Raw genomic sequence first — 230,686 nt, forward strand, 5'->3', positions numbered from 1 at the left:
AGGGAATCGTCTTTTTTTTGTTCTATGGATCTATGCTTTTTTTATACTTTCCTATCCTGGTGCGGTTTTAGGGTTCTTGTCTGTTATTGGATTAACTGAAAAACTGTATAAAACCTTGTATACCCTTAGTGTGGTTTTTTCCGAAATACTGGCGGTACCCCGTCGCTATCAATCAAAGCTCATACAACGTCAATTATATTAGGGGGTGTTTCAGTTCTCGTTTTATCTTTTTACAATGATGAATATGAAATAATGACTTCCACTTATAAGAATGTGAAGAAGTGTTGATGCCAGTTGGAACTGTGGTAAAGGTTGAGGGTGGAATCTAAGGGAATATTAGAGATGTGCATGAAAGGTTATTAATCCATCTTCTATAAAATCGTGGGATTATATATGCACTTATTATCCTGGAGATTTTAAAATAAAACCTATCTAATTATAGAAGTGATTTGAACGTAAGGAAATTGTAAGAAATGGATAAGAAAAAAGAAATTTTTATTGTGTAGGATACAAATATAGAGAAGCGTAAAAGAGGGAGGGTAAATAGGATACATTTATACGAAAAACAAACTAGTAATAAGAGCATTCTATTGGTGGCAATTACTGAAAGAACAGAATACTCACTACAGTTCCTACAGGAAAGGGAAGAATCAATGGATATGGTCTAGGAATCTATGAAATTATATTTCCTAACGGTGTCCCGATATGGGAACATACAGATGTTATTCTAGGATTTGATACTTTTGCTGGAGGGGCATATGTTGACGGCAATTTGAACAGTATGGGTAGAGCCGAGAATACTGGTCTTTTTAAAAGTATTTTAATTGTTGAATATAGACAGTAGGGATAAAGCCAGAATAGTAGTTTATGTGATGTTTGTAATTGAACAAATAAAAGATGAAATCGATCATTTATCTAAGGAGGAATTTTTCTTATGGAAAATAAATTATCTGGAGTGTTAGCCGCTACCTTAGCTCTAACGATGAGTCTACCAACAGGAGCGATAGCGTCTTCTAGCAGTAAGACTCCGGTTGTATCTAGCCAAGAAGTTGCTAGCAAAGATTTAGAGAAGATTGCTGCAGAGAACGCTGCACTGCTCACGAAGTCCTATGAGACGACTAGTGTACAGTATGCGCTGATTGATAATGGTAAACTTATTTTGTCGGGGCAGACAGGTAAGAACGACATAGAAGGGAAAGAGCCACTAACCAAAGATACTCTATACGGAATTGGTTCAACCAGTAAAGTATATACAGCTGCGGCTGTTATGAAACTGGTAGACGAAGGAAAAGTTGATTTGGATGCTCCTGTTGCCCGCTATATTCCTGATTTTAAAATGAAAGATAAACGATATAAGCGTATTACACCGCGTATGCTGTTGAATCACTCCTCGGGTTTGCAAGGTTCGACGTTCAATAATGTATTTTTATTTAAAGATAATGATGCTTATGCCCATGATATATTATTGCAACAATTGTCCAACCAAAACTTGAAGGCAGACCCTGGTGCGTTCTCAGTATACTGTAATGACGGTTTTACACTGGCTGAGATCTTGGTAGAAAGAGTCAGCGGTATGAGTTTTACTGAATTTCTACATCAAAAGTTTACAGAGCCATTAAAACTGAATCATACGATAACATCGCAAGACAAATGGGAAGACGAAAAGCGGGCTGGACTGTATTCTCCGACATACCAGGGACAGCTACCAAGTGAAATGGTGAATCTAATTGGTACGGGAGGAATCTCTTCTACTGCAGAAGATGTGGTGCGATTCTCACAAATATTTATGGGACAGGGAAAAGAAATTCTCTCTAATAAAGCAGTCAAGGCGATGGAACAAGAAGAATATAAAAAAGGAATGTGGCCGGGAGATAGCGGAAATGTGTTCAACTATGGACTTGGCTGGGATAGTGTAAAACTATACCCATTCAGTGAATATGGGATAAAAGCGTTGACTAAGGGTGGGGATACGATACTGCAACATGCTACATTGGTCGTGCTTCCAGAACAGAAGATGGCAGCAGCTGTATTGTCCTCCGGCGGCAGCAGCATGACAAATCAACTGTTGGCAAATAAATTACTGCTAGCTAGGCTTAAAGAGAAAGGGACAATTAAGGATATAAAGCCAGATAAATCCTTCGGAAAGCCCGTCAAGGCTAAAGTACCTCAAGACGTGGTAAAAAAAGCAGGATTTTATGGAAATAGCTATAGCCATTTCAAAATAGAAATTACGAAGAAGGGAGAACTGGTTTTACCAACTAAACCGGAAGAAAAATATGTATATACGGCGGATGGAAGCTTTATAAATGAGAAGGGTACTTCCAAGCTTAACTTCGTCACAGAGAAGAATGGAAAAGTTTATTTGAGAGAGAGCACATATGAATTATCACCGGGATTGGGGCAAAATGTGCTGACTCACTATTTAGCCCAGAAATTAGAAAACAATGTGTTACCGAAGAAAACAGCTGCTGCATGGGCGAAGCGCGAGGGTGGCAAGTTCTATCTCGTTAACGAAAAATTTAATTCTATGAACTATCTAGGACAACTAATGCCTCTTAACACACAAATTACGATCAAGGATGGATATTGGGACGGCAAAAAAATTACAGGTCCGAATACGGCGACGCATCAAATTCAAATTCCTGTGATGAATGGGCGGGATACAAAGGAAGCCCATTTCTATACAGAGGATGGTACTGAATATATGGAGATGTCCAGCTTTTTATACGTCAGTGAATCTAACGTAAAACCCCTTGATACAGGTCAATTATCGAAAGTTACATTGCAAAAAAATGGGCATGCGAAATGGTTTACGGTCCCGCAAGAGGCAGCAGGGAAAACGATGAATGTGGAGTTGCCATCAGGAAGTTCATTCGCGGTGTATGATGAGAATGGAGTATGCGTCAATTTTACCGTCGTTAGTGATAATAACAAAGTGAAACTACCAGAGAACGGAACGGTTGTATTTGCTGGCGCACCGAACTCCGAATTTACAGTCGCATTGAACTAGCTACAACTCGGGATAGACTTCAATAAAACAGTGCGACATGGAAAAGATATTTTATTTGTATCTTAAGTATTACCTTAAATGATATTACAATTAAATTCTTAGCTTAATAGCAATGGGATAGCACCACATGCCTATCAGCCTAAGAAAATAAATCACCCCCATGTCCATCAAGCTAGTAAAAATAAATACCCAAAATATAGTAAAATTGACATCTCCAGAGTAAAAATGTAAAAAATTATTGTTTAGGGGCAACATAAAACCTTAGTTTGATAACGATATGGCGCTACTCATAAAAAAGAAATAGGAGAGAATATCCTATTTCTTTTTATTGATATAATAAAATGTAATGAATAGATCCAAAGTAATGATAATAATTAGAAGTAACAAGTGTATAAGTGCATCAGTTTTTCCGTTTAGTAAAGACTTTACAAAGAAATCCCATTCTGTTTCATAGGGAGGTTCTACCCAATTTCGTTGCAGACCTAATACCATTCCATTTATAAAATAGACAATACTTAATAGAATCCTTCCAACAAATAAGGCAGCTGTTTTTATATTCCAATCCTTTATCTTGATTACATAAAGGATTGGAAATAGTATCAGTATCCAAAAAACAATAATAAAGACTGTATTTCCCATTCTCTCCTCCTAACAAAATGATTGTATTTTTAATCTTGGTAAATTCTTAGGTTGGAGGTATGTTTCATTGTTACTGGTTAAAAACAAGGACCGTAATTCCGGCTCCTTTTCTATCCCGCAAAATAAAGGTTTGCTTTATCTCTCCGTCTCAAAAAACTCAATCCACTCTCCATCAGGACCAGCGAAGAATATGTAACGTGTTCCATCTGGTAATGTTTCGACTTCTTCTCCTAGTAAAAAGGTTACTGTGTGTTTCTTTAGTCTTGTGATTTCTTCTTCTAATGAATCTACCTTAAAGCAAATGTGATGTACTTTTCCTTCTGCCGGAAGAGAAGAATTGTAGCCTTCAATTAATTCAAGTATCGTTTCCTTCGATTCTTCTACACCTAAAAAAGCGAGTTTTAAGTCTGGGTTTGGGTGTCCCATTCGCTTAATGAGCTGTAAGCCAACTACTTTTTCATAAAAAGTAATAGATGTTTCTAAGTTTGCAACCATAAGTCCTACGTGTTCAATTCTTCTAACTGGCATGTAGATTCCTTCTTTCTGAAAATTATATACAATATATTATTGAAAATTAAGAAAATAAGCAAGATAAAAACCTTACAAATTTAAGCGTGTTGTATGGTATAGTGAGAAAGTATGTTTGGGGAGAAGGAAGGAGATTATACGATGAATATACCTACTCAAACTCCTTCATTATCGGAAACGATGAAAGAGTGGCATTATGCATTAGCATATGAAATTAAACATTGGAAAACGATAGGTGGTAGTAAAATTTCTATCATGAACGGTCGTTTTTTATATACAGATTATGAGAATACAGTGTATGTATTTCAGCTTATTTCGGAAGTAAGTTTACCTGAAGGTTCACCAATTCGAATTGAGTTCGATGGTGAGGAAGCGACAGGAGAAGTATTATCTGTACATGGATTAGAAATAGAATTGAAATTAAATGATTATATACAAGGTGAAATAAGAGAAGCGGTTTTATACAGTGAACCGTGGCAACTTTTAGAGCAACTGCAAGAGCGATTGAAAGAAGCACGTAAAGATAAGCTAAAACGTAATCGTATAAAGCGTCTCGTTGATGGGACGAGCAGTCCGAAGCATATTGAGAAGATGAAAAATCCGAAAAATGAACTAGCATATCGTTCGTTTTACAATCCGACAACGTACGTATGGGGACCGCCTGGAACAGGGAAGTCGTACAATTTATCACGTATTATTTCGGCTCATTACCAAAAAGGAAAATCGGTACTTGTGTTAGCTCATAGTAATGCGGCAGTGGACGTATTAATGAGCGAAGTAACGAAACAAATTGAGAAGAAAAAGAAATGGACACCTGGCGAAATTGTTCGTTACGGTTATAGTCAACATGAACATATACGAAATCATGAAACATTACTTACGTCGAAGCTAGTTGAAACGACGAACGGATCTTGGGGAGAAGAAAGACTCTATTTAGAAGAAACACGACAAGATCTTCGTGAAAAGATTTTATCATATAAAGCGACTTCTGCTGATAAGAAGCGTATACAAGAGATTGAAAGTGATCTTCGAAAGCAAAAAGCGAAAATTAAAGAAGTAGAAAAAGAATATATTGAAAATGCGAAAGTAATTGGTGCAACTCTATCAAAATGTGCAATTGATGCGCTAATTTATGAGCGTACATTTGATTTAGTTGTCGTAGATGAAGTGAGTATGGCGTTCGTTCCGCAAATCGCATTAGCTGCTTCACTTGGAAAACGTATCGTTGTTTGTGGCGACTTTTTACAATTACCTCCAATTGCGATGGCGAACCATGAACTTGTTCGCAAATGGCTTGGGGAAGATATGTTTTACCATGCTGGGATTGTTGAGTCTGTTAATAAATCAGAAGCACATCCGAACCTATTTATGTTGCAGGAACAAAGACGTATGCATGCGAATATATCGAAGTTTACGAATTCGTTTATTTATAAAAATAGAGTATACGATCATCCTTCTGTTTCAGAGCGTAAAGAACTTGCGCAATTGCAGCCGTTCGCAAATGAAGCGAGTGTTTTATTTGATACGAGCCAAATGGGAGCTTTTTCGTTAAAAGATGCGGCTTCTGGTTCACGTTTTAACATTATGTCTGGTTTAGTAGCGATGCAAATGATGTTAATCGGATTGTTAGACGGTGTTCAGTCGATTGGTGTTGTGACACCTTACAGGGCGCAGTCACGCTTTTTATCAACGTGTATTAGAGAAATGTTGCAGAGAACGAAATATCAAAACATACCAGTTTTAGCGGCGACAGTTCATAAGTTCCAAGGTTCTGAAAGAGATATGATGATCTTTGATACGGTTGACAGTTATCCGCAAGAACGACCTGGCGTATTATTCTTTGATCACAAAAACCATCGCCTCGTCAATGTAGCAGTGACAAGAGCGAGAGGGAAGTTCATTCAATTATCAGATTGCCATTATATGCGTAAAAACCTTTCGAGAAAACAAGCGTTATCACAATTAACAGCTCATATAGAACGTCATGGAGATGTGTATGATCGCACGACATCAAGACAATTGTGGGAACGGAAAATTTCGAAACGTTTACGCTGGTTTATGGAAATGAATCTTGAAGAGCCGAAAGGGTTATTAAAAGATATTTTAGCCGCAAAACGAAAAATTATTATTTCACTTCCAAGTACAAAACAAGTGGATAAGCGAGTATGGCAAGCGTTAATGCTTACAAATGCACAGATAACAGTTTATAGTGATGGACCAGTTCCACTGAAAAATGTAAAGTTACAAAGACAAAATAAAGCATTCCCGTTTATCGTAATTGATGATGAAATCTTCTGGGCAGGCGCACCGCTTACATCTCAAATGATGTTTGAAGGTAGTACAGAATTTCCGTACGTATGTGCCAGACTGCAAGCGCCAGAAACAATTGGTGTATTAAAAGGATTTTTAGATATTCGGTAAATTCGGATAGGAATTCCTTGACTTTTATTTGGAATGAACTTAGAATGAATGTAATTTAATATAATTTTATGAAAATTCTTATCACGAGAGGTGGAGGGACTGGCCCTATGATACCTCGGCAGCGGATTCGTTATGAATACTGTGCCAATTCCAGCAAGGTAACTTGAAAGATAAGAAAGAAGCTCATTTTGATTGTATATACAGAAGCCTCTTTCTATCTTTTAGAAAGAGGCTTTTTTACGTGAAAATAAAAGGAGGAAGAACAATGGGAGCGACAGGAGTAACGTCACAAAGAAAAACAATTGAAGAGAGTATCGAAAGAAATAAGGAAAAGTACATAGAAACAAGTCATGATATTCATGCGAATCCGGAGATTGGAAACCAAGAGTTTTACGCATCCAGAACGTTAAGCTTATTACTAGGTAGTGCAGGATTTCAGCTGCAACACAATATAGCTGGACATGAAACAGGTTTTATCGCGCGAAAAAGTTCAGGAAAACAAGGACCAGTCATTGCATTTTTAGCGGAGTATGACGCTTTACCAGGACTAGGTCATGCGTGTGGTCACAATTTAATTGGCACAATTAGCGTTGCAGCAGCAATCGCATTATCAGAAACGCTTGAAGAAATTGGCGGGGAAGTTGTCGTGTTTGGTACACCAGCAGAAGAAGGCGGGCCAAATGGTAGCGCGAAATCAAGTTATGTAAAGGCAGGTTTATTTAAAGACATTGATGCGGCGCTTATGATTCATCCGAGCGCAAAGACAGCGACAACGAGTCCTTCATTAGCAGTCGATCCACTTGATTTTCATTTTTACGGAAAAACAGCTCACGCTGCAGCCTCACCAGAAGAAGGGATTAATGCATTAGATGCGGTTATTCAGCTTTATAACAGTATTAACGCACTTCGCCAACAACTTCCGTCAGACGTGAAAATTCATGGCGTTATTACAGAAGGCGGAAAAGCACCTAACATTATTCCTGACTACGCCGCGGCAAGGTTCTTCATCCGCGCAGCAACGCGAAAAAGATGTGCAGAAGTAACAGAAAAAGTAAGAAACATTGCTGAGGGAGCAGCGTTAGCAACAGGTGCAAAAGTAAAAATTCATCAATTCCAAAATGAAATCGATGAATTACTCGTAACAAAAACATATAACGATATCGTAGCGGAAGAATTAGAACTATTAGGTGAAGAGGTAAATCGTAAAGAAAGAGTAGGGATCGGTTCAACCGACGCAGGAAACGTAAGTCAAGTCGTACCGACAATTCATCCGTACATTAAAATCGGACCAGATGACTTAATTGCACATACGAATGAATTTAGAGAAGCAGCACGTTCAGAACTTGGAGATAAAGCATTAATTACATCGGCAAAAGCATTAGCAAATACGGCGTATCGATTAATTACGGAAGAAGGGTTGTTAGAGAAGGTGAAGGAGGAGTTTAGAGAGGCACAGAGGAATCAGGGGTAAGGCACTTTTTCGAATATAAATCTAATTCATATGCAGAAATAATAGAAAAGAACATTGAAAAAAATCAATGTTCTTTTCTATTTATGAATCATTTGTTTCTTCATTAATTTTGAGGATGAATTTCTTTAGTGATATCTTGGATCTAGTCTAGTCTAGTTTAATAGTAACGGTGATCTGTGAGTTCGAATTGCATTAAAGGATAATAACTAGAGAATGTGTTGTAATTAAAATTTATATTTCTATATTAATTTGTAAAATAAATTCACTTTATGTTATTATATTTCCCTTGGACTGACAGTTTATAAAATGTATAGTGAATATTTGAAAAGTTAAAATAGGAGATGTATTACGTTGAAATGGTTATCTTGGGACAGAAATTTAAAAACTAGATTGATTGGCGAAACTATGTTCAATACATTGTTTTGGATGTATTTTCCGTTTATGGCAATATACTATAGCGATGCTTTTGGTAAAGCAATTGGCGGAATTTTAATGGCAATTATACCTCTTGTAGGCATAATAGGTAATTTGTTAGGTGGATATTTAGCTGATCGATTAGGGCGTCGACCTGTCATGCTATTAGGCACAATCATACAAGTAGCAATGTTTGCAGTTTTTGCTTTATCTCATTCACATTGGATTAATTATTTAGCCTATATCGGTATTGGAATTAGCGGGGCAATATACAGTCCAGCAAGTTCTGCAATGATAGCTGATATAGTGCCAGAAAAGGATAGAAGGGTGGTCTTTGCCACTTTTGTTACAGCAAATAATATTGGTGCTGTATTTGGACCAGTGTTAGGTTCATTTTTCTTCTTTCATTATCGAAGTGAATTGTTATGGACTTGTACAATTGTTACATTTATTTATTTTATAGCAATCTATTTCATAATTAGAGAAACGCTGCCCGAAGCTTCTAAAAATGATGGAGATAACAATCCAATATCAAAAATCTTTAAAGAACAATGGAATAATTATATGAAAATTTTTAGTGATAAAATTTTCTCTCTTTACATATTTGCGGGAGTTTTGATTATGATAGCTTTCATGCAGCTAGATCTTTATCTTGCATTATATGTAAAGGAATTTGTACCAACTCAATCTCTTTTCTCATGGAATATTGGTTCATTCTCTTTGAGTAATACTGAAATTTTCGGATGGATGATGGGGTTAAATGGCATTTTGTTTGTTTTATGTTCTTTACCTGTTGCAAAATATTTTGAGAATTGGAGCGACCGAAACGTTTTAATTGTCTCTAATATATTATTTGGAATGGGTATGTTTCTAATAGGGTTAACAACGAATATATGGCTACTATTTGGCTTTATGGCAATATTAACTATTGGGGAATTGATTCGTTCGCCAGTTGTACATAGTTTTGTCAGTAAATATGCACCTGAAAATTCTAGAGGACAGTATATGGCAGCATCTAATTTACAATTTACCATTGGGCGTTTTATTGCACCAATAATGATTGTATTTTCTACATGGCTATCTCCAATTGTTGTGTTCGGAATTATATTGCTTTGTACCCTTGTTAGTGCAGTTTTCTATGTGAAAGTATTTCGTATGATTTCAAATACAAACATGCATAATTCTACAAAATAGCCCTGTTATGCAGGGCATTTTGTAATTTAATAACTTAAAAGTTCTGTTAAGGGAAAGAAGAGAAGAATATATTAATCAAAAAAAATTGATTAATTAGTTGCATAAAGAGCTAAACTACATATATACTATAAATATCAAAAAAAATTGATGAAGGGAGAGTGAACTAAAATGGCACAAGATTTTCAGCTCTATGAGAAAAAATTTAAAGCGTTGGCGGATCAGAAACGTTTAGAAATTATGTATGAGCTTTGTCAGCGAGGTCAGACGTGTGTATGTGATTTAACTGAAGTTTTTGAAATGACGCAATCCAAGTTGTCCTATCATTTAAAAATCTTATTAGATGCAGGTTTAATTGTAAAAGAAACAAAAGGTACGTGGAGTTATTATGATTTAAATGATGCGGAAGTAAATAATTTATTATCAGAAGAATTATGCTGTATCTTTAGAAAAACAGGCAAAGGTAGCTGCTGTTAAAATTTTATTCTATTAATCAAAAAAAATTGATTAATTACATATAAAAGAGAGAAATTATCTATGAAATATATTTTGGTTTTTCATAGAAGAAGGGGGATAAAATGAAACGTTTATCTTTTCTAGATCGATATTTAACACTATGGATTTTTCTAGCTATGGCAGTTGGAATTGGTTTAGGGTTTGTGTTTCCTAGTGTAGTAGATGGACTGAATACATTACAAGTTGGAACGACGTCTATTCCGCTTGCTGCTGGTTTAATTGTCATGATGTATCCACCATTAGCAAAGGTTCGTTACGAGGAAATGGGCCGCGTATTTAAAGATGTAAAAGTATTGGTTTTATCTTTAGTACAAAACTGGATTATTGGACCTGTACTTATGTTTGTTTTAGCAATTATTTTTCTTCCTGATAAGCCAGAATACATGGTCGGGCTCATTATGATTGGTTTAGCACGTTGTATTGCAATGGTAATTGTTTGGAACGACCTTGCTGATGGGGATAAAGAGTATGCGGCAGGTTTAGTGGCTTTTAACTCAGTATTCCAAATGTTATTCTTCTCCGTTTATGCATACGTGTTTGTAACAGTCATTCCAGAATGGTTAGGAATTGAAGGTGCTATTGTCGATATTACAATGATAGAAGTAGCGAAATCCGTATTTATCTATTTGGGAATTCCTTTTATAGCAGGTATGTTGACACGCTTTGTACTCGTTAAGTTAAAAGGAAGACAGTGGTATGAAAAGGTGTTTATACCGAAAATTAGTCCACTTACATTACTTGCATTACTATTTACAATCATCATCATGTTCTCCTTAAAAGGGGAGATGATTGTTAGCGTGCCACTAGATGTGGTAAGAATAGCGATTCCGTTACTCATTTATTTTATTGTAATGTTTTTTGTATCTTTCTTTATGGGAAGGAAAATTGGTGCCAACTATCCGGTAACTACAACGTTAGCATTTACAGCAGGTAGTAATAACTTTGAGTTAGCAATTGCTGTAGCAGTTGGGGTGTTTGGTATTCATTCAGGCGCAGCATTTGCAGCTGTTATCGGACCGTTAGTGGAAGTACCTGTAATGATTGCACTTGTAAACGTCGCTTTTTGGTTTAAGCGTAAATATTTTAATAATCAACCAGTATAATTAAAAACAAAGGCGGAAAACAACATGGAAAATAAAAAGACAATTTATTTCTTATGCACAGGAAATTCATGCCGAAGCCAAATGGCAGAAGCATGGGGCAAACAATATGTAGGGGATAAGTGGAATGTATATTCTGCAGGTATTGAAGCACATGGAGTAAATCCAAATGCTATTAAAGCGATGAAAGAAGTTAATATTGACATAACGAATCAAACATCAGATATAATTGATGTAAATATTTTAAATAACGCTGATTTAGTTGTTACCCTTTGTAGTCATGCGGATTCGGTTTGTCCTTCGACACCTCCGCACGTAAATCGTGTTCACTGGGGATTTGATGACCCGGCAGGAAAAGGGTGGTCTGAATTTCAACGTGTTCGCGATGAAATTGGAAAACGTATAAAGAGATTTTCTGAAACAGGGGAGTAAATAAAGGAAAGAGTCAATCTTCTATTGTATGATTGGCTCTTTTTTTATTGTACATAGTTATGACTGCATTGGTTCGCATAAATTACCGAAAAGCAGAGGATATTCTGTTGGGTTTATAAAGTTAGAAATGTATTTAATCATGTAGGTGTTCATAAATAATAAAGTCATATAAAAGATAATAAAGTTGCTTAGAATTAGAGGTGGTATGATGAATAATCACACTATCTTTCCCTTTTTATGTATAATTAAATAAAGGGATTTTTGGATATTGAAATAAAGGGTAGTATATTAGCGCAAGGGGGATAATGATGGATAAGTTGTTACAAGAAATCATAAATTGGTTAAAGATGAGAGATGAACAAATTGTTATCGGTATTTCAGGACATGGTGCAGCTGGAAAAACAACGTTTACTAATAGACTCGTAAACCTACTAAATCAAAATGAAGTAAATTATATTAATACAGATCCTTACATTGTTAGTTCGGATATCCGTAAGCATGCAGTGATTCACTATACATATCAAAATGAAAATCATCGTTATAAAATGACAGCTTGTCATCCAGCTGCGCACCATTTGGCAGCTTTAGAAAGAGATATTCATATGGTTAGAGCTGGGATAGATTTTTATACGATAGATACGCATTATATGAAAAGTAAGTTGATTTCTTCGGAAAATAAAGTAACGATTGTGGAAGGAATGAGCGCCGCATTTATTAATCCTGATTTATTTGATTTGAAAATTTATTTTTATACAGATGGCGAAACGGAACTAATAAGAAGATCAAGCCGGGATATAGCTGAAAGGGGAGCCGATATAAATTATTTAAGGCAGTCTCATGAAGAACGCCGGATTCAATATGAAGTATTTATGCATTCGTATAGTCAGCGTTTTGATATCATTATCAAAACCTCTGATGAAACAATATGTATAGAAAAAAATACATTTGAGTTTTATAAAGTTTAAATGAAAATCCTCAATTTGTTAATTGCATTATAACGGTTATTTTTTCTTATTTAGTACTTGTATTAAACAAATGTATTATTTAATCAATAATACATTCACTATGAAATAACTAGATTTTTAAAAAGATTTAGTAGCCTTCTTTCATCTACATAGATAGAAGGCTATTGTAATTTTGGCGACAAAATTACATAACTTTATTATTACTCCACAGTAGGATAGAATTCTTTATTTGAATACATTAGGTGTATCTTAAAAATCCTCACTTTAAAAGGTTTTTATTCGGAAGTACAAGAATGAATTTTTGCATGAAAGGGGAATAGGGTGAAACGTATAATAAGAAATGTAGTAATAAATTATTTTAAAGAAATTCATTCACTAATAGTGGAAGAAGAATTACATAAGAACAGTTGGCATACCGATCTACACTATAAAATTATCGTAAATGGAGATCGGTATTCCGCACGGTTTATCAATAGCGATCGAACAATCAATCCAGCTTTTGGGCCGTTATCAAATGAACAATTGAAAGAGCAAGTACGATTTACGTATTATTTACGAGAGCATGGAATCCCATTTATGCAGATTAAGGAGAATCAGGCGGGAGGGTCATTTACATTTGTTACTTGGAATGATGAACAGTACCGGTTTGTATTGTCTACTTGGATTGAAGGGGAGCATGTTACTCATTGTACAGAAACAATGGCAGAGATTTTTGGAAAGGAAGCAAGAAATATACATGATATTTCTAGTACATTTCAAAGCTCGACTTTTCAAAAGAAATCGCATTTAGATGGATATGGTGAGTTTATAAAGCTATTAGAAAATAAAGGTGGTACATGTAAGGAATTGCGGGGGTATATAGAGCTCGCTAAGTGTCATATAGAATGTGTATATACGAATGATTTGGAGTTTATTGTACAAACCGATTTAAATCCTTTGAATGTTTTATGGGGATTAAGTCAAAAGGTAAAAGGAATTGTGGATTTTGAATCTATTAGTTATGTTGACCGCGTTGAAGGGTTAGCCTTTTTAATAAAGTGGTATTCTCGAACAGAAGGAATACATTCGCATGAAGTATGTTCAAGTGTTGCTAGTTCATTTTTAGAAGGATATAAGGCTAATAATATTTTAACCTCAAACAATTATAAAAGACTGTCTTCATTATTATGGTTATCTGGTAGTTTGAATTGGAATTTTGTGAAGAAAACGCTAAATGTATTAGAAGATGCGGGGCAGCTAGAGGAACATTTTGAAGTTTATAGAGTGAGAGGAGAAAGACTATCTTCATTGTTAATTTGTAGATAACATTTATTGTCCTAATTTACGATTCAAAAAAGAAACTATATGGGGTGTCCGAAAATGAAAATACAAATTGTATTGTTTGATGGCTTCGGAGAACTTGTCTCTTTCGCGCCGTTTGAAGTACTGAAAAGAGCAATAGAAGAAGGGGCTCCGTTTACAGTTGAACTCGTATCAAGTGAACGAAAACAAGAAGTTACTACCTCGTTTGGAGTTACGGTTACACTACATGATTTTTTACGAATGGATAATCGCCCAGATTTGTTAATTGTACCTGGTGGTGGCTGGAATCATAAAGCAAAGCATGGGGCACGAAAACAAGCAGAGCTTGGTACTTTGACCGAAATGATTAAAGAGATGCACAAAGCAGGAACGATCGTTGCTGGAGTTTGTACAGGAGGTATGCTACTAGCAGCCTCAGGTATATTGAATGGTAAAAAGGCGACGATGCACCATTTGGCACAGGGTGAAATGAGTAAATATGGGGCAGAACTTCTTTATTACCGAATTGTAGATCAAGGCGATATTATCACTGCAAGAGGAGTTACTTCAGGAACTGATTTAGCTCTTTGGATTACGGAAAAGTTCGCAAGTTCTAAAATTGCAGCTGCTGTTGAATATAGAATGGAATATGAGAGGCGAGGTGTTGTTTGGAAGTAATTTAATTATATTTTTTGCTGCAGAGCGTATCAAATATTGTAAAAGAGAAAGAGCCAACTCATACGAGTAGGTTCTTTCATTTATATACTATATTGCTTATTTTTTCACAGTAATATCTTTTTCAAAAAATCATAAAATAGATAATATATTTTGTTCCACATTGATAATTATTTTCATTATATATTTATAAATTAGTAAAATTTAGTTTACAAATTTTCATATAGCGTATATAATTTGACTCATATAAAAAAGTTTCCTTAAGGAAACTTAAGCGCGGGTTTACATTCGCTTTATATTTTTTTGCTTAAAAGTTGCCTTTGTGCAAAATAATTATATACACGAAAAAAAGAAAGGGGAATGCATAAAAAAATGGGTGAGGCTATAATTGTTAAAGATTTGTTTGTATCGTATCAAGGGAATCAAGTAGTTCAAAATGTCTCCTTCGATATTGAAAAAGGGAAGCTCGTTGGAATTATTGGTCCAAATGGAGCGGGGAAATCTACTTTAATGAAAGCTGTATTAGATTTAATCCCAAATGATAAGGGATATGTCCAAATTCTTGGAGAGGATATTCGAAGCGTTAGAAAGAGTGTTGCATATGTACCGCAAAGAAGTGATATAGATTGGGACTTTCCGATTACAGTTTTAGATGTCGTGCTAATTGGAACGTATCCATCTTTAGGTATGATGAAAAGACCGAAGAAAGAGCATCGGGATTGGGCGTTTGATTGCTTAAAAAAAGTCGGAATGGAAGAGTTTAAAAATCGCCAAATCGGTGAGTTGTCAGGTGGACAACAACAACGTGTCTTTTTGGCGAGAGCTTTAGCGCAAAAGGCGGAAATATTCTTCTTAGATGAGCCGTTTGTCGGAATTGATGTAACAAGTGAAGAGACAATCATTAAAATTCTTAGGGAACTACGTAAAGAAGGAAAAACGATTGTCGTTGTCCATCATGATTTAAGTAAAGCAGAATCGTATTTTGATAAATTACTATTAATGAATAAAAGCTTAATTCATTACGGAGAAGTACGCCAAGTATTAGAACCAACTGTTATGTCAAAAGCGTATGTGAATCAAGGAATATTGTTTAATAATGCAGCGGAGGTACATTCATCATGAAGATTGTAGAATTTATAGATGCATTAACGCAGTATAGTTTTCTGCAGAAGGCGTTATTAACTTCCGTTATGGTAGGAATTATCTGTGGTGTCATTGGATGTTTTATTATTTTACGAGGTATGGCATTAATGGGTGATGCCATTTCACATGCTGTTCTTCCAGGAGTAGCGCTTTCTTATATGATTGGAATGAACTATTTTATAGGAGCGGTTTTAACAGGTGTTATTACTGCAGTAGGAATCGGATTTGTAAGTCAAAATAGTCGTATTAAACATGATATGGCGATAGGAATTATGTTTACATCTGTTTTCGCTGTAGGGATTATTTTAATTACCTTTATGAAGAGTAGTTCTGATTTGTATCATATTTTATTCGGGAATGTCTTATCGGTTCGTTCTTCTGATATGTGGATGACACTGATTATTGGAGTGGTCATTATTGGTCTTGTAATGTTGTTTTACAAAGAATTACTCGTATCCACGTTTGATCCAACGATGGCGCAAAGCTATGGATTACCGAATAAATGGATTCATTATGGCTTAATGATTCTCCTTACAATGGTTACAGTAGCTTCACTTCAAACTGTTGGAATTATTCTAGTCGTTGCGATGCTTATTACACCAGCGGCTACAGCGTATTTATTAACAAACCGTTTATGGGTCATGATTTATTTAGCAGCAGGCATTGGTGCGCTTTCATCTGTAGTAGGGTTATATTTTAGTTTCTCTTATAATCTTGCTTCAGGTGCAACAATTGTTCTTGTCGCAACATTCTTGTTCGGATTGGCATTCTTTTTCTCACCGTCACAAGGTTTGTTTTGGAGAGCTATCAAAATTAGAAAAAATAGAGCAGAGTTGTCATAATTGATTGGAGGATAATGATGAAATTTAAAAATGTTGTATTATCGGTAATTTGTATTTTTGTATTTGCATTAACAGCGTGTTCGAGTAACACAAATGGAAAAGAAGAGGGTAATGGAAAATTAAAAGTTGTAACTACATACTCCATTATATATGATATGGTGAAGCAAATTGGTGGAGATAAAGTTGAGATTCATAGTCTTGTTCCAATCGGAGCTAACCCGCATGAATATGATCCACTACCAAAAGATGTTATGAAAATGACAGATGCAGATATGGTATTTTACAATGGGCTAAACCTAGAAGAAGGTGGAGCGTGGTTTAAAAAGCTATTAAAAACGGCAAATAAATCAGCGAAAGATGCACCGGTTTATAAAGTAAGTGAAGGTGTAGAAGCTATTTACTTAGAAACAAAAGGATTAGAAAAAGAACCAGACCCACATGCTTGGATGAATATTAAAAATGGTATTTTATACGCTGAAAATGTGAAGCAGGCATTAATTAAAGAAGATCCTAAAAATAAAGAGTTCTATACTAAAAATGCTGATGAGTATGTAGCAGAACTTCAAAAGTTACACGATGAGACAGTAAACAGAATTCATCAAATTCCTGAAGAAAAACGTTTCTTAATCTCTAGCGAAGGTGCTTTTAAATACTTTGGAAAAGCATATGACATTAAGACGGGATACATTTGGGAAATTAACTCAGAGAATCAAGGTACGCCAGATCAAATTAGAGATGTTGTAAGTTTAATTCAAACAAACAAAGTGCCAGCTTTATTTGTTGAAACAAGTGTAGATCGACGTAGTATGGAAACTGTTTCAAAAGAAACAAACGTGCCAATTGCAGGGACAATTTTTACAGACTCACTAGGTAAATCAGGTGAGGATGGAGATACTTACTTAAAAATGATGAAATGGAATATAGATACCATTATTAATGGGCTACAAAAGTAGGATTTATCTGTTTTTCAATGTAGCGTAACTATTGAATTTTTATAAAATAAGAGATGAAAGAGCTAGCTCATATGAGTTGGCTCTTTTATTTATCCCAATATTTGCGGGCGGATAAGATTTCCTCCTTAAAAATTCAGCGAATGGGAGGGAGGGCTGCCCGTAAAATCCCACTGAATATGTACTAATAATCAGTGGGGGTGACAAAACTTCTACTAATTAAAGTTTCATTTTATAATTTTTACTTTATTAAAAGTAGATTTGTTAGAAAGGATAATCATTTATTGATATAATGAATGGATGCGTGGCAGGAAATAGATAGAAAGATACTGCTAGTAATTTATACTTAAAATGTAGGGAGATTGAACAGAGTTATGGGGAATGAAAAAGAAATTAGTTCCGCTAAATTAATATGGAAGATGACGCGCCCACATACATTAACGGCGACGTTTTCTCCTGTAATTTTAGGAACAGTGGCATCACTTTATGTTGCCAAAATTGATTGGCTTTTATTTATTGCGATGATGCTTGCATGTTTAGCATTGCAAATCGCAACGAATTTATTTAATGAGTACTATGATTTCAAACGTGGATTAGACACTGCTGAATCCGTTGGCATCGGTGGCGGAATTGTCCGTCATGGATTGAAGCCAAAAAATGTGTTAACAGTTGCGCTTTTATTATATGTCGTAGCAGCTTTTATTGGCATTTATATTTGTATGAATAGTAGTTGGTGGTTAGTGGTTATTGGTTTAATTGGAATGGCGGTTGGCTATTTATATACAGGTGGTCCATTACCAATTGCGTACACTCCGTTTGGAGAATTAGTTTCTGGATTGTTAATGGGGACATGTTTTGTACTTATTGCTTTCTTTATTCAAACAAATACGATAACGATTGAAAGTGTATTGATTTCCATTCCAATTGGGATTTTAGTAGGTGCAATCAACATGTCGAATAACATCCGAGATATCGAAGAAGATATTAAAGGTGGAAGAAAGACGTTGGTAATCCTCCTTGGGAGAGAAAAAGCAATAGTAACACTAGCTGTAGCCTTTTTCATTGCTTATTTATGGATTGCGGTGATTGTATTGATGGGTTATATAAGCCCTTGGGCATTAGTTATGTTCCTAGGTTTGAGAAAGCCAATCTCTGCTATTCAAAGTTTCCAAAAAGGAGCAAAGGACCCTGGGTATATGCGCATCGCAATGAAATCAACAGCAATGACAAATACGATTTTTGGCTTCTTATTATCGGCAGGATTATTAATTAGTTATCTGTTTTAGATAAAAAATCTTGTTAAATAACTTAACCCCAATTTCTCAATTTTAATATGGAGAAATTGGGGTTTTTATTTTGACTTTGTTTAATGCTAAAAACAGTTTCATTTGAAATATAAATACCAATAAATTGCAACTTCATCATTTTCAATATCTAAACCTTTATAAACAAGAAAATCAAACCCACCAATTACAAATCCACATTTTTCATAAAATTTACATGCTGCGACATTATTATTTTGCGTTTCAAGCATGATCCCGGGCATGTTGCCTTCTTTTGCCCATCGCTTTGCCTGATCAACCAATCTTTTACCAACTCCGAGTGTACGATATTTTTTATCCACCGTTATATCTTCTATGTAAGCATAGTGATTCCAATTCTTTTTCAATACCATTAATCCAATGATTTGGTTATGTAACAGTGCTATGTAAATGACTTGATTAGGTTTATTTATATATTCATTGTAAGCCAGTTCTTCATTATCATCTTGATTTTGTAAATAACTTTTTTCATAACTTGGAACGTCTTCTACTGTATATTCTATGCGTCTATTTACTTTGGAAAGAGAAAGAATTAACCGAGCATTCACTATAAAACTGTCATCGATCTTCGGGAAATTGTCTAAATCATTTTTTTCTAACTCTCTAATTAAAAGGTTCATCGGAGCACCTCCACATAATAATATTTCTTCTAGTTCTTTATTTGATTCAAATTAATTCCAATTACAAAATTATAATAGAATTTCAATAGTATGGCTAACTCAGTATTTTATCTTTATAACAGTATACTATTATCTTGATATAAAAATTTTGTTTAGAAAGAGTAGTATTTTTTATTTTGGATGTATATCCAGTTTTCAAATTTAACTGTATTAGAGAAAACAATATTTTTCTAAAGAGTGGATGCAGTACGCTATTCTTTAACTAATTTCGACATTATCTGCATTTTATCTTCACCTTCCTCTATTAATCTATTTATTGTAAATATCAACTGGAGTTAATGCTTAGCTGTATAAATAATGAATATGAAAATTAGTAGGGAAAGGATCGAAACATAATGAAAGAATCACAAAATAAGAAAAAAACAAATGTAGGAACTAAGGCAATACTATCTCTAGGGGTTGTTTTAGCAACGACCTTTTTCACATTCTTTTTAATTGGGAAATGGAACTCTATCCCAGCGAAGGGAGTAGCTAATGAAAGTAGTAATCAAGTTAATACGCAACAACAAGAAAAGAAAAAGGAAACACCACCAGCAAAACAGAAAAGACCTGATGGAAAACCGGTAGGAAAGGTTGTTTATTTAACATTCGATGACGGTCCTAGCGAATTAACTGGGAAATTTTTAGATGTACTAAAAGAGCAACATGTTGCTTCGACATTTTTTATGCAAGGTAGCAATTTACAGAATACCGCTTTTCAGGAAAACGTAAAGCGAGCAGTAAAAGAAGGACATTATATTGGTGCTCATAGTATGACACATAATAGTGATAAGTTATACAAAAAAGGACAATTTGTACCGGAGATGAAAGAAACGTTAGCTCTTATCCATAATATTACGGGTACAACTCCTAAACTAGTTCGTCCGCCATATGGATCTGCACCAGGATTAAAGGGCGAGGAAATTCGTAACCAAATTGTAGAAGCAGGAATAAAAGTTTGGGATTGGACGATAGATTCAAATGATTGGAAATTAAAAGGTAATCCACAGCAAATTATAGAGAATGTAAAGCGTACAACAACAGAAGATGTGGAAGTAGTTCTAATGCATGAAAAACCACAAACATTACAAGCGCTTCCTGAAATTATTAAATTTTATAAGGAAAAAGGATATGAATTCGGGGTATACAATGAAGCGGATCATTTTCAACTAAACTTCCAGAAAGATCAACGTCTATAGTATCAAATAAATAAATTAAGAGCATGTTCTGATTCATCTTTCTTCAGGACATGCTTTTTTTGCTTGTTTCTATAAGCTCATTAGTACCAATTTAACAAAGCATCAGTTACAAGTTACTTTATGGATACCTCATTTTAGAATAACTAACTTATAGAAAAAATTGAATAATTTTCATGTGTAAGGAGATTTTAAGAAGGATATAGAGGGGATATTTTCCTTTTGTTTTCTAGATAAATGATTACTTACCCAAAACATTATAGTGGAACGGTTTCTAAAGCTTGTCTGTCAAGAAATCCTAACACTAAAGTTCAAGTATAAAAACATAAACCACTCGATAAATGGGGTAGTATGATGAAAAAACTTAGTAGAAAGCGTTTGAGAAAAGATATTCAGGAACTTGAGAGTGCAAGTATGCTGCTCCATAATAATCAAGAGTGTGAACTCAAGCAGAATGTATCTGCGAATGAAGAAGTTTTGAGACAAGTTTTTGAAAATTGTTCCGATATTGTTTTTCGTCCAATAATCATAGATAGTCAAAATGAAATTCTTTTTATTTATATAGATGGATTAATCGACACTAAAGTTGTGGAACAAGTTGTTTTGAAACCAATGATGTTCGAAGGTCTGCCTAGTGGAGTAAAGAGTGTGGATTCGGTAGGAGAAATTATACAAAATCAGCTAATTGCGGTTTCTCAAGTAAAGACAATCTCTAAAGTTCGTGAGGTTATAGAAGCAGTATTGAAAGCGAATATCGTCATTTTAACAGAAGGAGAGAGTCAAGCTCTAGTCGCTGATTTAAAAGGTTTTGAAAAACGAGGTATTGAAGAGCCGGCTGCCGAGATCTCTGTTCGTGGCCCTCGGGACGGGTTTACGGAAACAATAAGGGTCAATACGAGCCTGATTCGCCGAAGAATTCGAAGCCAAAAACTAAAAATGGAACCTTATTCGATTGGGGAATTGTCACAGACAGATGTGGTAATTGCCTATATTGAGGGAATTGCACCTGATTCGGTTTTGGATGAAGTTCGCCAAAGGGTAAAGCGAATTCAAATTGATGGAGTGTTGGAGTCAGCTTTCATTGAAGAGTTTATTGAGGACCAACCCTTTTCTCCCTTTCCACAAATTCAAAATACTGAGCGGCCAGATGCGGTTTGTGCAAGTTTATTAGAGGGGAAAGTCGCCATTTTAGTAGATAACACACCTTTCGTTTTGATCGTTCCTATGACATTTTGGACAGGTCTGCAAGCAGCGGAGGATTATTATGAACGCTCCATCTACACAACTTTTGTTCGATGGATTCGTTTAATATTAATTAATATTTCATTATTTCTTCCTTCTCTCTATGTTGCTATTACAACCTTTCATCCTAAATTAATTCCGACAAATTTGCTTATTAGTATTGCAGCTGCGCGAGAAGGCATTCCTTTCCCGGCTGTCATAGAAGCGCTAATGATGGAGTTTTTATTTGAAGGTTTGAGGGAAGCGGGGGTTCGGTTACCAAAACCTGTTGGATCCGCAGTTAGTATTGTCGGAGCACTTGTTATCGGGCAAGCTGCTGTGCAAGCAGGTATTATTTCGGCACCTTTGGTCATTGTTGTGGCGACGACCGGTATTGCGTCATTTGCATTCCCGCGCTACAACTTAGGAACAGCTTACCGGATGTTACGCTTTCCTATGCTGTTATTGGCAGGAATGCTCGGGCTATACGGTGTTGCAATAAGTACCCTTGCGATTTTGATTCATTTAACTAACATTCGTTCTTTTGGCATTCCGTATTTAAGTCCAGTTGCACCTCAGACTCCTCGTGATTTAAAGGATGTTTTTCTCCGAACACCTCGTTGGAATATGACCCACCGCCCAATAATGGTATCTGGTGAAGAGAAAGTCCGTTTTCCAGGTGGACAAAAGCCAGATGAGAAACGGGGAGGGGAAACAGAATGAGCCTGCACAAGGCACTCTGTATGATACTGGTCATTTCTTTATGCTTCTTGACGGGATGTTGGGATCGGACAGAATTAAATGATTTGGCAATAGAATTAGGATGGGGACTTGATCAAGCGAAGAATAATAAGATTGAAATTAGTGCTCAGTTTATTATTCCATCAAAAATGGGAATGGGACAGAGCGGAAGAAGTAATGCAGGAAAAGCGTTTTTTACAGAATCGGGAACGGGAAAGGATACACATGAAGCTATACAAATGATGCAAACAAAAATGTCGAGAGAAATTTTTCGAGGGCACCAGCGTGTAATATTGATTGGAGAAAAAATGGCTAAAAGTGGTCTTGCTCCAGTTTTAGATGCATATAGCCGCGATCCTGATATTCGATTACGAGTAGGTGTGTTCGTCATAAAAGGGAATACTGCAAAAGATTTTCTGAAAGCGTCCATCCCTTTAGAGTCTATCCCGGCACTTGGGGCACTTAAAGAGCATATGCAAATAGAGGCAGCGGGAGATATGTCTTTATTAAATTTTCTTATTGCTGGTACGAGTGATGGAATCACCCCGATTTTGCCCGTTATTAAACTAAATGTGTCTCATGAAAAAGGTAAAACCGTGGTCAAAGGATTTCAAATTGTAGGCGGTGCTATATTTAACAACGATTTCAAATTGGTAGGATACTTGAACATGCAGGAATGGTTAACTACTCTTTGGATAGTGAATCGTTTAAGTAAACAGACAGTTACAGCAACGGCCTCTAAAGGAAATGGTAGTGCAAGTTTATATATGACAAAGATCAATAGAAAAATCATACCTACTATACAAGGGGACACAATTAAGTGTGACATTGTTTTTTCTGGTGAAGGAACAATTCAGGAGAACAATACGAATTTAGATCTTTCGCAGCCAAAAAATCTTACTCTTTTAGAACATGTATTGGAAAAACAGTCCGAAAAGGAAGCTCTCCAAACTATTAAAAAGGTTCAAAAACAATACGGAACCGATATCTTTGGATTTGGAGAAGCCATTCATCAAAAATATCCATCCGAATGGAAAGGGTTAAAAAAGAATTGGAGTAAACAATTTCGAAAAGTGGAGGTTTCTGTTCATACAAAGCTTACTATTCGGCGAGTAGGACTGACTGGACCACCGTTGCAGTTGAAGAAAAATGAAATGAAAAAATAAGGAGGAATATAGAGTGTGAGAAATTCGATGAAAATCTCTGGCAGGCAAATCTTTTGGATGATGTTCACATTTGAAGTGGGACAATCACTCCTTCTAGTTATTCCAGCGACGATTCGTACTGTCAAACAAGATGCGTGGATCTCGATTTTGATTGCAGGAGTGATAGGGGTTGCTCTTACTTTTTTGGCAACTACACTTGGTTCGCTTTATCCGAAACAAACTCTCATTGAATTTAGTCAAACTATTCTTGGTAAATGGCTAGGAAAGCTACTGATGATTCCTTACTTCTTTGGGTGGTACATGATAATTTGGATAACCGTCCGTGAATTTGGTGAATTCATTATTATCGCTTTGTTTCATAATACACCTTTGTGGGTCATTGTCTTTACTGCGATGTTATTGCTCATTTTTATCATTTACCAAGGAGGGGTGGAAGGTATTGGACGTTTAAGTGAAATCATAGGGCCAATTGTACTTTTAATGATAACGTTTATAATCATTTTGAATGTTGGCAATATGAATTGGGATTATATGCGGCCTATTTATCACGATTCTGGCTGGCTTCCCATCCTTAAAGGTTCCTATACCCCTGTAGCCGCATTTTTTGGAGAGGCTGTTATGATGATGATGTTCGTTTTCTTTATGGATAAACCAGAGCAAGCGCCATCAAGGGCGATGTTGGGGGTAGGATTAGCCGTTTTCATGGTAACAATCGGAACATTAGCGGTCATTTTAACATTCGGTCCGAATTTATCTTCAAGTTTTTTGTATCCGGTTTACGATTTGAGCCGATACATATCTGTCATGGAGTTCATTCAAAATGTGGATATTTTGATAGTTATTATTTGGTTTTTTAGTATTTTTGTGAAATTGGCGTTATACATGTTTATCGCTTGTTATGGAACAGCACAAATATTTCATTTGAAGGATTGGCGAAAAGTAGCGTTAGTTCTTGCTCCTATTTCGTTCATCATAGCTGTGTCAGTTAAAAATATCCAAACATTTACCCATTATTACTACATATTTTTCGTAATTCCAATTGCATTTCCCGTTTATGAGCTAGGGATTCCTTTACTGTTATTGGTGGTTGGCAAAATTCGAAGGAAATATGCATAAGCCCAATCGGTAATATATTTGGAGGACAGGTATACTTTTAGTTTTTTGACTAATATAAAAAGAGAAAAATCCTACTTATAAGTGTAGGATTTTTCGTTTGTATATTACGTTACAAGAGTTTTCTTATTTTCTCCGGAATGTCCTTTTTAGAAATGTATGCAACAGAGTCTTTATAGTAAGAGTATTATGTTGGAGATAATCAAAAAAACGTATATTGCAATATAAAAATTCACTTTAATACTAAAGGATACATGACAACGATTCCTATAAATTCTTCTCAATAATTGAAAATAAAATCAATCCAGATTATTATATTGTTATTGTAATTACATTTTATTGAAGGAGGATACAAAGATGAAAAACTCAAAAGGCTCTATTGAATCAGAGATAAGCAAAGCAATTACTCACTGGGAAAAGGACTACCTAGGACGCGGGTCTATATCCGTTAAGACAGATATATTACGGGATATGATTATCGTAAATTTACAAGGTGTTTTAACGCCGGCTGAATATACGGTTTGTGAAACAAAAGACGGTATGCTAACGATAAAGAAAAATCGTTCGGAGCTAGTTGAATCTGGAATTGATGATCTGAAAGAGATTATACTAGAATTAACTGGAGAAAAAGTGAAAAGCTTTCATACGGATATAAGCTCCCGTACAGGCGAACGAGTAATGATTTTTAAATTGCTTCATAATCTTGAGGAGAAATTTTAAAAATACCTTAAGGTTAGTGGAAGGATTAAGAAACCTACAAGTTTTGCACTTTATTAACAGGCTAATAATTAAAAACTTGAAGTTATTTAGGTATAATAAATCTTAATTCTAATAACTCTTAAAAAACGGATAAAGAAATTGACAAACTGCTTAATATGGTTTATCTTATAATTGTTTTAAAAAATTGATAGATGCTCATTTTAACAGTTTGCTATAATTAAGGCTTTAGCATTTTTTTAATATGTAATATTGACTAAATGAAAAAGTTTCTTAATTAAAAGATAGCTTATAACATAAATTGATATATTGATTGCATAGTCTAGGAGATCAGAAATATACATTTCTTTTTAACAGGAGTAATACATACATTATTATCCTCTATAAAATGGGAGCTCTTCAAAAAACTTTATTGAAGTTAGTTGAAGGGAAACCGACAATCTCCATAATTCAATGATGATATAAAATCATTGAATTATGGAAGTTGTCGGTTTTTTTTATGGGAAAAAACGATGTACTAAAAAGAGTGAATGAAACTTGAAATTAAAGAACTATCTTACTTAAAAGGAATTTTTATAGGTTATTTTCGTTTGGAAGGGAGTATTGTACATGTTAATTTCGCTGAGTTCATCAACACTGTTAACATTATTTTTTATGGCGCTTAGCGCTTCTTGGCTAAGTGGATTATTGTTTTTACATGCAAGGATACCTTTACGTTTTGTTCATATCCATATTGGTATCGCTGCATTGCCTTCATTGGTTTCTTTACTCGCACTTGTTAATAACAATGGAGATAGAGTTGTGGGACCTTGGCATCTAGATACTTTAGCTTGGTTCATGGCTTTCTTTGTTCTTACAATTGGCTTAATTATTCAGCGCTTTTCTGTACGTTACTTAATGGGGGATCACTCATATCGAAAATACTTTGCACTTTTTACATTTACTACAGGTGTATCTTCGGTTGCATGGTTAAGTGACGATCTTCGCTTAATGCTCATTTGTTGGGGAGCAACGCTTATAGGATTGGTTCTACTCATAGGGCTAAATAAAGGTTGGAAAGTAGTTAGTGAAGCAACTAAAATCTCTGGCTATTTATTTACAATAAGCTGGATCGCCTTGCTATCAGCTATCATTTGGCTTTTTCAAGGCACTGGACAGTGGCAGTTAACATCAATTTTAACGAATGAAAATGTAGCGCTACATGGAACATTGGAGAGAACAGGAATTAACTTATTAATTATATTAGCGGTGATGATTCCAGCAGCACAATGGCCTTTTCAAAGATGGTTAATTGAGTCAGCTGTAGCTCCAACTCCTGTGTCTGCTATTATGCATGCTGGTTTAGTAAATGCTGGCGGTATCATGTTAACTAGATTTTCACCTCTTTTTCATGATGATATTGCACAAATCATTTTACTAATTTTCTCAAGTATTTCTATCTTAATCGGAACAGGAATTAGCCTAGTTCAAGTTGATTATAAACGTCAGCTAGTGGGATCAACTATTGCACAAATGGGGTTTATGCTTATTCAATGCGCATTAGGAGCCTATTTAGCGGCTGTTATTCATTTGATTTTACATGGTTTGTTTAAAGCTACACTGTTTTTACAAGCTGGTTCTTCCGTGCAACGTTTTGGGGCAGTGAAGCAGTCTAATGAAAAGATATCTGATTTATGGATTATGGTCGGACGTGTTTTCGGATTATTTATAGCGATTGCTTTTTGGTTTACGACTTCTGGAGAAGGGTATGAATTAGTTAGTGCGTTCATCTTAGGGTGGTCATTATACTTTTCATGGAAACAGCTTGTTGTTTTTGGAGAGGGAAGAATGGGACGAATTGTTGGCGTATTTATTTTAGCTGGTTTTTCTCTCATTTATTTTACCGTTCATAATTCTCTTTACAAATGGTTGCATACTGACATGTATCAAAGTGTTCAACCTTCAGCTCCAGCTGTTATCTTTGTTATATGTATTTTACTATTTAGTAGTGCTATTAGTACTTTCGTTACTCGTAATCAATCTTCTACTTTATTCGCTGTACTTTATCTTTGGTTAGTTCGAGTAGGTGAGGCGAGAAGAAAGTCAGTAGAAAGTCACCCAGGCTATCTGAAACATTATGTATCAAAGGGAGGTAATTCGTGATGAGCATATTGTCAATATTAAAGAAAGATACAAATATTGATATGCAAGAAAATAATATAAATGATTTAGTTGCATCTGCTAGCCGAGTGATTGCACCACTTTGGCCTATCTCTACGTTTGCAGCTCACCACCCTTGGATGGGACTTGAAAAACAATCATTTGAACAAGTTGCAGATTGGTTAAAAGAAATTCGTAATGTGGATATATATCCGAGTGCTGCTATGATTCATTCGGCAAAGGCAAAAGGGGAGATTGAGGAATCATTTTTACAAAGTGGCTTGTCTCGTTGGCTTGATTCACAATCTTTTCATATCCCGCGAAAGAAAGTGGAGCAGTTTTGCCAAGTAGCTTTAAAATTAGAGGAATTACCTTCTAGTCTATTATCATTGCCAGAAGTAAATAAACTGGCAGAAGAAATGAGTTATATAAATACAGAGAGTATGAAAGACTCTTCTTTGCAACCTGTAAGTTCACTTATAGAGAACCAAAAGGGTGAAAACCTATCTGATATTCTTAATTATCATATCATTAAATGGTGTAAATTATATCTTGATGACTCCGGATCAAGTTGGACGATGCCAAATCGAGAGAAAGGTTTTTATCGTGCATGGCAACACCTTATTAAATTTGATCCAGCGCTCAGTAAAAATGAGCGTAAAGTTTTAAAAGATTGGCCACAAGATGCCCAAGTAGCTTTAGCGAGAGCATTATCTGAACTAGGAATTTCTGAATCTAACATACAAGCTTACCTTGAAGGGCACTTACTTTCTTTGCCTGGGTGGGCAGGAATGATACGATGGCGCTCACAACAATCAATTCAGGAACAGGAACTCCTAATAGAATATTTAGCAGTTCGAATTTCTATGGAGCTGGCTATTACAAAGCCTTATTTACCTTTAAAAAATCAAAAGGTTGAGAAAAAAGTTGCAATTGTCCCGCTTATAGCTTCTTGGATCTATTGGGGGAATATTTCAACACGGGAATGGTTACAAATGCCTGCTGCTGAACAAAGTGAATTATTAGTATTCGCTTATCGTTTTGATGAAAATATTCGTAGGAAACTTTGGCTGGAAGCTTGGGAACAGACGCATGCAGAGCAATTAAGGAAGAAGATTGCTTCTAAACAACGTGCAACTAATGATAAAAAGCATGTATTAGCTCAATTAGCATTCTGTATTGATGTACGTTCAGAACCGTTTCGTCGCCACCTTGAAAAATTAGGTCCGTTTGAAACATTTGGAATAGCTGGTTTCTTTGGATTACCAATTGCAACTAGTGAACTAGGTAGTAATAACAACCATCCTTCTTTGCCAGTTATACTCAAACCGAAACATCAAATAAAAGAGCTCACAAATGAAAATGAACTTAAATCTTATGAGCAACGTAAGAGGGTAGGCAGTTCGGTACGTTATACATTTAAAACGATGAAACAGAACGTACTGACGAGTATGGCGCTACCTGAGTTAAGTGGTCCTTTATTTGGTCTACAAATGGTGACAAGAAGCTTTGTCCCAAGAGGAGTTGGTGGTTTCATTCGTAACCTTCGTAAAACTATGTTACAAAAACCTGATACAACATTCTCCCTTAATCATGTTCATGACACAAAAGGTGAGATACCTATTGGTTTTACGAAAGAAGAAAAAGTGAATTATGTGCGTCAAGCTTTAAAAATGGTGGGACTGACAGAAAAATTTGCTCCTTTAGTTGTAATGTGCGGACATAGTAGTCAAAGTACGAACAATCCTTATGCGGCAGCACTTGAGTGTGGTGCTTGTGGCGGAGCAGCAGGAGGATTCAATGCAAGAGTTTTTGCGACTTTATGTAATCTTCCAGAAGTGAGAGAGGCGTTGTTTGCTGAAGGTATTAAAATTCCTGAGGATACCATTTTTGCAGCAGCTGAACATAAAACAACAGTGGACGAATTGGAATGGATTTACGTCCCAAAACTTTCGAAAACTGCGCAAGAAGCGTTTGATTGTATTGAGACGATTATGCCAAATGTGAGCCAACATGCAAATAGAGAACGTTTAACGCAATTACCTAATTTTAAAACGAAAATAAAAAATCCGAGTAAAGAGGCACATCGATTTGCAGAAGATTGGAGTGAAATACGTCCAGAATGGGGATTAGCCCGTAATGCATCTTTTATTATCGGACAGCGTGAATTAACTCAAGATTGTGACTTAGAAGGTAGGGCTTTCCTTCATAATTATGATTGGAAACAGGATGAAAGTGGGGATATATTAGCTAACATTATTGCAGGACCAGGAACAGTTGCGCAGTGGATAAATCTACAATATTACGCATCAACTGTAGCTCCTCATTATTATGGTAGTGGAAATAAAACAACCCAAACCGTAACGGCGGGTCTCGGTGTTATGCAAGGGAATGCTAGTGATCTGTTGCCAGGCTTACCTTGGCAATCGGTTATGCAGTCAGATAGTGAGACGTATCATTCACCACTTCGTTTACTAATTGTCATTCAAGCACCTATTGAATATATAGAACGTTTGTTAAATAATGATTTCACATTTCAAGAAAAAGTTCAAAATGGATGGGTTAGACTTGCAAGTGTTGATCCAGAGGGACGCTGGAAAAACTGGTAACAATTATTATTGTTACTAGCTTAAAAGTTTCATAAATACAATAATGAAGAAGGAGTGCTCCATATGAATTCAAAGAATAAAAAAGTTTTATTATTAACAGACATTGAACACGGAATAGAGCCTAGCATCCAACAAGTAACTAACATTCAACAAGAAAACATGTTGACTATACACAGCTATGATTCTGTAATTGTACATCCTTATGGAGATATAATGAGATCTATTATTATTGCTATTTATCAAGAAAATGTTGAAGAAATTTTTGTTGTAGGAATAGAGGATAAAGAAACTTCTCCAGTTAATCTACAAATTCAACGTGATTTCATAAAAAATAACAGGGAACTAGACTATCTCTTTGAAAATTGCATGCCTGAATTTTCAAGTGGTAGCCTCGATGAATGGCTAAGTGGAAAAGAAAATGTTAGTGAAAATATTGAGAAGAGTATAGATATGATTTGTCATCATCCACTAGTACCGTCTGATGTTAAAGTTCATGGTTTCAAGATTGATAGAATAGGGGAAAAAGAAACGGTTGTTAAAATTCCTACTAATAAAATAGTTGAAAAAGTTAACTAATTTATTAAAGACAAATAAATTCTTATGTATAAATTGCTGTTGTATAATAAATTTTATTATGTTTTAAGAATCAGAAGAGGTAGCCATGCAAAATAAAATTATCGTTATGTTTCAAAAAGATTTTCGTTTATATGATAACCCAGCGCTATTTGAGGCTGTTCAGTCCGGTGAGGTTCTTCCGGTATATGTACAAGATGAAGATTTTTTAATGGGGGAGGCGTCAAAGTGGTGGTTGCACCATGCTGTAATAGATGTAAAGAAGCAACTTGAGGCATTGGGCTCTACTTTAATAATTCGTAAAGGACGTACGGAGGAAGAAATACTTTCTCTCATAGAACAATTAGATATAACGGCTGTATATTGGAATATTTGTTATGATCCGGACAGATTACAATCTAATCAAAAAATGAAAATGATGTTAGAGGATAAAGGTATTATTTGTAAGGAATTTAATTCGCATTTATTATTAGAACCGTGGATTATAAAAAAGAAGGATAACACTGAATATAAGGTGTTTACGCCTTTTTACAATGCATTTCAAAAGCAGGTAATACCTAAACCTATTAGCAAAGTGCAGAGTATAAAATGGGGAAGCTCTTTACCAGCAAGCTTATCTGTTTCAGAATTACACTTGCTGCCAACTATACCGTGGACATCTCATATTGAATCAATATGGGAGCCTACAGAGGAAGGGGCATACAAAACATTCAAGAAATTTTTCTCTAGCAAATTAGCCTCTTATAGTGAAGGAAGAGATTTTCCAAATCAAAATGCTCATTCGATGTTGGCGCCATATCTTTCATTTGGCCAAATATCAGTGAAGTTAATGTATCATTACTTAATAAATAAAAGTACCGAAAGACAATGTAGTCTTTTTGAAAAACAAGTGAATAGTTTTATACGCCAATTAATTTGGCGAGAGTTTTCTTATTATTTGCTATATCACTATCCGTTTACAGTATATAAACCTCTTAATAAAAACTTTGAACATTTTCCGTGGAATAAGGAAGAGGAGTTATTAAGAGTATGGCAAAAAGGTGAAACTGGTTATCCGTTTATTGACGCGGGAATGCGGGAGCTTTGGCAAACAGGTTTTATGCATAATCGGACAAGAATGGCTGTAGCCTCTTTTCTTGTAAAGCATTTGTTAATTCCGTGGCAAGAAGGAGCAAAATGGTTTATGGATACACTACTAGATGCTGATATTGCAAATAATACAATGGGATGGCAATGGGTTGCTGGAAGTGGAGCAGATGCATCACCGTACTTTCGTATTTTTAATCCTATCACACAAGGAGAAAAGTTTGATAAAAATGGAGAGTATATAAGAAAATGGGTACCAGAATTAAGAGATATACCGAATAAGTATATACATAAACCTTGGGAAGCACCTGAGCATATTTTACAAAAGGCCAATATAAAGCTTGGTAATACATATCCTTTGCCAGTCGTTGATCATAAGGCAGCAAGAGAGAGAGCACTGTGTGCATATAAAAGTATGAAAGAGTTCGTATAAAATAGATTAAACGATATGTATTTGAAATTTAAATATTAGAAATTTATCCATTACAAGGACATACTAATCATATAAAGTTTCTAAAACCTTCTATTGAAAAAGGAGAATATTTATGAAAAAATCTAGTATTATAGTATTTTTACTAACATATGGTTTGTTTTATGTTTCTAGTGTTTTATTCCCTATTAATCGTACTTGGTATGATGCGTTAGAAAAGCCGTCTTGGACACCTCCTGGTATGACAATCGGAATGATATGGGCTGTATTATTTGGACTTATTGCATTATCAGTTGCAATTATTTACAACAACTATGGATTTAAGCCAAAAACATTTTGGTTTGTATTCCTTTTAAATTATATATTCAATCAAGCATTCAGCTATTTTCAATTTAGCCAAAAGAATTTGTTTTTAGCAACAGTAGATTGTTTACTAGTCGCTATTACTACGTTACTTCTCATTATGTTTTCTTCCAATTTATCTAAAGTATCGGCATGGTTGCTAATCCCTTATTTTTTATGGTCTGCATTTGCTACATATTTATCTTGGACAATTTATAGTATAAATTAAAGACGGAACTAAAAATTTGAGCACAATAAAAATGCTCGAGTTTTTATGTTTATTAATGATAATCTAAAGTATAGAATATATACATCTTAGGGAGGTCATACATATGAAGAAATGGATGAAAATTGTTCTGTACTCTTTACTTGGTATTTTACTTATAGGGAGTATTACTTTTTTTACTTGGTCCCAGTTTACTTACAAACCAACGAAAGAGGCTTTGTCGTTAGTGGATGATAAAAAAGATGAAGATAATATAGTTTTTGGACAGAAAGATGCTAAAATAGGGGTTATTTTTTATCAAGGTGCTAAAGTAGAAGCTGAAGCTTATAGTTACTTAGGAGAAGCTCTTGCAAAAGATGGGCATTTTGTAGTAATGCCTAAGTTACCATTAAACTTAGCGATACTTGGAATCAATGCGGTAGATAGTGTAATTGAACAGTACCCTGAAGTTCAAAAATGGTACGTTGCTGGACATTCAATGGGCGGAGCTATGATTTCTAAGTATGCCTTTCAGAATGAAGACAAGGTAGATGGGATCATTTTCTTAGGCTCTTATCCTGCAGATGATTTCTCTACAAAATCGATTCCAATGTTATCTATTTATGGAGAAGTAGATGCTTTAGCAACTGTAGAAAAAATAGAGAACAATAAAAAGTTAATGTCAAAGAATACAACTATGCACATGATAAAAGGCGGAAACCATGCTCATTTTGGCATGTATGGTGAGCAAAAAGGTGATAATGCAAGCTTAATTACGTCAAAAGCACAACGGGATGAAACAGTTAAAGTAATTGAAGAATGGTTGTTAAAACAATGATAACGAACTTAATAAATCGATCGAAAGAATTCTCCAAACGGTAGATGGGAGCGATAATAAAGAGCCAACTCGTACGAATTGGCTCTTTTATTTCTTTGCTATCTCCAATTGTCCCCTTATTTTCTCTGGAATGTCCTTTTCAGAAATAATATCGTAGGAATAGACATACTTACCTTTCACATGAATTTTTAAGTAAATTTTTCTTGTAAAATCATTAGGCGTGTTCGTTCCAACTTTATATTCTTTTTCATTGCTTAATTCATCAACACCTTTTAGTGAGTACATAGCTCTTCCTTTATGATGATAATCTGGAACACCATATCCTTTCGCAACGGCATATACATTCTTTTCTTCAGCAATCGGATTAAATCTGTCTAAATCTCCGCGTAATATGAAAGGTAGTAAGTATATAGGGAGGCCTATTCCTAGTATGCAAATTACAAATTTCTTCATGATCGTTTCTCCTCTTGTTCATTTACATGATTCAGTATAGAAAAAAATTCTTATAAATATAGAGGGAAATTCCTTAAGGTTTTCTTAATAAAGTTTAACCGTGTGAAAAAAGACTAACTTGAGCAGTAAGCTTACGGAATGAATAGCCAAATAACCTGTTTTCTTTATTTTTTGAGGATAGGTTATTAGGTTTTATATTGGTATGAGTGAATTAAGAAATAAGTGAGATTTAGGAAATAGAATAAATTTATTTTACAGTAATAAGAGAATTAACTAAATAAATGAGAGTGAGAACAATTAAAGAAAGCATCTAGTGGGGTGCTTTTTTCTTTTGAAACAGAGAATCTCATGGGTCATTTACATGTAAATTAGTGCTGTGCTTCTAAGTCCTTGGAAAATCCAACAATAAAAAAAGAGGGGGAGGGCATTTTTTATTGAAGTTTGTTAATGATAGATTTTTAATTAGTTAGGGGGGATCGTAAAATAGATTATTAATCTCTTTGATAATTTTTATTTTCCTTATAGTTGGCATACTGTATTAGAAATTTTAAATTTTGAAAGGAGAATCAATAAGTATGGGTAAGAAAAGAAGAACAAGTAATAAGTTATTACTTGTTAGTGCGATTTTTTCAATAACAATTCCCTCAGTCTCATATGCGGAGGAAGTAATTTTACCTGAAAATTTTACGAGTTCTTCAAGTTTGTATGAGGGACGGAATACGGAAGTATTGAAAACAGGCTTATATCCTGATACATATAATTATCCGTTTAACCATCAATTTATTTCGAAATTAAAGGAAGCAAACACAACTATAAAAAAAGTAGAAAATAGTGATGATGAAAATCCTATTATATCTACTACTCTTTCATTTATTCGCCATATGAATAGTGAAGATTATAAATCTGCATTTGATTTAACCTCAAGGTCATTACAGAAAATAATATCCGAAGAATGGCTGAAGAGCTATTGGGAGGGACTCCCAGTTCAATTACAAGCAGGTTCTTTTATAGAAATTGGAGAGGTTACACAAAAAGAGACAAATCCTGTTCATACAAATGTGGAGATTCAATTAGTTTTTGAAAAAATGACTGTACCTTTACTAATTAAACTAGATCCATCTGGAAAAATAGACGATTTTCAACTCAGCATGTCGTTTAGTCCTGTTGCTGAGCGTCCGTCATATAGTAAGCCTGAATCATTTGTTGATAAAGAAGTAGTAGTTGGAAGTGGTGCATTTCCATTACCAGGAACATTGTCGGTTCCAAAAGGAAATGGTCCTTTTCCAGCGGTTATTCTTGTTCAAGGATCAGGAGCAACTGATCAGGATGAAACAGCGTTTGCTTTAAAACCGTTTCGCGATTTAGCTGAAGGTCTTGCATCGAAGGGAATTGCTGTCCTTCGCTATAATAAAAGAACTTATGAACATGGGTTGAAAACACAATTTAGTCCCTTTTATACAGTTGATAAAGAGACAACAGATGATGCTCTTCTTGTAACTCAATTTCTTAAAAATGAGCCTCTAATAAATAAAAATCAAATTTATATTTTGGGTCATAGTCAAGGTGGAATGATGCTTCCGAAAATGATTGAAAAAGACCAAAATAATAATATTGCTGGGGCAATTGTAATGGGTGGGCCAGCTCGTACGATCCAAGACGTTGTTTTAGATCAATTTGAGTACCTTTTTTCTATTGGAGCAATGAATCTAGATGAATATAAATTCTACAAAGCACAATTTGAATTATTAAATGATCCAAATTTCTCTAGTCAGAATCCCCCAAAAGATTTTTACTTAGGATCAGCAATATTTTGGGATTCTATCCGAAAAATTAAAGCAGCCGAAATGTCAAAAGAACAAAAGACACCGCTTCTTATTATTCAAGGGGAAAGAGACTATCAAGTTCAATCAAAAATCGAAATTCCTCTTTGGAAAGAACAATTAAAAGAACGAGATAACGTCGATTATCGACTATATCCGAAGTTAAATCATTTCTTTACAGAAGGTGATGGAGAAATAAGTAAACCGGATGAATATTATAGTCCTGCTAATATCCCTGAGTATGTTATAAATGACATTGCTGCTTGGGTGCAAGGAAGATCGCAATTAAATTAGCAACTATATGTTTTAATAAAGACTTTCTTTCTGTAATCAAAATAGAAATATTTTTATTAGGTTATATGTTTTTTTTTAGCACTCTTTGAAAAGGAGTGCTTTTTTATTTTTCTATGATTTCTATAAAACAATGTGCTTACCTTCCAAACAAATCGTTATTTGGAGCGCTTTTATCAAAGCAAAGTTCTTGTGACATTTCTTTGATATTAAAAACATGAATAACCTATTGTGTAAAATTTTTCGAAAATTTAGGTTTAACATCTTTAAAATAGGTGTATTACATATTACATAACAACTAAATAAAAAAATAAAAAATCTAAAGGAGGAAAAATACAATGCACAAGAATGAAAGAAAACCGGTGGTTCATGAATATGAAAATGAACAGGAAGTAGTTATGAAAGTAAAAGAGCTAGAATTGCAAGGGATTCACCAAGATGACATGTATGTCTTAACACATGAAAAACATCTAACAAAAAAGATTGCGGATGATACAAACACAAATACGATTGGAGTAAAAGAACAAGGATTGGGAACAAGTATTATCAACTTTTTCTCCAAAAAAGGGGACGAACTTCGAAATCAAATGGAAGAAATGGGATTGTCGAAGGAGGAAGCTAACTTATATGAAGAAAAACTAGATCAAGGGAGGATTTTACTCCTAGTAACAGCTGAAACACCAATGGCGAGTGATAGGAAGTCGCAAACCTATCATTCTCTCTAATAGATTGCAATAGGTAAGGTAATTATTTTAAGTTGTAGCATTGAAGAAAATAAAAGTAGAGAAGGGTGAGAAAAATGAAACATACAATATTTAAATATGCTGTGATTGGGATTACGACCGGAGTCATCGTCTCCCTATTAAAAAAAGAAAATCGGAAAGCTATACAAACAAAAGGAAAAAGCGTAAAAGAAAAACTACAAGAAGGAAACATAAAGGAAACATTGGAGAAGGTAACTGAGACAAGTAAACAATTCTCTGCAACTGCAGCTAATGTTGCAAAACAAACATTACCACAATTGCTTACAGCCACACCAGTTGTCATTTCTACCATTAAAGACTTAACAGAAAACGAAAGTAACAAAAAGAAAAAAGATGAAAAGGATTACGAAATAAATGAAAATAGTAGGAACCTAGACGGAGAAAAAACGAAAAATGAAAAGAAATATGTGAAAGAAGGGAAAGAAGAGAGTGCCTAGATTTAATTCTTAAAAGAGAAAGTGAGGAAAAAAGTATGAAATCTCTGTATGCAATTGATGTAGGAATTGGCTTTACCAAGCGGGCATATCGACAGGATGTAGATTCTGAGATGACGATTAAGAGTGAAGCTTCCACACTAGCCCCTGTACCTAATCATACTGACAGTGAAGATTTAACAAAGGTGAGTTTTATAGACTTAGACTTTGCATACTACATGGGAAATGAAGCACATCAATCTGACGCTTCATTGCTTCCTCCATTTAATGAAGAAATAGAAAATTATTATGAAAGCGAACGTTTTAAACAACAAATATTTGGTTGCATTGCAAAGGATTATAAAGAAAATGTCGTGTTACCTTTAGTTGTTACCGGGCTTCCAGTCACTTGTTTTGGTAGTCAGCACGAGCAATTACAACATGCACTAAAAAAAGAAACTTCCGTGCAAATTGATGGGAAATTTATTAATATTACGGTGGAAAATGCTTTGATTCTTCAGCAACCAGTCGCTTTACATGCCTATTTCTTAAAAGAGGGAATTATTCAGGAACAAGATCGCATCTTAATTATTGATGGTGGATTTCGTACATTAGAAATGGCAGATATGAAACAGAATCTCATTTTAAATCATTATGAGACGGAACTAGGATGTAGCAAGCCTTTGAAAAATATTAAGAATATCCTGCAGAATCATGCGGGTGAAAGTAATCAATTGCATATTAACGACATGCCAAAAATATTAGAAAAAGGATATGGAGATCGAGACGAAAATTATGAGACAAGTCAGGTTCATACTTTGATTCAAAAAGAGTTGGATGCACACTTCCAAGACGTCATACGTGTATTACAAGAACAATTTACGTTAGAACAGTATGATACTATCATTTGGACAGGAGGAATAGTAGATCTCCACAAAAAACGAATTGAAAAAATGCAAAGTGAAATTGCTTCTTTCCGTATGGTAGACGCTTCGAAAGAGGCTGCACTTCATGGATACTACATTATTGGGAGTCAAGTATTTGACGACATCACCAATCAATCTGCATATGAATCCAAATTATAATAACGACTGAAATGGAGTTCATTGAATAGACGTGCCAAATTATGTAGCTTCTTTTCCACATATAATAAATTCTTTATAAGAAAAGATAAAAAGTGCTTGTATAGAGGAAATGTTTAAAATTGAAAATAAAAATAACTAATATATAGGGGGTCTTCCTTTTAAAAGAATAAGACCTCCTATGTCATTTATTTTGTAATTTAGATGATCTAAAAACTTTTCCTTCAAGACATGAATACCTACATACAAATTTCGTATTACGGATATGATTCGATCAAACATAAAACTATTTAGAAAGGAAGAATAATATGGAATGCATAAAAATGACGAAATGGAGTTGGTATCATGTGAAAACTAGTAAGCTTGAAAAACTTTCTTCTATAATCCCCCGTGATGTAACATCTTATTTCTCTCAATTTGTAAAGAAAATAAATTCTCCCTGTGAAAATGGATTATATGTTTATACGTTATCACCAAGCCAAACTTGTGTATATGGTTCGTTTTTATATGATCAAGATAAAAAGGACGCCAAAATTCAAAAATTTCTTCATTATTTTGTAGCTCATGGAATACTGATAACGGTCCAAGAAAAAGAGGAAGAGGATTTTCAAGAATTAATACATAATTTCCCTATGGGTACAAAAAATTGTAATAGTTCTGCTGAAGGATTATGTGCTATCTTATCAATGTTTATATCTCATTATTTGCGAAAGGTTGACTACTTTGAAAACAATTTCAGAAATGTATTATGGGATTTTTATCATCATAATAACATAGCAGTTTTAGAAAGGATTTATCATATTCGTCATGAATTATTTATGAACACACATGTGTTTCGCTTAATACAGGAAGTGTTACAAGGCTTGGAGGAAGCTTGGTTAGAAAACTTAACAAACACCCTTTGTTATAAACAAACACACGTAAAATTAGAGCGTGGATTACAACTTGTTAAAGAGTACCAAGAAGAATTAGACACGATGATTCATTTACAAGAAGTTGTTTCTTCTCATCGTGGGAATGAAATTATGAAAGCTCTTACTGTATTAACTGCTGTGAGTACGCCTTTGACAGCTTTAGGAGCATTATGGGGAATGAATTTTAAATACATGCCTGAACTAGAATGGAAATATAGCTATTTAATCGCTCTCTTATTTATTATTTTCACAACGGTAGGTATGTATATGTATATGCGATTCAAAGGGTGGACAGGTGATTTATTACGAGTAAAGAAAAAGAAATCTTTTTTTAAATCTAATTAGTCCTGTTTATAAAAAATATGATAGATATATAGTTAATAATATTTATTAATTGGGGTAGTGCCACATGCCCATCAACCTAAGGAAAGCAAATACCCCAAAACGAGAAAATTGACATTTCCAGATGAAAATGTACAATTTTTTTGTTTTGGGGATGCTTCAAAATATTAGTTTGATAGCAATGTGTCTCTATCCATATAGGTTCGTGAATTACGGTACTATGACCATATCGTACAGCTAGTTGAGTGTTCAAATGTTTTTGGTCAAAGCTTTTCTCCTAATATCATATGAACTCACTTCATCACTCCATAATTTTTAGGTAGTGAACGATTTTAGATTACCTAAAATCACTATGATATCCTAAATAATATTTAAAAAGCTAAGTCCATACATCGCAGCAACTGTAAAAATGACTGTCCATACTGCTAGACTGACCGTCATCCAACTTATGACGTGTGTCCGGTTAGATCCAAATGTTAAAGCTAATACGGCTGCAATATCAGTTCCTACGAGAATTGGAGCTAGAAGAGCCAAACCTGGAATACCATATCGATCCCATATTTTTCTTGATCGGGTTTCTTTTTTAGAAGGTGTTGTTATACCTTTTTTTTGTTTTCTTGCTGCTTGCCATTTTGCATACTGTTTAAAGAAAAAACCGAGTAATAGAACCAAGATAAGATTTCCTGCAAATGCTGTTACTCCTACTGCGAATGGTTGTAATCCCCATGCGATACCAAGTGGTACAACAATTGATACATCCATCCATGGGGCAAATGCTAAAAGAAATAACACTACATATTGCCATAATGCCCCCGCATTTTGAGCCCACTCCACCATATTGTTTCATCCCCTTTGTTAAATACGATTTAAAATAAAAATAGTGGTTAACCAATAGACAATATATTGACCTGCACCTAGTAAACCAATGCACAATAATGGAACAAAATTATGTTGAGAAAAGAGAAAGCAAATCCCTGCCGTTACTGGAAGCGCAATACTATAGTAAATATACACATTTCGGCAAGCCTTATAGGTTACCCACTGCTGCCCTTCATCTATTTCACGAAATTCGGATGGTATAAAACCAAATAGCCTAATCTTATCATGAGGATTCTTTCGGTTATAAATCCTTGTGAGAATGAGCCATAAAAAAGTAACCGTCACTAAAATCCCGAAACATAACTTAGCTAAAATGACTTGTGTATTCATAAGAGAAAATAGTAAAAATGCAATAATCAACACAAATATACTGGCCCCTATAAGTGGAGATCTTAAAACCTGTTTTATCATAATCGTTCCTCTCCCTTTAAATAAAAAACCTCTTCTACGGTAACTTGAAATACAGCAGCTAATTTTAACGCCATAGTGACAGATGGAGAATAATCACCTTTTTCTATTAATCCAATTGTCTGCCTTGTGACCCCAATTGCATCGGCCAAGTCTTGCTGAGTCCATCTAAATCGTGCTCGTAATTCTCTAACTCTGTTTTCTAGTATCATAATTCCCCTTTCCTCATTTACAATTACTGTAATTGTAAATGATTACTAACAAAATGTAAATAATCATTTGCATTATGTAATGAATAATTGCTAAACACGACATAAATTACCCTTATGTTAAAAAGGGAGTCCACTCCATCGCTATCAAGATACCAAAACAAAATACCCCATAAAATGAAAAAATACGCTATTCTTTCTGTAGAATCATAGGAAAGGATGGCGTTTTTGTATGTCTATTTCTGTATCTGATGAATTACAACTATTAGCTCAAGAAATTCAAAAATTCTTATCTCCAAATATCTTACGAGATCTTGCTAGAGATGTTGGTTTTGTACAAAGAACTAGTAAATACCAAGCAAAAGATTTAGTCGCTTTATGTGTATGGATGAGTCAAAATGTCGCTACAACTTCTTTAACCCAGTTATCTAGCTGTTTAGAAGCATCGACAGAAGTGCTCATCAGTCCTGAGGGACTGAATCAACGATTTAATAAAGCGGCTGTCCAATTTTTACAACACATATTATCTAAACTACTAAACCAAAAATTGGCCTCATCTATACCTATTCCTTCTCCATATACTTCTGTTTTCAAACGTATTCGTATTTTAGATTCAACTGCATTTCAACTTCCAGATCCCTTTTCATTTGTTTATCCAGGTGCAGGAGGATGCAGCCATACAGCGGGGGTGAAGATTCAGCTAGAGTATGATCTATTAAGTGGCCAGTTCCTGCATATCCATACAGGTCCAGGTAAACAACATGATCGAACCTACGGTTCCCTGCGTGTTCCAACTGTGACAGCGAATGATTTATGTATCCGAGATTTAGGGTATTTTCATTTGAAAGATCTTAAACATATACAAGACCAAAAGGCTTACTATATCTCTCGTATCAAGTCGAATACACGTATTTATCAAAAAAATCCCAATCCTGATTATTTTCAAGATGGAAGAATTAAGAAAGGTACAGAGTATATTCAAATAGATATGGAGGGTTTAATGAGCTCTCTTCAACCAGGACAAACATGTGAAATAGCTGACGCTTATGTAGGAATGACTGATAAAGTGCCGACTCGTGTGATTGTTCATCGACTAACAAAAGAACAACAACAAAAACGATTACACGATCAAACTGTAAGAGAAAAAAAGAAAGGAATGAAGTATTCTGCTCGTAGTAAACGACTTAGCGGTATCAATGTATATATGACAAATACCTCTATAGATATTGTCCCGATGGGACAAGTACATGATTGGTATTCTTTACGTTGGCAAATCGAGCTTTTATTTAAAACGTGGAAATCATTCTTTCATATTCATCATTGTAAAAAGATAAAACGAGAACGATTAGAATGCCATTTGTATGGGCAACTGATTGCCATTTTACTTTGTTCTTCTACCATGTTTCAAATGCGACAATTGCTTCTTATGAAAAAGAAACGAGAACTGAGTGAATATAAGGCCATATATATGATTAAAGATTACTTTCTTCTTATTTTCCAAGCTATACAGAAAGACACCCAAGAGCTATCAAAGATTTTAATTCGCCTGTTCAACCTCCTACAGCAAAACGGGAGAAAATCTCATCGATATGAGAAGAAAACAGTCTTTAATATATTAGGTGTCATTTACAATTGTACCATGTTTGATAATCAAGCGGCTTAAATCAAAAAATTGAAACCCATTAGGGTTTATTTCGTATGCAAATCTTTAAATTCCCTACACGTAGCTTTTAAAAAAAAGAAACAACCTCTATTATAATTAACGTTTTATGGTCTTAGCTTGATAGCGATGGGGTAGTGCCATATCCCTATCAAGTTAAAGTTTTGATTTCCCCGCAATGATAAAAATTGTGAATATTTATATGAAAGATTAGAGCTCTCCTTCTTGTAGGAGGGCTCTAATCTTTGTTTAAAAACTATAGCATATACATGGGCAGACTCAATATGTGAACTTTGTCCGGATTCAATTTAGAATATAAAAAAGGAGAACTTGCGTTAGAATACAAGCTCTCTTTAAAAGAAATAACGTAATTGAGATACTTATATATTAACAATTTTTTCTTCTAATTCCATATTTCTTATGTTGAGAAATAAATGATAAGGGGCTTAATAAAACTAAAATGAATTATTGACATAATATTTCGACGATAATATAATAAATCTCGAATTCAAGATAACTTGTAAAGGATTGGTAATTATGAGTGTGATTAATGATGAGAGCTTATCTTTAAAGTTATTTGTTACATTATCAAGGGCAGCACAGGCAATTACTAAGCGTATTGAAGAGGATATAAAAAGTTATGGACTTAATCCAACTGAATTTGCAGTGCTTGAGCTACTATATAGTAAAGGCGATCAGCCTATACAAAAAATTGGAGGGAAAATATTACTTGCAAGTAGTAGTATCACGTATGTAGTGGATAAGTTGGAAAAGAAGAGGTTCTTAATACGAAAACCATGTCCAAAAGACCGCCGTGTCACGTATGCGTCAATTACTTCAGATGGTATTCAGTTAATGGATAGTATTTTTCCTCAGCATAAAGAGGCGATTCGGCATATATTTGGTGGTTTGGACTATATTGAGAAAAAAATGATAATCGAAAAGTTGAAAAAATTAGGGTATTATGCACTCGAACTATAAATTTTTAGAAATATATCTCGAATTAGTAATGTCCTAATTAAATCTAATTTAAATAAATAGGAGGAAAAATTAATAAATGGTAGTAAATTTATTATAATACAAAATGAATAAACCATGTAATTTCAATTGGTATAGCATGAAATAAAGTTGTTATGTTAACGTATACATATCGTCCTTTAAATTATAAATCTTTCATAAAGCGGAGAGTGGGTATCAAGAATGGAATTACGTCATTTAGAGTATTTTATTCAAGTTTGTAATAATAATAGTTTCACTAAAGCTGCGGAAGTTCTAGGTATTTCACAGCCGACTTTAAGTCAACAAATCCGTGTTTTAGAAGGGGAACTTGATACACCCTTGTTTCATCGAGTTGGAAGAGGTATCAAAATGACAGAAGCGGGTAAGCTGCTATTTGATAAAGGAAAATTTATCATGCAACAATTTGATGACGTGTATAATGAAATTTTTGAATTAAAGGGTGTAAAAAGAGGTGTGATTACTATAGGAGGTTTATTAGAGGATCTCACTTATTTAACACCTTATATTATGAAGTTTCAACAACATTATCCCAACATTGTAGTAAAGATTATAGAATCCGAAGTTGCTGTAAATCAAATCGTTGACAAAAATATTGATTTCGGGATTACACGTAGTGCTCAAATTCCAGACATATTAACAAGCACCCTTTTGTATAGTGAAGAGCTCGTCCTTGTAATTCCAAAAAATCATCCTTTGAATGAAAAATCATTTGTTTCTTTTCGAGAATTAGTAGGGCTGAGTAGAATAATGGTTTCATGTAGTTGTCGTGAATCTATTAAGATATATTGTGAGAGTTTAGGGTTATCTTTATCTGAAGCAAATATAGAAACAAAATCTTCTATTTCTCTATTGAGCCTTGTATACAATGGACATGGGGTTGCCATAATACCTCTTTCACTGGTTAACTTTGTTAATAATGATACTTTGAGCATAGTTCGTATTACTGATCCAACACCAAGCCAAGATATTAATCTTATTCACTTTGATGATAAATTTTTAAGTTTTGCAGCACGTATCTTTATGCAGAAGTTAAATGATTCGCAAAAAGTATCAGTGTAATAGAAATAATAATGATTCTAGTGTAACAATTGAAAAATTAAGATCTATATTAAAGTCAAAGGGCAGTGGATTTATATGTGTGGTGTAGTCGATCAAGAGGGGGATACCATTGACTTTTAATTAAGGAAAAAAGGACAGACTTTGCAAGGAGAGAAGGCTATCAAAAACAAGTTAAGTTAATCAATCAATTCTTCGGTCTTATCGCATAGTAACACATTCCATGTAGGGATATACAATGCTATTTCGAATCTACATACCCTTATTGCAGAAAGAAAACCACCGGCATTATACCGGTGGTTTTGACTTAGAAAGCAAAGCAAGTACAACCGATACCCCATGTAGTTCCATCTTTTCCTATTACGGTATGAGTGTGTTGATGGAGAGGGTTACTGCAACTATGTAACTTGTTATCATGGGAATCGTGGGAAAGTATAGTGTTGGCTAGGTTAGCACCACCATAACCATAAACGCCCGTCGGTGACCAATCAGGTGATGCTGGCGGCAATTCAGGTGATAAATTTTTAAATTCATCATTTCCATAAACAACCTGCCCACCCATAATGGTGAGTAATGATTCAAGGTTTTTGATTTCTTCTTCTGGCACAGTAAAGTAGTCAGCAGACAATACAGCAAGATCAGCAAACTGACCTACTGCCAGGGTTCCCTTTTTACCTTCATCATCAGAGAACCACGCACTTCCTTTTGAATATAATTCCAGGGCTACTTTTCTATCAAGTGTATTTTTTTCATCGTATATGGAAAGCCCACCAATGGTTTTTCCGGCAACCATCCAGTAAAGGGCAACCCAAGGGTTATAGCTGGAAACCCTAGTTGCATCACTACCGGCGCCAACAGGTATACCAAGGTCTAACATACGATAAATCGGAGGAGTACGCTTTGCAGCTTCCTTTCCGTATAAATCAACAAAGTATTCACCTTGAAAAGCCATGCGGTCTTGGATGGCAATACCGCCATTTAAAGCCTTAACACGTTCCATACTACGATCTGAGATTGTTTCTGCATGGTCAAACCACCATCGTAGACCATTAAAAGGAATTTCACTGTTAACTTCCTCAAATACATTTAAGAAACGTGTGATTGACTCATCATAAGTTGCATGTAAACGGAAGGGCCAACGGTTTTCCACCAATAGAGAAATTACTTTCTTTAAGTCAGCTTCCATCATCGTAGCTAGTTCAGGCCGTGGCATTTGAAATTTTTCAAAATCGGCTGCTGAGAATACTAACATCTCTCCGGCACCATTCATTTTATACTTATCACTTCCTTGACCTGGAGAAACAATTTTTGCCCATGAAGCAAAGTCTTCATATTCATGATTTGGATTTTGCGTAAATAGATTATAAGCAATACGCAAAGTTAATTGTTCCTTCTCGGCTAAATGTTCAACAACTTTGTAATCATCCGGATAATTTTGGAATCCACCACCTGCGTCAATAGCACTTGTAATACCTAATCTATTTAATTCGCGCATAAAATGGCGAGTTGAGTTAATCTGGTCGTCAAAATTAAGTACTGGTGCTTTACCCAAACTTGAATAAAGAATAGAAGCGTTAGGATTCGCAATTAAAAGGCCTGTTGGATTACCTCGTTTATCCCGCTCAATTAAGCAGCCTGGAGGGTCTGGTGTATCTTTCGTATATCCCAGTGCATGCAGCCCTGCACGATTTACAAGTGCTCTATCGTAAAGATGTAGCACAAAGACAGGAGTGTGTTCAGAAACGGCATTAATTTCTTCCAAAGTTGGCAACCGTCTCTCTTTAAATTGAAATTCAGACCAACCTCCAACTACTCTTACCCACTGAGGAGCAGGTGTACGCCTTGCCTGTTCTTTGAGCATTTCTAGAGCAATAAAAAGTGATGGCACGCCTTCCCAACGTAATTCCATATTATAATGTAGACCACCACGAATAACGTGTATATGAGAGTCATTCAGGCCTGGAATAGCTCTCTTTCTTTTAAGGTCTATTTTCTTTGTTTTTTCCGTGGCACTATTAAGAAGCTCATCTCCACCTACTGCAGTGACTAAACCATCAGTTATGGCGATAGCAGATACCTCAGGTTGAGAAGGGTCAAGGGTAGTAATTTTTCCGTTATATAAGATCATATCCGGTAAAGTCATGTTCACACCTCGTCTACTTTCTATTATTTTGTAACCATGGATGAAATAATTTACCGAAAATCGGCATGACTACCCATGATAGCAAGGACACTATACATACAGAAACAAAAAAAGCTGACATAATAGGATTCATATGTTTTATAATAGGTCCTATCAATTTAGGAACTAACATGCTAAGAGGCCATACACCCAAAAGGGTAACGATAGACATTTTCCATTTTGGCGGTGGAACTGGCGTTTTCGGAGTAACAAACCAATAAGCCAAACTGCTTTCAGTTTTGTAAGTTGGATTAGTGGCTTGAAATTGCTCGGCCGTTTTTAACAAATCCCGGCGAACATCTGATTCTTGCCAAGCACGTAGATGCTCATACGTATCAAAGCGAAAAATAACAGTATACTCTCTGGATTCGTTACTTGGGACTATTAGATTTACACCTAAATGTCCTGGGAATTTAGTAGCCGCAGCCTCAATTTCATGTCTCCATGTTTCAAACTGTTTTTCTTTACCCTGTTGAATTTCCCATGTAACAATCGTTGTTACTGGATTAGCAGCATCCATTGTGTTCTCTGTATGAGTCTCTTCGACAGCTACTCCTTCTAGTTTCATATTTTTCTGCTTGGAAGCGCGCCGTGAACCATAGTATATGCGTATTCTACACCTTGACCATAAGCGCCAGTGTGTTCTTTTACAATCTCCATTACAGCATCATAAGTGTCTTTGTGTGCCCAATCACGTTGGTATTCAAGTAAAACTTGAATTGCTGTCACTGGAATTGCACCAGCTTGTTCTACACGACGCATAGCAGCGTTATGTGCTGTCAAACTAGTACCACCTGAAGCATCATCAACTGCATACACCTCATAGCCAGCTTTAATTGCTTCAAGCACAGGGAATGCAAGGCAAACTTCAGTCCAAAGTGCTGCAAATATTAATTTCTTTCTACCTGTTGCTTTAACTGCTTCAACAAATTTTGGATCTTCCCAAGAATTCATTGAACTGCGTTCTATAATTTCATGGTTTGGGAATATGTCAAGAATTTGCGGCCAAAAATAACCAGAAAAGCTGCGTGTTTCAACTGTAGTAAGAATAGTAGGTACGTTAAAAGTTTTTGCTGATTTAGCAAGCAGCATAACGTTATTAATCAATGTTTGTCTATCAATACTTGCAACTCCAAAAGTCATTTGAGGCTGAAAATCAATCAAAATTAAGGCACTGTTCTCCGGATTTAACAATTCTAAATTACTCATAATAAAACGCTCCTTTTTTAATTGTTTAAAATCAATATTATTGAAAATAATGTTTTTTCTGTTAATTAAAAAGAGAGTGCTGATTTAATCAGCACTAAATGTATACTATCCATTTTTTAAAAAGTGATTTAAAGCTATTTCCTTGAAATACATTTATGCATTTTGTTTACTAAGATCTCGCTGTGCGCCCATATAGCTTCCAATTATATTTTGATAGCCTGGAAGATTGCTAGCAAGCAAATTGCCAAAACCTTCGACATCGTTGCGCCAATCGCGTTGTAATTCGCAAGCTACGCTAAACCAGTTCATAAGTTGCACACCACTATGTGCCATACGAGTATTTGCAGCATCTGCAACTTGTTTATTGAAAGTACCTGAAGCATCAGTAACAGCAAATACTTCATATCCAGCTTTTATAGCGGAAAGTGCAGGGAAAGCAACACAAACGTCCGTAACTACGCCGGCGATGATAATTTGCTTTTTTCCAGTTTCTTCGATTGCTTTTACAAAATCATCATTATCCCATGCGTTAATTTGTCCAGGTCGAGCTATTTTTGGTGCATGAGGAAAGAGATCAACCAATTCTTGCATTAAAGGTCCGTTAGGTCCGTTTTCAAAACTTGTTGTTAAAATAACTGGTAAATCAAAAAACTTAGCAGTATGAGCAAGAGCTAAAACATTGTTCTTGAATTCATCAACACCATAGTCACGTACTAGTCCGGACATAAGACCAGTTTGATGATCTACTAAAAGCACGACAGCATCATCTTTGTTAATACGAGAATAGAGATCAGTCATTATGTATTCCTCCTAAAAATTAAGTAATCGAAGAAAGTTTAAATAGTCGAATACTATCATAAGTTTCTTCGTTTATAACTAAGCTGACCAATAATATTGGTTATAGCAGCATTCACAGAACATGAAGTGCTATACAAATTTATAGTATTTGAAAACTGATTCATTAATCAATTCTAAATTATCTATAATTTGTATAGGTCGTAACTATAGTTGTTTTCACTATAAAATAGATTGGTTTTACCTATACATCCTATAGATAGAACAATATTGATAGTCACCTATTTTTGTTATTACAATTGAATATGAGTAATGTTCAGTAATTATTTTATGATGAAAAAGGTATTAGAGGGGGGATTGTTCCAAACGGAGAAAAAATGCATTGGAACAATAGAGTTTCATACTTAGAGTTCACAACATAAACGTGCATGAATAGCTTATGAGATTCATCCGAATTATTGAAGAAAAGGATACATATTAAAGGAGGTAGGAGAATGGCAAAAATTACTGTAGGAACCGAAAATCAAGCACCAATTGAGATATATTATGAGGATCATGGTATAGGAAAACCAGTTGTACTCATTCATGGTTGGCCGTTAAGTGGTCGATCTTGGGAATATCAAGTTCCCGCTCTTGTTGAGGCTGGATACAGAGTTATAACATATGATCGTCGAGGCTTTGGAAAATCATCTCAGCCGTGGGAAGGGTATGAATATGATACCTTTACTTCTGATTTACATCAACTATTAGAACATTTAGAGCTTCAAAATGTCACACTTGTTGGTTTTTCTATGGGGGGAGGCGAAGTAGCCCGGTATATTGGGAAATATGGAACCCATAGAATAGAGAAGGCTGTATTTGCCGGAGCTGTACCACCATTCCTTTACAAGTCAGCAGATCATCCTGAGGGTGTATTAGATGATGTAGCAATTCAAGGATTTGAAAATGGAGTGAAAAGTGATCGCATAGCATTCCTTGATGAGTTTACGAAAGGTTTTTTTGCTGCTGGAGATCGAACTGACTTAGTTAGTGAACCATTTCGACTTTACAATAGGGATATCGCTGCGGGTGCATCACCTAAAGGAACATTAGATTGTATCGCTGCTTTCAGCAAAACAGACTTCAGAAGCGATTTAGCCAAGATTAATATACCTACCCTTGTCATTCATGGTGATTCAGATGCAACTGTACCATATGAATATAGTGGGAAATTAACACATGAAGCAATTCCTAATTCTAAAGTAGCATTAATAAAGGGTGGTCCACATGGGCTCAATGCAACGCATGCTAAAGAATTTAATGAAGCACTCCTATCATTTTTAAAGGACTGATTACAACTATATAATTGTTAATTGAGACATTATAAATAAGTTAAAATAAAGCTTTATAAAAGATGCTCTTGGATAAATCCAGGAGCATCTTTTTAAATATTGATATTGAGATGTTAGGTTAATAAATCGCCATTAGTTTTGGATTGAATATTCTTCTTAACAGCTAAAATGTATTGATTAGAGTTTTTTAGATTTCTTAGAAGTATTGTTATATTACTATCAAGATAATATTTCTTCCTCAAAACAAAGAAATATACATTTTTTTGAGGAAAAAATATCTTGTCAGAAAACAATAAAATCTTATTAATTTTTATAATTGGTAGAATTTTTATGGAAATAATTCTCTTAATATATTAAAATAACATCGTATTATGTCAGATTTTAATTAGGGGAGAGAAATTTTATGTTGAAAAAAATCATTCCAGTTGCTTTAGCATTAAGTACAGTTACTTTTACTAGTGTATTTGCTGCGCCTTCAATCCAAGCGAGTACAGAACCAAACCGCTACATAGATGTGCAAATGCTCGGTATTAACGATTTTCATGGGCAACTAGACACTGTAAAAAAAATTAACAATAAAGATGCAGGGGGAATTGAGTACTTAGGGGCTTATTTACGTGATCGTGAAAAACAAAATCCGAATACATTAAAGGTACATGCTGGCGATGTTGTTGGAGCAAGTACTCCTGTTTCAGCATTATTACAAGACGAACCTACGATTGAATTTCTAAATGATTTGAAATTCGATGTTGGAACTATAGGAAATCATGAATTTGATGAAGGTGTTGCGGAAATGAACCGCCTTATTTATGGTGGATATCATGAGAAAACAGGGAATTTTAAAGGAGCAAAATTCCCATATGTTGCTGCAAATTTCTATAATAAATCCACCGGTCGTTTATTTTTACCACCATTCACTATAAAAAAGGTACAAGGAGTTCCTGTTGGATTTATCGGAGTTGTAACAACGGATGTTCCTAACCTTGTTATGCCTACTATGCTAAAGAATGTGGAAATTACAGATGAAGTTGAAGCTATTAACAAATCCGTAAAGCAATTAAAAAAACTAGGCGTTAAATCTATCGTTGTTCTTGCACATAACGGAGGTACAACAGATGGGAACGGCGTAACGAATGGTGATATCGTCCGATTAGCAAATGAGACTGATCCAGAAGTCGATGTTATTTTTGGTGGGCATAGCCACACGTATGTAAATGGAACTGTTAATAATAAACTTGTCGTACAAGCAAATTCTTATGGTATGGCTTTTGCTGATGTTGATGTAAAGATTGACCGTAAGACACAAGATATTGTTGAGAAAAAAGCAGAAATTGTTACAACTTACCATGAAGGCATGGAGCCTGATAAAAAAATAAAGAAGAAGATGGAGAAATATCAAGCAAAAATCGCACCTCTTGTTAATGAAGTTGTAGGTAAGTCTATTGCTCCACTAGATCGCAAACTCAATACGGCTGGTGAATCTACTCTTGGAAATTTAGTTGCTGATGCCCAGCGTACAACAATGCAATCCCAAATTGCACTTATGAATCCTGGTGGTATTCGTAATGACTTAGATGCTGGTGATATTACATGGGGCGAGATATATGGTATTCAACCATTCGGAAATCAATTAATAAAAGTAAATTTAACAGGCCAAGACATTCGTGATATTTTAAATCAACAATGGCAAAAAGACATAACAAGAATGCTTCAAATTTCAGGGATCCAATACACTTGGGATGCGAACAAGCCTAATGGAGAAAAAGTAACAAGTATTCGCTTAACAAATGGAGAAGAAATTATTCCTTCGAAAACTTACAGCGTCGTTGCGAACGCATTTTTAGCTTCAGGTGGAGATGGATTTGTATCTTTTAAAAACGGTAAAGATGCTGAAACAGGACCAACTGATTTTGAAGCATTAGTAGATTATATAAAAAAATCAAAAGAACCAATTCAGTCTATTATTGATGGAAGAATTCAAAAAATAAATTAGGTTTTTATTAATCTCAAAAAAAAATAGATTACCTATACTTTTTATTGTACAGGTAATCTATTTTTTGTGGGTTTGAAATAAAGTCTTACTGTGGCCAATTAATAGTGACGGTGAATTTGGCCCCTATGGAACATTAAAATTGGATGATCCAAACAGTTATAACTACATTTTTGGACAGGTCAAAAAAGATCAATTTTTTATTGATTTACGTAAGGCGAACGGCGTGACAAAAACTTGGTTACACGAACAACATCCAATTTTCGCTGGAATAACTACCGAAGGGCCTGATATACCAAAAACTGTTGATATATCATTAGGTAAAGCGTTTGATATACTTGTTCAAATTCAAAAAGTGAGTCCATCTCAAGTACATCAATAAATTTAGAATAATATGCCTTAATGACAAATTTCATAGTGTTTCATATAACACAATGAAATTTGTTTTATATAGCAAGAAGAATAATCGCATTAGAAAAAATTAGCAGTTTAACCTGTTAAGAGTAAAACGAATCTTCAATATGTAAAGCGCAAAAACACTGAAGCGAAAAGCATCGGTGTTTTTTGCGCTTTCGGGCACAGATGCTACTTCAACCCTAGTGTACAAGTGATTTTGTATGTAAGGAATTTGTAAGGAATAGGTAAGAAAAAAGAGATTTTCATTGTGTAGGATAAAAATATAAGGAGTCGTGAAGGGGGGATAAGTACGGCCTATATATAACAATCAGTAACAAGAGTGTTTTGTGAAAATAATGAGTACAATGATTGCAAATGCATTGTTGCCTTTTCATCATTGGGAGAATGGATAGCTGTGTGGTTCGTATATGACACTGCTATCAACTATCTATACAATTTTAATAGAAGAGAGGAATTCTTTATGAAAACACGCAGTAAAATTACATGTGCAAGTCTAGCACTTTTAATAGCTGGAAGTTCCCTGTTATACATAACACCAACATCAATTGTAAAAGCAGAACCTACGCAAAATGTATCTAGTTCGTTACAAACAAGTACGAAAAGCGATCGTACTTCCGTTAAGAAAGCAATGCGAGATGAACTGCAACTTGGATACCCGGGAATACTCGCTCAAATTTCTAAGGGGGGTAAAACTTGGAGTTATAGTGCTGGGATAGCGGATTTGAGAACTAAGAAACCAATGAAAGCAGATTTTCGCTTTCGCATTGGCAGTGTGACGAAAACGTTCATTGCAACAGTTCTACTTCAATTATCTGGAGAGAACCGTTTGAATCTAGACGACTCAATTGAAAAATGGTTACCTGGTGTGATTCAAGGAAACGGATATGATGGTAACCAGATTACTATCCGGCAAATATTGAATCATACAAGTGGTATTGCTGACTATATAAATTCAAAAGACTTTGATATTACGGATATAAAAAAATCGTATACGGCTGAAGAATTTGTAAAGATGGGGATTTCACTTCCCCCAGACTTTGCCCCAGGAAAGGGTTGGTCTTATTCAAACACAGGATACGTATTACTGGGGATCCTTATTGAAAAAGTAACTGGCAACAGTTATGCCGAAGAGGTTGAAAATCGGATTATTGAACCGCTTGATTTGTCAAATACATTCCTACCTGGCAATTCAAGCGTGATTCCAGGGACTAAGCATGCCCGTGGCTATTTGCAACTAGACGGAGCGAGTGAGCTAAAAGACGTTACTTATATTAACCCAGGTAGCTCGGATGGAGATATGATTTCTACTGCTGACGACTTAAGCAAATTCTTCTCTTACTTACTAGGTGGCAAATTACTGAAGGAACAGCAGTTAAAACAAATGCTTACTACAGTTCCTACAAATAGAGAGGGAACCGGATATGGTCTTGGAATCCTTGAAATTAAGCTTCCGAACGGTGTCTCGGTATGGGGACACAGGGGGGCCGTTCCAGGGTTTTCCACTTTTGTTGGTGGAACACTTGGAGGTAAACATATACTCGCTATCAATTCGAACAGTTTAAACATTAATAACCCGGAATTTTTTAAAAACATTTTACTTGCTGAATTTAGCAAGTAGGAAAAACGGATAAATTTTGTCATTTGTAATTTCCATCGGAATGGATTACCGCTTGAAATGAGTATAGAGGGATTAAGTATCTAGAAACAATCAAGCCAATCATGAAGGATGGCTAAGTAAAAGGATTTGTTTATACATTGGCCAATTAAAAGAGCAACACATATAATGAGTGATTATGTATATAGTATTGCATTTGTGTTGGTATCGTCACGGATTGTAAATTTGTATAAGGTGCGAAGTCTAATTTAAGACTTCGCACTTTTGCTGTTTAACAGCTTTTATTACGAAGCTATTAACAATAGAAAAAGGAGAATGTAACTAGTTATGTGGATACTACTGTATGATTGGTGCAACAAATTGTGACTCTAACGTATTTGAAAGGTTTGATAAATTCACCGTTTATCGTCCTGACATTGATATTAAAAAGGCATTTAGTGGTACTGCAAGACATCTTGCTTTTGGATCAAGTATCTATAATTGTGTAGGAGCAGCATTTGCAAAATTAGAAATTGAAATAGATTCAACGATCAAAGATAATATTAGCGGAAAAAAATTGAGGGACATTAAAGATTTTGTGAAGAGGACTTCAAAAATGAAATAACATTGTAATAAGTTATATTTCTATTATTAATTGAAAGTTATTACCCTATAAATTCAGTCATTTATTATATAACTGAGTGCATAAAAAATGAACCGAACTCTATTAAATAACGTAAAAGCTAAAAGGTTTTCGCTTTGGGAACATCTCAAAATATTAAATTGATGGTAACTTTGTTGTAGCTCTTTAAACATACCTATATTAAAACCCAAATTTCTCAATTTAATGCTGAGAAATTTGGGTTTTAATATAGGAATCAATTTTTTAAAAAATTTTTAGAAATTTAAAGATAAAGTATTGTATACATGTAAGTATGATTAAAAATGAAAAGTTGTAAATGCTAAATTTAATTAAATATGCCTTACTCTCTTTAACATTGGCCTGAATGAATAGTTTATAGGAGATTACACTGGCTAAAGATGCGATAATTGTTCCAAGCCCTCCAATATTTACTCCTAGTAATAAAGCTTTCCAATCAGAAGTAAAGTTTGATAGAAGAATTGAAGTAGGAAAATTGCTAATCAATTGACTCAAAAATATGGAACTAAAGAAGACTGAAGTATCTCCTCTTAAATTAGCGCGAGCAAATGTCCCCAGTGCATCGGAATGGGAAATGTTTCCGATAAAAATAAAAAAACAGACAAAGGTTATTAGAAGAAAGTAATCGATCTTAAATAGTAAGTTTCTATCTAACGTAAATGCTGCTATCAGTGTGACTATTAGCGCGATGTAATAATTAATAACACCAAAAATAGATGCAATGATAGTAATAAGTATCAAAATCCAGACGGTAGCTTTTTTTCGATTTTTCACGGTAATAACAGGTAGTTCTATTTTCAAATCTGTTTTTTGAAGTTTTTGAGTAAATATAAATAATAAACTAATTCCAAGTACAGCTAAAAGCAGAATTGAACCTAAAAATGGGATGAGCTTAATTCCATAGTAAGAATATAGGTATAAATTTTGTGGGTTTCCCATAGGCATCAAGCTACTACCGATGTTTGCTGCAATTGTCTGCAGGATGATTGTATCCATCATGTTCATTTGTGTTTTTTTACTAATGACAAGTGTTATTGGTACAAAAGTGAGGAGAGCAACATCATTTGTTACAAACATGGAGCAAATAAAGCATAACAAAATTAGAATAATAGATATTGACCTGCTGTTATTGCATTTATTTAAAATCGCAACGGCAAGTTTGTCTAATATCTTTAGCTGTTCCAAGGCCTTAATGGCTACCATCAGATTAAATAAGCTAATTAACACTTCAAAGTTAATATATTCGATCTTTGGCGAATGTATTAAGCAGCTTACAATTGCTAGTATCAGTGAAATGGTAAGCACTAAATCCTTTTTTAAAAATTCGAATTTCATAAGGAGTCTTTTTTTATTTTGAACGAATACTATTTCTTTCACAATACACCACCTGTAATCTATGTTAGTAAATATACGTTTTTTGGGATAACTCGATATTGCTAGAAAAGAGGATGTCATAAGGTCCTAAATAAGAGTTTTGTAATGTTTCATCCCTTCAACAAAATCTTTTTTTCTTAGTGTCTTTCATGTTGTAAATATGTGCAATATAGACGAATCCAACTAGGGGGATTAATTGAGAAAACAAATGTTTTTTGTATGATAACATAAATAAATTAAATGTTTTATTTTTTTAATATTCTTATAATATTCCATTGATTCTTGATTTCAAATACTTTATGTGAACTTCTAAAAGAGAAAAAATATGCATGTTTTTATGAAGAAAATAGAGGCTTGTCAGAGGTTAGGTAGAACAGCATCCGCGACGTTTGGATACTGTATAAAATTCACAAAATCTCACTGTTTTTTTAGATGAAAAATCTTAAAATATTTTTTTGTTTTTATAAAAATCTGTACTTTTTCGTAACATTCTGTACTTTTAATTATAAATTAAAGGCAAGCTTCTCTTAGTTGAAGATTGAAAGCGCTTCATAGTTTTTCTATAAATTTTTTATCTAGCCTATTTTTGAGATTAGTAGTGAGAAAGGAGATATTTCCATGTTCTTGAGAAAATTAACAAATAACCAGTTAATCACTATTGATTTTATGATTTAAATCACCGGTAAACGAAACAAACATAATAGTACAACAATGTTAGTGGATAAAAATATTAGTTTGCAGAAAGGGGTAGAGCATCCGTTTGTATAAGCGTTAAGTACTTCAAAATTTCAGTTTTACGGTTACATGTTGTGCTGTTTGCTTAAACAGGCCAATCCGATTAATATAGAAAATTTTTATCCTTGTTGTATTTGAATATGAAAGAGGTATTTATACCAGGAAATATAGGTGATTTTATATAAATTATAATATATAAATTTTGGCGTGGAGTGATGATATGGAAAGGTTTTTTGTAGAGTTAGTCGGATCAACAAATGATTTTTTATGGTCTAAATTGTTAATTATTATGCTTGTTATTTGCGGAATTTATTTTACATTTAAATTGAATTTTGTACAGTTTCGAATGTTAAAAGAGATGGTCCGTGTATTAATGGAGGGGAAAAGTGGTTCTAAAGATCAAATCTCTCCTTTTCAAGCGTTTTGTATTGGTATGGCAGCCCGCGTTGGGACAGGGAATATTACAGGAATTGCGATTGCAATTGCATTAGGTGGTCCTGGAGCTGTATTTTGGATGTGGATTATTTCTATTATTAGCTCGGCATCTAGTTTTGTCGAAAGCACATTAGCACAGATATATAAAGTAAAAGATAAAACTGGTTTCCGCGGTGGTCCATCCTATTATATGGAAAAAGGGTTGAATAAACGTTGGATGGGAGTATTATTCTCTATTTTAATCACAATTACTTTTGGACTTGTATTCAATTCAGTACAATCAAATACAGTTACAATTGCTTTTCAAAACTCATTTGGTACAGATCGTCTAACAGTTGGGATAATCATGGCCATTGCTTTCGCTGCGATTATTTTTGGTGGTGTACAACGTATTGCAAAAATGGCTGAATACAAGGTGGTATTTTTAGCGGTATTATACATTGGAGTTGCATTATTTGTTGTAGTTACCAACATATCAAAAATGCCGGAAGTTCTTTCTCTTATTGTTCAAAACGCATTTGGTTTTAAACAAATAGCAGGCGGTTCAATTGGTGCAGCACTTATGAATGGAGTTAAACGCGGTTTATTCTCAAATGAAGCTGGTATGGGAAGTGCACCAAACGTTGCTGCAACAGCAACAACAAGTCATCCGGTGAAACAAGGACTGATTCAAGCATTTGGTGTATTAACGGATACACTAATCATTTGTACTAGCACCGCCTTTATTATTTTGCTGTCTGATGCATATAAACAACCGGGGTTAAATGGTATTGCACTTACACAAGCAGCATTAAGTGAACACATAGGCCCTTGGGCATCGGGTTGTCTTGCTATCTTTGTTTTTTTATTTGGATTTGGTGCGTTAATTGGCAACTATTATTATGGTGAAACAAACATTCGCTTCTTACATACAAGTAAAGTGTGGTTAATGATATACAGAATAAGTGTGTTGGCTATGATTGTATTTGGTTCTGTTGCAAAGATTCAAATTGTATGGGATTTAGCGGACTTATTTATGGGCTTTATGGTTATTATTAATTTAATTGCTATTACCTTACTTTCAAAAGTAGCATTTGCGGCGTTACAAGATTATATAAACCAGAAAAAAGCTGGTAAAGATCCTATTTTTTATAAAGAAAACATTAAAGGACTTGAAAATATTGAATGTTGGGATAGTTATGAGAAAACTTCAAAAAAGAAAAGTGTGTAATAAGAAGGATATTCAGACTGCAATATGTCTGAATATTTTTCTTGGTTCTAGTGCAAATATTATTGATTATAGTAAAGAAAAAATCATTCTATATAAAGTTAATAGTACGGGGGAATATTATTAAATGATAAAGGATTCTAGCGTTCAAGTTGAGGGGCAAGAAAAAGTTTGCTTAGATCAATGGGTAGCTCATTATCGAGCGTATGCAGCTAAGGGACGAAGCGCCAGTTATATTCCCGCTCTGGGGGAAATAAATGTATCGCAGTTAGGTATTTGTATAGTAAAGCCAGATGGAACAATGATAAAATCAGGAGATTGGGAGATACCTTTCACATTACAAAGTATATCAAAAGTAATCGGTTTTATAGCCGCTTGTTTAAGTCGCGGTATTTCTTATGTATTAGAACGAGTTGACGTAGAGCCAACTGGAGATGCCTTTAATTCAATTATTCGTTTAGAGATACATAAACCAGGAAAACCTTTTAATCCTATGATCAATGCTGGAGCGATTACGATAGCTTCACTTTTGCCAGGGACATCGGTGCAAGAAAAATTAGAATCTCTATACGTATTAATTGAAAAAATGATAGAGAAGCGTCCCGCTATTAATGAAATAGTATTTCAATCAGAATGGGAAACGGCTCATCGTAATAGAGCATTAGCATACTATTTAAAGGAGAATGGTTTTCTAGAATCAGATGTGGAGGAGACACTAGAGGTTTACTTAAAACAATGTTCGATTGAAATAAATACAGAAGATATTGCCTTAATAGGGCTTATACTAGCACATGATGGATATCATCCTATTCGCAAAGAACAAGTGCTCCCTAAAGAAGTAGCTAGGTTAACAAAAGCTTTAATGCTTACTTGTGGAATGTACAACGCTTCTGGAAAATTTGCTGCTTTCATTGGATTACCAGCTAAGAGTGGGGTATCCGGCGGAATTATGACACTTGTTCCCTCAAAATCTAGGAAGGATTTATCGTTTCAAGATGGATGTGGTATTGGTATTTACGGACCAGCCATTGATGAGTATGGGAATAGTTTACCAGGAATTATGTTGTTAGAACATATTGCAAAAGAATGGGATTTAAGTATATTTTAAAAAGGAGCACAGATATTTTGGTGTTAGAGCGAGTCCAAAAGTGTTCAGACCTTATATTGTGTCTGAACATTTTTGAGTTATAAAGTATCTTTCTAAAGTAGAAGAGTGTAATGAATACTCACAATCTATAATGCTTTCGTTTATAACTTATTTATCAGTTTTTGAAAAAAATAGAGTAAGTATTGTATTAATGCAAATAGGTTTGTATACTGACTGTTAGGCGAAAGTGAGAAGTGATTATTTTGAATCTTAGTAATTTAGTAAAAAAAGACATCTATATTCTCGTTTTAATGATACTTACAGTACCCTTAGTAGGTGAAATAAAGTCATTTCCCTTAAATGAAACATTTAGAATGAGCTTTGGTGCACCAACATTTTTCTTTTTTTTGTTATTGTTTCGACGAGTTCCAGCATTTTTACCGGGTTTTTTAACAGCGATAGTCGTGGTAGTATTTCGTATCTCAATGGATGTCATTATAAAGGAAAATATGGATTGGCTAGCCGCTTTTCATACTCACTATCCTAGTTTTTTCTTTTATTTTACTTATTCGTATCTCTTTCATTTAGCAAAAATCAAACGTTTTTATCATCAACCACTAATGATTGGTTTTATTGGTTGCATGATTGAAATACTGTCAGACTGTGTGGAATTAATGATTCAATATTTCGTATTAAAAACATCGATCACATCCGAGGCAATAAATGAGATCATTGTTATCGCATGTTCCCATAGTTTTATAGTTCTAAGCTTTTTCAATATGATGAAATTGTATGAAGCACAATCAAGGGAGCGACATATAAAGAAACAAAATGAACATATGCTCATGCTCATCTCTAATTTATATGAAGATGCTGTTCATTTAAAAAAAACATTACAAGATGCTGAGAATATAACAAAAAAATCCTATGATTTATATAAAATTTTAGACTCTTTTGAGCATAAACAGATGGATTTTCAGTTTGAGGATTTAAGGCAACAGGCATTACAAATTGCTGGTGAGGTCCATGACGTTAAAAAGGATAACCAACGTATTTTTGCGGGACTTTCAAAACTAATTTCTGATGAAAGTTTTACAGATTATATGTCTGTACATGAACTAGTAAATATCATTATACGGGCAAATACGAAATATGCACAGTTGTTAGAGAAAGATATCCAATTTGTGTATAAAATTGATGGTGTGCATCCTCATTATCATATTTATACAATCTTATCTATTATAAATAATATCGTTACAAACGCTGTAGAAGCTATCCAAGGTATGGGAACCATCACAATTGACATTAATAAAGACCACCATTTTGTTGAATTTCAAATAGGCGATAATGGTCCTGGTATTTCTTCAAAATATAAAGATTCAATTTTTGAGCCTGGGTTTACTTCTAAATATGATGATTTAGGCAATCCATCGACAGGTATCGGATTATCGTATGTTAAAGAAATGGTCGCACAACTTGAAGGTGATGTTACGCTTGGGGACAGAACCGAAGGAAAAGGATCAATTTTTATAATTAGATTAGGGATTGATCATATAATTTCGAAAGGGTGATTCTATGTATTTTTATATAGTAGATGATGAAAAAGCGGTTCGCTCAATGTTGGCTCAAATTATCGAGGATGAAGATCTTGGGGAGGTTATAGGAGAAGCTGAGGATGGTTTATCTTTAGAGCAACAAATGGTAATCCTTAAAAATATAGACATTTTATTTATCGATTTGTTAATGCCGAATCAAGATGGAATAAAAACAATTCGTCAAATAAAGCCTTCGTTTAAAGGGAAAATCATCATGGTCTCTCAAGTAGAATCAAAAGAATTAATTGCTGAAGCTTATTCGCTTGGTGTTGAATACTATATTATTAAGCCAATTAACCGGATTGAAGTATTAACAGTTGTTCGGAAAGTCATTGAACGAATTCGTTTGGAAAAATCAATAAAAAACATTCAAGAATCGCTTAATATGGTACTAAAATTGGATAGTAATTCAAGTGTGCAAGAAAAATACCGTAATGAAAAACATTTAAATACTTTCAATCATTTTCAAAATTCCATTCATTTTCTTTTGTCTGAATTAGGAATAGCCAGTGAAAGTGGAAGTAAAGATTTAATGGATATGCTAGATTATTTATATAAATATGAACAAGATAACACGTTGGAACAAGGCTTTCCCTCACTAAAAGAGATTTTTATGAATTTGGCTCAAAAAAAACTTGGGGATTCAGCTGAAGATGCCGAATTAAAAAGGTTCATAGAAGCTTCCAAACAACGGATTCGGAGAGCTATTTATCAATCATTAAACCATTTAGCATCCCTTGGACTTACTGATTTTTTAAACCCGAAGTTCGAAAATTATGCTTCTAGATTTTTTGATTTTACTACCGTAAGGAGAAAGATGACAGAATTGAATAATGAACCAACATTACCTGCTCGTATTGATACGAAAAAATTTATTCAAGTTCTTTATTTTGAAGCAAAACGAATACACCTGGAGTTAAGATGATAAACTCTTGCTAATTATTATTTTCAATTGCTAGATTGATAATTGTTTTCATGTTATTTGTTTTATATAGTTTTTCTAAGAGAGTATTTTCCTTTATTTCATATTGATTTTAAAATCAGAAAATTCCGTATCGATTTGGTAGAAGTGTATGAACTTAGAACAAAAGAATATGTATTTTTTATTTTTTTAAACATTAATATTCATTAAAAAAAACGAGTATTTTCACAATAAAATATAAATACATAGTAAGTTGAATTTAAAAAAAGATGCTATCTTCTAGCATCTTTTTTTCTTTAAGAGGAAATATCATTGATCCTTATATTATTTGAAATTCAAATGCGGGCATATAAATAACGGAAAAGGAGATAATATTTAACAAATTATAATTGGAAATGGTATTTAGGTCAGAAATGTTTTTATACTAATTAGGTTATTGGTACTAAATAAGCATAATGTCTCGCTTTTCTGCTCTTTAATCTTATCGTTATTTTTTATTAAGTACATATCGTTTTTTAGAAATCTCAATCCTAGCAGAGTATATAAATTGGGTGATAAAAATGTGGAACATAATTACTTCTTATCTTCCAGATTGGAAAGTCTTTGTACAAGCTTTTATCTTGTTTTTAATTCCGTATACTATCTCAAGAGTTTTTCATTGGGTTCGTATGTCAGAGAAAGAGTGGGAAGAATGAGTTGGTGGAAGTCAAGAGACAAACAAGTGAAAAAAAATAATATTCAAAGTAAAACGAAACAAGAGCATAAACCTTCTCAAAATGCAATCGTTCATTTCACAAATGATTTTGCCTCTAACTTAGAACTCATAAAGCAACAAATCGGACATAATTCTGATGTTCGCTTTCGGAAGTTTAATATTGGACGCACAGATATTCAGGCTGGGATCGTTTTTGTTGATGGCCTATCAGATAAAGAGATAATTGACAAACATATTATGAAATTACTAATGGATGATTTTTCTGATGAATATAAAAATGAAACTTCTTATGTGGAGGGGACTGTTTCAAAAGAATATATTAAAAATAAAGTTCTTACAATTAGTGAAGTAGCAGAAGTCCATTACATAAAAGATTTAATACCCAAAGTATTGATAGGTTCAACAGCTCTTTTAATTGATGGTTTAGCAGATGTGTTTATTCTTGGTACAACAAAAGCAAATAAACGAAACATTGAAGAACCAGTATCGGAGGCATTAGTCAGAGGGCCACGGGTCGGTTTTACTGAAGTATTAAGTGATAATACCTCACTTTTGCGACGATATTGTGCGGATGAGAGCTTATCATTAGTAAAGCTACCAGTAGGAGAACGTGCAAAGAAAGAGTTAGTTGTCGCATTTATTAGAGATCTTGCTAGTACAGAATTGGTGGATGAAGTAAAAAACAGAATTCAGAAAATTGACATAGACAGTGTACTCGAATCTGGTTATATAGAGCAACTCATTGAAGATAATTATCTAAGTCCTTTTCCACAGATTCAAAATACAGAACGACCTGATCGTGTTATTAGTGCTTTAATGGAAGGTCGAGTAGCTATTTTGTTAGATGGAACACCATTTGTTTTAATTGCTCCAGTTACATTTAGTATGCTGCTGCAATCACCAGAAGATTATTATGAAAGGTGGCTTCCTGGTACGCTTCTCCGCTTATTACGCTTCATGACAGCTTTTGTTTCATTATTTGCTCCAGCACTGTATATTTCTTTTATTTCATTTCATCCAGGATTAATTCCCACTAAGCTCGCTATTTCTATTATCGGATCGCGAGAAGGAGTTCCTTTTCCCGCTTTAATAGAAGCGTTAATTATGGAAGTAGCTATCGAAGTTTTGCGAGAAGCAGGTTTACGTCTGCCTAAACCGATTGGACCTGCAATGGGAATTGTGGGCGGTTTAATAATTGGTCAAGCTGCTGTAGAAGCAGGAATTGTTAGTCCAATAATGGTTATCGTTGTTGCGGTAACAGCTATTTCTTCTTTTACTATTCCACAATATAGTGTAGGAATTACGTTACGCATTCTTCGTTTTGTAGCTATGTTTTGTGCTGCGATATTTGGTTTGTATGGAGTTATTCTCTTCTTTCTTTTACTTTGCAGTCATTTAGTGAAACTGAAAAGTTTTGGCGTTCCTTATACCAGTCCTGCTGTTCCATATCGATTCAGTGACTGGAAAGATTTTATGGTTCGCATGCCATTAAAAATAATGAGACGTCGACCAAAAATAATGCATACCAAAAAAAATATCCGCAAAAGGTAGCTGATGACGAAAGGAAGTGGCCTTCAGTGATTACTAAACTTAAAGACCGAATAACAACTTCACAGGCAGTTGTTATTATTGTAAATTACATACTTGGGACAGGAATTCTCACTCTGCCTAGAGCATCTGTGGAAAAAGTGAAAACACCAGATGTATGGATAAGTGTGATATTAGGTGGAATACTGGCAATGGTTTCAGGAGTAATTATGGTCAAATTAAGTCAGCAGTTTCCAGAAAAAACATTTTACCAATACAGTCAAGATATTGTAGGGAAATGGATAGGCAGGTTGCTTAGTTTTCTTATTATAGGGTATTTTCTTACAACTTCAGCATTTCAAATTCGTTCAATGGCAGAAGTAATAAGCTTTTTTTTGCTCGAAGGAACCCCCACATGGGCTATTGTTATGCCTTTTATGTGGATAGGTCTCTATTTGATTATGAGTGGTATTAATTCAATTGCACGGATGTTTGAAATAATATTTCCTATTACTGTTTTTATTTTTTTAATCATTTCCTTTATGAGCATCGGAATATTCGAGATAGATAATCTCCGTCCCGTATTAGGTTTGGGAATTAAACCAGTATTAGATGGGATAAAAACAACGTCTCTCGCATATACAGGTCCTGAAATTATGTTAATTCTTTTGGTATTTATGGAACAACGAAATAAAGCAGTAAAAGCTATTTTAGTTGGAATTTCTATTCCGTTAATCTTTTATGTAATAACTGTTGTAATGGTCATTGGTGCATTATCAATTGATGGGGTTGTAACAAGAACATGGCCGACAATTGACCTTATGCGCAGTTTTGAAATTTCTGGATTGATATTTGAACGTTTTGAATCTTTACTGCTTGTAATATGGATTATGCAAATATTTGCTACCTATACGATTAGTTATTATGCAGCTGCATTAGGATTAGCGCAACTCTTTAAAAAGAGTATTCATCCGTTTATTTTTGCTTTGATTCCAATCATTTACATCATTGCTATGACTTCGAAAAATATAAATGACTTGCTTAAATTGGGGGATATGCTCGGTAATGCTGCTTTATTTTTATTTGGTTTACTGCCACTGCTTCTTCTTATTATTACGCGATTAAAAGGAGGAGTAGTGTGAAAAATAAATTTAATTATATGCGGTTCTATTTTGCTTTGTTATGGACGCTTTTGCTTCTATTTTTAACAGGATGTTGGAGCAGTAAAGAAGTAGAAGAGTTGAGTTTAACTGCAGGTATAGCACTAGATAAAGGGAAGAATTCAACAATTGAGAAAGAAGATGAGGAAGGAGGTTATCCTAAAAGAAATCTTATAACAGCTACTTATCAAATTGTTAGTTCGCAAGCACAAAGTAAAGGAAATGGACAACAAAAACGTTATATTAATGTTTCTGAGACAGGTGATTCCATTCATCAAATTGTTCGTGAGTTTTCATTGAAAAGAGAGAGCACAATGTTCAGCCCACATTTAAAAAACATTGTTATTAGTGATAGTCTTGTACGTACATACAGTTTAGAACAATTACTTGAACAGTATCTCCGTGACAATGAAGTTCGGCTTAGCTGTATGCTCTTAATTAGCAAGGGGCTAGCGAAGGAGGTACTGGAATCAAACAAAAAAGGAGAAATTCCAGCATTTCGTTTGTCTGGAATTGCAGATAATAGAAATAGAACAACAAGGATTTTACCTCCTGTATCGCTCGCTAAATTGGAAGGAAAGATGCGGTCAGGGTCCAGTTTTCTTTTGCAAAATGTAATCTCGATAAAAGGGGAAACAAAATTTGCAGGAGCTGCTGTAATTAAAGGGAAGACAAAAAAGTTGATGGGCTTTTTAAATGAACAGGAATTGGAAGGAGTAGTATGGATAAACGGAAAAAGGAATGGTGGTGTGGTAAAAACTTTTGATAAAGAATCAAAGAAACTCATTATATACGAAATAAAGTCAATAAAAAGCAAAATCATACCACATGTTAACGGAAATAATATTTCCTTTGATGTAAACATTGAATCAGAAGGGCGTTTGTCTGAAAATTGGATGCAATCAGGAAAAGATTTTGAAAATGAATTTTTAAAAAAGGAAGAAAAAGCTATTGAAAAAGAAGTAAAGCACTTAGTACATCATGTTACAAAAAAAATACAAAAAGAATATCAAGTCGATATTGCGGGTTTTGGCAACCAATTAAGAATTAAACACCCGAGAACATGGGAGAAAGTCAAAAAAGATTGGGATCAAACATTTAGTAAAGTACCGATTAAATATCATATAAATGTAACTATACAAGATTATGGAGCGTCAAGTTTAAAACGATGAGATACCTTAATTGAAATTATATTTGAATCAAAACAAAAAGTTATAAAAGTTTTAATTTGAAAATTTTTGTAACTTTTTGTTTTTTTATGTCCTTCTTATTATAGATTAAAGAAATGATTTTATCCCGCTATTTGCCGGGCAGTAAGACTCACACCTCAAAATTCAGCGAAAGCAAAGAAGTTATTAGAGGTATATGTAAGCTCTATATAGGAAGGAGAATTTTGAAATTCTATTGATAAATCAAGTAATTGTAATAGCCCTTATTTAGAATAATAATTTCAAAATCAATAAAATTTAGAGTAGAAGGAGCAAGAGCAAATTATTATGAATAAACAAATAGGTTTTATCGGATGTGGAAACATGGGTATTGCTATGATAGGTGGGATGATTAAAAAAAATATAGTTTCTCCAGATCAAATAATTTGTTCAGATTTAAATGTCATTAATTTAAAAAATGCTAGTAATGAATATGGCATAACTATAACTACTAACAACAATGAAGTCGCTAACAGCGCTGACATTTTAATTTTATCAATCAAACCAGATTTATACTCATCGGTAATTAACCAAATAAAAGATCAAATAAAAAATGATGTAATCGTTGTAACTATTGCTGCAGGAAAAAGTATTAAGAGCACTGAGAATGAATTTGGTAGAAAGTTGAAAGTTGTTAGAGTAATGCCTAATACACCGGCACTTGTTGGAGAAGGAATGTCTGCGTTATGTTTTAATGAAATGGTTACAGAAAAAGATATAAAAGAGGTACTGAACATATTTAATATTTTCGGCCAGACGGAGGTCATAAATGAAAAACTAATGGATGTTGTTACATCTATTAGTGGTTCTTCTCCAGCATATGTGTATATGTTTATAGAAGCCATGGCAGATGCTGCTGTACTTGGCGGTATGCCGAGAAAACAAGCTTATAAATTTGCGGCTCAGGCTGTATTAGGTTCTGCAAAAATGGTATTGGAAACAGGAATACATCCAGGTGAATTGAAGGATATGGTTTGTTCTCCAGGTGGAACGACGATAGAAGCTGTAGTAACGCTAGAAGAAAAAGGTTTAAGAACAGCTATCATTTCAGCTATGAAACGTTGTACGCAAAAATCTATGGAAATGTCTAGTTTAACTAGTAAGTGAGAAGCGAATTTATATAATATTTCAAATCTATTTAATGTAAAAGAAATATTATGAGGCTAGTTAATAACTAAGTAAATTTATATACAACACTAACGAGAAGAATAAACCTTATTTTAAAGGGGATACAGAAAATATGAGTAATTTACTAAAAAAGAAATCCGTTACACAATTGTTAGAGCATAATCAAAGCAAGACTTTAACGAAAACATTAGGAGCATTTGATTTAATTATGTTAGGGGTAGGCTCGATAGTTGGAACAGGTGTTCTTGTGTTAACTGGATTAGTAGCAGCAAGAAATGCTGGTCCAGCAGTTGTTTTTTCATTTATACTTGCAGCAATTATATGTGGATTTATAGCATTATGTTACGCGGAAATTGCTTCTACACTCCCGGCGTCTGGTAGTGTATATACGTACTCATATGCAACAATTGGTGAGTTTGTTGCTCATCTAGTAGGTTGGTCATTGCTGTTAATATATATCGTGGCAACAGCGGCTGTCGCTGCTGGATGGACAGGCTATTTCCACAATTTAATAAAGGGATTTGGATTAGAGATACCTAAAGCTCTAGTAACGATTCCTTCGCATGGTGGTATTGTGAATCTACCAGCAGTAATCATTACATTGATATTAGCATGGATGTTATCCCGTGGTACAAGGGAAAGTAAACGAATCAATAATATAATGGTATTGATTAAAATTGGTATGATTTTGTTGTTTATTACAGTTGGTATATTCTATGTAAAACCAATGAACTGGATACCAATTGCACCATACGGTTTAAGTGGGGTTTTTACGGGGGGAGCAGCTATTTTATTCGCTTTCACAGGTTTTGATATATTAGCAACTTCAGCAGAAGAAGTAAAAGATCCGAAGCGTAATCTTCCCATCGGTATTATTGCATCATTAATCATATGTACAATTATTTATGTTATCGTATGCCTTGTTATAACAGGAATGGTTTCCTATAAAGAATTAAATGTCCCTGAGGCAATGGCTTATGTAATGGAAGTGGTAGGACAAGGAAAAGTCGCTGGTGCAATTGCTGCAGGTGCTGTAATTGGCCTTATGGCTGTTATTTTTTCCAATATGTATGCGGCAACACGAGTATTCTTTGCAATGAGTCGTGATGGATTGTTACCGAAATCATTTGCGAAAGTTAATAAGAAAACTGGAGCACCCACTTTTATAACTGGATTGGCAGGAATAGGGAGCTCTATAATAGCTGGGTTTATTGATTTAAAAGAATTGGTTAATTTAGTTAATATCGGTAGTTTGGTGACGTTTGCGTTAGTTTGTCTATCAGTTATTATTCTACGTAAATCACACCCAAATTTAAAACGTGGATTTATGGTACCTTTTGTACCTGTATTACCAAGCGTTTCAATTGTATGTTGTTTGTTTTTAATGCTAAATTTACCGTTAAGGACATGGATGTACTTTAGTATTTGGATTACTATTGGGGCAGTCATATATTTCTTTTATTCGATAAAACACAGTAATTTAAATGAGGAAACGATCTCGAAATTACATGATAAAATTGCGAGATAATAACGATAGAAAATTTTATTAATAATCATATTGATAGTTGAGTAACATAGAAACAGTTTTTTGACATTTAGCAAGAGATAAAATAAGAGATGCTAGGGCAGCTAAGTACTTTTTTAGAAACCTTGCTTGTTTTTTACGATTTAAAACTGCTAAGGAGAGAGAAGTATGAGTGAATTGCATTTTATGAGTATAGAAGAATTGGATAATAAATTGAAAAAATCTGACAGTGGTATTTATTTCATTAAAGATTATAATGACAATATTATTTATGTAGGCAAGGCTTTTAGTATAAAAAGTAGAGTATTAGCTCATTTTAATAGTTATTCCAATATTGAGGAATATGTACATTTATTTAATAAAGTAGCGTATCTCATTGAAGATAGTTTGTTAAAACGCTCATTGTTACAAGTTACTTATATGATTAAATATAAACCAGTATTAAACAAAGAAGTACAAAAAGAATTCCCAGAGTTGTATACTCAATACATTAAGCAGACAAATAAAAAATCTATGTTGTTAGAAATTGATGAAGCTAAAGAAAAAGGGGAGGAGTTAAAGAATAAATTAGTAAAATTAGTGGGTGGAAAAACTATGTTTTATGACATAATTTCTCTGTTAAACAATGGATATAACTATCATGTTCTCGCAAAAGTATTGAGCATAGAACTTCAAACTTTAATTATAATGAAAGAACACCGAAATAAATTCCCGATACCACATAATTATAAGAGGACAATAAAACATCAAGATATAATGTATGCTTTATCTGGAAAAAAGAATTTAAGTACTTCAAGGTTAAACACTTAACTTTAAAATAGTAAATTCGTTGCTTTTGTAGCTTTTATTGTTATATTGAAATGTAATGTACATTTGTGTTTCAAATTTAATTGGTGGAATAAGGGGAGGGAAAGGGTTCCTATAAAAACACTGGAAGAAATTAGGTCGCTTATGCATAAATAGCATAAGTAGGCACATGTTATTTATAAATATATTGGAAGTGCAATTATAAATATTCAAAGATACGAAAGTAATACAAAGGAAATTCTTATTTCTGCTACTACAAGTACTATTGAGCAAATGAAGTATGAAATTGCTTTTGAACTAAGAGTCACACTGGGACCTGATACATCACATCATCTGCAAATGGTTCGGATCGGTGGAGAGTTTACAAAACGCTTAGTTTGAATGGCTGAAAAACAGTTAACAGGTCAATACAGATTACACTAAGAAAATAATCCGTATATATACGGATTATTTTTCCTTTAATTTACAAAAAAATAAATTTCGAAATTGAAAAAACCTCTCAGATTCCTTTGTAATAATCTTTTTTAGTTGTGTTAATGACATAGGTATCGAAAGGTGGTAAATTCGATACGAACGATGTATGATCCCTTAAAAGGGTTTTTGTGTTATTTATAATTTTAATTCCATAATACTTAAGCCGATATAATAAAATGTTTTATGTCTAAATTGATATAAAGTAATAATCATTAAGTGATATTTCTTTTTTTATAGAATAAGTAAAAACTGATACTGTAGTAATTACTGTTTTGAGATCAATTTACTGTGTACCTTAATTATTGAAGTTTTTTGTTGATTAACAACTATTGTGTTTGGAAATTAATAATAAGTTTATCCCGCTATTTGCCGGGCAGTAAGACCCCCACCTCAAAATTCAGCGGAAGCAAAGAAGTTAGGTGGGGGATCAACTGTCTGTAAAAGCCCGATTTGTGTGGGCTAATAATCAGTGGGGGATGAACAAAACCCCCACTGATTAAAGTTTCACTTTATGTGATGCGGTAATAAAACTAGCTATTTTGCTATTCTTAGTATTTGTAAAGTCTATATATTTTTCCCTCTTTTGTGGAAAGTAAAACTAATGTTACGACCAGTAATATAGTGTCATTTTTTGAATATTCCATTCGTTTTTTATTTTTATTTTTAGTTGATGAAAAGACCTTTCTCTCAATTAAATGTTTAATTGAGCACTTGAATTTCCTCCACCTTGTACTTTTCAAAACATAGTGTTTCAAAAATAGCCGTATCGCTTTCCTCTTTTTCCGATTTCACGACTTCTTTATTATCTTTTTCTAAAATTTGGAGCAAAATAGTTTTTCAGTTTCATATTTAAATTAGCAGTATTTATTTTTTGAATTCAATTTGTATAAATGATTGAATTGGAACTTTGACTGTTATTTCTTGCGGTGGTACAGTATCTCCTGTTACTTCCGTTTTATTTGTAATATTTTTCTATCTTGGTCCTCGCATTGACTACCACTGTATTTTGTAGTGCTTCACTGTTTTCTCAAGTTCAATAATTATATCTTGTAGAATTAAGAAAAGAACTTAGCTTATTTCGTTTACTTATCTACTCTGATATTTAGATGCTAACTACAATTAAATAATATATGATTTTTATAAAAAAGATATAGTAATATTTTGTTGTGAATTGTACTAATTTGATATTTTATAGTATTATTTGTCGTGAATTATATCTAACAGAATATATTTTATGGATCTATAAAGGAGAATGTAATGAATACTTCTATCGATATACAACACTTGTGTGATCTTGCACATAAAGCATTTAATGCCCCTGTACATATTTTATCTGCAGACAGAAAAATTTTATATCATTCTACATCTGATAATGTTTGTAGTCCTTTTTATTCTTCAAAAGAAGAACATCTTAGTGATATTTATCAAGAAAACGATCCCTTTAACTTGCCACTTTTCCGAAGTAACAACTATCTTGAAAATTTTGTTCTAATTCATATAGAAAATCATGATGATATTAAAGGGACTATTATAATCGGTCCTACTATACATCCAAAAGATTCAGATGATATGATCATAAAATTTCAGAAAGAATTTAAATCAAATGATAACATTCAAGAAAGACTTGCCTATTATCAGTGTTTATCTGAGATTAAAAAAACTACATTAATTGATATGGGAATTCTATTACATTACATGATTTTCAATGAAAAGTTAGATGTAGATATTGTCTTGGAAAAAAATAAAGTACTAGAGGAAATTCCTAATAAAAATGTGAAACCTGATTTATATATTTTAAAACGTCGACAAAACAAACCTAAAACGCATAATATGTCATTAGTAAATGATTTCTTTTCGACTATTAAAGAAGGGAATAAAAAAAAGTTAATACAGTATATGTATGCGGTTTCGCAAGAAGATGTTGAACTTATGCTAATAGAGGATCCGCTCAGGAATCAAAAAAACCTTGGAATTATTGCGATTACCTTAGCCACTCGATATGCAATAGAAGGAAACCTGCCACCAGATATTGCTTTTGCTCATAGTATTTTATATATACAAACCCTGGAACAATTAGATAATGTAGAATCTGTAAAGCGATTGTCAGGGGATGCTTTACGTACTTTTGCAGATCGTGTGAAAGAATACAATGCAAAAAAGTATTCTTACGCGGTTACTACATGTATAAAACATATTAATAAAAATGTTTACGATGGAATATCTCTGAATGAACTTGCTAATCATTTAGAAATTACGCCTACTTATCTGTCTAAACTATTTAAAAAAGAAATGGGAATTACTTTAAGCGAATATATTCAAAGGGAACGAGTGGAAGAAGCAAAGAAATTATTAACACTCACTACTTATTCGTTATCAGATATCTGTGCTTGGCTTAACTTTAATGACCAAAGTTATTTTATAAGAGTTTTCAAAAAAATCACTAGCATGACCCCTAGGCAGTACCGTGAAAAATATACAATAATATAAGTTTGTTATCTACTGTCTCCAATGTAAAGACTTAAACATGGGTGTAAGTATCCCAAAAAATGAAAATTCACTAACCATTATTTTGCTAAAGGAAACAAAAAGATAGAAGGCTGCAAAGTGTTCCAAGGAAGCTTTGCAGCTTTTTTGTAATTTAAAACCTATGTTTATAACGATGATAAGTTTATAGACTAATATCTTTATATTAGATATTCATTAATAATGATATTAGGATATTTCGTGAAAAAATCAATAATATAACATATATTACTAAATATATCTACATTTTATGCAATTATACATAACTAAATAAAGGTAAAAAAGTATAAAAAAACCTATTATATTATTCTATAAGTATTTTTTCTAAAATAAAATTTCTTGGTTGAGCTAAAATAGTTATTTTTAACCGTATACACATTAATTTGTAATCATTACAATTACAGAAATGAAATTTACGAATAACTATATTTATATAATTTTTTTCGGTTCATATTTTTATTTAACAGTAAATTATCGAGCATAATCGACAAAATTTTTCTATTTACGCATTAAAAATTTAATGTTTTAATGAACAACATAACTGGTATGACCAGACAGAAAGGAGAAGGTTACGCTAATAGGAATTATAGTGAAGTTATAAGTAACATTATGTCTTTAATAATTTTCTAAATAGTCAATTTATTTACGGGAGGTCAAGAATCAAATTGGTAATAAACGTGTTCTAAGTTTCTGCATAACAAAAGTGAAGTTATTCCGCAATAAAAGTATAAGCAATGTACAGTATAATTTCACCTTTTGTTGTCTACTAAGGAGTTTGCTGACAAAACTAAGAGGGATATTATCAAATTGAAATTAAACAATGTTATGACAAGATTAACTGTAAGCATTGGTTTATTGATCCTCACGATTCTGTAAGTTAAACCGCAACTTTAGGAAAGAATTAATAATTTACTACTCATAAGGTGCCTGATTCAAATATAGTTAATAAATTTTTGTTATTTATATTTAAAAAAATAGAGTATCGAAATGAGAGATAAATAAAATCCTTACATCCTATTAGAAGTAAAAAACAACGATATTAACGTATCTGAAAGATTTCTCCTTCTTATCCAGTTTACAAAGAGAGCGGTCGTACAAGTTATATGAATTAAGTTATAAAAACAATGGTAAAGGAGTGTACGGAATGAAAACTAAAATAATGACAGGATTATTAGTCACATCCATTGTAACTGGAGCAACTATTCCTATCAATACTCTCGCAACACCAATCGTTCAAGCGGAAACTCAACAGGAAGGCATGGATATTTCCTCTTCATTACGAAAATTAGGTGCGCAATCTAAATTAATCCAAACGTATATTGATCAATCTTTAATGAGTCCTAATGTACAGCTAGAGGAAGTCCCAGCTTTAAATACCAATCAATTCCTAATCAAACAAGATATGAAGGAATGGTCATCGGAACTCTATCCACAGTTAATTCTATTAAATTCAAAAAGTAAAGGATTTGTAACAAAATTTAATAGTTATTACCCGACATTAAAATCGTTTGTAGACAATAAAGAAGATAGAGAAGGGTTTTCGGATAGACTTGAAGTACTTCAAGAAATGGCTATGACGAATCAAGAAAATGCGCAACGACAAATCAATGAATTAACAGATCTTAAATTACAGCTTGATAAAAAATTAAAAGATTTTGATACTAATGTGGCAACTGCGCAAGGCATACTAAGTACAGATGGAACAGGAAAAATAGATCAGTTAAAAAATGAAATATTAAATACCAAAAAAGCAATTCAAAATGATTTACAGCAAATTGCATTAATACCAGGAGCTTTAAATGAGCAGGGATTTGCTATATTCAAAGAAGTTTATAGTCTTTCAAAAGAAATTATTGAACCAGCTGCTCAAGCAGGGGTGGCAGCATATAACAAAGGAAAAGAAATTAACAACTCTATTCTAGAAGCGGAGAAAAAAGCGGCGCAAGAAGCGACAGAACAAGGTAAAACTGCTCTAGAGATTGAATCAGCAAAAAAAGCAGCTCGTGAAGCAATTGAGAAAAGCAAACAAGGTGAAATAGCAGCCGCAGCCGCAGCAAAAACACAAGAGTATGACCTGATGAAGGTCATTGATACCGAAAAGATTAAGAAAACATTTGGCGTTTTTGCTGAAGTAAATAAATTAACAGCAGAACAGCGAGCATATTTAGATGATTTAGAGAAACAAAATCAAAAAATATATGATTTAACAACGAAACTATCAATAGCTGATTTACAAAAATCAATGCTTCTTCTTACACAAAATGATTTGCATACGTTTGCAAATCAAGTAGATGTAGAACTGGATCTACTAAAGCGCTATAAAGAAGATTTAAATCTAATAAAAAATAGCATTACAAAATTATCTACTAATGTTGATACAACTAACGAGCAGTCTCAAAAAGATACATTAAGACAATTAAAAAATGTAATAAGTTACCTTGAAGAACAAGTATATAAATTTTAATATTGCGTTTTTAGGGAATTCATACAGATTATAAGCATTTAGCGAAAGAAGGAGAATAGTCATGAAAAAATTTCCATTCAAAGTACTAACTTTAGCTACATTAGCAACTGTTATAACTGCTACTACCGGTAACACTATTCATGCATTTGCACAAGAAACGACCGCTCAAGAACAAAAAGTAGGCAATTATGCATTAGGCCCCGAAGGACTGAAGAAAGCATTAGCTGAAACAGGGTCTCATATTCTAGTAATGGATTTATACGCAAAAACAATGATTAAGCAACCAAATGTAAATTTATCTAATATCGATTTAGGCTCAGAGGGGGGAGAGTTGCTCAAAAATATTCACCTTAATCAAGAGCTGTCACGAATCAATGCGAATTACTGGTTAGATACAGCGAAGCCACAGATTCAAAAAACTGCTCGTAATATTGTAAATTACGATGAACAATTTCAAAATTATTACGACACATTAGTAGAAACTGTACAAAAGAAAGATAAGGCAGGTCTAAAAGAGGGTATAAATGATTTAATTACTACAATCAATACAAATTCAAAAGAAGTTACAGATGTGATTAAGATGCTACAAGACTTCAAAGGGAAACTATATCAAAATTCTACAGATTTTAAAAATAATGTTGGTGGTCCAGATGGGAAAGGTGGATTAACTGCAATATTAGCAGGTCAACAGGCAACGATTCCACAACTTCAAGCTGAAATTGAGCAACTTCGTTCTACTCAGAAAAAACATTTTGATGATGTATTAGCATGGTCAATTGGTGGTGGATTGGGAGCAGCTATTTTAGTTATTGCAGCTATTGGAGGAGCGGTAGTTATTGTTGTAACTGGCGGTACAGCAACACCGGCTGTTGTTGGTGGACTCTCGGCTCTTGGTGCAGCTGGTATCGGTCTAGGAACTGCGGCTGGTGTCACAGCATCTAAGCATATGGACTCCTATAATGAAATTTCTAACAAAATCGGAGAATTAAGTATGAAAGCAGATCGTGCTAATCAAGCAGTTCTTTCGCTTACTAACGCGAAAGAAACATTGGCATATTTATATCAGACTGTAGATCAAGCGATATTGTCTCTAACAAATATTCAAAAGCAATGGAATACAATGGGCGCAAATTATACAGATTTACTGGATAATATCGATTCTATGCAAGACCACAAATTCTCTTTAATACCAGATGATTTAAAAGCCGCTAAAGAAAGTTGGAATGATATTCATAAAGATGCAGAATTCATTTCAAAAGATATTGCTTTTAAACAGGAGTAGAACTGAAATTTAAAACCTAAATTGGAGGAAAATGAAATGATAAAAAAAATCCCTTATAAATTACTCGCTGTATCGACGCTATTAACTATTACAACTGCTAATGTAGTTTCACCAGTAACAACTTTTGCAAGTGAAATTGAACAAACGAACAATGGAGATACGGCTCTTTCTGCAAATGAAGCGAGAATGAAAGAGACCTTGCAAAAGGCTGGATTATTTGCAAAATCTATGAATGCCTATTCTTATATGTTAATTAAGAATCCTGATGTGAATTTTGAGGGAATTACCATTAATGGATATGTAGATTTACCTGGTAGAATCGTACAAGATCAAAAGAATGCAAGGGCACATGCTGTTACTTGGGATACGAAAGTAAAAAAACAGCTTTTAGATACATTGAATGGTATTGTTGAATACGATACAACATTTGACAATTATTATGAAACAATGGTAGAAGCGATTAATACAGGGGATGGAGAAACTTTAAAAGAAGGGATTACAGATTTGCGAGGTGAAATTCAACAAAATCAAAAGTATGCACAACAACTAATAGAAGAATTAACTAAATTAAGAGACTCTATTGGACATGATGTTAGAGCTTTTGGAAGTAATAAAGAGCTCTTGCAGTCAATTTTAAAAAATCAAGGTGCAGATGTTGATGCCGATCAAAAGCGTCTAGAAGAAGTATTAGGATCAGTAAACTATTATAAACAATTAGAATCTGATGGGTTTAATGTAATGAAGGGTGCTATTTTGGGTCTACCAATAATTGGCGGTATTATAGTGGGAGTAGCAAGGGATAATTTAGGTAAGTTAGAGCCTTTATTAGCAGAATTACGTCAGACTGTGGATTATAAAGTAACCTTAAATCGTGTAGTTGGAGTTGCTTACAGTAATATTAATGAAATGCACAAGGCGCTTGATGATGCTATTAACGCTCTTACTTATATGTCCACGCAGTGGCATGATTTAGATTCTCAATATTCGGGCGTTCTAGGGCATATTGAGAATGCAGCTCAAAAAGCCGATCAAAATAAATTTAAATTCTTAAAACCTAATTTAAATGCAGCGAAAGACAGTTGGAAAACATTACGAACAGATGCTGTTACATTAAAAGAAGGAATAAAGGAATTAAAAGTGGAAACTGTTACTCCACAAAAATAGGGAAATATTAATTCTGCGTAAAGTGAACTAAAACATAGAAAGTCTATGATTACACTGTTAAACAGAAAAGTAATAATTAATAAATCCTTATATAACAGAAAGGCGGAGTCTCATTAAAGACTTCGCCTTTCAATTATATATAAGTATGATTCGAATAAAAAATAACCTTGTAGTTTAATTGCTTTTTTAAAATTTGCAACAGAATCGGTTAATTTGAAGCAGATTATATACATTTTCTTTAATACTTAATGATTTGAAGGCTGCTAAAGAAAGTTCAAACGATACTGATAAAAGATGTAGAACTCATTTTGAAAGACATCGCTTTTTAATAAGATTAGAACTTGAAACCATACCTTATATAGGAGGAATACGAAATGATGAAAAAAATCCCTAATAAACTACTCGCTGTATCAGCGTTTTTAACTATAACAACTACTTATGCAGTCATACCACTAGAAACTTTTGCGATTGAAATTGAACAAACGAACAATGAAAATATATCTCTTTCAGCAAATGAAGAACAGATGAAAAAAGCTTTGCAAGATGCTGGTTTATTTGCAAAAGCTATGAATGAATATTCTTATTTGCTAATTAATAATCCAGATGTGAGTTTTGAAGGAATAACTATTAATGGAAATGCAGATTTACCTAGTAAAATTGTACAAGATCAAAAGAATGCAAGAGCACATGCTGTTACATGGAATACACAAGTGAAAAAACAGCTTTTTGATACATTGACAGGCATTATAGAATACGATACAAAATTTGAAAATTATTATGAAACATTAGTAGAGGCGATCAATAATGGAAATGGAGATACTTTAAAAAAAGGGATTACAGATTTACAGGGAGGAATTCAACAAAATCAAAAGTCTGCAAAAGCATTAATAGAAGAATTAATTCAATTAAAAAATGCTATTGGAGAAGATGTTAGAACATTTGGAAGTCATAAAGAGACATTGCAATCGATTTTAAAAAACCAAGGTGCTGATGTGGAGGCTGACCAAAAGCGTCTAGAGGACCTTTTAGGACAAGTAAAATATCAGAAAGACATAGAATCTAAGGGGTTAGACATGGTAAAAATCCCCTTTATTCCAACCTTGATTGCTGGTGGCATAATGATAGGTGATGCAAGAGGTAAGTTAGGTTGGCTAGAACCTGAATTAGCAAAATTGCGTCAGACTGTAGATTATAAAATAACATTGAATCGTGTAGTTGGAGTTGCATTTCATAATATTAGTGATATGCATAGTACGCTTGATAGTGCTATCACTGCTCTTACTTATATGTCTACGCAATGGGAGGATTTAGATTCTCAATATTCGGGTGTACTGGGACATATTGATAAAGCTGATCAAAAAGCTGATCAAAATAAATATAAATTCTTAACCCCTAGCTTGAATGCAGCGAAAAACAGTTGGAAAACATTAAAAACAGATGTTGTCACTTTGCAAGAAGGGATAAAAATTGCAGAGAAAAAAGAACAGGATTTTTTGAATCAGCTTCGTCCATCAAACGTTTTCTACTTTTATAAAAAAATTCATAACGCATACACTTTTGAAATAAAGACTGGAACAAATGCGCCAAATGCGTCTTATAAAGTTATGAATTTAACTAAAAACACTGTTCATAATATGTGGAGTGGAGGGGCTAATACTAACATGTGGGCTGATTGGCTTTCATTCAATCCAAATGATGAATTTGCGGTAGTAGCAGTAGTGGATGGTAAAGAATATGTTGTGTATAAAGACAAAGTACAAAATATAATGAACTGAATCTGAAAGTAACGAAGTAATTGGAGCTGGAGAATAAACTAGACACCAAGTTAATTGAAAAATCTCCTTATATCCTAGAATATTTTGCTCAAGAAAAAGAATTTGTTCAGCGAAAAAGTAAATATTGAACCAAGGAGTTAGTTGTATTATGTGTATGGTTTTACCGAAAGGTTTCAAGTACATTACTCATACAATTATGTAGTTATCCTGAAGCATCTACAGGTGTTCTTATCGACCTTGAAGAACTACTTAGCTTCCTAAGTGGAGTGACTTTATGCAAAATTAAGTGAACGTTTTTGTACATAGATTAGTTGACATTTATATAGATTTTTTCCATTTTCAAAGATAGTTTTGTTTTTTTATGTTATTTTTCAAAAATTACTGTTGAAGTTTCTATATTCATGACTCAGCATATAATCATTGTTTGATGAAATGACATACCACGTCCCTTAGAGTTTCATACGTATTACGATAACTTAAAGAAAAAAGATAATAGTAGTCAACGGTTACTATTATCTTTTTTGAACTATTTTTCATTAAAATATCTCATCTGCTGTGCTCCTTATTTACTTTTCCAGATTTTATCCTAGTTTAAAATTTATGCATTTGAACTGTTTATACAATTTGTAGGATTTTTAGCTTTTTTGTCGAATACACTTAATGCAAGGAGGGACATTACATGATTATTAAAGATTATTTCATCAACCTTTCTATTTTTTCTTTATTAGTTAGCGCAGCAATATTTATTCAAGTGTTTACAATTAATTCTAGTCGATATTTCGAAAAGCTCTATGGAGGGATTATTGCAGTTACGTTAATGTTCTTTTCTTTTCCATACATGGGATTTTCTTACGATCTTCGAGTTGTTCCTCTTATTCTATCTTTTATTTACTTTGGTCGTATTGCTGGTTGGATTACGTTAATTAGCATAATTGTAATGCGTATCTTTTACACAGGAGGGTACTGGGAACCTCCTGTGATTGCTTATTTAGGTATGGGGATTCTATTTTCTACCTTTAAAACTTATTTTAAAAAACTACATCCTTTTAAAAGTGCATCGTTATATTTTTCTGTTTTTATTGGAATAAAGTGGTTAGTTGGCGTATTATTTAATACTACATTACTTTACACAGGAGGCTTATTATATATAGCGTTAGGACTTTTAATTGGGCTATTTCTTATGGAAGCCTACCAGAGATTGTATTATTTAACACAGGACTTATCTAAAATGAATCGAGAATTAAAAAAATCGAAGCAAGAACTTGCAGATACCGTACATGAGCTTCAAGGAGGAATTTTTAAATTTAAAAAAGTGGGTAAGCACTTTATACACACTTTATGTGATGGACAGTTTTATTATCAAAACGGATTTTATTCTGAACAGGTGGTAGGAAAAAGCTTACGTACTATTGATGCTTCTATTGTTCCTCCACATTTAGTTCCACAATTGATGAAGTACTATCTTCAGGCATGGGAAGGAAAAGAAATTATATTTGAATTACCTTGGCCAAATGATAAAACTATTATTCTTATTGCGCTTAGGCCGATTAAACGAAATGGACAAGTTATTGAAGTTGTTGGTTCTACAGTTGATATAACCGAAAGGAAAAAGGTAGAATCAGAATTAAGCGCTACCAAAGAATTATTGGAATCATTTATAAAGCACAATCTAGATGCTATTACCATTTCTGATCGAGAAGGGCATATTTTACAAGCGAATAAAGCTTATGAAAAGATATTTGGGTGGTCATCACAAGAAATCATAGGTAAGAGATTACCTTGTGTACCAGATTTTTTAATGGAAGAATCGCTTAAAAATATTCAGAAAATTCTAACAGGCGAATCTGTGGTTACTAGATTAGAAACTGTTAGACAAAGGAGCGATGGGAGTCTTCTTGATGTCAGTCTGACAGTTTCTCCTATACTAGATGTAAGAGGAAATGTGATAGCTTTATCAGCAATATGTAGAGACATCTCTGAAAGAAAACAAGCAGAAAGAGAACGACATCGATTACACCAGCAATTAAGAGATAGTGAAATGAAGTACCGTGCACTAATTGAACAAGCAACTGATGCGGTATATGTAGTAGAGCTGAATGAAGATAATGCTCCAAGTCGATTTATTGAGGTAAACCCTGTTGGGTGTAGAAGATTTGGATATAGTAGAGAAGAGTTGCTCTCATTATCATTTTCAAATATAGTACCACAAGATTCTCAAATGATCGTAAGGCTATTAGAAAAAATTAAAAAGGGACAAACTTCCTTCACTTTGCAAGATGAATATGTTTTTCCAACAGGAAAAGTAATAACAGCTGAGTTTAGTGTTCGTGTTTTTAACTTAAATGGTAAAAAGGTTTTCCTAAGTATTTCTCGTGATATCACTGAACGGCTAAAAACAGAAGAATTATTACGAAAATCTGAAAAACTTGCTGTTGTAGGACAATTAGCGACTGCAATGGCTCATGAGATTAATAATCCATTAACTGCAATGAAAGGGTTCATGCAATTACTAAAATCAACAGAAAATGAGAATAATCAGGGTTATATTAATATAGTATCATCAGAGATTGAGCGTATAGAGAGCATAACAACTGAATTTATGGCGGTAGCCAAACCACAGGTGGTAAAAATACAACCTAATGATATTAGTTTGCTAATGGATCAAGTTTTAATGCTACTACAACCTCAAGCAATGATGCATAATATAAAATTTAGAATCGATCTTAACCCTGGTATTCCATTGATTTCATGTGAAGGAAATCAATTAAAACAAGTATTTGTTAATATATTAAAAAATGCAATTGAATCTATGCCGATGGGAGGGGAAATTCTGATTCAAATAAATATACTTGATAATAATCAAGTAAGAATTCGTTTTATCGATCAAGGGTGTGGGATTCCAAAAGAACGTATACCATACCTTGGAGAACCTTTTTATAGTATTAAAGAAGAGGGGATTGGCTTAGGGTTAATGATCTGTTATAAAATCATTGAAACACATCAGGGAAAGGTATTTATTGAGAGTGAAGTGAATAAGGGGACTACAGTTGAAGTCACTCTCCCTATTTGTACACTTCAAAATTAATATATTCTTTTACTGAAATTTTTAAAGAAACCATACAGAATGTAATGCTAATGTTACTTAATGAAATAATAAAGAGAAGAACACTGGTAAATTTACCCTATAGAATAGACAATTGAAAAAGCTTGTTATAAAAACATCCTTTCTTTAGAACTAAAAGAAAGGATGTTTTTAATATTGTAATTATGCTCGAAAACATTTCTTATTTTTACTTTTAATACATTTTTTAACTAATTTTGGTTAAGTTATTTTCAAAGGCGTTATTATTAATTCAATAAGTATATTTACATATCACCATCCCTAATTTTAAAAATAGCAATTTCCTGAAAACTATATATAGTTTCTTTCTGAAAGGAAGGGTATTATCAATTGAAACCACATGAAAGAATATCTGTTTACTCTATAGAATCTTTGCAGGATTTAATGAAATTACTAAAAAAATCTAAAGATTTTATAACGTTGGAAATTGCTTCTAATAATTCCTCTATAGTCATTTCATATTTTAGAACATTAATCGATGTAAATATATTTCATGAAGAGGTTTTGACTTATATAAAAGAGAAGAGCTTCGATTCGTTACAAGATATTCACTCTGTCTTACCTTTTGAGAATTCAAAAATAACAAATCAAATGGAAGATATTCAGGATAGTATTTTAAATGGCTATATACTGATTCAGTTCGATACAGATAAATTAAATTGTTTGTTAGTAAATGTGTCAAAGAAAGAAAAAAGGGATATTACAAAAGCCGAAATTGAATACAATATTGTGGGTCCGCAAATCGCATTTGTCGAAGATTTAGATGTAAATTTAAATTTAGTACGTAGAAAGCTTCCAACACCTTATTTACAAATGAAAGAATTGAAAGTAGGATCTCTCTCTAACACAACTGTTGCGATTGTATTTATTGAGGGAATTGTAAATGATCAAAATCTACAAGAAATTATAAAAAGGGTAAGTCAAATAAAAACAGACCATGTTTTGGATAGTACTTATTTGATGCAGTTAATTGCAGACAACCCGAATTCTATATTCCCTCAATTTTTGAATACAGAACGTCCGGACCGTGTGGCAGCTGTATTAGCAGAAGGGAAAATTGCACTTTTTGTAGATGGCTCGCCTTATGCTATCACTCTTCCAACAACATTAATTGACTTTTTTTCTACGACAGAAGATTACACCATGCCTTGGATTATTTCCTCCTTTTTTCGACTGCTAAGGCTTTTTGCTTTTATTTTTTCTGTCTTAACAACTCCATTATATGTTGCAATTTTAACATATCATTACGAGCTAATTCCGAGAGAACTTCTTGAAACGTTAATCATATCGAGAAGTAAAGTACCTTTTCCTCCAGTTATTGAAGCACTTTTTTTAGAAATAACGATTGAATTACTGAGAGAAGCGGGGGCACGTTTACCAACTAAAGTGGGTCTAACTGTCGGTATAGTAGGTGGTATTGTAATTGGACAGGCATCGGTAGAGGCAAGTCTTACAAGTAATGTACTTATTATCATTGTTGCACTTTCAGCCCTTAGCTCATTTACAGCACCAATATATCGAATTGGTAATACAATTCGAGTAATTCGTTTTCCTTTTATAATCGCCGCACACCTGTTGGGTTTATTAGGAATTGTTTTAACAAGCTCTTTGCTTTTAGCACGTTTATTACGTACAGAATCATTAAGACGTCCTTATTTGTTTCCTTTTTATCCTACACGCCTTACAGATTGGAAAGACAGTATTGTACGTATGCCGATTTCAGCGATGTTTCGACGTCCTATTTTTTCAAGGTCTAAACAGCGTTTTCGCTTTAATCCAGAAGAGGTAGAGAAAAATAAAATACTATCAAGAAATGATTTTGATGATTGAATTTAACAGGGAGGAGCATTATGAAACAGATCCCAATTGAGTATCAAGTCTCTCCATATATGGTATTTTTTTTAATTATTACTATACAGATGGGGGTTGGTATGCTTGGTTTTGAAAGGATTAGTGCAAAATTAGTTGGAAATGATGCGTGGATTAGCACGCTACTTTTTGGAATATCTGTCAATCTTATGATTTGGATCATATATCAGATTTTAAATCAGGGTAATGGAGACATCATTGCAATCAATCAAAACGTACTTGGAAAATGGATTGGTGGAATATTCAACTTCATTTTTTTATCCTATATTGTATTGTTAGGTGCAACAACACTACATACTTATATCGAAGTAGTACATGTTTGGATGTTTCCTTCTATTTCATCTTGGGTTATAGCTGGGGCTTTTTTGGGTTTATGCTATTACATTGTTACTGGAGGATTTCGTGTAGTTGCCGGAATCGGTTTCTTTGGAATCGTTATCCCAAGCATTCTAATCTTCACATTTTTTTATCCTTTGCAGTATGCAGATTTCCGAAATTTATTTCCAATTGCACAGCATTCATTCCTAGAAATTATGAAAGGAATGAAAGGAAATATGTTTAGTTTTTTTGGATTTGAAATGTTATTGCTGTACTACCCATTTATTAAAAAGGCAAAAACGTCTCAAAAATATGCGCACTATGCAAATTTAGTAACGACTATTGTCTACACATACCTTATGATTTTAACTCTTGCGTTTTTTAGTGAAAAACAACTAGCGAGTGCGATATGGGCATATTTAAGCATGATTAAAATTATACAATTTCCCTTTATAGAGCGGTTTGAATACATTATTGTTTCTGTTTGGGCTTTTTTTATATTACCCAATGTTTCCTTTACATTATGGGGAGTAAGTCGTGGTATAAAAGAGGCACTGGGAATAAAGCAAAAATATGTTTTGCCAGTTATCATCCTATTCATCTTTGTTTTATCATTTTTCTTGAATAACCGTAATAAAATTAACTTATTAAATACTTGGACAGGTCAAATGGGCTTTATATATATATATGTATACCTACCTGTACTATGGCTAATTCAAACCGCCAAAATAAAGTTAAGGAGATAAACATGAAGCGATGGATACTTTTCCTTATAGTAAGTGTCTTCTTAATAGGTTGTGCTAAAACGAAAATTGTGGATGACATTGACTTAGTTCAAGTTGCGGCATATGATACCGAAGCAAAAGGTAAGCTAAAAGGAACCTTTGCGATTTCAGCTTATAAAGGAGGCGGGGAAGGTGAAACGAAAATCTATTCAGCATCAGGCCAGACTGGTAGAGAAGTTCTTGCAAGAGCATCCGAAAAATCTTCTGGACCTCTAGAGTTGGGGCAATTGCGTGTTATTATATTTAATGAAAAAATAATTGAAAAGGGAATGCAGGAAATTTTAGAGACTTTGAATCGAAATCCTAGTGTAGGAAATGCAATTTATTTAGCAATTACAAATGTAAAAGGGGAATCACTATTAAAGGGGAACTATTCTGAAGAAAAAGAAATTGCTTCCTATCTATCCTCTTTACTGGAGCAAAATATAGATAATGGAACGCAGCCAAAAACAAATTTTTTTATGTTTTTAAACCAACTTAATGATGATGCGAGAGATTCATATTTACCGATAATATCTAAAAAAGGTAATGTGTTGGAGTTAGATGGAATAGCACTTTTTAAAAGATGTAAAATGGTTGATAAAGTAAACCCTAAAGATTTATTTGTATTTAAATTGTTGACAGATAATTTTAAACAAGGTACATACCAATTCAAACTACCTGGTTCCCCAAATACTTACGCCACGATAGAGAATATAAAAGCTAGAACAAAATATAAGATGGAGGGGAATAGTAAGCATCCATTCGTAAATGCTCATATTCAAGTTAAAGCTGAAATTCAAGAATTTACAAAAACAAAAAATCTAGATAATCCTAAAGAAATAAAAAAATTAGAAAAAATTATGGAAAAAGAAATAGAGAAAAAAGCAACTACATTGATAAAGAGATTTATTAAAAAAGACACAGATCCTATAGGACTTAGAAAGCTTGGTAGAACTCACGTAAGAAAATGGAACAGTCAAGAATGGGAAGAATCCTATAAACAATTACGTTTTCGTGTAACAGCTGATGTAAAAGTAACCCAATCTGGTGTTACAGAATAAATCAAATAAGATATGGGGAATTTTAATGAAAAAATATAGTCTCGCAGGAGATTAGGGAGAAGAGAAACGATTAACAAAGAATTTCATAAACATTAAGATGCTTTGTTAATCGTTTTTATACCTGTAGCTTTATCACTTATAGTAATCATAATTATAATAAAAGAACACCGAAACAAATTCCCGATACCACATAATTATAAGAGGACAATAAAGCATCAAGATATAATGTATGCTTTGTCTGGAAAAAAGAATTAAGTACTTCAAAGTTAAACACTTAACTTTAAAGTAGTTGTAGCACTTCAACTAGACTGTGCCCCCGAAAGTTAGAAAGGTCGGTTTATTAAGTAGTCTCTAGGGAATGAGCCTAGTACAATACTGGATTCATTTCCTTTTATTTTTCCTTGATTCTTTCATGATTATAGTACTTTATCTACTTTGCTAATTCTTGTTTGAATTCTGTTATACTTTCAAATTCTTTCGATACAGAAATAGACATACAAAAACGCCATTCTTTCTTATAAATCTACAGAAAGAATGGCGTATTCTTCAAAAGTGAGTTCCTTTATTGAAAAGCTTTAGTTCTATATGACAGATAAAAGGGCAAGCAACGCTAAAATAGCGAGAAATCCTTGTTTCATGATAATTGATTTATTGGATGTGAAACCTCCGAAAATAGCCGCTACCACTACACAAATGATGAAAAATAATTGAATCATATAACCAATGGGATTATTTCCAAGTATAAGTCCCCGAATGAGGCCAGCTGCTAAGAATTCATTATATAAACCGTTTGCAAATTAATTGTCTAAGTATTTCTAAGTTTAAAGAGTACAGTGTCTTCGTTTTTTATTGAATCAACTTTTACATGTTGGTTCAATATTTTCTATTCTCTTGGAACTTAGTTCTCGTTTACTTCTCACAAAAGCAATAAAATCTATTATCTCTTCTGTTGACAGTGCTTCTCCATCTATTAAAAGTGTTGGATCTGGATCGTTTAGGAGTCTTGTAATATCAATTACATCTTTGTTTTGATGTGAATGTTCAATTCGACCTAATATATAATCTACAGATGTATCAAATAAATCGGCTATTTTTGATAAAGATTGTAATGAAGGTAATCTATAACCATTTTCATACCCGGCATAGGTGCTTTTCGCAATCCCAAGTCGATCTGCTGTCTCTTGTAAGGACCATTTTTGATTTTTTCTTAATTTAGATAAACGTTCCAGCATTCGTCTCATACCCCATCTAATTTTATTAAATTAATTATAACATAGAAAAAGAATCAAGAATAGAAAAAAAGTACGCGTATTGAATACAAAATCTTGATTAATTCAAATTAAGTTCTATAATGATAAATATAAATACGCATTACGCGAACGATATATCGTTGTTTATTTTATGGAGGGGTTGTGTATGAAGAAAATTTTATTACTTGCAACTGGTGGGACAATTGCATCTGTGGAGGGGAATGAGGGGCTTGTTCCAGGATTGTCCGCTGAGGAATTATTGAATTATTTTTCGAAGTCTTCTCGAAACTTAGAAATAGATTGCAAAATCTTAATGAATATTGATAGTACCAATATGCAACCTGAGCACTGGAAAGAAATAGCTAATGCTGTTTTTAATCACTATGATGACTATGACGGGTTTGTGATTACACATGGAACGGATACGTTAGCTTATACATCTTCCGCGTTATCTTATATGCTTCAAGGTTTAAGAAAACCAGTTGTTTTAACAGGTTCACAAGTACCTATTAGTTTTAAAAAGACAGACGCAAAGAAAAATGTAGCTGATGCTCTTAGATTTGCCTGTGAGGATGTTGGCGGTGTGTTTATTGTTTTTGATAGTAGGGTGATTATTGGGACGAGAGCAGTTAAAATGCGAACAAAAAGTTATGATGCATTTGAAAGTGTGAATTATCCATATGTTGCTGAGGTAAATGAAGATGAACTGAAATATCATTGGAAGCCAAAGTCCTCCCATAATGAACTTTCAATAAATACTAATTTATGTACGGATGTTTTTCTTATGAAATTGTATCCAGGTACAAAACCAGAGATATTTGATTGTTTAAAAGATTTGTACAAAGGGATTATTATTGAAAGTTTTGGTAACGGTGGATTACCTTTTGAAGGAAGGAACTTGCTTTCGAAAATTCAAGAGTTGACTGAAATGGGGATTGCTGTAGTGATTACTACTCAATGCCTGGAAGAAGGAGAAGACATACTTCTCTATGAAGTAGGACGGAAAGTGGCACAACATCAAGTAATATTATCTGGAGATATGAATACGGAAGCCATCATAGCAAAATTGATGTGGGCGCTTGGGAAAACTAATAAATTAGAAGAGATTAAAAAAATTATTGAAGAGCCTTTAGCCTACGATTTAACAATAAAATCTGATAAGGATTGGTAATGACTTCATATGATTTATTTAGGTTTTACATTTAATATGGGGGAGAAATTAAAATGGAAATGACAAACAAGAACGTGCGAGTGGAGAATGATTTTTTGGGAGGAAAGGAATTACCTATTGAGGCATATTACGGAATTCAAACTTTACGCGCTGTTGAAAATTTCCCGATTACAGGGTATAAAATTCATGAAAGTTTAATTAAAGCGTTCGCAGTTGTAAAAAAAGCTGCAGCGCTTGCCAATACAGATGTAGGAAGATTGGAATTAAACAAGGGCGGTGCCATCGCAGAAGCTGCTCAAGAAATTCTTGATGGAAAATGGCATGATCATTTCATCGTAGATCCAATCCAAGGCGGAGCGGGTACTTCAATGAACATGAATGCAAATGAAGTCATTGCCAATCGTGCCCTTGAATTATTAGGGATGGAAAAGGGAGACTATCATTATATTAGTCCAAATAGTCATGTAAACATGGCGCAATCAACAAATGATGCATTCCCAACGGCGATTCATATTGCAACATTAAATGCATTAGAAGGCTTATTACAAACGATGGGTTATATGCACGATATATTTGAATTAAAAGCAGAGCAGTTCGACCATGTGATTAAAATGGGTCGTACACATTTACAAGACGCTGTGCCAATTCGTCTTGGACAAGAATTTAAAGCATATTCTCGCGTACTTGAACGTGATATGAAACGTATTCAACAATCGCGTCAACACTTATATGAAGTAAATATGGGGGCAACTGCAGTTGGTACAGGCTTAAATGCAGATCCAGAATATATTGAAGCAGTTGTAAAACATTTAGCTGCAATTAGTGAACTCCCGCTTGTCGGTGCAGAAGATTTAGTAGATGCGACGCAAAATACGGATGCGTATACTGAAGTATCTGCAGCACTGAAAGTATGTATGATGAATATGTCTAAAATTGCGAATGACCTTCGCTTAATGGCATCAGGTCCTCGTGTTGGTTTAGCTGAAATTATGTTACCAGCTCGCCAACCAGGTTCTTCTATTATGCCAGGGAAAGTAAACCCTGTTATGCCAGAAGTAATTAATCAAATTGCGTTCCAAGTAATTGGTAATGACCATACAATTTGCCTTGCTTCAGAAGCAGGACAGTTAGAATTAAACGTTATGGAACCAGTACTTGTTTTCAACTTACTTCAATCTATTAGCATTATGAATAACGGTTTCCGTGCCTTTACAGATAATTGCTTAAAAGGAATTGAAGCGAATGAAGATCGCTTAAAAGAGTATGTTGAGAAAAGTGTAGGAATTATTACAGCCGTGAACCCTCATATCGGTTATGAAGCAGCAGCTCGCGTTGCGAAAGAAGCAATCGCGACAGGGCAATCCGTTCGAGAACTTTGTGTGAAAAATGGTGTACTGTCACAAGAAGACTTAGAATTAATTCTAGATCCATTCGAAATGACACACCCAGGGATTGCAGGAGCAACTCTTTTAAAGAAAAATTAAAAGAAGAGGGGGAGAAGTCCCTCCTCTTTGTTTACAATATAAGGATGTTATACGTGAATAGAGGTAGGGAGATTATAAGTAAGTATACAGTGGCGTTTAATGGTTCATAGAAACAAAATTAAGAGGAGCAGCAATATAATCAACATCACTTTTAAATAAAGAGGATTTATTAAAACATCCTATCATGTTAACAACAAGTTTACATGAATCTTTATAAATAACTATGACCAACCATGAATCAATAGTTGGCCATAATGATCTTAAAGACCCATATCTTTTAATCCAGGACTATGCTCATTTGGCATTTCAGGAAGTTCTGGTACAGGAAAACCTTTTGGCGGGTCAGTTACTGCTAATGTTCCTTTGTTTCTACTTGGTGATTCACCTTGGAATATTTCTCCCATTCTTGTTGGATCTAAGCTAAAATTAAATTGTGCGTTATGGAATCCCATGTCTACATACTTTCTGCACTCTGGGTATTTATTAATATCATAGTTCGGCACAGGGAAGAGTTTTCCCCATTCAACACCCAATGTCTCTAAAGCTTTTGCGAAAGCATTTTGATGTGCATTATCACGTACAATTAAAAATGCAAGAGTTTCTCTAAATGTTTGATTAGAACTCATTTCATAAATTCTAGTCTTTTGAAGTACGCCTGTAGATTCAAGTACGACATTATCTAGTAAATCGCTAATTAAGTTTCCATGACTATATACCCAAGATCCATTCCACGGATTTCCAGCTGCATCAACAGGTAATGAACTTTGAGCACCTACAATAAAGTGGTGAGGGTTTGCATGTTTAACCGCTTCATCAAGCGGTGCGTTGTCAATACCAGCATTTCCTGGCGTAGGTTCACCAGATCCAGTTAGTAGCTGATTAATTGTATGTTGTACAAGTTCTACATGGCTTATTTCCTCTAAAAAAACACCTCGAAGTAAATCGCGATATTGCTTCTCTTTACCTCTAAAATTTGAGCTTTGGAAGAAGTATTGCATCATTGTACGCATTTCGCCATAATGCCCACCTAATATTTCTTGTAAAACTTTTGCGGCAGCTGGATCTGGCTTGTCCGGCTTGATAATATTAATCAGTTCTTCTTTATAATAAAACATGAAGTACACCTCTTTTAAGTTAGTTAACATTGTTATCGTGTCCGCTAATTGGTTACTTAATACTCAAATTCATTTTTTTACCAATAAATCATGATCTCAAAATGCAAATTCTTTTGGAAATAACTATTTTCGATATGAGATGAAAATGGGGGAATAGCTACTTACAATTTAATAAAAAAGATAAGATTACGGAGTGTAATCTTATCTTTTTATTAAGAATAATAAATTGTATCTTCAAGGTTTTAAAATGACTTTTATACAATCATCTTCACGATTATTAAAAATTTGATAACCATAGCTCGCTTCTTCAAGGGGGATTTTGTGTGTAATAATCTCTTTTGGATCGAATTCTTTGTTTATTATTTTTTCAAATAGTTCCGGCATAAAATGAATAACAGGTGCTTGTCCCATTTTAAGGTTAATATTTCTAACCCAAAATGCTCCGAGTGGAAATGCATTATAATTGCCACCATAAACGCCAGTCATTTGAACCGTTCCATATTTTCTTACGGCTTTCGTAGCGATTTGAATAGGGCCGAGAGTTCCGCCTTGTAATTTTAATTTTTGTTCTAGAAATTCTAGTGGCGATTTTTTTCCATCCATGCCCACGCAATCAATGACTACATCGGCACCGCCATGTGTGATTTCCTTTAAATGTTCTCCCATATCGGGGAATTTTGTAAACTCAAATACCTCAACATTGTTAATCTTTTTTGCATAATTTATACGATAATCTAAGTAATCGACTGCGATTACACGCTTAGCACCTTGCATCCAAGCAAATTTTTGTGTCATTAATCCAACAGGCCCGCAACCAAGGACGATAACAGTATCACCTGGCTTAACACCAGCGTTTATTACACTCCAATAGGCTGTTGGCAAAACATCGGATAAAAACAGTAAAGATTCATCTTCAAGTTCGCATGATTCTGGTATAACAAATGGAGTGAAATTTCCAAAAGGAACTTTTAAATATTCTGCTTGTCCACCTGGATGGTTACCAAATTTCTCTGTATAACCAAAGTATCCACCAGAATCATAATGAGGATTGGAGTTATCACATTGGCTTTCCATTTCATGTTGGCAATAAAAACAATGTCCACAAGAAACGTTGAAGGGGATGACAACACGATCTCCTTTTTTCACTTTAGTAACATCTGGACCAACTTCTTCAACAATGCCCATTGGCTCATGACCAATAATGTAACCTGGAGGTAAAGGCATGTTGCCCTGATATAAATGTAAATCAGAACCGCAAATAGCAGTTGAAGTAATTTTTACAATAATATCATCTTTTTTCTCTAACTTTGCATCATCAACCTGTTTAACTTGTACTTGGTTTGGTCCTTGATAGGTTACAGCTTTCATCTCATATCTCCTTAGGAATCATTTTTCATAATTTATCTCGCTATTTGCCGGCTGCCCGTAAAAGCCCGATTGATGAGGGCTGATAATCACCCGGGGATGAACAAAACCCCACTGATTAAAATTTCACTTTATATGTATCTCTTGATAAAATATAAATTTTTAGTAAAGAGAAACCTGTACATAGTGTTGTTATGAAAGTATGTTATAGCAACTCTTCTTTCTTATATCTTTTGCCCTATTTTAAGAAGAAACTCAATAATTATTCATAATCTAATTTCCATAAAAAGGATAATTATTATTTCATAATTTGTCGCATATTAAAAACATCGGAGGTGAAATAATATGGCAAACAATAATAGTGGAAATCGTAATGAATTATTAGTTCGAGGTGCTGAACAGGCTCTTGATCAAATGAAATATGAAATTGCACAAGAGTTTGGTGTACAACTTGGTGCAGATACAACAGCTCGTTCAAACGGATCTGTTGGTGGTGAAATTACAAAACGTTTAGTTGCAATGGCTGAACAACAACTTGGTGGTAGAGCTAACCGCTAAGAGAATTCGTATAAAATATAGCGAATATGTAAATCAATTTCTTTTGTATATGTATAAAAATAAAAACCCTTATAGTAAATGGATTCTCACTCAAAGATTATTGATAATCTTCTTTCATAATCTTTGGGTATTTAATTTGTAAACGACTTTCCTAAACAATAAACACGCAGTGTTGGAAAGGTGTTTTCCATGCATAGTAGAAAAGCTTTTGCAGGAAAAAGCATACTTAAAAATTTGATTTCAATATTGAAATCAATATTGATTATGATATTTTCGAAAGGGAGGAATTTAAAAATGGGTATTTTAAGTGGAAACCCTCAAAATGAACCGTTACATTACGGAGAAGTATTTGATATTTGGAGTTATCTTCTAGCCGCACAAGGTGGAATCGCAAGCCATCAAGTATTTATGAATCATACAGGTGACGAAGATTTGAAGAAGTTTTTAGAAAGCTTAATTGAAAATGATATGAATTCAGAAATAGAAGAGTTAAAAACTCTTTTAAAAGTTAATGGCGTAGCTTTACCGCCAGCTCCGCCAGAACGACCAGTTGCATCTATTGAAGACATTCCTCCTGGAGCACGTATTAATGATGCAGAAATTGCAGCAGCGGTTTCTACAGGATTAGCAGCTGGACTTGTGACATGTAGTCAAGTGATGGGAAAATGTCTTCGAGAAGATGTCGGAATGCTATTTGGACAATTTCATATGAAAAAAGCGCAAGCAGGTGTAACGTTACTGCGTTTAAGTAAGAAAAAAGGGTGGGTAGTTCCACCTCCATTACATGTGAAAAACTCTGATCAAGCTTAATAAACAAAAATAAAAAAGTGGCATTGGCCACTTTTTTATTTTTTAGATGTATCCTCAACTTTAGATTTATTTATTGTAGAAGAATCCATATATTCATCTGACATTTCCATAGCATATTTATCATGATGAATATGATTGTGATTTCTTAATTCATCGTCGTTACGCAGTACTAACCTCTTCATATAAATGTGGAAGAAAACCTCTATTCCGCCAATAATTAAAGCGGCTAAGAATGAAGAAAGTCCAATATTACGAGTAGCATCTAAATTAGTAAACAAGTATGTTAAAAGCCAAATTCCGAAGAAGCTTAAGCCGAAATCTGCCATTGTAGCAATCGTATTTCCGTATTTAGGTAAAATGAAGAGATCGCCGATTAAATAGGCAGCTCCTGTTAAGAAAAGAGAAATGAGTAATACTCTAGGAATGGAAATGCCTTGAAAGATACTGAGTACGATAAGTAATACTGCAGTTATCGCTGTGTATTTAATTAATAAAGCAATAATATGTTTCATCATTTTCCTCCATTGTTTAAACGTATATGGAATAAAATATTTCATTAGAAACGGGTTATGCTTTTATATAGCGTAACCCGTTTCATTTTCTGATGGAGGCCTATTTATAATATCCCATGGCACGTATATTGTATTTCGTTCTCCTATACACTATTATGTTGGGCTTAAAGGGCATCAATTATACCTTTGAATTCACGGTCGTAATTACCAATTAATTAGCTATATATTTTAGCATGTAATTTAACATATTAAAGAAAGAAGGAGGTGAATGAACATGTCAAACAATAACAGTGGAAGTAGCAATCAATTATTAGTACGTGGCGCTGAACAAGCTCTTGATCAAATGAAATATGAAATTGCTCAAGAATTTGGCGTACAACTTGGAGCAGATGCAACAGCTCGTGCAAACGGATCTGTTGGTGGTGAAATTACGAAACGTCTTGTATCACTAGCTGAGCAACAACTTGGCGGTGGCGTTACTCGTTAATTTTATATATGAAATGGATATAAAGGAGAGGCATGCCGTCTCTCCTTTCTCATACATTTTTATTTGTTTAACTTTTAGACTCTCGAGGTTTTAAATACATAATGAATTTTTGTGAAATAAAAGGATAAAAGATAAGAGGTTATATTTAATGCGAAAGGGGCAGAAAAAATGAAATATGAAGCGTTATTTACAGTTGAGATTTCTGTAGGAAGTGAGAGAGTAGCAAACCATAAAATAAAGGCACATGATGTCGTTGATGTTGTTGAAAAGCTTGCTGAAAAGTACTTAAGTAATCATGAGGGACATTCTCAAAATGAATAAAGGAGAATCGTAATATGACCTGTCATGATGTTAAGAACGAAACGAAAGAAAAAAAAGATTTAAAATGGTGGCAACTCTCACTTATTGGAATTGGTTGTACGATAGGAACGGGCTTTTTTTTAGGATCCAGTATAGGGATTAAAATAGGTGGATCTTCAATTATTCTTATTTTGATTTTAACTGGATTCACTACATATATTGTATTTGAAGCATTGGCAAAAATGGCTGTGGAAGATCCGCAAAAAGGATCGTTTCGCATTTATTCAAGAAAAGCTTTTGGAAATTGGGCGGGTTTTAGTCACGGATGGACATATTGGTGTTCGGAGTTGCTTATTATGGGCAGCCAGTTAAGTGCGTTAGGAATCTTTTCACGTTACTGGTTCCCTAAAATACCACTATGGATATTTGCTGCTGTATATGGAGTAGCGGCTATATTAATTATTTTTATAGGGGTAAAAATATTCGAACGTTTAGAAAAATGGATGGCTATTATAAAAATCGCGGCTATTATAGGGTTCATTGTGATTGCTATTTTGGTTATTTTAGGATTTATAAAGGGTGGTTTATATAAGGCGCAAATTCCACGGAATTTTAAAGATTGGTTCCCAAATGGATTAAAAGGCACTTGGTCCTCTCTGATTTATGCATTTTATGCATTTGGAGGAATCGAAATTATGGGGTTAATGACAATAAGACTGAAAGACCCTAAAGATGCACAAAAATCAGGGAGAGTAATGTTAATGATTTTAACGATTATTTACGTAGTCTCTTTAGGGTTGGCAATTATGATGGTTCCGTTAAATCAGTTTAATACGAAAGAAAGTCCTTTTGTAATAGCATTACAAGACTATAATTTGCCGTATGTGCCATTTATTTTAAATGTAGTATTAATTTTAGCGGGTTTTTCAACGTTAGTTGGTTCATTATTTGCAGTGACAAGTGTATTAATGAACTTAGCTGAAGAAGGTGATGCACCTGCGATGTTTGCGAAAAAAAACAAGAAAAATATCTCGTTTCCAGCTTTAATTCTTATTATAATGGGGCTTGGTGCTTCTATCCTTAGTGCTTTATTACTACCAAAAAATATATATGAATATGTAACAACTGCAGCTGGATTAATGTTGTTATATACATGGAGTTTAATCCTTCTTTCCTTTTGGAGACTAATGAATCCAAAAGGGTGGATGCAGATAAAAAGTATTATTGGTCTTATTATGATTGCACTAGCTGTTAGTGGAACACTATTACAAAAAACAACGCGTTTTGGTTTCTTAGTGAGCTTGTTGTTTTTAGGAATAGTTATTATTGTTACTATAATTGTTCATTTTGTCTCACGAAAAAGGAATCCAGCTATATGAAGTATCTTTCTTTTCACACCATGAATAGTATGTCAGAACTAAATAATAGAAGTTATTGAAAAATGATTTGGTAAGTTTGAAAACCAAAATATAATCCATAAATAATAAGTGATATTCCAGATACTACTGTTATAAGAGACAATATACGTGCATTCAAAATTTTACGAAATATACTAGATGTACTTGCCATCGTAATATCCCAAATAAAAATGCCTAAAATAATCCCGAAACTATATAACAAAAGCTGCTCTTTATTATAGGAAGAAGCGGCTTTTGCTAATATAGAGCCGAAAATTCCAAGCCAAAATAGAATTGTTAATGGATTAGATAAGGACATAAAAAAACCAGAAAAAAAGCTTTTAATAACTGAATCATCATTTCTCGTATTACTAATGCTAATTTGATTTGCATTTTTTAAACTTTCGATACCTGTATAGATTAAAACAAAAGCGCCGAAAGACCATAAGAAAAGTTTTATAATATCTTTTTCGAGGAAATGAATGACACCTAAATAAATAAGTACCATGTAGATGACATCTGCAAGTAAGGCTCCTATGCCAAGAATCCAAGCGTGAAAAAAACCACTCCTAATACCTTTTTCTAACTGTGCAGCATTAATAGGCCCCATTGGAGCAGATAATGATAAACCTAAGAAAACATAGCTTAAAAATATGCCCACGTATGATATGCTCCTCCCACTAAATTTGATCTATATTAAATCTATTCAGTGGTTAAAGTTTGTACAACTAAATAATAAAAAGTGGAGTGGGTTACTTATTTTTATGCAAGTATTTTATTATTCGAGAAAAGGGACACTTGGATGGAATTGTTTCATCATCACGTAAAAAATATTGTTGCCATTCATAATTATCTTTTTCACCATAATCTTTAAGAGAAGGGTGAATAGGAGCTTTGTCATAAGCGGCTAGACGTTGACGTATTAAGTTTTTTAGTTTTCTACTGCGTTTCTCAGAATTCATAATTCCCTGTAAAACCCACCTAGGAGTTAAAGCAAGCATCATACATGAAAAATGTCTACTTTGTCTATTGACATGGGCAGGTGTAGCGCAGTAAACAAAATATGATTCATTATGAAAGCAAAATTCCCAAGTGTTTTCCATAGGATCATTTGGAATGTGCATAGGCCATTCCATCTCGTCCAAACGGCTAGTTGTATTAAGTAGAGACCAATAAATATGTTCAAAATCCTCAACGGTAGTTTCTTGCTTTAAATCTGTTGGTGTATGAATAAAAACAATGAGTGAGGCGTATTGACCTGTGTCTCTAGAACATTCAGTATATTCTTTAAGTAATGCAGCAAAATCCTCGCTAGTATTCGTATCTCTAGGATCACCAATAAATCCGTACCTGAGGTGATTTGCTGTAAAGCCGTGTTGAGCTGGTATACAAGGGAAAGGTTTATCTTTATCTGTCATTTTTAATTTAAAAGAACGGAAAGCTTCTCGTTGCCAATGTGGAAGGGTAATAATATTTTTTTGTAAAGAGTCTTTATTATAAAGCATAGTCATCTTTTTATCCCTCCTAAGTCATAATATATAACCTATTAATTATTTAAGAATAGGTGACTAACACGACTAGAATAATTGTTTTTTAATCTATAAAAATAAAATGATTTAATGAAGAATCCCCTTCAATGTAGTTACTTTAATAGTTGATCTTTAATAACGTATAAATTTAAGTAGCTATAAAATTTGAAAAATATATAAGGAATATGTAGGTACAATGTTCAAATTTATATTTTCTAACTAATATGGTTTATAACGAAACAAGAAGGGATGTATTATGATGGGGATTTTTAAGGAAGAAAAAATTAAATTTATAGATTGTAAAGGCGAAGAAGTCATTTTGAAAATCAAAATTAAGGATATAAAAAAGTAGGGAAGAGGAATTAAGGATACTTTATTGTGATTAACATAGAAGGATAATAAGCAATCATGAATTAGATTGAAATGAATTCATGTAGTATAGGCCCTTTTTGAATTTTTTTGCATAGTGTAGCATGAATGAATATTAAGGGGGAACGTCTATGTCTTATCCTAATCAGCTAGCTTGGCATGAAACATTGGAGTTACATGAATTAGTAGCATTTCAAGCAAACGGTTTAATCAAATTAAAAAAATCAGTTAGGAATGTACCTAATCAAGCACTTCAATCGTTATATATTAAAGCTATAAATGCCATCCAAAACAATCTACAAGAGTTAGTACAATTTTATCCTTATGCTCCTGGATTTCAATCGCAGCATCGTGATGACACTGGATTTTACGCTGGAGATTTACTTGGATTAGCAAAGACATCTGTTCGAAACTATGCAATAGCGATTACCGAAACTGCAACGCCGCGACTTAGAGAAGTTTTAACCCGTCAAATAAATGATGCTATACAATTACATGCACAGGTTTTTAACTTTATGTATGAGCGTGGTTACTATCCAGCTTATGATTTAAAGCAACTATTAAAAAATGATGTTCAAAATGTGCAAAAGGCAATACAAATGCAATATTAAAATGAAGATTTGGAAATTATCATTAGAGAAAAACTATAGTTTATTTATAGAGGATCAAATAGTTAAGACTATATGGTAATTTCCATTGTTAATAAATTGATTAAATGCTAAAAAGATAGATTGATTCTAAAATGTTAAAGAAATTATACTAGCTCTATTTTAGAATGGTGAACCACTTAAAGCTTTTTTAGTGAGTTTTAATAAAATATTAAATACGCTTGAGAATAAGTATTTATATGATACATCTAATTGAATGTTATTTTCCTTTGGTACTAAGTATGTTTAGCACGTTTTTCTTTTGGGAAAAATAAGAATATACATTAGTGGAAAGGATAGGATTTAATGGTTACCAAAACCGATAATACAAGCTATTTAACCTCTTCTGTTTATTTGACCCGTAATCTATGGTCAGGTATCTTGTTTGGGCTAGGGTTAGTAGCTTTTATAGATGAAACTATTTTTCATCAACTGCTACATTGGCACCATTTCTATGATAAATCTACAACAGATATTGGACTCATTTCAGATGGTCTTTTTCATGCTTTTAGTTGGTTTGCAACGATTGGTTCCTTGTTTATGGTTGCTGATCTTCGCCGTAGAAATGCATTTTGGTTGAAAAGATGGTGGAGCGGATTAATGCTTGGTAGTGGTGGATTTCAATTATATGACGGTATAATTCAACACAAACTAATGAAAATACATCAGATTCGATACGTAGATAATGTTCTTATCTACGACGTAATATGGAATATAATTGCGACTGTAATGCTCTTAATTGGCATTCTGCTAGTTTTTCAGACAAGAACTGATGAAAGATTATTGAGAGGTAAAAGCTTAAATGAATAATAACCATCTTCATCATGAAATATGGAATGTACTGGATATTTTAGTATTCGTATTCATTTTAATTATGTTAATAATTTATATAGTAGCCACGATTTTATCAAATCGCCATTACAAACGATGGTCGTTATATCGAAGTGTCTTCTGGATTTTAGGACTTATTTGTGTGGCAATAGCAGTTGTTGGGCCCTTAGCTCATCGTGCTCATAATGATTTCACAGTGCATATGCTTGTGCATTTACTCCTTGGGATGCTTGCTCCAATTTTTATAGCATTAGCCGCTCCAATGACTCTTTTTTTACGAACGTTCAATGTGAGAACAGCGCGACGTCTTTCAAGGATACTAAAGAGTAGGCCTCTACAACTTCTTACTCATCCAATTATCGCAACCTTGCTTAATTTAGGAGGACTATGGATTCTCTATACGACTAGCTTATACTCGATGATGCACGAAAGTATACTTCTTCATTTGTTCATACATTTCCACGTTTTTATTGCAGGATATCTGTTTACCACATCAATGATTTATGTTGATTTAATATCCCATAGGTATAGCTATATGTACCGATCAATTATTTTAATAATTGCATCAGCTGGTCATGGGATATTATCAAAATACATATATGCTCATCCGCCTGCTGGTGTAGTTACTGAACAAGCAGAAATTGGGGGCGTGCTGATGTATTATGGCGGCGATTTCGTTGATATTGTTCTTATTTTTATACTTTGTTTGCAATGGTCTAGGGGTAGCAGACAGCGAACAAAAGTTAATAATGTAGTAAGGTCATGGGATGTATCGGATTTTTTGAAACTAAAAACTTTGAAATGAAATTTAGTTAAACTGTATTATGGATTAAGTATGGTATGAACAAAATTAAAAAAAGTATGTTAAAAGTAAAAAGAGCAGTTTTTCTATGGCTAAATTTACAGCTGATGAAAAAATACAAATCGTTCTACGTTATTTGAACGGAAATGAAAGTTATCGAGAAATGGGTAAATCGCTCGGTATAAGTGACACAATCATTTTGAATTGGGTAAACCAATATAAACAGAATGGTCTGGAAGCTTTTCTAAAACGATGTACAAATTACACACAACAATTTAAACTAGACGTACTAAACTTTATGATTGAAAACGGTATGTCCTTATTTGAGACGGCAGCTATCTTTAATATTCCTGCCCCTTCAACGATTTCTGTTTGGAAAAAACAGCTCGAAACACAAGGAATTGATGCCCTTCAATCTAAGAAAAAGGGGCGTCCATCCATGAAAAAAGATTCAAATAAACAATTAAAACAACCTTTAGCTGAAGGGTCAGTCGAAGCACTTGAAGCACGCATTAAACAGCTTGAGATGGAAAATGAGTACTTAAAAAAGTTAAATGCCTTAGTTCGAAACAAGGAAAAGTCACAAAACAAGACAAAGCGCAAGTAGTCTATGAATTAAGGCATAAATATTCGGTGAAGGCACTCGTGGAGCTAGCTACTATTCCTCGAAGCACGTATTATGATTTAGTAAAGAAAATGAATCGTCCAGATGTAGATGCCGATTTGAAAGCTGAGATTAAAGCGATTTATGAGGAAAATGAAGGTCGTTATGGTTACCGTCGCATTTGTGATGAATTAACGAATCGTGGCCAGAAAGTGAACCACAAGAAGGTTCAGCGCATTATGAAAGAGCTTGGGTTAAAGTGTGTTGTGCGTATGAAGAAATATAAATCCTATAAAGGAAAAGTCGGTAGAATTGCACCTAATATTTTAGAGCGTAATTTTCATACAGATGCACCGAATCAAAAGTGGGTAACAGACATCACAGAGTTTAAATTGTTTGGAGAAAAACTGTATGTATCACCTGTATTAGATTTGTATAATGGTGAAATTATTACCTATACAATTGGTTCTAGACCGACGTATTCGCTTGTTTCAGACATGTTAGAGAAAGCATTGGAACGTTTACCTGAAACGCACCAGCTACTGATGCATTCGGATCAAGGATGGCATTATCAAATGAGACAGTACGTCCGTACTCTTGAATCAAGAGCTATCGTCCAGAGTATGTCTCGAAAAGGCAACTGTTACGACAACGCAGTAATAGAAAATTTCTTTGGGATTATGAAGTCGGAGTTCCTCTACATAAAAGAATTTGAAAATGTAGAGCACTTTAAAATAGAATTAGAAAAATATATAGATTATTATAATACGAAACGGATTAAGGCAAAATTAAAAATGAGTCCGGTACAATACCGGACTCACTTTTATCAAGCTGCCTAATGAAATAACCGTGTCTAACTTTTAGGGGTCACTTCATTATTATGACTGCTCTTTTTTATGGTAAGAAGTACAACCTGGGTAAGAAGCGGGCTTATACTACAGATAGTATTTGAGGAATATCGAGTTTTATTCACAAGGCGTAGTTCTATTCTAATAATAGAGATGTTGCCTAAGTACAGTGTTTTTTATTAAACTTAATAATTTTTTCCGTTTTGATTTTGTTTCTTAAATATAAGAATAAAAATTATTTTCATGCTTAATGTATCTTTTAGTCTACATATTTTCCATAATCGGGTAAAGCGATTTTATCAAATTCTTGAACGAGTGTTTTGAGGCTTGTTGATAGCAATTCACCCGACATCGGTATCCCATGTCCAGTAACAGCGGTTAGAGGCTTTAACTTCTCTAGCTTAATAACTGACTCTTTAGCGGCTTTCCAGTCTGTTGTTAAATAACGAGGCGGACCGCTTATTTCCTGTTCTTGAGTTATTACTTTATACAGATACTCCTGTTTCACTGTAACAAAAGCGTCCCCAGCAATTAAAGTTCGTTCTTTTTCTCGGAATAATGAAATATGCCCTGGAGTATGTCCTGGTGTATGAATCCATCTAAACTCTGGCATATGGGGAACAGTTCCATCGGTAGGTAGCGCTTTTACGTTATTTCCTAAGTCAATTGGTTCGTTTGGGAACAGAGGAGACATTTTTGCTACCATACCACCTTCAACTGTAGGGTCTGGTTCTGGATAGCTTTGTTGTCCGGTCAGGAACGGTATCTCCATCTGATGTGCATAGACGGGAACATCCCAATACTTGATGAGTTCAATTATTCCCCCAACATGATCAAAATGGCCGTGAGTTAAAATAATGGCTTTTGGGCGACTATTGGTACCAAATCGATCCTCAGCGATAGAGATAATTTTATTTGCACATTTAGGCATTCCAGCATCAACTAAAACAAAATCATTGGTCTCAGGATTTCCAGCAAAGCATATATTGACGATTTGAATCGTGTAACAAAATAAATCAGGCAATACTTCAATGCCATGACCACTTTCAATTGAAGTTGCTGGAATAAACTTGTAATCACTTCCATAATTCATTTCATTGTCCAATTTTTCTCCCCCTTAATATATTTTAATACGACATTATAGTTCCCTAATCTTGAAAATTCATTTTGGCGAATTTGAGAAAAGAATTAATGTGGGATTAAAAAACAATAATTTAGTCCTAGAATTAAGAGAGATTCATATCAATTTATATAAAGTGCAAACAGGAAATATTGATTTTACAATTGTAGTTTCTACTATTTTTTGAGGAGGGATTACGAGTTAATAAAAGATTCATCTGGATATTATAATGTAAGTTTATACAAAAATTACATAACAGTAGCTGATATAAATCCATTAAATAAGACGATTACTTGTATCGATGCTTTTCATAATCAAAGAATGTTTAAGTTTGGAGATATAATTGAAGTGAATTCGAGGGGATAAATAAAAAAGATTATCTCTTCCTAACTTAATTATATCATGTAAATCAAGTTCGAAATAGACTGTTTCTTCTCATTTACTACTGATACAATCAAGAACACAAGTAAAGTAAGGAGAGATGTTACATGAGTTCTTTCGTTCTCGATTTTCAGGAAATAGAAAACACGTACCTTTCACTTGTCGGTGGAAAAGGTTTGAATTTAGGGGAGTTATCCAACATTCAAGGGATACAAGTGCCAGAAGGATTTTGTGTTACAACGATAGGGTATGAAAAGGCCATCGAGCAAAATGAAGGGCTTCAAATTTTGTTGCAGCAGCTAACGATGCTAAAAATTGAGGAACGAGGTCAAATTTGTGAAATTAGTAAGAAGATTAGAGAAGTCATTATGGCGGTGGAAATTCCAGTTGATGTAGTGGAATCAGTAGCTCATCATCTCTCTCGCTTTGGCGATGAACATGCGTATGCAGTGCGTTCGAGTGCTACTGCTGAAGATTTACCGTATGCCTCGTTTGCTGGTCAACAAGATACGTATTTAAATATTATTGGAAAAGAAAGCATTTTGCAGCATATTAAAAAATGCTGGGCTTCTTTATTTACAGATCGAGCGGTTATATACCGAATGCAAAACGGTTTTGATCATAATCAAGTTTCTATATGTGTTGTCGTTCAAAAAATGGTTTTCCCTGTGGCTTCAGGGATTTTATTTACTGCCGATCCGATTACTTCGAATAGGAAGGTGTTGTCAATCGATGCCAGCTTTGGACTTGGCGAGGCGCTAGTATCTGGATTGGTTTCTGCCGATAATTATAAGGTAAAAGAAGATGAAATCGTCGGAAAGGTCATCGCAACGAAAAAATTAGCCATCTATGGAAGAAAAGAAGGCGGAACAGAGACAAAGAAAATTGCTCCTAATCAGCAAAAAGTTCAAACACTTACTGAACAACAAATTTTACAACTAGCACGCATCGGAAGACAAATCGAAGTTTATTTTGGTTGTCCGCAAGATATTGAATGGTGTTTAGTTGATGATACATTTCATATAGTCCAAAGCAGGCCGATTACGACTTTATATCCAATTCCAGGAGTAAATGATGGGGAAAATCATGTGTATATATCGGTTGGTCACCAACAAATGATGACCGATGCGATGAAACCACTTGGGTTATCTTTTTTCTTGTTAACGACTAGTGCTCCTATGCGTAAAGCGGGAGGCAGGTTATTTGTTGATGCTACGCAACAATTAGCTTTACCTGCTAGCAGAGATTACTTAATAAACACTTTAGGAAAATCGGATCCACTCGTAAGAGATGCATTAACGACTATAATCGAGCGAGATGATTTTATTCAATTGTTACCGGATGATGAAAAAGGAAAGAGTGCTAGTAAAAGTAAGCAACCTGCAAGTTCGCAAACAGAAATCGAAAATAATACGGCAATCGTTACGAATTTAATACAGAATAGTCAAGAATCGATCGAAGAGTTAAAACGAAACATGCAAACGAAATCAGGTGTGGATGTATTTGATTTTATTTTGCAAGACATCCAGCAATTAAAGAAAGTATTATTTAACCCGCAAAGTATAGCTGTTATTATGGCTGGTATGAATGCTTCAACATGGATGAATGAAAAGATGGAGCAATGGCTAGGTGAAAAAAATGCAGCAGATACACTTTCTCAATCCGTACAAAATAATATTACTTCAGAAATGGGTTTAGCATTATTAGATGTTGCAGATGTGATTCGGCCGTATCCAGAAGTCATTGCGTATTTACAGCATGTAGAAGATGACAGCTTTTTAGATGAATTAGTTCAGTTTAAAGGCGGGGAAAAAGTTCGGGATGCAATCGAGGCGTTTCTAAGCAAATATGGAATGAGATGCAGCGGAGAAATCGACATTACGAAAACGCGCTGGAGTGAAAAGCCAACAATCATTATCCCGATGATTTTAAATAATATAAGAGACTTTGAAGCTGGCGCTAGTAAGCGAAAGTTTGAAGAAGGACTACAGGAAGCTTTGAAAAAAGAAGAAGAGTTAGTAGATCGATTACAAGACTTGCCGGATGGAAAACAAAAAGTAGAAGAAACGAAGCGAATGATTCGCAACATCCGTAATTGTATCGGTTATCGTGAATATCCAAAATACGGCATGATTAATCGTTATTTTATATATAAGCAGGCGTTATTGAAAGAAGCTAAGCAACTTGTGCAGAGCGGGGTCATTCATGAAGTCGATGATATATACTACTTAACTTTTGAAGAACTTCACGAAGTCGTCCGCACAAATAAACTAGATTACGAGCTTATTCATAAGCAAAAAAATGAGTACAAATTATATGAAAAACTAACGCCGCCGCGAGTTATGACGTCTGATGGAGAAATCATTACAGGTAAATATAAACGAGAAAATCTCCCAGCTGAAGCAATAGTAGGTTTGCCTGTTTCTTCTGGAGTGATTGAGGGGAGAGCACGCGTTATTTTAAATATGGAAGACGCGAATTTGGAAGAGGGAGATATATTAGTTACGGCATTTACCGATCCTGGCTGGACACCTTTGTTTGTTTCTATAAAAGGGTTAGTAACAGAAGTCGGTGGGCTTATGACGCACGGAGCAGTAATTGCACGTGAGTATGGATTACCAGCAGTCGTCGGAGTAGAGAATGCTACGAAACGAATAAAAGACGGTCAACGAATTCGGATACATGGAACAGAAGGGTATATTGAAGTGTTGTAAGTAAAAGAGCATCCACTATTATAGTGGATGCCCTTTTATTATATAGCTGACTTATTTCTTTAAACCAGCCGCATAAAAAGGTCCATGAACTGCAATAGTTGATAAAAAGCGAGCAATCTCCTCAGGTGTTTCTTTTTGTCCATTATTTAACCATTGCTGTATGACACCTATATGTGCAGATGCCATATAAGAAGTTAAGTATTCGCTTGGAACAAGTAAATTTTCCTTATTAATGAGAGGACCATTCGTATCTTCAAATAATGTTTTCCACATAAAATCTTTCAGTTTTGTTTGGAAAGATAAATCTCCATTTGGGCTAAGCACAGCTCTCATAAAATCACTATTTTCATTTAGAAATTCAAGAATAGAAGTGATAAGTATAAATGGCATTGTTGGAGAAGGATTTGTTCCAAGATCAGCAATAACTTCCGGGAATTTCTGTTTGGCAATTTTAGAAAACTCGTACATAATGTCTTCTTGGCATTTTGTCATTAAATCAAATTTATCTTGATAGTGCGCATAGAAAGTACCGCGATTAATGTTTGCTTTCGTTGTAATATCTTTCACTGTAATGGCGTCAAAACCTTTTTCTTCAATTAGCTCCACCAATGCATTTCGTATGGCGGTTTTCGTACGAACAACACGCAAATCTAAATTGCTATCGCGCAACGCATGTCCCTCCTTAATTTTACTCAACACATTTAGAAAATGTGTCTTATAACCGACACATTCCCGATTTTTGATTATTGTATATGGTTCAACTCGAACATATAATTCAAAATATAAATAAACAACACGTTGTTGATTATTATAAATCAAATTAAAGGAGGAAAAAAGAAAATGTTTAAAAATAAACTTTTATTTTTATCACCAGTTATTGCACTGCTTGTTGTTTTTATTTTTTCATTAACGTTATTTCCAACTGTTCAACCGCAGCCGAAAAACTTGCCAATTGCAATTGTAAATGAGGATCAAGGTGTAGAAATTCCAAATCAACCGAAAATGAATATGGGGCAAACAATTGTTGATACGGTGAAAAAATCATCGAAATCAGATGAAGAACCTGCGGTAAAGTGGGTAGAAGTGAAGAATAAGGAAGCAGTTCAAAAAGGGCTAAATAATAAAGAGTATTATGCAGCGTTAGTCATTCCGAAAGAATTTAGTGCAAAACAAGCATCGTTACGAACACCACAGCCATCTTCACCTGAGATAGAAATATATATTAATCAAGGAATGAATACGGCTGCATCAACTATGGTAGGGCAAATATTACAGGCGATCGTTGATAATATGAACAATAATGTCCGTACACAAATATTAGAAGGGTTGAAAACAAAAGGAGCTACTGTAACAACAGACCAAGCTGAGAAATTAGTAACACCTATTGTAAAGAACGTGAAAAATGTGAATGAGGTCGGCAAAAATAGTGCGAACGGTAACTCACCAATATCATTGTTCCAACCGTTATGGATTGCAAGTTTAGCTAGTGCAGCGATTATTTTTATTGCGATTAGTAAAATGCCAGTAAGCTCAAGAAAAGAAAACTTTCTGTTAAAAGTAAAACAAATCGTAACAGGAGCTATTGCGACACTTGTAATTGGGTTTGGTCTTACATGGATTGCAGATGGGATGGTAGGGTTAAATATTTCGAACTTCACGGATACAGCTCTATTCTTATCTATTACTTCTTTTAGTTTCTTCTTAATGATATCTGCGGTACTTTCATTAGTTGGACTAAAAGGAATCGGTTTATTCGCTTTATTACTATTCTTCGGAGCGCCGTTATTATCGTTAGCACCTGAGATGTTGTCTCCGTTTTATCAAGACTGGGTTTACTCATGGTTACCAATGAAATTTATGATTGAAGGCCTAAGAGAAATCTTCTTCTTCGGAAAAGGATTAAGCTGGAATACACCTGTTACTGTACTCGTTTGGATTGGTATAGTAAGTATGGTTACTATATTAGCAACTACATTCAAACGTAGTGTAGTAAAAGGGCATAAAACAGAATTGAACGCTTAAAAAAAGCCGTTTCACTAAATTAGTGAAACGGCTTTTTTGTGATGAAATCTAAAAGCTGAAGAATGAGTATCTGCTGTTGTCGCCTTAGAATTAAGTCGGAATCTCTAAAAATCGCGTACGTTCCAAACAATCTCACCACGTTCATCATCCCACGTACTGTGATGACGCTTAAATCCTATCTTTTCTAGTACCCGGAGTGAAGCGATATTCCAAGCGCCTACAGTCGACCAAAGTCTATGGCGCCCAGTAGCAATCGCAGCGTCCAGTACAACGGATGCCGCCTCAGTTGCATAACCTTTACCATGGGCGCTGCGGAACAACTCGTATGCAATCTCCGGCTCTTCAAGTGTGGAACGACCGATAATTAAGCCGCAGTATCCGATGAAATCGCCTTCATTGCGCCTTCGAATAGTGAGAAGGGAAATGCCATTTTCCTCTGCCTTCTTGCGCATCTCAATGAGCCGGTTACGAACGGAATCAACGGCTGGAATGTCCACACCACGTTCGCCAATTAATTTGCTCAGCCAAACGGAATCGGATTCCTCCCACATACTAAGCTCAAGTCTTTCGGTTTTCAGCTGGAAGGCCATAGGTTTAAATAAAGATGGCATAGTGGTACCTCCTAGTTATATGACTGGATTCATAATAGCTTCGCATCTCAACACCACATCTGGTTGGAAACCTGATTCATTCGCGAATTTATAGCAACAGCGTACAAAAAAATAGTGATATTTTATCCGCTATTTGCCGTGTAGTAAAATCCCCATTGATTATAGTTTCACTTTATGAATAAGCAATTCCTTTGCAAAATAGACCCTTTTCTCAAACTTTACTTTCAATCTAAAGTCGTCCCGTTATATACACAGGCTCCTACTATTTCTAAATGCATAAAATGTTAAGCGAAAGTATGGAGGGATACGATGTATAATTCGAATTATTATGATTGGTATAGACAAAATGATAAGTTGATTAGTGATATTGAAAAAGCTATAAACGGAGAGTATAGCGCTATAAGCTGCTATGCAAAATTAGCGAATATGGCTCCAAATCAAGTAGAACAAAAACAAATTCTTGAAATTCGTAATGATGAAATAAAGCATTTTCACAACTTTGTACAAATTTATACGAGTTTAACTGGTAGGCAGCCAAAACCACAAATTACTGAAGACTGCCCAAATACGTATTTACAAGGATTAGAGTTCGCTATACAAGATGAACAAAAAACAGTAGATTTTTATTTGGAAATTTCAGATGAGACATCGGATGCACATCTGAAAGAGTTGTTGCGGAGAATAGCTGCGGATGAACAAAATCATGCAGTATGGTTTTTATATTACTTCGTGAAGTCGAAGTGAGCATTAAGAATGAACGACTGATGTGGTGCATATATTAAAAAATATTTTAAAACGTAGTGCAACAATTGAATGAAATATTTAAATGTAAGCAGAAGGAAACCGTTTCGCTAGTAGTGGAGCGGTTTTTTTATGATGTACATATGTATCGACAAAATATAGTAATTACATTTGATATATAATGTATGAAATGAAAATGAATAAGTTAGGAGCAAGTATATGAAAAGAGGGATTACAGTAGATATTCTAGATGGATATGATAATTTACTTTGGAAAGTATTAAAGCCAATTGATATTACTGTATTTGATTGGCAAGTCATGGGAAGGGAGGAAGCTTATATAATAATAGGGAATGAATTAGGTTCAGAATTATTTTCAGAAGATAACGAGATCATGGAAGGATCAGAATTAAAAAAGCTAATAAAAGATAACATATATTATCTTTTATTTTTAGATTTAAAAGCATGTCCAAAAGGAGAGGTACTAGGAGAAATTGCAACATTTGAAGAATTTAAGGAGAGTAAGTGTGAAGTAGTCGTATTAGTAGCGGATGGTGAGTATATACAAATTTATGCGAAAAACCAAGAAGAGATTGAAATGATGTATGAAAACGCAGTGAATCAAGGATTTTATGTAGAATATATTACAGATGAAAATGATGGAAGGACGCATTTGTCAGTATGGTAGCAATTTGAAAGGGGAACGGCAATATGGAGAGAAATATAAGTAAAGAACATGAAATTCGAATTGCTACTGAAATTGAAAGTGATAGTATTCTCCTTTTATTAAAAGAAGTAGCGCAATGGCTACAATATAAAGAAGTGGATCAGTGGCAGTATCTTTTAGGAGAGGAAGCTACGGCTGAAATACTAGAATGTATAAGAGAAAAATATACATATGTTGTTCTGAAAGAAGATGAAATAGTTGGTACGGTTACAGTTTCTCCTAAACAAAATGAATGGGATGAACATATTTTTGGTAAAGAGGAAGTTTCTAATTCATTATATATTCATAGATTTGCGGTGAAACGGAAGTATAAGGGAAATGGAATAGGCGAATGGATTTTACAGTGGGTAGAAGAGAATGTGCAATGTGATAAAGAGTATTTGAAGTTAGATTGTGTGGGGCATAATCGTACGTTGAATGATTTTTATAAGAAAAATGGTTTTGAATATGTTGGAAGTACGGATGGGCTTAGTAAGTTTCAAAAGAAAAGGAGAATGTGAATGCATCTAATTAATGTAAGTTTAGTTGAAAAGTTAATACAGGAACAGTTTCCCGAATGGGCCCATTTAGAAGTGAAACCTGTAAAGTTTAGTGGGCATGATAATAGGACGTTTCACTTAGGGGATGAGATGAGTGTAAGATTGCCAAGTGATGTGGCATATGCACCGCAAGTAGAGAAAGAAAATAAGTGGTTACCACTATTAAGTAAGAGGCTTTCTTTACCGATTTCTACCCCACTTGCGAAAGGAAATCCGTCTGAAGCGTATCCATTGCCTTGGTCTATTAATAAGTGGATAGAGGGGGAAACAGTTACGAAACAAAACGTTCGTGATTTAAATGAATTTGCAGCGGATTTAGGATCTTTTTTAGTAGAATTGCAATCTATTGATGCGAGTAACGGACCTTTAGCTGGAACACATAATTTTTACCGGGGCGGACTTATATCGGTATATGATGAAGAGGCGAGAGTTGCTATTGAAAATAATAAGGATGTTTTTGACGAGGCATTATTAAAGCACCTTTGGAATGTAGCACTTAGTTCAACATGGGACCGTAAGCCAGTTTGGGTTCATGGAGATGTAGCGCCAGGGAATTTACTCGTTAAAGATGGAAAGCTTTGTGCTGTAATTGATTTTGGTATTTTAGGAGTAGGAGATCCTGCATGTGATGCGGCGATGGCTTGGACATTTTTTGATGAAAATAGTAGAAACGTATTTAAAGAAGTGTTACGTATGGACGAAGAAACATGGAATAGAGCGAGAGGATGGGCACTTTGGAAGGCGTTAATTACATATGACGCAAATAAGGATAGTAATGAGAGGGTGGCAGAAGAATCTTATCGTATCATTCAAGTGATTGTGGATGATTATAAAGGGGAATAGAAAAGCCTATTTCAAAATAGGTTTTTTCATATGATTAAATAGTAGAAACGGAAAGAAGGAATATAACATAATTATGCAGAATATTTAGATAATAGGAGGTGTCGAATTTTGAGTGAAATTGAATTAAAGAGCAATATAATTAAGGCAGGGCGAGAGAAGGGGATTATTCTCCGGTTTATACTTGCTAGTCTCGTTGGAGTGTTTATGTTTTTCGTTCCTGTTACGATAAACGGTGCATCGTCTATTATGATTGATCATATCGTATCGTGGATTAGGGCTTCGGTTCCTGACGTAGTACCTTATTATGCATTATTTGTTATGGCAATTGGTGCGATTTATCCATTTTATACGAAGAAATGGAATGCATCTATCGTAGACATTTGTTTTTCTATTTTAAAAGTAGTTGGCGTTGTTTTTGGCATATTATATTGTTTAAAAGTAGGACCAGCTTGGTTCTTTGCGCCAGATGTTGGACCGTTTTTGTATGAGAAGCTAGTCATATCAGTAAGTTTGCTCGTTCCAATTGGCTCGGCGTTTTTAGCGTTATTAGTCGGATATGGATTGCTTGAATTTATCGGTACATTTTGTCGTCCGATTATGAGGCCATTATGGAATACGCCGGGGAGATCGGCAATCGATGCAGTTGCGTCCTTCGTTGGAAGTTATTCGCTTGCTCTCCTTATTACGAATCGCGTGTATAAAGAAGGAAAGTATACCACAAAAGAAGCGGCGATTATCGCTACAGGATTTTCTACAGTATCCGCTACATTTATGATCATCATCGCAAAAACATTAGATATTATGCATTTATGGAATGTTTATTTTTGGACTACGCTTGTTGTAACATTCATCGTGACTGCTATCACCGTAAGAATCCCGCCCCTCAGTAGAAAACCAGATACATATGTAACAGAAGAAGGGTTCCCAGAGCCTGTTTATAAAGAGAAAATGTTAGAATGTGCTTGGGAAGATGCGTTAGAAGTATCAAAGTCTGCACCGAGCATTATGAAAAATATTGCAGTGAATTTAAAAGACGGATTTATTATGACGATGGGAATTTTACCATCCATTATGTCAGTAGGATTAATTGGTATCGTCTTAGCGAAGTTTACGCCAATATTTGATTGGATCAGTTATATTTTCTATCCGTTTACATGGCTATTACAATTACCAGAAGCAGACTTAGCCGCTAAAGCCGCATCAGTTGGTATTGCAGAAATGTTTTTACCGTCATTATTAGTTGTAAGTGCGCCACTTGTGACAAAGTTTGTCATTGCAGTTGTTTCCGTATCATCTATACTGTTTTTCTCCGCTTCCATTCCTTGTATATTATCAACAGATATTCCGTTAAAAGTATCTGAACTTATTATTCTGTATGTGCAGAGAACGATTTTAACGTTGCTTATCATTACGCCGATTGCTTATTTGTTGCTTTGAACTAGAATGTAAGTTCTAAATATATGACGTTTACTAACTTGTGTAAATGAATATTTATTGTAAAATCGTAGGTAGTGCGAAATTATAAGTGCGATGCTTGAATAAAGGCATCGCATTTTTTATTTTTAGATGTACTACACGTTTACAAAAAAATATTTTTATATATTAATAAAACGATATTGATGGTATGTTATAGTAACAACAAAGGGGGCTTACAAATGGAAATTATTCACGAAAGAGCAAAGTTGCGGTTAATGGATAATACTGATGTCGAAACTTTGTTTTCGATTGTAGAAGGAAATCGGGATATTTGGGCGTATTTAATCTCTAAAATGGATAGTGTGCAAGATATGCAACAATACGTTCAAAAAGCGATAAAGGGTTACGGAAGAGGTACTCAAATACCTTTGGTAGTCGTAGATCAACAGACGAATAAGATTGTAGGAAGTACACGTTTATATAATATTTCAGTAGAAGATAAGACAGTTGAGTTAGGGCAAACGTGGTATCATCCGAGTGTGCAACGTACGAGTATAAATACAGAGTGTAAGTATATGCTTCTCCAGTATGCTTTTGAAAAACTGCATATGCTTAGGGTACAAATTAAGACGGATGCAAGAAATGAAAAAGCACAACGAGCAATTGAAAGGTTAGGCGCAGTAAAAGAGGGTGTGCTTAGAAATGAAAGAAAATTACCGAATGGTTATGTGAGAGATGCGGTGGTGTACAGTATTATCTCGAGTGAATGGCCAGGCGTAAAAGAACAATTGTTAGAAAAATTAGAGTTATATAAAGAAAAGGTATAATTCGTGTTTTGAAAGGTATATTGTTCGTGAGGTATGAAAAATATACCTTTTTTCTTACAAAATGCTACTTTATTTTAATTCCTTTTGTTTCATCGTTCCCTTCTGAGAAAAAATTCGTTACAATGTAGTTGTATGGTAATAAACTTATGAATTTAAAAAAATGTAATGAAAACCGCAAATGAAAATGAATTGATAATCCTCAATTTTAAATGAAAACCCTTTTATATATAAATAACAAGTAAAGTTCCTTCTTTTAAATAAACTCAAACAAAACGATTTGATATAAATGTTTTTTATAGAAGTATGGATGATGTACGGAGGCAATTACAAATGAAAGAAAATAAGAAGAGTAAGAAAAGACGAATCTTTCAAGTATTTTTACTAATGATTTGTTCTGCTATTTTATATGTAAGTTATGCAGCTTACGATATTTGGAGTTATCGTTTTAAAGCAAATGATGACGTGAAAACGGATGCTGGTATCGTACTAGGCGCAGCTTCATGGAACGGAAAACCATCTCCTGTATTTAAAGAAAGAATTAATCATGCGATTTCTTTATATAGGAACGGAAATATTAAAAAGATTATTTTTACAGGTGGTACAAAGTTCGAGGCAGAACTTGAGGAAGCACGTACTGCAAGAGTATATGCAATGAAACAAGGTGTAAAAGAGGAAGATATTTTAATTGAAACAAAATCCCTTTTCACTGAAGAAAATTTAAAGAATGCGAAGCAAGTTGGAATAGAGAACGGAATACACACATACACGATTGTAAGTGATCCACTTCATATGAAACGCGCAATGAGAATCGCAAAACATATTAATATTGAAGCATATGCTTCACCAACGCCGACATCAGCATATAAAACGTTAGATACAGAAATACCATTCTTCTTTAAAGAATTATTCTCGTATATTGGATATGTAACCTCTTTGCCGTTAAAAGCATTGAAGGGGGACTAATATAAGAAAAGGATCTATCCTTAAATAGGAACTTTTCTTATTAGTCAAAAACATTGTATTTTTATCGGAATAGTGAAACAATAGAGAGGTAGCTTCATATAATCATAATGACAAAATGAACGGTTTATGAATCGAGCATAAAGTGAAACTTTAATCAGTGGGTGGGTTTCCCACTGATTATTAGTTGAACCAATCGGGCGTTTACGGGCAGTTGATCTCCCGCCTAACTTCCTTTGCTTCACCTGAATTTTTAGGTGGGAGTTTTACTGCCCGTTAATGCGGGATAAAGGAGATTATAGTATGGCACTCTCATTTGTTGAAACAGAAGAACAGTCTTTAATTATTGAGAAAATAAATAAATTGATTCCGAAGTTCATGGAAAGGGAGCATCAACTAAGTGAATTAGGATCATTTCCGTATGAAAATATAAATGATTTGAAAGATATCGGATATACGAAATTAACGTTACCGAAGGAATTTGGTGGTAGTGCGATTTCTTTATATGACTTCGTTTTATTTCAAGAAAAAATCGCGGAAGGCTGCGGAGCTACTGCATTATCGATTGGCTGGCATCTTGGCATTGTGAAAGAATTAGCGGAAAATCGCTCTTGGGATGATGATGTGTTCAAATGGTTTTGCGAAGAAGTAAGCAATGGTGCGCTCTTTAACAGGGCAGCAACAGAGCCAAAAACAGGGAGTCCGACGCGTGGTGGTAAGCCAGAAACAATAGCGATTCAACAAGGCGAGAAGTGGATTATAAATGGAAGAAAAACTTTTACAACAATGGCGCCAGTACTTGATTATTTTATTATTTCAGCAAGTATGGAAGGCCAAGAAGAAGTTGGTGAGTTTGTCATTCCAAGAAATACGCTCGGTGTATCCATTGAAGAAACGTGGGATAGCGTTGCAATGCGAGGGACTGCTAGCCACGACCTTGTCTTACAAAATGTAGAGATAGACAACCGCTTTTTTACGGATGTAAAAGGCGGGAAAGTGAAACAAAAGGGTATTGGCTGGTTGCTACATATACCAGCATGTTATTTAGGAATTGCACAATCAGCAAGAAATTATGCAGTTCAGTTTGCGGGATCATACAAACCAAATAGTTTAAACCATTCTATTAGTTTATTACCGAATGTTAGAAGATTAGTTGGAGAATTAGAACTCGAGCTTATGCAAGCTCGCGTCTTTTTATATCAAATTGCGAAAAAATACGATGAGGCAGAAGATAAACTGTCACTGCAAGCAGAATTAGCAGCCGTGAAATACGCCGTAACAAATGCGGCGATATCCATAGTGGATAAATCAATGCGCATCGTAGGAGCAAAAAGTTTATCAGAAAAAAATCCGCTCCATCGTTACTATTTAAACGTCAGAGCAGGATTACACAATCCGCCGATGGATGATGCAACATTGTCTATGCTGGCGGATGCGGCGTTTCGGTCGTAGTTTTTAAAGCTTATATTTTATTGTTTATGGATAAAATAGTTGTTTTGAAAGCACGGGTTTGATTAGTGATCAAATCCGTGCTTTTTATGTGTATGAAGTACTTGGGTGAGATGTAGGTTTTTAATATAAATGATTATCATGGTTTTGTGATTGTTTCTTGTTGAAAAATTCTTGTTGTAATGCCAGTTTGAAGGCTGTATAAACATTTTTCGTATTTAATCCCAAATTAATGGTCTTTCTAAGTTTATCATTCGTAAATATTGTAAAAATTGACCTGCATGGACCGCATCATGATAGGCAATTCGTAATAGCATGTCTCCTAAATATCTTTGATAGCCAACATCGCTTCGATCGATAAGGGTTGAATCTAGCTCTGCTATGTTTATGGATTGAACATACTCTATGAAGTCAGTAAAGTATGATTGTGCCAATTCAATTTCCTTTTTTACACAAGTAATTGGCTCTTCATCATACGGGAAATGTATATCATTTATTGAGCCGTTGTTTTTTAAAATCATATGATAGTAAAAAATTGAGCTCCATACGTGACGAATCATCTCACCAAAAGAAATAGCCTCATTATCAGGCCTCCAATTAAGAAAATTATCGGGAAGAGAATTCCATAATTTTTCTGAGCGCCTTCTCGTCTCTTTCAAATTTAATATACTAAGATCAATTGCATTCATAATAAATTCTTCTTTACTATTAAACTTAAAATAATTGTATCAATTTAACAGTTAGGGTATCATCGAAATATGAATGTATATCCGAATATCTCATATATAGCTAAACTAATTGCTGAACCTACAAGAGCAATCATCTTAGATTGTCTAATGAATAATCAGGCACTACCTGCTAGCGAATTGGCTTATATGGCAAAAGTGTCACATCCAACAATTAGTTCTCATCTTTCTAAATTAGTAGAGGGGAATCTACTTACAGTTGAACAACATGGTAGACATCGTTACTATCGACTTGCTAATCAAGAAGTTGCAGAAGTGCTTGAAAAGTTAGAGACAATCGCACCAACAGTTCAAGTTCGCTCTTTAAAACAATCAGGTCAACTAAAACAAATTCGTTATGCTCGAACTTGTTATGATCATCTTGCAGGCAAACTCGGTGTAGAGATAACTGGAAAATTACTAGATAGGAAATTTATAATTTTAGAGGATGGAGAATACATTGTAACAGAACAAGGTAAACAATGGTTTCTGAATTTTGGAATAAATGTTGATGAGGAAGATACAAAAAGGAGGGTATTTGCAAAACCTTGCCTTGATTGGAGTGAACGGCGTTACCATATTTCTGGTTGGCTAGGGTCTGCAATTGCAAAACTGCTTTTTGAACAAGGATGGATTACGAAAACGGATAAGAACCGAGCTGTCCATCTTACAAAGAAAGGTGTAAAGTTATTGGAAGATCAATTAGGCATTGATATGAAAACTGAGGAAAGAAAAGCTTGAAATTAGAAAAGTCCGTCAAAATGACGGGCTTTTTCATTATGGTAGGAGTGTACATGAATAATAGGATGTTACCAATAATCGTTGCCAATAAAAAATCTTTCTTTTCATTCTTCTTTTTTAAGTTTTAAAGGAGAAAGCTAGGCTTCTTATTTTTACTAATGTTATAATAAGAAAAAAGCACGAAAAGAGGTCATCTCATGCTAGAGGTTATTGCAACATGTTTAGAAGATGTAAAAAGAATTGAAAGTGCTGGCGGGAAGCGGATTGAATTAATTTCATCTTATACAGAAGGTGGTTTAACACCAAGTTATGCTTTTATAAAAAAAGCGGTAGAAGCGGTGAGTATACCAATTCATGTTATGATTCGTCCGCATGCGAAGTCTTTTACATATACGGAAGAAGAAATTGAAATGATGAAAGAAGATATTATAGTTGCGCAGAAGTTAGGAGCAGCTGGTGTAGTATTAGGCGTATTAAACGAACAAAATGAAGTAGATGAAGAGAAATTAGCGGATTTACTATCTGTTGTAGATGGAATGAATGTAACGTACCACCGTGCGATAGATGATATAGAAAATCCAGTAGAAGCGATGAGAACTTTAAAGAAGTTTCATAAAGTAACTCACGTTTTAACTTCAGGTGGACAAGGAGATATTGTAGACAATATTCCGGTGCTTACAGAAATGCAAAAAGTAAGTGATGGTCAAATTCAGCTTGTAGCTGGAGCTGGCGTGACGAAAGAAAATATAAAGCGATTGCTAGATGAAACTGGAATTTCGCAAGCACATGTCGGTACAGCGGTAAGAGAAGCAAAATCATGTTTTTCTGAAATAGATCCTAATGTAGTACAAGAACTAGTTGAAATAATAAAATAAGTGCTTAAGAAAGAGGAGAAACGATGAAGGAAAATACGAAGAAAGAATTATTCTCTTGGGCTAAAACGATAGGGTTTACCCTTGTATTAATTGCTATTATTCGCGGCGTTTTATTTACACCTTCTTTAGTACAAGGTGAATCGATGATGCCCACTTTAGAAAATAACGAACGAGTTCTCGTGAATAAGATTGGTTATAGTATAAGTGGATTAGATCGCTTTGATATTATCGTCTTCCACGGAAAAGAAGGGTACGATTTAGTAAAACGAGTAATTGGTTTGCCAGGCGATACAGTTGAGTATAAAAATGATGTTTTATATGTAAACGGCAAAGCGATGGAAGAACCATATTTAAAACAGTTTAAAGAAAAAGCAGTAGGCCGTGTATTAACTCCAGACTTTACGTTAGAACAAATCACAGGGAAAACGAAAGTGCCAGAAGGCCAAGTATTTGTTTTAGGGGATAATCGTGAAGTTTCTAAGGATGGTCGCATGTTTGGCTTTATTTCAGAAGATGAAATTGTCGGAAAAGGACAAGCTGTTTTCTGGCCGTTAAAACAAGTAAGAGCGTTATAAAGTGTGGTGAAGTATGGGAGAGATATTCTTCCATACTTTTTTATTTGCTTAAAATCTATTGATTGAATTGAAAGAATATTTTATAATTTTAAATTATATGTTTGTTTCGAAAAATGGAATTTAAGTTCCGTAATTCGGAACGAAAGGGAGATAGAATGAGTATAAATAAAACGGCAGTTAAGACAATGGATATTTTAGAGTTGTTTTATGAGCATGAAGAGCTAAGTTTAACTGAGATGGTTCAGCTTACAAATATGCCGAAAACATCTGTTTATCGTTTAATTGGCTCGTTAGAAGAGATGGAGTTTTTACAAAAAAACGAAAAGGGGAAATATCGTTTAGGGGTCGTATTTTTACGGTTCGGTCAACTTGTTTCACACCGGTTATCAGTAAGAAATATAGCAATTCCTTATATGAAAGAACTTAGAGATAGTTTAGGACAGGCAGTTAATTTAATAATTCAAGATGGTAATGATGCAATTTATGTTGAAAAGATGGAAGGTGTTCAGCCGGTACGCGTGTATACGGCGGTTGGAAGAAGAGCACCACTTTATGCTGGCGCATGTCCAAGAATTTTACTATCATATTTCTCTGAGGAAGAGAAACGGAGATACATAGAGGAAGTGGATTTAAAACAGTTTGCAGATGGAACAATCGTGGATAAGAAACAATTGTTAGAAGTGTTGCAAATGGCAAAAAAGGAAGGCTACACAATTAGTTATTCTGAGTTGGAAAATCATACAGCCGCGATAGCAGCACCCATTTTTGCGAGCGATGGAACGGTTGTAGCAGGCATTAGTATTTCAGGATTAGCAATTGAGTACAGCGAAAGTAACATTTCATATTTTATTGCGAAGGTGAAAGAAACAGCGCATCGCATTTCGAAAGAACTCGGCTTTTTGGCATAGAAAGAGGGAGTAGGATGAAATTTTCTGCGTTAGGGGATCAAGCAATTATTGTTACATTTGGTGAAGAAATTAAGATGGATATATATGAGAAAGTACAGTGGTTATTTCAAGCACTGCAGCAACAGCCGTTTGCAGGAATGATTGAGTGCGTTCCGTCGTTTACTTCATTAGCTGTTTACTACAATGCATATGAAGTATGGAAGAGAAATGAGAGAAGTGAAAGGTCATATGATTACGTTCGTCAGTATATAAAGGAGCTGTGTGATTCTTATAAAGAAGAAGTAAAACAGGATGTGAAACATATTTCTATACCAGTGTGCTACGGGGGAGAATATGGACCTGATTTAGAAGAGGTTGCACATTATAAAGGTTTACAAGTAGAAGATGTGATTCGAATACATAGTGAAACTACATATTTTGTATATATGCTTGGTTTTACACCAGGGTTTCCGTATTTAGGAGGACTATCAAAAGAATTAGAAACACCTAGAAAAGAAACGCCACGATTACAAATCTCTCCTGGTTCAGTAGGTATTGGCGGAAATCAAACAGGTATTTATCCGCTTGAAACACCAGGTGGATGGAATATTATCGGCCGAACACCTATTACTCTATTTAATCCGAACGAAGAAATACCAACATATATTCAAAGTGGTATGTATTTACGATTTATCCCAATAACGAAGGAAGAGTACGTATCGCTTGAGGGGGCTAAAAAATGGATGTAGAGGTTTTGCATGCAGGGATGTTTACAACAGTCCAAGATTTAGGGCGATCTTATTATCAACAATATGGTGTACCTGTTGGCGGGGCTATGGATCAAAGTGCAATTCGGATGATCAATATGTTAGTTGGTAATGAAGAGAATGAAGCGGCACTCGAAATGACGATTATGGGACCTAAATTGTTAATAAAGAAAACGACTTTACTTGCGATTGGTGGAGCAGATATGGAACCGTTACTGAATGGAGAACGTATCCCGTTATGGCGTCCCATTTTAGCGGAAGAAGGTAGTATGCTTTGTTTTGGAAAAGTGAAAAGTGGTTGCAGAGCGTATGTGACTTTTGCGGGTGGCATCCATATTGATCACACTATGGGAAGTAAAAGTACGTACATACGTGCTGCGATTGGCGGTATAGAAGGAAGAATGCTCAACAAGGGTGACTACTTCCAAATTGGTGCACAACCAGAAATGGCGAATCGTTTCATTCAAGACTTACAAAAAAATGAGCGAATAAAAACGAAATGGGCAATTAGCAACAGCGTACTACCAAAATATAAGAAACATCCTAAGCTTCGTGTCATAACTGACTTTGAATACGATCAATTTACAGAAGAAAGTAGAAAGACATTTTTTACGAAAGAGTATAAAGTATCTAATTATGCTGACCGTATGGGCTATAGGGTTGAGGGAGAAGTTTTAAATAGGATTGAAGAAAAAGAGATTTTATCGAGTCCTGTTACATTTGGAACCATTCAAGTTCCTAATGGTGGACAGCCGATTATATTAATGGCAGATAGGCAAACGACAGGTGGCTATCCGAGAATGGGAAATATCATTTCAGTAGATTTCCCTCTTCTTGCCCAGCTAAAGCCGGGGGACTATGTTTCTTTTGAGAAAATTACGCTTGAAGAAGCGGAACAATTGTACATAGAACAGGAAGTAAATATGAATCTATTAAAGAAATTCATCGCTTTACGAAGCTGGAATTAGGAGGAATACATTGTGACTACAATCGATTTAAACTGTGATTTAGGAGAAAGTTTTGGAGCTTATAAAATGGGGAATGATGATGAAATTCTTCCGTTCGTTTCCTCTATAAACGTTGCTTGCGGTTTTCATGCGGGTGATCCGTCTGTTATGCGTCAAACTGTTGAAAAAGCTTTGGAGCATAACGTAGCGATAGGAGCGCATCCTGGATTTCCTGATTTAATTGGATTCGGTAGAAGAAACATGAATGTTTCAGCAAGTGAAGTATACGATTATGTTTTATATCAAATCGGCGCATTAGACGCATTTGTAAAAGCGGCAGGCGGGAAAATGCAGCATGTAAAGCCGCATGGTGCCTTATATAATATGGCGGCAACGGATTCGAAAATTGCAGATGCAATCGCTAAGGCAATTTATCATATGAATCCGAGTCTATCGCTTTACGGATTAGCAAATAGCGAGGCGTTTATACAGGCTGCAGAAAAATACAATGTAACTCTCGTACAAGAAGCGTTTGCGGATCGTACATATAAGCAAGATGGAACGTTAACGAGCCGTACAGAAGAAAATGCACTTATAAAAAATGAAGACGAAGCGATAAAGCAAGTGCTTCAAATGGTGAAAGAAGGCTATGTAAATTCGGTCAATGGAGAGGAAGTAGCAGTTCAGGCGCAGACGATTTGTTTACACGGTGATGGAGAAAAAGCAGTACAATTTGCGGGAAAAATATACAGAATATTCGAACGTAATGGTATTTCTATTTGTGCACCGAAATAAAAAATAGGGGGAAGTGCTGGGATGATTAAATTAATCGGAATACTACTTGTTGCAGTGGGCTTTTTATTTAGATTAAATACACTTTTAGTAGTTATGGTTGCAGGTATTGTTACGGGGATGGTTTCAGGATTAAGTTTTTATGATGTGATCAGCATGTTCGGTAAATTTTTCATAGAAAATAGATATATGTCTATGCCAATTATATTAACTTTACCGGTAATCGGAATTTTAGAGCGTTACGGTTTAAAAGAAAGAGCAGAAGCACTTATAACGAAATCAAAAGGAGCAACAACTGGAAGAGTATTAATGTCATATTTTACGATAAGAGAATCGTCAGCAGCACTAGGGCTTAATATTGGTGGGCATGCACAAACGGTAAGACCGCTCGTTGCACCGATGGCAGAAGGGGCCGCGCAAGGTAAATACGGTAAACTTCCTGAAAAATTAAGAGAAAAGATTAAAGCAAACGCAGCTGCTGCGGAAAATACAGCTTGGTTTTTCGGAGAAGATATTTTCATCGCAACTGGTGCTATTTTATTAATGAAAGGGTTCTTCGATTCAGTAGGTATGCATGTGGGTGTATGGGATATGGCACTTTGGGGCATTCCAACTGCAATATCTGCACTTATTGTAAGCTGGATTAGATTTAGAAGGTTTGATAAATATATAGAGAAAACAATGAAGGCAGAAGGAAAAGAAGAGAAGGAGGCAATCTAATATGAACATCATCACAATGGATACAATCTATTATGTATTAGGGATAATCGTTGCTTTTATCGCTGTTCGTATCGCATTCGATTGTGAACATCCCAACAGATTCGGTTCTAGTTTATTTTGGGCATTGTTTGCAGTTACATTTTTATTCGGAAATGTAATTCCTTCGTTTTACGTTGGCTGTATCGTGCTCGCTATGGTCGTTTTAGCCTCGCTAAATAAAGTAACAAAATCAGAGGAAAAAGAAGTTCCAGTACAAGAGCGTGTAAAACATGCTGAGAAATTAAAAAATAAAATTTTTATGCCTGCACTATTAATTCCTATTTTTACAATTATCGGTACGTTGACCTTAGGGAAAATTAAATGGGGAAATGTCTCTCTTGTTGATCCAGATAAAGTAACATTAGTTGCATTAGCGCTTGGTGCATTACTCGCATTCGTTGCGGCGATGCGTATTACAAAATCAAAAATAACAACGCCTGTACAAGAAGGAAGCAGACTATTGCAAGCTGTCGGCTGGGCTGTAATTTTACCACAAATGTTAGCAGCACTTGGCGGTATATTCGCGAAGTCTGGCGTTGGACAAGTTGTTTCAGATTTAGTCGGACAAGTGTTACCGACAGAGTATCCGTTCGTTGCTGTTATGGCGTATTGTTTAGGAATGATGCTTTTCACAGTCGTAATGGGAAATGCATTCGCAGCGTTTGCCGTTATTACTGGCGGAATTGGTTTACCTTTAATTGTTCAAATGCACGGTGGGAATCCAGCAATTATGGCAGCACTCGGTATGTTTGCTGGATATTGCGGAACGCTACTTACGCCAATGGCAGCAAACTTTAATATCGTTCCGGCGATGCTGTTAGAACTAAAGGATAAAAATGCAGTTATTAAAGCACAAGTACCAATTGCTCTTTCAATCTTTATTATCAATATGTTTATTATGTACGGCCTTGTATATCGTTTCTAATTAGGAGGGAAAACTATGAAAACAGTATTATTAACAGGATTTGATCCGTTTGGCGGAGAAAGCATCAACCCAGCTTGGGAAGTAGCAAAAAGTTTGCATGAAAAAACAATTGGAGAGTACACGATTATTAGCAAACAAGTCCCAACGGTATTTCATAAATCAATAAAAGTATTAAAAGAATATATAGAAGAACTAAACCCTGAAATGATTATATGTATCGGACAAGCTGGGGGCAGACCAGATATTACGATAGAGCGTGTCGCAATTAACGTTGATGATGCAAGAATTGCTGACAATGAAGGGAATCAGCCCATAGATGTGCCAGTTGCAGAAGAAGGACCAGCTGCTTATTGGTCTACACTTCCGATGAAAGCAATCGTAAAAAGACTGCAAGAAGAAGGTATACCAGCTTCCGTTTCACAAACAGCAGGTACATTCGTTTGTAATCATTTATTCTACGGTCTCATGCATGAACTAGAGAAGCGTGATAAGAAAATAAAAGGCGGATTTATTCATATTCCGTTCTTACCAGAACAAGCGAGTAAATATCCAGGGCAACCGAGTATGTCACTTTCTACTATTCGTAAAGGGATCGAATTGGCAGTTGAGGTAACGACAACAGTTGAAGTAGATATTGTAGAGGTTGGGGGTGCGACGCATTAAATAAAACGAATTGTACAACACCTTCTGTAAACAACTGGTATAATAAGTATAGGAATATACATAGAGGTGATTTTTGTGCAACAATTTGAAGAAGTACGTTCAATTTTAGAAAAAGCGAAGAAAATTACAGTATTAACAGGCGCTGGTGCAAGTACGGAAAGTGGTATTCCAGATTTTCGTTCAGCAAATGGATTGTATGCTGATGCGAATGTGGAGATGTACTTATCAAGAGGGTACTATAACCGAAGTCCGAAAGAATTTTGGAAGCATTATAAAGAAATCTTTCAAATTAATACGTTCCATCAATATAAACCAAATCGTGGCCATCGCTTTTTAGCTGAGCTAGAAGAACAAGGGAAAGATATTACGATTTTAACGCAAAATATTGACGGTTTACATCAATTAGGTGGCAGTAAGCACGTCATTGATTTACATGGAACACTTCAAACAGCACATTGTCCAAAATGTAAATCAGGCTATGATTTACATTATATGATTGATCATGAAGTACCGCGCTGTCAGAAGTGTAATTTCATTTTAAATCCAGACGTTGTTTTATACGGAGATACACTGCCGCAATATCAAAATGCGATGAAACGTTTATATGAAACAGATGTACTTCTCGTTATGGGAACGTCATTAAAAGTACAACCTGTCGCTTCATTCCCGGAAATCGCAAAGAGGGAAGTAGGAGCAACAACTATTTTAGTAAATGAAGAGTTAACAGAACAGGAATATAACTTTGATTATGTTTTTCAAAATAAAATTGGTGAATTTGTTGAAGGATTATCTTCAATGAAATAAGTTATCGAAAAAACTGAGGTATCCGCCTCAGTTTTTTATTTGAGTAATCACTGTTTTAAGCCATATGAAAACATTTTGATAATGTAGTAACCACATCTCTATAATTTATAAAAATCAATTTGCCCCATTTTTCTTTTAGAATAATATTCATGTTATTGTGCATTAAGGGAATGGTAATAAATAGGATAATTAATTAAAAAACTGAAAATTAAATCTTTTATTTCTTTTGTAATTAATATAAAATTCTATATATATCATATAAATAAATTTGATACATAATGATTTTGCGTAGAAATGTTAATAGAATGAAGCGAGGGAGCGAAATGAGACAGAAAAAGGAGCAGAAGAAACAATCGAAAAAGAAAAAGACTCATATTCCTTTTCGGTTAAATGTACTATTTTTTATTGTCTTTCTTTTATTTTCAGCTATTATAATTCAATTAGGTAAAGTACAAATCATTGATGGAGAAACGTATAGAAATGAAGTAAACAAAAAGGAAGATGTAACGGTAAGCACTCCCGTTCCTAGAGGGAAAATGTTTGATCGGCAAGGTCACGTTATTGTAAATAATAAACCATTGCGAACCGTTACATATACGAAAATGAGAGGAGTAGACTCGAAAGAAGTTTTACAAGTAGCAAGAGATTTAGCCAAGCTGATTGAAATGTCGCAAGAGGACATGGATAAGTTAACAGAGACAGATAAGAAAGATTTTTGGATGCAGTTAAATGAAAAGCGGGCAGCAGCGAAAGTAACGAAAGAAGATGAGAGTAAATTTAGAAAGCAAGAAATAGAAGGAAAAGAATTAGATAAAAAAGTAGAAGAACTGCGCCGGGAAAGAATTACACAAGAAGAATTAAATGAGCTTTCAAAGGAAGATATAGAAGTATTAGTAATTAAAAGCAAAATGAATGCGGGATATAAAATGACACCGCAAATCGTTAAAAAAGATGTAAGTCAAAATGAATATGCTGTCGTTAGTGAAAGATTGGCAAGTTTACCGGGGGTAGATACGACAGTAGATTGGGAACGAGAATACCCAAATGATAAAATACTGCGCTCTATACTAGGTAGCGTTTCTAATGAAAATGAAGGGTTGCCAAGAGAACAATTAGATTATTATTTAGTTCGTGATTATAATCGAAACGATCGTATTGGTAAAAGTTACATTGAAAAACAATACGAAGATGCACTACATGGAACGAAAGAACAGTCTAAAAATATTATGGATAAAGCAGGGAAAATTGTTCGAACAGAAAAAGTGACCGAAGGAAAAAGTGGAAATAACTTAATGTTAACAGTCGATATGGATTTACAGAAAAAAGTAGAGGGAAGCCTTGAAAAGAATTTACGAGCTTTTCATGCTGCAGAGCCGATGATGGATCGTGCGTTCGTAGTAATGATGAATCCGAAAAACGGTCAAATTTTATCAATGGCAGGAAAGAAAATTGTAAATAAAGATGGCGGTATGCAAATAGAAGATTATGCATTAGGAACGATGACAAGTTCTTATGAGTTAGGATCAACTGTAAAAGGTGCTACTTTATTAGCTGGATATCAAACAGAAGCGATTAAGCCATATACACATTTCTTTGATGCACCAATGTATTTTAAAGGAAGTTCTAAGCCGAAGAAATCGTGGAAAGAATTTGGGGATATTGATGATTTAAGAGCTTTACAAGTTTCATCAAACGTTTATATGTTTAATACAGCTTTAAAAATGGCAGGCATTAATTATGTCCCAAATAATCCATTAGATATTAAACAAGAAACATTTAATAAAATGCGCTACTATTTTAGACAATTTGGCCTAGGTGTGTCGACTGGTATTGATCTGCCAAATGAAGCAATCGGTCAAGTAGGTAGAACTGATAACATACCCGGATTTTTACTTGATTACGCGATTGGACAGTATGATACATACACGCCGCTTCAGCTTGCTCAATATATTTCCACAATTGCAAATGGCGGTTACCGAATGAAACCACAAATTGTACAAGAAGTTAGAGAGCAACCGAATAGACCAGAGGATGTAGGAAAAGTCGTTCGGTCGATTGAACCAGTTGTATTAAATCGAGTGGATATGGACACTTCGTACATTAATCATGTAAAAGAAGGGTTTAGAAGAGTTTTTCAAGAAGCTGACGGAACAGGTACCGGAACGTTTAAAGGTTTACCATATAAACCAGCGGGAAAAACAGGAACAGCTGAGACAGTATATGGTGGAGAAAGTGATATTGGAAGAGATGAGAATAACAACCGAAAAAAATGTTATAATTTAACTCTTGCCGGTTATGCACCATATGATGCTGATCCGGAAGTAGCTTTTTCAGTTGTTGTACCATGGGTGAATGATGATAAATCAGGAATTAATTCTGCGATTGGTAAAGAGATTTTGGATGCGTATTTTGAATTAAAAACAAATAGATCAAATACAAATTCAATTCCAGTAGAACAACCGAACAAGGCACAGTAAAAATAGTATCACTGCATGGAAACATATTGTGCAGTGATATATTTTTTGAGTTAAAAAGCGCTTTATAAGGTGGGAATGGATATGAAAAAGGAAATTAAGAGAGGCTGGGGAAAGTACATACTATTTATATTGGTGATGGTAATAGGCTACCATTCTTTTACTTTATGTAAAGTGGAAGGGGAATCGATGCAGCCGACTTTATATGAAGCAGATTACGTATTTGTAAATAAAGCAGTAGTACGTCTTTCTAATTTACAACGCGGAGAAATTGTTATTATAAAGGAAGCGGATGAATCGAAATATTATGTGAAACGTGTAATAGGGCTTCCGGGTGATGTAATTAACATAACGAACGGAAAGGTATATGTGAACGATAAAAAGCAAGAAGAACCATATACGAACAAAGATTTATTTAACAACACACAAGTGTTTTATAACTTTCAAAAGACAAAAATTCCGCCAAATAAGTTATTTGTAATGGGAGATAACCGCGAAGTAAGTAGAGATAGTCGAAATGGCTTAGGATATATTGAAGAAGATAACATAATTGGCAAGGTGGAATTCGTATATTATCCTTTTTCAAAAATGAAAATGATAGAATAAGTGGGGGAGAAGCAAAACCCCACTTATTAAAGTTTCACTTTATTTTCTTTAAAAAACCTTTTGGATTAAATGATATGAAAAATTTATGTTTAGACTCGTCGATTATGAAGTTATTATTTTTAGTTAAAAACTCATCCACAGCCTCCATCGGACCAGGACCCCAATCGGGAAGAAGCGGATTTCCATTAATGGAGGTATCTTCTACAATCATATAACTGCCAGTAGTGACGATAGATTTATATAGTAATAGTTCTTTGGATACATGCTCTTTACTATGATCAGAATCTAAAATAACTAAAACCACATCATCAGGTTTGCGCATGCTTACTATTGTTTGGACGGCCTGCACAGAAACAGAAGAGGCTGTTAAATACGTAATCCGATTATGTGATGGCCGATTTGGCTGCGGAGTTATATCGATAGTAAGTACGTGACCTTTTCCAATTAAATCTAACATAGAAGCTAAATACAGTGCACTACCACCGTGAAAAGTCCCGCATTCAATAATTAAATCGGGCTTTAATTCATAAATAATTTCTTGATACAAAAAGAGGTCAGAGGGAAGTTTACAGATTGGAACTCCGAACCAGTGTGTATCGTTTAACCACACGAGGCTGTTGTAATATTGGTTTAGAAATTCATTGCTTATATTATCGATTTTAAATTCTCCTTTCTAAAAAGGATTCTCTCGTTTGACGTAAAGTGTTTACGCATGAAAGTTGTACTATATATTATGTAGTAAGGAATTGTAAGGCGAGTGTTTTTACTTGAAAATAAGCCAAATAACTCATGTGGAAAATGAAAGGAAATGATTGTATGTACAAATACACAATTTGTTTTATTAGAAAAAGCGATAAAATACTGCTATTAAATAGAAATAAAAAGCCGAATATGGGGATGTGGAATGGTGTTGGAGGAAAAATAGAAGATAATGAAACGCCATACGAAGGAATAATTAGAGAAACGTTTGAGGAAACGGGTATAGAACTTTCAAGTGTAATGTATAAAGGGACTGTTGGTTTTAAAGGTAAAGATGAGCCCCAGGCTAGTGAAGGAATGTATGTGTTCGTTGCTGATTTGCCAGATGGAATGCAAATGAATACACCATTTCGTACGGCTGAAGGATTATTAGAATGGAAAGAAATTGATTGGATATTAGATGGTGATAATAGAGGTGTTGTTAGCAATTTACCAAAATACTTACCGACAGTATTAACAGAAGAAAATAAGTTAAAACATATATTCACGTATGATAACCGGAATATTATTCATTACACAACTGCATGTTTGACAGAAGATGATGCGAATAAGCGATATGAAAAACAACTCATTTCTCAATAGAAGAGGATAGTGAAAAATCACGTTTTTGCTCTCATTATATATGCGAGGTGATTATATGTTTCAGAAATACAATTCATTGGTCAGAATTGTAATATATATGATATAACTTTTCTTATGGTGAAAGAGTAGAGAATATACGTAAACGGAACAAAAAGGAGGTGGCTTTGCCACCTCTTTTTGTTAGCTACGAATCGCCTTAATTATAAATCGATGTTGATTCACATCTAAATATCCTTTTTGCAAAATAATCTCATGTATACGATATAACTCCTCAAAGTACTTTTCGACAGTAAAATCAGGAATTTGCCACGGAATTGCTTTTAAATAATAGATGATAGCGCCAATATCATAAAAACGTTGGAAAGGGAATTCTTCTTTTGCTTCTAAAATAGTAAATCCATTTTGGTTTAACTCACTGCATGCAGTTTCGAGAGACCAATTTGCAAACTCACTATTTAGAGGCGTACCCAATTGTTCATTAAGTTCAACGCAATCAAGACCGCCAACTTGTTGTGTAAGAAATGTTCCATTAGGAGAAAGTATTCTATTTACCTCAGAAGCAGAATAGGATTCATGTTGATTCAGAATGAAATCAAACTGTTCATTTTGAAATGGTAAAGCAGTATCATCACTTACTGCCACAACTGTAACCCCTAAAGGTTCTAATTTCTTCTGAGCAATTGGCACGTTTGGAGCGTAGCCCTCAGTAGCGAATGTAGTTGACGGGAACGGTTGTAACATAGATAAAAACTCTCCGCCACCAGTACCCATATCGAGCATTGATTCTGCACGTTGCATAAGCTGAAAAGCAGTACTGCCGTACGACCACGATAATGGCTCGCTCTTCATTCGACCCGTTTCTGAAATGAAAGAAAAATCCCAGCCACTAAAGTTTGTATTTGCACTTTCTAATAAAGTTAAAAATAATGGATCACGTTTCATAAATTTGTCCTCCTATTTTTTAATGGATAATATGATGAGAAAAGAAAAAGGGAGGACCTCTTATTAAAATGAAGCAGTTTTATGTTTCATGTTCGAATAGATTCATATAAATTCGCTCCTTGTGAGAATGGTTATTTATATATTCGGGATAAATAAGTGGAAATCCTTTGATCAAGAGCTAGGGAATTTAGTAGATATGACTAAGGAAGTTCTAAATCGCTTGGAAAGCATGATAAGTGATAAAAATATATTAATTGGAATGCACCGAGAGAAATAATCGTTATTCACGAAAAAATATAGATGGAGGAAGCTTTGTTAAACCTGTTGAAGAATGCAATAGAACATTCTAAACCAGGTGGTAACATAATGATTTAGGTCAAAAATTCTCCAATCTATATCGAACTAGTGATCCAAGATTTTGGAGAGGGAATTTTAGCTGAAGAATTACCTCATATTTTTGAACGATTCTATAAATCAAGTAGTTCTAAAAAGCTTGGCTCGAATGGAATTGGGTTGGCACTTGTCAAAGCTATTATTTAGGCTAACTAACATATTGTATGTTTCAGTATCTATTTTATAAAAAAGAAAATAGATGTAACGGTCCTCCTTTTAATAAAAAAATCCTATAAAAATATAGTGCTCTTAAAAAATTTTGTTACAAATTTGTTTTGTTTGACTTTAAAAAAGGAAAGTAATATTTATTTGTAGAAAATTTTTAAGGATAAAAATAGGATGAATATCCATGGTAAGAAAAAGGGGGCACTTAAATGTTAACAAATGATTTAGATTTTCGATTAGAACCACGTTTAAAAGAACTGTATGAACAACATAAAATAAGAGCGCAGAAGATAGACTGGGCTTATCATGAGTTTTTACCATGGGATAAGGGAATGGACTTTAAAAGAGTTCCTTGGGATGAAAGTCAAGTTACTCTCCCTTCTGGTGTAATTACGGCCATTGAAACAGCTTTATTAACAGAAGTGAATTTACCATGGTTTACAACGTATTTATCTGCGACTTTTAAAGGTTCCCTTTCTGTTATTACAGACTTTATTCATACTTGGACCTCAGAAGAGGATCAACATTCGAATTTATTAGAGACATATTTACTACTCACTCGAAGTGTAAACCCTAAACGTATACATGAATTAAGAAAATCAGTCGTTGAGTGTGGATTTGAGCCTGATTTTCATACACCAATCGAAGCCATGACATATACGACGCTACAAGAACTTGCAACAATGGTGTTTTACAATAATGTAGCTAAGGTGGCAAGTAAGCATGATCCAGATCTTGCTACATTATTACGCCGTCTTGCAAAAGATGAAACACTTCATTATGCGTTTTATCGAGACGTTATTCGAACACATTTAGAATTGGAACCAAATTATTGCTACCATATTGCCAATGTGATTAGGAATTTTAAAATGCCAGGTGCCGTCATGCCTGATTTTGAAAATAGAATGGCTGTGATTGCAAAAGAAGCAAACTATGGCCCACTACAATATTTTGATCAAGTACTTGATGTAGTGGTTGAGTATTGGGGGTTAAAAGATTTACGACCAATTGCCCCTCTAGCAGAAAAAGCAAGAATTGAGATTTTGGAGTATCATATAAGATTGAAAAAAATACGGGATCGATTTGGCCGTTTTCAAGGGGAAATTGATCTACGTTAATGGGTGGAGATTTCAGGATATACGCGTATGGATTCCCTTTTCTTTTATTGGAAATCTCGAACGCTCTTTGGTATTTTACGGCTGTTTTACTTGATTTAACTTTTGAAGAAAAAAGTAATTGACACATAAAATAAACTTGTGATATTATTAAATATTTGATAAAAAATAACATATGTGTTAAGCTTGAAAAGGTTACCACATATGGAGGTGGATTATATGTTTCAAATTGGCGATAACATTGTTTATCCAATGCACGGAGCAGGTATAATTGAAGCCATAGAAGAAAAAGAATTCTCAGGGGAAAAACAACAGTATTATGTCATCAAAATGTCAATCAGTAATATGCAAGTCATGATTCCTACGGGTAAAATATTGAATTCGAATATACGCCCAGTTACTGATATACTTGCATTAAAACACATTATACACATTTTTCAGCATGAAGAATCATGTAAATTACTGCCGTGGAAACAAAGGCATAAAGTGAACACGGACAAAATAAAAACGGGTGAAATACAAGAAGGTGCTGAAGTTGTACGCGATTTAATGCGTATGAAGAAAGAAAAAACACTGAATACAAGTGAAAAAAAATTGTTGGATGATGCATATAAGTTTTTGGTCAGTGAACTAGAATTAATTAAAGGAATCACTGAAAATCAAATAAAAAGTTTCTGTTAAGGTTTATTATAGATAATGTATTATATCTCCCGAAAACATCCTGAATTTTTCGAGAATATGATGAGTATTAAAAGTAAATCATTTCAAAGACATTCAATTTCTTCAACTCACTTTTAGAGTAGGAACCTCTTTTGTTATTACTTCAATCTAATCCATTTTTATTTTTAAATTTATTTTACGAACATTCGAAGTTTCATTAAATAACTCGATTAAATAGTCACTTGATTTTTGCAATCCTGATTCACACTGGCACGGACAAGGAGCCGTAAGGATGAAAGAGAGGTAGGGCTTTCATTGTTTTAGGTAATATACTATCTAAGTCATTATTTCTAGAAGAAAAAACAATCAATCTCACCGCCAGCTTTAAGAGTTCCTTACATCTACTGAGACAGTGAATAGTAATTGTTTATCTTCTTTACGTAAAATTGATAAACGAACTGGTAACACCATATGGTAAACTACAAAAAATGGTTTCCAGACCAAGAAACCATTTTTTATTTTATTTACATAACAATAGTAAATTAAGCAGTAAGAAGGAGTCCGCACATGAAAAAAATGTTAACAAAAGAATTAAGTAATGAATTAAAGAAGCGAGAAGGGATTATTTCTATTACAGTTGAGCCTTATGAAAAAATCGAAGTTGGTGGAATTCGTGTAGATGGACCAGCTATTATTCTAATTAATCAAGAATAGGTAAAAATAGTTGCATGCAAGGAGAAAAGGATCAGCCTTTAAGAAAAGGGGGATCCTTTTTGCTTGCTGCAGCTAATATGGGATATACATAACTTTTATCTGATGTGTTGGGGTTAAAAGGAAGAAGAGGATGGAGATTATCATGGTGGAAAGCTTAATATTGGTAGGATTTCTTTTTACGTTATATAAATTAGTTGATAAAAAAACAAACTAATTATTTAAAACGATAGATTGTTTCCTTTTTAAGGGCGAGATTTATCTGAGAGTGAAATGGATCATCTAAAGGAGGAATTAAAATGGATGCAAGGAAAGAACGCATAAAATACGAGAAGATGTCAAAGAATTATGATCGTATTTATTTAGTTTCGTTTATCCTATTAATTGTACTTGTTTGTAGTAGTGTGATTATCATAGGAGCTACAGGCGGAAAATATGGAGTGTTTTTATTGTTAGCAATTTTACTTAACGCACGTATTACGAAAGAATCTCAAAAAAAGTATGAGCACTATTCTAATAAAGGGCGTATTTAAAATGATACATAACCAGAAAGGAACAACCTAGATGTATATTCAAAATATCCCTTTATCATCTCCTATTAACTAGTAAAAGTAACTTTATATAAATCATTTTTTTAGCAATGTAGAAATAGAAACCGTACCCTATTAAAATGTTATTTCCGTCCATATAATGAATTATCCTTCTAGCATATTTATAAGATTTATATCATATATTAGTAGAAAGAATGCAAGTTAGAAAGGAGTTTTATAGAATGAGTTATTTGGAGGGAAATGACTTTAGTAAACAAAATATGGTAAGTGTGCCTAATCCCTATGTATATCAGACATTACAATCAGTAATTGGTAAACATGTGGTTATTGAAACTGTAAGAGGCAATATAAGAGGTAAATTAAAGGATGTGAAACTAGATCATTTGCTCATTGAAGATACGGTGCCATATATTGTACGCATTCAACAAATTGTATGGATTATGCCAAAACAATAATCACATGTAATTTGATTTATAATAGATTAGCATTATAAATCAAATAAAAACACAGGGTTTTATCTCTGTGTTTCTTCAAATTTTCGTTTTTGGATATATGCTTGAGCATGGATAATTTCTTTCTGAAGTTCTTTTAATTCTTCCGTAGATCCAGATTCAATCCTCATGTACGTAGTAACTAGACTAATCATCATATCCATCTTCTCTACTATATTTTGAATGACCTGTTCAGATTGCTCTTTTTTAGGGTGTTGTATTGCTATTAGAGCATTTTCTATATAATTGTTCTTTCTTTGCTGGATATCATAAATAAACTGTTTTGTGTTTGAGTTCATTTGTTATTCCTCCGTTTTGGATATACTTCTATTCTATCATATTTGAATGGTGAATATTAGATTCCCCTAAATATACACCTGTCACATACATCTCCTCAAATATAGAAACTAATTCCTTAACGTACAGGGAGCTAATCAAAATATGTTAATTTTGTGTCTAAACGTACAATTTTCTTTTTTGATATGGTGAGCCCTAATTGTAGTGCCCAATCCGATGTAAATTCCTCAATAACAACAGATTTTTCCATATCTCTAATACCCTTATGTATTTTGTGCTTGAATATAATATCAGATTTAGATAAGCAAAACTATTTCAAGTGAATAGAATCCACTCTTTAAGAATACATAAAAAATATATATACAAGCGTATTCTAATCACTGCATCATTGGTGAAAGTAGAATTCTATAAATTTTGGAGGAAGAGATATGCAAAAAAAGGTTCTCCTGTTTACAGATTTAGGGATTGATGATGCGTTTGCTATACTGTACACCTTTTTTCGTAAAGACATTCAACTTGTAGGAATTGTGGCCGATTATGGAAATGTATCAAGAGAAGATGTAATAAGAAATATTAACTATTTAAAGTACATTGCGGGAAGAGAAGAAATACCTGTATTCCTTGGTGCTTCTGTACCGTTGACAGGTATAGTGATTCAGTATTTCCCTGAGGTACATGGAAAAGTTGGATTAGGACCTATTATTCCACCTGAAATTTCATATCCAGTTTATCCTTTAAATGATATTTATCAAATTATAGAATCAAATTTAGAAGATCTTACAATTATCAATTTAGGAAGACTTTCTTCGCTAGCTACGACTTTTGTATTAAATTTAGAAACAATGCGAAATGTAAGAGAATGCATTTGCATGGGGGGAGCTTTTTTCTATCCAGGTAACGTAACTGCTGTGGCTGAAGCTAATTTTTACGCAGACCCTTATGCAGCAAACTTAATTCTGCAGCATGCAAAGAACTTGACGATTATTCCTTTAAATGTGACTCAACACGCGATTGTTACACCCGAAATGGTCCAGCAAATTGATGCATTTCATCGGAGTACACAGGATCTTGCAGGACTCATCATCAAACCTATGTTAGATTATTATTATAATTTCTACTCCAAGTCTAATCCTGGTATAAGTGGAAGTCCTATGCATGATTTTGTAACAGTTTGGTATTTGCTAAATCAAGACGCTGTTAGTCTTTCAAGAGTACCTATTAAAGTAATCCCTGATCAAGGAGAAGGATTTGGTCAAAGCATTGCAGATTTTCGTTTTGTTACTAATCCAGGCTATAAAACGCATAATGTAGCTTTTCAGTTTGATTATGAAAAATTTAAGAAAGATATTATGGAAACGTTCCTAAAGAAGAGAGTGTAATAGACTTTATTAACTTCAGATAATACGGATTATGAGAATCAAATGTCACTTTACTTCACTTAACTGTAAATATCAAATTAACAAAACAAGTTCCCCTAAAATAAAAAAGACGTTGACTTCTCTATGTAATTAACTGTCGTTTCATGTCCAGCGATGATGAATAGCCAAATTGTCGAAAGAAGCTCGTTCTTATTCAACTTGTTTTCTTGCTCTCTTGTTTGAATGAGATCGTTTATCAAATCAGAATCAGGATTTAGACGCTTTTCGTTAAGTAATGTCTCAATGTAATGAATAAACTTTTAAGTGTTGTTTTAACTTCAGTTCCCTGAATAGGTTCCACAGAGGTGTCCATGAGTTTTTTGTCTATTTGCGGAACTGGTTTCGATCAGTGGCGGGAACCCCAAGCACCTCTGAAATGAAAATAATGGGTAGTGGTTAAGCAAAATCTGCAATAATTTCCATCTTTCCTTGTTCTTGTACAGCAACTAACAATTCGTCGGCAAGTTGCTGAATACGGGAACAAAGGTCCTCAATCATACGTGGTATAAAGGGTTTAGAGACCATCCGACGCAGGCGAGTATGATTAGGAGGATCTACCGTAAGCATATTCGGACTCTAGATTCTACAACATTTCAACTTACAGACAAGTTTTCTTGACATATACATTATTTTAGACAAGCCTTTTATAATGCATATAGGGTAAATTGTTAAATTTTGATTTTTTATATGTAAAATGATAATAAAGTTATTTAATTTCAAAAGTCCAAATAAGTATAACCCGATCTAAATTTAGATCGGGGTTAAAAATATAGTTGTTTAATCTTGATGTAAGAAACGTCACTAGATTGAAAAATATAACAAAAAAGTTATTGAAAAATGAATCTTTTCACTTGATATATATTTCTTCTGGAGCATTTATACATTTTCATAGTAACCAACCAGCTAATCAATATGATTCCTGCAAAAAGTAATAGTAAATTACTATACAAATGAGTGAAAGAATTAGCATTCATAGGTAGTAATTTTCGGTTTAGCAAATGTATCGATAATAATCCACCTACAATCGCAATCCCCATTCCTTTCGTTAGAAAGCCTGGGAAATTAAGCAAACTCATTCTAGTACCAGCAGCCTTTTGTTCCAAACTACTGAAACACTGATAGAGATAACTGTTTTGGTCATGAACTCACTGTTGTAATATGTCTAGTGTGTCTTCATGGTATGTTTCAAGAAAAGGCCGAATGGCATATTCAGCGTTATTCCTTTTCGTTATTTCATACATGGTGTTGAATGAGGTTTCAAAATCGTTCAGACCATATTTTTCAACGTATTTTGCGATAGGCATGTACATATATCCGTTTGTGAATGTGCCTACTTCTGTTGTATTTTCTGGTCCTAATGTTTTCAGTAATATATGTATTGCTACATTAAAATCTTTTTGTAAAGCATTGTGTAATTCATCTGCTATTACTTCAATACGTTGTTTTAATTCTAAATTTTCAACTTTATATGTTACAGAATCTACAAAGATTCTTTTAGAAAAATTAGGATCGTGTTTACAAATAGAATCAGCTATTTTCTCTGCTAATTCTTCATTAAATAAAAATTTTAACGGAACATATTTACCCATTTTTTCACCTCGGTGGTCAAATGAAAACAATTTTTATTTTTTAATCGATAATCCATAAACTAAAGTCTCACTCGGAGTCGTAATACTAAAACCTGTCGTCTTATAATCAAGTTTCACTGTATCACCAGTGTATTCTTTCGTGAATGAATCCATTTGTACGATAAGCTCTACATCTTCATATACAACATCATCTGCGTTATATGTATCCCAAATTAAATCGACATCAACGAAAATACTACAAGAGTTCGTCATTGTTCCTCTAATGCGAACGATCTTTTTATCTTCACGTTCTAATCTACGTATAGCTGCTTTTGCTTCATCAGTAATACGAATGTTCATTGTATCCCAACCTTTATTTATATTTCCTTTATTATTGCAAAAACAGGAGCAATAATAAAGGAAAGAGGTTTGCAACAAAAAACGAGCAAACAAATTTGTTTGCTCGTTTCACTTTATTTTAGTTCACATTTATCAAGTGGAATTACTTTTGTTTTTTTCGTAAATTTATAACCTAACCATAGTACTAAGAAGAGTGGTAAACCGATGTAAGAAACGAGTACACCGTTCCAATCAATTGCTTCACCCATAAATGCGCCGTAGTTTTGTCCTAAAATTACGATGATACAAAGTGTAAATGCGAAGATTGGACCGAATGGGAACCATTTTGCTCTATATGGTAAGTCTTTTAAATCTTTTCCTTGTGCGATATATGCTTTACGGAAACGGTAATGACTAATTGCAATTCCGACCCATGCGATAAAACCAGACATTCCAGATGCGTTTAATAACCAAATGTATACAACACCGTCACCGAATAAAGAAGCAATGAAAGCAATACTACCAACAATTGACGTTACGATTAATGCGTTAACAGGTACACCGCGGCTATCTAATTTACCAAGAAACTTTGGTGCTTTTCCTTGGCGAGCTAAATCCCAAAGCATACGAGTTGATGCATACATACCAGAGTTACCAGCAGATAGTACAGCAGTTAAAATAACAGCGTTCATAACAGAAGCAGCAAAGGCAACGCCCGCTTTTTCAAAAATAAGTGTAAACGGACTTACTGTTACATCACTTGCAGCAAGGCTTTCAGTTGTATAAGGAATTAATAAACCGATAACGAGAATCGCAAGGATATAGAATAAAAGAATACGCCAAAAGATTGAACGAATTGCTTTTGGGATATTACGTTCTGGATCAGATGTTTCACCAGCAGCTACTCCTAATAATTCAGTTCCTTGGAAGGAGAAACCAGCTGCCATAAATACACCGATAATTGCCATGATACCGCCGTTAAATGGTGCATCTGCAACTGTGAAGTTTTTAAATCCAACAGTTTCGCCGCCCATAATTCCGAAAATCATCATGAAACCAACAATTAAAAAGATAATAATAGTAACTACTTTAATAAGTGCGAACCAATATTCAGATTCACCAAACCCTTTAACAGATAAATAGTTTAAAAGGAAAATAATAGCTAAACATAATCCACTCCAAATAAGAGAAGGCGTATCTGGGAACCAAAATTTCATAATTAATGTTACAGCTGCAAGTTCAGCAGCAATCGTAATTGCCCAGTTATACCAATAGTTCCATCCAAGTGCAAAGCCAAGTGATGGATCAACAAATTTTGTTGCATACGTACTAAAAGATCCAGTAACAGGCATGTAAGCTGCAAGTTCAGCTAAGCTTGTCATTAAAAAATAAACCATAATTCCAATTGCGGCGTATGCAATTAATGCGCCACCAGGTCCAGCTGTATGGATGACACCACCGCTGGCAAGAAATAGTCCGGTACCAATTGTACCACCGAGAGAAATCATCGTAAGGTGACGAGATTTTAATCCGCGTTTTAATTCACCTTGTCCTTGTGTAGTTTGCGTTTTAGAGGTAGATTGATTTGTTGCGCTATTCATGTTCAACACTCCTTTTCTTGTAGGTTAGGAAGGAGCGGGGGAGAAAAATACAAAAAACCGCCAAAGGAATTTGGCGGAACGTTTCACAAATAACCACCCCATCATACCCTTCCGTTAAGATAGCACCCCACGTTTACACGGTAATTTGTAAACGTGACAGTTCTGTTCCTTTCGGAGACAGCCCCAGCTCATATTTCCAGAGAAGAAATATAAACTTCGGCAACCTTTCCTTTCAAACGGAGTTGGTGACATTCTCTGTGTCTCGTCCGTTTTACTCATAAAAGTCGCAACCTCTACCTCATCGGATTGATGAGGATTTGATATATTGCTAAGATTTTTAATATATGGCAATTGTAATGACTTTCTGAATATATTGCAAGATATTTTGTTAGGAAAAGTCAAAAAATATCGGTTATTGTATAGGAAACGCTTGCAAAACTCCACCCGAACCTACTATTATGTAGCAATAAGCAAAGAAAAAATTGTTATACAAATGTTTCGCAAAAAATATTGAAAAACCCTCTAAATTAAAAGAAAATTCAGAAAAATATAATTCGACATAACTATCAAAAGAGGATTATTCCTTAAATTCGTTTCAAAGAATAAGTATAAATTTAACGGATAGAATGAATATTCTTTTTATTTTTAGTAAAATTGAGGTATTGTTTAATTGAAAAGGGGAAATCAATATGAAATTAGAAACAGAAAGGCTCTATATAGTGCCGTGTACAGAAGAGAGGATTTAAATTGCTAACGAGCAAGGATACAATAGCGGTCCGCATATTGTAGGGCATGTAAAGAATGTAAAACAAGATGCAGCTATATTACCATGGGGTGCGTGGTATGTTCTTCGGAAAGAAGATGATAGCTTTTTAGGTGATATTGGGTTTAAAGGGAAACCAAACGAGAAGCAAACAGTAGAAATTGGCTATGGATTTATTGAGAAATATTGGAATCAGGGCTATGCAACAGAATCTGTAAGAGAACTAATCGATTGGGCTTTCAAAATAGGAGAGGTAGAAACAATAATTGCAGAGACACTCCTAGATAACTATAGTTCGATTCGTGTTTTAGAAAAGTTACATATGAAGAGAGTAAATGCTACAGAAACGATGATTAATTGGAAAATAGAAAAATAAAAAATACCGCTCGAAGTATATCGGGCGGTATTTTTATCGTTATGGTAGCATTTGTTTTTGATCATTCGGATATCCGGCTGTCGATGCGTTAGAACGCTTGGAATGATTGCGAACAGCAATGAAAATAGAAATAATAACGACAAGACCAACTGCCACGTAAGAAAGTGAAATAATAGTTGGATCCACTTTAAATGTAGTCAGCAGTGTACGTATATTCGTAAAGATAATAAGACCACCAACTAATACCCCAAGTAAATGTGCTGGAACGATACGAACTAACCATGCAGCAATTGGAGCTGCGACAATACCGCCAAGCATTAAGGCAAATACCCAAACCCAGCTTACTTGTTCCCAGCCAAGTGAGATGAAGAAACCAATTGTTGCAGCGAGTGAAACAGGAAATTCACTCGTATCTACAGATCCAATAACTTTTCTAGCTTCATTTCCTCTTGCTAGAAGAACGGGTGTCGTAATCGGCCCCCAGCCACCGCCACCAGTTGAATCAACGAATCCAGCGAATAAACCAAGCGGCACAAGTTGTTTTGCAGACATACGCTTATTTGAAGCAACAATTTGTTTTTGAAGGACGAATCGTAATAAAATATAAACCCCTAAAGTAAATAAAAAAACGGAAATGTACGGTTTAATTACATCGCCAGGTAAATTACTTAAAAAACATGCCCCAACAAATGCACCAATTGCTCCAGGTAATGTAAGTCTGGAAACTGTATATTTATCAACGTTTCCAAATTTGATATGAGATGCACCGGAAGCGGCGGTTGTAACGACTTCAGCTAAATGAACAGAAGCGGAAGCTACAGCCGGTGCGATACCAAACATTAATAATAGTGAGGTAGATGTTACCCCATACGCCATTCCAAGTGCCCCATCAATCAATTGAGCGAAAAATCCGATAATAGCAAAGACAATTAATTTCTGCATAAATAATCCCCCTGTAATAATAAATGAAAAAGGCACTTTTCCCGTATGAGAAAAGTGCCTTTGGTTTTTCCAATCAGCAATAATTAAATTTGTTTCATTATAATACATATTAATCGTATAAATCAACTGGGTTTTAAAGTTTTTTGAATTGAATGAAAGAAAAATAAAATATACAATAAAAGGATGGAGAGAAAGGGGAGAAGGACATGTTGCGATTTGATCATCTAGTACACGCCGTACATTGTACACCGGAAGAAGCGGCAAAACAAATGCAGGCGCACGGATTTTATACTGCAATAGGTGGAGAGCATATTACTTGGGGTACTTGGAATAGTTTATGTTATTTTGATTTATCATATATCGAATTTTTAGCAGTGCAGCATGAAGAAAAAGCGAAAGAAGCAGACAATCCATTAGTACAAGAAACAGTAGTGAAATTACAAGACGGAGAAGGAATGCTGCAAATCGCAATTCGAACAGATGCAATTGAAGACCTAGCAGTAAAGTTTAGTAAGCACGGTTTACATACGATAGGACCATTTGAAGGGAAACGTATGAGAAAAGATGGCCGCCTTTTAGAATGGAAAATGTTATTTGTAAAGCAAGAAGAGAACGGACCGAAATTACCTTTCTTTATACAATGGAATGAAACGGACGAAGAAAGAAGAAATGATTTACGTAACATTGGAACAATCACGGAACATAAAAATAAAGTACAACAAATTGAAACGATCCATTATGCAGTGAAAAACGTTCGAGAAACGGTGCGGAAATGGAAAGAAGTAATGGGGCTATCTACAAGCTCAGTTGTGAAAAGTGAAAAATGGAATGCCGAGTGTCAAAGTGTAGTATTTGGAGATATTCATGTGCAGTTTTGTGAGCCGATTGGAGAAGGGCTAGTGCTAGAACATCTGAATAAGAATGGCGAAAATCCTTTTGCAGTGGAGTTTAAAGGTGAAAATAAACGAGAGCATGAAGTGCTAGGTAGTTTGTACATATATTGATAGAGGTGAACGTTGTGAAGGAAACGCTTAGAGAGATAGAGAGAAAACTAGAATGGCCTCATATTGTAAAGTGTACAGCTATATCAAAAGGTTTTTCACATGAAGAGAAATATAAAATAGAGTTAGAAAACAGAGTAACATATTTTGTAAAAGTATGTGATGCTGTTCATTTTGAACGTAAACAAGAAGAATATATGTATATGAAAAAATTAGAGTCATTACATATTCTAACGCCTAAGTTAATTCATTTTATAAAACTTGAACAAATAAATAAATGTGTTCAAGTATTTGAATGGATCCAAGGTATAAATGGTGAAGAAGGTTTAGGGAAGCTAGCCGTGGAAGAACAGTACCATGCAGGAAGAAAAGCAGGAGAAGTACTAAAGAGGATTCACTCAATTGGAAGAGAAAGTGCAAGTAATAAATGGGAAACGGTTCGATGGAATAAATACGAAAGATACGTAGAAGCGTTAGCAAATTATGAAATAGACTTCCTTGATTTGAAGCCAGTATTAAGATTTGTAGGGGAGCATAAACAATTATTGAAAAATCGCCCTATTACCTTTTTACACGATGACTTCCATCCAGCAAATAGTATGATTCATAATAAGGAGTTTATCGTTATCGATTTTGGTGGATATGATTTTGGTGATCCAATACATGATTTTTATAACGTAGCGATTTTTACTACAAGAATAAGTAAACCATTTGCGGTTGGACAAGTTCACGGATATTGCGGAGGCGAACCGTCGCTTCATTTTTGGAAACTGTACTCATTATATGCAGCAATGACATTCCCAGCTGATATCGTATGGACAAACCGAAGCACGCCACATTTAGTAAATGATATGAAGGAAAGATTGAACGGAATTTTAGAAGATCATAATCATTTTTCATCCTATATTCCAAAATGGTATCAATCACTACATGAGGATATAATAAACTATAAGTAATGGAGGGATTCATTTGGATAAAATAGCGGTAATTTCAGATATACATGGTAATATTCCAGCATTAGAATCTGTACTGCAAGATATTAAATTAAGAGGAATCGAGCGCGTCGTGTGTCTTGGAGATTTAGTCGGAAAAGGTCCTCATTCTAGCGAAGTGATTGAAATCATTCGTAAAGAATGTGAAGGAGTTGTAATGGGGAACTGGGATGATTTCATTACAAAACCGACTGAATTTGAAACGTTAAAATGGCATCAAAAACAATTATCGGAAGAACAAAATGACTATTTAAGAAGCTTACCATTTTCAATCGAATTTTTTATGAGCGGCAAACTGATCCGTATGTTCCACGCTTCACCGAGAAGTTTATATGAAAGAATTCAACCACATGCCTCAAGAGAAGAGCGTATTAGTATGTTCGAAAATAGTGAGCTCACAGAGAATATAGAAGGGGAAAGAAAACCAGATGTCGTTTGTTACGGTGACGTTCACCAAGCGTTCGTTCAAAATTTCAGAGGGAAAACGTTATGTAATGCCGGTAGCGTAGGAAACCCACTTGAAATAACACAAGCTTCCTATTTAATATTTGAAGGAACTTACAATGAAAAAGAAGCAGCGAGCTTTTCTATTCAACTCGTACGAGTACCGTATGATATTGAACTAGCCATCAGACTAGCAGAAGAACTCGATATGCCAGAAATTGAAGAATACAAACAAGAATTACGGACTGCTTTATATCGAGGGTTTAAGGGAAAGTAAGCCAATCATAATATATCAACGATTTTTTTCGATATATCGACGATTCGAAAAAGAATATTGACTTTCCGACAAATAGCGACATAAGTTATAACTCATAATTATATTATGTAAACCGATTGTGTGGAGGCAATATCATGAACCGAAAACAACAAATCAAAAAAATTGCAGATCATATTTTAAAGCTAAACTTAACCCATCCAACAAGAGTTGGAGTAAGTGGTATTACAGCGTCGGGAAAAACAACATTTGCAAACGAACTAGCGGAAGGAATAAAAAAACGAGGATTACCAGTAACACGCGCCAGCATTGATGATTTTCATAATCCGAGAGCAATTCGATACGCGCAAGGAAAAGAATCTGCAAGAGGGTATTATGAAGATGCACACGATTATACAGCTTTCAAAGAAAGATTATTAAAGCCTTTAGGGCCTAACGGGAATTTACAATATGATACGATTTCTCATAACTTAATAACGGATATACCTGTCCATAATGGGCAGCTATTGGCTCAACCTAATATGGTACTAATAGTAGATGGGACGTTTCTATTGAAAAAAGACGTAGAGCATTTATTTGACTATAAAATTTTCGTAGATACAGATTTTGAGATTGCGAGAAAACGTGGTGCAAAGCGCGAGACTGAGGCTTTTGGAAGTTATGAAGAAGCTGAGAAAATGTTTTTAAACAGATATCATGCGGCCTGTAAGATGTATATAGATGAGCATAATCCGAAAGAGTGTGCGGATGTTGTATTTCAGAATAGTGATTTAGGAAATCCAGAAGTTATATTTCATGAATGAGCGTATTACATAATCAGAAATATATGTATAGCCTTTTGTTTATTGTTATAATTAAATTAATTTTATGAAGCAAATAAAAGGGGATAAGACAATAAAAAACGCAAAAAGGGGACAAGAAATATAATGAATGAAGTACTAGAACTAAAAGAAGAACTACTACAAATTAAAAATAATAATTATGCTGTACCAGAAGACGTAGATGCTTATCCATATGCACAGTGGATGTTAGATTATATCGGGTCAACTGATGCTGAATTACGCGATGATTTAATTTATAGTACGCTTTACAAATGGATTACAAATGATGTGTTTAGACAAAAAGAATTACGAGGATTAATGCTGCAAGCAATTAGCCCTGATTATTTATTTTATAAAATTGGTGAAAAGGGAACAGATTCTGTCTTTAAACGTGCGTTCTCTGTATTAATTCCGCCGCTTATTTTATCTGTTCATGAAAGAGAACCACTGTTATCTGAAGAACAGCTGTATAGTGTGGCAGAACAAGTACTAGAATATGTATATTTAGAAGAAGATGTAAGAGGATACGTAGAAGGAAAAGGCTGGGCACACTCTACGGCGCATGCGGCTGATGCACTCGATGCTTTAGCACGTACAATCCAAAATCGTGAGTTTTCATATGCGATTCTTGCAGCTGTTCGTCAGAAGGTTCGATTAAGTGATTACGTGTATGTGCACTTTGAAGATGAGAGGTTAGTAAAGCCGATTATGTCTTTACGTAACCAAAATCTTTTAACTGAAGAAGAGTGGAGCAATTGGCTACATAGTATAGCAACGGTTGAAGATATCCGACATCCGCAGCATGCTATTTTAGTACAAAATATTAGAACTTTCTTAAGAAGTTTTTATTTCAGAGTTTTAGAGACAGAAGGTAGTACAGCCTTTACAGAGGATATATTGGAGACTTTGAAAGGGTTGCGTAGGTATTAAAAATACGTTTTTCTAAGAGAAAAGTACATAAAACCACTACCTCCCAACCATACTAAAAAATGTGTTGGAGGTGAATGTTATGGACAATAAAGACTTTGAAAAAGTTTATAATGATTACTTACATCAAGGAGAAGAACAAGCTCAATTTGAAGTAGACCATGAAGTTAATTCAGGAGCAGAACAAATTGTTGCTGTTCGTAAAAATGATGATGGTGATTTAATTGCGTTTAAAACAAGTAGCGGGAGAGAGTTAGATTATATGACTGCCCTTGAAGAAGCAAAATCAGGGAAGTTAGCTCATGTAGACGTATTTCATAAGTATGGCAGAGATATTATACGTAGTGAACCTGATGGAATAAAGGAAAATAACTTAGATAATTTACCTTCATTTTAAACGGGTAAACCTCAAGAAGAGAATGTTCATTTGGATATTCTCTTCTTTGTGTTGCGAAGTTTTCCTTGCGAAAAGAAGGTTCATCTTTAATGAGCGATCATACTTTTAAAGAGCGCTCTAAATTTCTCTTTATCTTCTGCTGTAAATGGTTTCGGTCCCTTTGTACGCTTACCGCTTTTTCGAACCATTGCACTTAAATACCGTGTTTGTAACAATTGTTCAATGTTGTCATTCGTATACTTATAGCCTTTATGGTGTAGTACGATACAGCCTTTTGCTAAAGCGAGTGAAGCAAGACCGTAATCTTGCGTTACGATTAAATCTTCTTTTTTTGCTAACTGCATAATCCGGTAATCCGCAGCATCTGCTCCAGAATCAACATAAATTGTTTCGACACCTTTTGGCTGCTCTGCATTAGAATAATGTGAAAAGCTAGTAACGAGGGTAACAGGAATTTCCACATTCGTAGCCTCAAAAATAATTACATCTTTTACAGGACAAGCATCTGCATCAACGTAAATCTTCATTTTATCACTCCTATAAATAGGTTCGAGTTGATAATAATGGTAGATTTAGGTTTTGTCAAACGAGAAAGCTTTATTTAAAGTTATTTTCACATACCAAAATAGCCTCGCGTAAACGAGAAATACCTTCCTCAATTTGATCAATATCCACTTTTCCATAAGATAAACGTATATAACCATCTTTCGCACCGAAAATACTACCTGGCATAAAAGCAATTTCTTGTTTTAAACTTTGCATAATGATTTGTTTTTCGTTTATAGGTTCTTTTAATTTCCCCCAAATGTATATACCACCAGTAGGGTTTGAAAAAGAGATTTTATCATGAAGTTGCTCGTTTAGGGCACGAACGATAACGTCTCTTTTTTCTGCTAGTTGTTTTCGTAACGGTACGATATGAGACTGAAATGGTACAGTTTCAAAAAATTGTTGCATAAGCCACTGCGGGAAAATACTCATTCCTAATTCCATTTGGTGCCGTGCATCTGATAATCGCTCTACGACAGACTGCGGGGCGACAAGCCAACCGACTCGTAATCCTGGCGCAATCATTTTTGATAAAGAATGTACATAAATGACAGTTCCATTTTCATCTATTGATTTCAAAGTAGGACAAGGTTGTTTCTTTTCTAGCGTCAGCAAACTAGATGGATCATCTTCAACGATTGCAATTCGTAAATCTGCGCAAAGTGATAATAGTTTTTTTCTACGGTTTGGATGAAGCATCGTCCCCGTAGGGTTTTGGAAATTTGGATTTAAAAAAATCATTTTAATGCGGTGCTTTCTGTATAGCTCTTGTACATCGTCTGGATTAATGCCGTGTTCATCGACAGGTAATGGGAAAATACGAATACCTGCTGATTGGAATAACGGCAGGGAATAACAGTGTGAAGGACTTTCGAAAGCAACAGCATCACCTGGATTTAATAAACATTGCACGATAAGGTGCAGTGCTTGTTGAGCGCCGGATGTAATCATAATGGATTGTTCAGTCGCCTCAACTTTTAAATATTCCTTCATATATTTTACGACCGCTTGTCTTAGCGGGAGATAGCCTTGCGGATGATCGTAACTTAATGAATGCGTTAACGGTTGTTCACGTAAAATCGTTTGTAGTTGATCGTGAGGATAAAGATTACAACCGAGTTCTCCATTAGCGAAATCTATAATATTTTCATTTTGTTGTACTTCTGCCCGAATATGGCGAAGTAGTGGTAAGTTTGGTAAAAAAGTACCACCTTCTACGAAATTTCTCCAGTTCGGCGTTAATGTTGGAGAAACGCCCCACATATGTGTACTTACACGTGTCCCTTTACCAGTCGTACTTTCTACAATTCCCATAGCACGTAGTTCATTATAAGCAGTCGTTACTGTACTTCGGTTTACGTTTAACTGCGTAGCTAATTTCCGTTCGGAAGGGAGGAAGCTACCTGGAGGAAGTTCTCCGTATGTAATACGCTTCTCAATAAAGTCAACAACTTGCTGATAAATAGGAATTTTACTGTCGTTATCTAGCTTCCATTCCATACAAACACCTCCGCATCTCTTATATACAATTAAGTATAACAAATTGGCTGGGGAAAAAAACAGCCAATTGGACGGTGTTATATCCAGCCAATTTTACTATGCTAAATATGGAAGGGGAGATTCGGATGAAACGATGGCAAATGGAATGGCTCCTAGTATCAGTAGCATTAGTATGGGGAGCAAATTATACAATAGGAAAGTATGGAGTGGCATATATGTCATCCATTCAATTTAATAGTTTACGATTTTTAGTAGCATCTCCGGTATTATTACTTATTACATTTATGATGGAACGCTCATTATGTATTGAAAGAAAAGATTGGTTACGATTAGTAGCAGTCGGTATCGTTGGAACGACAATGTATCAAACGATGTTTATGCTATCTGTAAAATATACTTCCGCAACGAACGCCTCATTATTAATTGCAATGTCACCTATTTTTACAGGGATATTAGCAGTATTGCACAAACAAGAACGTTTTTCGATGAAAGTACAAATTGGTTCAGTAGTAGCGTTTATTGGTGCAGCATTCGTGTTATTAACAGGACATACAGGAGGAGCTACTTATGAATATGCGTGGCTCGGGAATATAATTGGATTAGTCGCAGCAATTGCGTGGGGATGGTATCCAATATTAGCGCAACCTCTTATTACAAAATACTCCGCAATGAGAGTTACATCATGGTCTACTTTAATTGGAATTGTACCACTTGTTATATACTGTTTATTCAACGTAAACTCTTTAACATGGCCAGTAGATACGCCAAGCTGGGGTTCACTAGCATATTCAATCATCTTTGCGACCATCTTCGGACTAGCAATGTGGTATGTCGGTATTAGTCAAATAGGCTCAACGAAAGTAATGGTTTATATGTATCTCGTACCATTGTTCGCAGTTATCTTTGCGGCAGTTACAATTGGAGAGCAAATTAATATGATGCAACTCGTTGGCGGACTTATTATCTTCATCGGCTTATATGTTGTAAAAAAAGGCGGAATCAAAAAGCCTGCTTTCAATTTGAAAAAAGTCAGTTAATAGTAAAAATGATCTCTTTCATATAGAAGGAGATCATTTTTGTTTTCGTAATAAAAGTGCTTGTTCAACCGCCCATTTTTGATGATCGTGAATGAGAAGCTTAACAGCAAGTAATGGAGACATCCATCGTAAAACATGATCCTCCCCACAGTTTTCAGTTTGTTTCTGCACCATGTTCGCAATATAAAAGAATCCATCATTCAAATAATATGTATCTTCCTTTTCTGCATAAAAATATCGAGCCGCATTACCGATATACTGATCAATTTTAATTGCCCATCCTAATTCCTCTAGTAGTTCACGGTGCAAGCATTCTTCTTTTGTTTCATTACCTTCCATACCGCCACCAGGTAAAAAGTAACGGTCACCTTTTTGGATAACAGCAATCATTGAAGAAGATGAATGGAAAATAACTGCATAACAACTAGGTCTTAATACATAATGAACGGTACGCTTTTTCGAGCCAAACGTAAGTTTTGAAATCATAAAACACGACCTTTCTCTATAAAATACATAAAAGGGATATTAAGGTAAATGCAGAATGATATAAGTATAATCTTAATAGATTGGAGTGGTAACAACATGATAAATCGAAAATGTTCAAGGTGTAAAGAGATAACGGGTACAATACATGGGGGTAAAAAAATTAAGGAAGAATTTTTATGTGAGGACTGTTTGCAAAAAGGAATTGCGAGCGGGGAAATCGAATTATCACAAGTGGAGAAAGAACAAACTTCGTATCTTTCTATAAAAATATTAAAAATAATGAGTGTGATTTATTTAATAGGATCAATTATAACCGCTTTTTCTGCTGGAGCATTTATACAGGATCCAGGGCTTGGTGGAATATCTTTTTCAATAACAGGTGCAGTTGGTGTTATGATAATTGGATCGATATTTCAGTCTGTTCTTGTATTTTGTGGAATATGGGTATTCATCCTTTTAGTAGAAACGGTTATTAAAATTTATGAAAAAATGAAGTGAGTGAAAGGGAGAAACATATGCAAGTAAGAAACATCCAAGGGGAAGATTATGTAAAGATTCATTCTGTTTTAAATGATTGGTGGGGCGGTAGAGATATGGCTGCTATGTTGCCAAAACTGTTCTTCGTTCATTTTCAAGAAACGAGTTTTATCATTGAAGAAGATGGCGAAACGTTAGGTTTCTTATGTGGATTCTTTTCACAAACATATAAAGATGAAGCATATGTTCATTTTATCGGTGTCAATCCGAAGTATAGAAGAAGAGGAATCGCATCGACATTGTATTCTTATTTCTTTGATATCGCTCGTGCAAATAATCGTAAAGTTGTAAAAGCAATTACGTCACCAATTAACAAAAAGTCGATACAGTTTCATCAAGAAATCGGTTTTCGAATTGAGGCCGGGGATGATGAGGTAGAGGGTGTATCGGTACATACAAATTATGATGGGAACGGCGGTAGTAGAGTTTTGTTTTTGAAAAATGTGTAAAAGTAGGCTAGCTTAACGGTAGCCTTTTTGTTGTGAGGAGATAAAAATATGGAGAGTAAACAAAGTAGAAATGAATACTTACGACGCATTTATAAAGTGCAAGATTATATAGAATCACACATAAATGATTCACTATCCATTGAAGAGCTAGCGGATATAGCAGGATTTTCAAAGTTTCATTTTCATCGGATTTTCAAGGGGATAGTAGACGAGCCATTATCACGGTATGTAAACCGATTGAAGTTAGAAAGGGCAACAAATCTACTTACATATCGCACAGATATGACGATTACACATATTGCGTATCACTTCGGGTTTACAGATTCAGCAGTTTTCTCCCGCACATTTAAAAGTCATTACGGAATAAGTCCATCTCAATATCGAAACGATAATAGCAAGAATTGCAAAGACGTAAGGAGAGCTTCTCAATACAATAAGTGTAAGAAGGTTCGAGGAAATGTTGAAATTGTAACAGCGGACGATATACACGTCGCATACATAAGGCATATCGGTATATATGAAGAGTTAACGATAGCTTTTCCAAAAATGATAGAGAAATTATTTCATTACGCAGCGAAGGAAAACTGTCATGTATTTGAGGATACGAAAGTATTAACCATTTACCACGATCATCATGAATTTACTGAAGAAAATCATTTAAGAACAAGTTTATGTATAAAAATTCCAGAGGGGTCCCCAGTAGAAACGAGCGACATTGGAATAATGGTAATACCTTCTGGAAAGTATGCGGTAGGTCATTTTGAAATATTCCAGGATGAATATAAAGGAGCATGGGATTTCTTATACGGTGAGTGGCTTCCTAATAGCGGATATAAACCGAGAGATTCGTATCCTTTTGAAATGTATAAAAATGACCCAAGACGGCACCCGGAAAATAAACATATAGTTGATATATATGTACCGATCGAACCTTTTTAATTATGGGTTAAAGGGGAATAAAAATGAAAACTGCTGAAAAGTTAGATTTGATTATAAAAGAAGAGTATAAAAATATTAATGGGATGTTAGTAGTACAAAAAGGTGATGTTATTTTTGAAAAATATTATAACGGTCACGGTCCAGATGATGCATTTCATATAGCGTCAGTCACAAAAACGATTATTTCTGCGTTAATTGGACTATGTGTAGATAAAGGCTATATAAAAAGCGTTGATCAAAGAGTAATAGAATTTTTCCCGGAATATAACGTTAATTCATCTGAAATAACAGTACGACATCTGTTGACAATGACAGCTCCACATCCTTTCGTAGACTGGCAGGAACCGTTAGAAGAACTATGTATGCAACGAGATTGGGTACAGTATACGTTAAATAGGATAGGACAAGGCGGAGAAATTGGATCTTTTAAATATTCATCTGCAGGAGCACATGTACTATCAGCGATTATTACGAGTGTAACAGGAAAAAGTGCCCGTGAGTTTGCGAATGAATACTTATTTCAACCACTCGGCATGAGCGAAATTTCAAACTACACTATGAAAGCATTTGGATTTGATGACTTATTCGGAAAAGATGTAAAGGGATGGGTTCACGATCCAAATGGTATTTCGACAGGCGGATGGGGACTAACGTTAACGGTTAGGGATATGGCTAAGTTTGGACAGTTGTGTTTGAATGAAGGTATTCATAATGGAAAACAAATACTATCAAAATCATGGATAAAAGAATCGACAGAAATGAACCAAAATCAATATGGTTACTTATGGTGGTTACGAGAAGAAAATGGAATCTTTTCATACTGTGCAATGGGTGATGGTGGGAATATGGTTTGTTGTATTCCAGAGAAGGAATTGGTGGTGGTGATTGCTTCTGAGGTTGTGCCAGAAACAAAGGATAGATGGAGATTAATCAAAGAGTATATACTTTTAAAAGAGTAATGGTGAACTTGTAGAAAAATTTAAACGCTCCCCGTAACTTTCCTCAATAAAAAATCGTTAAACATTAGGAAGGGTTATTAATCACGAATGGGGGAGAACCATGAAAATTCTAATTCTAGGCGGTACACGATTTTTAGGAAGAGCATTTGTAGATGAGGCTTTACAGAGAGGGCATGAAATTACGTTATTTAACCGAGGAACAAACAAAGAAATTTTTTCTAATGTGGAGCAGTTAACCGGTGACAGAAATAACGATGTATCAAGTTTAAAAAATCGAACGTGGGATGTTGTCATAGACACATGTGGATTCTCTCCGCATCATATTAGGAATGTTGGAGAAGTGCTTAAAGATAATATTGAACACTATATATTCATCTCAAGCCTTTCCGTATATAAAGATTGGATTCTGCATGACATAAAAGAAGACTATATATTACAACCTGAACCGACGGAAGAGCAAATAAAGGCTGTAGAGAATGGTGAAATATCTCCTTATGAGCATTATGGTGCGCTGAAAGTATTATGCGAAAAAGAAGCAGAGAAGTATTGGCCGGGGCGTGTTTTACACGTAAGAGCAGGACTTCTTTCAGGAATGTTCGATTATACAGATCGACTTCCATACTGGATCGGGCGTGTAGCAAAAGGAGGTAAAGTGTTAGTTCCAGGAAGAAAAGACCGTCCAGTACAGATAGTTGATATAAAAGACGTCGCAAACTGGGGACTAAACATGGCAGAAAACAAAAATGCAGGTACATTCAATGTAACAGGTCCGAATGATGATTTGACGATGGAAGAGCTATTAAATACGTGTAAAAAAGTTACGAATAGTGATGCTGAATTCGTTTGGATAGATGAATCGTTTATGAATGAACATAAAGTGCAGCCTTGGACAGAGATGCCTTTATGGCTTCCAGAAACTTTTTCATTAGAAGGTGAAACGAAGCCGTGGAAAGGTGGATTTTCAATTAGTATTGAAAGTGCTGTTAAAGAAGGACTTACTTTTAGAAGGTTAGGACATACAGTTACAGATGTGTATGAGTGGATGAAGAGTGTGGACGAATGGGAATTAAAAGCAGGTATTTCAGGGGAGAGGGAGAAGGAATTGTTAGAAAGATGGTATCAATAAATTTAGCGGTGTCCTTTGAATATACTTGATTGCACATAAGGAGGAGAAAAGGTGATGTGGAAAGACACCATTCACAGTATCTCATCAAACTTAAGCTTAAAAAATTCGGCTACGAAGGAGGAACTTACTGATATACAACAATGTATACATGTGGAGTTACCGAATGATTTATATCAATTATTACAGGAAACAAATGGTATAGAAGGTGAATACGGTGACTTTATATGGTCTGCTTCAAAAATTAAAACTGAAAATATGAGTATGAGAAATATAGTTGATTTTAAGGATTTATACATGCCTTTTGACTGTTTATTATTTTTTGCTGATGGCGGAAATGGTGATTTGTTTGGCTATTCCATTTTGAATGGAAAAGTGCAAAGAGATGATATATATGTATGGAATCATGAAAATGATAGTAGAACGTGGGTTGCTCCTTCTTTAAAGACTTTTATGGAGTGGTGGGAGAGTGGGAAGATAATAATTTAAATATAGTATCAAAAAAAGCGCCTTGTTACTAAAGAAACAAGGCGCTTTTTCACGAATAATTAATCTACTACTCAATCGGTTCTTCCCCATACATCTCCCATAGCTTAGGAAACATCTTTTTTAAACCTTCTTCATCGTCTTCATTCCAGTCAAATTCAAAATCTACATCGTCGAATTCTTCATTAGATAAGACATGGTAAAGTGTAAAGTAAGTATCATCTTCGTCACCAGTTTTTTCTGCATATACAGTGAAACCGAAATATAAAGAAAGTTCTTCAATCTCTGGGACGTCATACTCACTCAAGTTTTCTAATACAGGAATTAATCGTTCTGGATCTTCAATACAAGCTTCGTATGTCTCTTTTCCTTGATATAATAACCATCCACGGAAGTAATCGAAAGTATCATCTGAACAGCCACCCATAATAATATAGGCTGCTGCCCATAAACGGGAGGTATAGGAATCTTTCAAAATACGATGCATATGCGTATCGAAAGCAACAATTTCATGTACTGTATGTTTAGCAAGGTGGGAAGTAAGCCATTCTATTTGTTCTACTTGTTCCTCACCTTTCGTTTTTGCACGATTAAGTAGTTCCCAAAATTCTTCTTCGGTTATTGTCTTTTCTTTTATGTAATCTTCCCCTTGAATAGGGTTTATATATCCTTTTTTACGTTTGGAAGCAACTAGTTTATTAGCTTCTTTCATACATTCTTCTTCTGTTTCAAACTCTTTCGCTTTCACACTGCCAGCTGTGCCGATTTTTCCGTAAAACACAACATAGTCTTTTTCTTTCACAACGATTTTCCAAAACTTATTTGATTTCTCAGTTTGCTGGATTAATAACGTTTCCATCCGTACCCCCATAATGTTTTCTAGTGTGCAATGTGATTGTAACATATGTATATACACTTGTAATGATGAAAAATAAGAGTTCGGAAAATTCGAAAACGATTGAATGAAGTGGATAAATTTAGTAACCTTATTTGTACAGTAATTACATAATTGTTTTGTAATAATTCGATATTTATATGAGGGGGCATTACGGATGGATCTTACGTTTAAAGTAGAGGAAACATGTTTTAATTACCGAGTCGGAGCAATTTGTAAACAAGGTAATAAACTACTTATTCAGCAATGTGACGGTGAAGATTTTTGGTACGTACCAGGCGGAAGAGTGAAAATGTTAGAGAATAGTGAGGATGCGTTAAAACGAGAGCTTGCAGAAGAATTAGGTGTTCCTATGAAAGGGAAAAGATTAATATGGTCAGTAGAAAATTTCTTTACACTTTCTGAGCGAAAGTTTCATGAAATTAGTTTTTATTATGAAGTAGAGCTACATGAGTTACCTGCAAATGGAGTGGATCAATATATTTTGGAAGAAGAGGATAGAACGTATTTGTTTAGGTGGGTGCCAGTAGAAGAGTTAGAGGCATATAATTTACAGCCTGCGTTTATAAAAGAAAAAGTAAATGATATAGCAGTTCATATAGAACATATCGTTTTAAAAGATTAAATGTATTCGGAGGGGAAAATGGTGAAGGGGACTAAAAAAGAGGTACATATAAATGACAAAGTAATTTATTACACACATATCGAAAAAGGTTCTAGTAGGATTTGCTTTATGTTCTCCGGTTCAGGATACAATTACGATAAACCGTTATTTTATTATGCGACGATGCTTATGCTCGAAAATAAAATAGATGTAGTACATATTCATTATTCTTATGACGAACAAGTAATGAATAAAACAATGGAAGAAATAACGAAAGTAATGATGGATGATATTAATCCTATAATGAAGGGCGTATTAAAAGGTAAGCAATATAACGATACTATGTTTTTAGGGAAATCACTCGGAACAATTCCGATTGCAAATGATTTAATGAAGAGAGACGAATTCGCGCAGTCAAAAATGATACTACTTACACCTTTACTGACGTTTGATACAATTTTTGATTCTATCTTACATAGTCGACACGAAGGGTTTTTAGTTATTGGGGATAAAGATTACCAATACAATGCAGATCAAATTGATCAGTTATATAAAACGAATTTACAGATTGAAGTTGTCAAAAATGCAAATCATTCTGTAAATGTTGGGGGATATGAAACGGAAAATTCAATTGAGGCTATAGCGAAAATAATAGGAGAACTTAAAGAAGTTGTTAGGACAAACTAACCTATTAATACATGCAAAAGAGGTGCGAATTGCACCTCTTTTACTTTAATAAGCCTTCAAAACATGAAGTAAATAATCCTTACGGTTCAGCGGATTATAATCAACACGTTTTCGAGTAGGGAAGGGAGCCATAAGCTTTGTGAAACCAGCTGGCTTCGTTGTAAATATGCCGTCTCCTTCTGTAAATGAATGTAGCATTCGTTTAAAATTCTCTGTTTTTGCAACAGGTAATGATCCTGTTAACTGGTAAGAGTTATTATTCAATATAGGCTCTCTAAAAGTTGCTGGAACGGCAGCGAGCTTATACATCGCGGTACTAATTGCGTGCTCCGGTACAGTTAATTCAAACTCGTTTATTGGTTCATATACATGTGTTTCAGCTTGCTTTAAAGCATCCATTAATACGATCGGTGTTAAATTTCTAAAGTCACTCGCTGTTGTAACAGGACTAGCATAACCAGTATGTGTTAACGTGACGATAATATCTGTAACTTCCCATCCATATAATCCTTGTTTTAACGTTTGAAATACCGTATCTTCAATCGCTTTATGGAATGCTAATGGAAGTGATCCAAGCTCAACACCTAAGTTATACGTTATGCCAGAATTAAGTTCACCACGCTCCACTTCGAAGCCAATTGTTGCGTAAAATGGATTCGCTTTTTCGCCCATTACTTCAACGCTATTCCCTATGCCAATTGGTTTCTCAATACATACAACTCGTGTATTTGAGAAAGTAACCTGCAAATTATACTTCTCAAAAAGTGTGGTTTCAATTACTTCTTTTTGCACTTCACCGAAAAGGCGAATGTATAGTTCCTTATGAACATCATCTTTCCACACTTTAATGAGTGGATCTTCTTCACAGAGTTCCATAAGTGCAGCGTATAAATCATGAATTCTTTCTTTTGATACTGCATCAATGGCCGCTTCCATTTGTGGTTCGGCAAAGTGAATATCTTTTATATAACGAGTCCGTTCACCGATAATATCACCAATTTTAATATCATTCAGTCCCCACACTTTGCAAAATTCTCCGCTAGGAACGATAGAAGCTTGAACAACATTCCCGTTATGAAATAGACATATTTTCTTAACCTTTTCTTTATGCCCCAGAACGTCTCCGCGCTGTATATCAACATATTTTCTTACGTGTAAACGACCAGAAAAAACTCTTACATAAGCAATCTTTTCTCCAGAAGGTTCACGTTCAATTTTAAACACAACACCGGATAATGTTTCGTTTTCTGCCGACTTATTAGCTGGAAATAAGGTTGAAATATTTTCGAGCAGTTCAGTTACACCTATACCTGTCATGGCTGAACCGAAAAAGATTGGGTACACACTTGCTTGCTGTATTTGTTTTTCGAGTTCTTCTCTTAATAATACGTCCGGTACGATTTCATCATTTACATATGACGCAAGTAACGATTCATTATATGGCGCTAACAGTTCCGTACAATCGTCATATGATTTGTATGCAATAATCCGGGCTCCTTTCGTTCCTACGTTTAGAACAGAGTAGAAGGGGAATGCTTCATTTGAAAGAATCTCTTTTATTTGTTTCATAACTTTTTCAGTATTTGCGCCATTACGATCAATTTTATTTACGAATAATATTGTTGGTATGTTTAGTTTCTGTAATGTTCGCATTAAAATCTTCGTTTGTGCTTGCACACCTTCAACGGCAGAAATAACTAAAATCGCACCGTCTAAAACGCGGAAGGATCGCTCCACTTCAGCGATAAAATCAGCGTGTCCAGGTGTATCAATTACATTTACTTTTAAGTCATTTATATAGAAAGAAACGACAGATGCTTTAATCGTAATTCCGCGCTGTCTTTCTAATTCCATTGAGTCAGTTTGTGTATTACCACTATCAACTCGGCCAATTTCTTTAATTACATTTGTTTCATAAAGAATACGCTCAGTCAAACTCGTCTTGCCAGCGTCTACGTGCGCGACAATCCCTATATTTATTGTTGTCATATTTAAATATCCTCATTTCATTTTCCATTTTCATTTCCTCATTTCTATTTGTGTATTGCCGCATTACAATCACTCTCCAGTTCTTTAAATTAGTATTATTATAGTGCAATTAACATTATTTGTAACGCTACAAAGCGCCTTAATTTGGAAAAAATAAAATAAAAACAAAATGCTTGCATTCTAAATCGATATAGATTATATTAATTGACATATCAACTATTGATACATCAAATGTTTTTATTTTGATTGTAAAGGAGGGGTAATTTGACAAGTTCATGCTCAAAAGAAGCGATTATTTTATATAAATTACACTTTCTAAATAAAGAAGTAAGTTCGAAATTTGAAGGGTGTACGGGTATGAGCCAGTCTCGATTAGAGCTTATACTTCAATTATTTGAAGTAGGTGAAATTAGTCAAAAAGCACTTCAGCAAGAAGTGAATATTGATAATGCTGCGATAACAAGGCATTTAAAGCAGCTTGAGGCCAATGAAATGATTGTAAGACGTAAAAATCCAGAAGATAACAGAATTACGTTAGTTTCTCTTACTGAAGAGGGACGAAATAAAATTCAAGCGTTTCAAGAGGAAAAAGAACGTTTTGCAGCATCTGCATTTAAAGGATTAAGTGAGGAAGAACGCGATAATCTTTTAAATATGTTAAATCACATTCAAGAAAATATAAAAGAATTATAAAAAAGGGAGAATACAACTATGACTAACTCAGTAAAAACAAATGATTTTAACGAAATTTTAACAGGACGTCGTTCAATTCGTAAGTACGACCCTTCAGTGAAAATTAGCAAAGAAGAAATGACAGAAATTCTTACAGAAGCAACACTTGCACCATCTTCAGTAAACATGCAACCATGGAGATTCGTAGTGATTGAAAGTGACGAAGCGAAAGCAACACTTGCGCCACTTGCGAAATTCAATCAATCTCAAGTAGAAACATCTTCAGCAATGATTGCTTTATTTGGTGATTTAAACAACTTTGATAACGCAGAAGAAATTTACGGTACAGCAGTAGAGCGTGGACTTATGCCAGCAGAAGTAAAAGAAGATCAAATGAAAAAACTTTCAGCTTACTTCTCTATGGTTACACCAGAAGTAATGAAAGATACAGTATTAATTGACGGTGGTCTTGTAGCGATGCAATTTATGCTAGCAGCTCGTGCACACGGTTATGATACTTGTCCAATTGGTGGATTTGAAAAAGACCAAATTGCAGAAGCATTTGGACTAGATAAAGAACGCTACGTACCAGTTATGTTAATTTCAATCGGGAAAGCTGCAGACAGTGGTTACCAATCAGTACGTCTTCCAATTGAAAAAGTTGCAGAGTGGAAATAATTTTATAAAAGAACTTCAATAAGTGAAAGATGAGAGGGGAAGCACCATGATTATTATTCACGCAATATTTCAAGTAGATCCAGCGAAACAACAAGCATTTTTAGAAGAAATTCGTCCGCTTATTCATGGTTCAAGAGAAGAAAGTGGAAATGTATCTTATGACTTATATAAAGATACAGAAAAAGAAAGTGTTTATACGATGGTAGAAGTATGGAAAGATGAAGCAGCAGTTGCGAGCCATAATACGAGTGAACACTTCACATCTTTCGTTAGTAAAGCAGCACAATTTTTAACTGCTCCGCTTAATATAAAAGCTTATAATGGAGAATTAGTAAAATAAGAAGGTAGAAAAAGATGACTTTAGCATATGGCTGAAGTCATCTTTTTTGTATAAGTAGAATCCATCTTGGACTCAGTTATGTTGATAGATAAGCGTTGCTCGCATCCTCAGTAACAGCGCTGAATTGTATGTTAAATTCGAACATTCGGTTTATTGGGATATTTTTCCGTGGTATAATTTTCTTGTAAATAAAAGGTAGAGGGGAGTAAGTAATGGGAGAATTTCAAAGTAATTTGCATACGGCAACGCAACTTGCAACGAAAATGAGAACTGCTTCAGATAGAATGCAAAGTGCTACTAGTCGCTCTATAAATAAGGCAACGCGTACGACACTATCTGTGAACTTCAAAGCACAAGAAGCAAATCAACAAAATTTACAGATCACGAAACAATTTTGTACTGCTTTTCAACAAACAATTGATAATATCCATTCCGTAGCAAATGAATTTGAGAAAATGGATACAGGACTTCAAAAGACTTTTCAATAATGTAACAACCTACGTAAAGGGGAAAAGGTAGGGAGAAAAGATGAGTCAAGGAATTGAAACGAGAATCAATCAATGTAATCAAAAATTACGAATTATATTTGAAGAACAAAATGAAAACCGAATCGCGCTGCAAAATCAAGAACGAGCTGAGGCTAGTTTTCATGAATGGAAAAATAGAAGTAATCGTTTATTTAACCGAATACTAGAAACTTGGTATGGTGACAAAGAAGCATTTCACTTTTTTACGAATATGCGGCAAGAGATCGGGCAGTATGAAAGAAAACTTACATTCGAATTAGAAAACGAAAAAGAGACGTTGCTTAAAGAAAAACGGCATCTCAGCGAGAAAGAAAACAACCTTTCCTATGAACAGCAGCAACTACAAAGGGAGGCCAATACATGAGTTTAAACATGTATTTGGGAGAAGTACAAAGTCAAACTCAAAGTATGAACGCTATATGTAATGCTACGATTCAAAGTATGGAACAAGCCATTCAATCTATTGATGCATTTGCGATAGACACAGTATTACAAGGACAAACATACAGTAGTGCAAAAGCCTACCTTGTCCAAACGTTTCGGCCATTAGCGCAAGGAATCATATGCTTATGTGAAGAATTAATTCGCCAAAATGAAGCATTTCCAAATGAGTTCCAAGCGAAAGTTGCTTCGACAGATGTGATTGAACAAGAAATAAGAGAACAAATAAGGGGAATTAATCAATCGATTACAAGTATAGAAGCAATAGAAGTACTTACACCAATGCCCGGAGTAGGTGCAATTGTAACGGTATTAGGTGCAATGAGAAAAAAACTGGAAGAAAAACTAGAGCATTTATATGAATTCAATCATTCATCCAGCAACAACTACAGCACCGCTCTCCAATTAGCAGCTAGCATCACAGCCGGACTCGCTGAAGTGCAAAGTGGGAAAGGATTTAGTCCTGTGAGTGGTACGTTTAGTACACAAGGGTTGAATATGGATTGGGTGAGTTCGATTCAGGGGATTATAGAAGAAACAGCTCGAAAAAATGATCAGTCAATTAAAGATATAGAAACAAATAACATAATTGAGAAGAAATCTCCGGTTAGAAATGCTTGGGACGATGCGGCAGACGGTATAGTTAGCACGTTTGAAACAGCGAAAAAGATGTGGGAAGCTATTCAAAGAGGATCGGGGAAAGCTGTTGGTGATGAAATCGAGTCCGCAATAGCTTTAAGTAATATGGACATAGGAACTTTTATTAATGTAACCTATGCACTTTTCCATTTGGATGAAACTGCAAAAAATATGTGGCATGCATTTTCAAATAAAATAAAACGAGATATGATAGAGGGAGATGCAGAGAGTCGTACAGAATTGACTACCTATGGATTAACACAAATAGCTACCACAATATTAGGCGATAGGGCACTAAATAAAGTAGGCCATATCACAAAAGGAGCAAAAGCATCAAGTGGAGTAAGTACATTTGCTAACGCAGTAAAACTAGCAAAAGAATTGCAGCCTACGCTTGAAATGTTACAATCATTTAAGAGAGGGGCTTCCTATGCATTCTCTAGTGTTGGTGGAACTATCATAACCAAAATACCACAAGGTGAATTGATAGAAGCTTATTATAAGTTTGCGAAGTCTAAAGATGGTGGTAAGGGTAAACCTAGCAGTAACAAAAATACAAATGTAGACAATTTTGATGCAAAAACAGCTACAAATAAGCAAAAAGGTAATTATGGTGAAATAAAATCTAGTGACAATTTATTGAATAATCAAAGTTTAAAAGAAGCTGGATTTGATTTAAAGCCAGTCGGAAAAAGTGCACCAACAGGTATAAATGATAAAATAGTAAAAGGAATTGATGGATTATACGAAAATGCAAATCCAAATTCAAATATTAAATATGTTATTGATGAAGCTAAGTTTGGTAGTTCACAATTGGGGAAAACTAAAGATGGACGACAAATGTCAAATGATTGGTTGAACGGTTCTGAAACTGGAAAAAGTAGAATATTGAAAGCTGTTGATGGAGATGAAGTATTAGCAGAAAAGATTGCGAATGCATTGGAAGATAGTGAAGTTGAAAGAGTATTATCAAAAGTCGATAGTAGTGGAAACGTAAAAACATATAGGTTAGATGAAGAAGGAAACAATATTGGAGAATGGCCATAATTTAGAAGCTAGGAGGAATTAAATAGAATGAGAGATCAATTGTGCATAGAAGAAAAATGTAAAAAAGGAATAGAACTCCATAAAAAGTTTATTGAAGATAATAGAGAGGAGATTAGAAGTTTAGAAGAAGATGAAAAGAATGGTATACAAAGAAAGCCTAAAGATAATATAAGTATTATAGAAGGAAGATATTTAAGGAATTTTATACATGAGATGAACGACATTAGAGCAATGTATTCTTTAGGAGAAGACATTAGCACAATGGAAGTATATTTTTATAATGCAATGGATGATTTAGAGCATACAGGAGCTAGCAAAGTGGGTTATATATATATGCTTTGGATAATTTCTTTAGGAATTTTGTTAGAAACGGATAAAAAGAATATAGAAAGATTAAAAAAGATAGTTGATACAAAAAATATGAATGACGCAGTAATTGATTTCCTCTTATGCGCTAGTGATATTGGATACACAAACATGACGAACAGATATTATAAAGAAAATCCATATGCAAAAACGAGAGAGATTATAGAACTTGCACAAATAGATAAAAAAGAAGCATCTAAAAGATTACAAACGTACATGGAGAAAGAATGGTTTAAAGGTCATTATGATTATGAGTGGAAAAATGCGCATAAAGAACCTGGATATGTAGGATATTGGAGCTTTGAAACGGCAGCGCTTGCAAAAATTTTGGAACTGGATGATACAAGTTTAAAAGATAATAACCATTATCCATATGATTTGGCACATTATAAAAATGAAATGAAATTCAAGCATATAGACCTAAGTGAATATCACTATGAAGATGAGACAGAAGAAATTGAGGAAATAGTAGAAGGAATTGAACATAATCCTGCATTGGAAAACATTATTCCGCCAAAATGGCATTCATTGGTCAATGAATTAATACATGATTATAAGAATATGGATGATAGTAGTTTTTATGAAAAATACAAAAAAACGATAGGAATAGGTCAAGTGTGGTTCTTACCACAAGAGTATGAAGAAGAAAATGAACAAAAAAATCTATTAGGAAGTTTAATTGTGTTTGCCCTGACGGTAAGAGATTATATATTACAATTGGACTATAAAGAAGATTTAGAGGACTACATCGATAATCTTAAAAATTTCTGGAATGTTTCAGAAACAAAGTTAGTTCAATTTATGTTAGAGAATGATCAAAATTATTATGCATGGGTACCAAAAGAAGCAAGCATCCCAAATATGTATGAAGTGAAGATAGAGAGTGTCGATGTAGAGGAAGTTCTATAATGAACAAATCGAAATATACGCATCATGAGTAACGTTAAAAAACTAATTTATACGTAATTTAATGAATGAAGAATTTAAAAATAGTGGTAGTTTGGAGAATCCAACTAGCACTATTTTTGTGTTTGCGAATGGTTCTGTAAAGTAAGTAGCGTGTTTAATGAATTCAATCATTCATCCAGCAACAACTACAGCACCGCTCTCCAATTAGCAGCTAGCATCACAGCCGGACTCGCTGAAGTGCAAAGTGGGAAAGGATTTAGTCCTGTGAGTGGTACGTTTAGTACACAAGGGTTGAATATGGATTGGGTGAGTTCGATTCAGGGGATTATAGAAGAAACAGCTCGAAAAAATGATCAGTCAATTAAAGATATAGAAACAAATAACATAATTGAGAAGAAATCTCCGGTTAGAAATGCTTGGGACGATGCGGCAGACGGTATAGTTAGCACGTTTGAAACAGCGAAAAAGATGTGGGAAGCTATTCAAAGAGGATCGGGGAAAGCTGTTGGTGATGAAATCGAGTCCGCAATAGCTTTAAGTAATATGGACATAGGAACTTTTATTAATGTAACCTATGCACTTTTCCATTTGGATGAAACTGCAAAAAATATGTGGCATGCATTTTCAAATAAAATAAAACGAGATATGATAGAGGGAGATGCAGAGAGTCGTACAGAATTGACTACCTATGGATTAACACAAATAGCTACCACAATATTAGGCGATAGGGCACTAAATAAAGTAGGCCATATCACAAAAGGAGCAAAAGCATCAAGTGGAGTAAGTACATTTGCTAACGCAGTAAAACTAGCAAAAGAATTGAAGCCTACGCTTGAAATGTTACAATCATTTAAGAGAGAGGCTTCCTATGCATTCTCTAGTATTGGTGGAACTATCGTAACCAAAATACCTCAAGGCGAATTAATAGAAGCTTATTATAAGTTTGCGAAGTCTAAAGATGGTAGTAAGGGTAAAACTGGTGAAATAGCTAAGGAATCTAGAAAAGTAGCCCAAACATTAGAAGCAGCTAGAGCACAACAACGTACGGTAATAGAATCAGTAGAAAGTGGCGAAGTAGCTTTAAAAACAACGAAGCGTAAAGGAAATTATGGTGAAATGAAGATGGATGACTTTTTTGAAAGTCAAACATATACTAGAATTAGTGATGATCGTGTATTAACATTAGATCAAAAAATTGTTAAGGGAATAGATGCTGTATATGAAAATTCATCTCCGCCACCTAAGTATGTGATAGCGGAGGCTAAGTATAACACATCCAAATTAGGAAAAACAAATGATGGTAAGCAAATGAGTGAAGATTGGATTCTTGGAAGTGGAAGGTTAGATAGTACTTTGTCAAAAGAAAAAGCAGATGAAATTGTGGAAGAGATGTTGCTGAATCCAGAAAATGTTCAAAGAATTGTTATTCAAGTTATGCTGACGGAACGATTGTGAAGAAAATTCTTGAAGTATAAAAGGTGGAAAAGAAATTATGCTAAGGGATAAAATCAAAAATGATATATATTTTAACAAATTTATCAATTATGAGGAAAAGAGAATAGAAAAGTTTTTATTATTGGTTGAAAAGGTTATTGAGGAAAGAGGCAAAGATGATAAAGGTGTAAAGAATGGATATATAGCGTTACAAGGGTATCATTTTAATAAATTAAGGGCAATGTACTCTGCGGGTTGTTCTATCCAAACTATTCGTGATTTTTTACCTGAAGTAATAAATATAATGGAAAAAGTGTGGAATAAAGAAAGTGGATATATACGTATGTTATGGATGATATCTATAGCAGTAATGCTAAATGTTGAAGATAAAGAATTTAATAGACTAATAGCAATGGTAAGGAAAGAAGGATTAAATGATTATCTGATTAATTATTTTATTGCTTTTAGAAATAGTGAGCCATCAGATTTTTATGAGCAAAGTGAGTTTTATGTAAAATATCCATATTTCAAATTAAAAGAAGTAATTGAGAGTAATAAAATTTCACAAGAGAATTCTATAAAAAATTTAGAGAAATATATAAAGGAGTATTGGTATAAGGGACATTTAGAAGAAGCATGGTACGATGCACATGAAAATAAACATGACATTTATAGTGGTTACTGGAGTTTTGAAAGTGGAGCAATCGCTAAAATTTTAAAATTAGATGATTCAACCTTGGAAGATAGTTCATATTACCCTTATGATATGGTGCATTGCCAAGAAAAATAAATGTTGGAATCCACAGTGATAAATTTTAACACTGTGGATTTTTTAGTTTGTATTAAAGTAGGTATAAGGGTAATGTTGGTAATGGATCCAGTGAGCTAGATGTAAGAGCTAATTAGGAAATATGTACGAGATGTTGAAACGCAGACGAATTATGAATTATCACTGGATTTTTTTATCTAAATATCCATAATATCTAATTGAATGTTAGTAAATTCATAAACATATTGTTATCACCTTCTATTTATATCTGTATATAGAAATTAATTGAATGATTTAATTAAATCTTCAATAGGCCATATCACAAAAGGAGCAAAGGCATCAAGTGGAGTAAGTACATTTGCTAATGCAGTAACACTAGCAAAAGAATTGAAGCCTACCCTTGAAATGTTACAATCATTTAAGAGAGATGCTTCTTATGCATTCTCTAGTGTTGGTGGAACTATTGTAACCAAAATATACCTCAAGGCGAATTAATAGAAGCTTATTATAAGTTTGCGAAGTCTAAAGATGGCGGTAAGGGTAAGACTACAGAACCATACGATGTAGTACCGTATAGACCAAGCAATTCACCATTAGAAAATCATCATGGCGTTATGGATGTATGGGCTGAACATAATGTCCCTGATTATGTTAGTAGAGGGGCGAATACTCCAAATATAGCTTTAACTAAAGAGCAACAAAATGATACTAAAGCTGTTTATAGACAATGGCTCTTTGATAAAACAGGGAAAAAGGTTGGAGGTAAAGTAGAGTGGAAATCTGTTTCAACAAAGGAAATACAAGAATTGACGGAAAAAATGTTTGATGCTGCGAATGTACCACGTTTAGCTAAGCAAGAGTATTATAGGGCTTTTAATCAATATAATTTTAGGGAGTAATTCAGATGGAAAATATTAATCAGTTGATTAAAAAAGTAAAATCATTACCTAATTGTCGAGTTCAGGAGCCTACAGAATTACCGTTAATTGATAAGAATAAGCATATGCTACCAGGTGATTTAAAAGAATTTTATAGTCTTTGTGGTGGTCTAACTTTATGTGAAAATGAGGAATATCCTATTCATATTGTTACCCCAAAGGGGTTTATTTTGGCTAATCCCGTAATTGTAGGAGAGTTATGTGAAGAAGATATTTCATCAACTTGGTATATTATATGCAATGATGGCAAGGATGAATATTTAACAATAGATCTTAGTGAAGAAAGACTAGGTAGATGTTATGATAGTTTCTTTGATCGGCATGGAATAGTTGGGGAGTCGCAAATTATTGCCACTTCATTCACTGACTTACTTGAAAAACTTATTAAGAATAATGGACAATATTGTTATTGGCTAAAGAGTGAATTTGAATCACTGGGTGATGCTTATGATGATCAAGAGTGAAAAGAGAATCTTTAAGTGAGATAGGAAAGTGACAGGGTGTTTGAAAATACGTATTCTATGATGGTTGAACCATTATGGAGTACTATGTGCAATTATAGAATAGAAAAAGAAGTACGAGTTTAGGTGAGATGAGACCATGAACAGAGAAGATTCTCTGAAACGATGTAACAATGGCAAAAGAGAATTTGTAGAACGAGAGATATTATTCCGTTATATGAGTCTGTTCGTTATGGTGAAAAGACGTATACGGATTTAGATGTGGAAGAAATAATGAAGTGGGTAGAGGAAGATGGGAAGGTGGATACATAAATATCCACCTTTTCTTTTTTTATACGGAAATTTGATTAACATGAATTATTTTCTTATATGAAACCGTCTTCAAATAAGAAAATGAAATAAACTTTATTTACTTATATTTCATTGCATGTTAACCTATACTTAATTTTTATAAATTATAATTAATTTTTTAGGGTGTGAAAATGTAATGAAATCGGTATTAAAAAGCATACTTATTTCCTTTGTTTTTTCTGCAGTAGGCATGTGTTGGTTACTGTACGTATTATTCAAAGGGGACGGAGACTGGTTATTGTCTTGGATAGGTGTATTAATGGCATATTTATCTTTATATACTTTAATAGATTTATATTGTAAAAATACATACGATAAAAAAATAAATAAATGGCTTATAAAAACATCGGTAACTAGTTTTAGTTTTGCTGTATTAGGAATCTCATTTTGTATCATACATGAGCTATTAACACCATGGAGTCTTAGTTTAATGGTGTGGTATTGGTTGCTAATGTTAGTATTATTTTTAACGACTATAATATCATTAATCAGTTTAGTATTTGTTAATCGTAAAAATCATAATTTCACTGTTGGATATAGAATGCTCATACTTCTAAATGTATTTCTTACATTGGGACCAGTATTATGGCCGCTATTACTTTCTATTATTGGAAATGGTATGAATGCTAGTGCGGGCTGGTAAAAAGGAATTTAGATTAGTTGTGTAAAGAATAGGATGAAAAGTTAATATAGAATTTTAAATGTTTATGAGAACATGTTTACATAAAAAATGAAAACATGTTCTCTTTTTATTTGCATGCATAACTCTTCCTCAGTTTACTGTATTTAAACGTAAGTATTTCGTAAGGAATGGATAAGAAAAAAGAGAGATTTATCATATAGGATGAAAGTATAGCTTGAATTAATGCGATATTAATGGAGGAGACAAAGCCTTATGAAAAAATGTAATTCAATTAAGTTGGCAAGTTTAGCAGCTTTATTAGCGGGTACTACCCTATTCACACCTGGTTTTACTGTGACTGCAGAGTCAACTCAAAATATTTCTAGTTCGTCACAAGTACATGATCAAAAGAATCGTAATGGCTGGAAACAAGTAATGCAGGAAACAGTACAGCTTGGTGCTGTAGGGATATTAGCTAAGGCGTCTAACAACGGAAAAACTAGTAGTTTTACTGCTGGCGTGGCGGACTTAAGTACAAAGAAACCGTTGAAACCGGATTATCGCTTTCGGATTGGTAGTGTGACGAAGACGTTTACTGCGACGACTGTTCTTCAATTAGTAGGAGAAAAGCGCTTACAACTTGACGATCCAATTGAAAAGTGGCTTCCGGGTCTTATTCAAGGAAATGGGTATGATGGCAACCAAATTACGATACGACAACTTTTGAATCATACGAGTGGTATCGCTGAATACTTAAAGTCAAAAGACGCGGACATAATGAATTCGAAAAAAACGTATACAGCAGAAGAAATAGTGAAAATAGGCCTTTCGCTGCCTCCAGATTTCTCGCCGGGTAAAGACTGGTTGTATTCAAACACAGGATACGTAATACTAGGAATGCTTATTGAAAAAATAACTGGAAATAGTTATGCGGAAGAAATCGAAAAGCGAATTATTGAACCTTTGGACCTATCAAATACGTTTTTACCAGGAAATTCACCCGTCATCCCAGGAAAGAATCATGCTCGTGGATATGTGAAAATAGAGGGAACAGGCGAGTTGAAAGATATTACGTATTATAATCCGAGTTTAGCTAATGCAGCTGGAGATATGATTTCTAATGCGGATGATTTAAATAAGTTCTTTTCAGCTTTACTCGGTGGTAAGTTACTAAAGGAACGCGAGCTAAAAGAAATGCTTACTACAGTTCCAATAGAAGGAAAAGGGGTTGGTGACGCATACGGTCTTGGAATCTATGAGACTAAACTTCCAAACGGTGTTTCAGTTTGGGGGCATGGAGGAGGAATTCCTGGATTTACAACTTTTGCTGGGGGAGTAATTGGAGGCAAACATACATTGGCTATCAGTCTCAACTCTATAGGTGGAGTCGATATTGTTCCGCAGTTAAATAAAATGATGCAAATTGAATTTAATAAATAGATGAAAAGAAAATGAATAGAATTTTGTTATAGTTGCATTTATGATATGGCATCAAGTGTATTTCAAAGTGAAAATCAAACTTAATGCTTACGATAAAAATAAAAAGAATGTCAGTTGCATGGCATTCTTTTTATTTTGAAGAAAAGAAATGTATTTATTTCTGAAAATTGTTATTTTTATAATCTTTTCATATAATGAAAGTAATAGGGGGTATAAAGGGGAGTTATGAATAGATGATACTTTAGTTTGTTAATTATTTCTAATATTAACTAATATAACAGTGGAGTTGAATACAATGGGACAAAATCATTTTAAATGGAGTAATAAGCAATTACGAGAACATGTTGAAGTACTAGACGGCACAAGAAGTCCACACATATTATTAAAGAATGCAACATATTTAAATTCCTATATGCGCGAGTGGATGACAGCGCACATTTGGATATATAATGATCGAATTGTATATGTAGGGGAGCAGCTGCCAAAGCAATTAACGGAGTGTGAAGTTGTTGATTGTGAAGGAAAGTATGTCGTACCCGGTTACATAGAACCCCATGCACATCCATATCAGTTGTATAACCCAGAGACGCTAGCGAATCATGCGATGCAGTTTGGGACAACAACTTTTATTAATGATAATTTAACTTTATTTTTTACATTAAAGCGTGAAGAAGCATTTCGTTTATTAGATGAATTCAATAAGATTCCAGCAAGTATGTATTGGTGGTGCCGTTTTGATGGACAGACTGAATTACAAAACGGGGAATCTTTGTTTAATAGTGAAGAAATAGTAGAGTGGCTACAGCATGAAGCGGTGATTCAAGGCGGCGAGCTAACAGCATGGCCCAAATTATTACATGGTGATGATGAAATGTTACATTGGGTGCAGGAAACGAAACGATTACATAAAAAAGTAGAAGGACATTTTCCAGGTGCATCTGAAACGACTTTAGCGAAGTTAAAACTGTTAGGTACAGATTGTGATCATGAGGCGATGACAGGGCAGGAAGCTTTCGCTCGTCTTATGCAAGGTTACACTGTTTCCCTAAGAAATTCTTCAATCCGTCCAGATTTAGAAGTTTTACTGAAAGAATTGTTGGAACTAGGCGTAAAGCAGTTTGATAGATTTATTCTTACTACAGACGGCTCACATCCTTCGTTTTATGCAAATGGAATGACAAACGTTATGATTTCTACCGCGATAAAACAAGGAGTGCCAGTAATAGATGCATACCATATGGCAAGTTATAATATTGCTCGCTATTATAATATGGAGCATGTGCATGGTTCAATTGCGACAGGTAGAATCGCCAATGTCAATATTTTAGAAAGTAAAGAAAATCCGGTGCCAACGAGTGTAATCGCAAAAGGACAATGGGTAAAGCGTGATAGAGTAAACAAAAATGAATCGTTACTTATAGAATGGAGTAACTTCAAAGTAACTCCACTACTGTTAGACTGGACCATAGAAAAAGAGGATATGGTTTTTTCTAATAAAGCAGGTATACACTTATTGAATAACGTTATAACAAAACCATACGTTAGCGAAATCGACTTAGGCCTTAATGAACTGTCTATTGTTCATGATGAATGTTTCCTCATGATGATTGCCCGTGATGGCAGTTGGCGAGTGAATACAGTTGTGAAAGGTTTTGCGAATGAATTAGGTGGCCTTGCTAGTTCTTATTCAGGTACAGGCGATATCATTCTTATTGGAAAGAGTAAAGAAGATATGCTTACAGCTTTTCATAGAGTAAAAGAGCTTGGCGGAGGGATTGTAATTGCTGAAAAGAATGAAGTATTGCACGAAATTGCATTACCATTGCTCGGGATTATGTCGGATGTAAAGATGAGTGAATTAATACAAGAAGAGAAAAAGATGGTGAACTTACTGCAAGCGCGAGGATATGCTTATAACGATCCAGCATTTACGATTTTATTCTTTTCTGCGACGCACTTGCCTTTTATACGAGTAACACCTATAGGATTATATGATGTGAAAAGTAGTAAGGTAGTTGCCCCGCCCGTGAATTTGATAAAGCAATATTAAAAGGAAAGGTCCTATAAAAAATTTATTTTATAGGACCTTTCTCATTTCTAGCATAAGAATATTGTAAGCCTCAAATAATATAGTATCTAAATCATTTGAGGTGATATGTAATTATGAAAAAAATATTGTACATCTTAAGCATATTTATTTTGTGTGTATCGATACAACACGTTGTACATTCTCAAACAGATGCACCAAAGTTAACTTCAGATTGTCTCGAAGAAAGTAAAATTCGGGATGAAAAGTATGTGGAAAATATTATGAAGGACATTAAATCCGTATTTCATTTGAATTTTGATGAAGGTGGCTTTTGGGAAGTTAATAAAAGAGATTTAGAAGCTGCACATTTAATGTATGGTGGTCGGATTGATGATACGTATTATAATTCGTTAACTAAAGTTTTTGAAAGTGGTGGATATAGAGGAGAGCCAAGATTGTTTGTAAAGCCGCTTGAAGCATTTTTACTCTATAAAGAAATAGACGATACAAATGTGATAAAACACCTTGAACTTGAAAAAGGGGAATGGGTTGTTACTGAAACGCAAAAGAAGCAAGGGAAAATAGTGGAATACAAACCGTTGCAATGTGAAAAAGATTATTTGAAAAAGAGATATGAGTATCATAATCCCAAATGAAATAACGGAAATTTTGAAGGAGAAAAATTTCGTTAATACTTGTAAATGAGGCGGTAGAAATTCCTAGTAATTTCGCCATAAAAAAAACGTCATTTTATAGATTAAAAATGACGTTTTTTTTATTCTCAAAGCTTTTGTATTGCACTCTCAATTTTATTCACCAAATCAGCTGACACTTTATGAAAATACCCCAAAACTACCTTTCGAATATCATCGGATATAACTTTCAAATCACTAGCTAAGTTTTCAGCGAGATGTTCTTTTTCTATCGGCTGTAACTTCTTATAAAATTCACCAGCCTGCGTAAAGTCATTTTGTTTTGTTATAGAAGTTCTTTCAAGTTTACCTTCAACGTATCTTCCGTCACCGCTCGTTATTTGCTTAGTCGGTGTCCAATCTTGCTGCTGGTTAATCGTTAATTTGCGAAATTCGGGACCAATTCTTCTTCGTTGTGAATCACTGTAAATATTAGCGCGCCCTTGCAGCATTTTATCATCTGATAGTTCTGCACCATCCAGTAAATTAGAAGGGGAAAATGCGACTTTTTCTACTTGTTCCATAAAATTTTCAGGATTTTTATTTAATACCATTTTCCCGACTGGTATGAGAGGATACGTCTGTTCATCCCATACTTTTGTGTCATCTAAAGGATCATAAGATAGGTGCGCTTCATCTTTCGGATCCATGAGCTGGACGTATAAGCCATACTCCACTGGTTTACCATTTTCAATTGCATCATATAAATCTTTCCCGCTATAATCAGGATTTTCGGCAGCTAGTTTAATTGCTTCTTTACTAGTAATGTACTGTACACCTTCAAATGGGTACCAATGATACTTTACATACTTTCGATTACCTTCCGCATTTCTCCAAATGTATGTATTTACACTATGTCCTGGAATGTGGCGAAGACTTTTGGCCGTACCATTATTAGAGTATAAACGGACAACAAAATGAATAGATTCAGGTGCTTTAGCGACAAAACTCCAAAATCTATTAGGGTCTATTAAGTTATTTTTAGGTGAAGGCAATAATGCTTGAATCGTTTCAGGGAAACGCATCGGATCACGAACAGAAAAAACAGGGATGTGATTGCATAAAAGGTCAAAAATGCCTTCTTTCGTATAAAATTTTGTGGAAAAACCGCGTACATTTCTAGAAGTATCCGGTGTTCCTTTCGTACTAACAGCTAACGAAAATCGCACCATTACAGGAACTTTCTCATTAGAATTTTGTAAAAAACTTAATTTAGTATGTTCAGACATCGAATATATCGTTTGAAAATAACCGAACGCACCAAATCCTTTTACATGAACAGGTCTTTCTAAAATTTTTTCATGAATAAATTCTTGTAATGACTCATGCAGTACACTATCTTGCTCTAGTACGGGTCCACGTGAACCAACTGTTTGAGAGTGAAGTTTAGCTTGTTCATTACGTTCGTCATTTTCATTAAAGTCTTTCCCTAGTATAGATTGCCCCTGTTTATCATAGTTTTCATCCATCGATATAGCCTCCAAATCTTTTTTGTCCATTGTTACTAAATATGATTCTATAGCCTTAATTATGTATGACACGCACAGTTCAAAGCAGTAACATACCGCTAGATGAAAAAAACACATATGTAGTGGACCTGTTGAAATAGAAGAAATTATGGAAAAATGAATATCGGGAAGAGAAAGCACACGTTTTACTAAAAATGTGGAAGAAAACCACTATTAAAATTTCAATCTTAAAACTTAATTTATAAACGATTATATAGAGAATGAACGTTAAAAAAGGGAAAATAACTAGGAGGAATTTAGCATGTCGGATTGGTTTCAATTAGATAAAGAATATATGATGTCTACATATTGTCGTACAGAGGTTGCAATGGAAAGGGGAGAAGGGTGTAAACTGTATGATGTAGATGGTAAAGAGTATTTAGATTTATTTTCTGGCGTAGGAGTAAATGTATTAGGATATAATCATCCTAAAATTGTACAAACGACAATGGAGCAAGTTGCGAAATCGTTGCATTTACCGTTTCATTTTTTAAACCCAGTTGCAATTGAGTATGCAAAGAAATTAGTAGGTTGTACTTTAAAAAGCGGAAAAGTCTTTTTTACAAACTCTGGTACGGAAGCGACAGAAACGACATTAAAATTAATTGATAAATATAGATCTATTGCGAATGAAGAGCGTGATGGAGTAGTTGTGTTAAAAGATAGTTTTCACGGGAGGACGTTAGGGGCACTACATTTTACGAGACAAGAAAAGGTATATCAAAATTTTCCTAAAACATCTATTCCTGTATATGAAGTAGAGCGCGAGAATATAGACCAATTAGAAGAAACCATTATTAAAGAAAATCCAATTGCGATTATGCTAGAGCCTGTTTTAGGTAGCGGGGGGATTTATCCTTTATCAAGTGAATATTTACATGGTGTTCAAAATTTATGTAAAAAATATAATGTACTTCTTGTCGTTGATGAAGTTCAAAGTGGAATGGGTCGAACGGGAAAACTATTTGCTTATCAAAATTTTAATATTACACCGGACATTATTCAAATCGGTAAAGGAGCAGGAGGCGGGATACCGCTAGGGGGAATTATTGTAGGTGAAAAGTTATGTGATGTATTTTCACCAGGAGATCACGGGACAACGTTTGCTCACTCATCAATGGGAACAGCATTAGGTTTAACTGTATTAAATACATTACTTGATGATGGGTTAATGCAAGAAGCTTATGAAACGTCACTATATTTAAATGACAAACTGCAAGACATTCAGAAAGAAAATTCTTATTATATTCAGGAAGTGCGTCATGCGGGGATGATGTTTGGGATAAGTGTGAATGACACGAATGAAAATGTGAAGAAATTACAGATTGAGTTAATGAATAAAGGGATGTTGGTCGATGTAACACAAGGGAATATTATTCGATTACTTCCGCCGTATATTATTACGAAAGAGGAAATTGACGCATTCACTTATGAGTTTATTTCCTGTGTTCATAACATAGCTGCTACAGCAAGTATTTAAAAAAATATAAAAAAATATAAAAAGCTAAAGAAGCCGCTATTTTAGCGGCTTCTTTAGCTTTTTAAAATAGTAAATTACTGAACATAGAGAGCATCTCATTGGACAAATAATTAATTATGTGAAACAATAATAACAGATAAGGAGACGTTAATTTTCCTTAAGTGCTTCGAATTAATTTTATTCAATAAGAGAAGGTGTGCTTAAAGAAGTTAAATTAAATAAGGAGCTGTTTTATTATATGCAACAAAATAATGATTTAAATTTTGAACCTCAAGACGTTAATATTGTCAATCCTAAACAAGCCAGGAAAGCAGTAATTGCTACTGGTATAGGAAACGCAATGGAGTGGTTTGACTTCGGATTATACGCGTATTTAGCGGTTATTTTAAGTCAATTATTCTTCTCAGGTGTTGATAATAGTGGATTGCAGCTCGTACTTACATTCGGTACATTTGCAGCAGCCTTTCTCGTTCGACCAATCGGAGGTGTATTCTTTGGTAGAATAGGAGATAAGTACGGCCGAAAAATCGTGTTAAGTACTACTATTATTTTAATGGCACTTTCTACATTATTCATCGCATTACTACCAACCTATGAACAAATTGGTGTATGGGCACCAATACTACTTTTAGTTGCCCGAATGATTCAAGGCTTCTCTACAGGCGGCGAATATTCAGGTGCAATGGTTTATATCGCAGAATCTTCTCCAGATAAAAAGCGTGGTATACTCGGTAGTGGTCTTGAAATTGGAACACTCTCAGGTTACATTGCTGCATCGGTAATTGTTACCATTTTGACGTTATTGTTAACAGATGAGCAAATGCTCAGCTGGGGATGGCGTATTCCGTTCTTAGTAGCTGCACCAATTGGTTTGGTCGGTTTATACTTACGCCGTCATCTAGATGAATCTCCAATCTTTGAAGAGATGGAAAAAGCACAAGAGGAATCTGAAGACAATGAACAATTTTCATTTATGGATATTATTAAATATCACAAAAAAGACTTCTTATTAAGCACAGTAATTGTCGCCTTCTTTAATATTACAAATTATATGATTCTTTCGTATATTCCTTCTTATCTAACTCAAGTACTTAAAGTCGAAGAAACAACAGGCTTATTAATTATTTCTATTACGATGGCACTTATGATTCCACTAGCACTATATTTTGGTAAGTTAAGTGATAAAATTGGTAATAAACGCGTTGTGCAAATTGGTTTACTTGGTTTAACTGTATTTGCAATTCCAGCATTTTTACTAATAGGTAACGGACATATTGCAGCTATATTTGCAGGTATTTTCGTACTAGGTTTCTTCTTAAGTGTATATGAAGGAACATTACCTTCATTATTACCATCACTCTTTTTCACCGATGTACGTTATCGAGCACTTTCGATCTCATTTAATATTTCTGTATCGATATTCGGTGGAACAACACCGCTCGTATGTTCATACTTAGTTCATGCAACTGGTAACCCGCTCGCACCGGCATTTTATTTAGCAGGTGTAAGTATTATTGGATTAGTTGTATTTAGTGTACTATTTGTTACGACTTCAGGGCGTGCGCTAAAAGGTTCATATCCTACAGTAGAAACGAAAAAAGAAGCACACCTAATCGCTAAAGAAGACCCTGAAGAAACACTTTGGTGGCATGAAGAGTCATTAGAAATTGAAGCAGGGAAGAATGCTTCCATTTAAAAAGCAACGTAGAAGTATAAAAAGACTCCTATGAATAAATAACGGGTTCAGTTACGGGAGAGAAAATATAAAATAACAAACAAAAAAGGGATGTAAATCACATATGATTTAGCATCCCTTTTTATATTGTTATTAAAATGTTTAAGCACTTTTATGTACTCTTGCTATTTTATATACTAAAACCATTGCTAAATTGGTTGTCTAGAAAGACCTTTAATGATAGCTCGTGGAGATGGTAAAAGTTATATCCATTCTAATTTTAATCCAAAATACGCACAAATGGCTCTAACGATAATTCGAACCCATTATAACTTTTGTATACCATTTACCACAAACGAAGGGAAAAAGAAAACAGTAAAAACACCAGTATAACGATTGGGTATTACTGGAAAACAGTTTGATTTAAAAGATATAATTTAATTTAGATAGTTCACTCAAATAATGGTGGACTATATTTTTTAAAAGGTAAATGGAAAATTACGTTAAAATAATTATAGAGATTGTGAAAAAATGTTCTTAAACTAACGGTCAGGTTACTTTAAGCAGGATTTTTCAAAGGAAATGGTGAATATCATATTTTGAAGGGGTGATTGCAGTGAAGTAAGTGATTTTTTTATCTTGGTTAAATACTTTGAAGAAAGGGATTTATAATTATGAACACAAAACTAATAATAGTAGAAGGTTTACCTGGATTTGGAAAATCAACCACTGCAAAGCTAATAAATGAAATTCTAAGCCAAAATAAAATTGAAGTTGAACTATTTTTAGAGGGAAATTTGAACCATCCAGCCGACTATGATGGTGTATCTTGTTTTAATAAATTTGAATTTGATAGATTATTATCTAACAGTGGAGATTTTAAAGAAGTGCTTCTTAAAAGAGTTCTAAAAAAAGGAAGCAATTATTTATTACCATACAGAAAGATAAAAAATGAGTTTGGTGATCAGTTTTCGGACGAATTATTTAACGATATTTCAAAAAACGATATATATGAATTGTCATTCGATAAAAATGTTGAATTAATTGCTGACAAATGGAATGACTTTACTGAAAGTGCTCTAGAAGACAATAAGGTTTATATCTTTGAATGTTGTTTCATACAAAACTCATTAACTATTGGGATGATTAAATATGGTGAACAAAAAGAAAAAATAATAAATTATGTAATGAAAGTTGCAAAAATTATAGAGAATTTAAATCCAATGTTATTGTATGTAGAACAAGATAATCTTGAATTTTCATTTAGGAAGGCACTAAAAGAAAGAACTCCAGAATGGTCCACAGGAATCGTCGACTATTACACTAACCAAGGCTATGGGAAAGAACATAACCATTCAGGTGTAGAAGGAGCGATAAAAGTTCTTGAAGCTAGAAGGAATTTAGAATTAGAAATATTCGATATGTTAAAAATGAAAAAAGAAAAAATCAATAATACAAAATATGAAATTGACTCATATAGCTCAATGTTAAAAGATAAGTTAACAATACAAATGGTGAAATAGCTTTTTGCACTAACTGGTACTTTAGTTGAAGAAGGAAATGAAAACGCTCAGAATATTTTCTGAGCGTTTTAGTTTGCTATTTATAATGCGAAATACATACAAATTATTGTGTTATTTCTAATGGTTATTAGCATTTTTCTCTCCCTAAACTGAGCACATGAATGAAAAAATAGGAGTCTTTTGTTGTCTTATTTCTTTCTTTTCTTCAAATGTTTTTGATATGCATAAAGCTTATGAATCTCTTCCTTAAATTCATGCAGAAGTACAATGCTTTTACCATTTGAATAACGCACCGTATTATAAGCATCTATAATAATATCACTTTGAATATTTACATCTTCTTCATCATGTATTCTTTCTAGCCAAGCCTCAACAGTTTCTCCCCGTTTTCTATTTAAAGGAGGGGTTAACTTACTCTCTAGCTTGAAAATTTCCTTCCGAATTTCGTTATGTGGCGGTTTATTTCGTTTAAAACGATTTTGGCTCATTCCTTCTTTATCAGTAATGATAGTAGATTCGAAGACGTGCATATTTGGTAAACTTAAATGTTTTCGTTTTTTTACTATTTTCCAAACGACGTAAATAGCGATAGCTGTACAGACTATTATTGTAGCGCTATTTATGAGTATTGGATCAAAATCAGGAATTTTTTTTCCGTCTTCAATTTTTGGTTTTAAGAGATGTCCTTTATTTGCCCAAACATCTTCAGTATCTTTTAATTCCGCTGCTTTAATTAATGGCATTAAAGCATAGCCGACGCCTAATGCGACTACTTCCGTTATAAAACCAAAAATAAGTCGAATGAAAGGAAATATTTGAACAATTAATATACTCATTAAGCCAATCGTAATGATAGAAGCAAAACGTAATAGTTGTTGTTTGCGATTTGCCCCGGTTAACCAAAATGTAATCATAAGATGCAAGGCTAACATTAATAGTTTCCACAACGGTGGAAAGGGTGCATAAAATATAACTGAAACGACAAACCATACAATACCACCTAAAGATTTTTGAACTGGATATCCAGGTCCGACCACATGTACGATAAAGAAAAATAGTGGTAATATGATTGTGCCAAAAAGAGAAAAAGGTAAAAATAAAGAGAAAAGAACGATTTGAAGAACTAAAAGTATTACAAATCCTGTTGTTTTTTTCTGCATAAATTTATGAATAAGAAATACTCCAATATAGCCTGTTGTTAAAAATATTGCAATACTAATTAGTTCATCTCTTTCTGTTAATAATGAAAGCAGGAGGAGCAGAATGAAATCATGAATGTGATATAGCCAAGTTTTCAACCGATTCCACCATCCCTTCACTAGTAATGAGAAACGTTGGCTGCGAGAGAAGAGGGAGTTCATTTCTTTGTAAACCAATGTATATCATTGTAGACGATCGTTCTCTCTTTCTCGTTACATAATGAAGGAATCCTTGTTTCGGAAGTAACGTACTATCATCTGAAATACGGGCTAATTCTTCTAAAGCTTTTGCATATTGCGTTTGCCCTTCATGTAACGATAAATGTAATGCACCACCTTCTGCTAATACACTAATAAATAATTCAAACGGTATTTGATGCTTCGTTGCATATTGGCAAATGTATGTTGCGAATGAAATTAAATCTTCAACATTATCTTTCCAACCAAATCCACGATCGGCAGCTAAAGAAAGACAAATCGTCCAACTATAATTTTTTACAGGTTCATATTGCTTCGCTTGTAATTCCTGCATTTTAGCAGATGCCTTCCAATGAATAGAACGGAATGATTCACGTTCATAGCGTTTTACACCTATAATAGATGTTTCGTCATTGTAAAAAGAAAAATTCGTTTGATAGGATCCGATTAAAAGTTGCTGAAGTTCTTGCAAACCTGCTACTTCTTTAGGAGAAGGATACACAATAATTTCAGTCCTTAATTTATCAAAAACAGGTAAATGTACAGTTAATAGATGAAATGGATCTTTTAATACACATTCAAACTGTTCAATTTGAAACACCCCACGCTTCGTAGCGGTTAATGTTAAATCCCATTTTTGTGCCGAATGTGCAGGTTGTGAAAATGGGAAAGAGAATAACGTTTTTGATATTTGTTCAATGCCTTGCTCTTTATGCGGTATAAGGGACGAATTTAAATGAAAGTAACAAACACCATTAACGAGCGGTATGCTGGCTCCATTTTTTAAATGAATAAAAAACTGTCCAGATTCCTCAGGAAAAAGCCGTGTAGTTTGTTTCTCATTTATGATTTGAAACTTCTTCTCTATGAAAGCGACATATTTATAAATAAAAATCGCAAATATATAATAGAAGAAAAAGAGAAACATAAGCATTCGTTGCGGGAAAAAGAATGTGAAAAGTAACGCGATTGGAACGGTTAGTTGAATAATATGAAGTTGAAAAAATAAAGGTACAGTTACAACGCGCTGTCCATTCATGCTTGCTCAATCTCCACGGGTACATCAACTTCTTTTAAAATACTTTGCATAATATCATTTTTTGTCGTACGTAATGCACCTTCCATTGATAAGACGATACGGTGATTCCAAACAGAAGGAACTAACAATTGTATATCTTCTGGTGTGCAATATTCTCTCCCATGTAAAAAGGCTAAAGCTTGAACAGCACGTACTAAAGCTAATGTGGCACGTGGGCTTACACCGTTAGCGATATAATCATGATTTCTTGTAGCATGAGCAAGTTTAATAATGTAATGTTCTAACGGTTCCGAAACAAATATTTCTTTTACTCGTTTTTGAGCTTCTAAAATATCTTCTAATGAGATGACAGATGTGACACTTTCTAATGGTAAATCGTTCCGAAAACGTCGCATCATTTGTAACTCATCTTTAGGAGTTGGATAACCAATTGAAATCGTCATTAAAAAGCGATCAAGCTGTGCATCTGGAAGAGGGAAAGTCCCTTGTGATTCGATTGGGTTTTGCGTCGCAATAACAAAGAACGGTTTCGGCAGAGGCGTAGATTTTTTTTCGAGCGTCACTTGTCGTTCTTCCATCGCTTCTAACAAACTCGACTGCGTTCTCGGCATTGCACGGTTAATTTCATCTGCTAGCAAAATGTTTGTCATAACCGGTCCAATTCTTAATTCGAATTCGCTTGTTTTTGGGTTGAAGTATTCAATACCTGTTACATCACTTGGAAGTACATCAGGGGTGAATTGAACGCGAGAAAAACTACCACCAATACTTTTGGAAATGGTTTTCGCCAGTAACGTTTTCCCAGTACCAGGCACGTCTTCGAGTAGTGCATGTCCATCAGCAAGAAGTGAAACGAGCAGTAGATCAATAACATTTTCTTTCCCAACAAACACAGATCCGATGTTTTCTTTCAATTTATGTATCATATGTACCATTCCTTTCATTATAAAAGAGCTAATATTTCTATATTTTAACAAATTATTCAGAAAATTTGTATGGTTTTTTAATTCAAAGAAATGGATATTTAATTATTAAATTACTCTTGCATATTTTGGAATATGATTATACACATATCGATATGTGATGTATCGCAAGTCGATATATCATAAGGCGATGCATCGGAGGTAGTTATAATGAATGCGAAGGCGCAAAAATATATTCCGTTAACTGAGGCGACATATTACATACTGTTATCACTAGTGAAACCAATGCACGGATATGGAATTATGCAAATGGTAGAAGAGATGACAAATGGGGAAGTAAAGCTTGGTCCTGGTACTTTATACGGGAATACGACGAAGTTACTAAAAGAGAAGTTAATTGTTGAAGTTGCCTCTACAGATAGAAAGAAGTGCTATGAGTTAACGCCGTTTGGGAGAGAAGTGCTGGAACTGGAGTACAACAGATTACAGCGGTCTGTAAAGAATGGAAACAGTATATTAGGGGAGTGAATGGAAGATGGAGACAAAGAAGATATTCAAACCTTTCGCAGTATGGAGCTTAGAAAAAGAAGAAGCGTATTTACGTAAAATGCATCAACAAGGCTGGGCGTTACAAAAGTATAACGTAATGTATAGGTTTAAGAAAACTGAGCCGAAAGATGTAGTATATAAAGCAGACTTTAGATTAGAGTATAAAGATTCGACAGAAAAACAAAAAGAATATATCGAAATATATGAAATGTGTGGTTGGAAACATGTAACGAGTTTTGCGAAGTGGAATTACTTTTGTAAAGAAGTAGAAGAGGAAAATGAGTTACCTGATATTTATTCAGACAAAGAAACGAAGATACAAAAACTTGTTGAATTGATACAGTTCGTTGCAATTATGTTTGTAATGTTAATTCCAGTGCTTTACTTATGTTTTCTTGGAGTATCAGAATCAGGATTATATAAAGGTATGGTAGGGTTTTTAGTTTGTATATATTTATATGCGTTTATTAATTTATTTAGGAAGATTAAAAAGTTAAAAAAGGAAATATTTTAACAAAGAGTGATATTCTTAGAGAAGATATATATTGATGGGAATCAACTTCTCTAATTTCTATATATATTTTTTTTGTTCATTCTTTTTTATATAATAAAAGACCAACTTTTTAATTCATAGAACTAACAGTTACAAAGATAATTCAGTAACAACACCTAAAAAAATCATAAATGAAGAAGAAATAATCAACAATAACGAACTAGCAATTAATATTAATTTATTAGATTTTTGATTTTAAAAATGGTAGTAAAGTAAAAGACTACAAATAGTAGAAACAATCCATATTGTTAGATCGTAAGGAGTCGTTATTTTCTCCCAATCGAAGATCCAAAAGTAAAAGATGACTATATGACAAGTTAATAGTAGAAATATTGATGGAAGCGTTATCTTTTTATTGTTTGTTTTACCTCTCCTATGTAAACATTTCTAAAAGAGTGCGAAGTTTAACATATAATAAGGAAGAAACACATTTTTAATTAAGTTATTAAACGGAAAAATCCCTTATAGAAAAATCTATTTCTATAAGGGATAATAATGTTTTTATTAGAAAGACTGATTTTGAGCAGGTTTAATAAATTGTTCTGGGTTTTCAACAAGCCCACATACAGCGCATTGGACGCGATAAGTAGGTCCTTGATAGGCCATATGAAAAGCATTCATCGTGTCATTTGTATATTCTTCTTCTACTTGACCAGTTTGTGGATTTAATTTGACTGGTTTTACTTGTTGCTCAAGAATATTAAAGCGAGTACGGTTCGTTTTACAACTTGGACATAGCATTGGTTCCATATGTATACACCTCCATTTGTATCATTTCTTAAACTCTTTAATTTTATGCAAGCAAAAAACTTTCTCAATATAAATAGGTGTTTAATGTATTTAAAATTCAGAAAAAATAAAATATAATAAAAGTACGAACTGGTTATGTCCAAACCAAATCTCCTGTTTTATGCCAATAAGCTGGGGGGCCGAGAAATCGGCCTCATTTTTTTTGCTCATTACTACAAAGAACAAGGTTTTTATGAGACTTTTGTCGAAATTTTAGGGGTAGATATAAAGGGGGATGTAAAATGGATTTGAAAATGAAGTACATCATTTTATATGTAGAAAAGTTTGAGGAATGTTTAAAATTCTATAAAGATATTTTACAGTTACCTATAAAAGCAGAGCACGGTACATATATTGAATTTAATACTGGAACTACCATTTTAGCGATGAATACGCGGCAAGATGTGAAAGAATTAACAGGACTACCGCTTACAGAAGGTGAATTACAGTCTTCTCATTTCGAATTAGGATTCGTTGTTGAGAATGTACAAGAAACGATTGAGCAATTTAGAGAACAAGGTATTAAGATTTTAGTTGAACCTATTGTAAAACCGTGGGGACAAACAATTTCTTACATTGCTGATCCAGATGGAAATTATATTGAAATTTGTAGTTCATTAGAATAGAGGGAGAAAGAGAGATGGGATTTCCGAAACTAGAAACAGAACGTTTATTCTTAAGAGAACTTACACTATTAGATGCGGAAACGATGTTCCGTTATTTTTCGAAAGAATCTGTTATACGTTATTTCGGAATGGATTCTTTCCAAAATATTGAGCAAGCGAAAACAACGATTCAAACGTTTAAAAATCGTTATGAAGAAGGAAGTGTATTTCGCTGGGGAATCGAGAAAAAAGGGACGGGCCAATTAATTGGGACGTGTGGATTTCATTTAATTAACAATCATCATAGACGAGCTGAAATTGGTTATGAATTAGATGATACATATTGGGGACAAGGGTACGCAACGGAAGCGTTACAGGCGATTTTAGCTTACGGGTTTGAAACATTGCAACTTATAAGAATTGCTGCTGTTGTATATGTAGAAAATAAAGCTTCTCAAAAATTATTAAGTAAAGCAGGGTTTCAAGAAGAAGGATTACTTCGAAAACATATGATTCAAAATGGAGTTGCTCATGATACTATTTTATATTCTTTATTAAAAGAAGAGTGGAAGAAGTAATGAGCACAAACGAACTTATAAAGATTATGAAGAAGCATAGGGAAAATAGATTCATTTTAGGTATAGATGGTTTAAGTCGATCTGGAAAAACAACATTCGTAGCAAATTTAAAAGAAAATATGAAACAAGAAGGCATTCCGTTTCATATTTTTCATATTGATGATCACATAGTGGAGCGTAATAAACGCTATCATACAGGATATGAAGAATGGTATGAGTATTATTGTTTACAGTGGGATATTCCATACTTGAGGCAGAAGTTTTTTCAGAAGTTACAACATGAGACAAAACTGACTTTGCCTTTTTATCAAGAGGAAACAGACTCATGTGAAATGAAAAAAGTACAGATTCCTATTGTAGGCGTAATTGTTATTGAAGGAGTCTTTCTACAGCGAAAAGAATGGAGAGATTTCTTTCATTATATGGTCTATTTGGACTGTCCAAGAGAGACAAGGTTTCTACGTGAGAGTGAAAAAACGCAGAAAAACCTTTCAAAGTTTGAAAATAGGTATTGGAAAGCAGAGGATTATTACTTAGAAATGGAATTGCCGAAGGATAGGGCGGATTTAGTCATTGAATGATTTGAAAATAGAAGGTGAATAGAATGAATATTTTATGGGATTTTGATGGGACGTTATTTGATACGTATCCTGCATATACAATGATGCTTTCTGAAATATTAGGTGATTCAGTAGAAAAACAAGAAATATACAAAAACTTAAAAATATCATACTCTCATGCAATTCAATATTATAATATTTCATGCGAGCAGGAAGAAAAAATTAAAGTTTTGAAGGGGAAATTTACTCCAAAAGATATGGAACCTTTTGCGGGTGTCGAAGAGGTTTTGAAATTTGCAAATAAAAATGTGATTATGACCCATAAACATAGGAAAGGGGTTATGGCCATTTTAAAATATTACGGCTGGGAAAAATACTTCGTAGATATGGTTACAATTGACGATGGCTTTCCTCGAAAGCCGAACTCTTTGGCTTATAATCATCTGCATAAAAAATACAATATTGATTTAGCTATTGGAGATAGAGAATTAGATTTATTACCTGCAAAAGAATTAGGTATTTCAACATGTATGTTTCAAGGTAATTGTGATGTAGCGGATTATTCTTTATCACATTACTCGGAGTTTTTTAAGGTAGTGATAAATAGAGAGTTTTCTTTATAAAATAAGTTAGTATTTAAGACTGTATATTTCATTTTAAAGGTACAGTCTTTATTTTTTAGAACTATTTCATTTTATTTTCTGTATATAAAAATTGCTAGGAGTTAAAGAATGTCCGTCCATCTTTATTAAAGAAGTAGCCAGGTTAATTGTTAGATAGAAATAAACTGAAGGATAAAGTGATAGCGTCCACTTTATCTTTTTTATGTTTTAACCAAATTATGGTTATTCGTGTTAATATGAACTCATAGCTATATAGAAGGGGTGGGGTTAGTATGAAAACAGAAATAGTTCCTAAAAAGAAGTACAGTATAATAAGCTATATATCTTTACTCATCGGTATTTTGTGTTTTCTATTCGTGTTTATAACGCCAACAAGGATAGCGAATGCAGGTAATATAGTTGGAGATTATATTACAATTGCCCTGACAGGTGTAGGTATCATGCTTTCAATAATCACAATGACGAAAAGAACAGAGAAGAAGGGAATTGCTATTCTTTCATTAATACTGTCCTCATCATTTTTTATATTTTGGATCATAGCAATTATCCTATTGTTTACTGGTCAAATTAGTTTTGCGCCGTAATGTGTAATAAAAAGAGTCCTTCTCGTATGAAGGACTCTTTTTATTCGGTTTCTTCAGGTTGATATTCTAAAATATCACCCGGTTGGCATTCTAATGCTTTACATATTGCTTCTAAAGTTGAAAACCGAACTGCTTTTGCTTTTCCGTTTTTCAAAATAGAAAGGTTAGCCATTGTAATTCCAACCTTCTCCGAAAGCTCTGTTACACTCATTTTTCTTTTCGCTAACATTACATCAATATTAATGATAATTGCCATATTATTCACCTCAGACCGTTAAATCATTTTCTGATTTTATATCTATAGCATCTTTTAATAGTCTTTGGAGAACGGCAGCAAAGACCGCGATTACCATTGAAGCAAAAATCATAATCATTCCGATAATAATAATGCCAGGGGCGTCATCTCTCTCTGCCACAAGATAGAAAAGTGGCATACCTAATACATATAATACACTAATTGCCAATGCGCTGTACTTAATATTTTTTAAAGCTTTAACAGATAACTCTGAAAATGCGTTGTTTTTATCAATATAGTTTAAAAGCTTAAATGTTTGGTACAGTGCGAAGTAATAAGGTAGTGCTGTTGCGTATAAGTTGATAAATACAAGATATTTAATATATGCAATATCTGGATATAATTCTGCGGCGAAATTTCCTATTTTAGGGACTAAAAAAATGCACATAGCAAGAACAGGGATTCCGATCAGAATCACAACGGTCTTTAAAAAGAGTGTGGATCCTTGTTTCATAAAAAGCACCTCATTTATTTAATATCTTATTAATTTAACATGAAATTTATTGTTTAACAATAAATTTTTATTTCTTTTAATCGAGGATTTATTGTTAAACAAGTAATTAATGAAAAGAATGCTAAATCTTTTTTATAAGATAGATGAAACATACCGATATTTAATTAAAGAAAGAGAAGGTAACTATTGTTAGCTTTATGAGAATTGGGAACTAATAAAACATATGTAGGTTTTGGAATGGAAAAGGAAATAAGGTGTATTTAAATGAATGCAAAGTTTATGGAGGAACAATCATGTTGAATTATGGTGTGAAGATAAAAAAGTTGCTATTAGTGGCAGCTATAATAGTAAGCGTATTAAGTACGGAAAGTATGATGAATTATCATGCGGCCAAAGCTAAGGTGAAAAAAGTAGAACATCAGCCTAAAAATATAATTATGATGGTTATGGACGGGACTAGTTCAACGGCGACAACATTGGCTCGCTGGTATAAAGGGGCACCGCTTACGTTAGATCAAATTGTAGCAGGAGGTGTTCGTACGTTTTCGGCGGAATCAGCTATTACAGACTCAGCGCCAGCAGCAACAGCATTAGCAACTGGAAATAAATCGAATTCAGGATATGTAGGTGTACTACCTTCTATTGTAAATTCACCTAGCTTAAAGCCAATAAAAGAAGAGGACAAGTTACGGCCGGTCGCAAACGTATTAGAAGGTGCAAAACGTACTGGTCGTGCAACGGGAATTGTTGCTACATCTGAAATTCAGCATGCTACTCCGGCGGGATTCTCAGCTCACCATGTCAATCGCAAGCAATTTAACGTAATTGCGAAGCAGCAAGTATATCAAAATATAGATGTCGTATTAGGCGGGGGAAAAGCGGCGCTTCTACCTATAAAAAGTAATGGAATCCGAAAAGATGGTGAAAATTTAGTAAAGGTGATTCAAGACAAAGGATACGATTTTGTTGAAACGAAAGATGCGTTATTGAACTCCAAATCTAATAAAATTTGGGGCTCTTTCTCACATCATGCTCTTGCGTTTGATATGGATCGTATAGCAACAAATCCAGAACAACCGACACTTTCTCAAATGACAGAAAAAGCAATTCAAACATTATCAAAAGATAAAGATGGCTTTTTTTTATTCGTAGAAGGTAGTAAGCCAGATTGGGCAGCTCATGCTAATGATCCGATTGGGATTATTAGCGATGTATTGGCATTTGATGAAGCGGTAGCAAAGGCGTTACAATTTGCGAAGAAAGATGGGGATACGATGCTTATCGCTTTAACTGATCATGGTAACAGCGGCATCTCTATAGGGAATAGGAATACGACAAAAGGATACAATACTACACCGGTTTCTGCATACATTGATCCATTGAAAAAGGCGAAAATGACACTTGAAGGAACTATAAATAAACTGAAATCTGATTTATCAAATGTAGAAGATGTAGCTAAACTATACGGTTTGGATAATCTAACTCATGATGAAAAAGAAAAATTAAAAGCGGAAAAAAAGAAAATGGATGTAGGACGAATCCTTACTACATTATTGGCTAATCGTGCAAATATCGGCTTTACGACAGGAGGACATACAGGTGAGGATGTATTCTTATATTCTTATGGACCTCAAAAACCAGAAGGCTTAATCCAGAATACAGACATTGCGAAGACGATGGCCAAAGCGATGGGCTTTAACTTAGAAGAAGTAACGAATAAAATATTTTTAGAGAGTGAGCAAGCCTTTAAGAAAATCGGTGCAACTGTAACAGCCGACAAAACCGAAGGAGTAAACCCGTTACTTGTGGTAAAACATAATAAAGTAGAAGCACAACTATTTGGTAACAAAAATATAATTCGTATCAATGGTAAAGGGTATGAATTAGGAAGTATTATTGTAGAGAGTAATGGAAAGTGCTATGTACCACAAGAAGCAATTCAACTATTTGTAAAGCATTCTCGTTAAAAAATTGCCAACCAGTTAAGCTAACTGGTGGCAATTTTTTGTGTTCATTCTAAATATAAGGGCTCGGATTGTTTTGTAAAGTTTTTCAGAGGAGACTTGTATAAATGTTAAAGGGGAATTATATTCTTTTCTTACATTAAAAAATTTCGTTTTGTAGAATAGAGAATTTATACATATAGTAAAGTCTAATGTATTATCAATTAATATTTACGAAAAATATATTAATACTTTAGAATTTCTTTAATTTTCATTATTTTTTATTTAAGGTTATCCGTTATATTTATAATGTGTTTATTTCAATTTATCGTATTGTAGCGCAGTTTCATATAATTAGAAAGCAATCCTCAAAATAAAATCTCCACTAGAGTAAATTTATTATTTTTTTGCGTTTTTTATTTACAAAAATTATTATGCCGCTAAGAAAACTGTAGTTTATTGAATTAGAGATATATTAGAATTTATTTGAAGAAAGAGAGAGGGAATAAAATGAATATAGTGCACTTACGTCCTAAACAGCGTTCTAAGTATCGAATTATGCTAGGGACGTGGTATTACTCTACAAAGAGGTATATTCAGTGGTTATCAGACGGAAAAACATATGCAAAAAGGTTCCAACAAGAAAAGCTACCTTGTACAGCAATTCAGCACCGAACGATATTACTCCGTAAGCTCAAAGATGTAGATATGTGGTATCAACAGAATAAGGTTGTTAATTTGAAAATTGCTGTTAAAAAACTAAATGGTATCGTCATTAGACCAGGAGAAACATTTTCTTACTGGCGTTTAATAGGTAAGCCTACGAGGAAAAAAGGGTATGTAGAAGGTATGGTATTACATTACGGATCTTTTCAAACAGGTATTGGAGGAGGTCTTTGTCAGCTTTCGAATTTAATATATTGGATGACTTTACATACACCACTGACAGTAACAGAACGATATCGTCATAGCTTTGATGTCTTTCCTGATTCTAGGCGAACTCAACCGTTTGGGAGTGGAGCAACTTGTTCCTATAACTATTTGGATTTACAAATTAAAAATGAAACGGACCAACCGTATCAACTTCATCTTTATATGACAGATGAATATTTAGTTGGTGAATGGAGAACAGTCTATCCGCAACTTTATCAATATGAAGTGTATGAGAAAGAACATTCAATTCAACCTGCATACTGGGGCGGTTATATACGACATAATGTGATTCAACGTAAAGTATATAATCAACAGAAACAGTTAATAGAAGATCAATATGTAACAGAGAATCACGCTATAATGATGTACGAACCACTATTAGCTTGTAATAATGAGAATAGTGAGTAATATGGTAATCCATAGATTAAATAGTATAGAAAATATTTAATTCTTATTTTTATTAAAAAAGTATGAATCCCAGATTTACTGGATTTTAATTGTAACTAAGAACATATAAAAGTTCACTGTTATTTATAGGAGAGTCTGTTTGTTTTTATATCTTATGTATTTCACCCTGCATAAAAAAATATTTCTCAACATTTTATTTGTTGAAAAAGATTGAATATTCGTATTATAACGAATATTATGTTGTTATCGGCAAAAAACGATAATTTGCAGACACTGGGGAGGAAATACATTGAAAAAGAAAAAGAAATTAAAACCATTAGCGGTATTAACAACAGCAGCAGTACTAAGTAGTACGTTTGCTTTTGGAGGTCACGCAGCTTATGCTGAGACACCAACATCATCTCTACCAATAGATGAGCACTTAATACCGGAGGAGCGTTTGGCAGAAGCGCTAAAACAACGGGGGGTAATTGATCAATCTGCATCACAAGCTGAGACGTCAAAGGCTGTCGAAAAATATGTTGAGAAAAAGAAAGGGGAAAACCCTGGGAAAGAAATCTTAACAGGAGATAGTCTTACACAAGAAGCTTCTGATTTTATGAAAAAAGTAAAAGATACAAAAATGAAGGAAAATGAACAGGCACAGCAGCCTGAAGTAGGCCCAGTAGCTGGACAAGGTGCAGCATTGAATCCAGGGAAATTAAATGGAAAAGTACCTACTACATCAGCGAAGCAAGAAGAATACAATGGAGCTGTTCGAAAAGATAAAGTACTTGTTTTACTTGTAGAATTTAGCGATTTTAAGCATAACAATATTGATCAAGAGCCAGGATACATGTATTCTAAGGACTTTAATCGTGAACATTATCAAAAAATGTTATTTGGTGATGAACCATTCACTTTATTTGATGGATCGAAGATTAACACATTTAAGCAATATTATGAAGAACAATCTGGTGGTAGCTATACAGTTGATGGGACTGTAACAGAGTGGCTTACTGTTCCAGGAAAAGCATCAGATTATGGTGCTGATGCGGGTACTGGGCATGATAACAAGGGGCCTTTAGGACCAAAAGATTTTGTGAAAGAAGCATTAAAAGCAGCGGTAGCAAAAGGAATCAATTTAGCAGACTATGACCAATTTGATCAATACGATCAAGATGGTGATGGAAATAAAAATGAGCCAGATGGCATTATTGATCATTTAATGGTTGTACATGCTGGCGTTGGTCAAGAAGCTGGCGGCGGTAAATTGAAAGATGATGCGATTTGGTCACATCGTTCAAAACTAGGTTCAAAACCATATGCAATTGATGGCACGAAATCTTCTGTTTCGAACTGGGGCGGAAAGATGGCTGCATATGATTATACAATCGAGCCTGAAGACGGAGCAGTTGGTGTGTTTGCACATGAGTATGGCCATGATTTAGGCTTACCAGATGAATATGATACAAAGTACTCAGGACAAGGTGAACCTGTTGAGTCATGGTCTATTATGAGTGGTGGTAGCTGGGCTGGAAAAATTGCAGGAACAGAGCCAACGAGTTTCTCGCCACAAAATAAAGAGTTTTTCCAAAAGAATATGAAGGGGAACTGGGCGAATATTCTTGAAGTAGATTATGACAAACTTAGCAAAGGAATCGGTGTTGCAACATATGTAGATCAAAGTACTACAAAATCTAAACGACCTGGAATTGTTCGTGTTAACTTGCCGGACAAAGATATAAAAAATATCGAATCGGCGTTTGGTAAGAAGTTCTATTACAGTACAAAAGGAAATGACATTCATACAACACTTGAGACACCAGTATTTGACTTAACAAATGCAAAGGATGCTAAGTTCGATTATAAGGCATTTTACGAACTTGAAGCGAAGTATGATTTCCTTGACGTATATGCGATTGCAGAAGATGGAACGAAGACACGCATTGATAGAATGGGCGAAAAAGATGTAAAAGGCGGCGCGGATACAACTGATGGTAAATGGGTTGATAAATCATACGATTTAAGCCAATTCAAAGGGAAAAAAGTAAAACTGCAATTTGAGTACTTAACAGATATTGCAGTAGCTTATAAAGGATTTGCGTTAGATAATGCAGCCTTAACTGTAGATGGAAAAGTTGTTTTCTCTGATGATGCAGAAGGTCAGCCAGCAATGACGTTAAAAGGCTTTACTGTGTCTAACGGATTTGAACAGAAAAAACATAATTACTATGTAGAGTGGAGAAATTACGCTGGTTCTGACACTGCGTTACAACATGCACGTGGCCCAGTATTTAATACAGGAATGGTTGTATGGTATGCGGATCAAAGCTTTACAGATAACTGGGTAGGCGTTCATCCAGGTGAAGGGTTCTTAGGAGTAGTAGATTCTCATCCAGAGGCAATTGTAGGGACATTAAACGGACAACCTACTGTGAAGAGCAGTACGCGTTATCAAATTGCCGATGCGGCATTCTCATTTGATCAAACACCAGCATGGAAAGTAAATTCACCAACACGCGGTATCTTTGATTATAAAGGATTACCAGGAGTGGCAAAATTTGATGATTCTAAGCAATACATCAACAGCGTTATTCCTGATGCAGGACGTAAGTTACCGAAGCTAGGACTGAAGTTTGAAGTAGTAGGCCAAGCTGAAGACAAGTCTGCAGGTGCAGTTTGGCTTCATCGATAAAATAAGGTAAAAAGAAGAGAAGCTGCGATAAGTCGGTGAAACTGACTGATTGCAGCTTTTTTCTTCTTGTGAAAAAACTCGCTGTTTTTTATGTACTTATTGGAAAAATATGAAGTTTTTTTGATACATAAAATGCTCCGTCTGTCCAATTATAGAAGCTATTTTGGACGTAAGAAATTTGTAAGTAATGAGTAAGAAAAAAGAGATTTTCATAGTATAAAATATTTATTATAGCTACTTTTAACACCTGATACTAATAGTGTGCTATAATATGAATTAGCAACAAAAAGGAAAGGAATTAGAACAATGACCTTAGAAAATACTAAAAATTTAAAAAAACAAGTTGCTCCTTTTGAAAAATCAACGATTAAAAAAAGTGTTTGGCAACTGATCAACACAATCGTGCCATTTATTATTTTATGGTACCTTGCTTATAAAAGTTTGTCAGTTTCTTATTGGTTAACATTAGTTCCAGCACTGTTAGCCGCTGGATTTATGACAAGGATTTTCATTATTTTTCATGATTGTACCCATTATTCATTCTTTAAAAGTCGACGTGCAAATAGAATAGTTGGAACGTGTATGGGTGTTTTAACATTATTCCCATTTGATCAGTGGGGGCATGAGCATTCTATTCACCACGCTACGAGTGGTAATTTGGATAAGAGGGGTACAGGGGATATTTGGACGCTTACAGTAGATGAATATGTAGCAGCACCATTTAGACTCCGTTTAGCATATCGTTTATATCGCAATCCATTCGTTATGTTTGGGTTAGGCCCAATTTATGTTTTCCTGCTTAAAAATAGATTTAACCGAAAAGGTGCTAGAAAAAAAGAACGTATGAACACTTATTTAACAAATATTTTAATCGTTGCTGTAGTAGCTATACTTTGCTGGGCGATTGGGTGGCAATCGTTTCTGTTAGTACATGGTACTATATTCTTAATAGCAGGTTCAGTAGGGATTTGGCTGTTTTACGTACAGCACACATTTGAGGATTCTTATTTTGAAGAGGATAAAGATTGGGAATATGTGAAAGCGGCAGTGGAAGGAAGTTCTTTTTATAAGCTTCCCAAAATTTTGCAATTTCTAACGGGTAATATTGGATTCCATCATGTTCACCATTTAAGCCCAAGAGTACCTAACTATAAACTAGAAGAGGCACACAATAATACGCTTCCTTTAAAAAATGTACCAACGATTACGCTTGCTACAAGCTTACAATCACTACGTTTCCGTCTTTGGGATGAGAAAAGTAACAATTTTGTTAGCTTTAAAGATGTCAAAAATATAATTAAAAATAATGTTTCTGTTCGGGTGAAATCTGAACTATAATTGCATCGTATATAAAACTCCCCTTAATCATTTTCGATTTAAGGGGAGTTTTTGTTTAAAGAGTAGATGCCAGATAAGAAGAAAAATTAAATGATTCAAATTATAATTGAAGCAGATTAGGAATTGCTCGTACGTAAGTACAAATATAAGGTGACAGTAAATACATTATGTTAATAAGTGGAGTTGTCATGAATTCTCCATTATGATAACTGTTCATAAATCCGACGAAAATTAATAGCAAAAGGGGGATAGTACAACATTATATCTAAAAATAAGAAAAGACTTGAATGGAAATTTCATTCATTTTTCTTGGTGTTCCGCATTCCATACACTTAAATAAGATGCATATTCTAATTCATCTGGATTCTCATGTAACATAGAAATGAATTCTAATTTATTTCCATCACAATCTAGAAAGTATACACTTGCAGCGGGCATCCACCTTTGGACAATTGGCTCTTGATTTCCTTTTCCTTGACTTCCTATCACTTCTATTCCACGTTCCTCTAACCAAGATTTAGAAGTCATTAAAGATTCTAAATTTACACCAAAAGCAAAATGTCTCGGCTCAAAGTCTTCGATATTATTTACTTCCCATAGTCCAAGCATTTGTTTTTTATTTTCTCCGACCCAAAAGAAAGCCACTCTTCTTTTGGAGAGTTTTCTTGCTAACGTTAATCCTAGCTTGTTTTGATAGAAATTTATCGCTTTTTCTAAATTTTTTACATGTAAATGAGTTTCGTATATGTTCTGTATTATTATGATCATTCCTTTCTTTATTGGTAACTACCAATTGAATAGTGAATGTAATTCTAAAGTTGAAATATGTATAAGCCTAGTAATGTACATCTATATCCGATATACCTACTTACTATTATATTGAAATTGAAATGTGATAAATCCAACTGAGGTAGCAAGTTTAAATGAATATTCTACTACTTTTGTAGGAGAGGGGATATATTCATTAAATTCAGATGAAATCATATTAAAATAATGAAAAACACTATTCTTTTCGTAAGAATAGCATCTTTTTTAATGTTCTTAAGTTGATGGCCATAGGGCAGAATTTGAAAAATGCGAAATTACAAAGCTAAGAATTTTAACTCCACAAAAAAATCGATTTCCTGTGGAGTTAAAGGAATCGACTTTTTATTTACCTTGTTGTATTAACGCGGCTGTTAACTTAATAGTAGATAAGTATAATCACCTATTTCTCCCAAAGTTCAATCAATCGACCTTCAGGATCCTTAATCCAAATAAACTTTCCAAATTCACTCATTTCTTCTTTCTTTTCAAGAGGTACACCAATATTCTCAAGATGCTTTATAGTCTTGTTTAGATTATATACTTGGAAATTTAACATTACTTGTTGTTCTGTTGGAAAATAATTGTCATTCTCAGTAAAGAAAGAAAAGATGGTCTCATTTCCTAACTGGGGTTTAATCACAGTCCCATTCCAATCTTCTATATCAAGTTTCAACACTTCACTGTACCATTTTTTTATAACATCAAGATTCTTAGTTCTCCAAAATATTCCTCCGAAACCTTTTATCATCGTATCTAACTCCTGTCTGTCTTTAAATATATATTAAATATATCAAAACAAAACAGTAATAGTAAGCTGAATCATCAACTTATGAACAGTAAAAATCATAATTGCTAGTATTGTAGCATTTACTACATTAACACTTTCAACATCATCATTGGCAAAACTTGAAATCTGGGGGGAAGGTATTGAAATGCTCACTTTTCAACCCATAGTTCATCTGAGAAATTCAGAACTTAAAGTGTTATAAATAATCCTTTCAATAGTAGGGAGAAATGAAAGAAGGAACGATAAAAGACCATACATGAAGTGAAGCGCCACGTGTGGTCTTTTATGTATCGTCAAATATTACATAGTCTCGCTAATTTTACTTTCACTATGAGTGTTAGTAGATATTCTTTTCTTAACTTTAAAGTGATAGTAGGTATAGCAAAAGATGATAAATGGTACAGTGCAATAGATTCCAAGTCGTTGTTCTGGGATAAAAATAAGACTGATTAATATAATGCCATACAATCCAAAACCAAGAATTGGTACGAGTGGATAAAGTGGTGTTTTAAATTTTAAGTCTTCTAATTTTCCACCGTCTGCTAAATAATGTTTGCGGAAAAAGAATTGAGAAACACAAATTGACATCCAAACAATAATGGTAATGACTCCGGAAATTGAAATGAGCCATAAGTAAACCGTTTCAGCAGCTACTACGCTTGTCAAAAGAGAAAAAGCAGAAATAGCTATCGTCATGATTAAAGCGTTGAGAGGAATCCCACGTGATGATAATTTCTTTAAAAAGGCTGGAGCCATTTCGTTTTTTGATAAAGACCAAAGCATTCGAGTAGCAGCGTATAGTCCTGAGTTTGCAACAGAAAGAACAGCAGTAAGAATAACAAAGTTCATAATATCAGCTGCATATGGAATACCGATATTATCAAAAACAGCAACGAATGGGCTCTTTGTTAATCCAGCTTCTTCCCAAGGAATTAAAGCAACAAGAACAAAGATTGCTAAGACGAAGAAAAACATCGTGCGCCATATAATATTTCTAATAGAACGAGGTAAAGTTTTTGCTGGATCTTCACTTTCACCTGCTGCGATTCCAACAAGTTCTGTACCTTGGAAGGAATAGTTGACTGTAACCATTGTTAAAAGAATAGCGGCAAGTCCATTTGGGAATAAACCACCATGATTTACGAAATTTGATAATAGCGGAGCTGGTTCGTCGCCTTTTAAATCAATAAAACCGAACATAGCGGCGCCGCCAAGAATAATAAAAGCTATAATGGCAGATACTTTTATACTTGAAAACCAAAATTCTGTTTCTGCATAACTACGAGCAGATAATGCGTTAATAGTGAAGATTGTAACGCCAAATATTAAACACCAAACCCAAACAGGAATATCAGGAAACCAGCGCTGCATTGTAATGCCGGCAGTTGTAAATTCAAGACCGGTCGTATTCGCCCAGCTTAACCAATACAACCATCCGATTGTAAAGCCAGTTGCAGGATTGATGAACTTAGTGGCATATTCCTGGAAAGAACCTGAAACAGGCATGGCTACAGCAAGTTCACCAAGACATAGCATAACGAAATACATTAATAATCCACCGGCCATAAAGGCAAGTACGGATCCACCAGGTCCAGCTTGACTTATTATAAAGCCAGATCCGTTAAATAACCCCGTTCCAATCACACCACCGAGTGCAATCATGAATAAGTGTCTACTTTTCATCGTTCGTTTTAATTCATTGTTTGTATTACTTACTTGGGCCATTGTTTTCCTCACTTTCGTAGTTGATAGAATAAAGTTTGATGTTTTTCCGTATTATGGAATGTATTCCGTGATGTGAAATCTTGTTATAATTTTCAGATAATTAAAAAGAAAAGTCAATATTTTTTTGTTTGCGTTTTCAATTTGTTATTAGTGATATATTTTTATTGTTAGAAAATTAAATAAATAGATTGATTTCATTTCGAATGTTTGCTAAATTGATAGTTAATTAAGCATACTAACATATTACGAGTAAAGTTGAGGCGAGTTATGGTACAGTCCATTGATCGAGCGATAAGTATTATTAAATTATTGAATTCTACAAATGAAAAAGAGTATTGGGCTATTTCTGATATAGCTGATGGAACACATCTCCCGGTTAGTACAGTACATAGATTACTTAACTCTTTAATGGAGCATGGGTTAGTTACACAAATTTCAGAGACAAAACAGTACAAAATTGGACCAATGTGGATGGAAATAGGGTTACGTCAATTGGAGAAGGTAGACTACAGATCTGTTGCAAGAGAAGTGATGAAACGTTTAGCTGCTGAAGTGGAGGAAAGTGTCTATTTAAATATTCCAAACGGAACACATTCTATTATCATTGAAAGAATGGATAGTCCTTTAAAAATTCGAGTTATCGATAATCTAGGGGAACAAATTCCACTTTCAATTGGTGCCGCAAATAAAACGATGCTTGCCAATATGAAAACGAATGAAATGGAACATATTGTAGAACATTTACTTTCTTCATTACCAGAACAAAAGCAAATTCTTCTTAATCAAATAAAGCAAATAAAAAATGAAGGATATGCTGTCAGTTATGGTGAAAAAACAGAAGGGACAGCTTCAGTAGCTGCACCTATTATCGGATTTAATCATAAAGTAGTAGGAGCATTAAGTGTTGGGTTAATTAGTCATCGTATTAATGATGATCGACTATCTTTTCTTATTAGCAAGGTAAAACAAGCAGCTCATGAAATATCAATAAAAATCGGCAGTACATCAGAACTATAATTTTGATAGCTGTCGTCATTTTTTATTCATATACTGGAATTCGTTTTCATAATGCGGAAAAATAGGGGGATTTATATGTCAAAGTGGCAATCAAAAGAACAATTGATTCAATTATTAAGCAGTCTTGTTGAAATTCCTAGTATTACCGGTTCAGAAGCTGAAGTAATATTGCCAGACTTTGTTGTGGAACAATTATCTGAATTACAGTATTTCAAAGAAAACCCGCATCATTTACAAAAAAATCCGACAGGGGACGGACGATATTTTGTTACAGCACTAGTAAAGAAAAAAGATAGTACAAAAAATACTGTAATTCTAGTAAGTCACTTTGATGTTGTAGATGTACAAGATTACGGAGTGTGGAAAGAAGATGCATTTAATCCTAAAAAGTTAACATCTATGTTTTATTCTCATAAAGATGAACTTCCAGACCATGTGCGTGAAGATATAGAACATGGGGAATGGCTGTTTGGTAGAGGAACAATGGATATGAAATGCGGTCTAGCATTACAAATGGCAATGATTGAACAAGCATGTGAAGGAAGATTCGATGGGAATGTTCTTTTATTGGCTGTACCAGATGAAGAAGTGAATTCTGTAGGGATGAGGGCCGCTGTTCCGGGACTGTTAGATTTAGCTAGAGAGCATAACTTAGATTATAAAACGGTCTTAAACTCAGAGCCTATGTTTTCAAGACATCCTGGTGACCAAAATAAGTATATTTACACTGGCTCTATTGGTAAAGTGTTACCTGGTTTTCTTTGCTATGGAAAAGAGACACATGTAGGTGAACCTTTTGCAGGCTTAAATGGGAGTTATATGGCTTCATTAATAACAGCAGAATTAGAGTTAAACACAGACCTTTGTGATATTGTAGAAGGGGAAGCGAGTCCTCCGCCAACTAACTTACTTCAAAGGGACTTAAAGGAGGATTATTCTGTACAAATTCCGCATCGTGCAGTTACATTATTTAATTTGTTTTTATTAGAAAAATCAATGACAGATGTAGTTTCATTGTTACGTCAAAAAGTAACGAAAGTAGCAGAGAAAATAGAAGAGTCGTATGAAAAACATGCATATCGTTTTTCTAAATATAATCCATTTATACCACCTAATCTCAAAGTAAATGTATTAACGTATGAAGAGCTTATCACATATGCAATTGAGCAACATGGACAAGAAAAAATAAATCATATTCAATCTAATATTATAAAAAATAGAGAAGATAAAGATGATCGTGCGGTAACGATTGATTTAGTAGATAAATTAGCGATTTTATGTAAAGAAAAGGCACCGATGATTGTACTTTTCTTCGCTCCGCCGTACTATCCAGCTGTGAGTTCACGCAACAATCCTTTAATAAAAGAGGTGGTTGTAGAAATGGAAAAGTATGCACACTACAATCATAAGATTACATTTGAAAACCAAAATTATTTTGGGGGGATTTCAGATTTAAGCTATGTAGGCTTGCAGTATCCACTGGATTCAATGAGTTCGCTTGTAGACAATATGCCATTATGGGATAAAGGTTATTCAATTCCGCTTCAGGAATTAGAAGAGTTTGATGTTCCAGTATTAAATATGGGGCCGGTAGGAAAAGATGCACATCAATGGACAGAACGTCTAGATGTAAACTACGCATTTGAAACACTATTAGATATGTTACCGAAATGCATTGAAAAATTATTAGTTTCTAATAAAATTACACAATCACAGTAGGGAATAGGTAAGGGATAAAACAGAACCTTTAAAGAAGATTCGAATTAAATTATTTTAATATAATTAAAAAGCGGAACGGCCAAGCTCAATTTTATATGAGTTTGGCCGTTTATCATGTAGTGGATTTTTAATTAAAATTATGTGAATTCATAGCTAACGTAATCTCTTTTATAGTTTTATTTTTTAGTTTGACCAGATAGTTCAACAGACTTTTGCGTACAACGTTGCATAGCTGAAATAATCGCTGTTCGTAATCCTTTTTCCTCTAATGTTGCTACAGCTTCTATTGTCGTTCCACCAGGAGAACAAACCATATCTTTCAATTCACCTGGATGTATTCCTGTTTCTAGTACCATTTTTGCAGAGCCTAACACAGCTTGAGCAGCGAATTTATATGCTTGATTTCTTGGCATACCATCTAGTACAGCAGCATCTGCCATCGCTTCTATAATCATATATACATAAGCTGGTGAAGAACCACTTACGGATGTGACAACATCCATTAATTTTTCACTTACGATCTCTGTTTGACCAAAACTATTGAAAATGTTTAGTACATCTTCTAAATCTTTTTCTGTCACCATTTCATTAGGGCATAATGCAGACATTCCTTCTCCAACAAGAGCAGGAGTATTAGGCATTACTCTTACAACCTTTAATTTTTTATTAAAGGCATTTTCAGTACTTTCAATACTTTTCCCAGCAGCAATCGTAATGATGATAGCATCGTTTTTGATTACTTCTTTTATTTCATTAATTATTGATGCGTATAGGTCTGGTTTGATTGATAAAATTAAAATATCAGCATTTTTAGCTACTTTATTGTTGTCGGTAGTTGTAGTTAGCCCATATTTTTCACTAGCATTTTTTAAATTAGCAGTGTTTAAATCTGAACAAATAATATGATTTGAAGACACTATCTTTTTGTTTATCATTCCGCCAATCATAGCCATTCCCATATTTCCGCAACCGATGAATCCAATTTGTTTATCCATAATAACTCAATCTTGCTCCTTTTATAATCAATTATATCGGTTTGATATTATTATCTTAGAATAAGAATAACATCCCTGTGCAATATAAAGAAACATTCTAAGAGAATATATTCCTTTTTGCAACACTAAAAGATAAAAATTAATTATATTCGACATTATGTAAATATATACACTATAATGTAAGGTTTTATGTTTATGAATATGAGTTAAACTTATATCATTTTGTATTTTCATTCAGTAGGGAGATAATTTCATACAAGTAACTTGTGGCTCTATTTATTTTTTAAGATACCTCTTGACACCGAATCGAACTATATCGCATAATATAAAAAAATTAGATCGAAAATCGTTGAAGGGAATTAGTACATATGTCTTCTTGCGAAAGAGAGTGGAATTCACCGGCTGAAAGATTCCTCGTATAGAATGTATCGAACCTATCCCTGAGTCTTAAATGAAAGTTTAGGCGTTCGCCTGCGTTATAGGCACCAAGTGGATATCTATGTATATCAATTAAGGTGGTACCGCGGAACAATGACCGTTTCGTCCTTTTTATTTTATTAAGGGCGAAGCGGTCATTTTTATTTTGCTCTTAAATAATTCAGTGCAGCATTGATGAGAATAGATATAGTTGCAAAGTGAATGAAGTGTAAATTATAAAAACTTTGATTTTAGACTTGGGGGATAAAAAAGTGAAAAAACAACGAATTGTTGTAAAGATTGGAAGTAGTTCCTTGGCAGATAGTCATGGAGGCATCTCTACAGAACAGCTTTCAGATCACGTTGCCGCATTGGCTCGGTTGAAAGCTGATGGGCACGAGGTTGTGTTAATTACATCTGGAGCCGTCGCTGCAGGTTTTTCAGCGCTAGGATATCCTAGCAGACCTGTAACGATTAAAGGGAAACAGGCTGCAGCAGCTGTCGGACAAAGTTTGTTAATGCAGGCGTACACGGAGGAATTCCGTAAATATGGCATCGTTACTGCGCAACTTTTGTTGACGAGAAGTGATTTTTCTAGAAAAGAACAGTATAGTAATGCTTACGCTACGTTAGGAGAATTATTAAACCGTTCCGCTCTTCCAATTATTAATGAAAATGATTCCATCTCTTTAGAGGAGCTGACGTTCGGTGATAATGATATGCTGTCAGCTTTAGTAAGCGGGCTTGTTTCGGCGGATATGCTTATGATCTTTACAGATGTGAACGGGTTATATGACAAAAATCCTCAGAAAAATGCGGATGCAAAAAAATATTATTTTCTTCCTGAAGTTACGGAAGAAATTTCTTCTCTTGCAGGAGATGCTGGCTCAAAACTTGGGACTGGCGGTATGAAATCAAAAATCGATGCTGCAAAGACAGCACTCTCTCTTGGTGTGAGTGTATTTATCGGAACGGGACGTGGACAGGAAAAGTTTGTAGATGTTTTGAAGGGTAAGGGTGATGGAACGTATGTCGGTAATGCTCCTCAAAAAGAAATGAAGATGAACAAGCAATGGATTGCCTTGCATTCGCTTGTTAGCGGACAAATTGAAGTAGATGCTGGGGCAGCTACTGCCATCATTCAGCATGGTAAGAGTTTACTTCCAGCTGGTGTTACGAATGTATCAGGATTTTTCCAAGTGGGTGAAGTTGTAGAGGTTGTAACGCAACAAGGGCGCGTAATAGGAAAAGGACAATGCACATATAGTGCAGAGGAACTAAGAGATGTAAAAGGTATGCAAAGCCAAGATATTCAAGTAAGAGGCGAGAGACATAGTTATGAAGTCATCCATAGGGATTATTGGGTTTCACTTTAAAAAGGAGGAAATAAAAATGAATGAAGTGTTGGCAAAGGGGATAAAAGCAAAAGAGGTTGTTAGGGAACTTGTACTAAAATCTACAAATCAAAAAAACGAAGCACTTGCTGCAATTGCTAATCAGTTGATAGTAGAAACAGCTTATATTTTAGAAGAAAACAAACGGGATATTGAAGAAGGTAAGGAGAAAGGATTTTCTGATTCACTCCTTGATCGCCTTTTGCTGAATGAACAGCGAATTGTTGATATGACAGAGGGTATTAAGCAGTTAATTGAATTACGTGATCCTATTGGAGAATGTGTAAGTGCATGGGAACGACCAAATGGACTATCTATTCAGGAGATGCGCGTACCACTTGGTGTTGTCGGAATGATTTATGAGGCAAGACCGAATGTAACTGTTGATGCTGCTACAATTTGTTTAAAAACAGGAAACGCAGTAATACTACGTGGTAGTTCTTCTGCTATCCATTCTAACAAAGCCATCGTTAGCGTTATTCACCGGGCGCTTAAGCAAACTAGCTTGCCTTCAGAAAGTGTACAGCTCATAGAAGATACAACGAGAGATAGTGCAAAACAGCTGTTTACATTGAATGAGTACTTGGATGTTCTTATTCCAAGAGGTGGCAAACAATTAATCGATACTGTTGTGAGAGAAGCGTCTGTTCCAGTACTTGAAACAGGTGCGGGAAATTGTCATATATTCATTGATGAAACAGCGGATAAACAAATGGCATTTAATATTATTATAAATGCAAAAACACAGCGTCCATCTGTATGTAATGCGATTGAAACGATTGTTCTTCATGAGAAGTGGGCAGAGCAATATGGTAGCGAGTTGTTTTCTTCTTTGAAGGAAAGAGGAGTAGAGCTACGCGGTGATAATAAAGCAGTGGCGATTGATACTTCTATCTTACTTGCGACAGAAGAAGACTGGGAAACAGAGTTTTTATCTCTCACACTAGCAGTGAAAGTGGTTTCCACTGTTGAAGAAGCGATTCATCATATAAATACGTATGGATCTATGCATTCTGAAGCGATTATTACTGAAAACGAGGAAAACGTCAGCAAGTTTTTTACTTCTGTAGATGCCGCGGCACTTTATCATAATGCATCGACTCGTTTTACAGATGGATCCGAATTTGGATTCGGAGCGGAAATTGGTATCAGTACGCAAAAATTACACGTAAGAGGACCAATGGGGCTTCCAGCATTAACTTCCACAAAATATGTAATTCGTGGAAATGGACAAATTCGGAGCTAAGAATAACAAAAGACATCCAATTTAATTGAGATGTCTTTTGTTAGTATAATATCCATTTACCATACAAAAAGCCCTACAAGCATAGCGCTTAATAAAGAAACAGCCATCCCGCTAACAAGAAGCTTCCAAACATTTTTACCGATGACTGATGATTTTTCCCCGCCAAATAATGAATTGTAAGTTCCGTAAATCATACCTACTGTACTAAAGTTAGCAAAAGAAGCTAGAAATGTTGTTGCAACCGCAACCGTATGCGGTTGTAGCGACTTTAAGTTTGATTTTAAATCCATCATAGCAACAAATTCATTCGTCGTAATTTTTATTCCCATTAATTCAGCTACATACATAGCATCTTTGCCGGATAAACCGAGTAAAAATGCAAAAGGACTAAAGATAATGGAGAAGATTTTTTGAATTGTTAACCCCGTTACAAAAAAGCCTAAAATCCCATTTAAACATGCTGTTAAAGCTACATACCCAATTACCATGGCTAAAATAACGATAACCATATTCATTCCAACTAACATACTGTTTGAAATAGTAGAAAAGAAATCCTTTTTTTCATGCTTTGAAGGTGTATATACGACATCATCTTCTTTCGTAACTTCCACAGGATTTAATACATTGGCTAAAATTAATGCATTAATACAGTTTAAAGGGATTGCACTGAAAATATATGTAGCTGGTACCATTGATAAATAAGCGCCAAGAATGGATCCGCTAACGCTACTCATACTCATAATTCCAAAAGTCAACAAACGATTTTCTTTTAAAACAGATAATTGATCACGAACAACTGCAAGTGCTTCAGTGTTTCCTAAAAACATCATTTGAATGGAAAAGAAACTTTCTAACTTTGGTAAACGAGAAATCTTTGAAATAACCGCACCTACTTTATCAATAATCCAAGTTAAGATTCCGAAATAAGAAAGAATATCAAAGAACGTGATAACAAAAATGATAGGAAGTAACGCGCTAAAGAAGAAATCAATGTGTGGACTGTCCATAGCGGAAGGAAATGCAAATCGAATTCCTTCATTCGCACATGCCAGTAGCCAACTGAAAAATGACGCAATTTTATTAATGATAATACTGCCTAGCTTTGTGCCCAACATAAACCACGTAATAAAAAGCTCCAATATGATGAGGATTACAATTGGTCTCCATTTTATATGTTTTTTATTAGGCGAACATAAGAAAACGATTAATATGACAACGAAAATCCCTAACATATTTAATATGAAATGCATGTCAACCACTCCTTGAGCTTTATTATTTGTATATAAAAAAGCTCTTATTCTTCTTAATTTAGAATGAATGTGGTTTAATTTATATTTTTGTAAATTCTAAAAAAATAGAAGGTAAAATTCGATAAAAATAGAATTTAATACATAGCAAACAAGGAGGGGATAAAAATGGAGGTCTATCACATAAAGAGTAAAAAGAGGGAAACATACAACGTTCAGGTGAAATATTCGATACTTTTCGAATGTGCACTTGGCATTGCAGCAATTACTCATAAAAGGTTAATTGATACTCTTGAAAAGACTGAAAGTGGATGGAAAGGAATTAGACAATCATTAACAGATGAGATGAGAGAACACTTACAGTTTGTAGAAGAACATAATACGTGGAAAGCATTGCTTCAGTTATTGTATGAAGAGGATTTTCAAGATTTATCGCAGTTTAATTTTAAAATTGATTTACTTTCAGAAGAAGGTTTGAAGTATATATGTTTACCGTTTTTAGGAGAGAAGTACCAAGAAAAAAGAACTTTAGCGGCAAGTGGAAACGTAACTGCAATACATGAACTAATGGAACTGACACAAGAACATCAGTTTTTCTCTACGTATATTCGTTTTATATGTGATGTTGATGTCCAAGTGCTGAAATCTCATTTAATTGCTGTTATGACAGGTTGGTATGAGAGTGTAATTAAGAAAGAGGAAGAAGAAATACTTTCTATATTAAAACGAGATTATGAAGCAAAAAATGAAATGAATAAAAAGATGAAGCCGGAAGAGTTTGTCGAATGGGCGACTGGCGGAGTGAACTATATGCCAGAGCCAAGTGTTCATCACGTACTTCTTATTCCGCAAATGACGTACAGACCGTGGAATATTGAAGCAGATATTGAAGATACGAAAGTATTTCATTATCCAGTTGCGAATGAAAGCATTCATCCTGAAGATTCGTATGAACCGAATTATTTTTTAGTTCAAAAACATAAGGCTCTTGGGGATGAAGCGAGATTGCGAATTGTAAAAATGTTGTTTGAAAAAGAACGTACTTTACAGGAAATAACGGAAAGATTGCAGCTTGGTAAATCGACAGTACACCATCATTTGAAATTGTTACGTGCAGCGAAGTTAGTTGATATACATGACGGAAAGTATGTATTAAGGAAGAAAGCAGTACAGTCGTTAGCAAAAGAATTAGAAGCATTTTTAAATAGATAATATGCAACGAGAATGTACATAAAGGGAGGAATATAAAAGAAAAGTTGGTGTGTGAAATTGAAAAATATATTGAAAAATCGTTCGTTCTTTTTTATGTGGATTGGGAGTGCAATCTCAGAATTAGGAGGGGCTTTCGGAACGTTATGTAATTCAATTCTAGTATATGAGTTAACAGGATCGGAAATGGCTTTAAGTAGTATGTGGCTATTATATTTCATCCCATCACTCATACTGCAATTAATAAGTGGCCCATTTATTGATAAATGGAGCCGGAAGTGGATTATGATTTTTTCACAATGGATACGAGCGTCCGTATTCTTATTACCTTTGATGATGCTAGTTTCGGGTAGTATAGAAGTTTGGCACATTTATGTTGTTCAAATTGTAGTGGGACTTATTACACCTCTTTATACACCTGCGAGTCAGGCGATTACACCGAGCATTGTAAGTCAAGAACAACTTCAAGACGCAAATGCGTACATTGATGGAATGACTCGCCTTATGATGTTTCTTGCGCCAGTATTAGGTGGAGTAGTAATTCATTACATTGGAACAGAATTTACATTATCTTTTGTATGTATTTGTCTATTTGTTAGTGGTGCTTTCTTACTTTATATAAAAGAAAAGAGAACTACAACAGATATAAGAAAAACGTGGCTAGAACAATTTCTTCAAGGTTTTACATATTTTTTTACAAAACCAATCATCGTTTGGCTCGGTATATTTCTTACTTTCGTGCAGTTTGGAGTAGGGGTAACGATGGTTACAAATCTTCCTTATATAAAAGACGAGCTGTCAGCGGGATATGCAGAGTACGGCTATTTCATGGCAGGTTTTCCACTTGGCTACGTAATTGGCTCAGTATTAGTCGGAAAAGTAACATATAAAAGCCGGCGTATACTTATGCTTGGAGGATTGTTTATAGGGGGGCTCACATACATTTCATTAGGGTTCAATCATAGTATTATCATTGCAATAATAATTGAAGTAATAGCAGGGATTTGTATTGCATTTTTTAATGTTCATAACACAACAATATGCCAACAAACTGTGCCTAATAATATGATAGGACAAATATTTTCAGTGCGTTTATTTTTCATACGATCCGCTATGCCGTTAGGTGTGTTAGTAGGGGGGATATTGAGTGAAATGTGGGGAGTAAGAGCGCTATATGTAATCATCGGTGCAATTATATGTGTCACCTCTTTAATAGGAATGTTACTTCCGTATTTCAAATTTTTAGATGAGGCGATAGAAAAGAAATCAGCATAATTCAAAAAATTAAAACTTTACAATTGAAAATAATTATCATAATCAATTATAATAGAAGTATACTAGTATTCGTATTACAAAGAGGGAGTGGGATATATGTTTATCGAAACGAAAACATTTACAGTAAAAGAAGGTACATCAAATATAGTTGTAGAACGTTTCACTGGAGAAGGTATTATTGAAAAATTTGAAGGCTTCATCGATTTAAGTGTTCTCGTGAAAAAAGTAAGACGCGGCGACGAAGAAGTTGTCGTAATGATTCGCTGGGAATCTGAAGAAGCATGGAAAAACTGGGAAACAAGTGAAGAACACTTAGCTGGACATAGAGCGGGCCGTGGTAAACCAAAACCAGATCATATTATTAATGTGGATCATGCGGTTTATTATGTGAAATCATCTAAATCGGCTTATCAACAGTCGTAATATACAAGCAGAGGATACATGTTGTAAAAGCAAACATGTATCCTCTTTTTTATTACTGGGGGATGGGAATGATAGAAAAACTTGCATTCATTACATATGAACAACATAAAAAATTAGTGCAAACAATAGTAGCTGAAATCTTATCTATAGATACGGTAAATGGATGTATGCTGATCGGATCTGTCTCAAGAGGTGATGCATATCCTGATTCGGATTTAGACTTATCTTTGAAACATTTTTTGATTTTCAATTTTTGGAGCAAAAAGGGAAAGCGCTTGTAGTGATGAGTGATGAGAGTGGATTTATACTTGTACTAAGTGATCCAAAAGCATTTAAGGGGAATAGGGAAGTTACGTATCCGGAAGCTTTTCATATTGGTTTTTTAGTGGATACATCAAGTGAAGTGGATCAAGCATATAATCGCTTAGTAGCCGGCGGTATTGAAATAGACAAGGAACCTTATTCGATGCGAGGGAGTAGTTATGGTTTTTATTTTACAGTATTTAATGACTTATTAATTGAAGTGTCTTGTCTTGATTATAGAGAAGGTAAGAAAGTTTCAAAGCTTAATAGTAATCATCAAGAATAATCGTTTGAAGGTGTATATATAGCCCCTTATCCAGTTTGGAAAGGGGCTTGCTTATTTTATTACCTTATTTATCTTACTATTTGTGGATTGATTAAAGTCTCACCTTATTTGTCTATCTGAATTTCAAATTCAAGCACAGCTTGATCTTTCCTAAACGGGATACTGAGTTCTTTAAATCGAAAGCTTATTCCAGACAAATTATCAGGAAGGACAGGAGATACAACGAATTGATGATTCATATGTCCATCAGTGCCGCCACCACCTTCTGACCAGCAATCGTATGTATCATCTATTGATAATTGGAAGAAACTATGAGGCTTATTTTCAATAAAAGCTTCATCCGTGGAATCCCAATCGCTATATAAATAAACTACACTAGCATTTGCATATTGCCGAATAAAAGTTACAGTATACATGACTCCATTATGTTCATAAGTTTTAAAAACAGGTACATGTTTTTTGAAGTCAGTTGGTTCAACGCGAGGTTTAAATTCTTCTTCATCCATCATGGAAGAGAATAATGAGTTTAGATAGTCTGGATAAAATTCGTATTGCTTTGCCCATTTATAAATCGCTTCATCATGTGGAAAACCTGGGTCACCACTTGAAAGTTCTTTTCGTTCTTTTAATAGGGCGCAAATTTTTTCATCAATAGAGTATAAACGTTCATCGTAATGATCGGTAGGGCGTTCGAAAGTCATTCTTCGCATAATCATTCCTCCTTTACTTTATTTTAACAAAAAAGACAGACTAATAAATAGTCTGTCTTTTTACATTAATTCTTCACATCATCATAAAGTTCAAGCGCCTCTTTCACATTTAATCTATTCTTCACAATACCATGTATTGCTTGAATCATCGCAGCTGGGTGCTCGGATTGCCATATGTTACGTCCCATGTCTACTCCAATGGCGCCTTCTTGCAGTGCATTGTACGTAATGTTTAATGCGTCTTCAATTGAATCTAGTTTTGGGCCGCCCGCGATGACGACTGGGGCAGGGCATGTGCTCGTTATTTTTTCGAATCCTTCGCAGTAATACGTTTTAATAATATCAGCACCCATTTCAACACATACGCGGGAAGCGAGTGCTAGAAAGCGAGCTTCACGTTTTTGTAATTCCTTTGCGACTGCGGTAATACCGAGTACTGGCAGGCCGTAATCGTGAGCTTCAGAGACTACGTTTGCGAGATTCGAAACAGTTTGTGTTTCATAGTCTGATCCGACAAAAACAGAGACGCCAACGCCAATTGCGTTTTGCTTCACTGCTTCTTTTACAGGTGTAACAATTGTTTCATTCGCTAAATCTTTACCGACGACAGTAGCTCCGCCAGATACACGCATAACCATCGGTGTACTGCAGTTTTCAGGAATACAGGAGCTAAGTACACCGCGCGTTAAAAAGAGGGAGTCTGTATAAGGAAGTAAGTTTTTTACTGTTTCAAGTGGTTGTTCTAGCCCGTGAATTGGTCCTAAGAAATAACCGTGATCTATGGCTAACATAACCGCTCTACCATCAGGTAAAATTGTATTTAATCGATTTTTAAATCCCCAAGTCATTTGAAATCACTCCTTCGTTAATGTTGGATTTTCCGTTTGTACAGTATCTTTATTTGGTAAATGTGGTGACTTTATAAAAACAGCTTTAAAAGGTTTGTCAGAATGGTTAATTAAATAGTGAGATTCATGAGGGCGAACTTGCAGGACATCACCTTGTTTAATCGGAACTCTTTCGTTATTTACATAGAAGTCTATTTCGCCTTCTAACGCATAAAAAACTTCTTCACACGTTGTATGGTAATGATTTTGAAACTCTTGCCCAGGCTGAATGACAACAAGACCTAGATCAATATTGGGGCCTTGTATTAAATATTTGGGCCCGTTATCACCGAAGCGATAGGAGAAATCATTTTCATTCGCTTTTAACATACAGTTCACTCCTTTATGTAAATGAGTTACAGTGCACCTGGCGCAATCCACATATGTGTTGTAAGTCCTTTATCAGCTAAAGTGAGCTGACTGTTATACACGGTTTTCCATGTTTCATAGAATTCCTTGTATAGCTCGTGATTTTCCGTGATTGGTTCAAATGTATTTTCCCACTGTAAAAATTGTTCGGCAGCCTCTTCCATAGATGTATATATTCCAGCGCCAACTCCAGCAGCAATCGCAGTTCCTAAAGCAGCTGCTTCTTTCACAACTGGTACTTTTACAGGAATGCCGAGTACGTCTGATAGAATTTGTGGCCATAGTTTCCCTTTAGCGGCACCGCCAGCAAAAACAACTTCAGAAGGGAATGTATCAGTAAGATTTTCAATTAGTTTTAAGTTTCCAAGTGTAACGAAGGCCGCATTTTCTTCAATAGCACGGAACAGTTCCTTTTTTCCGCATTTGTCAGCGTCTAAACTTAAATTTAAGAATGAAGGTGCGGCATGACGCCAAGAAATGTAGTTCATAACGTTTGAAAAAGTAGGGATAATACCATATGAACCGACAGGTACGTCTTTCGCTTGTTCTTCTAATAATTCATAAGCGTCTACACCGAGTTTTTCAGCGAGCTTTTTTTCTTCTTGGCAAAAAGCGTCTCGAAACCAGCGCATAACAAGACCAGGGAAAAAAGCGATTGTTTCATATTGCCATAGATTCGAAATGACATGGCAATTTACACGAATCGCAGCATATGGATCTGTAATTGGTTCTGTAATATTTACTTCTTGTTGCCAAAAGCTGCCTCCGCATATTAATGTTTGATTTGGTTTCACGACTCCAGTTCCGAGTGATGCCATTTGAGCATCTCCGCCGCCAGCGACGACAGGAATTCCTGCCAGTAATCCAGTTAATGCTGCACACTCTTTTGTAACGTTTCCGATTACCGTACCAGCCTCATTTACTTTTGGTGAAAATGGCAAAGTTATACCACACTCTTTAGCGACATCGTTATCCCAATTTCTATTTTGTAAATCAAAGATTCCAGACGTACAACCGTTGGAAGGGTCGATTTGCAGTACATCGCTTAATTTATACAAAATCCAATCGTTTAACATCGTAAAGGAGTGGATATTACAATAGATTTCTGGTTCATGTTTTTTAATCCAAAGTAGACGTGGTAAAGCACCTAATGAAAAAGTTTGCCCAGATTTTCTGTATAAATCTTCTTCAAGATGTGAGCGGATTTCTTTTAGCTCACTAACTTCAGCGGATGCACGGCCATCGACATTTGCACATGCCCATATTTCTTGCCCATTTTTATCATATAAAACAAAACCTTCTCGCATACTTGTAGCGCTAATAGCTTGAATAGAAGAAGGAAGTATATTACTTTTTTGTAGAACTTCTTTCGTACACTGTTGTACGAGTTGCCAGTTTGCTTTTACATCAAAATTCATAGAACCGGGGTAACGAGGATCAGTTTTATGAACCCATTCTTTTTGGCTTACTGCAATTTGATTGCCTTGTAAATCAAAAAGAACAGCTCGAATGCTTCCTGTACCAGCATCGAAAGCTAATAAAGTAGACATTAAGAATCACCTTCCTTTCTTAATAAGGAGAGCGCAGTTTCTTCATCAGTAATTAATGTATGAATAAATTTCCCTTTTAAAGCCCCATAAATGGCATCTATCTTTTGAGTACCTCCAGCCACACCAATGACATGCTTCATACTGCGAAGAATCGTAAGTGGTGTGCCAATTAGACGATTATGATGCGAGAGCTCTAATAAATCACCATTCGTATTATAAAACTGTCCTAAAATATCGCCCGCGCCGTTTTGACTTCGAATATATGTCATTTCACGTAGCGTTAATTTTTCTTCTTTTACAATCGTAGCGTCTTGAGATAACCCGCCAATACCGACAACTGCCGTATGTGCAAGTGAAGCGACATGAAGCATATCTTTCACGCTTGGTTCTGATAAAATACTTTGTGCCATTTCAGTAGAAGATGCTAGAAAAGGAGTAGGAATAATATGAAGATCACCTTGCATGTAGTGTAAATAGTTTTGTTTTCTTGGGAGATAGTGGTTTACTCCGCCTGTTAGCGTTACGAATGAAAGATTAATAGAACTTTCAAAATGAATGTTTTCTAGCATTTTACTTATTGTTTCACCCCAGCCGATGCCGAGTAAATCACCTTGTTGGAGATGAGTCTCTAAATATTGTGCAGCGGCTTTTCCGAGAGAAGCGTGATAATTGTCTATTGGAGTAGGGATAATGAAAGCATCTTTTAAGTGGAATTTTTTCATTAGGTCACGCTCAATACTTAAACAGTGTAAACCAGTTCCTTTTACGTGAAATGTAACGATACCTTCACTGCGTGCCTTATCTAATAACCGGACAACTTTATTTCTTGAAATGTGAAGAAGTGAAGCAATTTCCTGTTGTGTTAATTGGTCTTTATAATAGTACCAAGCTACTTTAGTTAATAAATTCTCTTCAAAGTTCAGCTGTGTCATACTCTTCATCCCTTTCAACAATTGACCACTCCTTAAACATATGTGCCACATATTTTGTTTATTCCAGTTGAAACGATTAATTGTACGTAGAAAAAAGTGTTCTAGATATAAAAAAAGGAATATACAATGCTACAAAACAAGTAGAACAAATAATCATTTTCTCAAAAAATGTTCTGGATAAAGGCAGGTGACATCATGTGGAGAACGTACCTTTATTACAAATAAAGAAAATGAGTAAGGCGTTTTTAAATCAACTTGTATTAAAAGAAGTGAACTTACAAGTAGAGCGTGGAGATATATACGCTTTAGTGGGGGGAAATGGCGCCGGGAAATCAACATTAATGAAAATATTAACGGGGTTATATTCGTATGATGATGGAGAGATGTATGTAAAAGGAATGAAGCAACAGTTTTCAAATCCGTCAGAAGCACATAGAAAAGGTATTTATTTAATACCGCAAGAACCACTCATTTTTCCGCATATGACTATTGAAGAAAATATATGTATCGGGTTAAAAGAAAAGAAAAAGAAACTAAGAGTACAGATTCAGCAATTGATTAACAGTCTAGGGTGGGATATTGACCTTTATGAGTTAGGAGCATCATTATCCATTGCGCAGCAACAGTTAGTAGAAATCATTAGAGGATTAATACGAGACGCTGAGATTCTTATTTTAGATGAGCCAACATCGACGTTAACAACTCATGAAATCAAGAGTCTTTTTGTGCTGATGAAAAGTTTGCAAGAAAAAGGAATTGGAATGATATACATTACACATCGTTTTCCGGAAATCTTTGAAATCTCCAATAAAGTAGCGATATTACGTGATGGAACAATCGCGAGTCAAGGGGATATATGTGACTATACATATGACACGCTGATGGAGGGGTTATTGCCAAAAGGATATAAACAGGAAGAAAAAAGAGAAATAGTTCAAGAGACAGAAAGAACGAAAAAAGTATTAGAAGTAGCGAATGTGACTAGTCACACATTCGAGAATATATCATTCACTGTACATGCTGGAGAGATTGTGGGGATTGCTGGCATTGTTGGATCAGGTAGAACGGAATTAGCGGAAGCAATATTTGGATTGGAAGCTATAAAATCAGGCTCTATTTTATTAGAAGGAAAACTAATTGATACATGTCCTTTGCATAAAAGATTAAGCGAAGGGCTCGTTTATGTGCCGGAAGATAGGGCGAGGAATGGAATTTTCTCCATTGTATCTGTCAAAGAAAATATTACTGCAGCATGTTTACTGCAAAATAATCGCTTTTTTATTAACCGAGAAAAAGAAAGCGCTTTAGTAAAGTCGTTTATAGAAAAGTTCCGAATTGTTGTACCAAGTATGAATGAAGAACTTACATCTTTATCGGGAGGTAATCAGCAAAAAGTCGTGCTTGCGAAATATCTTGCATGTAATCCCAAAATCATTATTCTTGATGAACCAACTCGCGGAATTGATGCAAAAGCAAGGCTTGAAGTGTATGAAACGATAGAAAAAATGAAAAGAGAAGGACTCGCCATATTATTCATTTCTTCAGATGTTGAGGAAATCGTCCAATTAGCTAACCGTGTATACGTCATGCGAAATGGTCAATTTGTTTCTCATTTGGAGAAAGAAAAAATAAATGTAGAAGAAGTTACACGTCTTGCATACGGAGGTGTAACGGAATGAAACGCATGTATAAAATGCACGAAACGTCTATCATACTGTTACTACTAATTTATATAGCCATGGTCGGGATAATAAATCCTAGTTTTGTTCAGTTTAACTCGTTATCGTTAATGATGAAATCAAGCGTTATTTTAGTCGTTCTAGCAATTGGCCAATCGTTCGTTTTATTTACGAAAAATATAGACGTATCAGTTGGCTCAATTATGGGATTAAGCGCGGCAGTTTGCGGGATGTTATTAACGAACGGATATAGTGCAGTCTTGTCGATACTTGCTGCTATAATGCTTGGTGCTATTATCGGTTTCATAAACGGGATTGGAGTTGCAAAGTTTCGGGTACCAGCCATTATTATGACATTAGGGATGTTAGGAATTGTTAGAGGTGCAATGTTAATCTTCACAGGCGGGAAGTGGATTGAAGATACTCCAAATAATTTTAAGAAACTTTCATCTATCGTCATACTTGGTCTGCCGATAATTGTATGGGGTGTTCTTATTATTTTATTACTACTATACTTCTTTTTAAGGAAGGTACCATACGGAAGATACTTCTATGCGGTAGGTGACAATGAAGATGGTGCGAGGCTCATTGGGATACCTGTTAATAAAGTAAAGATAAATGCGTTTATTATATCGGGCATAAGTGCGGCAATCGCTGGTTGCATATTTGTTATGAATATCGGGTTCGTTCCAAATCAAACTGGTACAGGAATAGAACTACAGGTGATCGCAGCTGCTGTGCTAGGAGGAATTCATCTAAAAGGAGGAACCGGTTCTATATTTGGAGCCGCATTAGGAGCATTATTTTTAGAAGCGATAAGCAGTTCACTCGTCTTTTTAAAAATACCAGCATTTTGGAATAATGCTATTTCGGGTTTTTTACTATTACTTATTATCATACTAGATAGTGTCATGAAGAAGTGGAAAGTAGAGAGGAGGATGAATCTATGAAGTATTTTTACAGATGGGAAGGTGTTCTAATCGTATTACTTCTTATAGAATTCATTCTCTTTAGTTTTATAAATCGTGATTTTTTAAATATTAGTAATCTCCTTTTTAGTACAAATGATTTTCTGTTTATAGCAATCGCAGCGATTCCAATGACTTTCGTTATTGTAACAGGAGGAATTGACGTATCTGTAGGATCTATTATGGGGCTAACTTCGATTTTAATTGGTGTACTTTGGATGAATGGGATTCATATTTTATTAGCAGTAATAATGGCACTTATAGTCAGTTGCTTAGCAGGAGCTTTAAATGGATTCATTATAAAAATGACAGATGTAGAACCACTAGTTGTTACACTCGGAACGATGTTTTTATATGGAGGAATTGCACTCGTCATTTCAGGAGGGGCGGGTGCTTCTGGATATGAAGGGATAAGTGGTTTACCTGATGCTTATGTACAACTAGCAAATGGTAGTTTTATAGGAATACCTAACTTATTATGGCTTCTTATCGCATTAACAATTGTATGCACGATTTTGTTTCACCGAACGATATATGGACGCCACGTACAATTAACAGGAGCGAACGAAAATACAGCAAAATACACCGGGATTCAGACGAAGAAAGTAGTAATCATTGCTTACATACTTTCTGGGTTAGGAGGTGGATTAGGGGGTGCTTTCTTAACTGCATATTTCGGTTCCGCACGTGCTGATATGGGAAGTGAAACAATATTACCGATCATTACAGCAGTCGTATTAGGTGGGACACTTATTACAGGGGGAAAAGGTAGTATTTTCGGTACAGTACTGGCAAGTATTTTTATAGGCCTTATGCAATATGGCCTACAAATGACAGGTTTAACAAATGAACAATCAAATGTAGTAATAGGTATTATCCTTATTCTTTCAGTTATTATGAGACATTTCAAATTACATCAATTCTTAGCAGGGAAAAGACGGAATTTGCATAAGGGGGAAATGTCATGAAGAGAAAACTAGGGATTGTATTGATCGTATGTATTTGTTTAATTGGTTTAATCGCTTGTTCCAGTCAAACGGCAGATAAGAAAAAAGCAGATGATGTGAAATTTGCATTTATCCCGAAATTAACTGGAGTTGGCTTCTTTACATCGGGCGGTGAAGGAGCAAAGGAGATGGGAGATAAGCTAGGCGTACAAGTGAAATATGATGGGCCGTCTGAAGCGAGTGTATCAGGGCAAGTAAAGTATATAAATAATTTCATTAATCAAAACTATGATGCACTTATGGTTTCCTCTACATCAGTTGATGGTTTATCGCAATCACTGCAGCGTGCTAAGAAAAAAGGAATGACTGTCTTAACGTGGGATTCTGATGTGAATCCGAAAGACCGTTCTTTTTATATAAGTCAAGGGACACCAGACCAACTTGCTAACTTATTAATTGAAATGACTTCCAAGCAAATTGGAGATAAAGGAAAAGTAGCTTTCTTTTATTCTAGTCCAACAGTAACGGATCAAAACCAATGGGTAACGAAAGCGAAAGAAATTATTAAAAAGAAATATCCGAACTGGGAAATTGTAACGACGCAGTACGGTGAAAATAATGCGCAAAAATCGTTATCAGTAGGGGAGAACATATTAAAAACGTATCCAGATATTAATGCAGTCATTTGCCCGGATGCAACGGCACTACCAGCGATGGCACAAGCAGCTGAAAACTTGAAAATGGATAAAAAAGTTGTTGTAACTGGCTTCTCTACACCAAACGTTATGCGTGATTACGTAAAACGAGGAACAGTACAACAATTTGGATTATGGGATGTAAAACAACAAGGTGCACTCGCAACGTATGTAGCAAATGAAATAGTAGTAAAAGGGAAGAAGTTAAAAGTAGGGGATAGTTTTGAAGTAAAAGGAATCGGAAAAGTGAAAGTAGAGCCAAACTCCATCCAAGGTTATGATTATGAGGCAGAAGGAAATGGAATTATTGTATTGCCAGAGCGGGTTGTATTTACGAAAGAGAATATTGATAAATATAATTTCTAGTAACGAAAAAACGTCCGAATATATCGGACGTTTTTTATTTCTTCATTAGTTATGAACTGTTTCTTTTTCATTTAATCCAAGCGTACGACCTGTAGAGGTGTGTAGGTCTTGGAACAACCTTGGATTTTCAGTTAGTGAAATGCCATATGAAGGAATCATTTCTTTTATTTTTTCTTCCCATTCTACCATGCGGCTTGGGAAACATTTTTCTAATACTTCAAGCATGACGTGAACAGCAGTAGAAGCACCTGGTGATGCGCCTAGTAATGCGGCGATTGAGCCGTCAGCTGCACTTACTACTTCTGTACCAAATTGAAGTGTTCCTTTACCGCCAGCATCAGTATCTTTAATTACTTGTACACGTTGTCCAGCAACTACAATATCCCAATCTTCACTTTTCGCGTTCGGAATGAATTCGCGTAATTCTTCCATGCGTTTTTCGTGCGATAACATAACTTGCTGAATTAAGTATTTTGTAAGTCCCATTTCTTTTACACCAGCAGCTAACATCGTTAAGACGTTATTCGGTTTTACAGAACCGATTAAGTCAAGATTTGAGCCAGTTTTTAAGAATTTAGGTGAGAACCCTGCGAATGGTCCGAATAATAAAGCTTTTTTATTATCTATATATCTCGTATCAAGGTGAGGTACAGACATTGGCGGAGCGCCAACTTTAGCTTTACCGTATACTTTCGCATGATGTTGCTCTACAACTTTTTGGTTTTTACATACCATAAATAGTCCACTTACTGGGAATCCACCGATATGCTTTGATTCAGGGATACCAGTCTTTTGAAGTAGAGGTAGACTACCGCCACCACCGCCAATAAAGACGAATTTAGCAGTATGATGCTCAATTTTACCACTATTCATATCGTGTACTTTCACTTCCCACAAACCATTTTTCGTGCGCTTAATATTTTCAACACTATGCTTGTAGTTTAGCTCGACATTTTTCGTTTTTAAGTAATCAAACAACATACGTGTTAATGCACCGAAGTTAACATCTGTTCCAGAGTCAATCTTCGTTGCCGCCATCGGTTCATTAGATGTACGGCCTTCCATAATGAGTGGAAGCCATTTTTTTAATGTTTCAGGAGCGTCGGAAAATTCCATTCCTTGAAACAGTGGATTTTTTGAAAGCGCTTCAAAACGGTTTTTTAGGAACTCAACATTTTTTTCCCCTTGTACTAAACTCATATGAGGTAGTGGCATAATAAAATCTTGTGGATTACGAATTAATTTGCTTTTTACAAGATATGCCCAAAATTGTCTTGAAAGCTGGAATTGCTCATTCACTTTTACAGCCTTACCAATATCTATAGATCCGTCAGATTTTTCGGAAGTATAGTTCAGTTCGCATAGCGCAGAATGCCCTGTACCTGCATTATTCCATTCGTTAGAGCTTTCTTCCCCGGCACTTGCGAGTTTTTCAAAAACTTTAATTTCCCATTCAGGTGCTAATTCTTTTAGTAATGAGCCTAACGTTGCACTCATAATTCCTGCACCAATTAAGATAACGTCTGTTTTTTGCTGCATGTTGCTCATGATAATCTCTCCATCCCCTATATTGGCAAAAAAGTGTAGGTGTTTTCTATGTCTAAGCCGTAAAAGAGAAACACCGCCTAGGCCCCACCTAGGTGTATACCTTTTTTGTCTCAATTATATAACCATCTCATACTCTATTATAATAATTAATAGACTAAAATATCTAGTGTTATCTGATAATTTTAAACTATTTAACGTTTTATTCGCTAAAAATCTTATTTAACAAGCTCTTTTAAGGTGGTAAATAGAAAAAAATTACAGTTTGAAATTATCTCGAAAAAGCTTACGTATCCTTAAGTGACTAAATCGAGTACCTTTTTATGGGATTATTCTTTCTGTAATGGTAAGATTATTCTGAAAAATAAAAAGGAGGGACTCTAATGTGTACAAAAGAACAAATTTCAAACTTATTTCGAAACTTTTCAATAAAGGAATGTAAAGGGTCAAGTGATTTATATGAATATTTATCAATGAAAATTGCTGAAGATGAGGAAGTACTTACACTATCGTCCTATGCTCAGGTAGGTCAACCAGTCCCAAACTTACTATTAGGTGCAGTACATTATTTATTGCTAGCAGGGAAAGAACATCATTTAAAAACGTATTATAGTAGTTTAGTTGAAAATGCTGATACAAATTTAGATAAAGCTTTTAATCATTTTAAAGATTTCTGTAAAGAGTACCGAGAAGAAATCATTACTTTGTTACAAACGAAACTCGTTCAAACAAATGAAGTAAGACGGTGCGCATACTTATACCCAAGTTTCTGCTACATATTTAACAAAGTGAAGAAGCCGTTAGCGTTAATTGAAATTGGGACAAGTTCTGGGTTGCAACTGTTCTGGGACCAATATAGTTATTCGTACGGGACGGATGAAATGTACGGAAATATAAATTCAAATGTGCATGTAACTTCTGAAATAAGAGGGGAGAATGTACCGCATTTTCTAAAAGAAAGCCCATCTGTCGTAGAAAGAATCGGACTGGACTTACATGTGAATGATTTACATAATGAGGAAGATTATTTATGGTTACGTGCTTTAATTTGGCCAGAACATAAAGAAAGGCTTGAGATGTTTGATCAAGCTGCATCTTTAGTGAAAAATGAATCTGTCCAATTCATAGAAGGAGACGGTGTAGAGCTATTATCATCTATTATTGAACAAATAAGTGAAGAAGCTGTTATTTGTATTTTCCATACACACGTTGCAAATCAAATACCAGAACAAGTAAAACATAAGTTAGAAAAACAAATACAAGAAATTGGCGCAAAACGTGATGTATTCCACCTTTATAACAACATGTGGGATCGTGACCTTCATATTGATTATTATATTAACGGAAACGAATATCGTGAAACGGTTGGAGAAACAGAAGGGCATGGGAAATGGTTTAGCTGGAAGATTGGAAATGAGACGCCTATTTAGATTAATAGGGGTGCCCTCACTTGTAAAAGGTGGGGCCATAGGCTCAATCATGGACTAAATGGTTAAGGAATAAATTTATTAGTAACATACAAAAAATGCTTCGGAGAAATCCTAAGCATTTTTTGTATTACATTTAAACCCCATAATGGATCATGTACTTCTGTTCTGCTGTAGCTTGTTCAATTTTTGAAGCTAACTCAATCAGCTCATCAGAATTTTTGAAGAACTTTGAAGATGTAACTGTTTCATAGAATATTGCTAATGATTCAGGCGGGATAATTGTAATACCGTAATAAGCTAAACCGTATTCCTGATTTTTGACTGTATGAAAGTAGGTTTTCATAATTGATAAATTTCGATTTAAGCTACTGATAATATCATCATCAACAGAAATACAATGATATTTCTCTGGTGTATAATCTTCGTAATTTTTTTGAGAAGTAAAATCGTCAATTATTCCAAAATCATGGACACATGCCATCATTATCATCCTTTCAATTTTAATAAAGTGAGTTCTATTAAAGTAAAATGGTCATTCGTTTAAGTGTAATAGAAATAGTTATGTAGTTCATAAAATATCTTCGGTTCTTCTTCGTAAAAACAGTTTAATTATTAATAAACTCATCAGGAGCCCAAGTGGCGATTTCATTCCCAGGTGCAGCTACTACAAGCCATTGCTCACATAGGACACCAGCTTGCCAACATTCATAATAATCATGAAAACCATTTACAAAAATAATTTGTCCACTATCTAATGTAATAATTAAATGAGGGCTTTCTAAGCCAAGTTGTATATCGGTAACTTTTTGTCTTCTTATCTTAAATATTCTTTCATATTCTTCTTCCCCAGAATAAACTTCAAATTCATCTTCATTTAATGGGTATCTTTTTTGAGGTTTATTAAATAAACACCATTTTGATTCGATATTGATATATAATTGTCCGTCATAATCAACTGAGTTGTGAAAGTTTGTGAAATGAATCTTTATAGCGCCTGGAGAAATACCAAATTGTAATCCATCAACTTGTGATCCGATGAATAGATTTTTCAACACTTTTTCAGCGTGAATTTTATCCTCTTTATTCATTCTTGAAATCCTCCTTTTCTTAAAAATATACTTTATCTTTTTATTGTAATAAATAAATTTTCATGTGAAATGAACCTTTTGTGAAAAACGAGCGAATATATTGTGAAAGATCATGAGAAGGGGTTGTAATGTTGGATGAAGTAAAATTGAAAGAATGGCTATAGAGTTTACTTTACTGTTAAAGTATTTCATATAAAAATCACGCATTCATTCTAAGTCATTTACCCAAATTGCGATATGTTCAATTTTCATAGGTTTCATCCATCCTATCTGTAGCAATTAGGCTTCCACTGTATTAAGTTTGCATTTGCATTGCAACAATTTTGCTTTGGTGTTAAAGCTAGTTGTTAATTTTTGATTATGTACGTACATACAATATGTAATTAAGTGAATGATCAACATAGTAATTACAGAAAAGGGTGAATGAAGCATATGAATCAATTTGAGCAAATGATGTACGTTGGTGTCATCATGTCTATTGTACTATCCGTTATGATTTTAGGGTCCTTATATTATAATCCTCGACTTTCATTAACTGATTATCCGAAAGATATTCAAAAAGTAGTTTTTCCAAAATCGATTCATGAAAAAAAGCAAACCATTTACTTTAATATTGTATATAATGCTATTCTTTTCAGTTGTCCTTTCGTTTCTACATATATATTACATAAGCATGAAAAATTATTATATATTGATGCTTATTTACACACTTTTGGTATTTTAATGATTTTCAATTTAGTAGATTTACTTATAATTGATTGGCTAATTTTTTGCTGGATTACTCCAAGGTTTGTTGTGATTCCTAGTACAGAAGGAATGAAGGGATATAAAGATTATAAGTTTCATTTAAGAGGTGCTATAGTCGCTACTAAAATTTTAGCAATCGTAAGTTTATTTTTGGCGGGAATTGCAACAACTATTTAGTGTGAAGAAGGGCATGAAGCTTTTATAAAAGATAAGGATATTTATAATATATAGAATTAGAAATAAGAATTTGATAGTATTGGAGTAAGGAGTTTTAATAACAGTATATTAAACAATATTAATATACTGTTGCAAATGTTTTGATATTATGTAAAATTATACAATTTTACAGAGGCATTTGATAAAATTCAAAAAATATAATGGAGGCTAATATGAAAAAAGTAATTGGCGCAGCAACAGCAACTATTTTTGGATTGGGGGCATTTACCACAACTGCTACCGCAGAAACAATCGTAACAGCAGATGTACTTAACGTACGTGAAAAACCGACTACAGAATCAAAAGTGGTCGAAAAAGTAAAGAATGGGCAAGAGTTAAAAGTCATCAATACCGAAGATGGTTGGTCAAAAATTGAATTGAACGGTAAAGAAGTGTTTGTAAGTTCGGAGTTTACAAAAGATGTGTATCATGTAACGGCGAATTTGTTAAATGTACGTACCGAAGCAAACACAGAATCAGAAATTCTTGGCAGACTGAAAAAAGATGATGTAATTGAATCAACGCATCAAGTAAAAGACGGATGGCTGCAATTTGAGTATAAAGGAAAAACAGCTTATGCAAACGTTTCTTTCCTATCAAGTACAGCACCAACTGAAAAGAAAACTGAAGAGAAAATGAAGCAAGTAGCGAAAGTACAAAAATCAGTTAAAGAAAAGAAAGAAGTAAAGACGCAGAAAGTAGCAAAAGCGAAAGAAACAACGAAAGCACAAGAAATAGTAAAGCCTAAAGAAGAGGCGAAAGTATCAGAGAAAGTAAAAGTTAAGGAAGAACCGAAAGTGCAAGAAATAGTAAAGCCTAAAGAAGAGGCAAAAGTCAAAGAAGAAGTAAAAGTTAAAGAAGAACCGAAAGCGCAAGAAATAGTAAAGCATAAAGAAGAGGCAAAAGTCAAAGAAGAAGTAAAAGTTAAAGAAGAACCGAAAGCGCAAGAAATAGTAAAGCATAAAGAAGAGGCAAAAGTCAAAGAAGAAGTAAAAGTTAAAGAAGAACTGAAAGCGCAAGAAATAGTAAAGCATAAAGAAGAGGCAAAAGTCAAAGAAGAAGTAAAAGTTAAAGAAGAAGAATGAAAGCGCAAGAAATAGTAAAGCATAAAGAAGAGGCAAAAGTCAAAGAAGAAGTAAAAGTTAAAGAAGAAGAAAAAGTGCAAGAAATAGCAAAAGCTAAAGAAGAAGAAAAAGCAAGAGAAATAGCAAAAGCTAAAGAAGAAGAGAAAGCAAGAGAAATAGCAAAAGCTAAAGAAGAAGAAAAAGCAAGAGAAATAGCAAAAGCTAAAGAAGAAGAAAAAGCAAGAGAAATAGCAAAAGCTAAAGAAGAAGAGAAAGCAAGAGAAATAGCAAAAGCTAAAGAAGAAGAGAGAGCGAAAGAAGTATCAAAAAACAACATAGAGTCTGCTAAACGTGAATTAACGGTAGTAGCGACAGCGTATACTGCTGATCCAAGTGAAAATGGTACATATGGTGGACGCGTTTTAACTGCGATGGGGCATGATTTAACGGCAAATCCGAATATGAGAATTATCGCAGTTGACCCGAAAGTAATCCCATTAGGATCTAAAGTATGGGTGGAAGGTTATGGAGAAGCTATCGCTGGTGATACTGGAAGCGCAATTAAAGGTAATCGTATTGATGTATTAATGGGTTCAAAAAGTAAAGCTATGAATTGGGGAAGACAAACTGTTAAAGTGAAAATTTTATAGTAACTATAATGATCCAAATAGAAGTCAGTTCTCTTTATTGAGGCTGGCTTTTATTTTTTTAGTAGAAGTATAATAGGATTTTTAAATGGCTTACTAATAAACCTGTAATAAAACATAAAAATTGTCTCATGTTTAGAAAAACTATTAAGAATGAGGTAAGGAAGTAGAACAGAAGGTTATTGAGAAGTAGAGAAGAATAGTATGTTGCTACAATTACACAAGATATCGAGGAACGCGGACTTATTTCAGTAGTTGATTTCCAGTTTGGGGAAATGAATATCTATTTTTATTTATGTCAAGATTGTTCTGTAATGAAGACCGAGATACAAGGTACATAATGTAAATAAGACTGATTGATTATGTCAGTCTTATTTGTATATCTTAATATCATTAAAAATCACATCAAATATTTCTTTTTGCGTAAAGTTATCTGTAAAAATAGTTTCTCTCGCAACCTCAATTGTATCGTGCGGATTATACCATTTTTGTAGGGAATCTTCACCAAATTCATGTCGTTTGTCCCTTGTGTTATGTCGTCTAATAGTTTCCTCTAATGATAAATCAAAGTAATATGTAAATGCATTTTTATCAAAATAACGAATTAATTCTTTTAACATCTCACCATACCTACGACTGTTCAATATACCTTCTAAAATAACAAATTCACATTTTCCTTTTCCGTACTTTGTAATTTCAAATAGTAAATCATGTGATAAATTCCCCATTGTGTCGTGTACTCTAAGCATATCTCTACGCACAACATCCTGTGATACTAAAAGTGTACCTTGTCCGAAATGTTCTTGTAGTTGCTTTGCAATCGTTGTTTTACCACTTGCGGAGTTTCCTCTAAGAATGATTAAAGTGGATGTAAATATAGGATTAGACATAATGTATTCCCCCCAACAGTATTAATTATATAGAAAATTTTAACAAATAAAGTGAGGAAAGTGTATAATTAATATGACGGATATTTAAGGAGGGGGTTAGATGGGGGATATATTAAAAAATGCACGACCTATATGGAAACGGACTTGGTTTCGTTATCTAGGGGCATTTTTTATTGTTCAGTTACTGTTTATCCCGCATTAACGGGCAGTAAGACCCCCACCTCAAAATTCAGCGAAAGCGAAGAAGTTAGGTGGGGGATCAACTGCCCGTAAAAGCCCGAATGGTTCAACTAATAATCAGTGGGGGATGAACAAAACCCCCACTGATTAAAGTTTCACTTTATTTTGTGTGAAATAACTGCGTGGGCACCAAACTTTAGGCCAGGCGGAGAGTTTTTTAATAGAATATTAAATTCTCAATTTTTCACTGAATGGTTCACACTCTATACAATCCCGCAATTTAACGTATTTACAGCATTTTTTGCGATTACATTACTACCATATGCATTAGTAGGTGCAATGAAAGATATAACATCAAGAAAAAATATAAAGGAATAATAGAGGTATAATATGCTTTTTCAAAAAGAAGGTTTATTGATTAGATACGTAATGGAAGATGATGCATCTATCGTTTCTAAATGGTTAACGGACCCAGCAGTCCTGCGGTATTACGAAGGACGAGATAATCCGCAGTCTGTAGAAAAGGTGCTTGATCATTTTATACATAATCCAAACAATAATGAAAAAAGATGTTTAATAGAATTTGATACCGTTCCGATTGGTTACATACAAATGTACCCAGTTGATTCAGAGTGGAAAGCGTTATATGGCTATAAAGAATCACAAAATGTATGGGGAATGGACCAATTTATCGGTGAACCAGCCTATTGGGGAAAAGGAATTGGACAAAAA

At 34.4% G+C, this 230,686-nt stretch carries 211 protein-coding genes, 16 pseudogenes, 2 riboswitches and 1 other annotated feature (1 of these 230 cut by a window edge); of the genes and pseudogenes, 167 read left to right on the plus strand and 60 right to left on the minus strand.

Annotated features, from left to right (window positions below; all coding sequences use genetic code 11):
• The first annotated feature begins 934 nt into the window (after positions 1-934).
• Positions 935-3,010, plus strand: a complete 2,076-nt coding sequence (locus N2V92_RS18980) for a serine hydrolase domain-containing protein (protein WP_042598267.1) — start codon at positions 935-937, stop codon at positions 3,008-3,010.
• 315 nt (positions 3,011-3,325) lie between these two features.
• On the opposite strand, the gene N2V92_RS18985 is transcribed toward N2V92_RS18980, so the two are convergent.
• Together N2V92_RS18985 and N2V92_RS18990 are read right to left on the minus strand one after the other, a co-directional pair.
• A complete protein-coding gene (locus N2V92_RS18985) occupies positions 3,326-3,649 on the minus strand; it encodes a hypothetical protein (RefSeq protein WP_000528636.1) in 324 nt (107 codons plus the stop codon).
• Between the two features lie 135 nt (positions 3,650-3,784).
• On the minus strand, positions 3,785-4,177 hold the full coding sequence (locus tag N2V92_RS18990; protein ID WP_001145295.1) for a VOC family protein: 393 nt from the start codon (positions 4,175-4,177) through the stop codon (positions 3,785-3,787).
• A 111-nt stretch (positions 4,178-4,288) separates the two neighbouring features.
• Here N2V92_RS18990 and N2V92_RS18995 point away from each other — a divergent pair, with 111 nt between their 5' ends.
• The 13 genes from N2V92_RS18995 (at position 4,289) to menA (ending at position 18,864) form a co-directional block, all read left to right on the plus strand.
• Positions 4,289-6,598 carry an AAA domain-containing protein gene (locus tag N2V92_RS18995; protein WP_042598265.1) on the plus strand — a complete coding sequence of 770 codons (2,310 nt, stop codon included), beginning with the start codon at positions 4,289-4,291 and terminating at the stop codon, positions 6,596-6,598.
• 75 nt (positions 6,599-6,673) lie between these two features.
• Positions 6,674-6,775: riboswitch (SAM riboswitch) on the plus strand.
• An 88-nt stretch (positions 6,776-6,863) separates the two neighbouring features.
• Positions 6,864-8,069, plus strand: coding sequence for a M20 family metallopeptidase (locus tag N2V92_RS19000; RefSeq protein ID WP_000501375.1), 1,206 nt, complete (start codon positions 6,864-6,866; stop codon positions 8,067-8,069).
• A 351-nt stretch (positions 8,070-8,420) separates the two neighbouring features.
• The gene (locus N2V92_RS19005; protein ID WP_000871750.1) at positions 8,421-9,677 is read left to right on the plus strand and encodes an MDR family MFS transporter; all 1,257 of its coding nucleotides are present in this window, start codon (positions 8,421-8,423) and stop codon (positions 9,675-9,677) included.
• A gap of 168 nt (positions 9,678-9,845) precedes the next feature.
• The gene (gene arsR, locus N2V92_RS19010) at positions 9,846-10,151 is read left to right on the plus strand and encodes an arsenical resistance operon transcriptional regulator ArsR (RefSeq protein WP_000046018.1); all 306 of its coding nucleotides are present in this window, start codon (positions 9,846-9,848) and stop codon (positions 10,149-10,151) included.
• Positions 10,152-10,252: 101 nt separating this feature from the next.
• Entirely contained in the window at positions 10,253-11,293 is a 1,041-nt protein-coding gene (arsB, locus tag N2V92_RS19015) for an ACR3 family arsenite efflux transporter (RefSeq protein ID WP_042598263.1), read from the plus strand.
• A 24-nt stretch (positions 11,294-11,317) separates the two neighbouring features.
• Positions 11,318-11,722 carry an arsenate reductase (thioredoxin) gene (gene arsC / locus N2V92_RS19020; RefSeq protein ID WP_000428371.1) on the plus strand — a complete coding sequence of 135 codons (405 nt, stop codon included), beginning with the start codon at positions 11,318-11,320 and terminating at the stop codon, positions 11,720-11,722.
• 308 nt (positions 11,723-12,030) lie between these two features.
• The gene (locus tag N2V92_RS19025; RefSeq protein WP_000359529.1) at positions 12,031-12,687 is read left to right on the plus strand and encodes a uridine kinase family protein; all 657 of its coding nucleotides are present in this window, start codon (positions 12,031-12,033) and stop codon (positions 12,685-12,687) included.
• Between the two features lie 321 nt (positions 12,688-13,008).
• Positions 13,009-13,992 carry a phosphotransferase gene (locus N2V92_RS19030; protein WP_042598261.1) on the plus strand — a complete coding sequence of 328 codons (984 nt, stop codon included), beginning with the start codon at positions 13,009-13,011 and terminating at the stop codon, positions 13,990-13,992.
• A 54-nt stretch (positions 13,993-14,046) separates the two neighbouring features.
• Positions 14,047-14,646, plus strand: a complete 600-nt coding sequence (locus tag N2V92_RS19035) for a DJ-1/PfpI family protein (protein WP_042598259.1) — start codon at positions 14,047-14,049, stop codon at positions 14,644-14,646.
• Positions 14,647-15,015: 369 nt separating this feature from the next.
• A complete protein-coding gene (locus N2V92_RS19040; protein ID WP_000503231.1) occupies positions 15,016-15,765 on the plus strand; it encodes a metal ABC transporter ATP-binding protein in 750 nt (249 codons plus the stop codon).
• Entirely contained in the window at positions 15,762-16,628 is an 867-nt protein-coding gene (locus N2V92_RS19045; RefSeq protein WP_000706183.1) for a metal ABC transporter permease, read from the plus strand. Before N2V92_RS19040 ends, N2V92_RS19045 begins: the two co-directional genes overlap by 4 nt.
• Positions 16,629-16,645: 17 nt before the next feature.
• Entirely contained in the window at positions 16,646-17,581 is a 936-nt protein-coding gene (gene mntA / locus N2V92_RS19050; RefSeq protein WP_000669597.1) for a manganese ABC transporter substrate-binding protein/adhesin MntA, read from the plus strand.
• 371 nt (positions 17,582-17,952) lie between these two features.
• Positions 17,953-18,864, plus strand: a complete 912-nt coding sequence (gene menA / locus N2V92_RS19055; RefSeq protein WP_000526088.1) for a 1,4-dihydroxy-2-naphthoate polyprenyltransferase — start codon at positions 17,953-17,955, stop codon at positions 18,862-18,864.
• Positions 18,865-18,962: 98 nt separating this feature from the next.
• Here the strand turns inward: menA and satA are convergent, their stop codons facing one another.
• Positions 18,963-19,520, minus strand: coding sequence for a streptothricin N-acetyltransferase SatA (gene satA, locus N2V92_RS19060; protein ID WP_001050464.1), 558 nt, complete (start codon positions 19,518-19,520; stop codon positions 18,963-18,965).
• Positions 19,521-19,915: 395 nt separating this feature from the next.
• Here satA and N2V92_RS19065 point away from each other — a divergent pair, with 395 nt between their 5' ends.
• The 11 genes from N2V92_RS19065 (at position 19,916) to N2V92_RS19115 (ending at position 33,935) form a co-directional block, all read left to right on the plus strand.
• A complete protein-coding gene (locus tag N2V92_RS19065) occupies positions 19,916-20,758 on the plus strand; it encodes a polysaccharide deacetylase family protein (RefSeq protein WP_000665156.1) in 843 nt (280 codons plus the stop codon).
• Positions 20,759-21,106: 348 nt separating this feature from the next.
• Entirely contained in the window at positions 21,107-22,699 is a 1,593-nt protein-coding gene (locus tag N2V92_RS19070; protein WP_170264892.1) for a spore germination protein, read from the plus strand.
• Entirely contained in the window at positions 22,696-23,883 is a 1,188-nt protein-coding gene (locus tag N2V92_RS19075; protein WP_000052107.1) for a Ger(x)C family spore germination protein, read from the plus strand. Before N2V92_RS19070 ends, N2V92_RS19075 begins: the two co-directional genes overlap by 4 nt.
• 27 nt (positions 23,884-23,910) lie before the next feature.
• Positions 23,911-24,999, plus strand: coding sequence for a GerAB/ArcD/ProY family transporter (locus tag N2V92_RS19080; RefSeq protein ID WP_044798223.1), 1,089 nt, complete (start codon positions 23,911-23,913; stop codon positions 24,997-24,999).
• Between the two features lie 354 nt (positions 25,000-25,353).
• Positions 25,354-25,716, plus strand: coding sequence for a DUF2294 domain-containing protein (locus N2V92_RS19085; protein ID WP_000798170.1), 363 nt, complete (start codon positions 25,354-25,356; stop codon positions 25,714-25,716).
• Between the two features lie 606 nt (positions 25,717-26,322).
• A complete protein-coding gene (locus N2V92_RS19090) occupies positions 26,323-27,855 on the plus strand; it encodes an NADH dehydrogenase subunit 5 (protein WP_042598256.1) in 1,533 nt (510 codons plus the stop codon).
• A complete protein-coding gene (locus N2V92_RS19095; RefSeq protein WP_044798030.1) occupies positions 27,855-30,461 on the plus strand; it encodes a DUF2309 domain-containing protein in 2,607 nt (868 codons plus the stop codon). Before N2V92_RS19090 ends, N2V92_RS19095 begins: the two co-directional genes overlap by 1 nt.
• Before the next feature lie 63 nt (positions 30,462-30,524).
• Positions 30,525-31,037 (plus strand): hypothetical protein, encoded by a 513-nt coding sequence (locus N2V92_RS19100; protein ID WP_001086244.1) that lies wholly within the window; start codon positions 30,525-30,527, stop codon positions 31,035-31,037.
• Between the two features lie 85 nt (positions 31,038-31,122).
• Positions 31,123-32,553 (plus strand): cryptochrome/photolyase family protein, encoded by a 1,431-nt coding sequence (locus tag N2V92_RS19105; protein WP_001179976.1) that lies wholly within the window; start codon positions 31,123-31,125, stop codon positions 32,551-32,553.
• Between the two features lie 112 nt (positions 32,554-32,665).
• Complete coding sequence (locus N2V92_RS19110) at positions 32,666-33,121, plus strand: TspO/MBR family protein (RefSeq protein WP_000749760.1); 456 nt, start codon at positions 32,666-32,668, stop codon at positions 33,119-33,121.
• A 103-nt stretch (positions 33,122-33,224) separates the two neighbouring features.
• A complete protein-coding gene (locus N2V92_RS19115; protein WP_000759148.1) occupies positions 33,225-33,935 on the plus strand; it encodes an alpha/beta hydrolase in 711 nt (236 codons plus the stop codon).
• Positions 33,936-34,022: 87 nt separating this feature from the next.
• Here N2V92_RS19115 and N2V92_RS19120 read toward each other — a convergent pair whose 3' ends face one another.
• Positions 34,023-34,388: a YxeA family protein gene (locus N2V92_RS19120; RefSeq protein WP_000714889.1), complete on the minus strand. Its 366-nt coding sequence runs from the start codon at positions 34,386-34,388 to the stop codon at positions 34,023-34,025.
• Between the two features lie 575 nt (positions 34,389-34,963).
• On the opposite strand from N2V92_RS19120, the gene N2V92_RS19125 reads away from it, so the two are divergent.
• The 5 genes from N2V92_RS19125 to N2V92_RS19145 all read left to right on the plus strand — a co-directional run bounded on the left by N2V92_RS19125 (position 34,964) and on the right by N2V92_RS19145 (position 40,017).
• The gene (locus N2V92_RS19125) at positions 34,964-36,502 is read left to right on the plus strand and encodes an alpha/beta hydrolase (protein WP_042598252.1); all 1,539 of its coding nucleotides are present in this window, start codon (positions 34,964-34,966) and stop codon (positions 36,500-36,502) included.
• A gap of 335 nt (positions 36,503-36,837) precedes the next feature.
• Complete coding sequence (locus N2V92_RS19130) at positions 36,838-37,224, plus strand: general stress protein (protein ID WP_000549431.1); 387 nt, start codon at positions 36,838-36,840, stop codon at positions 37,222-37,224.
• A gap of 74 nt (positions 37,225-37,298) precedes the next feature.
• Positions 37,299-37,700: a hypothetical protein gene (locus N2V92_RS19135; protein WP_000683213.1), complete on the plus strand. Its 402-nt coding sequence runs from the start codon at positions 37,299-37,301 to the stop codon at positions 37,698-37,700.
• Between the two features lie 35 nt (positions 37,701-37,735).
• Positions 37,736-38,761 (plus strand): ParM/StbA family protein, encoded by a 1,026-nt coding sequence (locus N2V92_RS19140; RefSeq protein ID WP_016077503.1) that lies wholly within the window; start codon positions 37,736-37,738, stop codon positions 38,759-38,761.
• A 305-nt stretch (positions 38,762-39,066) separates the two neighbouring features.
• The gene (locus N2V92_RS19145) at positions 39,067-40,017 is read left to right on the plus strand and encodes a magnesium transporter CorA family protein (protein ID WP_016077504.1); all 951 of its coding nucleotides are present in this window, start codon (positions 39,067-39,069) and stop codon (positions 40,015-40,017) included.
• A gap of 357 nt (positions 40,018-40,374) precedes the next feature.
• Here the strand turns inward: N2V92_RS19145 and N2V92_RS19150 are convergent, their stop codons facing one another.
• From N2V92_RS19150 to N2V92_RS19160, 3 genes are read right to left on the minus strand one after another with little or no spacing between them, the layout of a single operon-like run.
• Positions 40,375-40,851 carry a small multi-drug export protein gene (locus tag N2V92_RS19150; protein WP_000230643.1) on the minus strand — a complete coding sequence of 159 codons (477 nt, stop codon included), beginning with the start codon at positions 40,849-40,851 and terminating at the stop codon, positions 40,375-40,377.
• Between the two features lie 18 nt (positions 40,852-40,869).
• Positions 40,870-41,304: a hypothetical protein gene (locus tag N2V92_RS19155; protein WP_000595642.1), complete on the minus strand. Its 435-nt coding sequence runs from the start codon at positions 41,302-41,304 to the stop codon at positions 40,870-40,872.
• Positions 41,301-41,513 carry a helix-turn-helix transcriptional regulator gene (locus N2V92_RS19160; protein ID WP_000599740.1) on the minus strand — a complete coding sequence of 71 codons (213 nt, stop codon included), beginning with the start codon at positions 41,511-41,513 and terminating at the stop codon, positions 41,301-41,303. The genes N2V92_RS19155 and N2V92_RS19160 overlap by 4 nt, the downstream gene beginning before the upstream one ends.
• Positions 41,514-41,742: 229 nt before the next feature.
• On the opposite strand from N2V92_RS19160, the gene N2V92_RS19165 reads away from it, so the two are divergent.
• The 3 genes from N2V92_RS19165 to N2V92_RS19175 all read left to right on the plus strand — a co-directional run bounded on the left by N2V92_RS19165 (position 41,743) and on the right by N2V92_RS19175 (position 45,249).
• The gene (locus N2V92_RS19165) at positions 41,743-43,173 is read left to right on the plus strand and encodes an IS4 family transposase (RefSeq protein ID WP_042598249.1); all 1,431 of its coding nucleotides are present in this window, start codon (positions 41,743-41,745) and stop codon (positions 43,171-43,173) included.
• 534 nt (positions 43,174-43,707) lie between these two features.
• Positions 43,708-44,151 carry a MarR family winged helix-turn-helix transcriptional regulator gene (locus N2V92_RS19170; protein WP_000111431.1) on the plus strand — a complete coding sequence of 148 codons (444 nt, stop codon included), beginning with the start codon at positions 43,708-43,710 and terminating at the stop codon, positions 44,149-44,151.
• A gap of 219 nt (positions 44,152-44,370) precedes the next feature.
• Positions 44,371-45,249, plus strand: a complete 879-nt coding sequence (locus N2V92_RS19175) for a LysR family transcriptional regulator (RefSeq protein WP_000423185.1) — start codon at positions 44,371-44,373, stop codon at positions 45,247-45,249.
• A gap of 304 nt (positions 45,250-45,553) precedes the next feature.
• On the opposite strand, the gene N2V92_RS19180 is transcribed toward N2V92_RS19175, so the two are convergent.
• From N2V92_RS19180 to ycaC, 4 genes are all read right to left on the minus strand, one after another.
• Complete coding sequence (locus N2V92_RS19180) at positions 45,554-47,389, minus strand: amidohydrolase (protein WP_016077506.1); 1,836 nt, start codon at positions 47,387-47,389, stop codon at positions 45,554-45,556.
• Between the two features lie 13 nt (positions 47,390-47,402).
• A complete protein-coding gene (locus N2V92_RS19185; protein WP_000763041.1) occupies positions 47,403-47,996 on the minus strand; it encodes an antibiotic biosynthesis monooxygenase in 594 nt (197 codons plus the stop codon).
• Positions 47,993-48,637, minus strand: coding sequence for a hydrolase (locus N2V92_RS19190; protein ID WP_000067162.1), 645 nt, complete (start codon positions 48,635-48,637; stop codon positions 47,993-47,995). The genes N2V92_RS19185 and N2V92_RS19190 overlap by 4 nt, the downstream gene beginning before the upstream one ends.
• A gap of 153 nt (positions 48,638-48,790) precedes the next feature.
• Complete coding sequence (gene ycaC / locus N2V92_RS19195; protein ID WP_000131212.1) at positions 48,791-49,435, minus strand: isochorismate family cysteine hydrolase YcaC; 645 nt, start codon at positions 49,433-49,435, stop codon at positions 48,791-48,793.
• A gap of 491 nt (positions 49,436-49,926) precedes the next feature.
• Between ycaC and N2V92_RS19200 the strand changes: the two genes are divergently transcribed.
• From N2V92_RS19200 to N2V92_RS19220, 5 genes and pseudogenes are all read left to right on the plus strand, one after another.
• Positions 49,927-50,763 (plus strand): alpha/beta fold hydrolase, encoded by an 837-nt coding sequence (locus N2V92_RS19200; protein ID WP_001074304.1) that lies wholly within the window; start codon positions 49,927-49,929, stop codon positions 50,761-50,763.
• A 403-nt stretch (positions 50,764-51,166) separates the two neighbouring features.
• Positions 51,167-52,756: a bifunctional metallophosphatase/5'-nucleotidase gene (locus N2V92_RS19205; RefSeq protein ID WP_000913771.1), complete on the plus strand. Its 1,590-nt coding sequence runs from the start codon at positions 51,167-51,169 to the stop codon at positions 52,754-52,756.
• 100 nt (positions 52,757-52,856) lie between these two features.
• A pseudogene (locus N2V92_RS19210) lies at positions 52,857-53,135 on the plus strand (erythromycin esterase family protein); the annotation flags it as partial.
• A 429-nt stretch (positions 53,136-53,564) separates the two neighbouring features.
• Positions 53,565-54,788 carry a serine hydrolase domain-containing protein gene (locus N2V92_RS19215; RefSeq protein ID WP_015945838.1) on the plus strand — a complete coding sequence of 408 codons (1,224 nt, stop codon included), beginning with the start codon at positions 53,565-53,567 and terminating at the stop codon, positions 54,786-54,788.
• A gap of 340 nt (positions 54,789-55,128) precedes the next feature.
• The gene (locus N2V92_RS19220; protein WP_000578627.1) at positions 55,129-55,389 is read left to right on the plus strand and encodes a hypothetical protein; all 261 of its coding nucleotides are present in this window, start codon (positions 55,129-55,131) and stop codon (positions 55,387-55,389) included.
• Between the two features lie 261 nt (positions 55,390-55,650).
• Here N2V92_RS19220 and N2V92_RS19225 read toward each other — a convergent pair whose 3' ends face one another.
• Positions 55,651-56,802, minus strand: coding sequence for an anion transporter (locus N2V92_RS19225; RefSeq protein ID WP_000659287.1), 1,152 nt, complete (start codon positions 56,800-56,802; stop codon positions 55,651-55,653).
• Between the two features lie 952 nt (positions 56,803-57,754).
• On the opposite strand from N2V92_RS19225, the gene N2V92_RS19230 reads away from it, so the two are divergent.
• From N2V92_RS19230 to N2V92_RS19280, 11 genes are all read left to right on the plus strand, one after another.
• A complete protein-coding gene (locus tag N2V92_RS19230; protein WP_000439283.1) occupies positions 57,755-59,179 on the plus strand; it encodes an alanine/glycine:cation symporter family protein in 1,425 nt (474 codons plus the stop codon).
• 124 nt (positions 59,180-59,303) lie between these two features.
• Positions 59,304-60,284 carry a glutaminase GlsA gene (gene glsA / locus N2V92_RS19235; RefSeq protein WP_000588648.1) on the plus strand — a complete coding sequence of 327 codons (981 nt, stop codon included), beginning with the start codon at positions 59,304-59,306 and terminating at the stop codon, positions 60,282-60,284.
• Positions 60,285-60,517: 233 nt separating this feature from the next.
• The gene (locus tag N2V92_RS19240; protein WP_000584809.1) at positions 60,518-61,834 is read left to right on the plus strand and encodes a sensor histidine kinase; all 1,317 of its coding nucleotides are present in this window, start codon (positions 60,518-60,520) and stop codon (positions 61,832-61,834) included.
• Positions 61,835-61,838: 4 nt separating this feature from the next.
• Complete coding sequence (locus tag N2V92_RS19245; RefSeq protein WP_000274088.1) at positions 61,839-62,783, plus strand: response regulator; 945 nt, start codon at positions 61,839-61,841, stop codon at positions 62,781-62,783.
• A gap of 688 nt (positions 62,784-63,471) precedes the next feature.
• On the plus strand, positions 63,472-65,046 hold the full coding sequence (locus tag N2V92_RS19250; RefSeq protein WP_042598242.1) for a spore germination protein: 1,575 nt from the start codon (positions 63,472-63,474) through the stop codon (positions 65,044-65,046).
• Between the two features lie 26 nt (positions 65,047-65,072).
• Entirely contained in the window at positions 65,073-66,164 is a 1,092-nt protein-coding gene (locus N2V92_RS19255) for a spore germination protein (RefSeq protein WP_000628928.1), read from the plus strand.
• Positions 66,161-67,354 (plus strand): Ger(x)C family spore germination protein, encoded by a 1,194-nt coding sequence (locus N2V92_RS19260; RefSeq protein WP_000790795.1) that lies wholly within the window; start codon positions 66,161-66,163, stop codon positions 67,352-67,354. Before N2V92_RS19255 ends, N2V92_RS19260 begins: the two co-directional genes overlap by 4 nt.
• Before the next feature lie 324 nt (positions 67,355-67,678).
• Positions 67,679-68,497: a pyrroline-5-carboxylate reductase gene (gene proC, locus N2V92_RS19265; RefSeq protein WP_001041290.1), complete on the plus strand. Its 819-nt coding sequence runs from the start codon at positions 67,679-67,681 to the stop codon at positions 68,495-68,497.
• Positions 68,498-68,630: 133 nt separating this feature from the next.
• Positions 68,631-70,046 (plus strand): amino acid permease, encoded by a 1,416-nt coding sequence (locus tag N2V92_RS19270; protein ID WP_042598240.1) that lies wholly within the window; start codon positions 68,631-68,633, stop codon positions 70,044-70,046.
• A 165-nt stretch (positions 70,047-70,211) separates the two neighbouring features.
• Positions 70,212-70,853, plus strand: coding sequence for an excinuclease ABC subunit C (locus N2V92_RS19275; protein ID WP_001292160.1), 642 nt, complete (start codon positions 70,212-70,214; stop codon positions 70,851-70,853).
• Positions 70,854-71,051: 198 nt separating this feature from the next.
• Entirely contained in the window at positions 71,052-71,231 is a 180-nt protein-coding gene (locus N2V92_RS19280; RefSeq protein ID WP_042598237.1) for a small, acid-soluble spore protein, alpha/beta type, read from the plus strand.
• A gap of 792 nt (positions 71,232-72,023) precedes the next feature.
• Here the strand turns inward: N2V92_RS19280 and N2V92_RS19285 are convergent.
• On the minus strand, positions 72,024-72,152 hold the full coding sequence (locus N2V92_RS19285; protein WP_003281887.1) for a hypothetical protein: 129 nt from the start codon (positions 72,150-72,152) through the stop codon (positions 72,024-72,026).
• 429 nt (positions 72,153-72,581) lie between these two features.
• Here N2V92_RS19285 and N2V92_RS19290 point away from each other — a divergent pair, with 429 nt between their 5' ends.
• The 10 genes and pseudogenes from N2V92_RS19290 (at position 72,582) to N2V92_RS19335 (ending at position 87,668) form a co-directional block, all read left to right on the plus strand.
• Positions 72,582-73,811, plus strand: a complete 1,230-nt coding sequence (locus N2V92_RS19290; RefSeq protein ID WP_001097907.1) for a helix-turn-helix domain-containing protein — start codon at positions 72,582-72,584, stop codon at positions 73,809-73,811.
• Positions 73,812-74,991: 1,180 nt separating this feature from the next.
• On the plus strand, positions 74,992-76,311 hold the full coding sequence (gene hblC, locus N2V92_RS19295) for a hemolytic enterotoxin HBL lytic component L2 (protein ID WP_000850235.1): 1,320 nt from the start codon (positions 74,992-74,994) through the stop codon (positions 76,309-76,311).
• 61 nt (positions 76,312-76,372) lie between these two features.
• Positions 76,373-77,593, plus strand: coding sequence for a hemolytic enterotoxin HBL lytic component L1 (hblD, locus tag N2V92_RS19300; protein ID WP_000714435.1), 1,221 nt, complete (start codon positions 76,373-76,375; stop codon positions 77,591-77,593).
• Positions 77,594-77,629: 36 nt separating this feature from the next.
• Positions 77,630-78,757, plus strand: coding sequence for a hemolysin BL binding component B (gene hblA / locus N2V92_RS19305; RefSeq protein WP_000591972.1), 1,128 nt, complete (start codon positions 77,630-77,632; stop codon positions 78,755-78,757).
• Between the two features lie 374 nt (positions 78,758-79,131).
• Positions 79,132-80,532 (plus strand): hemolysin BL regulatory component HblB, encoded by a 1,401-nt coding sequence (gene hblB, locus N2V92_RS19310; RefSeq protein WP_000976159.1) that lies wholly within the window; start codon positions 79,132-79,134, stop codon positions 80,530-80,532.
• Positions 80,533-80,552: 20 nt separating this feature from the next.
• Positions 80,553-80,780: pseudogene (locus N2V92_RS19315) on the plus strand (hypothetical protein); the annotation flags it as partial.
• Between the two features lie 431 nt (positions 80,781-81,211).
• Entirely contained in the window at positions 81,212-83,617 is a 2,406-nt protein-coding gene (locus tag N2V92_RS19320) for a PAS domain S-box protein (protein WP_000584302.1), read from the plus strand.
• A gap of 366 nt (positions 83,618-83,983) precedes the next feature.
• Positions 83,984-85,483, plus strand: a complete 1,500-nt coding sequence (locus tag N2V92_RS19325; RefSeq protein WP_000802307.1) for a spore germination protein — start codon at positions 83,984-83,986, stop codon at positions 85,481-85,483.
• A gap of 20 nt (positions 85,484-85,503) precedes the next feature.
• Positions 85,504-86,586, plus strand: a complete 1,083-nt coding sequence (locus tag N2V92_RS19330) for a GerAB/ArcD/ProY family transporter (protein ID WP_000809703.1) — start codon at positions 85,504-85,506, stop codon at positions 86,584-86,586.
• Positions 86,587-86,588: 2 nt separating this feature from the next.
• Positions 86,589-87,668, plus strand: coding sequence for a Ger(x)C family spore germination protein (locus N2V92_RS19335; protein ID WP_000832875.1), 1,080 nt, complete (start codon positions 86,589-86,591; stop codon positions 87,666-87,668).
• A gap of 581 nt (positions 87,669-88,249) precedes the next feature.
• On the opposite strand, the pseudogene N2V92_RS19340 reads toward N2V92_RS19335, so the two are convergent.
• Both N2V92_RS19340 and ansR read right to left on the minus strand, forming a co-directional pair.
• Positions 88,250-88,465 (minus strand): annotated as a pseudogene (locus tag N2V92_RS19340) (DUF1304 domain-containing protein); the annotation flags it as partial.
• 57 nt (positions 88,466-88,522) lie between these two features.
• A complete protein-coding gene (gene ansR, locus N2V92_RS19345; protein ID WP_000893569.1) occupies positions 88,523-88,900 on the minus strand; it encodes an HTH-type transcriptional regulator AnsR in 378 nt (125 codons plus the stop codon).
• A 184-nt stretch (positions 88,901-89,084) separates the two neighbouring features.
• On the opposite strand from ansR, the gene ansA reads away from it, so the two are divergent.
• Both ansA and aspA read left to right on the plus strand, forming a co-directional pair.
• On the plus strand, positions 89,085-90,089 hold the full coding sequence (ansA, locus tag N2V92_RS19350; RefSeq protein ID WP_000722293.1) for an asparaginase: 1,005 nt from the start codon (positions 89,085-89,087) through the stop codon (positions 90,087-90,089).
• Between the two features lie 53 nt (positions 90,090-90,142).
• Positions 90,143-91,573: an aspartate ammonia-lyase gene (gene aspA, locus N2V92_RS19355; protein WP_042598234.1), complete on the plus strand. Its 1,431-nt coding sequence runs from the start codon at positions 90,143-90,145 to the stop codon at positions 91,571-91,573.
• 260 nt (positions 91,574-91,833) lie between these two features.
• Here aspA and N2V92_RS19360 read toward each other — a convergent pair whose 3' ends face one another.
• Together N2V92_RS19360 and N2V92_RS19365 are read right to left on the minus strand one after the other, a co-directional pair.
• The gene (locus N2V92_RS19360) at positions 91,834-92,688 is read right to left on the minus strand and encodes a manganese catalase family protein (RefSeq protein ID WP_000500352.1); all 855 of its coding nucleotides are present in this window, start codon (positions 92,686-92,688) and stop codon (positions 91,834-91,836) included.
• Positions 92,689-92,922: 234 nt separating this feature from the next.
• The gene (locus N2V92_RS19365) at positions 92,923-94,056 is read right to left on the minus strand and encodes a zinc-dependent alcohol dehydrogenase (RefSeq protein ID WP_000649073.1); all 1,134 of its coding nucleotides are present in this window, start codon (positions 94,054-94,056) and stop codon (positions 92,923-92,925) included.
• 342 nt (positions 94,057-94,398) lie between these two features.
• On the opposite strand from N2V92_RS19365, the gene sasP reads away from it, so the two are divergent.
• Both sasP and N2V92_RS19375 read left to right on the plus strand, forming a co-directional pair.
• On the plus strand, positions 94,399-94,611 hold the full coding sequence (gene sasP / locus N2V92_RS19370; RefSeq protein WP_000002833.1) for a small acid-soluble spore protein, SasP family: 213 nt from the start codon (positions 94,399-94,401) through the stop codon (positions 94,609-94,611).
• Between the two features lie 294 nt (positions 94,612-94,905).
• Positions 94,906-95,421, plus strand: coding sequence for a DUF3231 family protein (locus tag N2V92_RS19375; protein WP_000512139.1), 516 nt, complete (start codon positions 94,906-94,908; stop codon positions 95,419-95,421).
• Positions 95,422-95,456: 35 nt separating this feature from the next.
• Here N2V92_RS19375 and N2V92_RS19380 read toward each other — a convergent pair whose 3' ends face one another.
• Positions 95,457-95,933, minus strand: a complete 477-nt coding sequence (locus N2V92_RS19380) for a YndM family protein (RefSeq protein ID WP_000680463.1) — start codon at positions 95,931-95,933, stop codon at positions 95,457-95,459.
• A gap of 274 nt (positions 95,934-96,207) precedes the next feature.
• Here N2V92_RS19380 and N2V92_RS19385 point away from each other — a divergent pair, with 274 nt between their 5' ends.
• From N2V92_RS19385 to N2V92_RS19395, 3 genes are all read left to right on the plus strand, one after another.
• Entirely contained in the window at positions 96,208-96,420 is a 213-nt protein-coding gene (locus N2V92_RS19385; RefSeq protein ID WP_000069660.1) for an alpha/beta-type small acid-soluble spore protein, read from the plus strand.
• Between the two features lie 168 nt (positions 96,421-96,588).
• Positions 96,589-96,741 (plus strand): hypothetical protein, encoded by a 153-nt coding sequence (locus N2V92_RS19390; RefSeq protein ID WP_000872954.1) that lies wholly within the window; start codon positions 96,589-96,591, stop codon positions 96,739-96,741.
• Between the two features lie 14 nt (positions 96,742-96,755).
• Entirely contained in the window at positions 96,756-98,099 is a 1,344-nt protein-coding gene (locus N2V92_RS19395; protein WP_000128224.1) for an amino acid permease, read from the plus strand.
• 52 nt (positions 98,100-98,151) lie between these two features.
• On the opposite strand, the gene N2V92_RS19400 is transcribed toward N2V92_RS19395, so the two are convergent.
• Positions 98,152-98,778 (minus strand): LysE family transporter, encoded by a 627-nt coding sequence (locus N2V92_RS19400; protein WP_000510856.1) that lies wholly within the window; start codon positions 98,776-98,778, stop codon positions 98,152-98,154.
• Between the two features lie 91 nt (positions 98,779-98,869).
• A complete protein-coding gene (locus N2V92_RS19405) occupies positions 98,870-99,628 on the minus strand; it encodes a YqcI/YcgG family protein (RefSeq protein WP_000178296.1) in 759 nt (252 codons plus the stop codon).
• 518 nt (positions 99,629-100,146) lie between these two features.
• On the opposite strand from N2V92_RS19405, the gene cotF reads away from it, so the two are divergent.
• The 4 genes from cotF to N2V92_RS19425 all read left to right on the plus strand — a co-directional run bounded on the left by cotF (position 100,147) and on the right by N2V92_RS19425 (position 103,738).
• The gene (gene cotF / locus N2V92_RS19410) at positions 100,147-100,626 is read left to right on the plus strand and encodes a spore coat protein CotF (protein WP_000121389.1); all 480 of its coding nucleotides are present in this window, start codon (positions 100,147-100,149) and stop codon (positions 100,624-100,626) included.
• Positions 100,627-100,968: 342 nt separating this feature from the next.
• On the plus strand, positions 100,969-101,472 hold the full coding sequence (locus N2V92_RS19415) for a DUF2243 domain-containing protein (RefSeq protein ID WP_000256786.1): 504 nt from the start codon (positions 100,969-100,971) through the stop codon (positions 101,470-101,472).
• The gene (locus N2V92_RS19420; RefSeq protein ID WP_001063503.1) at positions 101,465-102,298 is read left to right on the plus strand and encodes a cytochrome c oxidase assembly protein; all 834 of its coding nucleotides are present in this window, start codon (positions 101,465-101,467) and stop codon (positions 102,296-102,298) included. The genes N2V92_RS19415 and N2V92_RS19420 overlap by 8 nt, the downstream gene beginning before the upstream one ends.
• Before the next feature lie 85 nt (positions 102,299-102,383).
• A protein-coding gene (locus N2V92_RS19425) for an IS3 family transposase (protein WP_152619291.1) occupies positions 102,384-103,738 on the plus strand; the annotation gives its coding sequence in 2 pieces (ribosomal slippage) (positions 102,384-102,837 and positions 102,837-103,738; 1,356 coding nt in all).
• Between the two features lie 268 nt (positions 103,739-104,006).
• Here the strand turns inward: N2V92_RS19425 and N2V92_RS19430 are convergent.
• On the minus strand, positions 104,007-104,852 hold the full coding sequence (locus tag N2V92_RS19430) for an MBL fold metallo-hydrolase (RefSeq protein ID WP_000368266.1): 846 nt from the start codon (positions 104,850-104,852) through the stop codon (positions 104,007-104,009).
• 503 nt (positions 104,853-105,355) lie between these two features.
• On the opposite strand from N2V92_RS19430, the gene ppsA reads away from it, so the two are divergent.
• Complete coding sequence (gene ppsA, locus N2V92_RS19435) at positions 105,356-107,962, plus strand: phosphoenolpyruvate synthase (RefSeq protein WP_000094221.1); 2,607 nt, start codon at positions 105,356-105,358, stop codon at positions 107,960-107,962.
• Between the two features lie 51 nt (positions 107,963-108,013).
• Here the strand turns inward: ppsA and N2V92_RS19440 are convergent, their stop codons facing one another.
• Entirely contained in the window at positions 108,014-108,631 is a 618-nt protein-coding gene (locus N2V92_RS19440) for a TetR/AcrR family transcriptional regulator (RefSeq protein ID WP_001205690.1), read from the minus strand.
• A gap of 171 nt (positions 108,632-108,802) precedes the next feature.
• Here N2V92_RS19440 and N2V92_RS19445 point away from each other — a divergent pair, with 171 nt between their 5' ends.
• Positions 108,803-109,984, plus strand: a complete 1,182-nt coding sequence (locus N2V92_RS19445; RefSeq protein ID WP_000475847.1) for a YhgE/Pip domain-containing protein — start codon at positions 108,803-108,805, stop codon at positions 109,982-109,984.
• A gap of 104 nt (positions 109,985-110,088) precedes the next feature.
• Here the strand turns inward: N2V92_RS19445 and N2V92_RS19450 are convergent, their stop codons facing one another.
• Positions 110,089-110,595: a GNAT family N-acetyltransferase gene (locus N2V92_RS19450; protein ID WP_001139518.1), complete on the minus strand. Its 507-nt coding sequence runs from the start codon at positions 110,593-110,595 to the stop codon at positions 110,089-110,091.
• Positions 110,596-110,904: 309 nt separating this feature from the next.
• Between N2V92_RS19450 and N2V92_RS19455 the strand changes: the two genes are divergently transcribed.
• The 8 genes from N2V92_RS19455 to N2V92_RS19490 all read left to right on the plus strand — a co-directional run bounded on the left by N2V92_RS19455 (position 110,905) and on the right by N2V92_RS19490 (position 118,099).
• A complete protein-coding gene (locus N2V92_RS19455) occupies positions 110,905-111,339 on the plus strand; it encodes a ferritin-like domain-containing protein (protein ID WP_000282834.1) in 435 nt (144 codons plus the stop codon).
• A 216-nt stretch (positions 111,340-111,555) separates the two neighbouring features.
• Complete coding sequence (locus N2V92_RS19460; RefSeq protein ID WP_000820199.1) at positions 111,556-112,023, plus strand: DUF2691 family protein; 468 nt, start codon at positions 111,556-111,558, stop codon at positions 112,021-112,023.
• Between the two features lie 23 nt (positions 112,024-112,046).
• Positions 112,047-112,562, plus strand: a complete 516-nt coding sequence (locus N2V92_RS19465) for a GNAT family N-acetyltransferase (protein ID WP_000440746.1) — start codon at positions 112,047-112,049, stop codon at positions 112,560-112,562.
• Positions 112,563-113,444, plus strand: a complete 882-nt coding sequence (locus tag N2V92_RS19470; RefSeq protein ID WP_000550180.1) for an aminoglycoside phosphotransferase family protein — start codon at positions 112,563-112,565, stop codon at positions 113,442-113,444.
• A gap of 108 nt (positions 113,445-113,552) precedes the next feature.
• Positions 113,553-114,881, plus strand: a complete 1,329-nt coding sequence (locus N2V92_RS19475; protein WP_001289409.1) for a YjiH family protein — start codon at positions 113,553-113,555, stop codon at positions 114,879-114,881.
• Between the two features lie 218 nt (positions 114,882-115,099).
• Entirely contained in the window at positions 115,100-115,687 is a 588-nt protein-coding gene (locus N2V92_RS19480) for a GNAT family N-acetyltransferase (protein ID WP_000402590.1), read from the plus strand.
• A gap of 330 nt (positions 115,688-116,017) precedes the next feature.
• Positions 116,018-116,650: a YdcF family protein gene (locus N2V92_RS19485; RefSeq protein WP_000662217.1), complete on the plus strand. Its 633-nt coding sequence runs from the start codon at positions 116,018-116,020 to the stop codon at positions 116,648-116,650.
• 300 nt (positions 116,651-116,950) lie between these two features.
• Positions 116,951-118,099: an acyl-CoA dehydrogenase family protein gene (locus tag N2V92_RS19490; RefSeq protein ID WP_042598222.1), complete on the plus strand. Its 1,149-nt coding sequence runs from the start codon at positions 116,951-116,953 to the stop codon at positions 118,097-118,099.
• Positions 118,100-118,314: 215 nt separating this feature from the next.
• Here the strand turns inward: N2V92_RS19490 and N2V92_RS19495 are convergent, their stop codons facing one another.
• Complete coding sequence (locus N2V92_RS19495; protein WP_042598221.1) at positions 118,315-118,785, minus strand: DinB family protein; 471 nt, start codon at positions 118,783-118,785, stop codon at positions 118,315-118,317.
• Between the two features lie 69 nt (positions 118,786-118,854).
• Here N2V92_RS19495 and N2V92_RS19500 point away from each other — a divergent pair, with 69 nt between their 5' ends.
• The 13 genes from N2V92_RS19500 to lepB (N2V92_RS19560) all read left to right on the plus strand — a co-directional run bounded on the left by N2V92_RS19500 (position 118,855) and on the right by lepB (N2V92_RS19560) (position 130,636).
• Positions 118,855-119,562 (plus strand): ArsR/SmtB family transcription factor, encoded by a 708-nt coding sequence (locus N2V92_RS19500; RefSeq protein ID WP_042598219.1) that lies wholly within the window; start codon positions 118,855-118,857, stop codon positions 119,560-119,562.
• A 197-nt stretch (positions 119,563-119,759) separates the two neighbouring features.
• Positions 119,760-120,437: a copper homeostasis protein CutC gene (locus N2V92_RS19505; protein ID WP_000895107.1), complete on the plus strand. Its 678-nt coding sequence runs from the start codon at positions 119,760-119,762 to the stop codon at positions 120,435-120,437.
• A gap of 23 nt (positions 120,438-120,460) precedes the next feature.
• A complete protein-coding gene (lepB, locus tag N2V92_RS19510; protein ID WP_000662490.1) occupies positions 120,461-121,012 on the plus strand; it encodes a signal peptidase I in 552 nt (183 codons plus the stop codon).
• A 155-nt stretch (positions 121,013-121,167) separates the two neighbouring features.
• Positions 121,168-121,920, plus strand: a complete 753-nt coding sequence (locus N2V92_RS19515; protein ID WP_000026362.1) for an IclR family transcriptional regulator — start codon at positions 121,168-121,170, stop codon at positions 121,918-121,920.
• A gap of 14 nt (positions 121,921-121,934) precedes the next feature.
• Positions 121,935-122,648: a 5-oxoprolinase subunit PxpB gene (pxpB, locus tag N2V92_RS19520; RefSeq protein WP_000672272.1), complete on the plus strand. Its 714-nt coding sequence runs from the start codon at positions 121,935-121,937 to the stop codon at positions 122,646-122,648.
• The gene (locus N2V92_RS19525; RefSeq protein WP_000382259.1) at positions 122,639-123,634 is read left to right on the plus strand and encodes a 5-oxoprolinase subunit C family protein; all 996 of its coding nucleotides are present in this window, start codon (positions 122,639-122,641) and stop codon (positions 123,632-123,634) included. The genes pxpB and N2V92_RS19525 overlap by 10 nt, the downstream gene beginning before the upstream one ends.
• A 12-nt stretch (positions 123,635-123,646) precedes the next feature.
• Positions 123,647-124,408: a 5-oxoprolinase subunit PxpA gene (gene pxpA, locus N2V92_RS19530; protein WP_000207324.1), complete on the plus strand. Its 762-nt coding sequence runs from the start codon at positions 123,647-123,649 to the stop codon at positions 124,406-124,408.
• A 21-nt stretch (positions 124,409-124,429) separates the two neighbouring features.
• Complete coding sequence (locus tag N2V92_RS19535) at positions 124,430-125,125, plus strand: DUF969 domain-containing protein (protein WP_000593392.1); 696 nt, start codon at positions 124,430-124,432, stop codon at positions 125,123-125,125.
• A 1-nt stretch (position 125,126) separates the two neighbouring features.
• Positions 125,127-126,089: a DUF979 domain-containing protein gene (locus N2V92_RS19540; protein WP_042598216.1), complete on the plus strand. Its 963-nt coding sequence runs from the start codon at positions 125,127-125,129 to the stop codon at positions 126,087-126,089.
• A 15-nt stretch (positions 126,090-126,104) separates the two neighbouring features.
• A complete protein-coding gene (pcp, locus tag N2V92_RS19545) occupies positions 126,105-126,752 on the plus strand; it encodes a pyroglutamyl-peptidase I (protein ID WP_000859749.1) in 648 nt (215 codons plus the stop codon).
• Between the two features lie 75 nt (positions 126,753-126,827).
• Positions 126,828-127,556, plus strand: coding sequence for an NAD-dependent protein deacylase (locus N2V92_RS19550; RefSeq protein WP_042598214.1), 729 nt, complete (start codon positions 126,828-126,830; stop codon positions 127,554-127,556).
• A 323-nt stretch (positions 127,557-127,879) separates the two neighbouring features.
• The gene (locus tag N2V92_RS19555) at positions 127,880-130,033 is read left to right on the plus strand and encodes a peptidoglycan D,D-transpeptidase FtsI family protein (protein ID WP_001249189.1); all 2,154 of its coding nucleotides are present in this window, start codon (positions 127,880-127,882) and stop codon (positions 130,031-130,033) included.
• Positions 130,034-130,114: 81 nt separating this feature from the next.
• On the plus strand, positions 130,115-130,636 hold the full coding sequence (gene lepB, locus N2V92_RS19560) for a signal peptidase I (RefSeq protein ID WP_000711484.1): 522 nt from the start codon (positions 130,115-130,117) through the stop codon (positions 130,634-130,636).
• Positions 130,637-130,670: 34 nt separating this feature from the next.
• Here the strand turns inward: lepB (N2V92_RS19560) and N2V92_RS19565 are convergent, their stop codons facing one another.
• Complete coding sequence (locus N2V92_RS19565) at positions 130,671-131,294, minus strand: cephalosporin hydroxylase family protein (RefSeq protein ID WP_265736909.1); 624 nt, start codon at positions 131,292-131,294, stop codon at positions 130,671-130,673.
• Positions 131,295-131,452: 158 nt separating this feature from the next.
• Here N2V92_RS19565 and N2V92_RS19570 point away from each other — a divergent pair, with 158 nt between their 5' ends.
• Positions 131,453-131,977, plus strand: a complete 525-nt coding sequence (locus N2V92_RS19570) for an NUDIX hydrolase (protein WP_000280180.1) — start codon at positions 131,453-131,455, stop codon at positions 131,975-131,977.
• 180 nt (positions 131,978-132,157) lie between these two features.
• Here the strand turns inward: N2V92_RS19570 and N2V92_RS19575 are convergent, their stop codons facing one another.
• Positions 132,158-132,919, minus strand: coding sequence for a class I SAM-dependent methyltransferase (locus tag N2V92_RS19575; protein ID WP_000817594.1), 762 nt, complete (start codon positions 132,917-132,919; stop codon positions 132,158-132,160).
• Positions 132,920-133,082: 163 nt separating this feature from the next.
• Between N2V92_RS19575 and N2V92_RS19580 the strand changes: the two are divergent.
• From N2V92_RS19580 to N2V92_RS19605, 6 genes and pseudogenes are all read left to right on the plus strand, one after another.
• Positions 133,083-133,456, plus strand: a pseudogene (locus N2V92_RS19580) (sensor histidine kinase); the annotation flags it as partial.
• Positions 133,457-133,686: 230 nt separating this feature from the next.
• Positions 133,687-134,595, plus strand: a complete 909-nt coding sequence (locus N2V92_RS19585; RefSeq protein ID WP_000957093.1) for an acyl-ACP desaturase — start codon at positions 133,687-133,689, stop codon at positions 134,593-134,595.
• Between the two features lie 216 nt (positions 134,596-134,811).
• A complete protein-coding gene (locus N2V92_RS19590; protein ID WP_000486293.1) occupies positions 134,812-135,273 on the plus strand; it encodes a CarD family transcriptional regulator in 462 nt (153 codons plus the stop codon).
• Between the two features lie 546 nt (positions 135,274-135,819).
• Positions 135,820-135,966: a BC1881 family protein gene (locus N2V92_RS19595; RefSeq protein ID WP_000738546.1), complete on the plus strand. Its 147-nt coding sequence runs from the start codon at positions 135,820-135,822 to the stop codon at positions 135,964-135,966.
• 296 nt (positions 135,967-136,262) lie between these two features.
• Positions 136,263-136,496 carry a hypothetical protein gene (locus N2V92_RS19600; protein WP_000340032.1) on the plus strand — a complete coding sequence of 78 codons (234 nt, stop codon included), beginning with the start codon at positions 136,263-136,265 and terminating at the stop codon, positions 136,494-136,496.
• A gap of 239 nt (positions 136,497-136,735) precedes the next feature.
• Complete coding sequence (locus N2V92_RS19605; RefSeq protein ID WP_000120816.1) at positions 136,736-136,969, plus strand: YuzF family protein; 234 nt, start codon at positions 136,736-136,738, stop codon at positions 136,967-136,969.
• 59 nt (positions 136,970-137,028) lie between these two features.
• On the opposite strand, the gene N2V92_RS19610 is transcribed toward N2V92_RS19605, so the two are convergent.
• Positions 137,029-137,304, minus strand: a complete 276-nt coding sequence (locus N2V92_RS19610; RefSeq protein ID WP_001087712.1) for a hypothetical protein — start codon at positions 137,302-137,304, stop codon at positions 137,029-137,031.
• A gap of 426 nt (positions 137,305-137,730) precedes the next feature.
• On the opposite strand from N2V92_RS19610, the gene N2V92_RS19615 reads away from it, so the two are divergent.
• Positions 137,731-138,681: a nucleoside hydrolase gene (locus tag N2V92_RS19615; protein ID WP_001170286.1), complete on the plus strand. Its 951-nt coding sequence runs from the start codon at positions 137,731-137,733 to the stop codon at positions 138,679-138,681.
• Between the two features lie 122 nt (positions 138,682-138,803).
• On the opposite strand, the pseudogene N2V92_RS19620 reads toward N2V92_RS19615, so the two are convergent.
• From N2V92_RS19620 to N2V92_RS19640, 5 genes and pseudogenes are all read right to left on the minus strand, one after another.
• Positions 138,804-139,293: pseudogene (locus tag N2V92_RS19620) on the minus strand (cytochrome P450); the annotation flags it as partial.
• A 254-nt stretch (positions 139,294-139,547) separates the two neighbouring features.
• Positions 139,548-139,858: pseudogene (locus tag N2V92_RS19625) on the minus strand (tetracycline resistance MFS efflux pump); the annotation flags it as partial.
• A gap of 10 nt (positions 139,859-139,868) precedes the next feature.
• Positions 139,869-140,309 (minus strand): annotated as a pseudogene (locus tag N2V92_RS19630) (hypothetical protein); the annotation flags it as partial.
• Between the two features lie 33 nt (positions 140,310-140,342).
• Entirely contained in the window at positions 140,343-140,648 is a 306-nt protein-coding gene (locus tag N2V92_RS19635) for an iron-sulfur cluster biosynthesis family protein (protein ID WP_001026197.1), read from the minus strand.
• A 113-nt stretch (positions 140,649-140,761) separates the two neighbouring features.
• A complete protein-coding gene (locus N2V92_RS19640; protein WP_001083394.1) occupies positions 140,762-142,228 on the minus strand; it encodes an amino acid permease in 1,467 nt (488 codons plus the stop codon).
• A gap of 112 nt (positions 142,229-142,340) precedes the next feature.
• Positions 142,341-142,532, minus strand: a riboswitch (Lysine riboswitch).
• A 442-nt stretch (positions 142,533-142,974) separates the two neighbouring features.
• Between N2V92_RS19640 and N2V92_RS19645 the strand changes: the two genes are divergently transcribed.
• Positions 142,975-143,367, plus strand: coding sequence for a GNAT family N-acetyltransferase (locus tag N2V92_RS19645; protein ID WP_223697852.1), 393 nt, complete (start codon positions 142,975-142,977; stop codon positions 143,365-143,367).
• 39 nt (positions 143,368-143,406) lie between these two features.
• On the opposite strand, the gene N2V92_RS19650 is transcribed toward N2V92_RS19645, so the two are convergent.
• Positions 143,407-144,417, minus strand: coding sequence for a sulfite exporter TauE/SafE family protein (locus N2V92_RS19650; RefSeq protein ID WP_002082558.1), 1,011 nt, complete (start codon positions 144,415-144,417; stop codon positions 143,407-143,409).
• A gap of 98 nt (positions 144,418-144,515) precedes the next feature.
• Here N2V92_RS19650 and N2V92_RS19655 point away from each other — a divergent pair, with 98 nt between their 5' ends.
• From N2V92_RS19655 to N2V92_RS19680, 6 genes are all read left to right on the plus strand, one after another.
• A complete protein-coding gene (locus tag N2V92_RS19655) occupies positions 144,516-145,313 on the plus strand; it encodes a VOC family protein (protein ID WP_000943329.1) in 798 nt (265 codons plus the stop codon).
• 14 nt (positions 145,314-145,327) lie between these two features.
• Positions 145,328-146,266 carry an aminoglycoside phosphotransferase family protein gene (locus N2V92_RS19660; RefSeq protein ID WP_042598208.1) on the plus strand — a complete coding sequence of 313 codons (939 nt, stop codon included), beginning with the start codon at positions 145,328-145,330 and terminating at the stop codon, positions 146,264-146,266.
• A 13-nt stretch (positions 146,267-146,279) separates the two neighbouring features.
• Positions 146,280-147,023, plus strand: coding sequence for a metallophosphoesterase family protein (locus N2V92_RS19665; RefSeq protein ID WP_000357646.1), 744 nt, complete (start codon positions 146,280-146,282; stop codon positions 147,021-147,023).
• A gap of 134 nt (positions 147,024-147,157) precedes the next feature.
• Positions 147,158-147,823 carry a uridine kinase gene (locus N2V92_RS19670; RefSeq protein ID WP_042598207.1) on the plus strand — a complete coding sequence of 222 codons (666 nt, stop codon included), beginning with the start codon at positions 147,158-147,160 and terminating at the stop codon, positions 147,821-147,823.
• 123 nt (positions 147,824-147,946) lie between these two features.
• Positions 147,947-148,771: a DUF2785 domain-containing protein gene (locus tag N2V92_RS19675; RefSeq protein ID WP_001006699.1), complete on the plus strand. Its 825-nt coding sequence runs from the start codon at positions 147,947-147,949 to the stop codon at positions 148,769-148,771.
• A 79-nt stretch (positions 148,772-148,850) separates the two neighbouring features.
• Complete coding sequence (locus tag N2V92_RS19680; protein WP_000368862.1) at positions 148,851-149,165, plus strand: DUF3892 domain-containing protein; 315 nt, start codon at positions 148,851-148,853, stop codon at positions 149,163-149,165.
• 86 nt (positions 149,166-149,251) lie between these two features.
• Here N2V92_RS19680 and N2V92_RS19685 read toward each other — a convergent pair whose 3' ends face one another.
• Together N2V92_RS19685 and pdxR are read right to left on the minus strand one after the other, a co-directional pair.
• Complete coding sequence (locus N2V92_RS19685; RefSeq protein WP_000708771.1) at positions 149,252-149,692, minus strand: YaiI/YqxD family protein; 441 nt, start codon at positions 149,690-149,692, stop codon at positions 149,252-149,254.
• Between the two features lie 70 nt (positions 149,693-149,762).
• Positions 149,763-151,214 (minus strand): MocR-like pyridoxine biosynthesis transcription factor PdxR, encoded by a 1,452-nt coding sequence (gene pdxR / locus N2V92_RS19690; protein WP_042598205.1) that lies wholly within the window; start codon positions 151,212-151,214, stop codon positions 149,763-149,765.
• A gap of 125 nt (positions 151,215-151,339) precedes the next feature.
• On the opposite strand from pdxR, the gene N2V92_RS19695 reads away from it, so the two are divergent.
• Positions 151,340-152,251 carry a DMT family transporter gene (locus tag N2V92_RS19695; protein WP_042598203.1) on the plus strand — a complete coding sequence of 304 codons (912 nt, stop codon included), beginning with the start codon at positions 151,340-151,342 and terminating at the stop codon, positions 152,249-152,251.
• A 33-nt stretch (positions 152,252-152,284) separates the two neighbouring features.
• Here N2V92_RS19695 and N2V92_RS19700 read toward each other — a convergent pair whose 3' ends face one another.
• A complete protein-coding gene (locus N2V92_RS19700; RefSeq protein ID WP_000624005.1) occupies positions 152,285-152,737 on the minus strand; it encodes an NUDIX hydrolase in 453 nt (150 codons plus the stop codon).
• Positions 152,738-152,833: 96 nt separating this feature from the next.
• On the opposite strand from N2V92_RS19700, the gene N2V92_RS19705 reads away from it, so the two are divergent.
• The 6 genes from N2V92_RS19705 to N2V92_RS19730 all read left to right on the plus strand — a co-directional run bounded on the left by N2V92_RS19705 (position 152,834) and on the right by N2V92_RS19730 (position 157,233).
• Positions 152,834-153,235, plus strand: coding sequence for a DUF3980 domain-containing protein (locus N2V92_RS19705; RefSeq protein WP_044782852.1), 402 nt, complete (start codon positions 152,834-152,836; stop codon positions 153,233-153,235).
• Between the two features lie 17 nt (positions 153,236-153,252).
• The gene (locus N2V92_RS19710; protein WP_001198087.1) at positions 153,253-153,723 is read left to right on the plus strand and encodes a GNAT family N-acetyltransferase; all 471 of its coding nucleotides are present in this window, start codon (positions 153,253-153,255) and stop codon (positions 153,721-153,723) included.
• A 48-nt stretch (positions 153,724-153,771) separates the two neighbouring features.
• Positions 153,772-154,662 (plus strand): AraC family transcriptional regulator, encoded by an 891-nt coding sequence (locus N2V92_RS19715; RefSeq protein ID WP_042598199.1) that lies wholly within the window; start codon positions 153,772-153,774, stop codon positions 154,660-154,662.
• Between the two features lie 23 nt (positions 154,663-154,685).
• The gene (locus tag N2V92_RS19720; RefSeq protein WP_042598197.1) at positions 154,686-155,621 is read left to right on the plus strand and encodes a serine hydrolase domain-containing protein; all 936 of its coding nucleotides are present in this window, start codon (positions 154,686-154,688) and stop codon (positions 155,619-155,621) included.
• A 100-nt stretch (positions 155,622-155,721) separates the two neighbouring features.
• Positions 155,722-156,747 (plus strand): SDR family oxidoreductase, encoded by a 1,026-nt coding sequence (locus N2V92_RS19725; RefSeq protein WP_000697691.1) that lies wholly within the window; start codon positions 155,722-155,724, stop codon positions 156,745-156,747.
• Positions 156,748-156,801: 54 nt separating this feature from the next.
• The gene (locus N2V92_RS19730) at positions 156,802-157,233 is read left to right on the plus strand and encodes an SMI1/KNR4 family protein (protein WP_000265344.1); all 432 of its coding nucleotides are present in this window, start codon (positions 156,802-156,804) and stop codon (positions 157,231-157,233) included.
• 67 nt (positions 157,234-157,300) lie between these two features.
• Here the strand turns inward: N2V92_RS19730 and N2V92_RS19735 are convergent, their stop codons facing one another.
• Positions 157,301-158,089: a DUF4240 domain-containing protein gene (locus N2V92_RS19735; protein ID WP_042598193.1), complete on the minus strand. Its 789-nt coding sequence runs from the start codon at positions 158,087-158,089 to the stop codon at positions 157,301-157,303.
• A gap of 193 nt (positions 158,090-158,282) precedes the next feature.
• Here N2V92_RS19735 and N2V92_RS19740 point away from each other — a divergent pair, with 193 nt between their 5' ends.
• Both N2V92_RS19740 and N2V92_RS19745 read left to right on the plus strand, forming a co-directional pair.
• Positions 158,283-158,750, plus strand: coding sequence for an NUDIX hydrolase (locus N2V92_RS19740; RefSeq protein WP_000366255.1), 468 nt, complete (start codon positions 158,283-158,285; stop codon positions 158,748-158,750).
• Positions 158,751-159,416 (plus strand): alpha/beta hydrolase, encoded by a 666-nt coding sequence (locus tag N2V92_RS19745; protein ID WP_153599624.1) that lies wholly within the window; start codon positions 158,751-158,753, stop codon positions 159,414-159,416.
• Between the two features lie 45 nt (positions 159,417-159,461).
• Here the strand turns inward: N2V92_RS19745 and N2V92_RS19750 are convergent, their stop codons facing one another.
• On the minus strand, positions 159,462-161,405 hold the full coding sequence (locus N2V92_RS19750; RefSeq protein WP_042598191.1) for an elongation factor G: 1,944 nt from the start codon (positions 161,403-161,405) through the stop codon (positions 159,462-159,464).
• A 264-nt stretch (positions 161,406-161,669) separates the two neighbouring features.
• Here N2V92_RS19750 and N2V92_RS19755 point away from each other — a divergent pair, with 264 nt between their 5' ends.
• The 16 genes and pseudogenes from N2V92_RS19755 to N2V92_RS19830 all read left to right on the plus strand — a co-directional run bounded on the left by N2V92_RS19755 (position 161,670) and on the right by N2V92_RS19830 (position 175,724).
• Positions 161,670-162,098 carry a MarR family winged helix-turn-helix transcriptional regulator gene (locus N2V92_RS19755; RefSeq protein WP_000204164.1) on the plus strand — a complete coding sequence of 143 codons (429 nt, stop codon included), beginning with the start codon at positions 161,670-161,672 and terminating at the stop codon, positions 162,096-162,098.
• 18 nt (positions 162,099-162,116) lie between these two features.
• Positions 162,117-162,755 carry a nitroreductase family protein gene (locus tag N2V92_RS19760; protein ID WP_000185391.1) on the plus strand — a complete coding sequence of 213 codons (639 nt, stop codon included), beginning with the start codon at positions 162,117-162,119 and terminating at the stop codon, positions 162,753-162,755.
• Positions 162,756-162,801: 46 nt separating this feature from the next.
• The gene (locus tag N2V92_RS19765; protein WP_042598189.1) at positions 162,802-163,095 is read left to right on the plus strand and encodes a putative quinol monooxygenase; all 294 of its coding nucleotides are present in this window, start codon (positions 162,802-162,804) and stop codon (positions 163,093-163,095) included.
• 212 nt (positions 163,096-163,307) lie between these two features.
• The gene (locus tag N2V92_RS19770) at positions 163,308-163,583 is read left to right on the plus strand and encodes a TIGR04197 family type VII secretion effector (RefSeq protein WP_017763328.1); all 276 of its coding nucleotides are present in this window, start codon (positions 163,308-163,310) and stop codon (positions 163,581-163,583) included.
• A 40-nt stretch (positions 163,584-163,623) separates the two neighbouring features.
• Positions 163,624-163,986 carry a DUF3958 family protein gene (locus N2V92_RS19775; protein WP_000077521.1) on the plus strand — a complete coding sequence of 121 codons (363 nt, stop codon included), beginning with the start codon at positions 163,624-163,626 and terminating at the stop codon, positions 163,984-163,986.
• Complete coding sequence (locus N2V92_RS19780; RefSeq protein WP_044798025.1) at positions 163,983-165,749, plus strand: T7SS effector LXG polymorphic toxin; 1,767 nt, start codon at positions 163,983-163,985, stop codon at positions 165,747-165,749. Before N2V92_RS19775 ends, N2V92_RS19780 begins: the two co-directional genes overlap by 4 nt.
• A gap of 27 nt (positions 165,750-165,776) precedes the next feature.
• Positions 165,777-167,024 carry a PoNi-like cognate immunity protein gene (locus N2V92_RS19785; RefSeq protein ID WP_044798024.1) on the plus strand — a complete coding sequence of 416 codons (1,248 nt, stop codon included), beginning with the start codon at positions 165,777-165,779 and terminating at the stop codon, positions 167,022-167,024.
• A 159-nt stretch (positions 167,025-167,183) separates the two neighbouring features.
• Positions 167,184-168,479: pseudogene (locus N2V92_RS19790) on the plus strand (cytoplasmic protein); the annotation flags it as partial.
• Positions 168,480-168,516: 37 nt separating this feature from the next.
• The gene (locus N2V92_RS19795; protein WP_042598184.1) at positions 168,517-169,248 is read left to right on the plus strand and encodes a PoNe immunity protein domain-containing protein; all 732 of its coding nucleotides are present in this window, start codon (positions 168,517-168,519) and stop codon (positions 169,246-169,248) included.
• A 264-nt stretch (positions 169,249-169,512) separates the two neighbouring features.
• A pseudogene (locus N2V92_RS30050) lies at positions 169,513-170,126 on the plus strand (sugar-binding protein).
• Positions 170,127-170,131: 5 nt separating this feature from the next.
• Positions 170,132-170,629 (plus strand): SMI1/KNR4 family protein, encoded by a 498-nt coding sequence (locus N2V92_RS19805; RefSeq protein WP_042598182.1) that lies wholly within the window; start codon positions 170,132-170,134, stop codon positions 170,627-170,629.
• Positions 170,630-170,764: 135 nt separating this feature from the next.
• A pseudogene (locus N2V92_RS19810) lies at positions 170,765-170,938 on the plus strand (signal peptidase II); the annotation flags it as partial.
• 175 nt (positions 170,939-171,113) lie between these two features.
• The gene (locus N2V92_RS19815; protein WP_000843839.1) at positions 171,114-171,620 is read left to right on the plus strand and encodes a DUF3902 family protein; all 507 of its coding nucleotides are present in this window, start codon (positions 171,114-171,116) and stop codon (positions 171,618-171,620) included.
• Between the two features lie 252 nt (positions 171,621-171,872).
• On the plus strand, positions 171,873-173,039 hold the full coding sequence (locus N2V92_RS19820; RefSeq protein ID WP_042598181.1) for a serine hydrolase domain-containing protein: 1,167 nt from the start codon (positions 171,873-171,875) through the stop codon (positions 173,037-173,039).
• Positions 173,040-173,334: 295 nt separating this feature from the next.
• A complete protein-coding gene (locus N2V92_RS19825; RefSeq protein WP_042598179.1) occupies positions 173,335-175,089 on the plus strand; it encodes an adenine deaminase C-terminal domain-containing protein in 1,755 nt (584 codons plus the stop codon).
• Between the two features lie 113 nt (positions 175,090-175,202).
• Complete coding sequence (locus tag N2V92_RS19830; protein ID WP_017763323.1) at positions 175,203-175,724, plus strand: hypothetical protein; 522 nt, start codon at positions 175,203-175,205, stop codon at positions 175,722-175,724.
• A gap of 125 nt (positions 175,725-175,849) precedes the next feature.
• Here N2V92_RS19830 and N2V92_RS19835 read toward each other — a convergent pair whose 3' ends face one another.
• The gene (locus N2V92_RS19835) at positions 175,850-177,229 is read right to left on the minus strand and encodes a catalase (RefSeq protein WP_042598177.1); all 1,380 of its coding nucleotides are present in this window, start codon (positions 177,227-177,229) and stop codon (positions 175,850-175,852) included.
• A gap of 301 nt (positions 177,230-177,530) precedes the next feature.
• Between N2V92_RS19835 and N2V92_RS19840 the strand changes: the two genes are divergently transcribed.
• The 4 genes and pseudogenes from N2V92_RS19840 (at position 177,531) to N2V92_RS19850 (ending at position 181,946) form a co-directional block, all read left to right on the plus strand.
• Positions 177,531-178,748 (plus strand): aspartate aminotransferase family protein, encoded by a 1,218-nt coding sequence (locus N2V92_RS19840; protein WP_001286468.1) that lies wholly within the window; start codon positions 177,531-177,533, stop codon positions 178,746-178,748.
• A gap of 238 nt (positions 178,749-178,986) precedes the next feature.
• Positions 178,987-180,444 carry an MFS transporter gene (locus tag N2V92_RS19845; RefSeq protein ID WP_001186930.1) on the plus strand — a complete coding sequence of 486 codons (1,458 nt, stop codon included), beginning with the start codon at positions 178,987-178,989 and terminating at the stop codon, positions 180,442-180,444.
• Between the two features lie 192 nt (positions 180,445-180,636).
• Positions 180,637-180,816, plus strand: a pseudogene (locus N2V92_RS30055) (hypothetical protein); the annotation flags it as partial.
• 281 nt (positions 180,817-181,097) lie between these two features.
• Positions 181,098-181,946 carry a hypothetical protein gene (locus N2V92_RS19850; protein ID WP_001093193.1) on the plus strand — a complete coding sequence of 283 codons (849 nt, stop codon included), beginning with the start codon at positions 181,098-181,100 and terminating at the stop codon, positions 181,944-181,946.
• A gap of 188 nt (positions 181,947-182,134) precedes the next feature.
• Here N2V92_RS19850 and N2V92_RS19855 read toward each other — a convergent pair whose 3' ends face one another.
• Genes N2V92_RS19855 through N2V92_RS19865 form a run of 3 tightly spaced genes read right to left on the minus strand, consistent with a single transcriptional unit; the run spans position 182,135 to position 185,308 of the window.
• A complete protein-coding gene (locus N2V92_RS19855) occupies positions 182,135-183,244 on the minus strand; it encodes a DUF4018 domain-containing protein (protein ID WP_000860493.1) in 1,110 nt (369 codons plus the stop codon).
• Positions 183,216-184,382, minus strand: a complete 1,167-nt coding sequence (locus N2V92_RS19860) for a DUF58 domain-containing protein (RefSeq protein ID WP_001014386.1) — start codon at positions 184,380-184,382, stop codon at positions 183,216-183,218. Before N2V92_RS19860 ends, N2V92_RS19855 begins: the two co-directional genes overlap by 29 nt.
• Positions 184,379-185,308 carry an AAA family ATPase gene (locus N2V92_RS19865; protein ID WP_000581417.1) on the minus strand — a complete coding sequence of 310 codons (930 nt, stop codon included), beginning with the start codon at positions 185,306-185,308 and terminating at the stop codon, positions 184,379-184,381. The genes N2V92_RS19860 and N2V92_RS19865 overlap by 4 nt, the downstream gene beginning before the upstream one ends.
• 207 nt (positions 185,309-185,515) lie before the next feature.
• Between N2V92_RS19865 and N2V92_RS19870 the strand changes: the two genes are divergently transcribed.
• Together N2V92_RS19870 and N2V92_RS19875 are read left to right on the plus strand one after the other, a co-directional pair.
• Positions 185,516-185,833, plus strand: a complete 318-nt coding sequence (locus N2V92_RS19870; protein ID WP_000991890.1) for a PadR family transcriptional regulator — start codon at positions 185,516-185,518, stop codon at positions 185,831-185,833.
• A 7-nt stretch (positions 185,834-185,840) separates the two neighbouring features.
• On the plus strand, positions 185,841-186,368 hold the full coding sequence (locus tag N2V92_RS19875) for a DUF2812 domain-containing protein (protein ID WP_000448309.1): 528 nt from the start codon (positions 185,841-185,843) through the stop codon (positions 186,366-186,368).
• 109 nt (positions 186,369-186,477) lie between these two features.
• Here N2V92_RS19875 and N2V92_RS19880 read toward each other — a convergent pair.
• Together N2V92_RS19880 and N2V92_RS19885 are read right to left on the minus strand one after the other, a co-directional pair.
• Positions 186,478-186,755, minus strand: a pseudogene (locus tag N2V92_RS19880) (hypothetical protein).
• Between the two features lie 156 nt (positions 186,756-186,911).
• The gene (locus tag N2V92_RS19885; protein WP_000433605.1) at positions 186,912-187,157 is read right to left on the minus strand and encodes a hypothetical protein; all 246 of its coding nucleotides are present in this window, start codon (positions 187,155-187,157) and stop codon (positions 186,912-186,914) included.
• Positions 187,158-187,438: 281 nt separating this feature from the next.
• On the opposite strand from N2V92_RS19885, the gene N2V92_RS19890 reads away from it, so the two are divergent.
• The 5 genes from N2V92_RS19890 (at position 187,439) to N2V92_RS19910 (ending at position 190,146) form a co-directional block, all read left to right on the plus strand.
• Entirely contained in the window at positions 187,439-187,822 is a 384-nt protein-coding gene (locus N2V92_RS19890; RefSeq protein ID WP_000364500.1) for a VOC family protein, read from the plus strand.
• 14 nt (positions 187,823-187,836) lie between these two features.
• The gene (locus tag N2V92_RS19895; RefSeq protein ID WP_000506642.1) at positions 187,837-188,379 is read left to right on the plus strand and encodes a GNAT family N-acetyltransferase; all 543 of its coding nucleotides are present in this window, start codon (positions 187,837-187,839) and stop codon (positions 188,377-188,379) included.
• On the plus strand, positions 188,379-188,960 hold the full coding sequence (locus N2V92_RS19900; RefSeq protein ID WP_000106089.1) for a kinase: 582 nt from the start codon (positions 188,379-188,381) through the stop codon (positions 188,958-188,960). The genes N2V92_RS19895 and N2V92_RS19900 overlap by 1 nt, the downstream gene beginning before the upstream one ends.
• Positions 188,961-188,983: 23 nt before the next feature.
• On the plus strand, positions 188,984-189,562 hold the full coding sequence (locus N2V92_RS19905) for an HAD-IA family hydrolase (protein WP_001024238.1): 579 nt from the start codon (positions 188,984-188,986) through the stop codon (positions 189,560-189,562).
• A 272-nt stretch (positions 189,563-189,834) separates the two neighbouring features.
• Positions 189,835-190,146: a hypothetical protein gene (locus tag N2V92_RS19910; RefSeq protein ID WP_000845550.1), complete on the plus strand. Its 312-nt coding sequence runs from the start codon at positions 189,835-189,837 to the stop codon at positions 190,144-190,146.
• A 40-nt stretch (positions 190,147-190,186) separates the two neighbouring features.
• On the opposite strand, the gene N2V92_RS19915 is transcribed toward N2V92_RS19910, so the two are convergent.
• Positions 190,187-190,402 (minus strand): helix-turn-helix domain-containing protein, encoded by a 216-nt coding sequence (locus N2V92_RS19915; protein WP_000974622.1) that lies wholly within the window; start codon positions 190,400-190,402, stop codon positions 190,187-190,189.
• Positions 190,403-190,412: 10 nt separating this feature from the next.
• Positions 190,413-190,895: a DUF2975 domain-containing protein gene (locus N2V92_RS19920; RefSeq protein ID WP_000809121.1), complete on the minus strand. Its 483-nt coding sequence runs from the start codon at positions 190,893-190,895 to the stop codon at positions 190,413-190,415.
• 293 nt (positions 190,896-191,188) lie between these two features.
• Here N2V92_RS19920 and N2V92_RS19925 point away from each other — a divergent pair, with 293 nt between their 5' ends.
• The 4 genes from N2V92_RS19925 (at position 191,189) to N2V92_RS19940 (ending at position 198,194) form a co-directional block, all read left to right on the plus strand.
• Positions 191,189-192,862, plus strand: a complete 1,674-nt coding sequence (locus N2V92_RS19925) for an alkaline phosphatase (protein ID WP_000935908.1) — start codon at positions 191,189-191,191, stop codon at positions 192,860-192,862.
• A gap of 486 nt (positions 192,863-193,348) precedes the next feature.
• Positions 193,349-194,179 (plus strand): VanW family protein, encoded by an 831-nt coding sequence (locus N2V92_RS19930; RefSeq protein WP_001028246.1) that lies wholly within the window; start codon positions 193,349-193,351, stop codon positions 194,177-194,179.
• Positions 194,180-194,468: 289 nt separating this feature from the next.
• Positions 194,469-196,856, plus strand: coding sequence for an immune inhibitor A domain-containing protein (locus tag N2V92_RS19935; protein ID WP_000727453.1), 2,388 nt, complete (start codon positions 194,469-194,471; stop codon positions 196,854-196,856).
• A 306-nt stretch (positions 196,857-197,162) separates the two neighbouring features.
• Entirely contained in the window at positions 197,163-198,194 is a 1,032-nt protein-coding gene (locus tag N2V92_RS19940; protein ID WP_000171500.1) for a fatty acid desaturase, read from the plus strand.
• Positions 198,195-198,494: 300 nt separating this feature from the next.
• Here the strand turns inward: N2V92_RS19940 and N2V92_RS19945 are convergent, their stop codons facing one another.
• The 3 genes from N2V92_RS19945 to N2V92_RS19955 form a co-directional block, all read right to left on the minus strand.
• Entirely contained in the window at positions 198,495-198,953 is a 459-nt protein-coding gene (locus N2V92_RS19945; RefSeq protein ID WP_025989052.1) for a VOC family protein, read from the minus strand.
• 448 nt (positions 198,954-199,401) lie between these two features.
• Complete coding sequence (locus tag N2V92_RS19950; RefSeq protein ID WP_000589588.1) at positions 199,402-199,749, minus strand: VOC family protein; 348 nt, start codon at positions 199,747-199,749, stop codon at positions 199,402-199,404.
• Between the two features lie 339 nt (positions 199,750-200,088).
• Positions 200,089-201,513, minus strand: a complete 1,425-nt coding sequence (locus tag N2V92_RS19955) for an amino acid permease (RefSeq protein WP_000079994.1) — start codon at positions 201,511-201,513, stop codon at positions 200,089-200,091.
• A 267-nt stretch (positions 201,514-201,780) separates the two neighbouring features.
• Between N2V92_RS19955 and N2V92_RS19960 the strand changes: the two genes are divergently transcribed.
• Together N2V92_RS19960 and N2V92_RS19965 are read left to right on the plus strand one after the other, a co-directional pair.
• Positions 201,781-202,530 (plus strand): IclR family transcriptional regulator, encoded by a 750-nt coding sequence (locus tag N2V92_RS19960; RefSeq protein ID WP_042598171.1) that lies wholly within the window; start codon positions 201,781-201,783, stop codon positions 202,528-202,530.
• 51 nt (positions 202,531-202,581) lie between these two features.
• A complete protein-coding gene (locus N2V92_RS19965) occupies positions 202,582-204,249 on the plus strand; it encodes a M20/M25/M40 family metallo-hydrolase (RefSeq protein ID WP_003278770.1) in 1,668 nt (555 codons plus the stop codon).
• 176 nt (positions 204,250-204,425) lie between these two features.
• Here N2V92_RS19965 and proC (N2V92_RS19970) read toward each other — a convergent pair whose 3' ends face one another.
• The gene (proC, locus tag N2V92_RS19970) at positions 204,426-205,244 is read right to left on the minus strand and encodes a pyrroline-5-carboxylate reductase (RefSeq protein ID WP_000360720.1); all 819 of its coding nucleotides are present in this window, start codon (positions 205,242-205,244) and stop codon (positions 204,426-204,428) included.
• Positions 205,245-205,584: 340 nt separating this feature from the next.
• Positions 205,585-205,795 (plus strand) — a binding site (T-box leader).
• Positions 205,796-205,933: 138 nt separating this feature from the next.
• On the opposite strand from proC (N2V92_RS19970), the gene proB reads away from it, so the two are divergent.
• Together proB and N2V92_RS19980 are read left to right on the plus strand one after the other, a co-directional pair.
• Positions 205,934-207,037 carry a glutamate 5-kinase gene (gene proB / locus N2V92_RS19975; RefSeq protein WP_042598170.1) on the plus strand — a complete coding sequence of 368 codons (1,104 nt, stop codon included), beginning with the start codon at positions 205,934-205,936 and terminating at the stop codon, positions 207,035-207,037.
• Positions 207,038-207,053: 16 nt separating this feature from the next.
• Complete coding sequence (locus tag N2V92_RS19980) at positions 207,054-208,301, plus strand: glutamate-5-semialdehyde dehydrogenase (RefSeq protein WP_044798023.1); 1,248 nt, start codon at positions 207,054-207,056, stop codon at positions 208,299-208,301.
• A 56-nt stretch (positions 208,302-208,357) separates the two neighbouring features.
• On the opposite strand, the gene N2V92_RS19985 is transcribed toward N2V92_RS19980, so the two are convergent.
• Positions 208,358-209,551 (minus strand): NupC/NupG family nucleoside CNT transporter, encoded by a 1,194-nt coding sequence (locus N2V92_RS19985; RefSeq protein WP_042598027.1) that lies wholly within the window; start codon positions 209,549-209,551, stop codon positions 208,358-208,360.
• A gap of 165 nt (positions 209,552-209,716) precedes the next feature.
• Here N2V92_RS19985 and N2V92_RS19990 point away from each other — a divergent pair, with 165 nt between their 5' ends.
• The 5 genes and pseudogenes from N2V92_RS19990 to N2V92_RS20010 all read left to right on the plus strand — a co-directional run bounded on the left by N2V92_RS19990 (position 209,717) and on the right by N2V92_RS20010 (position 213,044).
• Positions 209,717-210,760 (plus strand): ArsR/SmtB family transcription factor, encoded by a 1,044-nt coding sequence (locus tag N2V92_RS19990; RefSeq protein ID WP_000454537.1) that lies wholly within the window; start codon positions 209,717-209,719, stop codon positions 210,758-210,760.
• Between the two features lie 51 nt (positions 210,761-210,811).
• Entirely contained in the window at positions 210,812-212,032 is a 1,221-nt protein-coding gene (locus tag N2V92_RS19995; protein ID WP_000769169.1) for an MFS transporter, read from the plus strand.
• Positions 212,033-212,128: 96 nt separating this feature from the next.
• Positions 212,129-212,455 (plus strand): heme-degrading monooxygenase HmoA, encoded by a 327-nt coding sequence (gene hmoA, locus N2V92_RS20000; protein ID WP_000469498.1) that lies wholly within the window; start codon positions 212,129-212,131, stop codon positions 212,453-212,455.
• Positions 212,456-212,523: 68 nt separating this feature from the next.
• Positions 212,524-212,676: pseudogene (locus N2V92_RS20005) on the plus strand (nucleotidyltransferase); the annotation flags it as partial.
• Positions 212,677-212,678: 2 nt separating this feature from the next.
• On the plus strand, positions 212,679-213,044 hold the full coding sequence (locus N2V92_RS20010) for a VOC family protein (protein ID WP_042598029.1): 366 nt from the start codon (positions 212,679-212,681) through the stop codon (positions 213,042-213,044).
• A gap of 104 nt (positions 213,045-213,148) precedes the next feature.
• Here the strand turns inward: N2V92_RS20010 and N2V92_RS20015 are convergent, their stop codons facing one another.
• From N2V92_RS20015 to N2V92_RS20035, 5 genes are all read right to left on the minus strand, one after another.
• Entirely contained in the window at positions 213,149-213,754 is a 606-nt protein-coding gene (locus tag N2V92_RS20015; protein WP_042598031.1) for a hypothetical protein, read from the minus strand.
• Positions 213,755-213,819: 65 nt separating this feature from the next.
• Entirely contained in the window at positions 213,820-214,602 is a 783-nt protein-coding gene (gene lsrF, locus N2V92_RS20020) for a 3-hydroxy-5-phosphonooxypentane-2,4-dione thiolase (protein ID WP_000219780.1), read from the minus strand.
• Positions 214,603-214,608: 6 nt separating this feature from the next.
• Positions 214,609-214,971 (minus strand): cupin domain-containing protein, encoded by a 363-nt coding sequence (locus tag N2V92_RS20025; RefSeq protein WP_000909986.1) that lies wholly within the window; start codon positions 214,969-214,971, stop codon positions 214,609-214,611.
• A 26-nt stretch (positions 214,972-214,997) separates the two neighbouring features.
• A complete protein-coding gene (gene lsrK, locus N2V92_RS20030) occupies positions 214,998-216,560 on the minus strand; it encodes an autoinducer-2 kinase (protein WP_000105712.1) in 1,563 nt (520 codons plus the stop codon).
• The gene (locus N2V92_RS20035; RefSeq protein WP_000677766.1) at positions 216,560-217,510 is read right to left on the minus strand and encodes a sugar-binding transcriptional regulator; all 951 of its coding nucleotides are present in this window, start codon (positions 217,508-217,510) and stop codon (positions 216,560-216,562) included. Before N2V92_RS20035 ends, lsrK begins: the two co-directional genes overlap by 1 nt.
• 179 nt (positions 217,511-217,689) lie before the next feature.
• Between N2V92_RS20035 and N2V92_RS20040 the strand changes: the two genes are divergently transcribed.
• Genes N2V92_RS20040 through lsrB form a run of 4 tightly spaced genes read left to right on the plus strand, consistent with a single transcriptional unit; the run spans position 217,690 to position 222,147 of the window.
• Positions 217,690-219,171, plus strand: a complete 1,482-nt coding sequence (locus N2V92_RS20040; RefSeq protein WP_000432601.1) for a sugar ABC transporter ATP-binding protein — start codon at positions 217,690-217,692, stop codon at positions 219,169-219,171.
• Positions 219,168-220,121 (plus strand): ABC transporter permease subunit, encoded by a 954-nt coding sequence (locus N2V92_RS20045; protein WP_000827677.1) that lies wholly within the window; start codon positions 219,168-219,170, stop codon positions 220,119-220,121. The genes N2V92_RS20040 and N2V92_RS20045 overlap by 4 nt, the downstream gene beginning before the upstream one ends.
• Positions 220,118-221,107: an ABC transporter permease gene (locus N2V92_RS20050; RefSeq protein WP_000873534.1), complete on the plus strand. Its 990-nt coding sequence runs from the start codon at positions 220,118-220,120 to the stop codon at positions 221,105-221,107. The genes N2V92_RS20045 and N2V92_RS20050 overlap by 4 nt, the downstream gene beginning before the upstream one ends.
• Positions 221,104-222,147: an autoinducer 2 ABC transporter substrate-binding protein LsrB gene (gene lsrB, locus N2V92_RS20055; RefSeq protein WP_000823653.1), complete on the plus strand. Its 1,044-nt coding sequence runs from the start codon at positions 221,104-221,106 to the stop codon at positions 222,145-222,147. Before N2V92_RS20050 ends, lsrB begins: the two co-directional genes overlap by 4 nt.
• 45 nt (positions 222,148-222,192) lie before the next feature.
• Here the strand turns inward: lsrB and N2V92_RS20060 are convergent, their stop codons facing one another.
• Positions 222,193-223,695, minus strand: coding sequence for a malate:quinone oxidoreductase (locus tag N2V92_RS20060; RefSeq protein WP_000069147.1), 1,503 nt, complete (start codon positions 223,693-223,695; stop codon positions 222,193-222,195).
• 380 nt (positions 223,696-224,075) lie between these two features.
• Here N2V92_RS20060 and N2V92_RS20065 point away from each other — a divergent pair, with 380 nt between their 5' ends.
• Positions 224,076-225,122 carry a DUF2332 domain-containing protein gene (locus tag N2V92_RS20065; RefSeq protein ID WP_042598033.1) on the plus strand — a complete coding sequence of 349 codons (1,047 nt, stop codon included), beginning with the start codon at positions 224,076-224,078 and terminating at the stop codon, positions 225,120-225,122.
• Positions 225,123-225,255: 133 nt separating this feature from the next.
• Here N2V92_RS20065 and N2V92_RS20070 read toward each other — a convergent pair whose 3' ends face one another.
• Positions 225,256-225,606 (minus strand): hypothetical protein, encoded by a 351-nt coding sequence (locus N2V92_RS20070; RefSeq protein ID WP_025117865.1) that lies wholly within the window; start codon positions 225,604-225,606, stop codon positions 225,256-225,258.
• Between the two features lie 121 nt (positions 225,607-225,727).
• Entirely contained in the window at positions 225,728-226,210 is a 483-nt protein-coding gene (locus N2V92_RS20075) for a hypothetical protein (RefSeq protein ID WP_042598036.1), read from the minus strand.
• Between the two features lie 432 nt (positions 226,211-226,642).
• Between N2V92_RS20075 and N2V92_RS20080 the strand changes: the two genes are divergently transcribed.
• Both N2V92_RS20080 and entB read left to right on the plus strand, forming a co-directional pair.
• Entirely contained in the window at positions 226,643-227,134 is a 492-nt protein-coding gene (locus tag N2V92_RS20080) for a hypothetical protein (RefSeq protein WP_001071239.1), read from the plus strand.
• A 212-nt stretch (positions 227,135-227,346) separates the two neighbouring features.
• Positions 227,347-228,887: pseudogene (gene entB / locus N2V92_RS20085) on the plus strand (cell wall-binding protein EntB).
• Positions 228,888-229,255: 368 nt separating this feature from the next.
• Here entB and N2V92_RS20090 read toward each other — a convergent pair.
• Positions 229,256-229,774, minus strand: coding sequence for a kinase (locus N2V92_RS20090; protein ID WP_017763309.1), 519 nt, complete (start codon positions 229,772-229,774; stop codon positions 229,256-229,258).
• Positions 229,775-229,874: 100 nt separating this feature from the next.
• Between N2V92_RS20090 and N2V92_RS20095 the strand changes: the two are divergent.
• The 3 genes and pseudogenes from N2V92_RS20095 to N2V92_RS20105 all read left to right on the plus strand — a co-directional run.
• Positions 229,875-229,958 (plus strand): annotated as a pseudogene (locus tag N2V92_RS20095) (YfzA family protein); the annotation flags it as partial.
• Between the two features lie 155 nt (positions 229,959-230,113).
• Positions 230,114-230,332 (plus strand): annotated as a pseudogene (locus tag N2V92_RS20100) (YfzA family protein); the annotation flags it as partial.
• Between the two features lie 12 nt (positions 230,333-230,344).
• On the plus strand, positions 230,345-230,686 hold the 5' portion of the coding sequence (locus N2V92_RS20105; protein WP_000898779.1) for a GNAT family N-acetyltransferase. It continues 198 nt past the right edge of the window; the window shows 342 of its 540 coding nt (coding positions 1-342); the start codon lies at positions 230,345-230,347; its stop codon lies beyond the right edge, outside the window.

This window comes from Bacillus sp. CH_48, from assembly GCF_038008465.1.
Taxonomy (GTDB): Bacteria; Bacillota; Bacilli; order Bacillales; family Bacillaceae_G; genus Bacillus_A; species Bacillus_A thuringiensis_S.

Bases quoted from the DNA above. Each gene is read 5' to 3' on its own strand.
- hblB (WP_000976159.1), top strand. From the start codon at position 79,132: ATGATGAAAAAAATCCCTAATAAACTACTCGCTGTATCAGCGTTTTTA.
- N2V92_RS19375 (WP_000512139.1), top strand. From the start codon at position 94,906: ATGGGTATTTTAAGTGGAAACCCTCAAAATGAACCGTTACATTACGGA.
- N2V92_RS19955 (WP_000079994.1), bottom strand. From the start codon at position 201,513: ATGGCCCAAGTAAGTAATACAAACAATGAATTAAAACGAACGATGAAA.
- ppsA (WP_000094221.1), top strand. From the start codon at position 105,356: ATGAGTTCTTTCGTTCTCGATTTTCAGGAAATAGAAAACACGTACCTT.
- N2V92_RS19380 (WP_000680463.1), bottom strand. From the start codon at position 95,933: ATGAAACATATTATTGCTTTATTAATTAAATACACAGCGATAACTGCA.
- N2V92_RS19130 (WP_000549431.1), top strand. From the start codon at position 36,838: ATGCACAAGAATGAAAGAAAACCGGTGGTTCATGAATATGAAAATGAA.
- N2V92_RS19745 (WP_153599624.1), top strand. From the start codon at position 158,751: ATGTATTCGGAGGGGAAAATGGTGAAGGGGACTAAAAAAGAGGTACAT.
- N2V92_RS19185 (WP_000763041.1), bottom strand. From the start codon at position 47,996: ATGAAACTAGAAGGAGTAGCTGTCGAAGAGACTCATACAGAGAACACA.
- N2V92_RS19420 (WP_001063503.1), top strand. From the start codon at position 101,465: ATGAATAATAACCATCTTCATCATGAAATATGGAATGTACTGGATATT.
- N2V92_RS19940 (WP_000171500.1), top strand. From the start codon at position 197,163: ATGACCTTAGAAAATACTAAAAATTTAAAAAAACAAGTTGCTCCTTTT.
- N2V92_RS19505 (WP_000895107.1), top strand. From the start codon at position 119,760: ATGCTAGAGGTTATTGCAACATGTTTAGAAGATGTAAAAAGAATTGAA.
- N2V92_RS19025 (WP_000359529.1), top strand. From the start codon at position 12,031: ATGGATAAGTTGTTACAAGAAATCATAAATTGGTTAAAGATGAGAGAT.
- N2V92_RS19220 (WP_000578627.1), top strand. From the start codon at position 55,129: ATGATTGGTGCAACAAATTGTGACTCTAACGTATTTGAAAGGTTTGAT.
- N2V92_RS19805 (WP_042598182.1), top strand. From the start codon at position 170,132: ATGGAAAATATTAATCAGTTGATTAAAAAAGTAAAATCATTACCTAAT.
- arsC (WP_000428371.1), top strand. From the start codon at position 11,318: ATGGAAAATAAAAAGACAATTTATTTCTTATGCACAGGAAATTCATGC.
- N2V92_RS19980 (WP_044798023.1), top strand. From the start codon at position 207,054: ATGAATGAAGTGTTGGCAAAGGGGATAAAAGCAAAAGAGGTTGTTAGG.
- N2V92_RS19820 (WP_042598181.1), top strand. From the start codon at position 171,873: ATGAAAAAATGTAATTCAATTAAGTTGGCAAGTTTAGCAGCTTTATTA.
- N2V92_RS20070 (WP_025117865.1), bottom strand. From the start codon at position 225,606: ATGATGGCATGTGTCCATGATTTTGGAATAATTGACGATTTTACTTCT.
- N2V92_RS20060 (WP_000069147.1), bottom strand. From the start codon at position 223,695: ATGAGCAACATGCAGCAAAAAACAGACGTTATCTTAATTGGTGCAGGA.
- N2V92_RS19575 (WP_000817594.1), bottom strand. From the start codon at position 132,919: ATGAAACGTGATCCATTATTTTTAACTTTATTAGAAAGTGCAAATACA.
- cotF (WP_000121389.1), top strand. From the start codon at position 100,147: ATGTCTTATCCTAATCAGCTAGCTTGGCATGAAACATTGGAGTTACAT.
- N2V92_RS19465 (WP_000440746.1), top strand. From the start codon at position 112,047: ATGGAGAGAAATATAAGTAAAGAACATGAAATTCGAATTGCTACTGAA.
- N2V92_RS19120 (WP_000714889.1), bottom strand. From the start codon at position 34,388: ATGAAGAAATTTGTAATTTGCATACTAGGAATAGGCCTCCCTATATAC.
- N2V92_RS19105 (WP_001179976.1), top strand. From the start codon at position 31,123: ATGCAAAATAAAATTATCGTTATGTTTCAAAAAGATTTTCGTTTATAT.
- N2V92_RS19585 (WP_000957093.1), top strand. From the start codon at position 133,687: ATGTTAACAAATGATTTAGATTTTCGATTAGAACCACGTTTAAAAGAA.
- N2V92_RS19670 (WP_042598207.1), top strand. From the start codon at position 147,158: ATGAACCGAAAACAACAAATCAAAAAAATTGCAGATCATATTTTAAAG.
- N2V92_RS19275 (WP_001292160.1), top strand. From the start codon at position 70,212: ATGAGTGAATTGCATTTTATGAGTATAGAAGAATTGGATAATAAATTG.
- mntA (WP_000669597.1), top strand. From the start codon at position 16,646: ATGAAATTTAAAAATGTTGTATTATCGGTAATTTGTATTTTTGTATTT.
- N2V92_RS19170 (WP_000111431.1), top strand. From the start codon at position 43,708: ATGAGTGTGATTAATGATGAGAGCTTATCTTTAAAGTTATTTGTTACA.
- N2V92_RS19715 (WP_042598199.1), top strand. From the start codon at position 153,772: ATGGAGAGTAAACAAAGTAGAAATGAATACTTACGACGCATTTATAAA.
- N2V92_RS19845 (WP_001186930.1), top strand. From the start codon at position 178,987: ATGCAACAAAATAATGATTTAAATTTTGAACCTCAAGACGTTAATATT.
- N2V92_RS19455 (WP_000282834.1), top strand. From the start codon at position 110,905: ATGTATAATTCGAATTATTATGATTGGTATAGACAAAATGATAAGTTG.
- N2V92_RS19825 (WP_042598179.1), top strand. From the start codon at position 173,335: ATGGGACAAAATCATTTTAAATGGAGTAATAAGCAATTACGAGAACAT.
- N2V92_RS19290 (WP_001097907.1), top strand. From the start codon at position 72,582: ATGAATACTTCTATCGATATACAACACTTGTGTGATCTTGCACATAAA.
- satA (WP_001050464.1), bottom strand. From the start codon at position 19,520: ATGAACCTTTTAATTAGAGAGTTAGAAAAAAATGATTTAGACAATTTC.
- N2V92_RS19270 (WP_042598240.1), top strand. From the start codon at position 68,631: ATGAGTAATTTACTAAAAAAGAAATCCGTTACACAATTGTTAGAGCAT.
- lepB (WP_000711484.1), top strand. From the start codon at position 130,115: ATGAAAAAGGAAATTAAGAGAGGCTGGGGAAAGTACATACTATTTATA.
- N2V92_RS20025 (WP_000909986.1), bottom strand. From the start codon at position 214,971: ATGTTAAAAGCGAATGAAAATGATTTCTCCTATCGCTTCGGTGATAAC.
- N2V92_RS19395 (WP_000128224.1), top strand. From the start codon at position 96,756: ATGACCTGTCATGATGTTAAGAACGAAACGAAAGAAAAAAAAGATTTA.
- N2V92_RS19415 (WP_000256786.1), top strand. From the start codon at position 100,969: ATGGTTACCAAAACCGATAATACAAGCTATTTAACCTCTTCTGTTTAT.
- N2V92_RS19985 (WP_042598027.1), bottom strand. From the start codon at position 209,551: ATGCATTTCATATTAAATATGTTAGGGATTTTCGTTGTCATATTAATC.
- N2V92_RS20090 (WP_017763309.1), bottom strand. From the start codon at position 229,774: ATGTCTAATCCTATATTTACATCCACTTTAATCATTCTTAGAGGAAAC.
- N2V92_RS19840 (WP_001286468.1), top strand. From the start codon at position 177,531: ATGTCGGATTGGTTTCAATTAGATAAAGAATATATGATGTCTACATAT.
- N2V92_RS19965 (WP_003278770.1), top strand. From the start codon at position 202,582: ATGCGGAAAAATAGGGGGATTTATATGTCAAAGTGGCAATCAAAAGAA.
- N2V92_RS19775 (WP_000077521.1), top strand. From the start codon at position 163,624: ATGAGTCAAGGAATTGAAACGAGAATCAATCAATGTAATCAAAAATTA.
- N2V92_RS19785 (WP_044798024.1), top strand. From the start codon at position 165,777: ATGAGAGATCAATTGTGCATAGAAGAAAAATGTAAAAAAGGAATAGAA.
- N2V92_RS19330 (WP_000809703.1), top strand. From the start codon at position 85,504: ATGAAACAGATCCCAATTGAGTATCAAGTCTCTCCATATATGGTATTT.
- N2V92_RS19850 (WP_001093193.1), top strand. From the start codon at position 181,098: ATGAACACAAAACTAATAATAGTAGAAGGTTTACCTGGATTTGGAAAA.
- N2V92_RS19080 (WP_044798223.1), top strand. From the start codon at position 23,911: ATGAAAATCTCTGGCAGGCAAATCTTTTGGATGATGTTCACATTTGAA.
- N2V92_RS19535 (WP_000593392.1), top strand. From the start codon at position 124,430: ATGATTAAATTAATCGGAATACTACTTGTTGCAGTGGGCTTTTTATTT.
- N2V92_RS19710 (WP_001198087.1), top strand. From the start codon at position 153,253: ATGCAAGTAAGAAACATCCAAGGGGAAGATTATGTAAAGATTCATTCT.
- N2V92_RS19495 (WP_042598221.1), bottom strand. From the start codon at position 118,785: ATGAATGCAATTGATCTTAGTATATTAAATTTGAAAGAGACGAGAAGG.
- hblC (WP_000850235.1), top strand. From the start codon at position 74,992: ATGAAAACTAAAATAATGACAGGATTATTAGTCACATCCATTGTAACT.
- pxpB (WP_000672272.1), top strand. From the start codon at position 121,935: ATGAAATTTTCTGCGTTAGGGGATCAAGCAATTATTGTTACATTTGGT.
- hblD (WP_000714435.1), top strand. From the start codon at position 76,373: ATGAAAAAATTTCCATTCAAAGTACTAACTTTAGCTACATTAGCAACT.
- N2V92_RS19740 (WP_000366255.1), top strand. From the start codon at position 158,283: ATGGATCTTACGTTTAAAGTAGAGGAAACATGTTTTAATTACCGAGTC.
- N2V92_RS19905 (WP_001024238.1), top strand. From the start codon at position 188,984: ATGAATATTTTATGGGATTTTGATGGGACGTTATTTGATACGTATCCT.
- N2V92_RS19720 (WP_042598197.1), top strand. From the start codon at position 154,686: ATGAAAACTGCTGAAAAGTTAGATTTGATTATAAAAGAAGAGTATAAA.
- lsrF (WP_000219780.1), bottom strand. From the start codon at position 214,602: ATGACTTGGGGATTTAAAAATCGATTAAATACAATTTTACCTGATGGT.
- N2V92_RS19895 (WP_000506642.1), top strand. From the start codon at position 187,837: ATGGGATTTCCGAAACTAGAAACAGAACGTTTATTCTTAAGAGAACTT.
- hblA (WP_000591972.1), top strand. From the start codon at position 77,630: ATGATAAAAAAAATCCCTTATAAATTACTCGCTGTATCGACGCTATTA.
- N2V92_RS19145 (WP_016077504.1), top strand. From the start codon at position 39,067: ATGGAATGCATAAAAATGACGAAATGGAGTTGGTATCATGTGAAAACT.
- proC (WP_000360720.1), bottom strand. From the start codon at position 205,244: ATGGATAAACAAATTGGATTCATCGGTTGCGGAAATATGGGAATGGCT.
- lsrB (WP_000823653.1), top strand. From the start codon at position 221,104: ATGAAGAGAAAACTAGGGATTGTATTGATCGTATGTATTTGTTTAATT.
- N2V92_RS19405 (WP_000178296.1), bottom strand. From the start codon at position 99,628: ATGACTATGCTTTATAATAAAGACTCTTTACAAAAAAATATTATTACC.
- N2V92_RS19460 (WP_000820199.1), top strand. From the start codon at position 111,556: ATGAAAAGAGGGATTACAGTAGATATTCTAGATGGATATGATAATTTA.
- N2V92_RS18995 (WP_042598265.1), top strand. From the start codon at position 4,289: ATGTTTGGGGAGAAGGAAGGAGATTATACGATGAATATACCTACTCAA.
- N2V92_RS19725 (WP_000697691.1), top strand. From the start codon at position 155,722: ATGAAAATTCTAATTCTAGGCGGTACACGATTTTTAGGAAGAGCATTT.
- N2V92_RS19230 (WP_000439283.1), top strand. From the start codon at position 57,755: ATGGAAAGGTTTTTTGTAGAGTTAGTCGGATCAACAAATGATTTTTTA.
- N2V92_RS20065 (WP_042598033.1), top strand. From the start codon at position 224,076: ATGTGTACAAAAGAACAAATTTCAAACTTATTTCGAAACTTTTCAATA.
- N2V92_RS19065 (WP_000665156.1), top strand. From the start codon at position 19,916: ATGAAAGAATCACAAAATAAGAAAAAAACAAATGTAGGAACTAAGGCA.
- N2V92_RS19635 (WP_001026197.1), bottom strand. From the start codon at position 140,648: ATGAACATTCGTATTACTGATGAAGCAAAAGCAGCTATACGTAGATTA.
- N2V92_RS20075 (WP_042598036.1), bottom strand. From the start codon at position 226,210: ATGAATAAAGAGGATAAAATTCACGCTGAAAAAGTGTTGAAAAATCTA.
- N2V92_RS19160 (WP_000599740.1), bottom strand. From the start codon at position 41,513: ATGATACTAGAAAACAGAGTTAGAGAATTACGAGCACGATTTAGATGG.
- N2V92_RS18980 (WP_042598267.1), top strand. From the start codon at position 935: ATGGAAAATAAATTATCTGGAGTGTTAGCCGCTACCTTAGCTCTAACG.
- N2V92_RS19045 (WP_000706183.1), top strand. From the start codon at position 15,762: ATGAAGATTGTAGAATTTATAGATGCATTAACGCAGTATAGTTTTCTG.
- N2V92_RS19870 (WP_000991890.1), top strand. From the start codon at position 185,516: ATGAATGCGAAGGCGCAAAAATATATTCCGTTAACTGAGGCGACATAT.
- N2V92_RS19780 (WP_044798025.1), top strand. From the start codon at position 163,983: ATGAGTTTAAACATGTATTTGGGAGAAGTACAAAGTCAAACTCAAAGT.
- N2V92_RS19205 (WP_000913771.1), top strand. From the start codon at position 51,167: ATGTTGAAAAAAATCATTCCAGTTGCTTTAGCATTAAGTACAGTTACT.
- N2V92_RS19695 (WP_042598203.1), top strand. From the start codon at position 151,340: ATGAAACGATGGCAAATGGAATGGCTCCTAGTATCAGTAGCATTAGTA.
- N2V92_RS19485 (WP_000662217.1), top strand. From the start codon at position 116,018: ATGAAAGAAAATAAGAAGAGTAAGAAAAGACGAATCTTTCAAGTATTT.
- N2V92_RS19135 (WP_000683213.1), top strand. From the start codon at position 37,299: ATGAAACATACAATATTTAAATATGCTGTGATTGGGATTACGACCGGA.
- N2V92_RS19830 (WP_017763323.1), top strand. From the start codon at position 175,203: ATGAAAAAAATATTGTACATCTTAAGCATATTTATTTTGTGTGTATCG.
- menA (WP_000526088.1), top strand. From the start codon at position 17,953: ATGGGGAATGAAAAAGAAATTAGTTCCGCTAAATTAATATGGAAGATG.
- N2V92_RS19640 (WP_001083394.1), bottom strand. From the start codon at position 142,228: ATGAATAGCGCAACAAATCAATCTACCTCTAAAACGCAAACTACACAA.
- ansR (WP_000893569.1), bottom strand. From the start codon at position 88,900: ATGCTGGAACGTTTATCTAAATTAAGAAAAAATCAAAAATGGTCCTTA.
- N2V92_RS19860 (WP_001014386.1), bottom strand. From the start codon at position 184,382: ATGAATGGACAGCGCGTTGTAACTGTACCTTTATTTTTTCAACTTCAT.
- lepB (WP_000662490.1), top strand. From the start codon at position 120,461: ATGAAGGAAAATACGAAGAAAGAATTATTCTCTTGGGCTAAAACGATA.
- N2V92_RS19365 (WP_000649073.1), bottom strand. From the start codon at position 94,056: ATGAAAGCTGTAACCTATCAAGGACCAAACCAAGTACAAGTTAAACAG.
- N2V92_RS19990 (WP_000454537.1), top strand. From the start codon at position 209,717: ATGGAGGTCTATCACATAAAGAGTAAAAAGAGGGAAACATACAACGTT.
- N2V92_RS19765 (WP_042598189.1), top strand. From the start codon at position 162,802: ATGATTATTATTCACGCAATATTTCAAGTAGATCCAGCGAAACAACAA.
- N2V92_RS20080 (WP_001071239.1), top strand. From the start codon at position 226,643: ATGAATCAATTTGAGCAAATGATGTACGTTGGTGTCATCATGTCTATT.
- N2V92_RS19000 (WP_000501375.1), top strand. From the start codon at position 6,864: ATGGGAGCGACAGGAGTAACGTCACAAAGAAAAACAATTGAAGAGAGT.
- N2V92_RS19090 (WP_042598256.1), top strand. From the start codon at position 26,323: ATGTTAATTTCGCTGAGTTCATCAACACTGTTAACATTATTTTTTATG.
- N2V92_RS19680 (WP_000368862.1), top strand. From the start codon at position 148,851: ATGGACAATAAAGACTTTGAAAAAGTTTATAATGATTACTTACATCAA.
- lsrK (WP_000105712.1), bottom strand. From the start codon at position 216,560: ATGTCTACTTTATTAGCTTTCGATGCTGGTACAGGAAGCATTCGAGCT.
- N2V92_RS19180 (WP_016077506.1), bottom strand. From the start codon at position 47,389: ATGACTTTACCGGATATGATCTTATATAACGGAAAAATTACTACCCTT.
- glsA (WP_000588648.1), top strand. From the start codon at position 59,304: ATGATAAAGGATTCTAGCGTTCAAGTTGAGGGGCAAGAAAAAGTTTGC.
- proC (WP_001041290.1), top strand. From the start codon at position 67,679: ATGAATAAACAAATAGGTTTTATCGGATGTGGAAACATGGGTATTGCT.
- N2V92_RS19385 (WP_000069660.1), top strand. From the start codon at position 96,208: ATGTCAAACAATAACAGTGGAAGTAGCAATCAATTATTAGTACGTGGC.
- N2V92_RS19390 (WP_000872954.1), top strand. From the start codon at position 96,589: ATGAAATATGAAGCGTTATTTACAGTTGAGATTTCTGTAGGAAGTGAG.
- N2V92_RS19595 (WP_000738546.1), top strand. From the start codon at position 135,820: ATGAAAAAAATGTTAACAAAAGAATTAAGTAATGAATTAAAGAAGCGA.
- N2V92_RS19250 (WP_042598242.1), top strand. From the start codon at position 63,472: ATGAGTTGGTGGAAGTCAAGAGACAAACAAGTGAAAAAAAATAATATT.
- N2V92_RS19445 (WP_000475847.1), top strand. From the start codon at position 108,803: ATGTTTAAAAATAAACTTTTATTTTTATCACCAGTTATTGCACTGCTT.
- N2V92_RS19245 (WP_000274088.1), top strand. From the start codon at position 61,839: ATGTATTTTTATATAGTAGATGATGAAAAAGCGGTTCGCTCAATGTTG.
- N2V92_RS19360 (WP_000500352.1), bottom strand. From the start codon at position 92,688: ATGTTTTATTATAAAGAAGAACTGATTAATATTATCAAGCCGGACAAG.
- N2V92_RS19500 (WP_042598219.1), top strand. From the start codon at position 118,855: ATGAATGTATATCCGAATATCTCATATATAGCTAAACTAATTGCTGAA.
- pcp (WP_000859749.1), top strand. From the start codon at position 126,105: ATGAAAACAGTATTATTAACAGGATTTGATCCGTTTGGCGGAGAAAGC.
- N2V92_RS19450 (WP_001139518.1), bottom strand. From the start codon at position 110,595: ATGCCATCTTTATTTAAACCTATGGCCTTCCAGCTGAAAACCGAAAGA.
- N2V92_RS20050 (WP_000873534.1), top strand. From the start codon at position 220,118: ATGAAGTATTTTTACAGATGGGAAGGTGTTCTAATCGTATTACTTCTT.
- sasP (WP_000002833.1), top strand. From the start codon at position 94,399: ATGGCAAACAATAATAGTGGAAATCGTAATGAATTATTAGTTCGAGGT.
- N2V92_RS19165 (WP_042598249.1), top strand. From the start codon at position 41,743: ATGTCTATTTCTGTATCTGATGAATTACAACTATTAGCTCAAGAAATT.
- N2V92_RS20015 (WP_042598031.1), bottom strand. From the start codon at position 213,754: ATGCGAAGAATGACTTTCGAACGCCCTACCGATCATTACGATGAACGT.
- N2V92_RS20045 (WP_000827677.1), top strand. From the start codon at position 219,168: ATGAAACGCATGTATAAAATGCACGAAACGTCTATCATACTGTTACTA.
- N2V92_RS19770 (WP_017763328.1), top strand. From the start codon at position 163,308: ATGGGAGAATTTCAAAGTAATTTGCATACGGCAACGCAACTTGCAACG.
- N2V92_RS19570 (WP_000280180.1), top strand. From the start codon at position 131,453: ATGTACAAATACACAATTTGTTTTATTAGAAAAAGCGATAAAATACTG.
- N2V92_RS19750 (WP_042598191.1), bottom strand. From the start codon at position 161,405: ATGACAACAATAAATATAGGGATTGTCGCGCACGTAGACGCTGGCAAG.
- pdxR (WP_042598205.1), bottom strand. From the start codon at position 151,214: ATGGAATGGAAGCTAGATAACGACAGTAAAATTCCTATTTATCAGCAA.
- N2V92_RS19470 (WP_000550180.1), top strand. From the start codon at position 112,563: ATGCATCTAATTAATGTAAGTTTAGTTGAAAAGTTAATACAGGAACAG.
- N2V92_RS19890 (WP_000364500.1), top strand. From the start codon at position 187,439: ATGGATTTGAAAATGAAGTACATCATTTTATATGTAGAAAAGTTTGAG.
- N2V92_RS19515 (WP_000026362.1), top strand. From the start codon at position 121,168: ATGAGTATAAATAAAACGGCAGTTAAGACAATGGATATTTTAGAGTTG.
- N2V92_RS19815 (WP_000843839.1), top strand. From the start codon at position 171,114: ATGAAATCGGTATTAAAAAGCATACTTATTTCCTTTGTTTTTTCTGCA.
- N2V92_RS19035 (WP_042598259.1), top strand. From the start codon at position 14,047: ATGAAAATACAAATTGTATTGTTTGATGGCTTCGGAGAACTTGTCTCT.
- N2V92_RS19555 (WP_001249189.1), top strand. From the start codon at position 127,880: ATGAGACAGAAAAAGGAGCAGAAGAAACAATCGAAAAAGAAAAAGACT.
- N2V92_RS19730 (WP_000265344.1), top strand. From the start codon at position 156,802: ATGTGGAAAGACACCATTCACAGTATCTCATCAAACTTAAGCTTAAAA.
- N2V92_RS19910 (WP_000845550.1), top strand. From the start codon at position 189,835: ATGAAAACAGAAATAGTTCCTAAAAAGAAGTACAGTATAATAAGCTAT.
- N2V92_RS19590 (WP_000486293.1), top strand. From the start codon at position 134,812: ATGTTTCAAATTGGCGATAACATTGTTTATCCAATGCACGGAGCAGGT.
- N2V92_RS19075 (WP_000052107.1), top strand. From the start codon at position 22,696: ATGAGCCTGCACAAGGCACTCTGTATGATACTGGTCATTTCTTTATGC.
- N2V92_RS19610 (WP_001087712.1), bottom strand. From the start codon at position 137,304: ATGAACTCAAACACAAAACAGTTTATTTATGATATCCAGCAAAGAAAG.
- N2V92_RS19605 (WP_000120816.1), top strand. From the start codon at position 136,736: ATGAGTTATTTGGAGGGAAATGACTTTAGTAAACAAAATATGGTAAGT.
- arsR (WP_000046018.1), top strand. From the start codon at position 9,846: ATGGCACAAGATTTTCAGCTCTATGAGAAAAAATTTAAAGCGTTGGCG.
- N2V92_RS19705 (WP_044782852.1), top strand. From the start codon at position 152,834: ATGATAAATCGAAAATGTTCAAGGTGTAAAGAGATAACGGGTACAATA.
- N2V92_RS19925 (WP_000935908.1), top strand. From the start codon at position 191,189: ATGTTGAATTATGGTGTGAAGATAAAAAAGTTGCTATTAGTGGCAGCT.
- N2V92_RS19190 (WP_000067162.1), bottom strand. From the start codon at position 48,637: ATGAGTAATTTAGAATTGTTAAATCCGGAGAACAGTGCCTTAATTTTG.
- N2V92_RS19155 (WP_000595642.1), bottom strand. From the start codon at position 41,304: ATGATAAAACAGGTTTTAAGATCTCCACTTATAGGGGCCAGTATATTT.
- N2V92_RS18985 (WP_000528636.1), bottom strand. From the start codon at position 3,649: ATGGGAAATACAGTCTTTATTATTGTTTTTTGGATACTGATACTATTT.
- N2V92_RS19615 (WP_001170286.1), top strand. From the start codon at position 137,731: ATGCAAAAAAAGGTTCTCCTGTTTACAGATTTAGGGATTGATGATGCG.
- N2V92_RS19320 (WP_000584302.1), top strand. From the start codon at position 81,212: ATGATTATTAAAGATTATTTCATCAACCTTTCTATTTTTTCTTTATTA.
- N2V92_RS19835 (WP_042598177.1), bottom strand. From the start codon at position 177,229: ATGGATGAAAACTATGATAAACAGGGGCAATCTATACTAGGGAAAGAC.
- ansA (WP_000722293.1), top strand. From the start codon at position 89,085: ATGAAGAAAATTTTATTACTTGCAACTGGTGGGACAATTGCATCTGTG.
- N2V92_RS19200 (WP_001074304.1), top strand. From the start codon at position 49,927: ATGGCAAAAATTACTGTAGGAACCGAAAATCAAGCACCAATTGAGATA.
- N2V92_RS19125 (WP_042598252.1), top strand. From the start codon at position 34,964: ATGGGTAAGAAAAGAAGAACAAGTAATAAGTTATTACTTGTTAGTGCG.
- hmoA (WP_000469498.1), top strand. From the start codon at position 212,129: ATGTTTATCGAAACGAAAACATTTACAGTAAAAGAAGGTACATCAAAT.
- aspA (WP_042598234.1), top strand. From the start codon at position 90,143: ATGGAAATGACAAACAAGAACGTGCGAGTGGAGAATGATTTTTTGGGA.
- N2V92_RS19685 (WP_000708771.1), bottom strand. From the start codon at position 149,692: ATGAAGATTTACGTTGATGCAGATGCTTGTCCTGTAAAAGATGTAATT.
- N2V92_RS19100 (WP_001086244.1), top strand. From the start codon at position 30,525: ATGAATTCAAAGAATAAAAAAGTTTTATTATTAACAGACATTGAACAC.
- N2V92_RS19140 (WP_016077503.1), top strand. From the start codon at position 37,736: ATGAAATCTCTGTATGCAATTGATGTAGGAATTGGCTTTACCAAGCGG.
- N2V92_RS19490 (WP_042598222.1), top strand. From the start codon at position 116,951: ATGGCACTCTCATTTGTTGAAACAGAAGAACAGTCTTTAATTATTGAG.
- N2V92_RS19700 (WP_000624005.1), bottom strand. From the start codon at position 152,737: ATGATTTCAAAACTTACGTTTGGCTCGAAAAAGCGTACCGTTCATTAT.
- N2V92_RS19525 (WP_000382259.1), top strand. From the start codon at position 122,639: ATGGATGTAGAGGTTTTGCATGCAGGGATGTTTACAACAGTCCAAGAT.
- N2V92_RS19040 (WP_000503231.1), top strand. From the start codon at position 15,016: ATGGGTGAGGCTATAATTGTTAAAGATTTGTTTGTATCGTATCAAGGG.
- N2V92_RS19960 (WP_042598171.1), top strand. From the start codon at position 201,781: ATGGTACAGTCCATTGATCGAGCGATAAGTATTATTAAATTATTGAAT.
- N2V92_RS19655 (WP_000943329.1), top strand. From the start codon at position 144,516: ATGTTGCGATTTGATCATCTAGTACACGCCGTACATTGTACACCGGAA.
- N2V92_RS19920 (WP_000809121.1), bottom strand. From the start codon at position 190,895: ATGAAACAAGGATCCACACTCTTTTTAAAGACCGTTGTGATTCTGATC.
- N2V92_RS19735 (WP_042598193.1), bottom strand. From the start codon at position 158,089: ATGGAAACGTTATTAATCCAGCAAACTGAGAAATCAAATAAGTTTTGG.
- N2V92_RS19865 (WP_000581417.1), bottom strand. From the start codon at position 185,308: ATGATACATAAATTGAAAGAAAACATCGGATCTGTGTTTGTTGGGAAA.
- N2V92_RS19095 (WP_044798030.1), top strand. From the start codon at position 27,855: ATGAGCATATTGTCAATATTAAAGAAAGATACAAATATTGATATGCAA.
- N2V92_RS19915 (WP_000974622.1), bottom strand. From the start codon at position 190,402: ATGGCAATTATCATTAATATTGATGTAATGTTAGCGAAAAGAAAAATG.
- N2V92_RS19540 (WP_042598216.1), top strand. From the start codon at position 125,127: ATGAACATCATCACAATGGATACAATCTATTATGTATTAGGGATAATC.
- N2V92_RS19760 (WP_000185391.1), top strand. From the start codon at position 162,117: ATGACTAACTCAGTAAAAACAAATGATTTTAACGAAATTTTAACAGGA.
- arsB (WP_042598263.1), top strand. From the start codon at position 10,253: ATGAAACGTTTATCTTTTCTAGATCGATATTTAACACTATGGATTTTT.
- N2V92_RS19110 (WP_000749760.1), top strand. From the start codon at position 32,666: ATGAAAAAATCTAGTATTATAGTATTTTTACTAACATATGGTTTGTTT.
- N2V92_RS19675 (WP_001006699.1), top strand. From the start codon at position 147,947: ATGAATGAAGTACTAGAACTAAAAGAAGAACTACTACAAATTAAAAAT.
- N2V92_RS19150 (WP_000230643.1), bottom strand. From the start codon at position 40,851: ATGGTGGAGTGGGCTCAAAATGCGGGGGCATTATGGCAATATGTAGTG.
- N2V92_RS19875 (WP_000448309.1), top strand. From the start codon at position 185,841: ATGGAGACAAAGAAGATATTCAAACCTTTCGCAGTATGGAGCTTAGAA.
- N2V92_RS19175 (WP_000423185.1), top strand. From the start codon at position 44,371: ATGGAATTACGTCATTTAGAGTATTTTATTCAAGTTTGTAATAATAAT.
- N2V92_RS19885 (WP_000433605.1), bottom strand. From the start codon at position 187,157: ATGGAACCAATGCTATGTCCAAGTTGTAAAACGAACCGTACTCGCTTT.
- N2V92_RS19480 (WP_000402590.1), top strand. From the start codon at position 115,100: ATGGAAATTATTCACGAAAGAGCAAAGTTGCGGTTAATGGATAATACT.
- N2V92_RS19950 (WP_000589588.1), bottom strand. From the start codon at position 199,749: ATGATAAAAGGTTTCGGAGGAATATTTTGGAGAACTAAGAATCTTGAT.
- N2V92_RS19085 (WP_000798170.1), top strand. From the start codon at position 25,354: ATGAAAAACTCAAAAGGCTCTATTGAATCAGAGATAAGCAAAGCAATT.
- N2V92_RS19335 (WP_000832875.1), top strand. From the start codon at position 86,589: ATGAAGCGATGGATACTTTTCCTTATAGTAAGTGTCTTCTTAATAGGT.
- N2V92_RS19900 (WP_000106089.1), top strand. From the start codon at position 188,379: ATGAGCACAAACGAACTTATAAAGATTATGAAGAAGCATAGGGAAAAT.
- N2V92_RS19115 (WP_000759148.1), top strand. From the start codon at position 33,225: ATGAAGAAATGGATGAAAATTGTTCTGTACTCTTTACTTGGTATTTTA.
- N2V92_RS19600 (WP_000340032.1), top strand. From the start codon at position 136,263: ATGGATGCAAGGAAAGAACGCATAAAATACGAGAAGATGTCAAAGAAT.
- N2V92_RS19930 (WP_001028246.1), top strand. From the start codon at position 193,349: ATGAATATAGTGCACTTACGTCCTAAACAGCGTTCTAAGTATCGAATT.
- N2V92_RS19650 (WP_002082558.1), bottom strand. From the start codon at position 144,417: ATGTATTATAATGAAACAAATTTAATTATTGCTGATTGGAAAAACCAA.
- ycaC (WP_000131212.1), bottom strand. From the start codon at position 49,435: ATGACTGATCTCTATTCTCGTATTAACAAAGATGATGCTGTCGTGCTT.
- N2V92_RS19070 (WP_170264892.1), top strand. From the start codon at position 21,107: ATGATGAAAAAACTTAGTAGAAAGCGTTTGAGAAAAGATATTCAGGAA.
- N2V92_RS18990 (WP_001145295.1), bottom strand. From the start codon at position 4,177: ATGCCAGTTAGAAGAATTGAACACGTAGGACTTATGGTTGCAAACTTA.
- N2V92_RS19795 (WP_042598184.1), top strand. From the start codon at position 168,517: ATGCTAAGGGATAAAATCAAAAATGATATATATTTTAACAAATTTATC.